The sequence below is a fragment of the Streptomyces argenteolus genome (genome assembly GCF_042902585.1).
Taxonomy (GTDB): Bacteria; Actinomycetota; Actinomycetes; order Streptomycetales; family Streptomycetaceae; genus Streptomyces; species Streptomyces argenteolus.
Window position 1 is genome coordinate 169,756 of record NZ_JBIBEG010000002.1, and the last position, 228,325, is coordinate 398,080.

189 protein-coding genes, 5 tRNA genes and 1 pseudogene (1 of these 195 cut by a window edge) are annotated in these 228,325 nt (G+C 72.6%); 89 read left to right on the forward strand and 106 right to left on the reverse strand.

Going from position 1 to position 228,325, the window contains the following annotated elements:
- Positions 1-79 precede the first annotated feature (79 nt).
- Entirely contained in the window at positions 80-1,759 is a 1,680-nt protein-coding gene (locus ACFY8O_RS07400; RefSeq protein ID WP_449341821.1) for a cellulase family glycosylhydrolase, read from the reverse strand.
- A gap of 305 nt (positions 1,760-2,064) precedes the next feature.
- Here ACFY8O_RS07400 and ACFY8O_RS07405 point away from each other — a divergent pair, with 305 nt between their 5' ends.
- A complete protein-coding gene (locus ACFY8O_RS07405) occupies positions 2,065-2,433 on the forward strand; it encodes a YrdB family protein (protein ID WP_387899829.1) in 369 nt (122 codons plus the stop codon).
- 52 nt (positions 2,434-2,485) lie between these two features.
- Here ACFY8O_RS07405 and ACFY8O_RS07410 read toward each other — a convergent pair whose 3' ends face one another.
- Positions 2,486-3,163 carry a hypothetical protein gene (locus ACFY8O_RS07410; RefSeq protein WP_145801297.1) on the reverse strand — a complete coding sequence of 226 codons (678 nt, stop codon included), beginning with the start codon at positions 3,161-3,163 and terminating at the stop codon, positions 2,486-2,488.
- Positions 3,164-3,373: 210 nt separating this feature from the next.
- Between ACFY8O_RS07410 and aac(3) the strand changes: the two genes are divergently transcribed.
- On the forward strand, positions 3,374-4,240 hold the full coding sequence (gene aac(3) / locus ACFY8O_RS07415; protein WP_145801298.1) for an aminoglycoside 3-N-acetyltransferase: 867 nt from the start codon (positions 3,374-3,376) through the stop codon (positions 4,238-4,240).
- Positions 4,241-4,418: 178 nt separating this feature from the next.
- Here aac(3) and ACFY8O_RS07420 read toward each other — a convergent pair whose 3' ends face one another.
- The gene (locus tag ACFY8O_RS07420) at positions 4,419-5,285 is read right to left on the reverse strand and encodes an AraC family transcriptional regulator (protein ID WP_387899832.1); all 867 of its coding nucleotides are present in this window, start codon (positions 5,283-5,285) and stop codon (positions 4,419-4,421) included.
- A gap of 486 nt (positions 5,286-5,771) precedes the next feature.
- Between ACFY8O_RS07420 and ACFY8O_RS07425 the strand changes: the two genes are divergently transcribed.
- Entirely contained in the window at positions 5,772-6,854 is a 1,083-nt protein-coding gene (locus ACFY8O_RS07425; protein WP_387899834.1) for a tyrosine-protein phosphatase, read from the forward strand.
- Between the two features lie 160 nt (positions 6,855-7,014).
- Here ACFY8O_RS07425 and ACFY8O_RS07430 read toward each other — a convergent pair whose 3' ends face one another.
- Entirely contained in the window at positions 7,015-7,242 is a 228-nt protein-coding gene (locus ACFY8O_RS07430) for a hypothetical protein (protein ID WP_145801301.1), read from the reverse strand.
- Positions 7,243-7,545: 303 nt separating this feature from the next.
- Between ACFY8O_RS07430 and ACFY8O_RS07435 the strand changes: the two genes are divergently transcribed.
- Positions 7,546-8,100 (forward strand): M23 family metallopeptidase, encoded by a 555-nt coding sequence (locus ACFY8O_RS07435; protein WP_387899836.1) that lies wholly within the window; start codon positions 7,546-7,548, stop codon positions 8,098-8,100.
- 50 nt (positions 8,101-8,150) lie between these two features.
- On the opposite strand, the gene ACFY8O_RS07440 is transcribed toward ACFY8O_RS07435, so the two are convergent.
- Positions 8,151-8,492, reverse strand: a complete 342-nt coding sequence (locus tag ACFY8O_RS07440; protein WP_387899838.1) for a hypothetical protein — start codon at positions 8,490-8,492, stop codon at positions 8,151-8,153.
- Positions 8,493-9,802: 1,310 nt separating this feature from the next.
- Here ACFY8O_RS07440 and ACFY8O_RS07445 point away from each other — a divergent pair.
- Positions 9,803-10,267 (forward strand): hypothetical protein, encoded by a 465-nt coding sequence (locus tag ACFY8O_RS07445; RefSeq protein ID WP_145801305.1) that lies wholly within the window; start codon positions 9,803-9,805, stop codon positions 10,265-10,267.
- A 162-nt stretch (positions 10,268-10,429) separates the two neighbouring features.
- Here ACFY8O_RS07445 and ACFY8O_RS07450 read toward each other — a convergent pair whose 3' ends face one another.
- The 4 genes from ACFY8O_RS07450 to ACFY8O_RS07465 all read right to left on the reverse strand — a co-directional run bounded on the left by ACFY8O_RS07450 (position 10,430) and on the right by ACFY8O_RS07465 (position 14,198).
- Positions 10,430-12,640, reverse strand: coding sequence for a HelD family protein (locus ACFY8O_RS07450; protein WP_387901035.1), 2,211 nt, complete (start codon positions 12,638-12,640; stop codon positions 10,430-10,432).
- Positions 12,641-12,831: 191 nt separating this feature from the next.
- A complete protein-coding gene (locus ACFY8O_RS07455) occupies positions 12,832-13,149 on the reverse strand; it encodes a hypothetical protein (RefSeq protein ID WP_145801306.1) in 318 nt (105 codons plus the stop codon).
- 46 nt (positions 13,150-13,195) lie between these two features.
- Positions 13,196-13,636, reverse strand: a complete 441-nt coding sequence (locus ACFY8O_RS07460; RefSeq protein ID WP_387899841.1) for a hypothetical protein — start codon at positions 13,634-13,636, stop codon at positions 13,196-13,198.
- A gap of 64 nt (positions 13,637-13,700) precedes the next feature.
- Positions 13,701-14,198, reverse strand: a complete 498-nt coding sequence (locus ACFY8O_RS07465; protein ID WP_387899843.1) for an ATP-binding protein — start codon at positions 14,196-14,198, stop codon at positions 13,701-13,703.
- 174 nt (positions 14,199-14,372) lie between these two features.
- Between ACFY8O_RS07465 and ACFY8O_RS07470 the strand changes: the two genes are divergently transcribed.
- From ACFY8O_RS07470 to ACFY8O_RS07480, 3 genes are read left to right on the forward strand one after another with little or no spacing between them, the layout of a single operon-like run.
- Positions 14,373-15,230, forward strand: coding sequence for a helix-turn-helix domain-containing protein (locus tag ACFY8O_RS07470; protein ID WP_387899844.1), 858 nt, complete (start codon positions 14,373-14,375; stop codon positions 15,228-15,230).
- Positions 15,227-15,421 carry a DUF397 domain-containing protein gene (locus tag ACFY8O_RS07475; RefSeq protein ID WP_387899846.1) on the forward strand — a complete coding sequence of 65 codons (195 nt, stop codon included), beginning with the start codon at positions 15,227-15,229 and terminating at the stop codon, positions 15,419-15,421. Before ACFY8O_RS07470 ends, ACFY8O_RS07475 begins: the two co-directional genes overlap by 4 nt.
- A 39-nt stretch (positions 15,422-15,460) precedes the next feature.
- A complete protein-coding gene (locus tag ACFY8O_RS07480) occupies positions 15,461-16,126 on the forward strand; it encodes a hypothetical protein (RefSeq protein WP_387899848.1) in 666 nt (221 codons plus the stop codon).
- 169 nt (positions 16,127-16,295) lie between these two features.
- On the opposite strand, the gene ACFY8O_RS07485 is transcribed toward ACFY8O_RS07480, so the two are convergent.
- From ACFY8O_RS07485 to ACFY8O_RS07500, 4 genes are all read right to left on the reverse strand, one after another.
- On the reverse strand, positions 16,296-17,105 hold the full coding sequence (locus ACFY8O_RS07485) for a DUF6551 family protein (RefSeq protein ID WP_145801311.1): 810 nt from the start codon (positions 17,103-17,105) through the stop codon (positions 16,296-16,298).
- A gap of 110 nt (positions 17,106-17,215) precedes the next feature.
- Positions 17,216-17,989: an HNH endonuclease gene (locus ACFY8O_RS07490; protein WP_145801313.1), complete on the reverse strand. Its 774-nt coding sequence runs from the start codon at positions 17,987-17,989 to the stop codon at positions 17,216-17,218.
- Positions 17,990-18,061: 72 nt separating this feature from the next.
- The gene (locus ACFY8O_RS07495) at positions 18,062-18,502 is read right to left on the reverse strand and encodes a very short patch repair endonuclease (RefSeq protein ID WP_387901037.1); all 441 of its coding nucleotides are present in this window, start codon (positions 18,500-18,502) and stop codon (positions 18,062-18,064) included.
- Between the two features lie 157 nt (positions 18,503-18,659).
- Positions 18,660-19,226 carry an SMI1/KNR4 family protein gene (locus tag ACFY8O_RS07500; RefSeq protein ID WP_387899850.1) on the reverse strand — a complete coding sequence of 189 codons (567 nt, stop codon included), beginning with the start codon at positions 19,224-19,226 and terminating at the stop codon, positions 18,660-18,662.
- A 180-nt stretch (positions 19,227-19,406) separates the two neighbouring features.
- On the opposite strand from ACFY8O_RS07500, the gene ACFY8O_RS07505 reads away from it, so the two are divergent.
- On the forward strand, positions 19,407-21,722 hold the full coding sequence (locus ACFY8O_RS07505; RefSeq protein WP_387899852.1) for a SpoIIE family protein phosphatase: 2,316 nt from the start codon (positions 19,407-19,409) through the stop codon (positions 21,720-21,722).
- Positions 21,723-21,728: 6 nt separating this feature from the next.
- Here the strand turns inward: ACFY8O_RS07505 and ACFY8O_RS07510 are convergent, their stop codons facing one another.
- Positions 21,729-21,935, reverse strand: a complete 207-nt coding sequence (locus tag ACFY8O_RS07510) for a DUF4287 domain-containing protein (protein WP_145801317.1) — start codon at positions 21,933-21,935, stop codon at positions 21,729-21,731.
- Positions 21,936-22,163: 228 nt separating this feature from the next.
- Between ACFY8O_RS07510 and ACFY8O_RS07515 the strand changes: the two genes are divergently transcribed.
- From ACFY8O_RS07515 to ACFY8O_RS07525, 3 genes are read left to right on the forward strand one after another with little or no spacing between them, the layout of a single operon-like run.
- The gene (locus tag ACFY8O_RS07515) at positions 22,164-22,688 is read left to right on the forward strand and encodes a hypothetical protein (protein WP_145801318.1); all 525 of its coding nucleotides are present in this window, start codon (positions 22,164-22,166) and stop codon (positions 22,686-22,688) included.
- A gap of 5 nt (positions 22,689-22,693) precedes the next feature.
- Entirely contained in the window at positions 22,694-25,498 is a 2,805-nt protein-coding gene (locus ACFY8O_RS07520; RefSeq protein WP_387899854.1) for a substrate-binding domain-containing protein, read from the forward strand.
- Positions 25,495-26,946 (forward strand): extracellular solute-binding protein, encoded by a 1,452-nt coding sequence (locus ACFY8O_RS07525; protein WP_387899856.1) that lies wholly within the window; start codon positions 25,495-25,497, stop codon positions 26,944-26,946. The genes ACFY8O_RS07520 and ACFY8O_RS07525 overlap by 4 nt, the downstream gene beginning before the upstream one ends.
- A gap of 104 nt (positions 26,947-27,050) precedes the next feature.
- Here ACFY8O_RS07525 and ACFY8O_RS07530 read toward each other — a convergent pair whose 3' ends face one another.
- Both ACFY8O_RS07530 and ACFY8O_RS07535 read right to left on the reverse strand, forming a co-directional pair.
- Positions 27,051-28,058: an SEC-C domain-containing protein gene (locus ACFY8O_RS07530; RefSeq protein WP_387899858.1), complete on the reverse strand. Its 1,008-nt coding sequence runs from the start codon at positions 28,056-28,058 to the stop codon at positions 27,051-27,053.
- Positions 28,059-28,282: 224 nt separating this feature from the next.
- Positions 28,283-29,686 (reverse strand): MFS transporter, encoded by a 1,404-nt coding sequence (locus ACFY8O_RS07535; RefSeq protein ID WP_387899859.1) that lies wholly within the window; start codon positions 29,684-29,686, stop codon positions 28,283-28,285.
- 124 nt (positions 29,687-29,810) lie between these two features.
- On the opposite strand from ACFY8O_RS07535, the gene ACFY8O_RS07540 reads away from it, so the two are divergent.
- The 4 genes from ACFY8O_RS07540 (at position 29,811) to ACFY8O_RS07555 (ending at position 32,565) form a co-directional block, all read left to right on the forward strand.
- Complete coding sequence (locus tag ACFY8O_RS07540) at positions 29,811-30,341, forward strand: winged helix-turn-helix transcriptional regulator (RefSeq protein ID WP_387899861.1); 531 nt, start codon at positions 29,811-29,813, stop codon at positions 30,339-30,341.
- Positions 30,342-30,385: 44 nt separating this feature from the next.
- On the forward strand, positions 30,386-30,718 hold the full coding sequence (locus tag ACFY8O_RS07545; protein ID WP_145801325.1) for a DUF6412 domain-containing protein: 333 nt from the start codon (positions 30,386-30,388) through the stop codon (positions 30,716-30,718).
- An 89-nt stretch (positions 30,719-30,807) separates the two neighbouring features.
- The gene (locus ACFY8O_RS07550; RefSeq protein WP_145801326.1) at positions 30,808-31,578 is read left to right on the forward strand and encodes a YidC/Oxa1 family membrane protein insertase; all 771 of its coding nucleotides are present in this window, start codon (positions 30,808-30,810) and stop codon (positions 31,576-31,578) included.
- A 126-nt stretch (positions 31,579-31,704) separates the two neighbouring features.
- Positions 31,705-32,565, forward strand: a complete 861-nt coding sequence (locus tag ACFY8O_RS07555; protein ID WP_387899864.1) for a fumarylacetoacetate hydrolase family protein — start codon at positions 31,705-31,707, stop codon at positions 32,563-32,565.
- Between the two features lie 72 nt (positions 32,566-32,637).
- Here the strand turns inward: ACFY8O_RS07555 and ACFY8O_RS07560 are convergent, their stop codons facing one another.
- Complete coding sequence (locus ACFY8O_RS07560; protein ID WP_145801328.1) at positions 32,638-33,111, reverse strand: heme-degrading domain-containing protein; 474 nt, start codon at positions 33,109-33,111, stop codon at positions 32,638-32,640.
- Positions 33,108-34,214, reverse strand: coding sequence for a Gfo/Idh/MocA family oxidoreductase (locus tag ACFY8O_RS07565; RefSeq protein ID WP_387899866.1), 1,107 nt, complete (start codon positions 34,212-34,214; stop codon positions 33,108-33,110). The genes ACFY8O_RS07560 and ACFY8O_RS07565 overlap by 4 nt, the downstream gene beginning before the upstream one ends.
- Before the next feature lie 56 nt (positions 34,215-34,270).
- Here ACFY8O_RS07565 and ACFY8O_RS07570 point away from each other — a divergent pair, with 56 nt between their 5' ends.
- The 5 genes from ACFY8O_RS07570 (at position 34,271) to ACFY8O_RS07590 (ending at position 38,675) form a co-directional block, all read left to right on the forward strand.
- The gene (locus ACFY8O_RS07570; protein ID WP_387899868.1) at positions 34,271-35,407 is read left to right on the forward strand and encodes an ROK family transcriptional regulator; all 1,137 of its coding nucleotides are present in this window, start codon (positions 34,271-34,273) and stop codon (positions 35,405-35,407) included.
- Between the two features lie 138 nt (positions 35,408-35,545).
- Positions 35,546-36,433, forward strand: a complete 888-nt coding sequence (locus ACFY8O_RS07575) for a hypothetical protein (RefSeq protein WP_387899869.1) — start codon at positions 35,546-35,548, stop codon at positions 36,431-36,433.
- A gap of 144 nt (positions 36,434-36,577) precedes the next feature.
- Positions 36,578-37,372, forward strand: coding sequence for an HAD-IIA family hydrolase (locus ACFY8O_RS07580; RefSeq protein WP_145801333.1), 795 nt, complete (start codon positions 36,578-36,580; stop codon positions 37,370-37,372).
- A gap of 66 nt (positions 37,373-37,438) precedes the next feature.
- Positions 37,439-37,999, forward strand: coding sequence for a hypothetical protein (locus ACFY8O_RS07585; protein WP_387899871.1), 561 nt, complete (start codon positions 37,439-37,441; stop codon positions 37,997-37,999).
- Between the two features lies 1 nt (position 38,000).
- Entirely contained in the window at positions 38,001-38,675 is a 675-nt protein-coding gene (locus ACFY8O_RS07590) for a class F sortase (protein WP_145801335.1), read from the forward strand.
- Positions 38,676-38,949: 274 nt separating this feature from the next.
- Here the strand turns inward: ACFY8O_RS07590 and ACFY8O_RS07595 are convergent.
- Positions 38,950-39,314 (reverse strand): annotated as a pseudogene (locus tag ACFY8O_RS07595) (hypothetical protein); the annotation flags it as partial.
- Positions 39,315-39,631: 317 nt separating this feature from the next.
- A tRNA-Lys gene (locus ACFY8O_RS07600) sits at positions 39,632-39,705 on the reverse strand.
- A 169-nt stretch (positions 39,706-39,874) separates the two neighbouring features.
- On the opposite strand from ACFY8O_RS07600, the gene ACFY8O_RS07605 reads away from it, so the two are divergent.
- From ACFY8O_RS07605 to ACFY8O_RS07615, 3 genes are all read left to right on the forward strand, one after another.
- Positions 39,875-41,161, forward strand: a complete 1,287-nt coding sequence (locus ACFY8O_RS07605) for a peptidoglycan-binding protein (RefSeq protein ID WP_387899873.1) — start codon at positions 39,875-39,877, stop codon at positions 41,159-41,161.
- 37 nt (positions 41,162-41,198) lie between these two features.
- On the forward strand, positions 41,199-43,334 hold the full coding sequence (locus ACFY8O_RS07610) for an SPFH domain-containing protein (protein ID WP_387899875.1): 2,136 nt from the start codon (positions 41,199-41,201) through the stop codon (positions 43,332-43,334).
- Positions 43,335-43,492: 158 nt separating this feature from the next.
- Positions 43,493-44,083 carry a lytic polysaccharide monooxygenase auxiliary activity family 9 protein gene (locus ACFY8O_RS07615; protein WP_145801337.1) on the forward strand — a complete coding sequence of 197 codons (591 nt, stop codon included), beginning with the start codon at positions 43,493-43,495 and terminating at the stop codon, positions 44,081-44,083.
- 88 nt (positions 44,084-44,171) lie between these two features.
- Here ACFY8O_RS07615 and ACFY8O_RS07620 read toward each other — a convergent pair.
- The 7 genes from ACFY8O_RS07620 to ACFY8O_RS07650 form a co-directional block, all read right to left on the reverse strand.
- Positions 44,172-44,245, reverse strand: a tRNA-Lys gene (locus tag ACFY8O_RS07620).
- A 287-nt stretch (positions 44,246-44,532) separates the two neighbouring features.
- Positions 44,533-45,291: an IclR family transcriptional regulator gene (locus ACFY8O_RS07625; protein ID WP_145801339.1), complete on the reverse strand. Its 759-nt coding sequence runs from the start codon at positions 45,289-45,291 to the stop codon at positions 44,533-44,535.
- Between the two features lie 176 nt (positions 45,292-45,467).
- On the reverse strand, positions 45,468-46,301 hold the full coding sequence (ehuA, locus tag ACFY8O_RS07630) for an ectoine/hydroxyectoine ABC transporter ATP-binding protein EhuA (RefSeq protein ID WP_387899877.1): 834 nt from the start codon (positions 46,299-46,301) through the stop codon (positions 45,468-45,470).
- The gene (ehuD, locus tag ACFY8O_RS07635; protein ID WP_145801341.1) at positions 46,291-46,935 is read right to left on the reverse strand and encodes an ectoine/hydroxyectoine ABC transporter permease subunit EhuD; all 645 of its coding nucleotides are present in this window, start codon (positions 46,933-46,935) and stop codon (positions 46,291-46,293) included. The genes ehuA and ehuD overlap by 11 nt, the downstream gene beginning before the upstream one ends.
- The gene (gene ehuC, locus ACFY8O_RS07640) at positions 46,932-47,666 is read right to left on the reverse strand and encodes an ectoine/hydroxyectoine ABC transporter permease subunit EhuC (protein ID WP_387899879.1); all 735 of its coding nucleotides are present in this window, start codon (positions 47,664-47,666) and stop codon (positions 46,932-46,934) included. Before ehuC ends, ehuD begins: the two co-directional genes overlap by 4 nt.
- A gap of 19 nt (positions 47,667-47,685) precedes the next feature.
- A complete protein-coding gene (gene ehuB, locus ACFY8O_RS07645; RefSeq protein WP_387899881.1) occupies positions 47,686-48,588 on the reverse strand; it encodes an ectoine/hydroxyectoine ABC transporter substrate-binding protein EhuB in 903 nt (300 codons plus the stop codon).
- Between the two features lie 222 nt (positions 48,589-48,810).
- A complete protein-coding gene (locus ACFY8O_RS07650) occupies positions 48,811-49,767 on the reverse strand; it encodes a D-2-hydroxyacid dehydrogenase (RefSeq protein ID WP_387899883.1) in 957 nt (318 codons plus the stop codon).
- Positions 49,768-49,950: 183 nt separating this feature from the next.
- Between ACFY8O_RS07650 and ACFY8O_RS07655 the strand changes: the two genes are divergently transcribed.
- Both ACFY8O_RS07655 and ACFY8O_RS07660 read left to right on the forward strand, forming a co-directional pair.
- Positions 49,951-50,715 carry a maleate cis-trans isomerase family protein gene (locus ACFY8O_RS07655; protein WP_387899885.1) on the forward strand — a complete coding sequence of 255 codons (765 nt, stop codon included), beginning with the start codon at positions 49,951-49,953 and terminating at the stop codon, positions 50,713-50,715.
- 123 nt (positions 50,716-50,838) lie between these two features.
- A complete protein-coding gene (locus ACFY8O_RS07660) occupies positions 50,839-51,939 on the forward strand; it encodes an LLM class flavin-dependent oxidoreductase (protein ID WP_387899887.1) in 1,101 nt (366 codons plus the stop codon).
- A 2-nt stretch (positions 51,940-51,941) separates the two neighbouring features.
- On the opposite strand, the gene ACFY8O_RS07665 is transcribed toward ACFY8O_RS07660, so the two are convergent.
- Positions 51,942-53,795, reverse strand: coding sequence for a putative bifunctional diguanylate cyclase/phosphodiesterase (locus ACFY8O_RS07665; protein WP_387899889.1), 1,854 nt, complete (start codon positions 53,793-53,795; stop codon positions 51,942-51,944).
- A 401-nt stretch (positions 53,796-54,196) separates the two neighbouring features.
- Between ACFY8O_RS07665 and ACFY8O_RS07670 the strand changes: the two genes are divergently transcribed.
- Positions 54,197-55,438: a M6 family metalloprotease domain-containing protein gene (locus tag ACFY8O_RS07670; RefSeq protein ID WP_387899891.1), complete on the forward strand. Its 1,242-nt coding sequence runs from the start codon at positions 54,197-54,199 to the stop codon at positions 55,436-55,438.
- A gap of 61 nt (positions 55,439-55,499) precedes the next feature.
- Here ACFY8O_RS07670 and ACFY8O_RS07675 read toward each other — a convergent pair.
- The 7 genes from ACFY8O_RS07675 to ACFY8O_RS07705 form a co-directional block, all read right to left on the reverse strand.
- Positions 55,500-55,573, reverse strand: a tRNA-Lys gene (locus ACFY8O_RS07675).
- On the reverse strand, positions 55,564-56,265 hold the full coding sequence (locus ACFY8O_RS07680; protein WP_387899893.1) for a bifunctional DNA primase/polymerase: 702 nt from the start codon (positions 56,263-56,265) through the stop codon (positions 55,564-55,566). Before ACFY8O_RS07680 ends, ACFY8O_RS07675 begins: the two co-directional genes overlap by 10 nt.
- A 228-nt stretch (positions 56,266-56,493) precedes the next feature.
- Positions 56,494-56,835 carry a hypothetical protein gene (locus ACFY8O_RS07685; protein ID WP_145801351.1) on the reverse strand — a complete coding sequence of 114 codons (342 nt, stop codon included), beginning with the start codon at positions 56,833-56,835 and terminating at the stop codon, positions 56,494-56,496.
- Between the two features lie 73 nt (positions 56,836-56,908).
- Positions 56,909-58,243 (reverse strand): AAA domain-containing protein, encoded by a 1,335-nt coding sequence (locus ACFY8O_RS07690; protein WP_387899895.1) that lies wholly within the window; start codon positions 58,241-58,243, stop codon positions 56,909-56,911.
- On the reverse strand, positions 58,240-59,862 hold the full coding sequence (locus ACFY8O_RS07695) for a hypothetical protein (protein WP_387899897.1): 1,623 nt from the start codon (positions 59,860-59,862) through the stop codon (positions 58,240-58,242). Before ACFY8O_RS07695 ends, ACFY8O_RS07690 begins: the two co-directional genes overlap by 4 nt.
- Entirely contained in the window at positions 59,853-61,037 is a 1,185-nt protein-coding gene (locus ACFY8O_RS07700) for a hypothetical protein (RefSeq protein WP_387899899.1), read from the reverse strand. Before ACFY8O_RS07700 ends, ACFY8O_RS07695 begins: the two co-directional genes overlap by 10 nt.
- Entirely contained in the window at positions 60,934-61,881 is a 948-nt protein-coding gene (locus ACFY8O_RS07705) for a phosphatase PAP2 family protein (protein WP_387899901.1), read from the reverse strand. Before ACFY8O_RS07705 ends, ACFY8O_RS07700 begins: the two co-directional genes overlap by 104 nt.
- Before the next feature lie 314 nt (positions 61,882-62,195).
- On the opposite strand from ACFY8O_RS07705, the gene ACFY8O_RS07710 reads away from it, so the two are divergent.
- Positions 62,196-62,792, forward strand: a complete 597-nt coding sequence (locus ACFY8O_RS07710) for a histidine phosphatase family protein (RefSeq protein ID WP_145801357.1) — start codon at positions 62,196-62,198, stop codon at positions 62,790-62,792.
- A gap of 300 nt (positions 62,793-63,092) precedes the next feature.
- Here the strand turns inward: ACFY8O_RS07710 and ACFY8O_RS07715 are convergent, their stop codons facing one another.
- Positions 63,093-64,448, reverse strand: a complete 1,356-nt coding sequence (locus ACFY8O_RS07715; protein WP_145801358.1) for a tetratricopeptide repeat protein — start codon at positions 64,446-64,448, stop codon at positions 63,093-63,095.
- 250 nt (positions 64,449-64,698) lie between these two features.
- On the opposite strand from ACFY8O_RS07715, the gene ACFY8O_RS07720 reads away from it, so the two are divergent.
- Together ACFY8O_RS07720 and ACFY8O_RS07725 are read left to right on the forward strand one after the other, a co-directional pair.
- The gene (locus ACFY8O_RS07720) at positions 64,699-65,061 is read left to right on the forward strand and encodes a hypothetical protein (RefSeq protein ID WP_387899904.1); all 363 of its coding nucleotides are present in this window, start codon (positions 64,699-64,701) and stop codon (positions 65,059-65,061) included.
- 87 nt (positions 65,062-65,148) lie between these two features.
- A complete protein-coding gene (locus ACFY8O_RS07725; protein ID WP_387899905.1) occupies positions 65,149-66,036 on the forward strand; it encodes a spermidine synthase in 888 nt (295 codons plus the stop codon).
- Positions 66,037-66,129: 93 nt separating this feature from the next.
- Here the strand turns inward: ACFY8O_RS07725 and ACFY8O_RS07730 are convergent, their stop codons facing one another.
- Positions 66,130-66,687 (reverse strand): hypothetical protein, encoded by a 558-nt coding sequence (locus tag ACFY8O_RS07730; protein WP_387899907.1) that lies wholly within the window; start codon positions 66,685-66,687, stop codon positions 66,130-66,132.
- Between the two features lie 78 nt (positions 66,688-66,765).
- On the opposite strand from ACFY8O_RS07730, the gene ACFY8O_RS07735 reads away from it, so the two are divergent.
- From ACFY8O_RS07735 to ACFY8O_RS07775, 9 genes are all read left to right on the forward strand, one after another.
- Positions 66,766-67,476, forward strand: a complete 711-nt coding sequence (locus ACFY8O_RS07735; protein ID WP_387899909.1) for a response regulator transcription factor — start codon at positions 66,766-66,768, stop codon at positions 67,474-67,476.
- Complete coding sequence (locus tag ACFY8O_RS07740; RefSeq protein ID WP_387899911.1) at positions 67,473-68,933, forward strand: sensor histidine kinase; 1,461 nt, start codon at positions 67,473-67,475, stop codon at positions 68,931-68,933. The genes ACFY8O_RS07735 and ACFY8O_RS07740 overlap by 4 nt, the downstream gene beginning before the upstream one ends.
- Positions 68,934-69,066: 133 nt before the next feature.
- Positions 69,067-70,530 (forward strand): cellulose binding domain-containing protein, encoded by a 1,464-nt coding sequence (locus ACFY8O_RS07745; protein WP_387899913.1) that lies wholly within the window; start codon positions 69,067-69,069, stop codon positions 70,528-70,530.
- 699 nt (positions 70,531-71,229) lie between these two features.
- Positions 71,230-72,552: an ABC transporter substrate-binding protein gene (locus ACFY8O_RS07750; protein WP_387899915.1), complete on the forward strand. Its 1,323-nt coding sequence runs from the start codon at positions 71,230-71,232 to the stop codon at positions 72,550-72,552.
- 170 nt (positions 72,553-72,722) lie between these two features.
- Positions 72,723-73,721, forward strand: coding sequence for a carbohydrate ABC transporter permease (locus ACFY8O_RS07755; protein WP_145801367.1), 999 nt, complete (start codon positions 72,723-72,725; stop codon positions 73,719-73,721).
- A gap of 15 nt (positions 73,722-73,736) precedes the next feature.
- Positions 73,737-74,660, forward strand: a complete 924-nt coding sequence (locus tag ACFY8O_RS07760; protein ID WP_145801368.1) for a carbohydrate ABC transporter permease — start codon at positions 73,737-73,739, stop codon at positions 74,658-74,660.
- Between the two features lie 193 nt (positions 74,661-74,853).
- Positions 74,854-76,311 carry a GH1 family beta-glucosidase gene (locus ACFY8O_RS07765; protein WP_387899918.1) on the forward strand — a complete coding sequence of 486 codons (1,458 nt, stop codon included), beginning with the start codon at positions 74,854-74,856 and terminating at the stop codon, positions 76,309-76,311.
- A 219-nt stretch (positions 76,312-76,530) separates the two neighbouring features.
- Complete coding sequence (locus ACFY8O_RS07770) at positions 76,531-77,577, forward strand: LacI family DNA-binding transcriptional regulator (RefSeq protein WP_145801370.1); 1,047 nt, start codon at positions 76,531-76,533, stop codon at positions 77,575-77,577.
- 343 nt (positions 77,578-77,920) lie between these two features.
- Complete coding sequence (locus tag ACFY8O_RS07775; RefSeq protein WP_387899920.1) at positions 77,921-78,583, forward strand: HAD family hydrolase; 663 nt, start codon at positions 77,921-77,923, stop codon at positions 78,581-78,583.
- Here ACFY8O_RS07775 and ACFY8O_RS07780 read toward each other — a convergent pair.
- Positions 78,564-79,787 (reverse strand): transcriptional regulator, encoded by a 1,224-nt coding sequence (locus ACFY8O_RS07780; RefSeq protein WP_387899922.1) that lies wholly within the window; start codon positions 79,785-79,787, stop codon positions 78,564-78,566. The two genes, ACFY8O_RS07775 and ACFY8O_RS07780, sit on opposite strands and share 20 nt — an antisense overlap.
- Positions 79,788-79,972: 185 nt before the next feature.
- On the opposite strand from ACFY8O_RS07780, the gene ACFY8O_RS07785 reads away from it, so the two are divergent.
- Positions 79,973-80,362, forward strand: coding sequence for a hypothetical protein (locus tag ACFY8O_RS07785; RefSeq protein ID WP_387899924.1), 390 nt, complete (start codon positions 79,973-79,975; stop codon positions 80,360-80,362).
- Positions 80,363-80,891: 529 nt separating this feature from the next.
- On the opposite strand, the gene ACFY8O_RS07790 is transcribed toward ACFY8O_RS07785, so the two are convergent.
- The 3 genes from ACFY8O_RS07790 to ACFY8O_RS07800 all read right to left on the reverse strand — a co-directional run bounded on the left by ACFY8O_RS07790 (position 80,892) and on the right by ACFY8O_RS07800 (position 82,940).
- A tRNA-His gene (locus ACFY8O_RS07790) sits at positions 80,892-80,964 on the reverse strand.
- Positions 80,965-81,091: 127 nt separating this feature from the next.
- Positions 81,092-81,697 (reverse strand): oligoribonuclease, encoded by a 606-nt coding sequence (gene orn, locus ACFY8O_RS07795; protein ID WP_145801373.1) that lies wholly within the window; start codon positions 81,695-81,697, stop codon positions 81,092-81,094.
- A 10-nt stretch (positions 81,698-81,707) separates the two neighbouring features.
- Entirely contained in the window at positions 81,708-82,940 is a 1,233-nt protein-coding gene (locus tag ACFY8O_RS07800) for a helix-turn-helix domain-containing protein (protein WP_145801374.1), read from the reverse strand.
- 836 nt (positions 82,941-83,776) lie between these two features.
- Here ACFY8O_RS07800 and ACFY8O_RS07805 point away from each other — a divergent pair.
- Positions 83,777-84,298: a universal stress protein gene (locus ACFY8O_RS07805; RefSeq protein ID WP_145801375.1), complete on the forward strand. Its 522-nt coding sequence runs from the start codon at positions 83,777-83,779 to the stop codon at positions 84,296-84,298.
- 75 nt (positions 84,299-84,373) lie between these two features.
- On the opposite strand, the gene glmS is transcribed toward ACFY8O_RS07805, so the two are convergent.
- From glmS to ACFY8O_RS07865, 12 genes are all read right to left on the reverse strand, one after another.
- Complete coding sequence (glmS, locus tag ACFY8O_RS07810) at positions 84,374-86,203, reverse strand: glutamine--fructose-6-phosphate transaminase (isomerizing) (protein WP_387899926.1); 1,830 nt, start codon at positions 86,201-86,203, stop codon at positions 84,374-84,376.
- A 61-nt stretch (positions 86,204-86,264) separates the two neighbouring features.
- Positions 86,265-86,540 carry a hypothetical protein gene (locus tag ACFY8O_RS07815; protein WP_145801377.1) on the reverse strand — a complete coding sequence of 92 codons (276 nt, stop codon included), beginning with the start codon at positions 86,538-86,540 and terminating at the stop codon, positions 86,265-86,267.
- Positions 86,541-86,686: 146 nt separating this feature from the next.
- On the reverse strand, positions 86,687-88,468 hold the full coding sequence (locus tag ACFY8O_RS07820) for an IucA/IucC family protein (RefSeq protein ID WP_387899929.1): 1,782 nt from the start codon (positions 88,466-88,468) through the stop codon (positions 86,687-86,689).
- Positions 88,465-89,046 (reverse strand): GNAT family N-acetyltransferase, encoded by a 582-nt coding sequence (locus ACFY8O_RS07825; protein ID WP_387899931.1) that lies wholly within the window; start codon positions 89,044-89,046, stop codon positions 88,465-88,467. The genes ACFY8O_RS07820 and ACFY8O_RS07825 overlap by 4 nt, the downstream gene beginning before the upstream one ends.
- Positions 89,043-90,332, reverse strand: a complete 1,290-nt coding sequence (locus ACFY8O_RS07830) for a lysine N(6)-hydroxylase/L-ornithine N(5)-oxygenase family protein (protein ID WP_387899932.1) — start codon at positions 90,330-90,332, stop codon at positions 89,043-89,045. The genes ACFY8O_RS07825 and ACFY8O_RS07830 overlap by 4 nt, the downstream gene beginning before the upstream one ends.
- Positions 90,316-91,764, reverse strand: coding sequence for a pyridoxal phosphate-dependent decarboxylase family protein (locus ACFY8O_RS07835; RefSeq protein ID WP_387899934.1), 1,449 nt, complete (start codon positions 91,762-91,764; stop codon positions 90,316-90,318). Before ACFY8O_RS07835 ends, ACFY8O_RS07830 begins: the two co-directional genes overlap by 17 nt.
- A 163-nt stretch (positions 91,765-91,927) precedes the next feature.
- Positions 91,928-92,779 carry a siderophore-interacting protein gene (locus ACFY8O_RS07840; protein WP_387899936.1) on the reverse strand — a complete coding sequence of 284 codons (852 nt, stop codon included), beginning with the start codon at positions 92,777-92,779 and terminating at the stop codon, positions 91,928-91,930.
- Between the two features lie 71 nt (positions 92,780-92,850).
- On the reverse strand, positions 92,851-93,879 hold the full coding sequence (locus tag ACFY8O_RS07845; protein ID WP_145801384.1) for an ABC transporter substrate-binding protein: 1,029 nt from the start codon (positions 93,877-93,879) through the stop codon (positions 92,851-92,853).
- Between the two features lie 907 nt (positions 93,880-94,786).
- A complete protein-coding gene (locus ACFY8O_RS07850) occupies positions 94,787-95,953 on the reverse strand; it encodes an acyl-CoA dehydrogenase family protein (protein WP_145801385.1) in 1,167 nt (388 codons plus the stop codon).
- Positions 95,954-95,960: 7 nt separating this feature from the next.
- Positions 95,961-96,911 (reverse strand): hydroxymethylglutaryl-CoA lyase, encoded by a 951-nt coding sequence (locus tag ACFY8O_RS07855; protein WP_387899938.1) that lies wholly within the window; start codon positions 96,909-96,911, stop codon positions 95,961-95,963.
- Positions 96,908-98,959, reverse strand: a complete 2,052-nt coding sequence (locus ACFY8O_RS07860) for an ATP-binding protein (RefSeq protein WP_387899940.1) — start codon at positions 98,957-98,959, stop codon at positions 96,908-96,910. Before ACFY8O_RS07860 ends, ACFY8O_RS07855 begins: the two co-directional genes overlap by 4 nt.
- Before the next feature lie 8 nt (positions 98,960-98,967).
- Positions 98,968-100,584 carry a carboxyl transferase domain-containing protein gene (locus ACFY8O_RS07865; RefSeq protein ID WP_145801389.1) on the reverse strand — a complete coding sequence of 539 codons (1,617 nt, stop codon included), beginning with the start codon at positions 100,582-100,584 and terminating at the stop codon, positions 98,968-98,970.
- A gap of 141 nt (positions 100,585-100,725) precedes the next feature.
- Here ACFY8O_RS07865 and ACFY8O_RS07870 point away from each other — a divergent pair, with 141 nt between their 5' ends.
- Complete coding sequence (locus ACFY8O_RS07870) at positions 100,726-101,340, forward strand: SACE_7040 family transcriptional regulator (RefSeq protein ID WP_145801390.1); 615 nt, start codon at positions 100,726-100,728, stop codon at positions 101,338-101,340.
- A gap of 46 nt (positions 101,341-101,386) precedes the next feature.
- On the opposite strand, the gene ACFY8O_RS07875 is transcribed toward ACFY8O_RS07870, so the two are convergent.
- The gene (locus ACFY8O_RS07875; protein ID WP_208765912.1) at positions 101,387-101,872 is read right to left on the reverse strand and encodes a MarR family winged helix-turn-helix transcriptional regulator; all 486 of its coding nucleotides are present in this window, start codon (positions 101,870-101,872) and stop codon (positions 101,387-101,389) included.
- A gap of 96 nt (positions 101,873-101,968) precedes the next feature.
- On the opposite strand from ACFY8O_RS07875, the gene ACFY8O_RS07880 reads away from it, so the two are divergent.
- The gene (locus ACFY8O_RS07880; protein WP_387899943.1) at positions 101,969-102,355 is read left to right on the forward strand and encodes an HGxxPAAW family protein; all 387 of its coding nucleotides are present in this window, start codon (positions 101,969-101,971) and stop codon (positions 102,353-102,355) included.
- A 61-nt stretch (positions 102,356-102,416) separates the two neighbouring features.
- Positions 102,417-103,214, forward strand: coding sequence for a phosphatase (locus ACFY8O_RS07885; RefSeq protein WP_387899945.1), 798 nt, complete (start codon positions 102,417-102,419; stop codon positions 103,212-103,214).
- On the opposite strand, the gene ACFY8O_RS07890 is transcribed toward ACFY8O_RS07885, so the two are convergent.
- Positions 103,166-104,152: a helix-turn-helix transcriptional regulator gene (locus ACFY8O_RS07890; RefSeq protein ID WP_387899947.1), complete on the reverse strand. Its 987-nt coding sequence runs from the start codon at positions 104,150-104,152 to the stop codon at positions 103,166-103,168. The genes ACFY8O_RS07885 and ACFY8O_RS07890 overlap by 49 nt on opposite strands.
- A gap of 63 nt (positions 104,153-104,215) precedes the next feature.
- Here ACFY8O_RS07890 and ACFY8O_RS07895 point away from each other — a divergent pair, with 63 nt between their 5' ends.
- Positions 104,216-105,373, forward strand: a complete 1,158-nt coding sequence (locus ACFY8O_RS07895; RefSeq protein WP_387899949.1) for an epoxide hydrolase family protein — start codon at positions 104,216-104,218, stop codon at positions 105,371-105,373.
- Here ACFY8O_RS07895 and ACFY8O_RS07900 read toward each other — a convergent pair.
- The 4 genes from ACFY8O_RS07900 to ACFY8O_RS07915 form a co-directional block, all read right to left on the reverse strand.
- A complete protein-coding gene (locus tag ACFY8O_RS07900) occupies positions 105,346-106,626 on the reverse strand; it encodes a cytochrome P450 family protein (RefSeq protein WP_387899951.1) in 1,281 nt (426 codons plus the stop codon). The genes ACFY8O_RS07895 and ACFY8O_RS07900 overlap by 28 nt on opposite strands.
- Positions 106,627-106,768: 142 nt before the next feature.
- The gene (locus ACFY8O_RS07905) at positions 106,769-107,728 is read right to left on the reverse strand and encodes a cation diffusion facilitator family transporter (protein ID WP_387899953.1); all 960 of its coding nucleotides are present in this window, start codon (positions 107,726-107,728) and stop codon (positions 106,769-106,771) included.
- Between the two features lie 28 nt (positions 107,729-107,756).
- Entirely contained in the window at positions 107,757-108,632 is an 876-nt protein-coding gene (gene tesB / locus ACFY8O_RS07910) for an acyl-CoA thioesterase II (protein ID WP_145801398.1), read from the reverse strand.
- Positions 108,633-108,651: 19 nt separating this feature from the next.
- The gene (locus ACFY8O_RS07915) at positions 108,652-109,809 is read right to left on the reverse strand and encodes an acyl-CoA dehydrogenase family protein (protein WP_356708294.1); all 1,158 of its coding nucleotides are present in this window, start codon (positions 109,807-109,809) and stop codon (positions 108,652-108,654) included.
- Positions 109,810-110,085: 276 nt separating this feature from the next.
- On the opposite strand from ACFY8O_RS07915, the gene ACFY8O_RS07920 reads away from it, so the two are divergent.
- From ACFY8O_RS07920 to ACFY8O_RS07930, 3 genes are all read left to right on the forward strand, one after another.
- The gene (locus tag ACFY8O_RS07920; protein WP_145801400.1) at positions 110,086-110,511 is read left to right on the forward strand and encodes an Asp23/Gls24 family envelope stress response protein; all 426 of its coding nucleotides are present in this window, start codon (positions 110,086-110,088) and stop codon (positions 110,509-110,511) included.
- Positions 110,512-110,809: 298 nt separating this feature from the next.
- Positions 110,810-111,151, forward strand: coding sequence for a DUF5713 family protein (locus ACFY8O_RS07925; RefSeq protein ID WP_387899956.1), 342 nt, complete (start codon positions 110,810-110,812; stop codon positions 111,149-111,151).
- Between the two features lie 8 nt (positions 111,152-111,159).
- Positions 111,160-111,714: a hypothetical protein gene (locus tag ACFY8O_RS07930; protein WP_387899958.1), complete on the forward strand. Its 555-nt coding sequence runs from the start codon at positions 111,160-111,162 to the stop codon at positions 111,712-111,714.
- A gap of 345 nt (positions 111,715-112,059) precedes the next feature.
- Here the strand turns inward: ACFY8O_RS07930 and ACFY8O_RS07935 are convergent, their stop codons facing one another.
- Both ACFY8O_RS07935 and ACFY8O_RS07940 read right to left on the reverse strand, forming a co-directional pair.
- The gene (locus ACFY8O_RS07935) at positions 112,060-112,470 is read right to left on the reverse strand and encodes a RidA family protein (RefSeq protein ID WP_145801404.1); all 411 of its coding nucleotides are present in this window, start codon (positions 112,468-112,470) and stop codon (positions 112,060-112,062) included.
- Positions 112,471-112,731: 261 nt separating this feature from the next.
- Positions 112,732-114,267, reverse strand: a complete 1,536-nt coding sequence (locus tag ACFY8O_RS07940) for a PucR family transcriptional regulator ligand-binding domain-containing protein (protein WP_387899960.1) — start codon at positions 114,265-114,267, stop codon at positions 112,732-112,734.
- 121 nt (positions 114,268-114,388) lie between these two features.
- Between ACFY8O_RS07940 and ACFY8O_RS07945 the strand changes: the two genes are divergently transcribed.
- The 3 genes from ACFY8O_RS07945 (at position 114,389) to ACFY8O_RS07955 (ending at position 118,682) form a co-directional block, all read left to right on the forward strand.
- Entirely contained in the window at positions 114,389-115,852 is a 1,464-nt protein-coding gene (locus ACFY8O_RS07945; RefSeq protein ID WP_387899962.1) for a sodium:solute symporter, read from the forward strand.
- Between the two features lie 182 nt (positions 115,853-116,034).
- Positions 116,035-117,003: an agmatinase gene (gene speB / locus ACFY8O_RS07950; RefSeq protein WP_145801407.1), complete on the forward strand. Its 969-nt coding sequence runs from the start codon at positions 116,035-116,037 to the stop codon at positions 117,001-117,003.
- Positions 117,000-118,682: a thiamine pyrophosphate-binding protein gene (locus ACFY8O_RS07955; protein ID WP_145801408.1), complete on the forward strand. Its 1,683-nt coding sequence runs from the start codon at positions 117,000-117,002 to the stop codon at positions 118,680-118,682. Before speB ends, ACFY8O_RS07955 begins: the two co-directional genes overlap by 4 nt.
- A gap of 71 nt (positions 118,683-118,753) precedes the next feature.
- Here ACFY8O_RS07955 and ACFY8O_RS07960 read toward each other — a convergent pair whose 3' ends face one another.
- A complete protein-coding gene (locus ACFY8O_RS07960) occupies positions 118,754-119,116 on the reverse strand; it encodes a hypothetical protein (protein WP_387899964.1) in 363 nt (120 codons plus the stop codon).
- A 318-nt stretch (positions 119,117-119,434) separates the two neighbouring features.
- On the opposite strand from ACFY8O_RS07960, the gene ACFY8O_RS07965 reads away from it, so the two are divergent.
- From ACFY8O_RS07965 to ACFY8O_RS07975, 3 genes are all read left to right on the forward strand, one after another.
- Positions 119,435-123,142 carry an ABC transporter ATP-binding protein gene (locus tag ACFY8O_RS07965; protein WP_387901040.1) on the forward strand — a complete coding sequence of 1,236 codons (3,708 nt, stop codon included), beginning with the start codon at positions 119,435-119,437 and terminating at the stop codon, positions 123,140-123,142.
- A gap of 60 nt (positions 123,143-123,202) precedes the next feature.
- Positions 123,203-123,682, forward strand: coding sequence for a hypothetical protein (locus ACFY8O_RS07970; RefSeq protein WP_387899966.1), 480 nt, complete (start codon positions 123,203-123,205; stop codon positions 123,680-123,682).
- A gap of 77 nt (positions 123,683-123,759) precedes the next feature.
- Entirely contained in the window at positions 123,760-125,244 is a 1,485-nt protein-coding gene (locus ACFY8O_RS07975; protein WP_387899967.1) for a S28 family serine protease, read from the forward strand.
- A 45-nt stretch (positions 125,245-125,289) separates the two neighbouring features.
- Here ACFY8O_RS07975 and ACFY8O_RS07980 read toward each other — a convergent pair whose 3' ends face one another.
- The 3 genes from ACFY8O_RS07980 to ACFY8O_RS07990 form a co-directional block, all read right to left on the reverse strand.
- The gene (locus ACFY8O_RS07980) at positions 125,290-125,880 is read right to left on the reverse strand and encodes a hypothetical protein (RefSeq protein ID WP_387899969.1); all 591 of its coding nucleotides are present in this window, start codon (positions 125,878-125,880) and stop codon (positions 125,290-125,292) included.
- A gap of 117 nt (positions 125,881-125,997) precedes the next feature.
- On the reverse strand, positions 125,998-127,836 hold the full coding sequence (locus ACFY8O_RS07985; protein ID WP_387899971.1) for a glycoside hydrolase family 3 protein: 1,839 nt from the start codon (positions 127,834-127,836) through the stop codon (positions 125,998-126,000).
- Positions 127,837-127,975: 139 nt separating this feature from the next.
- Positions 127,976-128,884 carry a LysR family transcriptional regulator gene (locus ACFY8O_RS07990; RefSeq protein ID WP_145801415.1) on the reverse strand — a complete coding sequence of 303 codons (909 nt, stop codon included), beginning with the start codon at positions 128,882-128,884 and terminating at the stop codon, positions 127,976-127,978.
- A 123-nt stretch (positions 128,885-129,007) separates the two neighbouring features.
- On the opposite strand from ACFY8O_RS07990, the gene ACFY8O_RS07995 reads away from it, so the two are divergent.
- Complete coding sequence (locus ACFY8O_RS07995; RefSeq protein ID WP_387899973.1) at positions 129,008-129,910, forward strand: EamA family transporter; 903 nt, start codon at positions 129,008-129,010, stop codon at positions 129,908-129,910.
- Here ACFY8O_RS07995 and ACFY8O_RS08000 read toward each other — a convergent pair whose 3' ends face one another.
- From ACFY8O_RS08000 to ACFY8O_RS08030, 7 genes are all read right to left on the reverse strand, one after another.
- Positions 129,911-130,699, reverse strand: coding sequence for a sugar phosphate isomerase/epimerase family protein (locus tag ACFY8O_RS08000; RefSeq protein ID WP_387899975.1), 789 nt, complete (start codon positions 130,697-130,699; stop codon positions 129,911-129,913).
- Positions 130,700-130,807: 108 nt separating this feature from the next.
- Entirely contained in the window at positions 130,808-131,383 is a 576-nt protein-coding gene (locus ACFY8O_RS08005; protein ID WP_387901043.1) for a GAF domain-containing protein, read from the reverse strand.
- A 4-nt stretch (positions 131,384-131,387) separates the two neighbouring features.
- Positions 131,388-132,269 carry a S8 family peptidase gene (locus ACFY8O_RS08010; RefSeq protein ID WP_145801419.1) on the reverse strand — a complete coding sequence of 294 codons (882 nt, stop codon included), beginning with the start codon at positions 132,267-132,269 and terminating at the stop codon, positions 131,388-131,390.
- A 3-nt stretch (positions 132,270-132,272) separates the two neighbouring features.
- Positions 132,273-135,398 (reverse strand): adenylate/guanylate cyclase domain-containing protein, encoded by a 3,126-nt coding sequence (locus tag ACFY8O_RS08015; RefSeq protein ID WP_387899977.1) that lies wholly within the window; start codon positions 135,396-135,398, stop codon positions 132,273-132,275.
- A gap of 85 nt (positions 135,399-135,483) precedes the next feature.
- A complete protein-coding gene (locus ACFY8O_RS08020; protein WP_387899979.1) occupies positions 135,484-135,729 on the reverse strand; it encodes an aroma-sacti cluster domain-containing protein in 246 nt (81 codons plus the stop codon).
- On the reverse strand, positions 135,726-136,460 hold the full coding sequence (locus ACFY8O_RS08025) for an iron-containing redox enzyme family protein (RefSeq protein WP_387899981.1): 735 nt from the start codon (positions 136,458-136,460) through the stop codon (positions 135,726-135,728). Before ACFY8O_RS08025 ends, ACFY8O_RS08020 begins: the two co-directional genes overlap by 4 nt.
- Positions 136,457-137,542, reverse strand: coding sequence for a radical SAM protein (locus ACFY8O_RS08030; RefSeq protein ID WP_387899983.1), 1,086 nt, complete (start codon positions 137,540-137,542; stop codon positions 136,457-136,459). The genes ACFY8O_RS08025 and ACFY8O_RS08030 overlap by 4 nt, the downstream gene beginning before the upstream one ends.
- A 359-nt stretch (positions 137,543-137,901) precedes the next feature.
- Here ACFY8O_RS08030 and ACFY8O_RS08035 point away from each other — a divergent pair, with 359 nt between their 5' ends.
- The 3 genes from ACFY8O_RS08035 to lanKC all read left to right on the forward strand — a co-directional run bounded on the left by ACFY8O_RS08035 (position 137,902) and on the right by lanKC (position 142,260).
- Entirely contained in the window at positions 137,902-138,060 is a 159-nt protein-coding gene (locus ACFY8O_RS08035) for a hypothetical protein (protein ID WP_167526112.1), read from the forward strand.
- A gap of 175 nt (positions 138,061-138,235) precedes the next feature.
- Positions 138,236-139,576 carry an MFS transporter gene (locus tag ACFY8O_RS08040; RefSeq protein ID WP_387899985.1) on the forward strand — a complete coding sequence of 447 codons (1,341 nt, stop codon included), beginning with the start codon at positions 138,236-138,238 and terminating at the stop codon, positions 139,574-139,576.
- Between the two features lie 74 nt (positions 139,577-139,650).
- Positions 139,651-142,260 (forward strand): class III lanthionine synthetase LanKC, encoded by a 2,610-nt coding sequence (lanKC, locus tag ACFY8O_RS08045; RefSeq protein WP_387899987.1) that lies wholly within the window; start codon positions 139,651-139,653, stop codon positions 142,258-142,260.
- Here lanKC and ACFY8O_RS08050 read toward each other — a convergent pair.
- From ACFY8O_RS08050 to ACFY8O_RS08070, 5 genes are all read right to left on the reverse strand, one after another.
- Positions 142,247-144,112 (reverse strand): AfsR/SARP family transcriptional regulator, encoded by a 1,866-nt coding sequence (locus ACFY8O_RS08050; protein WP_387899988.1) that lies wholly within the window; start codon positions 144,110-144,112, stop codon positions 142,247-142,249. The two genes, lanKC and ACFY8O_RS08050, sit on opposite strands and share 14 nt — an antisense overlap.
- A gap of 212 nt (positions 144,113-144,324) precedes the next feature.
- Complete coding sequence (locus tag ACFY8O_RS08055; RefSeq protein ID WP_387899990.1) at positions 144,325-147,240, reverse strand: helix-turn-helix transcriptional regulator; 2,916 nt, start codon at positions 147,238-147,240, stop codon at positions 144,325-144,327.
- A gap of 79 nt (positions 147,241-147,319) precedes the next feature.
- Entirely contained in the window at positions 147,320-147,517 is a 198-nt protein-coding gene (locus ACFY8O_RS08060; protein WP_145801427.1) for a hypothetical protein, read from the reverse strand.
- Complete coding sequence (locus ACFY8O_RS08065; RefSeq protein ID WP_387901046.1) at positions 147,514-150,615, reverse strand: type 2 lanthipeptide synthetase LanM family protein; 3,102 nt, start codon at positions 150,613-150,615, stop codon at positions 147,514-147,516. The genes ACFY8O_RS08060 and ACFY8O_RS08065 overlap by 4 nt, the downstream gene beginning before the upstream one ends.
- A 538-nt stretch (positions 150,616-151,153) precedes the next feature.
- Positions 151,154-152,218: a LacI family DNA-binding transcriptional regulator gene (locus tag ACFY8O_RS08070; RefSeq protein ID WP_145801428.1), complete on the reverse strand. Its 1,065-nt coding sequence runs from the start codon at positions 152,216-152,218 to the stop codon at positions 151,154-151,156.
- 110 nt (positions 152,219-152,328) lie between these two features.
- On the opposite strand from ACFY8O_RS08070, the gene ACFY8O_RS08075 reads away from it, so the two are divergent.
- The 4 genes from ACFY8O_RS08075 (at position 152,329) to ACFY8O_RS08090 (ending at position 156,254) form a co-directional block, all read left to right on the forward strand.
- Entirely contained in the window at positions 152,329-153,480 is a 1,152-nt protein-coding gene (locus tag ACFY8O_RS08075; RefSeq protein ID WP_145801429.1) for a Gfo/Idh/MocA family protein, read from the forward strand.
- Positions 153,477-154,619, forward strand: a complete 1,143-nt coding sequence (locus tag ACFY8O_RS08080; protein WP_387899992.1) for a dihydrodipicolinate synthase family protein — start codon at positions 153,477-153,479, stop codon at positions 154,617-154,619. Before ACFY8O_RS08075 ends, ACFY8O_RS08080 begins: the two co-directional genes overlap by 4 nt.
- The gene (locus tag ACFY8O_RS08085) at positions 154,616-155,449 is read left to right on the forward strand and encodes a sugar phosphate isomerase/epimerase family protein (protein WP_387899994.1); all 834 of its coding nucleotides are present in this window, start codon (positions 154,616-154,618) and stop codon (positions 155,447-155,449) included. The genes ACFY8O_RS08080 and ACFY8O_RS08085 overlap by 4 nt, the downstream gene beginning before the upstream one ends.
- A 238-nt stretch (positions 155,450-155,687) precedes the next feature.
- Complete coding sequence (locus tag ACFY8O_RS08090; RefSeq protein WP_387899995.1) at positions 155,688-156,254, forward strand: hypothetical protein; 567 nt, start codon at positions 155,688-155,690, stop codon at positions 156,252-156,254.
- Positions 156,255-156,335: 81 nt separating this feature from the next.
- On the opposite strand, the gene ACFY8O_RS08095 is transcribed toward ACFY8O_RS08090, so the two are convergent.
- Positions 156,336-156,719, reverse strand: a complete 384-nt coding sequence (locus tag ACFY8O_RS08095) for a winged helix-turn-helix transcriptional regulator (protein ID WP_145801434.1) — start codon at positions 156,717-156,719, stop codon at positions 156,336-156,338.
- Positions 156,720-156,847: 128 nt separating this feature from the next.
- On the opposite strand from ACFY8O_RS08095, the gene ACFY8O_RS08100 reads away from it, so the two are divergent.
- The gene (locus tag ACFY8O_RS08100) at positions 156,848-157,255 is read left to right on the forward strand and encodes a RidA family protein (RefSeq protein ID WP_387899996.1); all 408 of its coding nucleotides are present in this window, start codon (positions 156,848-156,850) and stop codon (positions 157,253-157,255) included.
- 51 nt (positions 157,256-157,306) lie between these two features.
- Here ACFY8O_RS08100 and ACFY8O_RS08105 read toward each other — a convergent pair whose 3' ends face one another.
- Together ACFY8O_RS08105 and ACFY8O_RS08110 are read right to left on the reverse strand one after the other, a co-directional pair.
- Complete coding sequence (locus ACFY8O_RS08105) at positions 157,307-157,675, reverse strand: hypothetical protein (RefSeq protein WP_387899998.1); 369 nt, start codon at positions 157,673-157,675, stop codon at positions 157,307-157,309.
- Between the two features lie 160 nt (positions 157,676-157,835).
- Positions 157,836-158,450 carry an ATP-binding protein gene (locus ACFY8O_RS08110; protein ID WP_387899999.1) on the reverse strand — a complete coding sequence of 205 codons (615 nt, stop codon included), beginning with the start codon at positions 158,448-158,450 and terminating at the stop codon, positions 157,836-157,838.
- 559 nt (positions 158,451-159,009) lie between these two features.
- Between ACFY8O_RS08110 and recD2 the strand changes: the two genes are divergently transcribed.
- Together recD2 and ACFY8O_RS08120 are read left to right on the forward strand one after the other, a co-directional pair.
- Complete coding sequence (gene recD2 / locus ACFY8O_RS08115) at positions 159,010-161,271, forward strand: SF1B family DNA helicase RecD2 (RefSeq protein WP_145801438.1); 2,262 nt, start codon at positions 159,010-159,012, stop codon at positions 161,269-161,271.
- Between the two features lie 168 nt (positions 161,272-161,439).
- Positions 161,440-162,738 carry a citrate synthase gene (locus tag ACFY8O_RS08120; RefSeq protein ID WP_145801439.1) on the forward strand — a complete coding sequence of 433 codons (1,299 nt, stop codon included), beginning with the start codon at positions 161,440-161,442 and terminating at the stop codon, positions 162,736-162,738.
- A 667-nt stretch (positions 162,739-163,405) separates the two neighbouring features.
- Here ACFY8O_RS08120 and ACFY8O_RS08125 read toward each other — a convergent pair.
- The 3 genes from ACFY8O_RS08125 to ACFY8O_RS08135 all read right to left on the reverse strand — a co-directional run bounded on the left by ACFY8O_RS08125 (position 163,406) and on the right by ACFY8O_RS08135 (position 167,337).
- Positions 163,406-165,898, reverse strand: coding sequence for a heavy metal translocating P-type ATPase (locus ACFY8O_RS08125; protein WP_387900002.1), 2,493 nt, complete (start codon positions 165,896-165,898; stop codon positions 163,406-163,408).
- Between the two features lie 231 nt (positions 165,899-166,129).
- Positions 166,130-166,435, reverse strand: coding sequence for a heavy-metal-associated domain-containing protein (locus tag ACFY8O_RS08130; protein ID WP_387900004.1), 306 nt, complete (start codon positions 166,433-166,435; stop codon positions 166,130-166,132).
- Positions 166,436-166,536: 101 nt separating this feature from the next.
- On the reverse strand, positions 166,537-167,337 hold the full coding sequence (locus ACFY8O_RS08135) for a TetR/AcrR family transcriptional regulator (RefSeq protein ID WP_387901049.1): 801 nt from the start codon (positions 167,335-167,337) through the stop codon (positions 166,537-166,539).
- A gap of 152 nt (positions 167,338-167,489) precedes the next feature.
- Here ACFY8O_RS08135 and ACFY8O_RS08140 point away from each other — a divergent pair, with 152 nt between their 5' ends.
- Positions 167,490-169,727, forward strand: a complete 2,238-nt coding sequence (locus tag ACFY8O_RS08140) for an MMPL family transporter (protein ID WP_387900005.1) — start codon at positions 167,490-167,492, stop codon at positions 169,725-169,727.
- Positions 169,728-169,782: 55 nt separating this feature from the next.
- Positions 169,783-170,838: a zinc-dependent alcohol dehydrogenase family protein gene (locus ACFY8O_RS08145; RefSeq protein WP_387900007.1), complete on the forward strand. Its 1,056-nt coding sequence runs from the start codon at positions 169,783-169,785 to the stop codon at positions 170,836-170,838.
- A gap of 29 nt (positions 170,839-170,867) precedes the next feature.
- Here ACFY8O_RS08145 and ACFY8O_RS08150 read toward each other — a convergent pair whose 3' ends face one another.
- Positions 170,868-171,059, reverse strand: a complete 192-nt coding sequence (locus ACFY8O_RS08150; RefSeq protein ID WP_145801446.1) for a helix-turn-helix transcriptional regulator — start codon at positions 171,057-171,059, stop codon at positions 170,868-170,870.
- Between the two features lie 160 nt (positions 171,060-171,219).
- The gene (locus ACFY8O_RS08155) at positions 171,220-172,146 is read right to left on the reverse strand and encodes a sugar phosphate isomerase/epimerase family protein (protein ID WP_387900009.1); all 927 of its coding nucleotides are present in this window, start codon (positions 172,144-172,146) and stop codon (positions 171,220-171,222) included.
- A gap of 296 nt (positions 172,147-172,442) precedes the next feature.
- Between ACFY8O_RS08155 and ACFY8O_RS08160 the strand changes: the two genes are divergently transcribed.
- From ACFY8O_RS08160 to ACFY8O_RS08200, 9 genes are all read left to right on the forward strand, one after another.
- Positions 172,443-173,672: a 5-dehydro-2-deoxygluconokinase gene (locus ACFY8O_RS08160; RefSeq protein WP_387900010.1), complete on the forward strand. Its 1,230-nt coding sequence runs from the start codon at positions 172,443-172,445 to the stop codon at positions 173,670-173,672.
- The gene (locus ACFY8O_RS08165; protein ID WP_387900012.1) at positions 173,669-174,559 is read left to right on the forward strand and encodes a Cgl0159 family (beta/alpha)8-fold protein; all 891 of its coding nucleotides are present in this window, start codon (positions 173,669-173,671) and stop codon (positions 174,557-174,559) included. Before ACFY8O_RS08160 ends, ACFY8O_RS08165 begins: the two co-directional genes overlap by 4 nt.
- Before the next feature lie 30 nt (positions 174,560-174,589).
- On the forward strand, positions 174,590-175,474 hold the full coding sequence (gene iolB, locus ACFY8O_RS08170; protein WP_387900014.1) for a 5-deoxy-glucuronate isomerase: 885 nt from the start codon (positions 174,590-174,592) through the stop codon (positions 175,472-175,474).
- The gene (gene iolD / locus ACFY8O_RS08175; protein WP_387900016.1) at positions 175,471-177,366 is read left to right on the forward strand and encodes a 3D-(3,5/4)-trihydroxycyclohexane-1,2-dione acylhydrolase (decyclizing); all 1,896 of its coding nucleotides are present in this window, start codon (positions 175,471-175,473) and stop codon (positions 177,364-177,366) included. The genes iolB and iolD overlap by 4 nt, the downstream gene beginning before the upstream one ends.
- A 14-nt stretch (positions 177,367-177,380) precedes the next feature.
- Positions 177,381-178,880 carry a CoA-acylating methylmalonate-semialdehyde dehydrogenase gene (gene mmsA, locus ACFY8O_RS08180; protein WP_145801452.1) on the forward strand — a complete coding sequence of 500 codons (1,500 nt, stop codon included), beginning with the start codon at positions 177,381-177,383 and terminating at the stop codon, positions 178,878-178,880.
- A 68-nt stretch (positions 178,881-178,948) separates the two neighbouring features.
- On the forward strand, positions 178,949-179,989 hold the full coding sequence (locus ACFY8O_RS08185; protein ID WP_387900018.1) for an aminoglycoside phosphotransferase family protein: 1,041 nt from the start codon (positions 178,949-178,951) through the stop codon (positions 179,987-179,989).
- 283 nt (positions 179,990-180,272) lie between these two features.
- Positions 180,273-181,364 (forward strand): peptidoglycan-binding domain-containing protein, encoded by a 1,092-nt coding sequence (locus ACFY8O_RS08190; protein ID WP_387900020.1) that lies wholly within the window; start codon positions 180,273-180,275, stop codon positions 181,362-181,364.
- Positions 181,365-181,510: 146 nt separating this feature from the next.
- The gene (locus ACFY8O_RS08195) at positions 181,511-182,116 is read left to right on the forward strand and encodes a DUF4291 domain-containing protein (RefSeq protein WP_167526113.1); all 606 of its coding nucleotides are present in this window, start codon (positions 181,511-181,513) and stop codon (positions 182,114-182,116) included.
- Positions 182,116-182,877 carry an SDR family oxidoreductase gene (locus ACFY8O_RS08200; protein ID WP_387900022.1) on the forward strand — a complete coding sequence of 254 codons (762 nt, stop codon included), beginning with the start codon at positions 182,116-182,118 and terminating at the stop codon, positions 182,875-182,877. The genes ACFY8O_RS08195 and ACFY8O_RS08200 overlap by 1 nt, the downstream gene beginning before the upstream one ends.
- A 46-nt stretch (positions 182,878-182,923) precedes the next feature.
- Here ACFY8O_RS08200 and ACFY8O_RS08205 read toward each other — a convergent pair whose 3' ends face one another.
- Entirely contained in the window at positions 182,924-183,343 is a 420-nt protein-coding gene (locus ACFY8O_RS08205; protein ID WP_387901051.1) for a GNAT family N-acetyltransferase, read from the reverse strand.
- A 138-nt stretch (positions 183,344-183,481) separates the two neighbouring features.
- Between ACFY8O_RS08205 and ACFY8O_RS08210 the strand changes: the two genes are divergently transcribed.
- From ACFY8O_RS08210 to ACFY8O_RS08230, 5 genes are all read left to right on the forward strand, one after another.
- Complete coding sequence (locus tag ACFY8O_RS08210) at positions 183,482-186,208, forward strand: alpha/beta fold hydrolase (RefSeq protein WP_387900024.1); 2,727 nt, start codon at positions 183,482-183,484, stop codon at positions 186,206-186,208.
- A complete protein-coding gene (locus tag ACFY8O_RS08215) occupies positions 186,205-187,092 on the forward strand; it encodes an ABC transporter permease (protein WP_387900026.1) in 888 nt (295 codons plus the stop codon). Before ACFY8O_RS08210 ends, ACFY8O_RS08215 begins: the two co-directional genes overlap by 4 nt.
- 126 nt (positions 187,093-187,218) lie before the next feature.
- Complete coding sequence (locus tag ACFY8O_RS08220) at positions 187,219-188,799, forward strand: vWA domain-containing protein (RefSeq protein ID WP_387901054.1); 1,581 nt, start codon at positions 187,219-187,221, stop codon at positions 188,797-188,799.
- Positions 188,800-188,905: 106 nt separating this feature from the next.
- Positions 188,906-189,862, forward strand: coding sequence for an STM4015 family protein (locus tag ACFY8O_RS08225; RefSeq protein ID WP_387900028.1), 957 nt, complete (start codon positions 188,906-188,908; stop codon positions 189,860-189,862).
- 64 nt (positions 189,863-189,926) lie between these two features.
- Positions 189,927-191,120 (forward strand): wHTH domain-containing protein, encoded by a 1,194-nt coding sequence (locus ACFY8O_RS08230; protein ID WP_387900030.1) that lies wholly within the window; start codon positions 189,927-189,929, stop codon positions 191,118-191,120.
- A gap of 53 nt (positions 191,121-191,173) precedes the next feature.
- Here ACFY8O_RS08230 and ACFY8O_RS08235 read toward each other — a convergent pair whose 3' ends face one another.
- The 7 genes from ACFY8O_RS08235 to ACFY8O_RS08265 form a co-directional block, all read right to left on the reverse strand.
- Positions 191,174-191,488, reverse strand: a complete 315-nt coding sequence (locus ACFY8O_RS08235; RefSeq protein WP_145801460.1) for an L-rhamnose mutarotase — start codon at positions 191,486-191,488, stop codon at positions 191,174-191,176.
- Between the two features lie 17 nt (positions 191,489-191,505).
- Positions 191,506-192,591 carry a rhamnose ABC transporter substrate-binding protein gene (gene rhaS / locus ACFY8O_RS08240; protein WP_387900031.1) on the reverse strand — a complete coding sequence of 362 codons (1,086 nt, stop codon included), beginning with the start codon at positions 192,589-192,591 and terminating at the stop codon, positions 191,506-191,508.
- Between the two features lie 35 nt (positions 192,592-192,626).
- Positions 192,627-193,667 (reverse strand): ABC transporter permease, encoded by a 1,041-nt coding sequence (locus tag ACFY8O_RS08245; RefSeq protein ID WP_387900032.1) that lies wholly within the window; start codon positions 193,665-193,667, stop codon positions 192,627-192,629.
- A complete protein-coding gene (locus tag ACFY8O_RS08250) occupies positions 193,651-194,703 on the reverse strand; it encodes an ABC transporter permease (protein WP_387900033.1) in 1,053 nt (350 codons plus the stop codon). Before ACFY8O_RS08250 ends, ACFY8O_RS08245 begins: the two co-directional genes overlap by 17 nt.
- The gene (locus tag ACFY8O_RS08255; protein WP_387900035.1) at positions 194,700-196,223 is read right to left on the reverse strand and encodes a sugar ABC transporter ATP-binding protein; all 1,524 of its coding nucleotides are present in this window, start codon (positions 196,221-196,223) and stop codon (positions 194,700-194,702) included. The genes ACFY8O_RS08250 and ACFY8O_RS08255 overlap by 4 nt, the downstream gene beginning before the upstream one ends.
- Positions 196,224-196,493: 270 nt before the next feature.
- Positions 196,494-197,192 (reverse strand): GNAT family N-acetyltransferase, encoded by a 699-nt coding sequence (locus ACFY8O_RS08260; RefSeq protein ID WP_387900037.1) that lies wholly within the window; start codon positions 197,190-197,192, stop codon positions 196,494-196,496.
- A gap of 234 nt (positions 197,193-197,426) precedes the next feature.
- Entirely contained in the window at positions 197,427-198,761 is a 1,335-nt protein-coding gene (locus ACFY8O_RS08265; RefSeq protein ID WP_387900038.1) for a phosphoribosyltransferase family protein, read from the reverse strand.
- A 101-nt stretch (positions 198,762-198,862) separates the two neighbouring features.
- Between ACFY8O_RS08265 and ACFY8O_RS08270 the strand changes: the two genes are divergently transcribed.
- Positions 198,863-199,663, forward strand: a complete 801-nt coding sequence (locus tag ACFY8O_RS08270) for a TIGR01458 family HAD-type hydrolase (RefSeq protein WP_387900040.1) — start codon at positions 198,863-198,865, stop codon at positions 199,661-199,663.
- Positions 199,664-199,707: 44 nt separating this feature from the next.
- On the opposite strand, the gene ACFY8O_RS08275 is transcribed toward ACFY8O_RS08270, so the two are convergent.
- On the reverse strand, positions 199,708-200,136 hold the full coding sequence (locus ACFY8O_RS08275; RefSeq protein WP_387900042.1) for a nuclear transport factor 2 family protein: 429 nt from the start codon (positions 200,134-200,136) through the stop codon (positions 199,708-199,710).
- A 578-nt stretch (positions 200,137-200,714) separates the two neighbouring features.
- Positions 200,715-200,787: transfer RNA gene (locus tag ACFY8O_RS08280), tRNA-Arg, on the reverse strand.
- Between the two features lie 318 nt (positions 200,788-201,105).
- Here ACFY8O_RS08280 and ACFY8O_RS08285 point away from each other — a divergent pair.
- From ACFY8O_RS08285 to ACFY8O_RS08315, 7 genes are all read left to right on the forward strand, one after another.
- Positions 201,106-202,749, forward strand: a complete 1,644-nt coding sequence (locus ACFY8O_RS08285) for a dynamin family protein (protein ID WP_145801474.1) — start codon at positions 201,106-201,108, stop codon at positions 202,747-202,749.
- Positions 202,746-204,686, forward strand: a complete 1,941-nt coding sequence (locus tag ACFY8O_RS08290) for a YfjP family GTPase (RefSeq protein ID WP_387900044.1) — start codon at positions 202,746-202,748, stop codon at positions 204,684-204,686. The genes ACFY8O_RS08285 and ACFY8O_RS08290 overlap by 4 nt, the downstream gene beginning before the upstream one ends.
- 221 nt (positions 204,687-204,907) lie before the next feature.
- Positions 204,908-205,333, forward strand: a complete 426-nt coding sequence (locus tag ACFY8O_RS08295; protein ID WP_387900046.1) for a single-stranded DNA-binding protein — start codon at positions 204,908-204,910, stop codon at positions 205,331-205,333.
- A gap of 187 nt (positions 205,334-205,520) precedes the next feature.
- Entirely contained in the window at positions 205,521-207,050 is a 1,530-nt protein-coding gene (locus ACFY8O_RS08300) for a Cys-Gln thioester bond-forming surface protein (protein WP_387900048.1), read from the forward strand.
- A 216-nt stretch (positions 207,051-207,266) separates the two neighbouring features.
- Positions 207,267-208,931: an energy-dependent translational throttle protein EttA gene (gene ettA, locus ACFY8O_RS08305; protein WP_145801478.1), complete on the forward strand. Its 1,665-nt coding sequence runs from the start codon at positions 207,267-207,269 to the stop codon at positions 208,929-208,931.
- Positions 208,932-208,936: 5 nt separating this feature from the next.
- Positions 208,937-209,359: an acyl-CoA thioesterase gene (locus ACFY8O_RS08310; RefSeq protein ID WP_145801480.1), complete on the forward strand. Its 423-nt coding sequence runs from the start codon at positions 208,937-208,939 to the stop codon at positions 209,357-209,359.
- Positions 209,356-210,051 (forward strand): hypothetical protein, encoded by a 696-nt coding sequence (locus ACFY8O_RS08315; protein WP_387900051.1) that lies wholly within the window; start codon positions 209,356-209,358, stop codon positions 210,049-210,051. The genes ACFY8O_RS08310 and ACFY8O_RS08315 overlap by 4 nt, the downstream gene beginning before the upstream one ends.
- 219 nt (positions 210,052-210,270) lie before the next feature.
- Here the strand turns inward: ACFY8O_RS08315 and ACFY8O_RS08320 are convergent, their stop codons facing one another.
- The 11 genes from ACFY8O_RS08320 to ACFY8O_RS08370 form a co-directional block, all read right to left on the reverse strand.
- On the reverse strand, positions 210,271-211,227 hold the full coding sequence (locus ACFY8O_RS08320) for an ABC transporter ATP-binding protein (RefSeq protein ID WP_145801482.1): 957 nt from the start codon (positions 211,225-211,227) through the stop codon (positions 210,271-210,273).
- Entirely contained in the window at positions 211,224-213,995 is a 2,772-nt protein-coding gene (locus tag ACFY8O_RS08325; protein ID WP_387900053.1) for an FtsX-like permease family protein, read from the reverse strand. The genes ACFY8O_RS08320 and ACFY8O_RS08325 overlap by 4 nt, the downstream gene beginning before the upstream one ends.
- A 1-nt stretch (position 213,996) precedes the next feature.
- Positions 213,997-217,335 (reverse strand): FtsX-like permease family protein, encoded by a 3,339-nt coding sequence (locus ACFY8O_RS08330; RefSeq protein WP_387900055.1) that lies wholly within the window; start codon positions 217,333-217,335, stop codon positions 213,997-213,999.
- A gap of 165 nt (positions 217,336-217,500) precedes the next feature.
- Positions 217,501-217,905 carry a globin gene (locus tag ACFY8O_RS08335; protein ID WP_145801485.1) on the reverse strand — a complete coding sequence of 135 codons (405 nt, stop codon included), beginning with the start codon at positions 217,903-217,905 and terminating at the stop codon, positions 217,501-217,503.
- 84 nt (positions 217,906-217,989) lie between these two features.
- Positions 217,990-219,396, reverse strand: coding sequence for an FHA domain-containing protein (locus ACFY8O_RS08340; RefSeq protein WP_387900057.1), 1,407 nt, complete (start codon positions 219,394-219,396; stop codon positions 217,990-217,992).
- A gap of 112 nt (positions 219,397-219,508) precedes the next feature.
- Positions 219,509-220,870, reverse strand: a complete 1,362-nt coding sequence (locus tag ACFY8O_RS08345; protein ID WP_387900059.1) for a vWA domain-containing protein — start codon at positions 220,868-220,870, stop codon at positions 219,509-219,511.
- Positions 220,871-220,997: 127 nt separating this feature from the next.
- Positions 220,998-222,359, reverse strand: coding sequence for a PP2C family serine/threonine-protein phosphatase (locus tag ACFY8O_RS08350; protein WP_387900061.1), 1,362 nt, complete (start codon positions 222,357-222,359; stop codon positions 220,998-221,000).
- Positions 222,360-222,361: 2 nt separating this feature from the next.
- Entirely contained in the window at positions 222,362-225,094 is a 2,733-nt protein-coding gene (locus ACFY8O_RS08355) for a serine/threonine-protein kinase (RefSeq protein WP_387900063.1), read from the reverse strand.
- Positions 225,091-226,428 (reverse strand): hypothetical protein, encoded by a 1,338-nt coding sequence (locus tag ACFY8O_RS08360; protein ID WP_145801491.1) that lies wholly within the window; start codon positions 226,426-226,428, stop codon positions 225,091-225,093. Before ACFY8O_RS08360 ends, ACFY8O_RS08355 begins: the two co-directional genes overlap by 4 nt.
- A gap of 47 nt (positions 226,429-226,475) precedes the next feature.
- On the reverse strand, positions 226,476-227,516 hold the full coding sequence (locus ACFY8O_RS08365) for a glutamate ABC transporter substrate-binding protein (protein ID WP_387900066.1): 1,041 nt from the start codon (positions 227,514-227,516) through the stop codon (positions 226,476-226,478).
- A gap of 11 nt (positions 227,517-227,527) precedes the next feature.
- Positions 227,528-228,325 carry the 3' portion of a hypothetical protein gene (locus ACFY8O_RS08370; RefSeq protein ID WP_387900068.1) on the reverse strand. The gene runs 585 nt beyond the window's last position, so the window shows 798 of its 1,383 coding nt (coding positions 586-1,383); the start codon falls outside the window, past its right edge; its stop codon occupies positions 227,528-227,530.

Here is a 228,325-nt window from a genome sequence, read left to right on the forward strand (position 1 = left end):
GGGCCGGGCCCGCGCGGAAGGGCGGGCGGCCCCGGCCGGCGGAGGTGGCGCCCCCGCCGGCCGGAGAGCCGGGCCCGGATCAGGCCGTGGTGCAGGCGTTGCCGCTGAGCGTGAAGGCGGCCGGGACGGTGTTGGTGCTGCCCGTGGTGCCGGTGAAGCCGACCGTGACCGAGCCGTTGGCGGCGATCGTGGCGGTGTATCCGGCCGGGGCGACGCTGACCTTGGCCCCGGTCTGGGTGGGCGTTCCGCCCCACATGTTGGAGATGGTCTGGCCGTCGGCGAAGGAGAAGCCGAGGTTCCAGCCGTTGATGGCCGTGGTGCCGGTGTTGCGGATGGTGATCTCACCCTGGAAGCCGTTGGGCCACTGGCCGATCACCTTGTAGCCGACGGAGCAGCCCACGCCCGGCGTGGGCCCGCTCGCGTCGGTCGTGACGCGCACCGTGGCCGAGCGCGTCGAGCGGTTGCCCGCGGTGTCCCGGGCGTAGACGGCGAAGTCGTAGGCCGTCCGGGCGGTGAGCCCGGTCACCGTGACGGTGTTGCCGGTCGAGGAGGCGACGGCGGTCTCGGTGCCGCCGCTGACGCGGACGACGTCGTAGCCCGCGATGGCAACGTTGTCGGTGGACGCGGGCCAGGTGAGGGTGGCGGAGGTGGCCGTCACCGCCGAGGCGGTCGGGGTGCCGGGAGCGGTCGGTGCCTGGGTGTCGCCGGGCTGGCCGTCGCCGAAGACGGTGGCCTCCTTCGACGTCTGGGCGATTCCGTTGGTCCCGTGGAAGATGCGCTCACCCCAGGAGCTCAGCCGGCTCGGGTCGAAGTCGATCGCCAGGTCGAGGATCGGGTCGGTGTTGCCGCTCCAGGACCACGCCAGGTAGCCGAGGTCCAGCTGCTCGGCCGTGGCCATCATCGTGTCCTCGTCCGGGTCGCCCCACTGGTCGGCGGGGCCGCCGAACTCGCCGATGAGGAGGGGCAGTCCGGCGTCGACGAAGGCGTTCAGATAGTCGGTGACGGCCTGGGCGGTGTTGTAGACGCTGTACATGTGGATCGAGAAGATCAGGTTGCCCGTGGTGTCGGCGTCGTACACGGACTGGGCGTTGGCGCGCATGACGCCCTGCCAGTCCTGGCCCCAGTTGGGTGCGTCCACCATGATCGTGTGGGCGAAGCCGGCGCCGCGCAGCTTCTGCACCGCCGCCTTGGTGGGGGCGGTCCAGCCGGCGGGGTCGGTGTTGCCCCACGGCTCGTTGCCGATGTTGATGATGACGTAGTCCTCTTCGCCCGCGAGGACGTCCTTGAGGCTGATCCAGTAGTCGGCCGCGTGGTCCAGCGTGCCCGCCGCCGCGTCCTCGCCGTAACCGGTGGTGTCGTGCACCTCCAGTACGCAGATCAGCCGGTTGGCCTTGCAGTCGTCGACGATGCCGGCGACCTCGGCCGGGCCGTTCCTCGTCCACCGGTGGCCGTCGGAGAGGACGACGCGGACGGTGTTGGCGCCGAAGGCCTTGATGTCGGCCAGTGACTGCGTCTCGCCCGGGTACCAGGTGTGGGCGTGGTTGACGCCGCGCATGACGAAGTCGTTGCCGTTCGCCTCCAGGAGGCGGCCGTCACTGATGTGCAGACCGGTGGCGGCGGCCCGCGCCTGCTCGGTCTCGGCAGCCTGGGCCGCCGCCGGGCCGAGCGCGCCCAGGAGGGCGACGCCGAGGAGGGCGGCCAGGCTCTTCATCAACACCGTCAAGGGGCTTTTTCGTGCCGTACTCGTTGCTGTTCTCACTGCGACTCCAGAAGAGGTGAGCGCCGGATGAACCAAACATCGAACAGATCGAACACATGGAACACGTCGAACATCGGACGGATCGCACGCCGGGGAGGACGTGGGAGCGCTCCCATAAAGCCAGCTCGACAGGAGCACGTCAAGACATCGGGCCTCTCTCGTTGCACCCGCGCGCGATTCGCGGGGGGTGCGCCCGGAGAGGGCCGGGCCGGAGGGCTCTGTTCAACTGCCGTTGTTCGCAGGTCTGCTGAGGGGGACGTCTGTTTCAATGGCGGTCCGCGCGCGTGAGGAAGGACGGCCGCCCGATGACGCTCCCCGCCCCCTTGCACGTCCTCAACGAGGGCCTTGCCTTCCTCCTGGAGGTCGCGGCTCTCGCCGTCCTGGCCTGGTGGGGCTGGGGGAGCGCGGGCGCCACCGCGTCGCGTCTCCTGCTCGCCGTGGCCGCGCCCGCGGTGGCGGCCGTCCTGTGGGGGCTGTTCGCCGCGCCGAAGGCACGGATACCCCTGCCGACGGCGGGGGTCCTGACGGTGAAGGCACTCGTGTTCGGCGCCGCGGCGGTAGCCCTGCACACGCTCGGCCGGGGCGAGGCGGCCGTGGTCCTCGCCGTGGTGGCCGCGGCCAACACCGTCCTCGCCACCCTGGACCGGAACGCCCTGATGCACCGGCGGGCCTGAGTCCCCACCGCCCGCCGGGCCCCGCGCCGTGGGGGCCCGGCCGTTCGGTCCGTCAGGCCTTGCTGGTGCAGATCGCGTCGTACGGCCGGCCGGGGCTCGGGAAGAGCTCGATCGGGTTGTCCGCCGCCGCCGGGCACTCCTCGACCGTCTTGGTCAGGGCGAGCACCTTGTTCCCGCCGCTCGCGCAGGCCACTTCCTTCGCCTGGTCGTCCACGCAGTCCCCGACCACGAGTTGCCCGCCGCCCGCCCCCGCGTCACCGGGGTGGTCGCCGGAGAGGTTACGGCCGCAGATCGTCTTGCTGGGGATGCCGCTGGTGGCGGCGTTCCCACCGAAGGACACCTTCACCGAGATGATCTCGTCCGTGCCCGCCGGGCACTCCACGGCGCCGGCGAAGATCTCCCCGTCCTTCACCGCCAGAGCCTTGATCGTCGCCTTGGGGTCGTCGCAGTCGAGGCCCTGGAAGCCGTCCTTCGACTGGCTGGTGTCGGGTCCCGCGCAGTCGCCGACCTTCCAGTCCCTCGACTTCTGGCTGCCGTTCCCCGAGGACGAGGTGCCGCCGTCCTCCGACGACAGACAGGCCGTGGTGGTGCCGAGGACGAGCGTGAGCATCAGCGCGGGCTTCACGCAGTCCAGAAGTACCCTGCGGGCGCCCCGCCCCGACGGGGAAGCGGGCGTGACGGCGCTCCCCGGAAGGCTGGTGCGGGTACGCGTGCTGCCGTGGGCGGTCATGCTGCTCCTTGGGTACATGGCGTGTCCCACGCGGCACTCACTGTGACCCGCGCGGCTGTCCGGCCGTGAGGACGGCCGGATCGCGCGCCGCGGTTCCCGGTGCGCGCCGAGCGCCTCCGGTTCGGCACCGAGTTGCAACAAGCGGGCATCCGGAGGCATTTGAGGAAGATCACCGGCCGTGCGCGGAGCGGGAGCGGTACCGTCACCTCCATGGCAGACCCGACCCCGGAAGAGATCCTGCTCGCCCGCGCCGAAGGGCCCGTCACCCCGGCCCGGCTGATCCGTGATCTGACCGCGCTCGGCCTCCGTGAGGGCGACGTCGTCATGTTCCACACGCGGATGTCCGCCATCGGATACGTGGCCGGTGGCGCCCCGGCCCTCATCGGCGCCCTGCGCGAGGTGGTGGGGGAGCGCGGGACCCTCATGGTGACCTGCGGGTGGAACGACGCCCCGCCGTACGACTTCACCAGCTGGCCCCGCCCCTGGCAGGACGCCGTGCGCGCCGGGCATCCCGCGTACGACCCGGTGGTCAGCGAGGCCGACCACGACAACGGCCGCCTCCCGGAGGCGCTGCGCCGGTGGCCGGGCGCCGTCCGCAGCAGGCACCCCGACGTGAGCCTCGCCGCGCTCGGGCCTGCGGCGGCCGAACTGACCGCCGACCATCCGTGGGACGACCCGCACGGCCCGGGCAGCCCGCTGGCCAAACTGGTGGAACTGGGCGGACGGGTCCTGATGCTGGGGGCCCCGCTGGAGACCCTCACCCTCCTGCACCACGCGGAGTCGCTCGCCGAGGCGCCGGACAAGGTGTTCGTGGAGTACGAACAGCCGATCACGGTCGACGGCCGGCGGGTCTGGCGCCGCTTCCGCGACATCGACTCCTCCGGCGGCGCCTTCGACTACTCCGCCGTCACGCCGGAGGGCCAGGACCCGTTCGAGACGATCGCCCGCGACATGCTGGCCGCCGGAATCGGCCGGCGGGGCCGGGTCGGAGCCGCCGACAGCCATCTCTTCGAGGCCGGCGAGGTGCTGGACTTCGGCCTGGCCTGGATCGAGGAGAAGCTGGGCGGCGCCCGCTAGCCGACCCGGGCTCCGCCCCGGCCGCCCGGCCGGGGGGCGGAACGGCGAAGGCAGGGCGCGGGCGGAACCCCGCCGGCCCCTCGGCCGTCCGCCCAAGCGGCAGGAGGTTCGCCGGGCCCGCACCCGGCCGTCCGCCCAAGCGGCAGGGGGTCCGCCGGGGCCCGCACCCGGCCGCCCCTCAGGCGGCGGACCGCTCGACCGGGATCCACAGTTCGGCGTCCGCCTGCTCCCCGTCCGGTGACACCCGTACGCTCAGGATCTCCGGACCCGGCCTGCTTCCGTACGGGTTCGACGGGAACCACTGGGTGAACACGTCCCGCCACAGGTGCTGGAGCGCCAGCGGGAACGGCCCGGAGTTCTCGAAGACGGCCCAGGTGCCCGCCGGTACGGCCAGGGAGTCCAGGTCGTCCGGCACCTCGGCCCCCGTCACCACCCCGTGGTAGTAGTCGAGTTCGGTGCCCTCGGCCCGGCTCGGGTCCAGCTGGTCGCTGACCCCGACGATCCCTGCGGGCTCCTGGTCGGCCAGGGCGCCGACGCGCCGCAGCGTGTCCGGGGCGATGCCCCGGATGAAGTCGGCGATCGCCGGATTGAGCCCTTCGTGGACGAGCGGTACGCGCACTTTCTTGCCGGCCACATGGAAGGCGTCCTTCTCCACGATCCTGTATCGCATGCTGCTGTTCCCTTCGATGATGAGGCGGAAGGACATCCGTGGCTGGGAGTTCAAGGACGCACCGGTCCGCCGGGCTTCTCCCGGCCCCACCCCGTGCATGGCGCGGAACGCCCGGGCGAAGGCCTCGCCCGAGCCGTAGCCGTAGCGGGTGGCGATGTCGAGCAGCGTCCGCTCACCTGCGAGCACCTCAGCGCCCGCCAGGGTCAGCCGCCTGCGCCGGACGTACTCCGACAGCGGGAGGCCCGCCAGCGCGGAGAACATCCGCCGGAAGTGGTACTCCGACGTCACCGCGATGCGCGCGAGAACGGCCACGTCGACCTGCCGGTCGAGGTGGGACTCGATGTGCTCCATGGCCTGGTTCAGCCGGTCCAGCATCCCGGACTCCTTCCCTTTCGCCTCCTCACGCTAGGGAGGTCCGCCCTCGGTGCACCCGACATCCTGTGCCCGCCCCTGTCGGGTGCGGAACGGGCTCGTGCGCAGGTCAGCGCCGCACCCGGTCCTCGCCTGCCGCCGCTCCCCGGCCGGAGCCGCCCGGCCCGTACGCCCATGGAACCACCGGCCCGCCCTCCTCCGAGGGGATGAGGAGGGCCCACGGCCGGTCCGACGCCGACATCGCCGAGCACCTCGTCCAGCGAGGGCGACGAGGCGCTGATCCGCACGGCCCGTACCGACGGCGGACGAGCTGTGCCGCGCCAGGCGCGGCGGTGCGCGGCCGGGAGCGGTTGCCCTGCGCACCGGCGCCCGTCCGCGAGCGGGTCGCCCTGCGCACCGGCGGCGTCCGCGCACGGAGTTCCGCTCGGTTTGGACCGCCGTTCACCATCCGTTACGGCGGCCATCGTCAAGCGCGCTGACGATCCATGCATGACACACATAGCTCGCGCCAAGGCCTCCTCCTGCGTCCTGGCCGCCGCTCTCCTCGTCGGGATCACCGCCCCGGTGGCCTCCGCCCACAGCGCCCCCGCCTCCGCCGCGCGGGAGGCGCACGCACGCATCCCGTTCACCCAGGCGAAGGTCACCGCGCTGGACGACGGCTCCTACACGGTCGAGTGGAAGGCGCCGGGCACGCACCGCGTCGCCGTCAAGGCCGGCGGGCGTACGGTCGCCACCGGAGGTTCGACGGGCAAGGTCACCGTGCGCGGGCTGCCCGCCGCCGACCGGCAGTGGTTCGACCTCGTGCCCGAGCGCGGAGGCTCCCTGCATCTCGCCGACCGGCTGATCGCGCTCGAAGGCACCGTCAACTTCCGCGACGCGGGCGGCTACCGCACCACGGACGGCCACTGGGTGAAGATGGGCGAGATCTACCGCTCCGACGCCCTGGACAAGCTGACCACCGCGGACCTCGCGAAGCTGCGCCGGCTCTCGATCCGCACGGTCTACGACCTGCGCACGGAGTCCGAGCGTGCTGCCGCTCCCGACCGCGTCCCGGCCGGTGGCACGCATGTCGTCGCCGACGTCCTGGCGGGCTCGCCGACCTTCACCGCCATGCCGACGACGCCCGAGGAGGGCGTCGCGATGATGGTCGAGGGCGAGAAGTTCATGGTCAGCGGCGACACCGCCAAGGCCGCCTACCGCACGGTCTTCGGCGGCATCGCGGACGACTCCGCCCACGCCGTCGTCTTCCACTGCACGGCGGGCAAGGACCGCACGGGCTGGGCCAACGCCGCTCTGCTCACCGCGCTCGGCGTACCGCGTTCGACCGTCATGCGGGACTACCTCGCCTCCAACGACTACCGCGCGGAGGCCAACGCGGCGGCGCTCGCCTCCATGCCGGCCGCCCAGGCCGCCGTCTACAAGCCGCTGCTGGACGTGCGCGCCGAGTACCTCAACTCCGGTTTCGCCGAGGTGGGTGAGGAGTTCGGTTCGTTCGGCGCGTACGAGAAGAAGGTGCTCGGCCTGGACGCCAAGGACGTACGCGCACTGAAGCGCGACCTGCTGGTGGGCTGACCCCCGCTGGTGCGCCGGGCTTGTGCCGGTGGGCCGACCTCCGCCGGTGCGCCTGCCTCCGCTGCCGCGCCCGGCGTCCCGCACGCACGGAGCCGGCCGGTGGATCGCCTCGAGTCAGGGGGACTCGGGGGGACACCCGGCCGGCTCCGTCCGTGCGTGCTCAGCCCAGCAGGACGTCGTCGTCACCGAGACGCTTGAGCTCGCGGTAGAGGACCGCGAGACCGGTGACGATCTTGGCGGTGGAGACGAGGGCGTCGATCGCCCGGAGCGTGTCGTTCTCCTCCCGGGCGAGCTTGGCCTCCTTCACCACGGCCAGCGCGCCGAAAGCGGTGGTGCCGAGCGACAGGTACAGCCTGGACCTGGACTTCTTCTTGCTTGTTGCACTCATGGATATGGGCCTCCTCGGACTGCGGGTGCCCCGCTTTCCGGGAAGGTCACCTCCGTTCTGTTCCTCGTGGCCGGAAATCCGTCCCGGGCGGCGGCGTGAAGTCGGCCAGGTCCTGTCAAGGGTCTCGGGGTCCGTAAGGACTGCCGGCCGGGTCCCAGGGGTACGTCCGGCGGGCCGATGGCAGGGACCGGACAAGGGCCCCGAGGGCCCTTGTGGGCCCGGTCGGCGGCGTCTGAAGCTTGCCTTCCTCCGCCCCGTCGGGACGCGGAGTCGGGTCCTCGTGGAAGACGGACGGAGACGCACATGAGCGGAACGAAAAGGGTTCTGCGCCGCATCGCGGTGGGCGCGAGCGCGCTGCTGACTGCGGTGGGCATCACGATGGTGGGGGCGTCACCGGCCGCTGCCGTGGACTACTACTACGAGCTGCCGTACCCGGCGGGCGAGGCGTACACCGTCACCCAGGGGCCGGAGGGGACGTACTCGCACACCGGCCCCTACAACGAGTACGCCTGGGACTTCGGGCTCCCCGCCAACTACGAGGTGTCCGCGGCGCAGGCGGGGACGATCGTCTACTCGAACTGGTCGCCGTACTGGCAGAACGGCATCGAGGTCCTCATCCGGCACTCGAACGGGCTGTGCACCCACTACGCGCACCTCAACCAGTCGTTCTACGAGCCGGGCGACTGGGTCCCGCAGGGCCGGATCGTCGGCTACTCGGGCAGCACGGGTGCCTCCACCGCGCCGCACCTGCACTTCCAGGTGATCAACTGCAACACCCGCGTGGGCGTGCCCGCCACCCTCCAGGGCTGGACGCCGTGGACCGGGACCCGGCCGGTCAGCGTGAACTACTACGCCTGATCGGAGGCGGAGGCTCGGCAGTCCCCGCCCGGTGCGGGGCTGCCGTGCGTTCAGGGCGACTTGAGCAGGCCCCGGAGCCCGGCGGCGAGCGCTCGGACATCCGGCGCCCCCGGCAGGGCCTCGGCTGCCTCCTCGGGTGCGTCACCCTCCGATGAGGTGCGGCAGGGGCGGCACAGCCCGTCGGGGAGCGCCTCCGGACGGCCCGGCGCCCCGCACCGGGTGCACTCCAGCATCACGCGGTGCACGGGCGCTCCCTGCGGGGGCGGCGACGGGACGGCGGGCACGTGGGGCGGGATCTTGTCGGTGAGCCTGCGGCGTACGAACCCGACGGGGGAGTCGACCCGGGACGGGAGACCGGCGGTGAGAGCCCGCGTGAGGTACTCCGCGTCCACGCCGCGCGCGAACCATGCGGCGGCCCGGGACTCCAGGGCCGCGCAGTCGGCGGCGGACAGGGTCAGCCGGGAGTCGACGCGGCCGAGCTGCGCCAGTGCCAGATAGGCGGGCGAGGGCTCGACCGGAACTCGCTGCTGAGGCAGGGCGTGAGGCGCGGGGGGCGCGGCGGCTTCGGGCGACGCGGGGCTCGGGCGTACGGGCGGTGCCCGTGAGCACCGGAGCGGGGGCCTTCAGGGCCTCGGGGGCCTCTGCGGGGGCCTCTTCGGGGGTCTGTGCGGGGATCTGTACGCGGGCCTCTGCTAGGGCCGGAACCGGCTCCGGGGCCTCGACGCGGGCCGCTGCGGGCGCCGTTGCCGGGGCCGTCGAGGTGGGCACGGTGGGTGCCGCCGGGGTGACCTCGATCGCGGCCCACCACTCGTTGTCGCGGGCGGTGCGGGACCAGAACGTCCGTGAGACCCAGCGGACCTGTCCCAGCTCGCCGACGAGGCACCGTACGCGGCGCAGATGTCCCGCCGTGGCCAGGGCCCTGAGTGCGGAGCCGACGGCCTGCTGGCCGTACAGCGGCAGTTGCTTGGCGAGGCTCTTGACGTCCATCGACGCGCCGTCGGGCAGCCGGTCGATGAACCCGGCGATGTACCGCTCGCGGGTCGGCAGCAGAGCGAAGTCGTCGGCGCGGCTCGGGAGTTGGCCGGGCATGGAGCGCTTGCCGTAACCGGGCTTGGCCATCGGGTAGGGGCGCGAGGGTGCGGGTGCGCGCAGGGCGGAGCTAGGGTGCTGGATAGCCACGGATCGCTTCTTCCGATCTTGCGGTCAGACCCCGGCCTGGTGCGTCCAACACCGTGTCGGGGTCGTTCGGTTCTCGCACCGTAGGCAGTCGCCACGCTCCGCCGCAAGTCGGTCACGATTAGTCATACTTCCTGGCCGTGACGGGTCAGGGAGGTCGGGGAGGTATTCCCCAACCCCCTTTCTTTCCCTACCGGTCAAAGGCATCGCTCGAATCCCGGCCCTCGCATCCCGACGCCCGGATCCCGAAGCTCGGGCCTCGGGTGGAGGGGACGATTCCGGTCGTCCGAAGGTGTGAATCCGCCGCACCGGCGCTCGGGTCCCGGAGCTGGGGCTCCGAGCTCCGAGCCCGCCGGTCGAGCCAGGCGGTCGCGCCCGTCAGGTGTGCCTTGTCACGGACGCCACGGCCGACGAGAACCGAAGTCTGACTTTGTCACAGCGAGGCAACCGCCCCGCACGTCCGCTCGGTTGTCGCGCATTCCTGGATACGGTTCCCGGAATCACTGGACCCAACGGGAGGATATTCATGGGGCTCAAGCGTGCAGGCCGATTCGGGACCGTCGGCGCGTTGGTCGCCGGAACGCTCGGCGCGTCGATCGTGCTGACCCCGGCCTCGGCATCCGCGGAGAGCGCGTGGGAGTGCTACGGCACCCAGGTCAAGCGCTGCGCCACCGTCTGGTGGGACAGGACCACCGACACCTACCAGGCGCGGGCGAAGATCACCGACGCCACCGGTGGCAACAACTACTCGGTCAAGGTCACCAACGTGAAGCTTCAGCGCTTCAACGGCAGCGGCTGGGTGACCGTGAAGTCCAAGCAGGACTACGACGGCTGGTTCGCGACCTCGGACTCGGCGGCCACCGCCAGGATCGACCCGTGCACGTGGCCGACGAACAGCTTCGGCGTGGTGGCGACGTTCAGCTGGAAGGGCGCCTCCACCGGCGAGAAGACCTGGCGTCCCAACATGGGCTGGGGCCACGCCTGCAACTGATCCGCGGCCCGCGTCCGCCCCGCACCGAGTCGACCGGTGCGGGGCGGAGTCGTTCGCCGACGTCCTCGCGCACCGCCCGGTGCGCGGCGGACACCTCCCCGCGCGCCCGGTGCGCCTCCCCGCGTGTGAGGCGCCGGGGCACGATGTCGGGCGGCCCGGCGCTCAGCGCAGCGACTCCGGCAGCTCCTCACGGTGGACGATGCCCAGGCGCTGTGTCGCACGGGTCAGCGCCACGTACAGGTCGCTCGTCCCGAACCGGCCGGGCTCCACGACCAGCACGTGGTCGAACTCCAGCCCCTTCGCCTCGCGCGGGCCGAGCAGCACCACGGTGCGGGTGAGATCGGGTTCGGCGCCCACGGTGACCCCGTCGAGCCGGCCCGCGATCTCCTCGTGCAGCTCACGCGGCGCGATCACCGCGAGCCGCCCCTCCTCGGGCGTCAGCTCGGCGACGGCCCGCTCGACCGCGCCCGCCAGATCCGCTCCGGAATCCCTCGTCCACGGCTTCTCACCGGTGGACCGCACCGACCCGGGCGGCTCGAACGACGGGTCCTGCGCCCGCAGGACCCTGGCCGCCAGCTCCATGATCTCGGCGGGCGTGCGGTAGTTGACCCCCAGGCGCACATGCTCGAACCGGTCGCCGACGTACGGCTCCAGGATCCGCTCCCAGGAGCCGACGCCCGCCTCCTCCGAGGTCTGCGCCGGGTCCCCGACCAGGGTCAGCGAGCGGGTCGGTGACCGGCGCATCAGCAGCCGCCACGCCATCGGCGACAGCTCCTGCGCCTCGTCGACGATGATGTGGCCGAACGCCCAGGTCCGGTCGGCGGCGGCCCGCTCGGCCGCGCTGCGGTGGTCGGCCTCCTCCTGCCGCTCGGCCATCCGCTCGGCGTCGATGATGTCGTGCGCCGCCAGGACCTCGGACTCCTCGTCCTCGAACTCGTACGACTCCGAGCCCCGCGACAGCTCCAGGACACCCTGCGCGTAGGCGACGCGCTCCTGACGCTCCGCCTCGGCGGCGGCCCGCGCGGCGCTGTCGTCGGAGCCCAGCAGCTCCGCGGCCTCGTCCAGGAGCGGCACGTCGGCGGGGGTCCACCCGCCCTCGCCAGGGGCGCGCCGGATGGCCTCCGCGTCCTCGTCCTCCAGATACACGGGCTCCGCCAGGTAGTCGGCGACGAACCCCTCCGGGGTGAGCAGCGGCCACAGCTGCCCGACAGCCGCGTGCACCTCCTCGCTTGCGGCGACGCCCTTGCCGAGCTGGGCGATGTCGTCCGGACCCAGGAAGTTCGGGCCGCCGTACGGGTCCGCGCCGATGCGTTCGGTGAGCTGCGCGGTGAGCGCGTCGATCACCTGGAACGTGAAGTACGGCCGGGCGAGGTTGTGCGGCAGCCGGGTCTCGCGCGCCGCCTGCCGGGCCTCGTAGGCGATCTCCCAGTCCAAAACGAGGTCACCGTCGTCGTGCGGGATCACCAGGGGAGCGCCGGGTTCGGGCAGTTCCTGCCGGTCGCGCACGGCGAGGGCGAGCGCCTCGGCCATGCCCGCACCGCCCTTGACGGCCGCCGCGCGGGGGGTGTCGGTGCCCCGGGCGTGCACACCGGGGAACAGCTCGGCCTGCGTCGCCAGCATCACGCCGGTCTCACCGAGCGCGGGCAGCACCTCGCCGATGTAGCGCAGGAAGGCCGGGTTGGGGCCCACGACCAGCACCGCGCGCTTGGCCAGCAGCTCCCGGTGCTCGTACAGCAGGAAGGCCGCCCGGTGCAGCGCGACCGCCGTCTTGCCCGTGCCGGGGCCGCCCTCCACGACGAGGACACCCCGGTGCGGGGCGCGGATGACGCGGTCCTGCTCCGCCTGGATGGTCCGCACGATGTCGCCCATGCGGCCGGTACGGGCGGAACCCAGCGCGGCGAGCAGCACGGCGTCCCCGCTAGGGTCCTCGAAACCGGTGCGCTCGCGGTCCCCCAGATCGAGGATCTCGTCGTGCAGCTCGGTGACCGTACGGCCCTCGGTGGTGAGGTGTCTGCGCCGGCGCAGGCCCATGGGCGTATGCCCGGTGGCGAGATAGAACGGCCGCGCGACCGGGGCACGCCAGTCGATCAGGAGGGGCGTGTGCTCGGTGTCGTCCTCACGAATTCCTATACGGCCGATATGGTGCGCGGCGCCGTCGGAGAGATCGATACGGCCGAAGCACAGGGAACCGTCCACCGCATTCAGGGCAGCCAGCAGCCCCGACCGCTCCGCGACGAGCACATCCCGCTCGTGCCGCGCCTGCAAACCGTTCCCCACCGGCGTCAACGCGTCCTCGACGCCTTCGGCGGCGACCCCGCGCAGGGCGTCGACCCGGTCGTACAGCCGGTCGATGAATTGCTGCTCCTTCTGCAATTCGACGTCTTCGCGAGTTGACAAAATCGCTCCCTGGCGGATATGGTGATTCTTGTTGGCCCCCGGTGAGGGGCCTTTTTCTATGGGCGCACAGAACCATCCAATATACGTGAACAAATCCCTGCCCCGCAATTGCCGGGCAGGGTCCGTACGGAATGTGCACGGCATGCGCCGCCCCACTCGGACGGGCGTTACGAGCCCTCGACGGGCAACCCCGCCACGAACGCCGGAAGACCGGACGCCTCGGGTGGCACCTGCCCGCGCCGGAAGCGCCGGTAGTGGTCGCCGACAAGACGGCGCAGGTCCGCCTCGGCCGGTCCGTCACCCGTCAGTTCGAGCGTGACCCGATGCGGCTCGCCCGTCATGCGCAGCGGCCTGGCCAGGGCGTCGAACCCGCAGGCGTACTCGTCCGGCATCTCCCACCAGGCCTCGGCCCACGCGCGGTCCTTGAGGACGTACATGTACAGGTCGTCGTCGAAGAGGATCACCGGACCGATGGGCGTAGGCATGCGGGGAGTATGGCGCACCCCGCAGGCGCCAAACGGGTGTCCGGGCTCAGCCGCGCTTCTGCATACAGCTGTTGAGGTGCGAGATCAGGTCGTCCACCGGGCCCAGATCCTCGCTCTTGTCGGTGACCAGGGTGTGACCGCCGTACTGCAAGCGGTATTCGAAGCGGTCCATGGAGCTCTCGGAGACGCTGCGCGAGGGAAGATCGTCGAAGTCCACGGCCGCGACAAGGGTGTCCAGCTCTTCGGACTCGGCCGGCGACAACGGGTCGGCCGACTCGCGGGCGCCCCCGCGGCCGGTGACGAAGACCTCCCCGCCGGGACTGACGTCGATGCCGCGCTGGACCCCCGCGATGCCGCCGCTGACCCTGAGGCTCACGGTTTCGGTGGCGCTCCCGGACTCCGTGCCGGACGCGGACGCGCCGCCGCAGCCGGTCAGCAGTGCTGCACCGACGAGCAGGGCGAGCAGCCCTCTCGGTCGCAAGGTCATCTCTGTGTCTCCCCAGATCGGCTGCTCCAGCGTACTGACGGCCGTAGGGCCGGGGAGGAGATCGTCAGATCCCGTGGCGGGATCGTCGGATCCCGTCGCGAGGTCCCCGGTTGCCGGCGCTCGGGCGGAGTTCAGGCCACGGCAGCTCCGCCCAGACCGTCTTGCCCGGCCCCACCCGGTCGCGGACCCCCCAACGGGTGGCGAGAGCCTCGACGAGGACCAGCCCGCGCCCGTGGTCCGCGACGGCAACCGGTGCGAGGAGGGCGGGCCGGGCGGGGTGGGTGTCGGACACCTCGACGCGGATGCTGCCCCGCTCCTCGTCGGGACGGAGGAGGAGCGCGAAGTCCCGGCCGGGGACGCGGCCGTGCAGCACGGCGTTGGCGGCGAACTCCGCGACCACGAGCGTGACCGCGTCATGGTGGTCCGTCCCTCGGGCGCGGCCCCACTCGACGAGCTGGAGCGCGGCGAGCAGCCGCGCGAGACGCGCACCGCGCCGGGTGGCGGAGAAACGCTGGACGAACATCCGCGCGGGGGCGGGGGACTGACTCCGAAGGGCTGGCATGCGACCCACCCTGGCCGGAGCGGGAGAGCGGGCGGCAGGCACGGCGCCCATACAGATCGACTTGTACGGGTGCACGCGCTGGACTGGGAGGGTCACGATGCGTGACCATCGGTGTGGCGCACGGTACGGCATGGGTGGGCCAGGGGGCCCACCACAGGGGAGAGGCGGCCGTGAATGGCCATGGACCACGGCGGCGTCAGGGCGGGCGCGAACTGCGGCGAGCCGGAGCTGTCCGACAGCCTCAAGACGTTCGGTGCGGTGCTGAAGGCGCTGAGGGACGAAGCCCGGCTCACCCAGGAACAGTTCGCGCCCCGGGTGCAGTACTCGGCGGCGTACATCGCCAAGATCGAACAGGGCAAACGCTTCCCGCCGAGAGACCTGCTGGACCGCTCGGAGGAGGTGCTGGGCGCGACGGCCGCCCGGGTACTGGCGGCGGCGGCAGGCAGCCTGACGCGGAAGGTGGGGCTGGCGTCGTGGTTCTTGCAGTGGGCGGCGATCGAGGAGGACGCGATCTCGCTGTACGCGTACGAGTGCCGCGCTATCCCTGGGCTGTTGCAGCCCGAGGCCTACATCCGCGCCATCTTCGAACGACGCCTGCCGCCTCTCTCTGGCGAGCAGATCGAGCACCAGGTGACCGCCCGGCTGGAACGCCAGCAGCTCTTGGCGGAGAGGCCGAACACCGCGTTCAGCTTCGTCATCGAGCAGGCGCTGCTGGAACGCCGCATGGGCGGCCCCGAGGTCACCCGGCAACTACTGGATCATCTGCTGGACCAGGGCGGGCGCCGGAACATCGAGATCCAGGTGATGCCTCTGTGCCAGTACGACCACGCCGGCATCGACGGTCTGATGTACCTCGCAGAGACTCAGCAGCACGAGTGGGTCGGCTACTCGGAGGGCCAGCAGTCGAGCATTCTGATCACGGCACCGAAAGACGTGAGCGCCATGCTCCAGCGCTATGGCAAGCTGCGATCGCAGGCCCTCGGCCGCGAAGCCACAGTAAGCCTGCTGGAGCAGATGCGAGGAGCACTATGAGCACCACAGAGCCGACGTGGTTCAAGAGCAGCTACAGCGGCAGCTCCGGTGACAACTGCGTGGAGATCGCGGTACGGGCCGAGGGCGTGTGGGTGCGGGACTCGAAGGACACGCAGAGGCAGGCGCTGACGGTCTCCCGTGACGCCTGGTCCGCGTTCACGGTGCTGGCTGCTGACGGCCTCTCCCGCTGAGACGGTGGTGTGTCACAGGCGGCTGCCACACTGCGCGCCATGAGCCATGACGCTTTCGAGTGCATACAGGACGACGCAGGCTGGGGTTTCTACCTGGAGATGGTCAAAGGCGTGAGTATCGCCGAGCTGGCGGCGATGGTGGGGGCCGACCCCGCCCTGGGAGTCATGTCGCCCGAGGCGTTCAACGCCGCCTTGCACCGGACCAGCGACGTCCCTGACTACGCAAGGCTGGGCGAGTACGCCGGCTGGGCGTTCGCCTTGCGCGCGGGCGGCGACGGCTTCTACGCGCACCGCCCCGAACCCCTGCGGCATCTGTGGGACGGCCACACGTGGCTGATCGTCCAGGACACCACGATGGACCCGCCGACCGTGGACGTCATCGTGGACGGGAAGCTGGACTGGAGCTACTTCGACGGCGAGGTGCACGAGTCGATCCGCGCGGACCACCCGCTCACTCAGCGGATGATCGCCGAGATCGCCCTCGGCTCCGTCGAGCCGGACCCCGACTTCCCGGACGAGCCGGACGAATGGGGCCTGCACGTCCCGGACATCCGTGACGTCTACCGCCTGATGGGCGAGCACTACGGCCTGCGCCTGCCTGGCGGCACCCTGCGGAACACCGACCTGCCCGGGGTGTTCACCTCCCCACGCGTCTACGCCAGCGGAGAGCCGAACAACCGCTACCAGAACCTCAATCTGTCCTGATCGCCTGGGGCCGGCTTGAGTCGCCATGGTCCGAGGCGGGGCTGGGTAGCAAGTCCGACAAGGCTCATGTTGCAAAGCGCTGAGCGCAGCGCCCGCCAGAAGCGTTCGTGCGCGAGGGGCGTTGACTGGCCCGACGGGGCCTATTCATCGGGCCAGTCACAGGGAGCGTCTATGCGTCGATGCGATTCTCCGTGCGCTTGCCCTTGTTCCACTCAGTCACGATGAGTGTGTAACAAGTGCTCACTCGGGAGCCGGTGCCGCTGTGGCGTGTACCGCCCGCGGAAGCCAGAGCAGTGATGTTGGCGCGCCAGCGGAAGGCAGGATCCTTCTTGCCGATTTTGGCGGCGAGCGGACCGTCCTCGACCTCGTCTCCGTGACGTCCCAGGAACATTCCGATTCCACCAAGGAGCATGCCGTCCCAGGTCTCCTTCGTACGTCCCCAAGCGACTTCCGCTACCTTCAGAGTCCGTTCCAGCACGTGAGGCCCGTAGAGATCGGTGATGCGTAGGACGCCGGCAACCGCTCCCACCGTGTTGGTGCCTGTCGAGCCCATCGACAAGCCACGCGCTTGCAAGGCGGATTCAGTGTCGACGAACAGTGGTAGCCCAGCGGTCAGGCCAATCCTGTACTCGTCGAGCGGAGTGGGCTTGCTCGATTCTCTGTTTTTGATGAGGAAGAGAATCGCTTCTTCCTGTTGATCGAGCCCGTGGTGGACCTCGGCTACCAACTCGGCTATGCCCGTCAGCTTGGAGGCATGCCAACGATGCATGCCGTCCACGATGTAGCGAAGACCGTCCGAGCGTTGAGAGACCACGATCGTACCCAGCGCTTCAGGCACCAGATTGTTGGCCATGCTCCGTGCGCGTGGCTCGTTCAAGGTTCGCTGCGCCTTGTCGTCGATCATGAGTTCATCGACGGGAATGGATACACCATGCTCAACGCGGTGTTGAGGGAGGGTGTAGGCGTACTTCTTGGCCATGGTCGCACCTCTCGACGCCGCGTTCAGGAGGATGGCTTCATGCCGGAGGGGGATGCGACGCCTCCGCGAATACTACACATTCGTCCGAGCTCGATTTATGTGATGCAACGTCAAGAAGTGTCGTCTGTGGCCGTGTTGACTGACGGCGGCGCCGGATGGCGGGGCATCATCGAGCGCAGCGTGCCAGGGGTGCGCCACGTCGAGCCTAGGTAGGTCCTGTGGCACATCCGGTGACAGTTGGCGCATACGAAGGCGAGGTCTTGAAGCTGCGTCTCTCGCGGGCCCGAGATGTGAAGAGGCTGTACGTGGTGTACCTCGATGTAGTCCTGGCCAATGGCGCCGTATCGATCTGCGAAGTGAAAGTGGCAGACCTCGCACTGAATGCGTCTACCAAGGCGACTCGCCTCCGCGATTTTGCGTCTGCGGAGAGCTGGGTTCCGCTCGCGGAAGATCGCCCACCGTGCGAGGAGCCGGCCCTCGCGGGCCGCGTACCCATCGGCGTCGACCTCATCCGGCTGAGGCGGAATCTTGATCAGCTCACCTGAACCGATCCCGCCTTCGATCGCCAGAGCGGCTGCCATCATCTCTTCCCTGCGTGTGATGAAGGCTTCTGCGACCAGTGAGGTGAGGTGGCCACCGCGGGTTGCCTGTCGGGCGTATCCAGGGCGATTCGTGATCAGGTCCGCGCTCTTTCGGCTGACGCTCGCGGCAGAGCGAAATTCTGGTAGAGCTCGCGCTGCCGTGTCGTGAAGGGGGAGAGAGCGGAGCAGGTCCGCCAACTGCTCAGTGGCGGGCTGATAGGTGCGGAGCTGGCGCCAGTCGTTCTCAACGACCCGCGAGCAGATCAGCAGTAGTTCGTCCCAGGTCCAGGAAGGGCTCCGCATGGGCGGCATCGTACCGGTGTTCGTGTTCCACCATGATGTGACTACCGTGCGCGGTTCCCGCCGTCGAGCAGTTCAACTCCGCCTTCGGCGTCGGCCAGCCCTCTCGCGGTCTACTGTCTGCCTGACCTGCTCGGCTACTCTCTCCGCCGATTCGTGTTCCCAGAAGCGTAGAACTGTCCAACCCTCGGCGATGAGATGGGCAGTCGTCTCTGTGTCGCGCGCCATGTTGCGATCGAGCTTCTCGCGCCACCATTCACTGTTGGACTTCGGCTGAGTGGCGTGATCCGGGCAGCCGTGCCAGAAGCAACCGTCCATGAAGACAGCGACTTTGGCTGAGCCGAAGGCGATGTCGATCGTTCGCCTGCGCATGTGCGGCACGCGCTCGTTCAGGCGGTAACGATAGCCAGATGCGTGGAGCAGCTTCCGGACCGCTACCTCCGGGGCCGTGTCGCGGCGGGCCTGACGACGCATGCGAGCGGTGACGCTGTCCGAGGAAGGCTTAGGAGTGCTCATCACTTCTCAAGTCTGCTACGTCATGTTCTGGGTGCGAAGTCATGAACGCTGGCCCCAGCCGCTTCTCGGCGTTCACCTTGAGGGCAGGCCCCGGGGCTCCTCGACAGTGACCAATAGTGCGTTCTCCGGCTCGCCCACCGCCCGCCGCCCCCCCGCATCACCGGCTCAGCGCCCAGATGTCCTCCTCGAACGTGGGGAACTCCGCCCGGGTCTCCAGCACGATCTCCCTCGCCGTCCGGCGCGGTGTCGTCGCGTGGCGTTCTGCGAGGCGGGTCAGGGCTTCGTCGGGGGTGGAGGTGAGTTCCTCGTCCTCCCAGGTGACCTCCAGCGGGCCGAAGCCGTCGGCCAGGACCCACAGGAAGTCGGAGAGGTTGCCCGCCACCACGCCGCATTCGCCCTCCGAGCCGAGGAACACGATCGGCTGGTCGGCGAGGGGCCGGCCCGGGCGGGCGCGCCAGATCATGGCCTGGCCGCCGCTGCCGTCCTGGCCGAAGGGGAGGTAGGTGTCGCCGTCGACGTCCGTGCCCCCCGTCCAGCTGCGGAACGACTCGACGGTCTCCTCGCGGGAGGTGAACTCCGTGTACGGCTCGAAGTCGATGCGGTAGTCCCCTGCGGCGGCGGCCTCGCCCGTGGTGTCGTGCCCGTAGGCGAAGTCCACCCGGGCCACCTCGGCCAGGGCGGCGGGGAAGCGGCGGTCGGTGGCGTGCGCGGTGTCGTCGTTCATGGGGCGCAGGCTATGCCGCCGCACCGACACTCGTCCGGGCCGGTGGCGCCGGGCACGGGGCGGGGGCGGGGCCCGCTCCGGTCGCGGGGGGCGGGCCTGGGGCCGATGCTGGTCCGGTACGTGTCGTCGTGCGCGGAGGCCCGGCCCCGGGTCCCGCGAGGGGGCGAAGGAGCTGGGTTCATGGCTGATGCGCCCCTGATGGTCGTGGACGGTACCGGCGTGGTCACCGGGTGGAGCCGGTCGGCCGAGCAGCGGTTCGGGCCCGCCACCGCCGAGGCGCTGGGCCTGCACGTCATGGACGTCCTGGCGCAGGAGGGCGAGCGGGGCGGCGAGGGCACCTCCGAAGGGTTGCGGCTGGCGCCGCTCGCCGGCGAGGGCTGGGGCGTCTGGACCGCCGGCGAGGGCGAGGACGCCCTCGGGAGGGCGCTGCTCGACGTGATGTTCACGCAGGCGCACATACGCGTCCACGTGCTCGACCCGGATCTCCGCCTCCTGCGGATCAGCGACCCCTCCGCCGACCCCGACACGGACGAGACCGCACGGCTGCGCGGCCGGCCGTTCCGCGAGGTCTGCGCCTTCGAGGAGCCGGAGCGGATGGAGGCCTACGTACGGGAGGTCCTGCGCACCGGGGTTCCCGGCGTCGAGCGCCGGTTCCGGGCGGCTGCCGAGGGCCGGCCCGGTGGACGGCGCACCCTCTCCCTGACGGCGTTCCGCCTCCAGGAGGGGCACGGGACCCGTCAGGACGGTCACAGCACGGTGCTCGGTGTCTCCGTGTCCGTCGTCGACGTCACCGAACGGGTGCAGCGTCAGGTCCGGGACGAGGCCCTCGCCGCCGTACGCGACAGCGTCGGGCGGACGCTGGACGTCGAGGCCACCTGCCGGGACCTCGCCGAGGCGCTGGTCCCCGGTTATGCCGACGTCGGTGCTGTCGAGGTCGTCGACAACGTGCTGCGGGGGGAGAACCCCCAGCCGGGGCCGCTCGACCGCGATGTACCGCTGCGGCGAGCCGCGTACGGCGGCGGCAGCGAGCCCGCGCATCCGCTCGGGGACGTACGGGCCGTGCCGTCCGGCACCCCCTACCAGCGGGCCCTGTCCGATCTGCGGGTCCGCGTCGTCCCTCTCGACGACATCACCTGGGCCGACGCCGACCCCGCGCGGGCCCGCTCCGTCCGGGAGATCGGCGCCCACTCGCTGCTGCTGGCGCCGCTCACGCTGCGCGGAGCGGTCCTCGGGCTGGTGAGCCTCTACCGCTGCGGCGACTCCGAACCCTTCACCGAGGCTGACATCCCCGTGGTGGAGGCGATGGCGTCCAGGACCGCCCTCGGCATCGACAACGCCCGCCGGTACGTCCACGAGTACACCATCGCCAGCGCCCTCCAGCGCCGCCTGCTGCCCCAGAGCCCTGTGGTCCAGCCCGCGGTCGAGACCCACCATCTGCTGATCCCCGGGGGCGGCGCGGGCTGCTGGTTCGACACGGTCGCCCTGTCCGGGGCCCGGACGGCCCTCGTCGTCGGGGAGGTCGCCGAGAGCGGTATCCACGCGGCCACCACCATGGGGCAGCTGCGTACCGTCGTCCAGGCTCTGGCCGCGCTGGACCTGGAGCCCGACGAACTGCTCGCGCGGCTGTACGACACGGCGGGGCGGCTCGCGCAGGAACGCGCCCAGCTGCCCGCGAGCGATCCGCTGCACCGTGAGCCGCTGACCGCGACCTGCGCGTACGCGGTGTACGACCCGTTCACCGAGACCTGCACCGTCGCCTCAGCGGGCCATCCCGCGCCGCTCGTGGTCACCACGGACGGCGCGGCGTCCTTCGTCGAGGTCCCGCAGGGGCCGCCCCTGGGGACACTGGACCGCGAGCCCGTCGCCGCGGTCACCTTCCCGGTCCGGGAGGGCAGCCTGATCGCGCTGCACAGCGCGGCGCTGAGCCGTCATGCCGAGCCGCGGTCGGGTGCGCTGCGCCAGGCGCTGTCCCGGACGGACCGGCCGCTGCGGGACCTGTGCGACACGATCGCCTACGCCCTGCCCGACTCCCCGGACCTGCGGGGAGCGGCGCTCCTGCTGGCCCGGACCCACGCCATGCCCGACGACCGGTACGCGGCCTGGGAGCTCCCCTACGACAAGACGGCCCCGGCGACCGCGCGCCGCCTCACGTCCAAGACGCTGGCCGGCTGGCACGTCAACGGCGACACCGGTGACGCCACCGAGCTGATCGTCAGCGAGCTCGTCACCAACGCCGTCCGCTACGGCAGCCCGCCGGTGGAGCTGCGCCTCATCCTCGACCGGGGACTGACCTGCGAGATCCGGGACGGCAGCACCACCGCCCCGTACATGAAGTACGCCGGAGCGGTCGACGAGGGCGGGCGGGGACTCTTCATCATCTCCCAGCTCGCCTCGCTGTGGGGCACCCGGTACGCCGCCGAGGGCAAGACCGTCTGGTCGGAGCAGGCGATCCCGGAGGAGGCCGAGGACGACGGGGACGCCGACGCAGGGGTCTGATGCGGCTTACGCGCCCTCGGCGAGGGTGTGTGCGACGAGGGCGTTGGCGTGGCCGTGGCCCATGCCGTGCTCGGTCTTGAGCCAGGAGACCAGCTCCATGTGGCGGGTCAGGGGCGAGGTGCGGATGAGTTCCTTCCACTCCGCCACCGGGCGGCCGTACTTCTTCTCGATGGAGGGGAAGTAGCTCGCGGGGCCCTTCACTGCTGCGGTCATGTCCGTGTCCTGTCCGTCGTCGGGATCATCGGGATCGTCGAGGATCGTGGGGGTCGAGGCTTTCGGTGTGTTGACTGCCCGCACACGCACAAGTGATCGGTGCATACGCGACGAGCTTCACCTTGCCTGTGACAAAGGGGTGCCCTGTGTCAACTGCCGTGAAATAATCCTGTGTTCAGCGGAGCGCCTCGAACGGGGCGGCGGCAACGGGGCCGATGGGGGCAGGGCATGGCGGACGCTATGGGGACGGGCGCGCACGAACGGGAGCAGGGGAGCGTCGAGTTACGGATCGTCCTCAGCGGGACGCACACCCGGCGCGACGACATCGAAGCGCTGCGCACGTGGCTGGAGAACGCTCCCGTCCTGGAGGACGCGCTGGAGCGGGGCGAGGTCGGCCTGGAGCGCAAGGACTCGCTCACCCAGAACGACGCCATGGCCGGGGAGCTGATCCAGGACATCATCCTCGTCGTCTCCGTCGAGCTGGCCCGCTCGGTGGCCGAGAACGCCTGGCGGTCGGTGGAGACCTGGATCCGCAACCGGCGCCGGTTCGCCGACCCGGAGGAGACGCCGCGCGTCACCCTCGACGGCCCGCCCGAGGGACCGGGCTCCGGCCTGAGCCGTGACACCGACCGCGACACCGACGGGGAGACCCGCCGCGACACCGACGGGGAGACCCGCCAGGGCCCGGACACGGGACCCGGGCCGGGCGGACGGAACCGGACGCGCGGTGGCGACGAGCCCGGACAGGACTAGCGGCCGTGCCGCCGTACGACGCGCGCGGCCGGGAGAACGCAGCCAAGCGGCACAGGGCCCTGCTCATCGGGGTCGAGCGCTACACGGGGACCCGTAACGACCTTCCGGCCGTCGCGACCAACCTCCGCCTCATGCGGGAGGCCCTGACGGCCGAACGCACCGGCGTGCTCGGCCCGGAGGACCTCGTCGTCATCCCGGACGTGGGCGTGCCGTCAGCCGCCCTGACGGACACCGTCGCCCGGGGGAACGGCGGCGGGGCACGCGTCGGCCCGCTCCAGGTGCGCGCCGCGCTGAGCGCCGCCCGCGACGAGGTGACCGGGCTGCTCGTCGTCTACTTCGCGGGCCACGGCATCGTGCGCCCGGACGGCAGCGACCTCAACCTGATGTTCACCGACTCACGGGTCACGAGGGACCGGCGTCATCCCTTCGTCGACACCCTCTCCTGGCGGGACGACGTCATGCCGGAGCTGCGCAACGCCGGCGCCGACTGGGTCGTCGTCATCCTCGACTGCTGCTTCGCCGGGAACGCCCTGGGGGCCTTCAGCCCCGCCGCCGGGCAGAACTTCGCCCTGCTCACCGCGGCGGAGCCAGGGGTGGAGATCCCGCCCGGCGACCCCCGTACCGGTACGGAGTTCACGGCCGCCCTGCACCGGCTGCTGACCACGAGCGAGGGCGAACCCGTCACCTTCACCCGGCTCGTCGCCGGGATACGCGACGAGATGGCGGCGCTGAAGGCCATCGACGGCCACCCCTGGATCCCGGACGAACTGCGCCACGGCGACGACGTGGTGCTCGCGCTCGCCACGGACGCGGCGCCGCGTCCCCCGGCGCCGCCGGTCACGCCCCAGCCGGTGGCACCCGGACCGCGACTCCCGCAGGGGCACGCGAAGGGCCCCGCGAACCGCGCCCCCGGGCGGCGGTCGAAGGGGTGGACGAGGCCGGTTCTGCCGGCCTTCGCGCGCCGCCTGCTGCCCGTACCCCGCCGCTCCCTGAACCGTGTGACCGCCCTCGTCCTGGCGGGTGTTCTCGTGCTGACGGGGGCGGGGCTGTGGTACGTCCTGCGCTCCTCGGACGACGTGGTCTGCGCCTCGCCCCTGGAACTGCGCGTGCTCACCGACCCCGACCTGCGGCCCACCGTGCAGAAGGCCGCCGATGCCTACCCGAAGCGGGACGGCGACGGGTGCCGGACGGTCGGCATCAACGTGTACGACGCCGAGGCGGCCGACGCCGTCGCGGCCTTCCGGTCCTCCTCGCTCTGGCAGGAGCCCGCCGCCTGCCCCGTCTCCGGCGACTGCCCGCAACCCCAGCGGGACGTCGGCGCACAGCCCGACATCTGGATACCGGCCGCCGGAAGCGCCTGGCAGCGGGCGACGGCCGAGGGTGAGAGCGACGGCGGCACAGGCGCGGCCGGCGCGGGGACGGCGGACACCGTGGCGGACACGGCCCGGAGCGTGGTGGAACTCGACCGGCTGGGCTCCGTCGCGTACACGCCGATGGTCCTCGGCGTGCCCGACACCATGATCCTCGCGCAGTCCCTTCAGACCGACGATCCGCTCGGCGCGATCATCTCCGGGCTGGAGGCCGCCCAGCCGGGCGCGGTCACGATCCTGCGACCCGACCCGGAGGCCACCGAGGGCGCCCTGCTCGCCACCGACGCCCTCTACGCGGCCCCCGGAGCCCAGCCCGCCTCCACGCTCGAACGGAACATGGCAGCGGCGATCCGCCCCATGCCCTCGACCGCGCGGGAACTCATGTGCGCGCTGGCGGACGGCACCCACAACACCCTGGAGGACCGGGCCGCGGTGCTCGTACCGGAGCAGACACTGGCGCAGTTCAATCTGGCGGCGGGCCGGCCCGGGCGGCCCGCCTGCGCGACGGAGGCGCTGGCGCACCGCGTCGCCCACTACCCCTCCGACGTGCCGATGCTCGACCTGCCCTTCGTCCGGGTCACCTGGCAGGGGGCCGACCGGGACGCCGCGGCCAGGCAGGACGCCGTCCAGGACTTCTACGACTGGCTCGCCACGGACCCCGACGCGCAGAAGTGCTTCACCGACGACGGCTTCCGGGGTGTGGACAAGGGCGGTCCCGCCCGGCCCGGTGACGACTCGGTGCTCGGCTCCGAGGACAACACGTCGGCCGTCCGCGAAGCGGTGCCCGCGACCGGCACGGTCACCGACGTGACCGCCTCGCTGGGCGACACCCTGAAGGACTACCGGGAGGCGCTCGGCCCCGGCCGGGTGATGTATCTGCTGGACAACTCCACCTCGGTGGCGGCCGAGCGGCTCTGGGACGGCTCCGGCCGCGCCAAGGACCTGGTGGCGCGCTCGATGAGCTCGCTGGGCGCCGGGGACGCGTACGGCGTGCGGCTGATGGCCGTCGCCGAGGGCAAGGCGGCCACGGACGCCGTGCCCTTCGGGCCGCACACCCGGGCCACGGCGCAGAATGACGTCGCCGGTGCCCGCGCCGTCGCCCACGACGCCCGCGTGGCGGAGAGCCTGAAGGGGGCGCTGGCCACCCTGCGCGCCGGGCGCGACGAGGAGGAACAGCCGCGCCTCCTCGTCCTGGTCACCGACGGCGAGGACTTCGAGGACGTCGGTCAGGCACAGCAGAAGCAGCTGGTCGCGGAGGCCGGCGAGGAGCCGCTCGTGCGGATCGTGACCGTCTCGCTGCAGAACGGCGCCTGCGCCGATGGCCGGTTCGGCGAGCGGCTCGCCACGGCGAGCGGCGGGCGCTGCCTGGACCCGGCCGACGACATCGCGGCCGAGCTGGCGGCCGAGGTCGCCAAGACCGGTACGGGGGACGCGGAATGACCTGGGGAGACCGGCGTGAGCGCCGCCGGACGAGGGCGGCCGTCGCCCTCGGCTGCCTGCTCGCGCTCGCCTGCGCCGCGTGTACGGGACCCGACGGCACGCCGCCGCCGGCCGATCCGGACGGAGCGCCGAAGGGGCCGATCATCGTCGCCAGCGGGCTCGACGTGACCGGTTCGGGCAGCGTGCGGCAGCAGCTCGTCGAGGAGTGGAACCGGCAGCACGCCGGCTCACCGGCCCGGCAGGCCAAGCTCGTCGAACTGCCGGGCGGCGCCGACCAGCAGCGCAGCCAGCTCCTCGGCGCCCTCCAGTCGGGCAGCGCACGCTACGACGTGGTGAACCTCGACATCACCTGGATACCCGAGTTCGCCGAAGCCGGGCTCATCCGCCCGATGCCCGCCACGGGCACGCCCACCGGCGCCGCCGCCGAGGACGAGCTCGACGTCATCCGGGAGGTCCACGCCACCACGGTCTGGAAGGGCCGCTCCTACGCCCGCCCGTTCAACACCGACGTGGGGCTGCTCTACTACCGGCCCGACCTGATGGCGAAGGCCGACATGAAGGCGGACAAGCAGCCCACCGCCAAGTGGACCTGGGACCAGCTCTACTCCTCCGTCAAGACCCTTGGGGTGAACCCCGTCCGCCCCGCCGACCGGGCCGGCTGGACCACCCAGCTGAAGCAGTACGAGGGGCTGACCGTCAACACCATCGAGGCGTTCGCGAGTGTGGGCGTCGAGCTCACCGACGGAGAAGGGCGCTACGTCTCCGACGCCGGCGAGCTGAAGAAGGGGCTCGACGAACTCCTCGACCGCGTGGAGCGGGGGCGGGTGCAGCCCGCCGCGCCCACCTCTGACGAGACGGCGTCCCTGACCGACTTCGCCGAGGGGCGCGCGGCCTTCCTGCGCCACTGGCCCTACGTGTACAAGGCGCTGGGCCACCTCATGCAGCCGCTGGAGTACTCCGTGAACCGGCTGCCGGGCAAGTCGGTCCTCGGCGGGCAGAACCTCGCCGTCACCGCCGACTCCTCCCGCGCCGCGGACGCCCGCGCGCTCATCACCTTCCTGACGTCCCGGAAGAGCGAGAGCTGCCTGCTCGACGCGGGGTTCGCGGCGACCCGCGCCTCCTCGTACACGAGCGCCCGCGCGCCCTGCTGGCCCCGCGTCGCCGCCGCGCTCCGCCCGGCCGGTGACGCGCCGAAGGCGGCGGGCTCGGGGGCTCCGGGGGAGGGCGCACCGAAGGAACAGGGGGCGGCGGCCCGGGCGGCGTACATCCGGACGCTCGGCGCGGTGCTGGACGAGGCGGTGCAGCGACCGCGCACCCCGTACTACGGCGCGTTCACCCAGGTGTTGCAGTCCCGGGTCCACGAGCTGCTGGCCGCCGGGAGGCCCGACACCGCCGAGGCCGCCGCCCGGCTCGACGACGAGCTGCGGGACGTGTTCGCGGGGCGGTGACCAGGGCGGCCGGCCGGGGCACGGGGCCCGGCCGGCCGCAGGCCCGGGCCGTGGGGTGCGTCCCGGAGCCGGGCGCCCGACCCCCGGCGCACCGGTCCCGCCGGTCAGGCGGCGCCGTGGCAGTCCCGGTACGAGCGCTCCGAGCCGCACCAGCAGGCCGCGCTGCGGGCCGGCGGCCAGGGGACGGCGCGACCACGGGCCGCCAGGGTCGTGGCGTACTGGGGGAGGAGGTCGGGGTCGGACGGGGAGGCGGCCTCCGACGCGGCGAACGCCTCGTACGACGGCACCGTGCCCGTCACGATCCCGAGATTCGGCGTGCCCGCCGCGTGCAGGTCCCTCAACGCGGCCTCCAGACGCGCCAGATGGTCCTCGTGCGAGACGTATTCCTGGGCCAGCTCCGGGTAGGCCGCGAGGAGTTCACGCAGCTCGTCCTCGGGCCAGTGCAGCACCGCGACGGGGAACGGCCGGGACAACGCCGTCCGGTAGGTGCCCAGTTCGGCGCGGAGGCGGCTGATCTCGGCCCGGAGCTCGCCCGGGTCGGAGGAGCCGAGCGACCACAGGCGCTTCGGGTCGTGCAGCTCGTCGAGGGGTACGGCGGCGGTGTGCAGGGCGTCGGCCAGCTCGTCCCACGCGTCGTGGGCCACGCCCATCAGCCGGCGCACCCGGTGCCGGCCGATCAGCAACGACTGTGTGGCGTACGGGACTTCCTCGCCGGGGCTGATCAGCAGGGACAGCGCGGTCGAGAAGAAGTCGTGGGCCGACTCCAGCTCGTCGTGCGCTTCGAGGGTCTCCGCGGCGATCTCCCAGGGGGCCGCTTCGAGCGGCGCCGCGACGCGGAGGCCGTCGATGATCGCGCGGGCCTCGGCCTCGTGGCCGTACTCCCAGAGGTTGGCCGCTTTGAGGGCTTTGACCAGATGGGGGTTCTCGACCTCGATGTCGGGCGATCCGAGCAGTTCGTCGTAGAGGGTGGTGGCGCGGGGGCGCTCACCGGCAAGTTCCAGATGGGCCGCGGCCTGGAGGAACAGCGGTTCGTGGTCCTCGGGGTACTGCGCCGCGGTGCGCAGCAGGCGCTCGGCTTCGGTGATGTGGTCGGCAGGCGTGTCGGGGCGCATGGCCACACGGTACTGCGGCACGGGGGCGAGGTGAGAGGGAGCGGGGTCGAGTCCCGGAGGAGCCACCGGGCGGCCGGGTGAGAGGCCTCCGGCCGTGGGAGGCCCCGCCGGGCGGAGGGCGGCGCGGGAGGCCCTCGCCCCGGGTGGCCCCGCACCGAGAGGCGGTGCGGGAGGCCCTCAGGGGGAGGTGCCCCCCGCTGGGCGGGCCCCCCGGTGCCGCGTCCTCAGCGGTCGCGTAGGAAGAGGACGCCCAGCGTCGCCGCCGCGGCCAGGCCCGCGGAGAGCAGGATCGCCCCGTCCGCGCCCGCCGGGGTCGTCGCCACCGCGATCGTCAGGGCGACGCCCGCCGACGAGCCGAGGTAGCGGGCCGTGTTGTTGGCCCCCGATCCCATGGCGGCGCGCTCCGGGGGCACGGACTCCACCGCGAGGCGCGGCAGCGCCGCGTTGAGCAGACCGCTGCCGGCGCCCGCCGCGACGAGGGCGGGGACGAGCCGCGCCCACACCGACGCCCCCGCACCCCCGGTGCCGCTCAGGGTCCCGAGCATCGGGAGCAGCGCGACCGCGTGGAGCGCGAAGCCGGCCGCCAGCTGGTGACGGGCGGCCACCCGGCCGGCCAGCCGCCTGGACTGGAGCGCCACCACGAACGAGGTGCCGGACCAGAGCAGGAACAGCCACGCGGAGTCGAGCGCCGAGAGGGAGAGGGAGTGCTGGAGCAGCGTCGGCAGATAGCTGAACAGGCCGATCACCGAGAGCCCGGTGAACAGGCCGCCCGCCGACGCCGCCAGGAAGGCGCGGCTGCGCAGCAGCGGCAGGGCGATCAGCGGGGCTGCCGCCCGCCGCTCCACCATCGCGAACACGGCGGTCAGGGCGAGCGCCGCGAACAGCAGCAGTCCGACCGGGGCGCGCAGCCAGCCGTCCCGGCCGATCGTCAGGGCCGTCAGCAGTGCGGTCATCGCCAGCCCGAGCACGGCGGCGCCCGCCAGGTCGGGGCGCCCGGGGCGGGGAGCCCGGGACTCCCGCAGCGTGCGCGGGGCGAAGGCGGCCGTGACGAGCGCGCCGAGGCCCAGGGCGAGATAGGTCAGGCGCCAGTCGAGGGCCCCGAGCGAGCTCGACAGCAGCGGGCCGAGCGCGATCCCCGCGCTGACGAAGGCCCCCCACACCCCCATCGCCCTGATCCGTGCGTGGCCCACCGGATAGGCGTCCACCAGCAGGCCGAGGCTGGTGGCCAGGATCGCCGCACTCGCGGCTCCCTGGCCCGCGCGGGCCAGGGTGAATCCGAGGGTGCCCGTGGCGAGGGCGGCGAGCGCGGTGGTGACGCCGAGGCCGAGGGTACCGATGAGGAACAGCCTGCGGCGCCCGAAGTCGTCGGCGAGGCTTCCGGCGACGAGCAGCAGGACCGCGAGGCCGAGCGGCGCCCCGTTGAGCAGCCAGGCCTGGGCGGCGGGCGGAGTCGCGAAGGCGTCGGACAGGGCCGGGAGCGCCGCCATGGGCGCGGTGTAGTTCATCAGCGCGACGGTGGTGGCGGCGCTCGTCACGGCGAGGGTCGCGCCGGGCCGGTGAGGGGCGGGGTGGGGGCGGGCGGGCCGCCGCACGGGGGCCGGGCCGCTCTGTACGGGCTGCTGGGTCATGACGTCCCTCCGGGCAGGGCCCGTTCCGACGCCCGGGCCTTTCAAGGTTCGGTGAATGAACCTGAGGCGTGGCACGCTACCACGAGTAGGTTCGTTCACCGAACCTGGGGAGTAGGGTGGGGTCATGGCTCTCGGCAAGGACTACGCGGCACAGCAGTGCTCCATCGCCCGCGCACTCGAAGTGGTCGGCGAGCGGTGGACCCTCCTCGTCGTGCGGGACGCCTTCTACGGCGTGCGCCGCTACAACGACTTCCTCGCGCACCTCGGCATCCCGCGGGCCGTCCTCGCCTCGCGCCTCCAGGCGCTCACGGAAGCCGGGGTCCTGGCCCGGCGGCGCTACCAGGAGTCGCCCCCGCGCGACGAGTACGTGCTGACCGACAGCGGGAAGGCGCTCTGGCCCACCGTCCGCTCCCTCGGCCTCTGGGGCCGCGAGCACATCGAGGGCACCCTCCCCAAGCGCCTCTTCCTCCACGCCGCGTGCGGCGCGGAGCTCGGGGCCTACGGGCAGTGCCCGGCCTGCGGCATCGGCGTACCTCCCGAGGACGTGGAGATGCGCCCGGGCCCCGGGCTCGACCCCGCTCCCGAGGACCCCGTCAGCCGGGCACTGCTCGCCCCGCGTCGGCTCCTTCAGCCCTTGGACGCCGATCGTGTATAACGGCTGAAGGACACAATCGGGCGAAACGCGAAGGGGGAGGGCCGATGGACGACGCCGTGAACCGCGTACGCCGAGCGGTCGCCCGCCTGTTCCGCCCCGCCGCCTTCCTCGTCCTCTTCCTCACCGAGGTGCTGCTCGCCGAGGGCGGCAGCCTCTCCGCCGCGGTCGCGCTGGCCGCCACCGCTGCCGCCGGCTCGGCGCTCCTCGCCTGCTCCGTCATGAGCGCGCGCTGCGCCTGCCCCGTGCCGCGCACGAAGGTGCGCACCGCCATCCGCGACCGGGAGAAGCGCACCGCGTTCCTCCCGCAACGGGACCCCGACGCCCGTGGCCGCACCAGGCCCCGAGCGCCCGGCTCCGCCCTCCTGACGGCCGCGTAGAGGGCGCCTTTTTCTCCCCGCCCCCTGCGTGGGTCGTCCTGCCGAGTTCACCACTTCCCGGCACGACGAGACCCCCGGAGGGCTCACCCATGTCCGCATTCATGTCCGCTTTCGCGAGCCTGGTCGGCGCGTTCGCCGACCTGCTCCAGCCCTTCTTCCAGAGCGCGTCCACCGCCGCCGCGATCGTCCTGTTCACCGCTCTCGTGCGGCTGGCGGTCCACCCCCTGTCGCGGGCGGCGGCGCGCGGGCAGAAGGCCCGCACCCGGCTCCAGCCGCAGATCGCCGAGCTGCGCAAGAAGCACGCCAAGAACCCCGACCGGATGCAGAAGGCGCTCATGGAGCTCCACGCGAAGGAGAAGGTCTCACCCCTCTCCGGCTGCCTGCCGAGCCTGCTCCAGATGCCCGCGTTCTTCCTGCTCTACCACCTCTTCTCCAGCCAGAAGATCGGAGGCGACCCCAACTCGCTGCTGGGCCACGAGCTCTTCGGGGCCCCCCTCGGCGAGCGGTGGCACGACGCGCTGGCCGACGGGGGGCCGTTCGGTGCGCAGGGGCTCGTCTACCTCGCGCTCTTCGCGATCGTCGCCGCCGTCGCCACCTTCAACTACGGGCGCACCAAGCGGCAGCTGGCGGCGAACCCGGTGACCCCGGCCACCGGCCCGGACGGGCAGCCCGTTCCCGGCATGGGCGCGATGACGAAGGTCATGCCGCTGATGTCCTTCCTCACCCTCTTCTCCGTGGCCTTCGTGCCGCTCGCCGCCGCGCTGTACATCGTCACCAGCACCACCTGGACCGCGGTCGAACGCGCCTTCCTCTACCGGGACACCCCGGCTGCCGAGTCCGCGCTGGCGCCCGCCCTCTAGGGTCTCCCGGGTCCAGTGTGTGAACAGGGTCTTGCGGAGTGATCCGATGTCTTGGAGGATCGGCCAAGCCTTTCGCTGGCCGCAACCCACCGACGGGCTGGATCTCGACCAAGGGGAGATGGACCGTTGAAGCTTCTTCGAGTGGGTACGACGGGCTCGGAACGCCCCGCGCTGCTTGACCGTAACGGGACCTTGCGGGACCTCTCGGGCCTCGTCACCGACATCGACGGCGAGCTCCTGGCCGACGCCTCCGCGCTGGCCCGGGTGCGGGAGGCGGCCCAGACGCCCGACGTTCTGCCCCCGCTCGACGCGGAGGGCCTGCGGATCGGGCCGCCCCTCGGCCGGATCGGCAAGATCGTGTGCATCGGGCTGAACTACCACGACCACGCCGCCGAGACCGGGGCCGCGATCCCGGACGAGCCGATCCTGTTCTTCAAGGCACCCGACACCGTCGTCGGGCCCGAGGACACCGTGCTCGTGCCGCGCGGCAGCCGGAAGACGGACTGGGAAGTCGAGCTCGCCGTGGTGATCGGCCGCACCGCCCGCTACCTGGACTCCGCGGAGGAGGCGCTCGGGCACGTCGCGGGGTACGCGACCGCGCACGACGTCTCCGAGCGCGCGTTCCAGATCGAGCGCGGCGGGACCTGGGACAAGGGCAAGAACTGCGAGACCTTCAACCCGCTCGGGCCCTGGCTCGTCACCGCGGACGAGGTGCCCGACCCGCAGGCGCTCGCGCTGCGGCTGTGGGTCAACGGCGAGCTGAAGCAGGACGGGACGACGGCCCAGCAGATCTTCCCCGTCGGGGAGGTCGTGCGCTACCTCAGCCACTTCATGACGCTCTACCCCGGCGACGTCGTCAACACCGGCACCCCCGCCGGCGTGGCCATGGGCCACCCCGAGCCGAAGCCGTACCTCCGCGCCGGGGACGTCGTGGAGCTGGAGGTCGAAGGACTCGGACGCCAGCGCCAGGAGCTCAAGGACGCCTGACGCCAGGCAGTGACGGAAGCGGGGGCGGCCCGCCGGAACCGGCGGACCGCCCCCGCTTCCGGCGTCCGCCGCTCAGGGCTTGGCGGTGAACTGCTCCAGCGCCTCGACGACCAGGGCGTGGTCCTCCGCCTGGGGCAGCCCCGAGACCGTGACCGAGCCGATCACGCCCGCGCCCTCCACCGCGATGGGGAAGGAGCCCCCGTGCGCGGCATAGGTGTCCAGGTCGAGCCGCGAGGACTCCTCGAAGGTGGTGCCCTTCGCCCGGAACCGCGTGCCGACCAGGTAGGAGCTCTCGCCGTACCGCTCCACCACCCGTCGCTTGCGGTCGATCCAGGCGTCGTTGTCGGCGCTCGACCCGGGCAGCGCGGCGTGGAACAGCTGCTGGCCGCCCCGCCGGATGTCGATCGCCACCGGGGCGTGCCGCTCGCGGGCCAGTGCGACCAGCAGGCCGCCCAGCGCGTAGGCGTCGTCGTAGCCGAAGCGGGGCAGCGTCAGCCGCCGCTCCTGCGCGATCAGCTCGGAGATGGTCGGAGCGCTGGGGCTCATGCGTGCTGCTCCTCGTCGTGGTGGGGGATCAGGGTGACCGACACGCCCTCGCGGGCGGAGCGCCGCGCCGCCTCCAGGACGTCCAGCGCGGCGGCGGCCTGGAGGGCCGTCACCGGGTTCTCGCCCTCGCCGCGCACGGCCGAGGCGACGGCCGCGTAGTACGCCGGGTAGTCGCCCGGCAGCGTGCGGACCGGGTCGCCGCCCCCGGTCAGCGGTGACTCGCCGGAACCGATCCGGCCCCAGAGCTGCTCCGGCTCCTCGCCCCACGGCACCCCGGCCACCGGGCGCGAACCCTCGCGGAGGGCGGCCTCCTGGGGGTCCAGGCCGTACTTCACGTAGCCCGCGTGCGAGCCGAGCACCCGGAAGCGCGGGCCGAGCTGCGCGGTGACGGCCGAGGCGTACAGATGCGAGCGCACCCCGTTGGCGTGGGTGATCGCGATGAAGGTGTCGTCGTCGGCCGCCGCACCCGGGCGGCGTACGTCGGACTCCGCGTACACCTGCACCGCGGGGCCGAACAGGGTGAGCGCCTGGTCCACGACATGGCTGCCCAGGTCGTAGAGCAGGCCGCCGATCTCGTCCGGGTCGCCCGACTCGCGCCAGCCGCCCTTCAGCTGCGGACGCCACCGCTCGAAGCGGGACTCGAAGCGCAGGACCTCGCCGAGCTCGCCCTCCTCGATCAGAGCGGCCAGCGTGAGGAAGTCGTTGTCCCAGCGACGGTTCTGGAAGACCGAGAGCAGCAGCCCGCGCTCCTTCGCCAGGGCCGCCAGCTCGCGGGCCTCCGCCGCGGTGCCGGCGAGCGGCTTGTCCACGACCACCGGCAGACCCGCCTCCAGGGCGGTCCTGGCGAGCCGCACGTGGGTCTTGTTCGGCGAGGCGATCACGATCAGGTCCAGCTCGCCCGCGCGCGGCCACAGCTCGTCGGCCGACGCGACGCACCGGACGCCGGGGAACTCGGCGCGGGCCTGAGCCTGCCGCTCCTCGTTCGACGTGACGACCGTGTCCAGGACGAGGCCCTCGGTCGCGGAGATCAGCGGGGCGTGGAAGACGGAGCCCGCGAGGCCGTAGCCGACGAGCCCGACGCGGAGAGGAGCGGTGGCAGTCATGCGGACCACTTAAGCAACGCTGTTGCCAAAGTGCAAGCGAGGGGGACAATGGTGCCGTGAACAGGAGCACCAGCAGGAGCGGCGGGGCGAACCTCCCTGCCCTGCGCCACCACAACGCCTCGCTCGTCCTCGACCTGCTGCGCGTGGCCGGTGAGCAGGGCATCAGCCGGCTGGAGCTCGCCGAGCGCACCGGCCTCACCCCGCAGGCCGTCAGCAAGATCACCGCCCGGCTCCGCGCGGAGGGTCTGGCCGCCGAAGCCGGCCGCCTCGCCTCCACCGGCGGCAAGCCCCGTACCGTCCTGCGGCTCGTCCCGGACGCCGGATACGCGGTCGGGCTCCACCTGGACCGCGACGAACTCACCGCCGTCCTGGCCGACCTCGCAGGGACCACGGTCGCGACCCGCGCCTTCCCGCTGGACCTCGGAGCCCCGGCCGCCGACGTGCTGGCGACCGCGGCCCACGCGGTGAAGACGGTACGGGCCGCCGCCCCCCGGACCGGGGACCGCCAGGTCTTCGGCGTGGGCGCCGCCCTGCCCGGCCCGCTGGACCACCGCAGCGGGGTCCTGCACCGGGTCACCGGCTTCCCGCAGTGGGACGGCTATCCGCTGCGCGAAGCCCTCGCCGCGCACACCGGGCTGCCCGTCGTCCTCGACAAGGACACCAACGCCGCCGCCCTCGGCCTCGCCCTGCGGGAACGCGCCGACGCCGACTTCGCCTACCTCCACCTGGGCACCGGTCTGGGAGCCGGACTCGTCCTCGGCGGCGCCCTGCACCGAGGAGCCAGGACCGGCGCCGGGGAGTTCGGCCACCAGACCCTCCAGCTGGACGGCCCCCCGTGCGGCTGCGGCGGGCGCGGCTGCATCGAGGCGCTCTGCCTGAGCGCCGTCGCGCGGGGGGACGTGGCGGAGGCGGCCCGGGTCCTCGGGGCGGGAGTCGCCAACCTCGTCGGACTGCTGGACATCGACCGGGTCGTCCTCGGCGGGCGGACCGTGGCCGCGCACGAGCACGCCTATCTGAGCGGGGTCCGCGAGGTCGTGGAGGAGCGCGCCCGGCGGGAGGGGGTCCCCGCGGCCGTACCCGTGACCGTCGCCGGCGGTGGGGACCGGCCCGTCGCCGAAGGGGCGGCGCAGCTCGTGCTGGCACCGCTCTTCGGCCGGGCGGGCGAGGCGGGGGAGTGGGACGGGCAGAGCTGATCGGGCGGATCACCGCGCTCGAACGGGCGGTGTCCGGCGGCCGGAGGTGGCCGCACCCGCGCGCGCGTGACAGCGTCGTCCGCGGCAGCCGGCGGCTCTCCGCGCCGGTCGTTCGCGAGCAGCGAAGGGTGTTCTCCGATGGCCCCCAAACCCCCCGTACGGCCGCGCGACGGCCGCGTCTTCTCCACCCTCGGGACGTTCGGGCTGGCGGCCGGATTCGCCGTACCCGCCGTCCTCCTCGCCGGCGCCCAGGCGGATGCCGCACCGGCGGCCCTCACCGCCGTCGTCGCCGACGACCGGCGGCCCGGATGCGGTGAGCCGGACGCCGAGCGCTTCCCGATCGAGACCCGCATCCACGGCGGCCCGGACACGTACGCCTCCGGCGGCGGGTACGGCGTCTGGTACCTCGACCTCACCAACACCACCTCCGAGCGCTGCCGGGCCATCCATCCCGTGCTGGTGCTCACCGACGAGGACCGCACCCTCACCCCCGCGCGCATCCAGCTGGAGTTCTCCGAGCGGTCCGATCCGGACACCCGGCACCGGGTCAGCTGGGAGACCACGGAGCGGCACGAGCAGATCGGGGTCTTCGACGGCGAGGACGGCGACTTCCCCGGCTTCACGGTGCCCGCGCTCGGCACCGTCACCGTCGAGATCCGCATGGGCTTCACCTCGGACACCGAGCCCAACCGGGTCACGGTCAACGCGGCCGTCGTGCAGCGGCTGCCGGCGGGGGAGAAGCGGGACGGCGACGGCGACTGGGTGGGGGAGTCCGAGGACTACACCTTCGACATCGTCGAGGGGGACCCCGACGGAGGCAGCGACCTGGAGCCCACCGGGCCGGGGAAGAGCACCGGGGAGACCGGGGAGGAGGACGGTACGCGGACCGGAGCGGGGGACCCCGAACTGGCCCGCACCGGCCGGGACGACCAGGCCGCAGCGGCCGGGATCGCCTCCGGTGTCCTGCTCGTCGGCGGTGTGGCGGCACTGGCGGGTGCCCGCAGGATCCGCCGCGTACGGGACTGACACCCCGTCGGCGAGCCGGAGGCCTCCGGCAGGTTCCACCGGCCAGGGCGGGCTGCCTAAGATCAGGGTGTCGGCGCTGCACAACGCGGTGCCGCCGGCGTCCAGCACGCAGAGTGCACAGCGCGTACGGCAGGAGCCCGTCACATGGCAGAGCGCAAGCCGATCGAGTCCTGGCTGACCGACATGGACGGCGTCCTCATCCACGAGGGCACGCCGATCCCCGGGGCCGATGCCTTCATCAAGCGGCTGCGGGACTCCGGTCTGCCCTTCCTGGTCCTCACCAACAACTCCATCTACACCGCCCGCGACCTGCACGCGCGCCTCAAGCGCATGGGTCTGGACGTGCCCGTGGAGAACATCTGGACCTCCGCCCTGGCCACCGCCCAGTTCCTGGACGACCAGCGCCCGCGCGGTACGGCGTATGTCATCGGTGAGGCCGGCCTCACCACCGCGCTGCACGACATCGGATACGTCCTCACCGACCACGAGCCGGACTACGTCGTTCTCGGCGAGACCCGGACCTACAGCTTCGAGGCGCTCACCAAGGCGATCCGGCTGATCAACGGGGGCGCCCGCTTCATCTGCACCAACCCCGACGAGACCGGTCCCTCCGCCGAGGGCCCGCTGCCGGCCACCGGCTCGGTCGCCGCGCTGATCACCAAGGCCACCGGCAAGTCGCCCTACTTCGCGGGCAAGCCCAACCCCCTGATGATGCGCACCGGGCTCAACGCCATCGGCGCCCACTCCGAGACCTCCGCCATGATCGGCGACCGGATGGACACCGACGTGCTGGCGGGGCTGGAGGCGGGGATGCAGACCTTCCTGGTCCTCACCGGCCTCACCACGGTGGACGACATGGACCGCTACCCCTTCCGGCCCTCCACGGTCGTCGACTCGATCGCCGACCTGGTCGAGCTGGTCGACCTGCCCGCCACGTAACCCGACCGGGCTACAGCGGATGCGGGATGCCGCCCGGAGCGTGAACCTTCCCCTAGGAGGTTTACGATGCGTTCACTGCCCATCACATTCTGTGCCGCAGTGGCGGCCGCGACGATAGCCTTTCCCGCGTCCGCCGCCCTGGCCGAATCGAAGAGCGACGACTCCAGGGAAGAGAAGCACTCGGGGACGGTCTCCGTCAGCCCGTCCAGGGTCTCCCCCGGCGGGGAGGTGGAACTCCGGGTCGACATCTGCGGCAAGGGCAGGTCGGCCCGGGGCAACTCCGAGGCGTTCGACTCCGAGGCCCGCTTCGAGCGGGGCGACGGCAAGGACCTCGTCGCCCGTGCCCGGATCCGCTCCGACGCCGCACCCGACGACTACGAGGTCTGGGTGACCTGCAAGGACGGCCACGGCAAGGCCACCGGCACGGTCACCGTCGTCCACCACAGCAGGCCCTCGCCCATCGCCCCGGTACGAGCGGGTGGCGGCGGCACGGCGGTGCTCGCCGAGGAGGCCGCCGACGAGGGCCCCGGCACCCGGCACGCGGTGATCGGGCTCGGCCTGGGCGCCGTCGCGGCCGTGGCCGTGGCGTTCCGCAGCGTGCGGCGCCGCCGCGCGGCGCAGGGCTGACATGTCCGCCCCTGACCGTCCCGCGGGAACAGGACGTCTGCTCACCGGTGTCGCGTGGGCCGTCCTCCTGCTGGGACTGTGGCTGTGGGGCCGCGCGGCCACCGCCGGCAACTCGGCCCCGACGACCGGTGACGTCGCGGCGGTCGGGCGCCCCCTGGGCGCACCACTGCCCCCTCCCCACGACCCGCTCGACGGGGCCGCGCCGCAGCGCGTGGAGATCCCCTCCATCGGGATCGACGCGAAGATCGTGCGGCGCGGACTGGACGACGAGGGGGCCATCGAGCCCCCGCCGTTCTCGGCACCGGGAGCGGTCGGGTGGTACGGCCAGGGCGCCGAGCCCGGGACGGAGGGCGCCGCGCTCTTCGTCGGTCACGTCGACACCGAGACGAAGCCCGCCGTCTTCTACGGACTCAGCGCGGCCCGGCCGGGTGAGAAGGTCCGGGTGAGCAGGTCCGACGGCAAGATCGCCGAATTCACCATCGACGACGTCCAGGTCTTCACCCGGGCACGCTTCGACGCGCAGAAGGCGTACGGACAGCGCGAGGACGGCCGGGCCGAGCTCCGGCTGATCACCTGCGGTGGCACGTACGACCGCGCGTCCCACGCGTACACGGCCAACGTCGTGGTCTCGGCGTACCTCACGGCGGAGAAGGACGGCGCGCGGAGCGGCGCCTGAGTCGCCCCGGCAGCGCCGGCGTCACAGCCCGGCCCGGCCGGCCGCTCCCCTCGGAGCCGCCGGCCGGGCCGGCCCTCGACCGCGGCGGCCCCGGCTGCGGGAGTAGCGGGGGTACGGCGCGGGAGGTCGGATCGTCGTGCCGACTGGCCACTGTAGGGGGACGAGCCGCGCAGGCCGGAGGTTTTCCGGCAGGATGTCCGGATCCGTGCGGGAGCGTCCGGGGCCCCTCCCGCTGTGCCAGGATGGATTTCGACCGTTACGGCGGCACAAGGGGGTTCCAGCGGGCCACGCCCTTGCGGGAGAAGTGGTGCACCCGGAGGCGGGAGCAGACCTCCTTCACGGCGGGGTCGTCGCCCTCGTCCAGCAGAGGCCCAGCGAGACGAGCGGTGCGGCCCCCAGCAGCAGGGCCGCGCGTATCCGGTGCGTCTCCTGCGACAGGGAGCGAGCGGTAGCGCACCGTGTAGGGCCGGCCGGCTTCCGGCTGGGTCGGAGGCCCGGCGAGCCGGCTGTGGTGCTCGTAGTCGCAGCGGGGCGGGGCCTGGGGCCGCCGCCTCGACCGCCCGGCTGCGGAGGTAACCGCAGCCGCACCGTCCGGGCGGGGTCGTCGTGCTGCCGGTCGCCTGACGGCGTCGACGTCATGGTCCCCCACACGCAGCGACGCTGCGTGACTTTCACGTGCGTGTATCCGAGCGGGTTCCCCACCCCCGTGAGGCGGCCGAACCCGCTTCCCCCCGGCCGGGAGTTCCGTCGGTCCCCGGACGACACCTGGTCAGGTTGTCCGATACGCGGCATGAGAGCAAGGGTGAAACCTGGTGGTTACCAGGCATATGTGCGATGTGCGTGCTTTCGATGGAGGCGGCGCACGGAGGCGGCGAAGGGCGCCCGGGGGGGGCCTGTGCGCCGAGCGGACATGGAAGAGGCCCCTTCACACTCGGTGAAGGGGCCTCTCTCATGCGTGCGCCGTCAGGGACTCGAACCCCGGACCCGCTGATTAAGAGTCAGCTGCTCTAACCAACTGAGCTAACGGCGCCTGCTGACCTGGAGAACATTACCCGATGGGCGGGTGTGCTCCTGACCAATTCCTCTCCGGCACGGCCTGTCGGATGGTCGTTTTTTCCCTTTAGTCCGTCACCATGAGATATGTCGGGAACGTTGACGCACGGACGATCTGGACGACCGCCGAGGGGAAGAGGAGCCGCATGACTGTGCCGGTCTTCGAGGAGTACGAGCCCGCTGCCGACTGCGGCTGTCCGGGCTGCGCCCGGCGACGGCGCACGGCCGCGGCGCTGCCCGCGCGCCACGGCGGACATCCGGCCGCGCGCGGCGCGCGGCGCGCGCTGGTGCTGGTCACCGCGGCGGGTGTGGTGCTGTCCTGCGGCGCGGGGCAGGCCGCAGCGACCGCGGCCGGGGCGAAGGGCCGCGCGGACACGGCGGCCGACCCCCAGCCGGTCACGCCGCAGGGGCAGGCCGGGCCCTTGAACAACGGCGGGTCCTCGGGGCCGCCGGCCGACTCCGGCTCGGCGCTGCGCACGACGACGCGGGCCGACATCATCAACCGCGCCAAGACGTGGGTGACGGCGAAGGTCCCGTACGACATGACGGCGTACTGGTCGGACGGATACCGGCAGGACTGCTCCGGCTTCGTGTCCATGGCCTGGAACCTCGCGGCCAACGAATGGACCGGCAGTCTCGCCACCTTCGGCACGAAGATCGCCCGCGCCGATCTGCAGCCCGGCGACATCCTGCTCTTCCACAACCTGGCCGACCCGGCCGTGGGGTCGCACGTCACGATCTTCGGGGGCTGGAGCGACCACACGCACACCCACTACGTCGCGTACGAGCAGACCCGCCCGCACGCGCGCAAGGCGACGACGCCGATGGCGTACTGGAGCAACTCCTCCAAGTACGTGGCCTATCGCTACAAGGGCGTGGTCAGCGGGAGCGACGTGGGCGGCACGGCCACCGCCTTCCCGGGCGCCACGAAGTTCGGGCCCGGCGCGGACAACGCGCATGTGACCCGGCTCGGGCAGATGCTCATCGCCCAGGGCGGCAAGCGCTTCTACAAAGACGGCGCGGGGCCGCGCTGGAGCGACGCGGACAAGCGGGCGACGCAGGCCTTCCAGCTGGCGCAGGGGTGGAAGGGCAAGGAGGCGGACGGCATCCCGGGCCCGGGCACCTGGAGCCTGCTGGTCAAGGGCACCGGCCGCGCGATCCCCGCCGCCGGGACCGGCACCGGCTCGAACGGGGCCGTGCCGTACCCCGGCAGGAGCTACTTCGCCCCGGGGAAGTCCAGCAGCCACGTCCAGAAGCTCGGGACCCAGCTGGTGAAGAAGGGATACGGCAGGCACTACGTGACGGGCCCCGGCCCGCGCTGGACGGAGGCCGACCGCCGCAACGTCGAGGCCTTCCAGAAGGCCCAGGGCTGGAGCGGGAGCGCGGCCGACGGATACCCGGGGCCGGAGACATGGCGACGGCTCTTCGCGTGACGGCTGCAACGACGTAACGGACATGACGGAGGCGGGAATGCGATCCACGGAGAACGTACGGGGCGAGTGGGACGAGCTGGGCGAGCGGGACGCGCGGGTGGTCCTGCCCGGGCCGGGCTCGGGGGGTGTGCCCGGCGAGGTGCCGGGGGTGTTCGTGACGGAGGTGCCCGGGGCGGCGGCGCCGGGACCGGTGGAGACGACCGGGCCGGACGCCGTGCCCGTGCCTGAGTCCGAGAGGCCGCGCCCGGCGGCGGCGCCTTCCGCGGCGCAGCCGGCCGAGGAGCCGTACGCCGGGGAGCCGTACGCCGAGGAGCTGTCCGCCGAGGCGTACCCGCCCCGGGAGCCGTTCCCGGGGGAGGTGCTCGCGGCGGAAGCGCTCACGGGAGAGATGCCGGTGCGGGCTCTCCCGGGGGACCCGCCCCGGGAGGACACGTTTCGGGCGCAGGTGTCCCAGGAGGACGGGCAGTCGGCGGGCGGGCTCCCGACGGACGCGGTCCGGGAGGACGCGGACCCGGCGGAGGAGCTTTCCACGGAGGTGTCTCGCGTGGGTGAGCAGCCGGTGGGCGCGCCCCGGAAGGGGGTGTTCCAGGAGGACGCGTCCCCGGCGTACGCGCTGCGGACGGAGGCAGCCCGGACGGAGGTTCCCCTGCCGGACGTGCCCCCGGCGTACGCGACCCCTGCGGAGGTGCCTCGGGCTGAGGAGCCCGTGCCGGACGGGGATCGGGTGGACGCGGTGGGGACGGGTGCGGTTCGGGTGGAGGTCGCCCGGGAGGAGGCCGAGGACATCCCGCCGGACCTCGGTCCGGCTCTGGACGCGGTGGCCGAGGTGGGCCGGGCCGCCGTGCCCGTGGGCGACTTCCCTCTCGTGTCCCTGGACGAGACCCCCGGCGCGGTGGTCGACGGCCGGAGCGAGGACGACGTCCCGGCGGGCCGGATGAGCGAGCCCGGCGGACCCGGCCTCCGCACGCGGCTCCCGGCCGGGGAGGAGCGTGCCCCGGTGACCATCGGGGTGGGCGCCGCGGACCCCGTGGCCTGGTGGGGTGCCGGTCGCAGGCAGCCCGTCATCACCACCGAGACCACCGCCCCCATCCCCGTGCACCTGCTCTTCCGCGACGAGGACCGTGGCGGCGACGGGACCGGTGGGTCCACCGCCCGGGGAGGCGCCGTCCCCCTGACAGGGACCGCCTTCACCCGGCGGCCCGGTGCCCGGCGCCCGCCCCTGCCGCGCTCCCCCCAGGCGGAGACCTCCACCAGGCCCGCGCCGCTCGCGGACCCCCGGCTCGCCGAACGGCCCGGACCCGTGCTGCCCGGCTGGGTCGCGCTCCTGACCGCGGCGCTGGGGACGGCCGCCGGGCTCGCCGCGCTGGCGTGGCAGGGTGTGCTGCCCGCCGCCGTGACCGCCCGGCTCGGACTCGGGACGCGCCCGTACGAGGGCATCGGCATCGGGACCTGGGCGCTGTTCGCGCTGCTGGTGACCCTGGTGCTGTTCGCGCTCGGCGGTCTCGGGCGGGGCCGGGCCGGGCACGCCTCGGTGCTGACGCTCTTCGGCGAGTACCGGGGCAGCGTCCGGCGCACCGGCCTGCTGTGGATCTCGCCGCTCCTGCTGCGCCGCCGCGTCGACGTGCGGCTGCGGCACTGGCGCAGTGACCCGCTTCCCGCCGTGGACGCGAACGGCACCGCGCTGCGGGCGGTCGTGCTCGTGGTGTGGCGGGTGAAGGACACCGCGCGGGCCACCCTCGGGGTCGCGGACCACGAGTGCTATCTGCGTGACCAGGTCGAGGCGGCGCTGGCCCGGGTGCTCTCCCAGCTCCCCGCCGACGCCTTCCACGAGGACACCCACACCCTGCGCGACGCCGAGGCGGTGGGGAACGCGCTGACCCGGATGCTGAAGGCGGACTGCGTGCCGGTGGGCATCGAGGTGTACTCCGCGCAGCCGACCGCCATCGAGTACGCCCCCGAGGTCGCTGCGGCGATGCAGCGGTGCCGGGTGGCGGCCCTCGACGCCAAGCACCGCGACGGCGTGCTGAGCTCGGTCGTGGACGCGGTGGACGACACCGTGGGCCGGCTGACCGCGCGCGGCATCGTCGAGCTCGACGCCTACGAACACAAGGCCCTGGTCAGAGACTTGACCGTGGCGTTCTACACGGGACGCAGCGGCGGGGAAGGAGCCTGAACGCTCTCCGCGACAGGGAGGCGCGCGCTGAAACAGTACCCACATTGGTCTGGACATGTTCATGGCCCGTCAATAATCTGGACTTGGTCTAGACCGCAAGAAACATGCGCGCAGCAGAGCCCCAGAACCTCCCCCACGTTCTCGAGGAGCGACACAGCATGCGGAAAAGGGCAAGCGCGGCCGTCATCGGCCTGGCGATAGCCGGCGCCTCCATGTTCGCGACCAGCAGCGCGAGCAGCCATGGGTACACGGACTCACCGATCAGCCGGCAGAAGCTCTGCGCCAACGGCACCGTCACCAACTGCGGCAACATCCAGTGGGAGCCGCAGAGCGTCGAGGGGCCCAAGGGCTTCCCGGCGGCAGGACCGGCGGACGGCAAGATCTGTTCCGGCGGGAACAGCCAGTTCGCCCAGCTCGACGACCCGCGCGGCGGCGGCTGGCCCGCCACCAAGGTCACCGCCGGACAGGGCTACAGCTTCCGCTGGCAGTTCACGGCCCGCCACTCCACGAGTGACTTCCGGTACTACATCACCAAGAACGGCTGGGACCCCACCAAGCCGCTGACCAGGGCGGCCCTGGAGTCGCAGCCCTTCATGACGGTGCCGTACGGGAACCAGCAGCCCCCGGCCACGCTCACCCACCAGGGCACCATCCCCACCCAGAAGACCGGGAAGCACATCATCCTGGCCGTGTGGAACGTGGCGGACACCACCAACGCCTTCTACGCCTGCTCCGACGTGCAGTTCTGACGCGTTCGGCGCAGTTCTGACGCGGTTCCGACCGTGCGACGCACAGTGGGCGGTCTCCTCGGAAGGAGACCGCCCACTGTGGTGTCTGTGCGCCGTCAGGGACTCGAACCCCGGACCCGCTGATTAAGAGTCAGCTGCTCTAACCAACTGAGCTAACGGCGCCTGCTGACTCGAAAATAATACCTGGTCCGCGGGGGTGCTGATGACACGTGCCCACCCGCCCCCGGGGTGGCCTTCCCCACACCCGCGCCATGGTCCGTCCGGGCCGCTCCCGGCCCGCGGCCCGTAAGCCTTCGGGCCCGGCGGGTGACCGCGCGGTCACGCGGGGCGGCGGTGGGGGCGGGACGGCGACCCGATGCGCGGGCCCGCCCCTGACCTGCGGGCCCGCAGGTCATGTATACCGAGCGGCGGGTGGCGGTGGCCACCCGCCGAGGGCACGGATGTCCGGCTCAGAGGGCCATCGACAGCAGGACCGGGGCCGCGCGCCGGTTCAGCGTGGCCGCCGCCTCCCGCAGCCGGTGCGCGTGCTCGATCGGCAGGGAGAGCGCCAGGCATCCCGCCGACGAGCCCGCGGTCAGGGGAACCGCCGCGCACACCGTGCCCACGGCGTACTCCTGGAGGTCGAGGACCGGCACCGTCGCCGGCTGGCTGTCCAGCTTCGAGAAGAGCACCTTCTCGTTCGTGATGGTCCGCGACGTCAGCCGTGCGATCCGGTGCCGGGAGAGATGGTCGCGCCGGCCGTTCTGGTCGAGCTGCGTCAGCAGGCACTTGCCGATCGCGCTGGCGTGCGCGGCCGAGCGGAAGTCCACCCACTCGTTGACGGCGGGGGTGCGCGGTCCGTCGGCCACCTGCGTGACCCGGATCTCCCCGTCGACGTACCGGCTGACGTAGACCGCCGCGCCGACCGAGTCACGCAGCTGCACCAGCGTCTGGTGGAGCTTCGCCTCCAGGGCGCGCCTGCGCGCGGCGCCGGAGCCGAGCTCCAGGAGGGAGGCACCGACGACGTACGCGCCGTCGGCGACCTGCTCGACGTAGCCCTCGCGGCGCAGGGTCAGCAGGAGGGGGGTCAGATGCCCGCGGGGCAGCCCCGTCTCGCGGGAGAGCTGGACGTCCGTGACCCCGTCGCCGTGCGTGGACACGGATTCGAGCACACGCAGGGCGTACTGCACCGAATGGAACGGCGCCTTCGGCTCGGGCTTCAACGCCACGGTTACCCCTCCAGGGCCTCTACCAGGTGGTGGGCACAAGCTCCTGGCCCACGATAGTGGCCAAAAGGCCGGATCGGAGGGGGTGTTGACTACTTCATGACACGCCCCGGCCGTGATGGCCGGGGCGTTTTCCTTCGGCATATGCCCATGTCATGGACGCGCCGCCCTGGGTGAGGTCACAGCACCGCGCTCAGGAATTCGCGTGTGCGTTCGTGCTCGGGAGCGGAGAATATTTTCTCGGGCGATCCGGACTCCACGATCCGTCCCGCGTCGAACATCAGCACCTTCTCCGAGACGTCCCGGGCGAAATTCATCTCGTGGGTCACACAGAGCATCGTGATGTCGGTGTTCCGGGCGATCTCGGACAGCAGCTCCAGCACACCCGCCACCAGCTCCGGGTCCAGTGCCGACGTCACCTCGTCGAGCAGCAGGATCTCCGGCCGCATCGCCAGGGCGCGGGCGATGGCGACGCGCTGCTGCTGGCCCCCGGAGAGCTGCGAGGGATGGGCGTCGACCTTGCCGGAGAGCCCGACCATGTCGAGCAGGTCCCGGGCCCGCGCCTCCGCCTCGTCCCGGTCCATGCCGAGCACGTGGACGGGGGCCTCCGTGATGTTCTGGAGCACCTTCATGTTGGGGAAGAGGTTGAACTGCTGGAACACCATCCCGATCTTCTTCCGGGACGCGCGCAGCTCCTTCTCGCCCGCGGCCTTCAGCGCGCCGGACGGCGTCCGCACATGGGTGAGCGGCGAACCGTCCACCCAGATCACGCCGTCGCTGACCTTCTCCAGCGTCATCAGCAGCCGCAGGATGGTGGTCTTCCCCGAGCCGCTGGGGCCGATCAGCGTGACGTGCTCGCCGCGCCGCACGGTGAAGTCCAGTTCGTCCAGGACGACATGGTCCCCGTAGCGCTTGACGACCTTGTCGAAGCGGACCAGCGGCTCGACGCCTGTGGCCAGGGGGTCCGCAGCCGCGTCCGCGGGTTCCTTGAGGGGGGCGGGTTCAGTGGCCAAGACGCTTCTCCAGCTTTCTCATCAGCAGCGAGGTGGGGTAGCTCGCGACCAGGAAGACCAGGCCGGCGAGCGTGAACGCCTCGGTGTACGCGAAGTGGTCGGCCCCGTACTTCCGGGCCTCGAAGACCATTTCCTGGACCATGATCACGGCGAGGAACGGGGTCTCCTTGAACATCGAGATCGCGTAGTTGCCGAGGGCGGGCAGCACATTGCGGATCGCCTGCGGCAGGATCACCGCCTGCCAGGTGCGCCGGGGCGGCAGCGAGAGCGCCCGGCAGGCCTCCCACTGACCCTTGGGCACCCCGTCGATCCCGGCCCGGTACACCTCGGAGGTGTACGTGGCGTAGTGGATCCCCAGGACCACGATTCCGATGGTCAGCGGCTCCACCGAGGTGAAGAGGGCCGCCGCGCCGACCAGCTGGACCAGCAGCGGGGTGGCGCGGACGAACTCCATCACCGCCTTGACGGGCGCGGTCACCCAGCGGGACGGGGCCCGTGCGGCCACCGCGATCGCCAGGCCGAGCACCGCCGCGACGAGCGTGCCGAGCACGGTCGCCAGCAGGGTGACCCGGAATCCTTCGAGCAGCAGGGGGAGGACGTCCCCGGCGGCATCCCAGTCGAATCCCTGGTTCACCGGGCACCTCCGGCCGTCGTCGCGGGTTCGGCGCTGCGGGACCTGAGCAGACTCTTCGCGCCCGTGTGCAGGCCGAGCCGCCGCTTGGCGGCGCGTTCCAGCAGATTCATCAGCAGGGTCAGCGCGTAGGCGAGCACGAAGTAGACCGCCAGCAGGGTCAGATACGCCACGAGCGTCTCACCGGTGCGGTCGCGGATCTGCTGGATCACCGTCATCAGGTCGGCCACCGAGATCAGCCACAGCAGCGGCGTGCACTTCAGCAGCTGGATCAGCAGGTTGGTGAAGGACGGGATCATCTGCACCCAGGCCTGCGGAAGGATCACCTTCCGCATCCGGTGCAGTGGCGACATGTTCAGTGCCACGGCCGCCTCGTACTGCGCGCGGGGAACGGAGTTGATCGCGCCGCGCACGATCTCGGAGCCGTAGGCCCCGTAGTTGAGGCCGAAGGCCACGACGCCGCAGAGCAGCGGCGAGAGTTCGTACCCCGTGAGCTGTGGCATCGCGTAGTAGAGCCAGAACAGCTGGATGTAGAGCGAGGTGCCGCGGAAGAACTCCACGACGGTGCGGGAGACCCCGCGCACCAGCAGCAGCCTGCTCCCCGCCGCCAGGCCGAGGGCGAACGACAGGAGGAGGGCGAACGACGCGCCCAGGACGGTGGCCTCGACGGTCACCCACAGGCCGGCGCCGACCTGGGGGAACTCGTCGAGGAACGTGGAGAAGAAGTCACTCATACGGTGTGCTCAGCCCCCGTCAGCCCTTGCACAGGTCGGCCGTCTTCAGTGTGGCGGGCGGGATCTCCGTGGCGCCGAAGCCGTACTCCTGGAGCAGGCTCACGTAACGCGACGTGTCGGAGACGATCTTCTTGAGCTCGCGGTTGAAGGAGTCCCGCAGGTCCTCGTTGCCCTGGCGGAAGACCGCACCGCCCGGGGAGAACTGCTGTACCCCGTCCAGTTCGGGGACGAAGGCCTCGGTGACCTCGGTCTCCGGGTTGGTCCTGGCGAGCCAGCGCAGCGAGATGCCGGTGAGCAGGAAGGCGTCGATCCGGCCGCCCTTGACCGCGTCCGCACCGTCCTGCGGCTTCTGCAACGTCTTGATCTTCCCCTCGGCGATGCCGGCGCCCTTGGCGTACGAGGCCTCGACCGCACCCGACATCACGCCGACCGTGACGCCGGCGGCCTTGGCGGACGCCAGGTCGGTCAGCTTCTTCGGGTTGCCCTTCTTCACCATGAGGGCGGTCGGGGAGATGAACTCCGGCTCGGAGAAGAGGGCATTGGCGCAGCGCTCGGGCGTGATGGCCATGCCCGCGCTCACCACGTCGTACTTCCCGGCCTGGAGACCGGGGATCAGCCCGTCCCACTCCGACAGGGTGGGCCTCAGCTCGTCCACGCCGAGCGCCTTGAATATCTCCCGGTGCAGGGTGGGCGCCTCGCCCTTGAGCTCCTTGCCCTCCAGGTAGCCGTACGGGGCCTCGTTGGCGTACGCGACCCGCACGAAGCCCTGCTTGCGGAGTTTGTCGAGGGCGCCCTCACCGTCCGCGGCGCCGGCGTCGGTCTTGCTGCACGCGCTGAGCAGTCCGGGGACGACGAGCAGACCTCCCACCGCCGCCGATCGATTGAGGAAGCTCCGACGGGACAGGTGAGGGAAGTCAGCCATGGTTCGCAATCTCCTGGAGAAATCGGGGTGTCGAACAGTCCGGACAGGGTGAGCACCTGCCCGATCCAGGCCTCTTATGCAGGTCGCGCCGCCATGTAACCCAACGGTGGCCGGAGGGAGACCTTTCCGTGTCTCGATGTGGGCGCAGGGCGACGACCGGTGTGCGGGGCGTATTCCCCGTGGAGGGCGGGTTCATGACCGTCCCTCACCACCGGACCGCAGTTACGGGATGTCCGTGGAAGGTACGTAACCCCGCTGAACGTCCACCGTGCCGGGCAAGGGCTCCCCGGCGGCCCAGCGCTCGTACAGCGAGACGAACTGCTCGCCCAGCCGGTCGCGCCAGCCGGCGGTGTCCCCGCTCATGTGCGGGGAGATCAGCAGTCCGGGCACCTCCCACAACGGGTCGGCGGGGCTCAGCGGCTCCTCCTGGAACACGTCGAGAGCGGCACCCGCGATCCAGTGCCTGCGCAGTGCCTCGGCGAGGTCGTCCTCCACGGTCAGCGGGCCCCGGCCCACGTTGATGAAGTGCGCGGAGGGCTGGAGCAGCCCGAAGAAGCGCGCGTCGAACATCCCCCGTGTCTCCTCCGTCAGCGGGGCCGCGCCGATCACCCAGTCCGCGCCCGCCGCCAGCCGGTCCAGATCCCCGGCGCCGTGGATCGTGCGCCGTGCCGTGCGCCCGACGAGCGCCACCCGCACGCCGAGGCCGTGCAGCAGCCGCATGATCTCCCGGCCGATGGGGCCGGCCCCGACGACCACGGCGCGGCTCCCGGCCAGCGCACGGGTCTCGCGGTGCTGCCATCGGTGGTGCCGCTGGTACTCCAGCGTGCGGGGCAGGTCCTTCGCGAAGGCGAGTACCAGCCCGGCGACGTACTCGGCGATCGGGAGCTCGAAGACACCCCGGGCGTTGGTGACGACGGTGGGGGAGGCGGCGAGTTCGGGGCAGAGAAGCCGGTCCACCCCGGCGCTCGCCGTGTGCACCCAGCCCGGCCGTCGCCCGGGGCCCGGCCAGGCCTCGCGGACGGCGTCCGAGGTGACGTCCCAGACGAGCAGGACATCGGCGTCCGGGAGCTGCCCGGCCAGCGTCCGCCCGTCGGCGTACCGGACGCGGGCCCGCCCGGTGAGCCGGCCCAGGCGTGGCGGCGGGTCGGTGCCCAGCACGAGGATCAGGGGAGTGGTCATCAGGAACCACCACGCTGGCACCGGTGCGCAGGCGCGTCAACAGGACGCCGGCGCTGCTGAGAGAACCGCAGGTCAGAGCGGTTGCGGGCGACGACACACGGCCTGAAGGGGAATACTTGTCCCAGGCAGGGGCAGCGGTGACACGAGCGGCAGCAGGACATCCGGACGCACGGAAGGATGGACATGACGACCGTAGGACTTCTCTACCCTGGCCAGGCCGCGGAGGACGACTTCCCGCGGATCGAGGTCATGCTCGACAGCGACATCAGGGTGCCGCTGTTCCACACCGACGCCGACGGGGACTCCCGCACCGTCGAGGCGCTTCGCGCGGCGGGGGCTCCCGAACGGCTCGCCGCCGGGGTCGAGGAACTCCGGCTGGCCGGCGCCGAGTCCGTGGTGTGGGCCTCCACGGGCGGCAGCTTCGTCTATGGCTGGGACGGCGGCCACGAACAGATCGCGGGGCTGGCGAGGGCCGCGGGGCTGCCCGCCTCCAGTGCGTCCTTCGCCTTCGTGCACGCGGCACGCGAGCTGGGCGCCACCCGGGTCGCCGTGGCCGCGAGCTATCCCGAGGACCTCGCCGCGCTGTTCGCCGGCTTCCTGGAGTCCGGCGGCCTCGAGGTGACCGCCGTCCGGGGCAGCGGGCTGATCAGGGCCTCCGAGGCCGCCGCCGCCGACGTGGAGCTGGTGAAGGAGCTTGCCGTCGCGGGCGACCACCCCGACGCGGAGGTGGTGGTGCTCCCCGACAACGCCCTCCACACCGCCGCGCACGTCCCCGAGCTGGAGCAGCTCCTCGGGAAGCCGGTGCTCACCGCGAACCAGGTGACGGTCTGGGAGGGCCTGCGGCTCACCGACCGCCGGATCTGGGCGCCCACCCTCGGCACGCTGTTCGCGACCCGCGAGCCCCCCTTGGGTGCGGCCGAGCCCCGGGGCATCGAGGTGCGCGAGTAGCGGACGCCAGGCGCCTGCGGGTCACCGGACCGGCCGTGCCCGGGTGAGTCCGGGGGAATAAGCGGAGTCATCCTCCTGTTGGCACCTCCGATACGCAGACGCAGCACCGGAGAGGCCGAACACGTGGACGAGAACCGAGGCGACGAGATTCGCGGCACCGCAGGCGGAACGGCCCCCGTGCCTCTCTCCGTCCTCGACCTGGTGACCGTGGGCCAGGGCCGCACCGCGACCCAGGCCATGCGCACCGCCGTGGACATCGCCACGCTCGCCGAGCGGCGCGGCTTCCACCGCTACTGGGTCGCCGAGCACCACTCCATGCCCGGGGTGGCCTCCTCGTCGCCGGCCGTGATCCTGGCGTACCTGGCCGCCCACACCGAGCGGATCCGGCTCGGCTCCGGCGGGGTGATGCTGCCCAACCACGCCCCCCTGGTGATCGCCGAGCAGTTCGGCACGCTGGAGGCGATGGCCCCCGGACGCGTCGACCTCGGCCTCGGCCGCGCCCCCGGCACCGACGGCGCCACCGCGGCGGCCCTGCGCCGCACCGACCGGCTGAACGAAGGCGCGGACGACTTCCCCCAGCAGCTGGCGGAGCTGACCCGCTTCCTGGACGACGACTTCCCCGACGGGCACCCCTATGCCCGTATCCACGCCGTCCCGGGGCCCGTGCAGGCCACCTCGCCCGGGGGCGTCCAGTCGCCCGGCCGCCCGCCGGTCTGGCTGCTGGGATCCTCCGGCTTCAGCGCCCGCCTCGCCGGTGTCCTCGGGCTGCCCTTCGCCTTCGCCCACCACTTCTCGGCCCGCAACACCGTGCCGGCCCTGGACCTGTACCGCGAGTCCTTCAAGCCCTCCGCCGTGCTCGACGCCCCCTACGCCCTCATCGGGGTGGCCGCGCTGGCGGCGGACGACGAGCGCGAGGCCCGGCGCCAGGTGCTGACCGGCGCGCTGTCGATGGTCCGGCTGCGCACCGGACGCCCGGGCCTCGTGCCCAGCCCCGAGGAGGCGGAGGCGTACTCCTTCAGCCCCATGGAGCGGGAGTTCGTCGACGGCTGGCTGAAGGACATCGTCCACGGCACGGCGGACGAGGTCCGCGGAGGACTGGACGATCTGGCCAAGCGCACCGGGGCGGACGAGCTGATGATCACGGCCAACGCCCACGGCGGCGAGGCCCGGCTGCGGTCGTACGAACTCATCGCCGACGCCTACGGACTGCCCACGGCGGGCTGAGGTCAGCTCTCCACGCCTCTGGTGCCGATCAGCTCGGCGATCCGTTCCGGTGCCACCGCACGCGAGTACAGCCATCCCTGCCCGGTGTCGCAGCCGATCCTGCGCAGCCGCTCCGCCTGACCCGAGGTCTCCACGCACTCCGCGGTGACCGTCAGCCCGAGGCGGTGCGCCAGCTGCACCATGGCCTCGACGATCGTCTCGTCGGCCGGGCTGGGGTGCGCGCCGTCCTCGTAACGGAAGCCGCGGACGAAGGAGCCGTCCAGCTTCAGCACCGAGACGGGCAGCCTGCTCAGATAGGCGAGGTTGGAATAGCCGGTGCCGAAGTCGTCGATCGCGATCCGCACCCCCATGTCGCTGAGCGCCTGGAGGACCCGGAGCGGCCGTCCGGACGACCCCATGACCGCGGACTCGGTCAGCTCCAGCTGGAGCAGCCCCGGCTCCAGTCCGGTCTCGGCGAGGATCTCCGCCACGTCGCCGACCAGGTCGGAGTCCCGGACCTGCCGCACGGCGACGTTGACGCTGATGAACAGCGCCGGTTCGTCCGGGTGTTCCAGCTGCCAGCGGCGGGCCTGGCGGCAGGCCGTGCGCAGCACCCACCGGCCGAGCTGGACGATCGTGCCGTCCTCCTCGGCGATCGGGACGAAGCGGCTCGGCGCGAGCAGCCCGAAGCGCGGGTGGTTCCAGCGGACCAAGGCCTCCACGCCCCGTACGACCTCGTCGGCCATGCCCACCAGCGGCTGGTACTCCAGCGTGAACTCGCCGCGCTCGACGGCCGGGCCGAGTGTCGAGGAGAGGGCCTGCCGGGTCATCCGGCTGGCGTTGCGCTCGGGGTCGTAGAGGGTCCAGCGCGCCCGGCCGTCCGCCTTCGCCCAGTACAGGGTGGTGTCGGCGGCCTGCATCAGGGCGGTGGCCGACGTGCCCGTCGACGCCCGCTCCACCACCCCGATCGACGCGGAGACCGACAGCCGGTGACCTCCCACGTCGAAGGGTCGCTGGAGCGCTGCGAGCACGGAGCGGGCGAGGTCGGTGAGCTGGCGCGGGCCCGAGGAGTCCTCGACCAGGATCGCGAACTCGTCGCCCCCGAGGCGGGCCACCAGATGGCCGCCCGAGCCCCGGCCGTCCGTGGGGTGGCCGTCGGCCTCCGCGCAGTCGGTGAGCCGTCCTGCCACGGCGGCGAGCAGCCGGTCGCCGGTGCCGTGCCCCAGGGTGTCGTTGACCGCCTTGAAGCCGTCGATGTCCAGGTAGCAGAGCCCGATCCGGCCGTGCCCGGCCGGTGAGCCGTCCTGGCCGGCCGGGGTCTCCAGCGCGCCCGCCAGTCGCTCGAAGAACAGGGTGCGGTTGGGCAGCCGGGTCACGGGATCGTGTATCCGCAGGTGGCGCAGCCGCTCCCGCAGCTCGCGCCGGTCACTGACGTCGGCGACGGAGAGCAGGACGCGCCCCGCGCCGGTGGCGGAGCCGGTCACCGGCGCGACGGTGACCTCGGCCCACAGGGGGCGGCCGTCGGCGTGCTTGATCCGGCGGGTGCGGCGGAAGCCCTGCCCGGTGCCGTCCAGGACCTCGCTGTAGGCGCGCCAGGTGGTGCGGTCGGAGGTGAGGTCCAGGAGGTCGGCCGCGGACCGCCCCGCCAGGGATGCGGGGTCGGCGCCGAGCAGCCCGCCCAGCGCGTCGTTCGCCCTGACGACCCGGCCACGGTGGTCGACGACGGCCATCGCGAGCCCGGCCGCCATGAACGCGGCCCGGTAGTCGCGCAGCTCGGCGAGGACCGACCGCTGATGATCACGTTCCGTGACCTCCGGCGGTCCCGCCCCGGGGACCGTGCCCGCCGCGTGCGCCGGCCCTTCGAAGGTTCCGCTCACCGCTCGCTCCCGCTGTGCAGATTGTCGTGAACAGATGTGGCCGGGCAGAGGCGTGGAGCGAAACGCCGTGCCAGAGGCGGGAACCACGCAGGAAAGCGAGGTGAAGCATAGAGGGTCGCGTACCGGCCGTTCCAGCGCGGCCGTCGTTTCGTGGCTGCGGCACGCGCATGGCCCACGCCTGTCCAGCGCCTGACATCGTTATGCACTTTGCTCAGACATGATCGCTTATGTGTTGAATTGCTTTCTTCCGATGTTCGGGTGATTGGTTGTGACTGCCTGTGAGGGACACGGGTGGGCGCTGAGTCGCCCTGCTGACCCGTGTGGGGCAGCACAACAGGGCATGCGCCCACGAATCGGCACAGGGTGAACGAGATGTCCCGCGTCGCCACCCGGAGGTAGATGTGCCGCGTCAGCACGGACCCGGGGGAGTGGAGAGGCCGAGTCTGCGCGGGGTGGCGGCTGCCCTCACGTCCCTCCTGGCGCTCGCCGCCACCGGACTCGTCGCCGGGCCCGCGGCGGCGGCGACCCGTGACGCGGGACCGTGCGCCCTGCCGAGGACGGGGGCGCACCACTCGCTCGGCCTCGACAGCTGGAACCACGCCTACCCCCGCCCCGACCGCAGCCTCGACGCGGTCATGGTCTTCCTCTCGTTCCCCGACTCCGACCCCGTCGTGCCGCCCGAGATGCTCGCCGCCGACTACTTCCCCTCGACCTCCCGCTTCTTCCACCGCGCCTCGTACGGCACGTTCACCCTGCGCGCCCACCCGCAGAAGCGGTGGACCCGCATGCCGCGCCCCTCCACCTGGTACGGCATAGAGCGGGACTGGGGATCGAAGCAGCGCAGCGCCTATCTGCGGGACGCGATCGAGGCGGCCGACGAGCAGGTCGACTTCTCGGAGTACGACATCGTCTACCTCGTCGCCGACCCGGACGCACCGGGCGTGGACTCCGACGCCACGAAGGTCGTCAACTTCGACCGTCCGCTGCGCGCCGACGGTACGGACATCAGGCGCGTGGTCACGGTGTTCGAGGACCATCCGCCGGACCGGAACGTCCTCGCGCACGAGACAGGACACGTCTTCGACCTGGCCGACCTGTATCACCGGCCGGCGGACGGCAAGGGCGACTGGGACACCTATGTCGGCGACTGGGACGTGATGGGCAGCCAGTTCGGGCTGTCCCCGGACCTGTTCGGCTGGCACAAGTGGAAGCTCGGCTGGCTGGGCGGCCAGGAGATCGTGTGCGTGCAGGGCGCCGCCGACCTCACCCTGGAGCCCATGGCGGAGGTGCCCGTGCAGGGCGCCTCCCTCGGGACCCGGCTCGCGGTCATCAGGACCGGCATCGACAGCGCCCTGGCCGTCGAGGCCCGCAGCGCGGTCGGCAACGACCGGACGACGTGCACCGAGGGTGTGCTCATCTACCGCATCCGTAACGCGACACCGTCCGGCGGCGGCCCCGTCGAGGTGCTGGACACCCACCCCGACTCCGACGCCTGCTGGGACCGCTCGGTCTACCCGCCCCTCGCGGACGCGCCGCTGAGGGAGGGCGAGCGCTACACGGTCCCGGGGGAGCGGGTCCGTATCGACGTCGCCGACCGGACGCGGTCAGGAGCCTGGACGGTCAGGATCACCACGGGGACCTGAGCGGAACCGGCGTGCGCACGAAGAAGCCCCCTCGCGTGAGCGAGGGGGCTTCTCCCGTCTGTGCGCCGCCAGGGACTCGAACCCCGGACCCGCTGATTAAGAGTCAGCTGCTCTAACCAACTGAGCTAGCGGCGCCTGCTGACGTCGTAGACATTAGCACCCGGATCGGCGGGAGGAAAAATCGAATTCCCCGTGACCGAAGGGGCCGCCGACCTGCCCACCCGGACGCAGGCCCAGAGCAGTACGTCGGGGCCCGGCAGCCAGGGGTCGCGGGTGTCCGGGGCGACCACCCAGCGGGGCCCGCCGGAGCCGGCGCCGCCGGTCAGCGGGGGGACGGTGACCGCGTCCCCGGCGCCGTGGCACAGCACCGGGGGCGGGCAGCCCCGGCCCGTCCGGGGGCGGTCGGCGGGGCCCGCACCCCACTCCTCCCAGGCCAGCAGGGAAGGCAGCCGCTGGGCGGTGCCGGGGGCGGCGAACAGCAGCATCCTGCCCCGGTGCGTGGCGACGGGGCCCGAGCCGGGGCCCTCGGCCCAGAGCCGCTCCAGCATGCGCCTGCCGAAGAGGGCGGGGACGTTCACGACGTCGAAGGAGGAACCGCACGGCAGGACGCCGGGGGAACCCGGACGGGCCTCCCACTGCGAGAGCGTGCTGCGCGGACTGGGCGAGGCACCGGCCAGCCAGGCGGCGCCGGACGCGGTGACGCGGGCCGCCCTGTCCTCGGCCGCGCGGCTGTCGGCGCGGTCCCGCAGCAGGGTGAAGATGTCGACACCGTGGCGCGGGGCGGCACCGGTTCTCAGGGTCGTTTCGTCATTCAGCCATGCGCTCATGTCGTCATGTCTACCGGGCGTGACGCTCCTGTTCCCGAGAGTTGCGAAACGCCTGACAGGAGGAGACGTGAGCGGTATCTTGCCCGCCGGGCATATGCCACGGGTGTACCCGGAGTGACCGGAGCGCCGGGCGCCACCCGGCCGGTCACGGCGCCGGGGGCCGCCCGGACCCGGGGCCGGTCACGGGCGGGCCGGGCCGAGGACGCGGGAGCCGGCGGGCGCGGGGGCTCAGGGGGCGGGATCGCTCAGCAGGGACCGGCCGAACTCGATCATCTTCTTGGCGTAGTCCTCGGTCCACTCCGCGCGCGCGGCTATGTCCGCGGGCGTCAGGCGGTCGAAGCGGCGCGGATCGGCGAGCTGTGCGGCGGCCACGGCCTGGAACTCCACGGCCCGGTCGGTCGCCGCCCTGAAGGCGAGCGTCAGCTCCGTCGCGCGGGCCAGCAGCTCCTTCGGGTCCTCCATCGACTCCAGGTCGAAGAAGTGCTCCGGATCGGCTGCCGCCTCCGACGGCTCGAAGAGCAGAGGCGCGGGACGCAGCCTCTGCCGCTCGTCCCGCTCGGGTTGTGCCATGTGGTGTTCCCTCCTCGTACGGCCGGACGGCCACCTTCCATTGTCCAGCCCGGCGCAAGAGCGCTGCCCAGGATCAGGGCGCCCAATGCACGCGGTGCTCGGCGAGATGCGCCAGGACCGCGTGATTGGCCTCCCAGCCGTCGGGGAACTTCACGGTCACGCCCAGCTGGACCGGTTCCGTCGACGGATGCTCGTCCAGCAGGTCCGCCACCCCCGCACGGCAGACCACGACGCACGCGTGCCGGTGCCGGGAGGCCAGCACGCACAGGCGGCCCGTCTCCAGGTGGAAGGCCGTGGCGTCCGGGCGGCCCGACAGCGGGTGCAGCACCACGGTCACGTCGAACTCACGGCCCTGGAGCCGGTTCGCCGTGTCCACCGCCACGCCGGTCACGCCCAGCTCCGCCAGCGCCGCCCGCACGGCGGCGGCCTGGTCGCGATGGGCCGTGCCGACCGCGACCCGCTCCGCCGTCACCGGGACCGGGCCGGGGGACCGCTCGCTCGTCGCGGCGCCGCCCCGGTCCAGCAGCCTGCGGACGACCAGGGCCACCGCCCGCACCGCCTCGGGGTCCGTACGCGGGGTATGACGCGCGGGGAGCTCCAGCAGTCCCCAGCCGGACTCCGCCGCCTCGTCCAGCACCCGGTCCGGGCCTGAGCCGTCCGACGGCACGCCGAACGACAGCCGCCGGTCGCCGTGGTCCGTACCGCTGCGGAACGGGGTGTACGGGTAGAACGCGTCCGAGACCAGCGGCGCCGCCGAGGCGGGCAGCCGCCACGACACCGGCAGCCGGTGCTGCGGCAGCTCCGGGTTGTGCGCCAGCAGCGTGGAGACCGCACTCGCCGACGGGTCGTACGACAGCCCCGCCCACTGGTCGGCGCCCACGATCGAGAACGGGTCCAGCTGCCCGGGGTCCCCCACGAACAACGCCCGCTCGAACAGCCCGGCCACGGCGAGCAGGGCGTCCGACCGCATCTGGTACGCCTCGTCGACGATCGCGTGCCCCCACGGCTCCACGTTCTTCACGTGCGCCCACTTCGCCGCCGTGGAGATGACGATGTCCAGGCCCGCCAGATCGGCGGCCTTCGCCGACTTCCGTACGTTCTCCAGGTCGTCCAGCGCCTTGTCGTACGGATCGGAGTCGCTGCTGTGCAGCCGCCCCACCGGCAGCCCCGGTTCCTTCTCCGCGAGCCGCACCACCAGGTCGTCCACCTGGGCATTGGTCTGCGCGACCACCATCAGCGGACGGCCCGCCGCGGCCAGCTCCAGCGCGGCCCGCACCACCAGCGTCGACTTGCCCGCGCCCGGCGGGGAGTCCACCACGATGCCGCGCGCGCTGCCGCGCAGGGTGTCGCCGAGGATCGCGTCGGTCGCCCGGGCCGCCGCGGCGCCCGGATCGAGAACGGCTGTCACAGGAGGTCCTCCGCGGTCACTGCGTCCGGCTGCTCGGCGGGTCCGCCACCCGCCCCCGGCGGGCCGCCGTGGGTCCACGGGGTGTTCTCCGGGTCAGGCAGCTTCGGACCGCCCCGCTGATCGTGCTCGAACAGGGTCCAGGCGATACGGTCGCCCCGCTCGGGAACCGAACCGGGCGCGGGCTCCTTGCCCCGCCCCATCCGGTCCGTGACCCGCAGCACCAGGCCGACCGTGCCGTCGTCCGGGTCCTCGGAGGCGTACGCCACGAACTCGGCCGTCTGTGATCTGACTGGGTCACCGTCCAGGGAGCGGTACACCTTGGTCCGCTCACCGAGATGCGGGCGCTCGGAGGTGCGCACCGTGACCAGGGGGCGCGGGGAGGGCCGCTTCGACTCGCTGTACGCCATCTCCACGTCCGTCACCTCCCCGACGAACGCCTCGCCGGCCAGCCGCCTGCCCGCCATCACCAGCGGATCGTCGAGCGCCTCCTGGGCCTCCAGCTGCGCCTGGGCCGTCTCCCGGGAGGCCAGCTTCTGCGCGGCGGTGACCGCGTCGTCCCGGCGCGGCTGCGGCGGCTCCCCCGCCCGCACCCGGTCCCGGTGGCCGGTGAAGGACCAGCGGTCCCTGGTCCACCGGTCCTCTGCCCTGGCCCCCTCCGGCAGTTCCCGCAGGAGGTCCAGCCCTCGCCACACCGCGTCCCAGGTGGGCAGCAGCACCCCCGCGAGGAGCGACCTGATCGCGCGCTCGGCGTCGCTCTGCTCACCGAGCCGGGCGTCGAAGTCGAGGCCGTCCTCCGCGGCGGCCAGCGCCGTGCGCGCGCGGTCGAACCGCTCGATCGCCGGCGCGAGCAGCTTGTTGTCGAAGGCCGGGTCCGTCGCCGGCCCCGCCGGAGGGCAGACCAGCTGACCCGCACGGTCCCGCTCCAGCTCCGCCCGGAGCGCCGCCTCGGCGCCGGACCCGCCGTCCGGCGGGTCCACCCACGCGAGCAGCGCTCCGAGGTGCTGGTCCTCCAGGCTGCTCTGCCCCGTCGCCCAGTGGCGGTTCAGCAGATCCGTCGTGGCGAGCAGCAGCGACGAGCCCGGCACCCGGGCCCGCTCCCCGTAGTGCGTCAGCCACCGTCCCAGCAGCGGCACCCGGGCAGGCGCCGGATACGGAGTGTCCGGATCGTCCTCCACGGTGCGCCGGAACCGCATGGACCGCCCCAGCAGCCGGACGAACTCGACGCCGGCCCGGCTGGGCACGATCAGCTGGGCCGCGTCCGTGCACAGCTCGACCTCGACGTCCACCTTCTTGCCGGTCTCCGGGTCCGTCTCCTTGCGGGCGGCGGGCTCGACCACATCGGCGTACGACTCGATGTGCGGCAGCACCGCCTCCGCCAGCTCGGCCAGGAAGGCGAACCGCAGATCGCGGTCGCGCGGCTGGGAGACCGACAGCAGCCGGGGCGCCTCACGGTCCGTGCCCACCAGCGCGCCGAGCGGGGCGCCCGCCTCACCGGCGGTGGTGAGGGGCACCAGGACGAGCGGCCGGTCCGTCAGATGCCGGTGACGGACGGTCGCCAGCGGCTGGGCCCGCCCGCTGTCCACCGCCTCCAGCCGGGCCAGGGTGCTGATCAGTGACATGGAACCCCGCCGCTCACGCTCTCCAGGGCCTCGGCCCGCAGCGCCGCCGCCCTGCGCAGCGCGGCCACCGTCGGGTCCGCGGGATCGCCCTCCTTGCCCGCCGCGGCGGCCAGCACCCCGGCGACCGTGGTCAGGCCCCCGAGCTCACCCCGCACGCTGCGGCCCAGTGCCTCCACCGCGCCCTCGGCGCGGGCCTTGGCCCGGCAGTGGAAGGCCAGCTCGCAGGCCGCGAGGCACTCCGGGGCGTACGCCGCGGGGACGGCCTCGACGGCGGTGCCGAGGTCCTCGGCCGAGCAGCCCGGATCGAAGGTGGTGCCCTCGGGCAGGGCCGCCGCGATGTCCTCGACGCGGGTCAGCCTCGTCAGCTGCCGCCGGGTGACGGCGCGCTGTTTGCGTACGTCCACGACCGAGGCGGTCGGGAGGTTGGAGAAGTCCTTGGGGCAGACCAGCAGCACCCGGTGTCCCACCTCGGCGCCCTCGGTCATCGCGGCGATCCGCTCCAGCGCCAGGACGTAGACAGCGGACTGCCGGGCCGCGGCACCCACCTTCGCGGCGTCCGCGGAGTTGTCGATCATGGGGAAGGACTTGATCTCGACGACCGTCCAGGTGCCGTCGGGGTGCACCACCACGGCGTCCGGCTCCAGGTAGGCGGGGGAGCCCGCCACCTCCAGGGCCAGCATCGGATGGTCGAGGAGCGCCCAGCCGCCCGCCGCCGTGGCCTCGCGCAGCGCCAGCGCCGTGCGTGCGGCACGGCCCTCGGGGCCCGCCGCCGTCAGATCGGGGACCGTGGCCCCGGCCGGTGGCTCCGCCCCGCCGCCGAGCCGCTCGAACAGCAGGCGCAGCAGCTCCGTACCGCCGTCGGCCTTGACCTTCGCCTCGAAGGCGTTGCCCCGGATGAACGCGAACTGCGACTGGCCGAAAGCGGCGGGTGAACCGAGCGCGGTGGCCAGAACGGCCTTGTCGACGCCCGCGCCGTCGAGCAGGGCCCGGCGCTTGCACCCCGGGTTCGCGGCGAGAGCGGCCAGGGCCCGCGCGTCGAGCGGATGCGGCGCGACGGACGGACCGCGCAGCTCAGCGAGCCGCTGCCGTAGCGTCGTCGCTGGCTTCGGCGGCGGAGCCGGTGCCCGCGTCGCTGGAATCTGCGGAGGGGGTCCGCTGGCCGGGGATTCGCTCACCCGCCGAAGTCTTGCATCCGGCACCGACAATCGTGGACCTCACGGGGGTGACCGTTACCGGAACCGGGACGAACGCCGCCCTCACCCGATCCTTGACGCGGTCCGCGAGACGCATGAACGGCCTGGTCAGGAGCGCGCCCACGGCCATCACCCCGGCGCCGGCCACGGCGTCGAGGAAATAGTGGTTGGCGGTGCCCATGACGACGAGCACGGTGACCAGCGGATAGGCGACCCCCAGCGCCCTGACGAGCGGATGCCGGGCGTGGCGCCACAGCAGGACGCCGCACCACACGGCCCAGCCGACGTGCAGGCTCGGCATCGCCGCGTACTGGTTGGTCATCCCGCTGAGGCCGCGGGGGGCGCTCGCGCCGGCGCCCCACCAGCCGTAGGCGCTGTACTGGGCCATCGTGTCGACGAAACCGTGGTGGGCGTCGAGCAGCCGCGGCGGGCAGGTCGGCATCAGGGTGAAGCCGACGAGCCCGAGGAGTGTGGAGGTCATCAGCCAGGTGCGGGCCGCCCGGTAGGCGGCGGTTCGGCGCCGGAACATCCAGACCAGCACGGCGGGGGTCACCACGTAGTGCAGGGAGGCGTAGGCGAAGTCGGCGGGTATCCCCAGCGAGGGGTGGGCGGTCAGCAGCCGGTTGAGAGGGTGCTCGGCGTTGATGTGCAGTGCCTGTTCCAGGCGGAGTATCGCGAGGCCGTTGTGCACGGCCGCGGGTATGTCCTCCCGGACCAGCAGCCGGCCCATCGAGTAGAGCCCGTACACCACCGCGATCAGCGGGAGCTCCGTCCACCAGCGGGGCCGGTGACCGGAGGACCGGGTCGCGGCGGTGGCGTGCGTCATCCGGTAGCTCTCCCCATGTCATGCGGCCGTCGGCCGGCGTTCAACCGTACGGCGGTCGTATGCCGTGTCTTTTTTTCCCACGTACGCCCCCGCGGACGTCCCTGGTCATGCGCTGAGAGGGACGCCGGTGCCGCCCCGCAGGTTGCCCGTGGAGTGGGTGGTAGATGATGGAGTCGGGGTCTTTGCCCGCACCGGTTCCCAGCCGGCTGCCCGTGCTCACCGCCCCGTCGCCGTCCCGGACACCGCTGTCCCGGACCCACCAGATCCTAGGGTCCCCCGATCACCGGATCTCAGTATTTTCAGGGAGAGCCGTCATGGCACCGCGAATCCTGCTCGCCCGGCACGGCCAGACACAGTGGTCCGTCCAGGGCAATCACACCGGCAGGACCGACATCCCCCTCCTCGACGCCGGACGCGAGGGCGCCAAGCTGCTCGGTGAGCGGCTGCACCGTGAGCCCTGGGGCGGGCTGCCCGGGGTCGAGGTGCGCACCAGCCCGCTCGTCCGGGCTTCCGAGACCTGCGCGATCGCGGGCTTCGGCGACCGGGCCCAGCCCTGGGACGCGCTGATGGAGTTCGACTACGGCGACTACGAGGGGCTGACCCCGGCGCAGATCAAGGCGGACCGGCCGGACTGGCTCATCTGGCGTGACGGGGTGCCGGGCGGCGAGACACTGGCGGAGCTCTCCGCCCGGGCGGACGAGGTCGTCGCGTGGGCGCGCTCGGCCGACCGGGACGTGCTGGTCTTCGCGCACGGGCACATCCTGCGCGCGCTCGCTGCGCGGTGGCTGGGCGAGGACGTGTCCTTCGCCGCGCGGATCCGTCTGGAGCCGACCTCGCTGTCGGTGCTGGGCTGGGCATACGGACTTCCTGCCCTGGAACGCTGGAACGACACGGGCCACCTCGACCGCTGACCCGGCGGCGCCTGTCCGGAGGCCGCTCCCGAGCGGGTGGCCGGACCCTTCGCCCGGAGGACCGTGGCCTCCCGGCCCGCCTTCTCCGACCTGTCCGGGCGGCTCACCGGGTCCGCCCGGCCCGCCTCTCCCGACGCGCCCGGACGGCCGTCCGGCTCAGCGGCCGACCGGTCGGACAGCCCGCCCGCCCGGTCCGTCCCGCCCGTGCTGACGGCCACACCCGGTCCGGATCCTTCGCCCGCCCTGACGGCGAGCGCCCTCCCTCCGCCCGCGTGCAGGGCACGGGCGCGGCCCAGGTCCTCAGGGCAGGGGCGGGAGCTCCTCGTAGCGTGCCAGGAGCGCCGACACCTCGGGCCCGCCTCGCGGCCGGAGCGCCCGCACGGCGCTCGCCAGCATCCCCCTGATCCGGGAGGACTGGACCCGGTCCAGCAGGTCCAGCACCTGCTGGCCCGCCGTCGCCGCCTCGTCGGCCGCCCCCGCCCTGGCCAGGTCACCCGCCAGCTGCGCCCGGTAGAGCGCGAGGTTCCGGGTGAAGTGGGGGTCCTGCAACCGGGTCGCCCGGCGCCCGTGCAGCGCGGCCCGCGGCCAGTCACCCAGCGCCGACCAGCACTGCGCCTCCAGCAGCTCCAGCTCCGCCTCCCGGAAGAAGGACATCCACTCGGGGTCCGCGTCGCTCGCCCCGCGCTCGAACGACGCGCGGGCCCGCCCGATCGCCTGCTCGCAGCCCGAACGGTCCCCGAGCCAGGCCCGGCCGCCCGCCTCCCGCAACGCCAGCAGGGCCAGCAGCCGGGGCGAGCCGAGGGGCCCGGCCACCCGCTGCCCGGCCTCCGCGGCGCGGACGGCCTCGCGGGCCCGGCCGGTGTCACGGGCCAGGAACGACGCGTTGCAGAAGGCGTGCGCCTCCAGTGCGGCGTCCCCGGCCAGCCGCGCCGTCGCCAGGGCCTCCGCGTAATGGGAGCGCGCGTCCTGCGTGCGCCCCGAGTCGTGGGCCAGCCAGCCCACCGAGATCGCCAGCTCCCCGGCGCCCGCGTGCAGCCGGTCGGCCGTGCTGCGACGCGTCGTGGTCCCGCTGTCGAGCAGGGCGTACGCCGCCCGGAGCGGCTGGGACGCCCGCCGGTAGAGCCCGTCCGCACCGTGCCGGTCGTCCAGCAGCCGGATCTGGCGCACGGCCTTCTCGACGGCGCTCACCTCTGCCTCGCCGACGCGGCGCTGGACGGGCACGGCGAGCGGGCCCGCGGCGGCGGGCCTGCTGCCCAGGCCCAGGGACGCGGCTGCCACCGTGGTGGTGCCGCTGGTCATGAACACGCGACGCAGCACGTCGCTCTCCTCGTCGATGTCGCACTCGAGCGTGGGGGGTGTGGTGGGAAGGGACAGGGGTGTCCTGCGGGCCCCCCGTCCGCGCACGCTCTCGCGGGAGGAGAAGCCCAGGTCCTCCAGGCTCGCGCCCGGAAACATGTGCAGGAACACCCGTTCGTACGCGTAGTTGGGGCAGCGGATCTCCCCGGACTCCACGCGCCCGATGTACCGGGCGTCGCACGCGACCTGTTCGCCGATCTCGCGGGCGGCCCTGCGGACCGCCGCCGCGAACTCCCCGGCGGAACGCCGGCCGCGCAGCCGCCGGAAGGCGAGGTTGGGAACTGCCCGTGTCGACACCATGGCGGGGCCCTCTCTGGTGCAGCCGGGCTCCTGCTTCCGGTGTCCCGGCGGAGCAAGAACGTACCGGCTGTGACGGGGCACACAGGCAGCGTTTAGCAATAAAGCGGACATCTCGCCCTTGATCCGCCATGAACTGCCACCCTTTGCGGCGGCGTGCCGCCGTAGCCCTTGACGCCGTCGGCGCGTTGGTCCATGTGGAGACGGGGCGTGGTCCCGTCTCGAGACGAGAGGAGGGGTTCCCTTGCCTCACATGGGTCCGGAAACCACACCGTGCGACCTGGTGACCGTCCCGGCGCGTCAGGGCCTGGAAGCCGTCGACATCCTGCGCAGGGGCGCGGACAACGAGGCCGTCGGGCCGGTCCTGCACGATGGCGCCTGCGCCGTCCTCGGTTTCCTCGTGCCCCCCGGCACGGCCGCGGCCTGGGACGTACCCGGCAGCGCCTGTACGGAGACGGACGGCCGGGGGTTCCGTGTCCCCGCCGAGCCGCCCGTCGTCGGCGGCGGCTGGCTCCTGCCACCCGCCGCGGAGGCCACCGTCACCGACCCGGCCGTCCTGCGGGCCGCCCTCGACCAGGCCGCCCGGCTCATCGAGGCCGCCGACAACTGCCGCTGAGGCCATAATGGCGGGGTGGGCGGATCTCCCGCCCTCGTCGGTTCTTCCAGGCAGCCGGCCCGAACCGGTGAGCGAGGACGAGCACGCGTGGCACGTCGAGGTGCGGCACAGGGAGCGGGCGACCGCAGACGCTCCGAGCGCCGGCAGGAGACCGTCTCCGCGACGGTGGACGGCGGCCTCGCCGAGCTGGTGCCCGACCGCGAACACCCGCGCGGCTGGACCCTCCTCATCGACGGCGCCCCGCAGTCCCATGTGGACCTGGACGATCCCTCGTACCTCTCGTTCGAGTACCAGCGCAGACTGGGTCACGTCATCGATCTCGCCGCGCCCCCCGGCCGGCCCCTCCAGGTGGTCCATCTCGGCGGCGGCGCCTTCACGCTCGCCCGGTACGTGGCGGCGAGCCGGCCCCGCTCCACCCAGCAGGTCGTCGAGATCGACGCGGCCCTCGTGCAGTTCGTGCGCAGGGAGCTCCCGCTGGACCCGCAGGCCCGGATACGGGTCCGCTCGGTGGACGCCCGTGCCGGACTCGCCAAGGTCCCCGACGGCTGGGCGGATCTCGTCGTCGCCGACGTCTTCAGCGGCGCCCGTACCCCCGCGCACCTGACGTCCGCCGAATTCCTCGCCGAGGTACGCAGGGCGCTCAGGCCCGGCGGGCAGTACGCCGCCAACCTCGCGGACGGGCCGCCGCTCGCCCATCTGCGCGGCCAGATCGCCACGGCCGCCTCGCTCTTCCCCGAACTCGCCCTGGCCGCCGACCCGACGGTCTGGCGCGGACGGCGGTTCGGCAACGCCGTCCTGGTCGCCTCGGACCTGCCGCTCGCCGTCGCCGAGCTGACCCGGAGGGTCGCGAGCGACCCGCACCCCGGCCGCGTCGAACACGGCCGCGCGCTGGCCGACTTCACGGGCGGCGCGGCCGTCGTCACCGACGCGGGCGCCAAGGCGTCCCCGGCGCCGCCACCCGGCACGTTTCCCTAGGGAACCCGCGTCACTGATCGACGACGTCGACCAGCGGCGGGTGCCCGTTCCAGGTGGCGCCGCCACCCGGCACGTTCCCCTAGGGAACCCGCGTCACTGATCGACGACGTCGACCAGCGGCGGGTGCCCGTTCCAGGTGCAGAAGACGGAGACCGTCGCACCCGCCCCGTCGCTGAAGTCCACGCGGATCCACTCGGGGTTCGTCCACACCTGCATCGACCAGCCCTGCGCGGGCGTCGCCGAGACGAGCTTCGCCGCGTCGTCCGCCAGCTCCAGGACCACCCGGCCGCCACGCGTCGGATAGCTCTTCACCGCGCCCGAGGCCGAGGAGGGAGGCCTCGGCTCCGCGTCACCGCCGCCCTTCGGAGAGGGGGAGGGCGACCGGGGCGACACCGGCGCGCCGCGCGAGGGGGCGGCGCTGCTCGGCGAGGGGGAGGGGGAAGGCGAGCGCGAGGGCAGCGCGCGGTGCGTGGAGGACGACACCGGCTCGTTCGTGGCCTGCCCGTCCCGCGCCCCCACCGAGATCGGCACGGCGAGCGGAGGGTCGTACGCCGTACCCGACATGACGGTGTGCACGCCCCACCACGACAGCGTGACCGCCGCGCCGGTGGCGAGCGACCACGCGATCACGTGTACGAGTCCTCGTTGCATCGGGCACATCCTGCACCACCCGCCCACGCCCTGTCCTGGAGGGGACCGTGTTCCTCCGGATGGGCTACGGTGCGGCGCATGCCTAGTGTGCTCGTGGTCGAGGACGACCAGTTCGTACGTTCCGCCCTCATCCGGCACCTGACCGAGGCCTCCCACACGGTACGGAGCGTCGGCACCGCGCTGGAAGCGCTGCGCGAGGTCGCGCACTTCCGTTTCGACGTCGTCATCCTCGACCTCGGGCTGCCCGACCTCGACGGCGGCGAGGCCCTGAAGATGCTGCGGTCCATCACCGACGTACCCGTGATCATCGCGACCGCGCGGGACGACGAGGCCGAGGTGGTCAGGCTGCTCAACGACGGGGCCGACGACTACCTGACCAAGCCGTTCTCGGTGGAGCACCTCTCCGCCCGCATGGCAGCCGTCCTGCGCCGCACCCGGGGGCCCGGTGCCCAGGCCCCGCCCCCGCGCGTCCTCCAGGTCGGCGGGCTCTCCATCGACCCGCTGCGCCGGCAGGCCGAACTGGACGGCGCCGCGCTGGACCTGACCCGCCGTGAGTTCGATCTGCTGGCCTTCCTCGCGAGCCGCCCCGGCGTCGTCGTCCCGCGCCGTGAGCTGCTGGCCGAGGTCTGGCAGCAGGCATACGGCGACGACCAGACCATCGACGTCCACCTCTCGTGGCTGCGCCGCAAGCTCGGCGAGACGGCCGCCAGGCCGCGCTACCTGCACACCCTGCGCGGGGTGGGCGTCAAGCTCGAACCCCCGGCTCCGGCGGCCGGCCGGCCCGCATGAGATGGGCCCTGGTCAAGGTCTGCCTGGCCGTCACCGCCATGGTCGTGATCGCGTTCGCCGTACCCCTCGGGCTGGTCATCGAGGAGATGGCCCGCGACCGGGCCTTCTCCGACGCCGAGCGGCAGGCCGCCACCATCGGCCCCACGCTCACCATCACCACCGACCGCGAGGAACTGACCCGCGCCGTCCTGTCCACCGAGCCCGGCGGCCGTGGGCGCCTCGCGGTGCACGTCCCCGCCCCCGGACAGGGCGGCTCCCGGCTGGAGATCGGCACCCGGCGCGCCACCAGGGCGGACCTGGAGACCGTACGGAGGTCGGGGCGCGCCGCCGTCGCGGAGGTCCGGGGCGGCTCCGCGCTGCTCCAGCCCACGGCGCTCGGCTCCGGGGGGATCGCCGTCGTCGAGGTGTTCGTGCCCGAGGACGAGGTGTCCAACGGCGTCGGCACCGCCTGGCTGGTGCTCGCGGGAGTGGGCGTCGCGCTCGTCGTCGGCTCGGTGGCGGTCGCCGACCGGCTGGGGGTACGGATGGTGGAGCCCGCCCAGCGGCTCGCGGGCGCCGCCCTCGACCTCGGCGAGGGCCGGCTGGGGACCAGGGTCCCCGAGGAAGGGCCCACCGAACTGCGTTCCGCGGCGGTCGCCTTCAACTCCATGGCCGACCAGGTGGTCCAGCTCCTCGCCAACGAACGCGAGCTGGCCGCCGACCTGTCGCACCGCCTGCGGACCCCGCTGACCGTGCTCCGCCTCAACGCCGCCTCGCTGGGCGAGGGTCCGGCCGCCGAGCAGACCAGGGCCGCCGTCGAACAGCTGGAGCACGAGGTCGACACGATCATCCGCACGGCACGGGAGCAGCGCCCCCAGACCCAGGGGCCGGCGGGCGCCGGAGCCGGGTGCGACGCGTCCGAGGTCATCCGGGAGCGGATGGGGTTCTGGTCGGCGCTCGCCGAGGACGAGGGCCGCACGGTGCGCCTCGCGGGGGTGGACCGGGCGGTACGCATCCCGGTGGCCCGGCCCGAACTGGCCGCCGCCCTCGACGCGTTGCTCGGCAACGTCTTCCGGCACACCCCGGAGGGCACCGCGTTCGCCGTGGACGTGCACCACAGCGGCGACGCCGTCATCGTGCTGGTGTCGGACGCCGGCCCCGGCATACCCGATCCGGCATCCGCCCTGGCCCGGGGCGCCAGCGGGCGCGCCGGTGTGAAGGGCGGGGTGGGGTCGACCGGCCTCGGCCTCGACATCGTGCGCAGGGTCGCCGAATCCACCGGCGGGGACCTGCGGATCGGGCGTTCGGTGCTCGGCGGCACGGAGGTCCGCATCTGGATAGGGCTCGACGGCGGTGCGGCCGACCGGGCGCGCCGGGGGCACCGCGTGGGGCGCCGCAACGGCAAGCGGGGACCACGGGGAGTGAGGAGCCGGAACGCAGCGTTCCGAGGTGGCCCGGCGGGCGGCCCTCACCTTTAACCGGCGCCGATGCCCTCCTTAAGCCCACCTCAAGAACGCCAACTCCGGTCCCATGAATCCCTTTTGCCTGGTTCGGGGCGGCTAGCGTGCTGACGCGGACCCCACCCCCCAGCAGGACAGAGGCAGGCACGCGATGGTCTCCAGTACGCATCGCCGCACGACGAGCACCCGCACGAAGGCGGTCGGCGCCCTCGTCGCCGCGGCGGTCGTCGGTGGCACGGTCTTCGCCCTCACCGGCACGGCCCAGGCCGCGGCGGTCGGCGCCGCCTACACCAGGACCAGCGGCTGGACCGGCGGTTACACCGGCCAGTACGTCGTCACGAACGACACCGCGAGCGTGCAGTCGGGCTGGACCCTCGAATTCGACCTGCCCGCAGGCACGAGGATCGACTCCCTCTGGAACGGCGAGCACACCGTCAGCGGCGATCACGTCACCGTGAAACCCGCGAGCTGGAACGCGGACATCGCCCCCGGCGCCTCCGTGACCGTCGGCTTCGTCACCGCGTCCACCGGCACGGCCGCCGACCCGGAGAGCTGTCGCATCAACGACGCCGCGTGCTCCGCCGAGGGCGGCACGACGCCGGAGCCCGGCGGACGCCCGACCGAGACGCCCACGCAGGCACCCACCGGCGAGCCCACCGTCACGCCCACGGCCGATCCGGAACCGACCGCCGAACCGTCGCGGACGCCCGGTGGCACGCCCGGCGGGGCCGGATTCTCCCCGTACGTCGACACCTCCCTCCACCCGGCGTACGACCTCCTGGACACCGCGTCCAGGACGGGCGTCAAGGAGTTCACCCTCGCCTTCATCACCTCGGGGGGCGGCTGCGCCCCGCTGTGGGGCGGGGTTACGGGGCTCGGGGACGACCGGGTGGCCTCGCAGATCCCCGCGCTGCGCGCCCGGGGCGGCGACGTCCGGGTCTCCTTCGGCGGCGCGGCGGGCGCGGAACTGGCGCTGCACTGCTCCTCGGCGTCGGAGCTGGCCGCGGCGTACGAGAAGGTCATCGACGCCTACGGACTGACGAAGGTGGACTTCGACGTCGAAGGCGGCGCGCTGCCCGACACCGCCGCCAACTCGCGCCGCTCGCAGGCCATCGCCCAGCTCCAGAGGGCGCACCCCGGTCTGGACGTCTCCTTCACGCTGCCGGTGATGCCCGAGGGCCTGACCCAGCCGGGCGTGGACCTGATCGCGGACGCGAAGAAGAACGGCGTCGCGATCGACGCGGTCAACATCATGGCGATGGACTACGGCGCGGCCTACGGCGGCGACATGGGCGACTACGCCGCCCAGGCGGCCACCGCCACCCAGGCGCAGCTCAAGGGCGTGCTCGGGCTCTCGGACGCGGCGGCATGGAAGACCGTGGCGGTCACCCCGATGATCGGCGTGAACGACGTCGCCACCGAGATCTTCACCGTCGAGGACGCCGCCCAACTGGTCCGCTTCGCCGAGGAGAAGGGCATCGGCCGCCTGGCGATGTGGTCGGGCACGCGGGACGCGCAGTGCGCCGGTGGCGCGAAGCCGGCCGCGGACCCGACGTGCAGCTCGATCCTCCAGGAACCTCTGGCCTTCACCAAGGCGTTCGGCGCCTTCGGGTAGTCACGCCCCCTGACCACACCTCGACCCGCGCGCCCCGGCCGGCCCCACACCCCCCACATCCGGCCGGGGCGCGCGCCCCTTTCGGCCGGCCGCCCCGGCGTGTGCGGCGGGCTCACCCGGGGCCGGCCGGAGCCGGACCCAAGGGCTCGCACCCGGCACAAGCGGAACCGCTCCGTGATGCAACGGAGTTCGGGGAAAGAACACGCGAAGACCTCGTGACCCCCCAGTGCGCCCCCGCACGGCCTCGCCCCGTTCATTTTCCGGCGGGCCTGTCGGCCGGACCGCGGCCGGCGCCACCCTTTCGGAATCGGCGTGGACATACCCGCCGTGACGCGGCCGTTTCGGTGCCCGATCGGGGACATTCGCCGTCCAACACGCCCTGACCTGCGGAGATTCGGGCGGTAGAGCGTGACCCATGCAGGACCCTGGAGTTCACGCAAGCCCTCTGCCGGACACGTTCGCGTGACTTGCAGGACACGCTCGGGCAACGGAAGCGTCTTCAAGTCTTGACACCCACCCCCTTGAGGCAGCAATCTTCCGGCAACAGCGCATGGGAGCGCTCCCATATCGGACGAGGATTTTTCGCTCGTGCGGGGACGGCACGGCCCATGTCTTCTCCGTACGACCGGCACCCGCACCCACCGCGCGTCTGCCGAGCACATCGAACGCCAGTCCCACCCTGGAACAAGGAGTAGTGGAATGCGCATCACCCGCACCGTCGCAGGTCGAAGCCGCAGAACCGCCGTCATAGCCACCACGGGCCTCACGGCCGCCGCCCTGCTGCTGACCGGCTGCAGCGACTCGGGAGACGACTCCGAGGGGGCTGACGCGAACGGGAACATCACCCTGACCGTGGCCGACTTCGGCCAGTTCGGCTACAAGGAGGCGGGGCTCTTCGAGAAGTACCACGAGCTCCACCCGAACATCACGGTCAAGGAAAACGTCACGGCCGACGAGAAGGTCTACTACCCCAAGTTCCTCCAGCAGCTCAACACGGGCAGCGGCCTGGCCGACGTGCAGGGCATCGAGGTCGGCCGTGTGAAGGAGCTCGTCGACACCAAGGCGGACGCCTTCGCCGACCTCTCCAAGGTCATCGACACCGACCAGTGGGTGAACTGGAAGGCGCTTCAGGCGACCACCGACGACGGCAAGGTCATCGGCGCCGGCACCGACATCGGCCCGATGTCGATCTGTTACCGCCGCGACCTCTTCGAGCAGGCCGGGCTGCCGAGCGACCGCACCGAGGTCGCCGCGAAGCTCGCCGGCGGCTGGGAGGACTACCTCGCGCTCGGTGAGGAGTACAAGAAGAAGGCCCCCAAGGGCACCTTCTTCATGGACTCCGCCAGTGCCATGTACAACGGCGTCGTGAGCTCCGACTCGGAGCAGTACTACGCCAAGGACGGCAAGCCGATGTACAAGGAGAGCGCCGGCGTCAAGGCGGGCTGGAAGCTCGCCACCGAGGCGGTCGACAAGAAGCTGACCCAGGGCCTCGCCCAGTTCAGCCCGCCGTGGCAGGCCGCCCTGCGCAAGGGCACCATGGCCACCGTCTCCTGCCCCGCGTGGATGGCCGCGCAGATCGCCACCTACTCCGGTGACGAGTTCAAGGGCAAGTGGGACATCGCCCGCACCCCGGGTGACACCGCGGCCAACTGGGGCGGTTCGTTCCTCTCCGTGCCCGCCAAGGGCAAGCACGTCAAGGAGGCCGGTGAGCTCGTCAAGTGGCTGACCGCCCCCGAGCAGCAGGCCGCCGTCTTCAAGGCCGCCGGTCTCTTCCCGTCGAACAAGGGCGCCTACGAGCTCGCCGACGTGAAGTCCGCGAAGCTCGAGTACTTCAACAACGCCCCGATCGGTGAGATCTACGCCGAAGAGGCCCAGGTCATCCCCGCGGCCGTGCTCGGCCCGAAGGACGGCGTCATCAAGGACACCATCTCCACCCAGATCAACAACATGGAGCAGCGCGGCACCGACCCGGACACCGCCTGGAAGGCGGCCACCGACGCGATCGACAAGGTGATCGGCTGATCCTCGCCGGTGCGGGCGGCCGGGACGTCTTCCACGCGTCCCGGCCGGCCCGCACCGGTGCCGGTTCCCCCATCGGCACCGCGCACCTTCTCCGACACCTCCGCCGGACCTGATCAGAGGTCCGGCCTGCCCCTGCGGTGTCGGCACACCCCAGGGAAGGACTCCCACCTGTGGCAACCACGACCCCCACGAGGGACGCGCAGGGCACCCGGCCCAGCCGCCGCGCCCCGAAGCCCATGTCCCCGAGCCGTCAGGCCTGGCGCAGCCGGCTGTGGCGCTTCGACGACAAGGCATCGCCGTACGCGTACATCGCGCCCTTCTTCCTCGTCTTCGGGGCCTTCGGGCTCTACCCGCTGATCTACACCGGCTGGATAGCGCTCCACCGGGTGGAGATGACCAGCCTCGACCAGATGGAATGGGTCGGCTGGGACAACTTCAGCAACATCCTCCAGGACTCGGAGTTCTGGACCGCGGTCAGCAACACCTTCGTCATCGGTGTCATCTCGACCGTGCCGCAGCTGATGATCGCGCTGGGCCTGGCCCACCTGCTGAACTACAAGCTGCGTGCCAGCACCTTCTGGCGCACCGTGATCCTGACGCCGTACGCCACCTCGGTCGCCTCCGCGGCCCTCGTCTTCGCCCTGGTGTTCCGCGCCGACGGCGGCCTGCTGAACTGGGTCCTCGGCTTCTTCGGCGCCGGTGACACGAACTGGGTCAACGGCCACTGGACCTCCAAGATCGCCATCGCCGTCATCGTGATCTGGCGCTGGACGGGTTACAACACGCTGATCTACCTCGCCGCGATGCAGGCGGTCCCCTCGGACCTCTACGAGGCGGCCTCGCTCGACGGAGCCTCGCGCTGGCAGCAGTTCCGCAACGTCACGATCCCCGCGCTCCGGCCGACGATCCTCTTCACGATCGTCATCTCGACCATCGGCTCCATGCAGCTGTTCGGCGAGCCCCTCCTGCTCGAAGGCGGCGCCAACGGAGCGCAGGGCGGCACCGAGCACCAGTACGAGACGCTCAGCATCTACCTCTACAACTACGGCTGGAATCTCGGGCACCTCGGTCCGGCCGCCGCAGTCGCCTGGGCCATGCTCGTCCTGCTGCTGCTCATTGCCGCGATCAACTGGATCATCGGGCGCTTCGGGCGCAAGACCGCGGCCTGACGGGGAGCGATACACATGACCACCACCAGCACCGTCACCGCGCCGGATCACCGCCGCGTCGCGAAGGCGCCGGTCCGGGGCGAGTCCCCGCGCCGCCGCCGCTTCAAGCCCGGAGCCGGACGGCAGCACCACGCCGGCCCGTTCGCCTACATCGCCCTCGCCGTCGTCGGCCTCGGCTCGCTGTTCCCGCTGTACTGGACGCTCGTCGCCGCGTCCCGCACCCAGGACGAGGTGCTCGACACCTCTCCGCCGCTCATTCCGGGCGGCAACCTGTTCAACAACCTCGAGGCGGCCTGGGAGCAGGCCAACCTCGGCAAGGCCATCGTCAACACGGTGATCGTGTCCGCGAGCATCACCCTGGCGACGCTGTTCTTCTGCACCCTGGCCGGCTACGCCTTCGCCAAGATGCGCTTCAAGGGGCGCGGTGTGCTGATGACCATGGTCATCGCGACACTGACGATCCCCCCGCAGCTCAGCGTCGTACCGCTGTTCATGATGATGTCCGACATCGGATGGGGCGGTCAGCTGGAGTCGGTGATCTTCCCGACCCTCGTGAGCGCGTTCGGTGTGTTCTTCATGCGCCAGTACCTCCTGGAGGCCCTGCCGTACGAGCTCATCGAGGCGGGCAGGATGGACGGGGCGAACAACCTCCGCATCGTCTGGAGCATCGTGCTCCCCGTGGCCCGACCGGCCATGATGGTGCTCGGTATGCTCACCTTCGTCCAGGCATGGAACGACTTCTTCTGGCCGTACCTCGCGTTGAACCAGCAGGACCCCACGCTCCAGGTGGCCCTCGGCCAGCTGAGCGCGTCCTACGTGCCCGACCAGAGCATCGTCATGGCGGGCGCGCTGATCAGCACCCTGCCGCTGCTCGTCGTCTTCGTGATCTTCGGGAAGCAGATCGTCGGGGGCATCATGTCCGGTGCCGTCAAGGGCTGACCCCGCCCTCCTGGCGCACCGCCCGGTCCGACCCCGGGTACGCCGTTCCTCTCCCGGTCCGGCCCCGGGTACGTCGTTCCTCCGGTACGGCCCCCGGCCGTCCCGTACGGCCTGTACCTGACCGCAGGCCGTACGGGGCCGGGGCCCCCGCTCTTCCCGTCCCTGTCCCTCCACCCCATGGGAGCGCTCCCGCATGACTGCCGTACGACCCGACACCACCCCGAAGCAGGCCACCGAGGCACAGTTCCCCACGGGCTTCATCTGGGGAGCGGCGACCGCCTCCTACCAGGTCGAGGGCGCCGCCGCCGAGGACGGCCGCACGCCGTCCATCTGGGACACCTTCAGCCGTACCCCCGGCAAGGTCCGCAACGGTGACACCGGCGACATCGCCGCCGACCACTACCACCGCTACCGCGACGACGTCGCGCTCATGAAGCAGCTCGGGCTGAAGGCCTACCGCTTCTCCGTCTCCTGGTCCCGGGTCCAGCCCACCGGCCGCGGCCCGGCCGTCGAACGCGGCCTGGACTTCTACCGCAAGCTCGTCGACGAGCTGCTCGACGCCGGCATCATGCCCGTCGCCACCCTCTACCACTGGGACCTTCCCCAGGAGCTGGAGGACGCGGGCGGCTGGCCCGAGCGCGTGACCGCCGACCGCTTCGCCGACTACGCCGCGATCGTCTCCGGCGCGCTCGGCGACCGCGTCGGCATGTGGACCACCCTCAACGAGCCGTGGTGCTCGGCCTATCTCGGTTACGGCTCCGGCGTGCACGCGCCCGGCCGCACCGAGCCCGCAGCGGCGCTGCAGGCGGCCCATCACCTCAACCTCGCCCATGGCCGGGCGATCGAGGTTCTGCGCGCCCAACTCCCCGCTGCTGCGCAGACCTCGGTCACCCTCAATCTCCACCAGGTCCGCCCGCTCACCGACAGCGTGGCCGACGCGGACGCCGCGCGGCGCATCGACGCCGTCGGCAACCGCGTCTTCACCGGCCCGATGCTGCGCGGGGAGTACCCCGAGGACCTGATCACCGACACCTCGCACCTGGTGGACTGGTCGAAGCTGGTCAGGGACGGCGACCTCGCCACCATCTCCCGCCCCGTCGACGCGCTCGGCATCAACTACTACACGCCGACGCTGGTCTCCAACCCCGTCGAGGGCGCGACCTACGCGCGCAGCGACGCCCACGGCGCCAGCGCGCACTCCCCGTGGCCCGGCTCCGAGCACGTCGCCTTCCACCTCGCCGAGGGGAAGGAACGCACCGCGATGGACTGGTCGATCGACCCCAACGGGCTCTACAGCCTGCTCATGGACGTCACCCGCGACCACCCCGGTCTGCCCCTCATGGTCACGGAGAACGGCGCGGCCTTCGACGACTACGTCTCGCCCGAGGGCAAGGTCGAGGACCCGGAGCGCATCGCGTACCTGCACGGTCATCTCGACGCCGTACAGCGGGCCGTGGCCGACGGCGCGGACGTCCGGGGCTACTTCCTGTGGTCCCTGATGGACAACTTCGAGTGGGCGTACGGCTATTCGAAGCGTTTCGGCGCGGTCTACGTCGACTACGCCTCCCAGCGGCGCATCCCCAAGGCGAGCGCCCACTGGTACTCCGACGTGATCCGCCGCCACGCACTGCCCCCGGTCGGCACCGTCTGACCTGACCAGCCCCCACAGCGGGACCCGGCATGGAGCCGGGTCCCGCTTTCTGCGTCCTCTTACGTAATCGTCATACTGACCCCGTAGGCTTGGGAGCGCTCCCAAGAGATGTGGCGCTGCGGAGGGACCGCTCGGTCCGAGTAAGTGTCAAGGGATCGGAGAGCGGGACTTGGTTTGCCCAACCCGCTGTGAGAAATTGACCGCGAACGGGAGGCAGCCATGGCGGCAGCGCGAGTACGGAGTGGCGGGCGGCCCACGCTCGAAGAGGTAGCGGCCAGGGCCGGAGTGGGGCGGGGCACGGCCTCCCGCGTCATCAACGGCTCGCCCCGGGTCAGCGCACAGACCCGGGAGGCGGTCGAGGCGGCCGTCGCGGAGCTGGGGTACGTACCCAACCGGGCGGCCCGCGCGCTCGCGGGGAACCGGACGGACGCCATCGCCCTCGTCGTGCCCGAGTCCGAGACCCGGTTCTTCGCCGAACCGTACTTCTCCGACATCGTGCGGGGCGTCGGGGCGGCGCTCGCCGACACGGAGATGCAGCTGCTGCTGACCCTCGCGGGCAACGACCGCGAGCGCCGCCGGCTGGCCCAGTACCTGACCGCCCACCGCGTCGACGGGGTGCTCCTGGTCTCCGTCCACGCCGACGACCCGCTCCCCGATCTCCTCGAACAGCTGGGCATGCCCTCCGTGATCAGCGGTCGCAGGCACGCCGCGGAGACGCTGGCCTCCGTCGACTCCGACAACTTCGAGGGTGCGCGCGCCGCCGTCGACCACTTCATATCGCGAGGGCGCCGCACCATCGCGACGATCACCGGCCGTCTGGACGTGTACGGCGCGCAGCGCCGCCTAGACGGATACCGCAAGGCCGTCGCGGCGGCCGGACTCGACCCCGACGAACGGCTGATCGCCCCGGCCGACTTCAGCGAGGAGGGCGGCGCCCGCGCCATGCGCGAGCTGCTGGAGCGCCGTCCGGACGTGGACGCGGTCTTCGCGGCCTCCGACGTGATGGCCGCCGGTGCCCGCCAGGTGCTGCGCGAGTCGGGCCGGCGCATCCCGGACGACGTCGCCCTGATCGGCTTCGACGACTCGGCCGTGGCCCGTCACATGGACCCGCCCCTGACGAGCGTGCGCCAGCCGATCGAGGAGATGGGCCGCACGATGACGCGCGTGCTGCTCCAGGAGATCGCCAACCACGCCTCGGGCGACGACACCCAGGAGCGCCCGAGGATCGTGCTGCCGACGGAGCTGGTGGTGCGGGAGTCGTCCTGAGGCGGATGTGCGGATGGTTTGCCGCGCCTGCGATCGCCCAGTCGGAGCCCCGGGGAGCCCGCGGGGCCGGGGAGGCGTCGCCGAGGACGCCCGCTGAGGCACGCTCTCCCGCCCTCGGGAAGGGGGTGGGCCCTGCCGCGTCGGGGGATAGCGCGGCAGGACCCGTACGGTCCTCTGCCCGGCGATGCGCGGTCCATGCGGTACGGACCCCGGTGTGACGGCCGCCACGCTCCTTGTGGGCGGGCGTGCGGGGGCGTGAAGAAGGCCCGGTCCGCGTGTCCCGGAGCGGGCCTGGAGCAGAGCGCGCTTTCGTGCGTCCACGACTCACCTCTACGATCGCCGCATGATTCGTGCTGTGGTGTTCGACGTGGGCGAGTGTCTGGTGGACGAGACCCGGGAGTACGGCACCTGGGCCGACTGGCTGCAGGTACCGCGGCACACGTTCGCCGCGATGTTCGGCGCAGTCATCGCCCAGGGACGCGACTACCGGGAGACCTTCCAGGCGTTCCGGCCCGGGTTCGATCTGTATGCCGAGCGCGAGGCGCGTGCCGCAGCCGGGCGGCCGGAGACATTCGGCGAGGAGGACCTCTACCCCGAGGTGCGTGACTCTCTGAAGGCTCTGCGCGCGGACGGGCTCTGGCTCGGCATCGCAGGCAATCAGACCGTGCGCGCGGGCACGATCCTGCGGGAGCTCTTCACGCAGGACGTGGACCTGATCGGCACGTCCGACGACTGGGGCGCGAGCAAGCCCGATCCATCCTTCTTCCACCGGGTCGCCGAGGTCGTCCCCGCCGAGCCTGGGGAGATCCTGTACGTGGGCGACCGCGTCGACAACGACGTCAGGCCGGCCGTCGAGGCAGGGATGCAGACCGCTCTCGTCCACCGCGGCCCGTGGGCCACGATCCAGTGGGACAGCAAGGAGGCGAGGAGGCTTCCGACCTTCCGGATCGAGAGCCTCCTCGAGCTGTCACCGCTGATCGCCCGGTTCAACGGGCCAGCGCACTGACGGTTGTTGACCATCCGTAGAGCCGCTCGTCCAGGGCGCGCACGCACGGCTCGTGCTGGTGTGGAGCGAGTGCCCGGCGAACGTCACGGATCCGGGCCATGCCGGTGGCGTACCAGGTGCGCTCAAGTTGGTCGAGTGCACTGAGTGCGTGCTCGCATGCCGCCTCGGGTGACCCGGCCGCAGCCTCGACTGCGGCCAGGTCGCCGAGGATCACCGAGCGCTGTTTCTCCTCGTCGGCAGGCAGCGCATCGAGGACCGCGGTCAACGTGGCGCGTGCCTGCGGAAGATGGCCGGTACGGAGCTCGGTGTGGCCACGGAACGCGGCCAGGCGTACGTGGCTGAACCAGTCCAGCCACTCCGGCACCTGATCGTCGCCGCCGGCGAGCAGGTCCTCGGCGTGGCCGATGAGGTGGAGCGCTGTCCGGGTGTTGCCGGCGCGCGTCTCGCACTCGGCCTCTACCGCGTCCAGCCATGCCAGCAGCATGGCGGAAGCTGATCCGCGGCGCGCGTATGTACGGGCGGCGACGAGTCGCTGCACGGCGTCGTCCCGGCGGCCGTCCCATGCCGGGATGAACGCGGTGTGCGCGAGGACTGCAGCACCGAGCAGCTGGTCATCCGCCTCACCCGCGGCCTGTAGGGCGCGCAGCAGGGTGGCGGCTGCGCGCTCCGGTTCCTGCAGATCGAAGAACTCGATCCTGCCCGCGAGCAGCCAGCTCTCCGCGAGAGCCGAGGCCACTGATGCGCGGGTCTGCCCGACGGTCTCCGGAAGAAGGGCGCAGCCGAGGGCGGCGTGGGCCAGGACGGCCGGGTGCAGGGTGGCGGGTGCGACGCTCCAGTACAGGCGCCGGTGCGCGCGGGTCACCGACTCGTAGTCCGTGGCGACGGTGGGGGGTTGCATGGTGGCCGTCGCGTGCGCGGGGACGGCCGCGAGGACGCCGGGCGCGGATGCCCTCTGCGGACGCCGTGGCCCCGGAGCGCTGTCTCGGCCGACGGGGGCGCGGAAACCCAGCGCCTCCATGGTCTGACCGAGCGTGCGGGTGAGGCGTTCCTGCAGGTCGGGGTGCGGCCAGGGCGGGGCCTCCGACTCCCAGCGCCGTACCTGCCGGACACCGACGTCCAGCGCGCTGGCCAGAGCCTGCTGAGAGTTGTACCCGGCGGCCAGGCGGGCCGCCCTCAATCGCGTATTGCCGGCCGGTTGCGACACGCCATACCTCCGTGATGGGCAGTCACGCAAGTGTGACAGCGGGCCCTCATTCAGGCCAGCCATCACCTGTTCGGGTGCGTAAAAGTCCGCATCGCCCGCAGCAAAAGTCCTCTGCAAGCCCTCGTTTCCAGCGTCCTGCGGGGCCAGTCTGTACAGACCCGATTCCAGCGGAGTCTGCCGAGGAGATGACGACTGTGCCCCCGACCATTCGTACGATCAAGGCCTGCGGAGTGGAGGCAGCGGGCGACGCATGGGATGCGGTACGCGTTCCTCGCAGCGCCGGCCTCGATGCGCTGGCCATTCTCGGGCACCGGTCCGGAGCCGTTCTCGAGGACCCGGCTGCGCCCGCGCTCTATTTCTTCATTCCTCGCGGGACCGTAGCCGCATGGGACGTGGACGGCACCCGGATCCTGGGCGCGGACGACTACGTGGTGATCCCTCCGGGCCGGCGCACGCAGGGGCCCGGCCCGCACTGGCGCATCTGCCCCGTCCCCGACGCGTGGACGACCGACGCCACAGTGTTGGAGGCTGCGCTCCGGGAGGCCGTGACCGCCCGTGCAGGACGTATTCGATGAGCCCCCGCACGGCGTCCGCCCGGGCCGTGGGCGACCGCGAGTACAGGGCATGGCTCCGTCACACCCAGCAGTGCACGAGATGCCGGGCGGACGGTGCCCCGTGCCAGACCGCCCAGCAGCTCGGCCGCGTGTGGCGGGGGGCCCGGGGATGATGTGCGATCGCTGCGACCGGCCCATCCCGCCAGGGCAGGCGGAGACCATCCCGATCCACGGTGACTCGGGCGGAGGCGCGACAGTCGTCGTGCACCGCGTTCTGTGCCCCGTCACGAAAGCCGGCCGGCCCCTGCGGTACCCGGTCGTTCGCCGCTGAGCTCCCTGCCCGTGCCCCGAGGTCGGTGACGGCCGGACCGGGAGCGGCCGGGGTGCAGCCATCGGCCTGACTCCGGCCGACGTCCACCAGTCGTGCCACCGCCCACCACGAGGTGACGACAGGGGGCGACCCGGTGCCTGGTGCTCCCGCCGTGTTCCCGGAGTTCCGGGTACGACGAAGGCCCGACCTGCTTTCGCAGGTCGGGCCTTGATCATTCAGGGTGAGTAACGGGACTTGAACCCGCGACATCCTGGACCACAACCAGGTGCTCTGCCAGCTGAGCTATACCCACCATGTCGCCCGGTCGTTTCACTGACCGGCCGAGAAAAAGTGTACAGGGTCCGGGAGGGTGCTCGCGCCCCACTTCTCCCGGAGCCGTTCACGGGCCCCGGAGGGCCCGTGACCAGCACGTCTTCCGACTACTGTCCGGCGGCCGGCGTGTGGCGCGCCGCGATCTCCTTGGCGCGGGCCGAGTCCGGGCCGGGCTGGGGCACGAAGACCGCGTCCCGGTAGTAGCGCAGCTCCGTGATGGAGTCGCGGATGTCGGCGAGTGCCCGGTGGTTGCCGTTCTTCTCCGGACTGTTGAAGTACGCCCTCGGGTACCAGCGGCGCGCCAGTTCCTTGACCGAGGACACATCGACGATCCGGTAGTGGAGGTAGCCCTCCAGCGACGGCATGTCCCGCGCCAGGAAGCCGCGGTCGGTACCGACCGAGTTTCCGCACAGCGGGGCCTTGCCCGGCTCCTTCACGTGCTCGCGGATGTAGTCCAGGACACGTTCCTCCGCCTCGGCCAGGGTCGTGCCCCCGGCCAGTTCGTCGAGGAGGCCCGAGGCGGTGTGCATCTGCCGCACCACCTCGGGCATCGTCTCCAGGGCCGCGTCCGGCGGGCGGATCACGATGTCCACCCCTTCGCCGAGCACGTTCAGTTCCGAGTCGGTGACCAGCGCGGCCACCTCGATGAGTGCGTCGTCCGTCAGCGAGAGCCCGGTCATCTCGCAGTCGATCCACACCATGCGGTCGTTCATGGGCCCCACCCTACGGGGCACTCCGCTGTCCCGGCAGGGCCGGGCGCCCCGGGATGTACGCCTCCGGACCCGGCCCGAGGCGCTCCGCGGGGCCTCCGGGAGGGGCCGCCGCGGTGACCGACGACGGGCCGGGTGAGGCCGCGGCTGCGGCCCGCCGGCTCGACGCCGTGCCCTGGACGGGCACGGAGGCCTCCAGCACCACGCCGACGCTCTCCAGCCCTCCGCCCTGCGGACGGCGGGCCCGGTAGGCGGCCCGGTACGCTGCGGGGGAGGACCCCAGCTGGCGGCGGAAGTGCCCGCGCAGCGCGACCGGCGAGCGGAAGCCGCAGCGGCCCGCGACCTCGTCCACGGAGTAGTCGGACGTCTCCAGCAGCCGCTGGGCCTGGAGCACGCGCTGGGTGATGAGCCACTGGAGCGGAGCGCTGCCGGTGAGCGAGCGGAACCTGCGGTCGAAGGTCCGCCTGCTCATGTAGGCGCGCGCGGCCAGCGTCTCCACGTCGAACTGCTCGTGGAGGTGCTCCAGCGCCCAGGCCACGACCTCGGCGAGCGGGTCGGAGCCGATCTCCTCAGGTAAAGACCTGTCGAGGTAGCGCTCCTGACCGCCACTGCGCCGCGGCGGTACGACGAGCCGGCGGGCCAGGGCCCCGGCCGCCTCGGTGCCGTGGTCGGTACGGACTATGTGGAGGCAGAGGTCGATTCCGGCCGCGGTCCCGGCCGAGGTGAGCACGTCGCCGTCGTCGACGAACAGCTCACGCGGATCGACGTGCACCGACGGATAGCGCTTGGCCAGCGTCGGGGCGTACATCCAGTGCGTGGTAGCGGGGCGGCCGTCCAGCAGGCCGGCCGCCGCGAGGACGAAGGCCCCCGTGCACAGTCCGACGATGCGGGCACCCTCCTCGTGGGCGCGGCGCAGCGCGTCCAGCGCCTCCGCGGGCGGCGGGGAGGTGATCGACCGCCAGGCGGGCACCACGACGGTGCCGGCCCTGCTGATCGCCTCCAGGCCGTACGGCGCGCTGAGTTCCAGCCCGCCCGTGGTGCGCAGCGGTCCTTCCTCGCCTCCGCACACCAGCAGGCGGTAACGCGGAACTCCCGCGTCCTGCCGGTCGATTCCGAAAACTGAGAGCGGAATGGAGCTCTCGAAGATAGGGCCGCCACTGAACAGCAGTACGGCTACGACTTCCCGGCGTCGCCGCCCGGTCAGTTTCCGTGCGGCCTCCGTTGCGGTGGCGGAGTCCTGGCTCATGACGCTAAGCCCCCCTCGGTGTTCGCGTCTTCCTGGTCCCTACGGGCCTGTCGCTCCTGCACGTTTCCCCTTGGTGTCGCACACGTCCCCAGTCCTCGACTCAAGATCGAATCTACTGCGTTCCGTGGTGCCGCCGTGACACGTTCCCCCACCGGCGCTATGTCGACAAGGCAACGTGGCGCGAAGCGTTCGATCACGAAGCGTTTCACCCGCGAGCCCCGCAGGGAAGTGCGCCTGGCGATCATGGCCCGTCCCCATAGGGTCAAAGCGTACCGCGCGGTCTATTCCTGCCTGGTGGCACGTGGGTTGGGCTGGTGTTTGGCCAAGACGAGGGGGTGGAGGAGAAGTTGGCCGAAAACCGATGGTCGCGTGCGCGTATTCCAGTCATGCGACCGGCGTACGACCCCTTTTCCCCTGAGCTTCCGTGCGCCCCTGTGGCCTCTGGTGGCCGCTCGGCCTCACGAGATGAACGATGCGCGATCGCGCGATGGCGGGGGGTGACCCCCGCGGCGTGCGGGACGGCCGGCGGGCGGGTGGCGCATTCGGCCGCCTTGCGCGCGTCCCGGGGGGTCACCCGCCGGACGGGCCGACCGGAACCGGCCGGGACGTGGCGCGGAGCTGGATGTAGGACACAACCGGCATTGCCATACGGGGCGGTCTCCGGCATGCTCCCTCCATTGCCGCACGCGCCGTGCGAGGGCTGGGCAGTGAAGGAGTGGCGCCGTACCCTTGGGGGTAAAGGGTTGGGAAGATGTTTCCCGGACACAGCTTCACCGCTCGCAGGCACACCTCCACACCGCTCCCTCCTCACGAGGACTCTCTTCGCCGAGACACCGATGGCCGGTCACGAAATCCCTGAACCCGCAGACCGCAAGCAGGTAGCCGACCCCGGGTCGGTGCCGCAGCCGGTCGGAGAGTCGCGCCCATCCTGCGATCCGGCCTTCCGGCACGGTGTCGTGGTCGGCTTCGACGGCTCCATGTCCAGCGAACGGGCCCTCGCGTACGCCATCGGCATGGCGAACCGGCACGGCTCCGGACTGATCATCGTCCACGTCGCCAACCGCCTGCCGACCACCGTCTGGGCCGGCTGCGAGCCGCCCGTCTTCGTCGACGTCCCCGATCACCGCACCGAGGTCCTCGGCCTGGAGCTCGCCTGCGCGGACTATCTCGCCGAGGTGCCCTGGGTGCTCGTGGAGCGCGGCGGGGACATCTGCCACGAGCTGGAGGAGGTCGGCCGCGAGTACTCGGCCGACGCGATCGTGGTCGGTTCCACGCACGGCATCGTGGGCCGGATCTTCGGGTCCGTGGCCGGGCGTCTGGCGCGCCGGGCCCAGCGGCCGGTCATCGTCATCCCCTGAGACCCCGAAAGGCCCCTGACGAGGCGTCAGGGGCCTATCGTGTGCCCGCTCCGTGCGGAGCGGGCGGGGTGTCCGCTACTCGACGGTGACGGACTTCGCCAGGTTGCGCGGCTTGTCGATGTCACGGCCCATGGCCAGCGCCGTGTGGTAGGCGAGGAGCTGGAGCGGGATGCCCATCAGGATCGGGTCCAGCTCGTTCTCGTTCTTCGGGACGACGATCGTGTGGTCGGCCTTCTCCTGCTCGCGGTGGGCGACGGCCAGGATGCGGCCACTGCGGGCCTTGATCTCCTCCAGCGCCGCGCGGTTCTTCTCCAGCAGGTCGTCGTCGGGGACGATGGCGACCGTGGGGAGCGCCGGCTCGATGAGCGCGAGCGGGCCGTGCTTGAGCTCCGAGGCGGGGTAGGCCTCGGCGTGGATGTAGGAGATCTCCTTGAGCTTGAGGGAGGCCTCCAGCGCGACGGGGTAGCCCCGGACGCGGCCGATGAACATCATCGACTGCGCGCCCGCGTACTCCTCGGCCAGCTTCTTGATCTCCTCCTCCGACTCCAGGATCTGGCCGATCTGCTCCGGCAGCCTGCGCAGGCCCTCGATGATCCGCTTCCCGTCGGCGACCGACAGGTCGCGGATGCGGCCCAGGTGCAGGGCGAGCAGCGCGAAGGCCACGACCGTGTTGGTGAAGCACTTGGTGGAGACCACGCAGACCTCGGGGCCCGCGTGGACGTACATGCCGCCGTCCGCCTCGCGGGCGATCGCCGAGCCCACCACGTTCACGACGCCCAGGACCCGCGCGCCCTTGCGCTTGAGCTCCTGCACGGCGGCGAGCACGTCGTAGGTCTCACCGGACTGCGAGACGGCCACGTAGAGGGTGTCGGGGTCCACGACCGGATTGCGGTAGCGGAACTCGGACGCGGGCTCGGCGTCCGCGGGGATGCGGGCCAGCTCCTCGATGAGGCCGGCGCCGATCAGACCCGCGTGGTACGAGGTGCCGCAGCCCAGGATCTTGATCCGGCGGACCCCGCGGGCCTCGCGGGCGTCCAGGTTGAGGCCGCCCAGGTGCACGGTGGAGAAGCGGTCGTCGATGCGCCCGCGCAGCACGCGGTCCACGGCGTCGGCCTGCTCGGAGATCTCCTTGTGCATGTACGTGTCGTGGCCGCCCATGTCGTACGACTCGGCCTCCCACTCCACGGTGGTCGGCGTGGCCGTCGTGGTCGAGCCCTCCGTGGTGTACGTACGGAAGTCGTCGGCCTTCAGGGTGGCCATCTCGCCGTCGTCCAGGGTGACGATCTGGCGGGTGTGCGCGACCAGGGCGGCCACGTCGGAGGCGACGAACATCTCCTTCTCGCCGATGCCGAGCACGACGGGGGAGCCGTTGCGGGCGACGACGATGCGGTCGTTGAAGTCGGCGTGCAGGACGGCGATGCCGTACGTGCCCTCGACCAGCTTCAGCGCCTCGCGGACCTTCTCCTCCAGCGTGGCGGCCTGCGCGCGGGCGATCAGGTGGACGAGCACCTCGGTGTCGGTCTCCGAGAGGAACTCGATGCCGTCCGCGACCAGCTTCGCGCGGAGCTCGGAGGCGTTGTCGATGATCCCGTTGTGGACCACCGCGACCTTGTTCTCCGCGTCCAGGTGCGGATGGGCGTTCTCGTCGCTCGGGGCGCCGTGGGTGGCCCAGCGGGTGTGGGCGATCCCGGTGGTGCCGGCGAAGCGCTTGGGTACGCGGGCCTCCAGGTCGCGGACCCGCCCCTTGGCCTTGACCGTCCTCAGGGTGCCGGGCTTGCCCGCCGCGGCCTTGCCCGTGATGACGATGCCCGCGGAGTCGTAGCCCCGGTACTCCAGCCGCTGCAGGCCTTCCAGCAGCAGCGGAGCCACGTCACGCTTCCCGATGTATCCGACGATCCCGCACATGGATTTTCTGCCCCTCCATCGACGTACAAAAAAGTTCCGGTGCCCGGCCTGCCCGCGCGGTTCAGCCGTAGACGATGCGGCGCAGCTGGCGGAGCGAGAGCTCCTGCGGCGCCACCGCGCGGTGCGGCAGTTCGGCCGCGATCCGCTCGAAGATCTCCGCGTTCACCAGGCCGCCCGCCTGCAGTTCGCGGTGGCGGCGCCGGACGAAGTCCTCGGTCGTCTCGTCGAAGTACGCCAGCACGTCGAGGATCACCCTGGCGGCCTCACCGCGCTGGAGCGCGGTGGAGCGTACGAGGTGGTCGATGAGGTCGTCATGCGGAGGGCGGCGTTCGAGCACTCGTCGATATTGCGTGGAGCGGGCTCGCTTCGCAAGAAATCTGCCCGAAATCGGGCAGAAATCTCATGCAGTGGAGTGCTTATGTCGGAGTTGCCCCATAGGTTCTCATCCGGCCCCGCCAGGGAGGGCGGGGCCGGACGCCGGAATCAGTAGGCCGCGATCGGGTTCCGCAGCCGCCCGGTCAGCTGGAGGGCGCCCGCCGGGTCGTCCAGGTCGACCATCTGCCGGTTGTCGCGCAGCTGGAGCCGGTTCAGGCAGGACAGGGCGAAGTCCTCCGTGAACATGTCGTACCGCTCGAACTTGTCCGCGAGCTGCGGGACCGCCTCCTGGTACCCCCTGACACACGCGGCGACCGTCCGCCAGAAGGTCTCCTCGTCGAGCACCCCCTCGGTGGCCAGCCCGGCCGCCAGGAAGCGGAAGAAGCAGTCGAAGACGTCGGTGAGCACCGACAGCAGTTTCATGTCCTCGGGCACGTCGGCGCGGATCCGCTCGACCTGGGGCGGGAGCACCGCGTCCGGGTCCATGACCGCGATCTCCTCGGCGATGTCCTTGAAGACCGTGCGCCGCACGACGCCGTCCTCGACCACCAGGATCACGTTCTCGCCGTGCGGCATGAACACCAGGTCGTACGCGTAGAAGCAGTGCAGCACCGGCACGAGATAGGCGTCCAGGTAGCGGCGCAGCCAGTCGGCGGGGTCCAGCCCCGATTCCGCTACCAGGGCTCCCGCCAGGGAACGGCCCTCACCGTCGGTGTGGAGCAGCGAGGCCATCGTGGCGAGCCGCTCGCCCGGGGCCAGGCCCGGGACCGGGCTCTCCCGCCAGAGCGCGGCGAGCATCTTGAGGTACGGGGACCCCTTGGCGGTGGCGGCCTCGTAGGTCCGGTGGCGGTAGCCGACGGCCGCCCGCTCCCGGATGATCGAGAAGCCCGCGCCGCGCAGCAGCTCGTCACGCTCGACGAGGCCGGCCAGCCAGTCGTTGATCGCGGGCGTGGCCTCCATGTACGCGGCCGAGAGCCCGCGCATGAAGCCCATGTTCAGCACGGACAGCGCCGTCTTGACGTAGTGCTTCCCGGGGTGGTCGGCGTTGAAGAAGGTCCGGATCGACTGCTGGGCCAGGTAGGTGTCCTCGCCCTCGCCCAGGCAGACCAGGTGCCGCTGCGCCACCTCGCCGGCGAAGGTGACGGCGAGCTTGTTCCACCACTGCCAGGGGTGGACGGGGATCAGCAGGTAGTCGTCGAGGTCCAGGCCGAGATCCCGCATACGCTCGCCGAACACGGCGAGGGTCCTCTCCCCGAGCTCGCCGGTGATCAGGGAGGTGTAGTCCAGCCCCGCGCCCGCCGTGAAGGTGGCGCGATCACGCCGGGCGGCCAGCCACACCAGCCGGATTCCGGCCGCCGCCTCGGGGGCGTACGCGCGGTATTCGTCCACCCCGAAGCCGAGCCGGCCGTTGTTGGCGACAAAGCAGGGGTGACCCTCGGTCATGCCCGACTCGACGGCCTGGAAACCGGCCACGGCGAGCTGTGCGGCGGTGGTCGGTTCCTTGGTCAGTTTGTACGCGGTTCCGGCCAGGGTGGAGGAGATCTCCTCCAGGTACACCGGGAGGATCTCGGCGGACAGACCCAGGGTGGAGCGCAGCTCGACGAAGAATTCCAGCGCGTCCAGCGGGATGTCCGAGCCGTGCCGGTGCCGGGTGATCGACCCGGCGTCGACCTGCCAGTGGTCCAGCGCGAAGCGGCGGGCGGCGAAGCGGTACTCGACCGACTCGTCGTCCCCGCGCACGCTGTAGCGGCCGTCGCCGAGCGGGGTGGGGGTCAGCAGACGTTCGTGGGAGAACTCGGCCAGCGCCTTGCGGATCAGCAGGCGGCCCGCGACGGCCCACCGCTCCGGGGTGAGGTGGGCGACGCCGGCGGGTGCGGGGTGCGGGGTCATCGGCGGGCTCCCGTGGTCGCGGCCTCGAACTGTGCGCGGGTACAGGTGCTGAGTAGGGCGTTCTTCTCCGGCTTGGCGATCTCGCGGACCACCTCGAAGCCGACGGCCCTGTTCAGCGCGTGCACCGCGGTGTTGCCGGCATCGGGCTCGACGACGACTCTGCGCACCAGGGGATCGGCGAACAGGGACTCCATGACGGCGGTGATCACCGCGAGGGTGAAGCCGTGCACGGGCGTCTCGGGCGGCGCCACCAGGAAGTGCATGCCGATGTCACCGGGCTCCGCCTCGTACAGCCCTTTCAGCTCGACCTCGGTGGGGTCGTAGCGCTCCATCAGGAAGGCGGGCACGCCGTCGTGCAGCCCGATGAAGGCGTCGTGGTGGGGGTGCGCGGCTATCGCCGTGTACTCCCGTTCGACGTCCTCCAGGCGCGCCTCGCCCATCATCCAGAACGCCGAGCGCGGGTGGGTGACCCAGCCGTGCACCAGCTCGGCGTCGGACCGGTGGCCGGGCCGGCCGGGGGAGGGGTCCATGGGGCGGACGGTGAACGTCCCGAGGGCGGTCGTGGTCGTGCGGGTCATACGGCGAACTCCTGGAACGCGACGGACTTCTCGAGCGGGTAGTGCTCCCGGCCGAGCAGTTCGCCGATGATGTACGCGTTGCGGTAGGCACCCATGCCCAGGTCGGGCGAGGTGATCGAGTGGGTGTGCACCCCGGCGTTCTGCAGGAAGATCCCGCGTCCGGTGACGTCGATGCTGTAGTTGCGGGCCACGTCGAAACGGCCGCGGCCGTCGTGCCGGATGCGGTCCCTGACGGGCTCCAGGAAGGCGGGCTCGGCATAGCGGTAGCCGGTGGCGAGGATCAGGCCCTCGGTCTCCAGCTCGTAGTCCCGCCCCTGCTCCTCCTGGCGCAGGCCCAGGGTGTAGGTCCCCGTGGACTCCTCGTGGCGCGCGGTGACCAGCGAGGAGTTGGTGAGCAGCCGGGTGGGGACGGGGCCCGCGAAGTTCTTGCTGTACAGCAGATCGAAGATCGCGTCGATCAGCTCGCCGTCGATGCCCTTGAACAGGCCTTTCTGTTCCGTCTCGAGCCGGTAGCGGGTGTCCTCGGGCAGGGCGTGGAAGTAGTCCACGTACTCCGGCGAGGTCATCTCCAGCGTGAGCTTGGTGTACTCCAGCGGGAAGAAGCGGGGGGAACGCGTCACCCAGTTCAGCCGGTAGCCGTGCACGTCGATCTCGGAGAGCAGGTCGTAGTAGATCTCCGCCGCGCTCTGGCCGCTGCCCACGAGCGTGATCGACTTCTTGGCCTGGAGTGCGGCCCTCTCCCCCCGATAGCGGGAGTTGTGCAGGAAGTCGCCGCCGAGGCCCTCGCAGGCCTCCGGGAGGTGCGGCGGGGTTCCCGTCCCCAGGACGAGGTGGCGGGCCCGGAAGGCGTCGCCCGTGGCGGTGCGGACGGTGTAGAGGCCGTCGCCCTCGTCGTACGTAACCGACTGTGCGGTTTGGTTGAATCGGATACAGCTTAGTCCGGCCGCCGCCCACCGGCAGTAGTCGTCGTACTCGGCGCGCAACGGGTAGAAGTTCTCCCGTATGTAGAACGAGTAGAGCCTGCCCCGCTCCTTCAGGTAGTTGAGGAAGGAGTACGGCGAGGTCGGGTCGGCCATGGTCACCAGATCCGACAGGAACGGCGTCTGGAGGTGGGCTCCTTCGAGGAACATGCCGGAGTGCCACTCGAAGTCCGGCTTGGACTCCAGGAAGACCCCGTCCAGCTCCTCGACGGGCTCGGTCAGGCAGGCCAGCCCGAGGTTGAACGGGCCGAGCCCGATGCCGACGAAGTCGTACGGTGCGGTGCGGGGCTCAGGAAGCGCGGTCAAGGGACTCTCCCAGGTACTGCTCGGCGTGGCCGGCGATCAGATCGAGGACGGCGGTGAGGTCACGGGCGGTCGTCCCGGGGTTGAGCAGGGTGAACTTCAGGTACTGGCGGCTGCCGACCTTCGTGCCCGCGACCACGGCCTCGCCCGAGGAGAAGAGGGCCTTGCGGGCGTGGAGGTTGGCCCCGTCGATCTCCTCCGGGGCCGCCGCTCTCGCCGGGACGTAGCGGAACACCAGGGTGGACAGCTGCGGCTCCACGACGACGTCGTAGCGCGGGTCGGCGGCCAGCAGCCGCCACCCCTCGCCGGCCAGCGCGCAGACCGCGTCGAAGAGCTCGCCGACCCCGTCCGCGCCCATGACGCGCAGGGTCATCCACAGCTTGAGCGCGTCGAACCTGCGGGTGGTCTGGAGGGACTTGTCCACCTGGTTGGGGATGCGTTCCTGGAGCGCACGCCTCGGGTTGAGGTACTCCGCGTGGTACGTCGCATGACGCAGGGTGGCCCGGTCGCGGACCAGCACGGCGGATGAACTCACGGGCTGGAAGAACGACTTGTGGTAGTCCACGGTGACCGAGTCGGCCCGCTCGATGCCGTCGAGGAGCCCGCGCCGGGTGGGGGAGGCGAGCAGTCCGCAGCCGTAGGCGGCGTCCACGTGCATCCAGGTCGCGTACCGCTCGCACAGTGCGGCGATCTCGGGCAGCGGGTCGATGGAGCCGAAGTCCGTGGTGCCCGCGGTGGCGACGACCGCCATCGGCACGGTGCCCTCGGCGGCGCAGCGTTCGAGCGCCGCGGTCAGCGCGACGGTCTGCATGCGCTTCTCGCGGTCCACCGGCACGGACACGACGGAGTCCGGCCCCAGGCCCAGGAGTTTCGCCGACTTCTGGACGCTGAAATGGCTGCACTCGGAGGCGAGGATCCGAAGCCGCGAGAAGTGCTCGGGGCGGACCTTGGCCTCCTCCCGTGCCAGCAGCAGGGCCTGGAGGTTGGACTGTGTGCCACCGCTGGTGAAGACGCCGTCGGCCGCCGGGCCGAGGCCGATGCGGTCGGCCGTCCAGTCGATCAGACGGCGCTCGATGAGCGTGCCGCCCGCGCTCTGGTCCCAGGTGTCCAGGGAGGAGTTGACGGCCGAGAGCACGGCCTCGCCGACGACCGCGGGAATGACCACGGGGCAGTTGAGATGCGCGAGATAGCGGGGATGGTGGAAGTACACGGCGTCGCGGAGGTAGACCTCCGCGAGCTCGTCCAGCGCGGCGGCCGTGTCCCCGAGGGGCCGGTCGAGGTCGACGGCGTCGATCACGGGCGCGAGGCCGTCGACGTCGATGCCGCTGAACGGCTGCTGGGCGGAGGCGAGTTCGGCTGCGACCCGTGCGACTCCCGCGGTGACGGAGCGACGGTAGTCCTCCGCCGTCGTGTGGTTGAGCAGATGGGAACGCATGGTGGGGGCCTCCCGGGTAGGGACGTCGTCGCGGCCCTCCGGGTGGGGGGAAGGGGGGACGAAGGGCGCGACCATTCAGTTAGGTAAGCCTAACCTAACTAAATCGTCACCCCTTGCCCTCCGGAGGGTCCGTCACAGGAACCCCACAAGAAACGCGGACGGGCTACGCGGACGCCGCCGTGGCCTCCTGCCTCAGCTGGTCCTCACTCATCCCCCGCCGCCAGTAGCCGACGAAGGTGACGCGCTTACGGTCGAGCCCCCGCTCCTGGACGAGGTGCCGGCGCAGCGCCCGGACCTGGGAGGACTCCCCGGCGATCCAGGCGTAGGGGATGCCGTCGGGCAGTTCGGCGGCGCGCACGGCGTCCAGGCCCGAGGGGGCGCCCTCCTCCCGCACCAGCCAGGTGACGCGGGCGTCGGCCTCGGTGCGGAGGTCCATGCGGTCGCCCGCGTGCGGGACGTCCAGCCAGACGAGCGCCCTGGTTCCGGCCGGGAGCCACTCCAGTGCGGCGGAGGCGGCGGGCAGGGCGGTGTCGTCGGCCCAGATCAGCACCCACGCGGTGTCCTGCGGAGGCCGGAAACGGACGGACGCGTTGTCCTCGACGCCCGGACCGAGGGCCTTCAGGAGCTGCCCGGGGGCGGCGTCCGCCGCCCAGCGGCACGCGGGCCCGCCGTCGCCGTGCAGGGCGAAGTCGACGTCGATCTCGGTCGTGCCGTCATCGGCGCGGCGCTGGGAGCGCACCGTGTACGCGCGCATGACGGCCCGTACGTCCTCGGGTGTGGCGCGCCAGGCGTCGAACCAGTTGCCGTCCTCGTCCACCGGGACGAAGGGCTCCCGCTCGCCCGGCTGCGGCAGAAACAGGGTGAGGCTCTGGTCCCGGCCCCCCGAGGCGAAGCCGTCGAGTCCGGGGCCCCCGAAGGTGACCCGCTGGATGGAGGGGCCGAGCCGGCGGACCCGCAGGACCGTCAGGCCGAAGAACCGGAAGGGGGTGACGGCGGGTGCGGAAGCGGTCGTCATGCGAGGGCTCCTCCCAGGAACCGTGGAGGGCGCAGGCCCGGCCGGGAGCGACTCCCGGCCGGGCCTCGGGGTCAGCTGACCTTCTTGGCCTTCTCGATGGCCTCGGCGAGGGCGTCGAGGATCGGCGCGCACTTGTCGTAGGAGTAGATGGGCTCCGTCGTGCGCGGGATGACCTGGCCGGCCTTCACGGCGGGCAGCTGGGCCCAGGTCGGCTTGGAGGTCAGGGCGTCCGGCTGAAGGGCCGAGGAGCGGTTGTCCATCATGATGATGTCGGCGTCGTACTTGTCGACGTTCTCCCAGCTCAGCTCCTCGAAGAAGCCGGCCTCGTTGACCTTCGGCTCGACGAACTGCACGCCGAGCTCCTGGAAGTACAGGGTGTCGGCGGACGTCTTGGCGAGCGAGACGTAGAACAGGTCCTGGCTGGCCGAGCCCACGAGCACCTTGATGTTCGGCTGCGACTTGGCGGCGGCGCGCAGCCGGGCCGCGGCCTTCTCGAAGGCTGCCTTGGCGTCGGTGACCTTCTTCGCCTTGACGTCGGCGCCGAGGGAGGCGGCGAGGTCCTCGTGACGCTGGATCGCCTTGGGGACCGTGGTCTGCGCGGCCCACAGGGCGACGCTCGGCGCCAGCTTCAGGATCTTGTCCTTGGACTGGTCCGGCACGTACCAGAGGGCGTCCTTCTCCCACATGGCGGTGACGAGGAGCTCCGGCGCGAGGCCGGTGTACTTCTCCACGTTGAACTCGCCCCAGACGTTGCCGAGTACCTCGACCTTGCTGATGTCCAGGTCACCGGCCTGCACATCGGGCTTGCCGTCGGCGGTCTTCGTCGGGCCGAAGACGCCCTTGACCTCGATGCCGTAGTCGTGGAGCGCGGCGGCGACGCCGATGAACGCGACGATGTTCTTCGGCACGGACCGGGCCTCGGCCGTCTGGCCGCGGTCGTCCTTGAAGGACCAGGGACCGGATTTCTCCGCGGCCTTGCCCGAGTCGGAGGTCTTCTCGTCGCCGTCACCGCAGGCTGCGAGGACGGCGCCGAGGCCTACGGCGCCACCGGCGGCCAGCAGGCCGCGGCGGGAGAGTGGGCTGGTCCGGAGGTTGGCCATGAGTGGATCTGCTTTCGTACGCGCCGCAGGGCGCCCGCTGACGATTCGAGGGAAGGCTAGCCTAACCTCACATACGGCGGGCGAGGGGGGCAAGGGGAAGCGGCTGTTCCGTTACCCCCGCACGGAAGAGCCTCCCCGCCCGGCGGACGAGGACTCGTGAGGTGCCCGCTCGGCCGCGAGCGGCTGACGGCGCGGCATGCTGATACCGGTGGCGCACCGCGGCGATCGCGAGCCGACGCCCTCACCCGCCCGCCTGCCTGCCGCGCAGGGCCCGTTCCGTCGAGCGGGCGGCGCGATGAGGACGCCCAGGGGCGACGGGCCGCGGTGACGGCCGATGCTGACCAACTTGCGGCCCCGCTCCCGATCCCCCTCCCTGCACCTTCGAGGGCGGGGACGCGTCCACAAGTCCGGCCGGGCACGGAGAAGAACGGGTCATGGCCCCGTCCGCCCGCAGGGCCGGCTCGAACCCGGACTTCCCGGGCGGACAGAGCGCCACGAGGCGGCCCCGGGGGACGCCCCGGGGCCAGAGCCCCCCGCCTGCCGCCGGAGAAGGCGCCGGACGGCGGACGTGCCGACGGGGTGTTCACCGACCCAACCGGTCCCGCTCTTCGAGGACGTCGACGTCCGCGAACCGGCCCGCGTCGTCCCGGAGCCACGACAGGGCTCCTGCCCGGTGGTCCGCACCGACCGCGGCAGTGGTCGCCAGGGCGGGGTCGATCGTCTCCGCCGGGTCGAGGCACCGAACCGCTGCGGGGCGAAGGCCGGCATCGGGCCGTCCACATCCACGGGGAGTCCGCTGCGAAATGCCCGTCCGCCCCGCCGCGGTGGCGGCCGGGGCGGCTCGGCGGGCCTCCGGGGCCGGTCGACCTGCGTCCGCGTCGACTGTGCCGGCCGAGCGGCCCCTCCGTCAGGCGTCCATGCCCAGTTCCCTGGCGATCAGCATCCGCTGCACCTCGCTCGTGCCCTCGCCGATCTCCAGGATCTTGGAGTCGCGCCACATCCTGGCCACCGGATACTCGTTCATGAAGCCGTAGCCGCCGTGGATCTGCGTCGCCTCGCGGGCGTTGTCCACCGCCACCGTCGAGGAGTACAGCTTCGCGATGGCCGCCTCCTTCTTGAAGGGCTCGCCCGCCACCAGCCGGGAAGCCGCGTCGCGCCAGCCGATCCGGGCCATGTGCGCCCGCATCTCCATGTCGGCGATCTTGAACTGGATGGCCTGGTTGGCGCCGATCGGCTTCCCGAAGGCGTGCCGCTCCTTCGCGTACTTCAGCGACTCGTCCACACAGCCCTGCGCCAGGCCCGTCGACAGGGCCGAGATCGCGATCCTTCCCTCGTCCAGGATCCGCAGGAACTGCGCGTATCCGCGCCCCTCCTCGCCCAGCAGGTTCGCCGCCGGGACGCGGACGTCGGAGAAGGACAGCTCCCGGGTGTCGGAGGCGTTCCACCCGACCTTGGAGTACGGGGCGGCCACGGTGAAGCCGGGGGTACCGGACGGGACGATGATCGCGGAGATGCGGGGCGCGCCGTTGTCCTTGCGGCCGGTGACGGCCGTGACCGTGACCAGCTCCGTGATGTCCGTACCGGAGTTGGTGATGAAGCACTTGGAACCGTTGATCACCCACTCGTCCGTGGCCTCGTCCAGCACCGCCGTCGTCCGTGTGCCGCCCGCGTCCGAGCCGCCGTCCGGCTCCGTCAGCCCGAACGCGCCGAGCGCCTCGCCCGAGCAGAGGCGGGGCAGCCACCGCCGCTTCTGCTCCTCGGTCCCGAAGCGGAAGACGGGCATGGCACCGAGCGAGACGCCGGCCTCCAGGGTGATGGCCACGGAGGAGTCGACGCGGGCCAGCTCCTCCAGGGCGATCCCGAGGGCGAGGTAGTCGCCGCCCATCCCGCCGTACTCCTCCGGGAAGGGCAGGCCGAACAGGCCCATCCGCCCCATCTCCCGCACGATCTCGTACGGGAACTCATGGCGCTCGTAGAAGTCGCCGATCTTCGGGGCGATCACGTCGTGGGCGAACTCCTCGACGGTACGCCGCAGTTCCTCGTGCTCGGCGGTCAGCCGGTGGTCAAGGGACATGGGTGCTTCACTCCTCGTGGGACAGCGCGCGGACGGTACGGGACGGGCTCGGGCGGCCCAGTTGTTCGGCCATCCACACGCTCGTGGCGGTGAGTGCGCCGAGATCGACCCCGGTGTCGACACCGAGGCCGTCGAGCATCCACACGAGATCCTCGGTGGCGAGATTTCCGGTCGCGCTCTTCGCGTACGGGCAGCCCCCGAGGCCGCCCGCCGAGGCGTCCACCGTCGTCACTCCGTGCTGGAGCGCGGCCAGGGTGTTGGAGAGCGCCTGGCCGTAGGTGTCGTGGAAGTGCACCCCGACGGTGCCGGTGGGCACGCCCGCCTCGTTCAGTCCGGAGAGCAGGGCCCGCACATGGCCGGGGGTGGCCACCCCGATCGTGTCGCCGAGCGAGAGCTCGTCGCAGCCGAGGTCCCTCAGGGCCTTCGCGACCCGGACGACCTGGGCGACGGGCACGGCGCCCTCCCACGGATCGCCGAAGCACATCGACAGATAGCCCCGCACGTGCACCCCGGCCGCCTTGGCCCTGGCCACGACCGGCTCGAACATCGCGAGCGACTCGTCGACCGTGCGGTTGAGGTTGCGGGCGGCGAACGTCTCGGTCGCCGAACCGAACACGGCGATCCGGCGGGCGCCGAGCGCGAGCGCCCGGTCCAGACCGCGCTCGTTCGGCACGAGGACGGGCAGGGCCACGTCCCCCGTCTCCGCGAGGTCGGAGACCATCGGGAACAGCTGCTCCGCGTCGGCCAGTTGGGGCACCCACTTCGGATGCACGAAGCTGGTCGCCTCGATCGTGGAGAGCCCGGCCCCGGCGAGCCGGCGGACGAACTCCGCCTTCACCTCGGTGGGCACGACGGACTTCTCGTTCTGCAGGCCGTCGCGCGCGCCGACCTCGTGGATCCGCACCCGGCCGGGCAGGCCCGGCGCGGGCACCCTCATCGGCAGTCCGGTGCCGCTCATGACTCCTCCTCGGGGGTGACCACGGCCAGGATCTGGTCCATGGCGACCGTGGCGCCGGCGGTGACGTCCAGCCCGGTGACGGTCCCCGCGTGCGGGGCGGAGATGACGTGCTCCATCTTCATCGCCTCGACGACCAGCAGGCTCTGCCCCGCCGCGACCTCGTCCCCGACCGCCACCTTCACCACCGTGACGGTCCCGGGCATGGGCGCGGCGAGCGTGTCCACGCCCGAGCGGGCCGCACCGCTGAGCGAGGCCTCCACCGGGTCGTGGTCCTGGACGTGCCAGCTGTCCCCGTCCCTGCCGAGCCACACCCCCTCCGGGGAGGAGGCGCTGCTGAACGTGTGGGTCAGGCCGTCGAGTTCGACGACGACGCGCTGCCCGGACACCTCGACGAGCCTCGCGCTCTCCGCGCCGGGCGGCGAGGGCAGCGGGCCGCACGCGTCGGCCGGCTCCTCGCGGTCCCCGGCGTGGCCGAAGGTCAGGGCGGCCGTGCCGCCCGCGCCCGTCCGCAGCCCCACGCGCACCGGGTCGTGGCCCGGCACGCGGAAGTGATGGAAGGTTTCGGCAGGCGTTCCGCCCAGCCGCCAGCCGCTCGGTACCGAGAACGGGTCCACCCAGCCGGTGGCGGAAGGCCGCGGGGCCGGCTGCCGCAGCAGCGCCGCGGCGGCGTACACCTCCTGGGGCACCCCGTCCGGGACCAGGCTGTCCGCGTCCCGCTCCACGAGCCCGGTGTCCAGCTCGCCCGCGGCCACCGCGGGGTGGGCCAGCAGCCGCCGGAGGAAGCCCGCGTTCGTCGGGACGCCCAGCACCACCGTGTCCGCGAGCGCCGCCCGCAGCCGGCGCAGTGCCGTGGCCCGGTCGGGGCCGTAGGCGATGACCTTCGAGAGCATCGGGTCGTACGTGCTGCCGACCGGCACGCCCTTGCTCAGGCCCGAGTCCGTCCGCACCCCGCCGCCCTGCGGCTCGTGGAGCGCCAGCACGGTACCGCCGGACGGCAGGAAGCCGCGCGCCGGATCCTCCGCGCAGACCCGCGCCTCGACGGCGTGCCCGGTGAGGGTGATGTCGGCCTGTGCGTACGGCAGTCGGTCGCCGGAGGCCACCCGCAGCTGCCACTCCACCAGGTCGAGCCCGGTGACCAGCTCGGTGACGGGGTGCTCCACCTGGAGCCGGGTGTTCATCTCCATGAAGTAGTACGAGGAGGGGTCGCTGCCCGGGACGATGAACTCGACCGTCCCGGCGCCGACGTACCCGCAGGACCGGGCCGCCTGCACGGCCGCCTCGCCCATCGCGGCCCGGGTCTCCTCGTCGAGCAGGACCGAGGGCGCCTCCTCGATGATCTTCTGGTGGCGGCGCTGGAGCGAGCACTCGCGCTCGCCGAGGTGCACGACCCCGCCGTGCGCGTCGGCCAGCACCTGGATCTCGATGTGACGCGGCCGGTCGATCCACCGCTCGACCAGCAGCGTGTCGTCGCCGAACGAGGCGCGCGCCTCGCGCCGGGCCGCCGCGATCTCGTCGGCCAGCAGCGCCTCCTCGCGCACGAGCCGCATGCCCTTGCCGCCACCGCCAGCCGACGGCTTCAGCAGCACCGGCATGCCGATCTCCCGGGCCGCCGCCTCCAGGAGCGCGTCGGTGAGCCCGCTCCCCGAGGAACCGGGCACGACCGGCACCCCGGCCGCGGCGACGGTCTCCTTCGCGCGGATCTTGTCGCCCATCAGCGAGATCGCCGGGGCCGGGGGGCCGATGAAGACCAGCCCGGCTTCCGCGCACGCCTGGGCGAAGCCCGCGTTCTCGGCCAGGAAGCCGTACCCCGGGTGGACGGCCTCGGCGCCCGTGCGGCGGGCGGCGTCCAGCAGCCGCTCCACCGACAGATAGCTCTCGGCGGCGGGCGCGGGCCCGATCCGCACCGCCGTATCCGCCTCCCGGACGTGCCGGGCGTCCGCGTCGGCGTCGCTGAAGACGGCGACCGACCGCACGCCGAGCTCGCGCAGGGTCCGGATGACCCGGACGGCGATCTCGCCGCGGTTGGCGACCAGAACAGTGCTGAACATGGAGGTCCTCACATCCGGAAGACGCCGAAGCTGGGCTCGCCCAGCGGGGCGTTGGCACACGCGGTCAGGGCGAGCCCCAGCACCTGCCGGGTCTCCAGCGGGTCGATCACGCCGTCGTCCCAGAGCCGCGCGGTGGCGTAGTAGGCGTTGCCCTGCTGCTCGTACTGGGCGCGGACCGGATCCTTGAAGGCCTCCTCCTCCTCGGTGGGCCACTCCTCGCCGCGCCCCTCGATCTGGTCGCGCTTGACGGTGGCCAGCACGGAGGCGGCCTGCTCGCCGCCCATGACCGAGATCTTGGCGTTCGGCCACATCCACAGGAAGCGCGGCGAATAGGCCCGGCCGCACATGGAGTAGTTCCCCGCGCCGTACGACCCGCCGACCACGACCGTCAGCTTCGGGACCCGCGTGCAGGCCACGGCGGTCACCATCTTGGCGCCGTGCTTGGCGATGCCCCCGGCCTCGTAGTCCCGGCCGACCATGAAGCCGGAGATGTTCTGGAGGAACACCAGCGGGATGCCGCGCTGGTCGCACAGCTCGATGAAGTGCGCGCCCTTCTGGGCGGACTCCGAGAACAGGATGCCGTTGTTGGCGACGATGCCCACGGGGTGGCCGTGGATCCGCGCGAAGCCGGTGATCAGCGTCTGGCCGTACTCCGCCTTGAACTCCTGGAAGCGCGAACCGTCGACCACACGGGCGATGACCTCCCGCACGTCGTAGGGCGTACGCGAGTCGACGGGCACCGCGCCGTACAGACCGGCGGGGTCCGCCTTCGGCTCCTCGGCGGGCTCCACGGCCCAGGGGAGCGGGCCGCGCTCCGGGAGCGTGGCGACGATGTTCCGCACGATCCGCAGCGCGTGCGCGTCGTCCTCGGCGAGGTGGTCGGTGACCCCGGACGTGCGGGAGTGGACCTCGCCCCCGCCCAGTTCCTCGGCCGTCACGACCTCACCGGTGGCGGCCTTCACCAGAGGCGGGCCGCCCAGGAAGATCGTGCCCTGGTTCCGGACGATGACGGCCTCGTCGCTCATGGCCGGGACGTACGCGCCGCCCGCCGTGCAGGAGCCGAGGACCGCGGCGATCTGCGGAATGCCCGCGCCGGACATCCGGGCCTGGTTGTAGAAGATCCGCCCGAAGTGCTCCCGGTCGGGGAACACCTCGTCCTGCATCGGGAGGAACGCGCCCCCCGAGTCCACCAGGTACAGGCACGGCAGCCGGTTCTCCAGGGCCACCTCCTGGGCCCGCAGGTGCTTCTTCACCGTCATCGGGTAGTACGTGCCGCCCTTGACGGTGGCGTCGTTGGCGACGATCACGCACTCCCGGCCGCTGACCCGCCCGATTCCGGCGATCACCCCGGCAGCCGGCGCCGCGCCCCCGTACAGCCCCTCGGCCGCGAGCGGTGCGAGCTCCAGGAAGGGCGAGCCCGGATCGAGCAGGGCGTCCACGCGCTCGCGGGGCAGCAGCTTCCCGCGCGCCACATGCCGGGCGCGGGCCTTCTCACCCCCGCCGAGCCGTGCCGTGGCGAGCCGCGTGCGCAGCTCGTCGGCGAGCGCGTGATGCGCCGCCTCGTTGGCCTGCCAGGCCTCCGAGGCGGGATCGGCCGCGCTCACCAGGACCGGTGCCTGCTGCATCCTGTCGAGCCCCCTTGCCCGTACCGCGGTGGTGGGATGAGTGCCGGCCGACCGCTCCGCGTGTGCCGTCGGCCTTAACGAGCGTTAACGTACGGCGCTCAGGTTAACGACCGCTAACCCGCCTGTCTAGAATGAATCCCCATGAGCACCCATGCCGCCGCCCGTGTCGCGGCCCCCACCCGCCGCGAGCAGATCCTGAGAGAGGCTGCCCGCCTCTTCGCCGAGCGCGGCTTCCACGGTGTGGGGGTCGACGAGATAGGGGCGGCGGTCGGCATCAGTGGCCCCGGTCTGTACCGCCACTTCCCCGGCAAGGACGCGATGCTCGCCGAGCTGCTCGTCGGCATCAGCGAGCGGCTGCTCGCCGGCGGCAGGCTGCGCGTCACCGAGGACGACGCCGCCCGCGGCGGCTCCCCCGAAGCGCTGCTCGACGCCCTCATCGAGGGGCACATCGACTTCGCCCTGGACGACCGCCCCCTGATCACCCTCCACGACCGCGAGCTGGACCGGCTGCGTGAGACCGACCGCAAGCGCGTGCGCCAGCTCCAGCGGCAGTACGTCGAGGTCTGGGTCGAGGTCGTCCGCGCCCTCTATCCGTCCCTCGCGGAGAGCGAGGCCCGGGTCACCGTCCACGCGGTGTTCGGCCTGCTGAACTCCACCCCCCACCTGACCCGCCCGGAGGCCCTGCCGGACCGCGCCGCCACGGCCGCGCTGCTCCACCGGCTGGCGCGGGGGGCGTTCGCCGCGGCGGCGTCCTAGCGCCTCGGGCCGGGCGTTCCCCGTCGGCGGGGCCGGCCGGGCCCGCTCAGGCCCCGCCGCTCCTGATCTCTTCGAGCGACTCCTGCATGGCGGCCCGGGCGCGGGTGAACCAGTCCGTCAGGACGGCGATCTCCTCCGGCCCGTAGTCGGCGAAGAGGGTGCCCAGGCGGGCGTAGAACGGGCCGTACACCGCGAGGATGCGGGCCTGCGCCGATTCCTCCATCACCACGTGCACCCGGCGCCTGTCGCCCTCGACGGCCCGGCGCCGGGCGTAGCCGGCCTTCTCCAGCCGGTTGAGCACTCCGGTCACCGCGCCGGTGGTCAGCCGTGCCCGCTCGGCGAGGTCGCCCGCGGTCAGCGCGCCTCCCGCCATGGAGGCCTCCATCACGAAGCCGAGGCAGGTCAGGTCGGTGGTGTTCAGGCCGAGCCGCCCGGCGATGTCGTGCTGCCCGAACTGCGCGAGCGCGATCATCCGGTCCATCGCCTGCAGCGCCTGGTCGGCGGTCGCCTCCGGACGCTTCTTGCCGTCCACGGGAAATCCCCTTAGTCTCTAAGTTACTTAGTTCGTAAGCTATTGGCGGCCGGGTGCGGGCCCGGTCGCTGAACTATCACACCCCGAGGAGCTGACGTGAGCGTGCACGGTGATCACGACCTGGGCCACACCGTGGCCGGATGGACCGGTACGGCCATCGGCACCCTGGGCAGCGCGGTGCTCGGCGCGGCGGTCGTCACCGCCTCCGCCGCCCTCCTGTGGCTCGGCGCGGCGATCGTGGTGCTCGCCGCCCTGACCTGCTGGATCCTGCATCTGGCGGGATGGGGGAAGGCCACCGGACCGCGCCCGGCGGGCCGCCAGGGTCTGCGGACCCGGGACGCCGGTGCCCGCCGGGGTCACCCCGGCTGCCTCGGCTGCCGGCTGGCGGGCCGCAGCGGAGCGCCGGCCGCGGAACCCCGCCCCGGGGCGCGTGCCGCACTCGCGCGGGTGGCCGGGGGAGGGGCGGAGCCGGTGGCGCGGTGACGCGGTGTTCGCCGTACGAGACACCGGGCACACAGTGCGTCCCCGACGGCACAATGGGTGCATGCCGATACCCAGCCGCGCCGCCCTCGTCGAGCACCTCGTCCGCACGCGCATCGCGGGCGATGTCGCCACTCCCCGTGACAACAACCTCTCCCACTACCGCCAGCTCGCGAACGGCAACCGTCATTTCTGGCTCGGCCTGGAGCTCGGTGACCGGTGGAGCGACGAGCAGGACGTGCTGGCCGTGATGGCCGAGCGGTGCGGTGTCAGCGACGACCCGGAACACCGGCAGGGGCAGGACACCATCGACCCGGAGCTGACGGTCGACGCCCTCGACCGCATGGCGGCCCGGCTGCGGAAGGCCGCGGCGGACCGGGAGCGGGTGCTGTTCGCGACCGGGCACCCGGGCGGGCTGCTGGACGTGCACCGGCAGACCGCGGACGCCCTGCGGGCCGCGGGGTGCGAGATCGTACGGATCCCCGGCGGCCTGATGGCGGACGAGGGCATGGTCTTCCAGTTCGCCGGAGTCGCCGTGCTGGAGCGCGGAGCCACCCTGTGGCACACCCACTCCCCGGTGCCGATGGCCGCCGTCCTGGACGGCCTGGAGCGTGAGGGCCGCCCGCGGCCCGACCTGGTCGTCGCCGACCACGGCTGGGCCGGCTGTGCGGGGCAGCGGGGCATCGACTCGATCGGCTACGCGGACTGCAACGACCCGGCGCTGTTCCTGGGCGAGGCCGAGGGCACTCTCCAGGTCACCGTGCCGCTGGACGACCATGTCGCCGACCCCCGGTTCTACGACCCCATGACCGACTACCTGCTGGACGCGGCCGGGCTGCTCCCCTCCGTCGAACGGGCGTAACGCGCGGCGAGCTCCCTCAGGTGGGCCACCAGCTCGGGCGGCTCGGTCACGGTGAAGTCGAGGCCCAGCATGCCCAGGTGGACGGCGAGGGAGTCCAGGGAATCGGCCCCGGTGTGCAGGACGCAGGTCCCCTCGTCGACGGCCTCCACCGACCCGACGGCGGGGTTGATCCGCTCCAGGACCTCCGCCGCGGGGGCATGGACCGTCGCCCGGGCGCGGTGGCGCCAGGCGGCGGCCGACGCCCTTCCTGCGACGTAGGCGGCGGCGTCCCCTCCGGGGTCCTCCCGCGGGGCGAAGCGAGGGCCGGCCGGCAGGCGGGGCGTGAGCCGGTCCACGCGGAAGGTGCGCCAGTCCTCGCGGTCCACGTCCCAGGCCACGAGGTACCAGCGGCGGCCCCAGTTCACGACACGCTGGGGCTCGACCAGGCGGCGTGCCGAGGCCCCGGAGTGGTCGCGGTACTCCATCCGCAGACGCTCGTGATCCCGGCAGGCGGCCGTCAGGGTCATGAGCAGATCGGTGTCGGCGCCGGGCGCGGGCCGGTCGGCGGGCACGGTCACGGCGTACCGCTGGAGGGTCCGCACCCGGCGGCGCAGGCGGGCCGGCAGGACCTGTTCCAGCTTGGCCAGGGCGCTGAGCGAGGTCTCCTCCATCCCGGCCAGCGCGCTCTGCGCGACCCCGCGCAGAGCTACCGTGACCGCGACCGCCTCCTCGTCGTCCAGGAGCAGCGGGGGCATCGCGCTGCCGGCCGCGAGCCGGTAGCCGCCGGTGGACCCCCGGGTGGCGTCCACCGGATACCCGAGGGTGCGGAGCCGCTCGATGTCGTTGCGCACGGTCCTGCCGCTCACACCCAGCCGCTCGGCCAGCTCGGACCCCGGCCATGCGCGGGGTGACTGGAGCAGGGACAGGAGCCGCAGCAGCCGTGCGGACGTTTCCAGCATCGATCGTGACCCGCCGTCGCAATAGGAATGAAGCGTGCCTATACGCGTCCTACGATTTCATCCATGGAGAACAGCAGCAAGACCGCAGCCCCCGCAGACGCCTCCGTCCGTCCCTTCCTGGTCGACATCCCGCAGGCCGATCTCGACGATCTGAGGGACCGTCTCGCCCGGACCCGCTGGAGCACCGGTGTGCAGGGCGTGGAGGACTGGTCGCGCGGAGTTCCCTCCGGCTATCTCCAGGACCTCGCCGCCTACTGGGCGGACGGCTTCGACTGGCGCGGGGCCGAGAAGCGGCTGAACGCGCTGCCGCAGTACCTGACGGTGATCGACGGGCAGGACATCCACTTCGCACACGTCCGCTCGGCCGACCCGGACGCCACGCCCCTGCTGCTGATCCACGACTGGCCCGGCTCGTTCGTCCAGTTCGTCGACGTCGTCACGCCGCTCTCGCGGGACTTCCACGTCGTGGTCACGTCCACGCCGGGCGTCGGATTCTCCGGTCCGCTCACCTCCACGGGCTGGAACACCGGCCGCATCGCCGGCGCCTTCACCGAGCTCATGTCCCGCCTCGGCTACGGCCGTTACGGTGTCCAGGGCAACGGCGGCGGGGCCTGGATCGCGGGCGAGATGGGCCGGATCGCCCCCGATCGGGTCATCGGCGTCCACGTCAACGGCCTGGTCACCTTCCCGTCCGACGACCCCGCGGACTTCGCCGGGCTCACCGGGAGCGAGCAGACCCGCCTGGAGCGGCTCCAGCACTTCCGCGACGACAAGATGGGCTTCAACGCCATCCAGTCGACCCGCCCCGAGACGCTGGCCTACGGGCTGAACGACTCCCCGGTGGGACAACTGGCCTGGATCGTGGAGAAGTTCAAGGAGTGGACCGACCCGGCGAAGGAACTCCCCGAGGACGCGGTGGACCGCGACACCCTGCTCACCAACGTCAGCGTGTACTGGTTCACCGCCACCGCCGGGTCATCCGCCCACCTCTACTACGAGATGGCCCACGACCCGAGCGCCTGGGCACCGAAGGAACGAGGCACCGTGCCCACCGCGGTGGCCGTCGCCCTGCCGTCCGACGTCGCGATCCGCCGCTTCGCCGAGCGTGACCACCACGTGGTGCGCTGGACCGAGTTCGACCGCGGTGGCAACTTCCTCTCCCTGGAGCAGCCCGGCCTGCTCGTCGCGGACGTTCAGGAGTTCTTCGCGGGCCTCGGCTGAGCGGGCTCACCCGCGCCGGTCCGGTCCCGGCGCGGACGCAGCCGGACGGGTAGCGACCGGTGGCCGTTGCTGATCAGTGAGGGCACCGGCCGCATGTCCCCGCCCTCAGGCGCGAGTTCCGCGTCGGGGAAGCGCCCGAAGAACGCGCCCAGCGCGATCTCCGCCTCCATCCGGGCCAGCGCCGCGCCCAGGCAGAAGTGGATGCCGTGCCCGAAGGCGAGGTGTTCCTTGGTGATCCTGGTGACGTCGAAGACGTCCGGATCGTCGTGCCAGCCGGGATGACGGTTGGCCGCCGCGTAGGAGGCGAGGATCGCCTCCCCCTCGGCGATGGTCCGCCCGTCCGGCAACGGGATGTCGGTGACGGCGTACCGCAGGGGCAGGTGCTTGACGGGTGGCGAGTGGCGCAGTGTCTCCTCCACGACGTCCGCCCACGACGCGCGGCCCTCCCGGACATGGGCGAGCTGTCCCGGGCGGGTGAGCAGGGTCGTGACGGCCTGGTCGATGAGGTTGACGGTGGTCTCGTAACCGGCGTTGATCATCAGGAGCAGGGTGTCGCGCAGCTCCTCCTCGGTCAGCGTCCGGCCGTCGGCGCCCTCCTCGCCCAGCGCGATCAGCACGGACGCCATGTCCTCACCCGGATCGGCCCGTTTGGCGGCGACGAGGGCGTCGAGCATCGCGTACAGCTGCTCCGTGTTGGCCGCGGCCTCCTCGGGGGTCAGGGTGGTGGCGAACACGTCGTTGACGAGGCCGCGGAACTCGCCGGCCCGGCCGTCGGGCACACCCAGCAGTGTGCCGATGACCGCGATGGGCAGCGGATAGGCGAACAGCTCCCGTACGTCGGTGACGTCGCCCGGGGCGGCGGCCTCCATCCCGTCGAGGAGCCGCTCCACGATGCCCTCGACCGTCGGTCTCAGCGCGGCGACGCGCCGTGCGCTGAAGGCCGGGGCGACGATGCGGCGCAGACGGCGATGGTCGCCGCCGTACGCGGTGAACATGTTCGTGGCCGCCACCCACAGGGCCAGCGGCCAGGTCCGCACTGCGTCGTCGAAGCCGGGCCAGTGCCGGCGCGCGTCCTTGGACACGTGTGGGCTGGTCAGTAACGCCTTGAGCAGGACCGGGTCGGTCACGGACCAGGCCTCCACCCCGAGGATGTCGATCCGGGTGGCGGACCCCCGGGCGCGCAGGAGTTCGTGTTCGGCGTCCGCGTCGCGGGCGGCGGGGTCCAGGACGTAGGGGGCCGGGCGCTGTGTCATGGCGGGTGCTCCTCGGCGGGCGAAGGCAGGCGTGGCTGACGGCCGGGTCCTACCCCTCGCCCGGACCCCGGACCCCGGCCTCCGGCAGCACTCGGCCGGCTCGGTGCACGACCGGCTCACAGCCGTTCCACCGGCGCCCGTCTCAGCCGTCGGCGCGCGCCTCGCGCCGCTGTGCGCGCCCGGGCGTCGGGTCCAGGTACACCCGACGGATCGACGGGTAGCGCTCCCGCAACTGCTGGTCCGCCTCCTCGCACGCCCACTCGATCTGGGCGGCCGTCGACGCGTCCCGGAAGTCGACCTTGGCCGCCACCAGCAGCTCCGACGGCCCCTGGATCAGCGTGGTCAGCTCCAGCACCTCGACGACGTGCGGCACGGACAGCAGTTCCTCGCGTACCCCGGCACGCATCTCCGGCGGGAGCGGCCGGCCGATCAGCAGCTGGGCGTTGGACCGGCAGAGCACCCACGCCACGTACACCAGCAGGACGCCGATGAGCACCGAGGCGATGCCGTCCCAGACTCCGGACCCGGTCAGCTGCCCGCCGAGCAGGCCGCCGGCCGCCAGCAGCAGTCCCGTGAGAGCCGCCGAGTCCTCCAGCACCACGGCCTTGACCGCCGTGTCGGGCGTCCGGCGCAGATAACGAGGCGCGGGCATCCGGAGCCGTGCGGCCTCGCCGCGCACCTGTCGTACGCCGGTGCGCAGCGAGAAGCCCTCCAGCGCGAACGCGACCGCCAGCACGACGTACGAGACGAGCGGATCACCCAGCTCCTCGCCCCGGAGCAGGGTGTGGATCCCGTCGTACAGGGAGAACACCGCGCCGCCGACGAACGTCGCGACGGCGGCGAGCATCGCCCAGATGTAGCGCTCGGGCCCGTAGCCCAGCGGATGGTCCTCGTCGGCGGGTTTCTCGCTGCGCCGCAGCGCGGTGAGCAGCATGACCTCGGTGACGGTGTCGGCGACCGAGTGCGCGGCCTCCGAGAGCATCGCGCTCGAACCGCTGATCAGTCCCGCCACCAGCTTCGCCACCGCGATACCGAGGTTGGCCGCCGCCGCGACGACGACGGTGGACGTGGACTCGCCGCCCTCGGTCTGCTCGTCACCCATGGTGGGCAGTATGTCCGACTGTGCCGCTTCAGTCCCTCGGGACGCGGACGAGCCCTTCCTGGATGACCGTGATGGCCAGTTTCCCGTCCGCCGTCCAGATCCTGGCCTGCCCGAGACCGCGTCCGCCGGAGGCCGAGGGCGACTCCTGGTCGTAGAGCAGCCACTCGTCGGCGCGGAACGGGCGGTGGAACCACATCGCGTGGTCCAGGCTGGCACCCACCACGTCACCGACCGACCAGCCGCCGCGCCCGTGCGCGAGCAGCACGGAGTCGAGCAGGGTCATGTCGGAGACGTACGTCGCCATGCAGACGTGCAGCAGCGGATCGTCGGCCAGTTTGCCGTGGGTACGGAACCAGACCTGGGAGCGCGGCTCGCGCGGCTCGCCCGCCGTCGCGAACGGCGGCGCGTCGACGTACCGCAGGTCCACGGCGGCGCGGGCCTCCAGCAGCCGGTCCACCATGCGCGGGTCGGTGAAGCGGTCCGCGTAGCGGGGCAGCATCTGGGCCGTCGTCGGCAGGGTCTCCGGGTCCGGCGCCGCGGGCATGACGGCCTGATGGTCCATGCCCTCCTCGTGCACCTGGAACGAGGCCGAGAGGTGGAAGATCGGCTTGCCGTGCTGCACGGCGACGACCCGGCGGGTGGTGAAGGACCGCCCGTCGCGGATCCGGTCGACGCTGTAGACGATGGGTGCCCCGGGGTCACCCGGGCGCAGGAAGTACGCGTGCAGGGAATGCGCACCCCGGTCGTCGGGGGCCGTGCGTCCGGCGGCGACCAGGGCCTGGGCCGCGACCTGGCCGCCGAAGACGCGGGGCACGACGGCCGAACGGCTCGTGCCCCGGAAGATGTCCTGCTCGATCTGCTCGAGGTCGAGCAGATCGAGCAGGGAGTCGAGTGCAGCGCTCATGGATGAGAACGTAGCGCTCTCAGAGGCCCATGGACTTGGCGATGATCGACTTCATGACCTCGCTGGTGCCGCCGTAGATGCGGTTGACCCGGTTGTCCGTGTAGAGGCGGGCGATCGGGTACTCGTTCATGAAGCCGTAGCCGCCGTGCAGCTGGAGGCAGCGGTCGATCACGCGGTGCGCGACCTCGGTGCAGAACAGCTTTGCCGACGCGGCCTCGGCGGGGGTGAGCTCACCCGCGTCCAGGGCCTCGATCGCGCGGTCGCAGACGGCCTCGGCCGCGTCGACCTCGGCCTTGCAGGCGGCCAGCTCGAACTTGGTGTTCTGGAAGGACGCGACGGTCTTGCCGAAGACGGTGCGGTCCTGGGTGTACTGCTGCGCGAACCGCACGGCGGCCTTCGCCTGCGCGTACGCGCCGACGGCGATGCCCAGGCGCTCCTGGGGGAGGTTCTGGCCGAGGTAGGAGAAGCCCTTGTTCTCCTCGCCCAGCAGGTCCTCGACGGGCACCTTGACGTCGACGAACGCCAGCTCGGCGGTGTCGGAGACCTTCAGGCCCAGCTTGTCCAGCTTGCGCCCGACCGAGTAGCCCTCGGACTTGGTGTCGACCACCAGGAGCGAGATGCCGTGGCGGCGGTCGTCGGCCTTGGGGGCGTCCGTGCGGGCACAGACGATGACCTTGTCGGCGTGGACGCCACCGGTGATGAAGGTCTTCGCGCCGTTGAGGACGTAGTGCGTGCCGTCCTCGGAGAGCTTGGCCGTCGTCTTCATGCCCGCCAGGTCCGAACCGGTGCCCGGCTCGGTCATGGCTATCGCGTACATGGACCTGCCGGAGACGAAGTCCGGCAGCCAGCGCTTCTTCTGCTCCTCGGTGGCGTACGCCTTGAGGTACGGCAGGCAGAGCAGGACGTGCACACCGGAACCGCCGAAGGAGATGCCGGCGCGGGCGGTCTCCTCGTACAGGATGGCCTCGAACTTGAAGGACTCCACGCCCGCGCCGCCGTACTCCTCGGGCACCTCGATGCCGAAGATGCCCAGCTCGGCGAGCTTGTAGTAGAAGTCGCGGGGCGCCTGGCCCGCCGCGAACCACTCGTCGTAGACGGGGACGACCTCGGACTCGATGAAGGCGCGGATGGTCTCCCGGAACGCCTCGTGGTCCTCGTTGTAAACCGTACGGCGCACGGGTGCCTCCTGGTGTCAGCTTCAGCGTCGGTCGCGGTGGCTAAGCGCTTGCTCAGTCCTGGTTCAGAAGTTACCCGGCGGTCACGGTGGCTGTCCAGGGTGATGCTGAGCACGCGCGGTCCGAGGGCGGGGAACCGGGCCCGCCGGTGGCGGAGCGTGGCCGGCCGGAGCGCTGTGTGTGCCTCGATGGCGGGGGAGGGCGGGCAGGCGCACAGTGAGATGAGAGCCGGTGAGGACGCGAGCAGCCTCGCCGCACCAACTCTCTGTGAGGCAGTCATGGCTGAATTCGGAACCGCGGGCGAGGGCTCGGGCGAGAAGACGCGTGGCAGGACGACCATCGCCGACGGAGTGGTGGCCACCATCGCCGGGATCGCCATCCGTGAGACCGAGGGCGTGCACTCGGTGGGCCGGGGCGCGTCCAAGGCGATAGGCGCCGTGGCGGGACGCGTGGGCGGGTCCTCCGGCGGCGGGCGGGGCGTGAAGGTGGAGGTGGGGGAGAAGCAGACCGCGGTCGATGTCGACATCGAGGTCGAGTACGGCGTCGCGATCCATGAACTCGCGGACAAGGTCAGGGCCAACGTGACCGACGCGGTGGAGACGATGACGGGCCTGGAGGTCGTCGAGATCAACATCAACGTCTTCGACGTCCATGTCCCGGGCGACGACGAGGACGAGGACGAGAACCCCTCCCGCGTGCGGTGAGGGACCCCTCCCTCGTGCGGTGAGGGCCCTCGCCCGCCGCTTCCGGCGGCCCGCGACCGCCGCACGGGGCGGGCCCGGCCGTCCGTGGCCCGGGGGACCGGCCCGCCGGTGAGTTCCTCGGCGGCCCGCCTGCCTGGGCGGCGAGGCCCGTCCGGTACGGGAAGCGCCGGCGGCGAAGAGGGCGTACGCCCCTCCCGCGCCCGGTGCCGTTCTCCCGGCTCTGTCAGTGCCGTGGTGCACCATCGGATACGCGGTCACCGGGTGGACGGGGCCGCACCGAGGGCGGGGAGGGGCGGGCGTGGCGATCACGAACCGGAGCATGGCGGAGTACGCGTTCCTGAAGGGGATGTACGAGGACGGTTACTACCCCGACCACGTGGTCGACCAGGGGACAGCGGTCCTGGTCGGGCTCTGCGAACGCATCGAGGCCGGCCGGCCGGCCGACCTGACCGCGCTGTACGTGCTCACGCACGCCGCGACCAGGGAGTTCAACGCCCTGGAGGCCGAGTTCGAGGCGGCCGGGAGTGAGATCGAGACGGTGGCCCGGGAGGAGATAGCCGAGAGCTTCTGGGCCGTCGCCACGGCCTACGGCTTCGTGGATGCGGACGTGGATGAACTCATCGCCCCCAGGGAGTGGTGACCGGCCGCATGGACGAGGACGAGAAAGGCGAGACGGCTCTGTGGCGGCGCGCCGCAGATCTGCTGCCGCCCGACGAGGCACACGCGGCCCTGGACTGCAGGGGGATCGGCGAGCAGGAGGGCGCGCTCCAGCTGATCGTCTCCGGTCTGCTCGCCCGGGGTGCGCCCCTCGGCGGGACCGCGCGGGCGGAGATCTCGGTGCTGACCGAGGCCTGGTCCGTACGGGAGGAGCTCGGCCCGGATCTGGCGCGCTGCGCAGGCGGTCCGGAGGACCGGACGCCGCCGCTGGAGCTGATCGGGGCGGCCGACGCGGCCCCGCTGCCGGGCGGGTCCGTCGGAGCCGAGGCACTGGAGGGCCTGCTCGTCGTCCCCTGGATCACCCGCACCGGCTGCCCCGGGACTCTGGCCCGCGCCCACCGGCTCGAACCGTGGGGGGACCTGTCCTTCCTGGCCGAGCACTACGTGCTGCTCCTCCCGGGCGAACCGGGGCGGACCCGGTTGTTCCCGTCCGACGCCGTGTTCGAGGCGCTGGAGGAGCTGCGCGGTCTGCCCGGGCGGGACTGAAGGGGCCTGCGGCGCCTGTGCGTCGGAGGTCCTGAGGGACGGGCAGGCCGGCTCGCCGGCGTCCGGTGTCCCCGTCGAGGAGGACCCGCACACCGGTGAGCCTGCGCGGTGCGCAGATCCGTCTCCCGGATCTGCGCACCGCATCGAGCGCGTGCGGTCGGCAGGGCCCGCGTTCTGCTCGACCGTGCGAGCGACCTGCTCGGCGACCGCGTGGTCACCTCGGTCCGGTGGGCGCCGGGGGATGCCCGCCTGGCGGAGCCGCGCGCGGTGGCGCCGGAGCGTGGAGAGCCACGTCGGGCGTCTCGCCGCCCTCCCCGCACGAGGGCGGGCTGATCCGGCGGGCGGTCAGGCGTCGAGCACCGCCGCCACGGCCTCGATCTCCACCAGCTGGTCGTGGTAGCCGAGGACGGTCACGCCCAGCAGGGTGCTCGGGGCGTCGTGGTCACCGAAACCGGCGCGGACCACGTCCCAAGCGGTCACGAGGTCCTTCTGCTGTGAGGACGCGACGAGCACCCGCGTGCTGATGACGTCCTCCAGAGAGGCGCCCGCGTCGGCGAGGGCGGTGCGCATGTTGTCGAACGCCTTGGCCGCCTGGCCCGCGTAGTCGCCCACCGCCGCCGTCGAACCGTCCTCGTTCAGTGGGCAGGATCCGGCGAGGAAGACCAGCCGCGCGTCCGCGGGTGCCGTGGCGGCGTAGGCGTAATCGGCCACGTCCGAGAGGGAGGCCGACCTGATGAGTGTGACCGCGCGGGCCATGGGTGTCACGTCCTTCGGGCGAGGTGGAGGGGCGCGCCCATCCTGGCAGGGCCCACCGCCCCCGGGCTCGTCGTTTTCGCCCGCCGGGGGAACGGCCGCCACCGGTGATCGCTGCCCCCACGCGGCGCCGCTTCGCCGCCATGCTGGGGATCTCCGTCACCGGACCCGCCGGAACGACTGCCTCGGATCTCCGTCACCGGACCCGTGGGCACGACTGCCTCGGATCTACCGAGCCCGTGGGAACGACTGCCTCCGCCCCGGTCAGCGCTGCCGTAGCGCGAACCACAGCTCCGTCCGTACGTCCATGTCGTCCAGGTCCACGTCCAGCAGCGCCGCGCACCGGGCGATGCGTTGGCGCACGGTGTTGCGGTGGACCTTGAGGGCCACCGCCGTGCGGTCCCAGCTGCCGTGGAGGCTCAGCCAGCAGCGCAGCGTCTCGCCCAGCGGTTCGGTCAGCGGGGCCAGGAGGGCGCGGGCGTGGGCCTCGGCGCGGTCCGGGGGGACGAGGCCCGCCAGGCCTCCGATGCCCGGACGGTGCCTGGTCAGGGCGGCGCGCGTGGCCTCCGCGTGACCCAGGGCGCGGGCCGCCTGGGTGTCGGCCAGGGGCAGGGCCGAGGGCGGGGCGGGCTCGGAGACCCCGAGCGTCCAGCCCGGCTGCGCGACCACCTCGTGGCCGCCCGGCAGCAGGACCCGCACGGTCTCCCGCTCGACGTCGGCCAGGGCGGAGTCCAGCGCGGCGGCGAGCGCGCCGGCGGTCAGGGTGTCGGCCGGGGTGCCGTCGGTGCGCCGGGCGTGCACCACCGTCCAGGAGTCCCCGCCGCCCAGCAGCGGGGCCACCTCGTGCGGGGCGGCCCCCAGCAGCAGCCGTACGAGCGCCGCCGAGCGGCCCGCCGCGTCCGCGCCCTGGTGCGGGGCGGTGAGCAGCGAGAGGAGCACCACGGCGATACCGGCCACCGTGTGGTCGCCGGACTCGCGCCGGGGTGTCGCCAGGACGAGGGCGAGGCCCTGTGCGCCGCCGAGCGCGTACGCGGACAACTGGCTCCCGCCGCGCGCGTCGGTCGCCGATGACGGGCTCTGCTTCCGGGCGGAGGAGGCGGCCGGGGCAGGGGCGGAGGCCGGGACGGCGGGTGAGGCGGACGTGGCGGGCGGGGCAGGGGAGCCGGGGGGCGCGGGCCGCGCCGGCGCCACCACCCGGGCCAGCCGCGCCAGCGCCGCCCGCACGTCGGGCGCCGTACGCCCTCCCGCCGCGTGCAGCACCTCGCCGTCCGCCGTGAGCAGCGCCACCCTGCCCTCCAGCTGGACGGCGAGCTGGCGCAGGACCGCGGGCACGGGGTCGGGCCGGGCCGCCGCCGTCGCCAGGGCCTGCTGCGCCCGCGTCACCCGGCGCAGCTCGCGGTGCCGGGCCTCCGCCATGAGCCGCCACACCGCCCGCGCGACCGCGGCGAAGCGCGTCTCCGGCGGGACCTCCAGCAGCGGCAGCCCGTGCCGCTCGCATGCCTCCACCAGGGTTTCCGGCACCGTGTCGTGCACCGGCGCCACCCCGAAGCCGAGCGCCGCCGCCCCCGCCTGGACCAGCCGGGCCACATAGGTGTCGGCCTCCGCGAGCTGGACACCGGCGGTCAGCACCAGTTCGCCGCCGAGCAGGTACGGATACGGGTCGGCCATCTCCGTGGTGTGCACCCACAGCAGTTCCGCGTGGTCCGGACCGGCGATCCGCCGGAGCCCCAGCTCCTCCCGGCCGAGGAGTTCGGCCAGGGCGATGGGCGGGGACGGGGGCCCTGCGGGGGAGTCCGGCATGGACGATTCATCCATTCATCGTGGTGAGGATGGAGGAAACGTACACTTCAGCGTCGGCTTCCGGCCACCTACCGTCGTGTCCACACGCGCCCTCGAACGGAAACGAGACGGAGGAAAGCCCATGGCTGTCGACTACGCGGTGATCGTCGTCTATCTGGCCGGCATGCTCGCCATGGGCTGGTGGGGCATGCGCCGTGCCAAGTCCAAGAGCGAGTTCCTGGTCGCCGGGCGGCGGCTCGGCCCCTGGATGTACTCCGGCACGATGGCCGCGATCGTCCTCGGCGGTGCCTCGACCATCGGTGGCGTCGGCCTCGGCTACCAGTACGGCCTCTCCGGTGCGTGGATGGTCTTCACGATCGGCCTCGGGCTGCTCGCCCTGTCCGTGTTCTTCTCGGCCCGCATCGCCCGGCTGAAGGTCTACACCGTCTCCGAGATGCTCGACCTGCGCTACGGCGGCAGGGCCGGAATCATCTCCGGCGTCGTCATGTGGGCGTACACCCTGATGCTCGCGGTGACGTCGACCATCGCGTACGCCACCATCTTCGACGTCCTCTTCGACGTGAACCGGACCGTCGCGATCATCCTCGGCGGCACCATCGTCGTCGCCTACTCGACCCTCGGCGGCATGTGGTCGATCACGATCACCGACATGGTGCAGTTCGTCGTCAAGACGATCGGTGTGCTGCTCCTCCTCCTGCCGATCGCGGTGATCAAGGCGGGCGGCTTCGGCGAGATGAAGGCGCAGCTGCCCACCGAGTACTTCGACCCGCTGGGCATCGGGGGCGAGACGATCTTCACGTACGTCCTGATCTACACCTTCGGCATGCTGATCGGCCAGGACATCTGGCAGCGCGTGTTCACCGCGCGCAGCGACAGCACGGCCCGCTGGGGCGGCACCGTCGCCGGTACCTACTGCCTGGTGTACGCGGTCGCCGGAGCCGTCATCGGGACGGCCGCGAAGGTGATGTACCCGAAGCTGCCCAGCGCGGACGCGGCGTTCGCGACGATCGTGAAGGACGAGCTGCCGGTCGGTGTGCGCGGGCTCGTGCTGGCCGCCGCGCTCGCCGCGGTGATGTCCACCTCCTCCGGGGCGCTGATCGCCTGCGCCACCGTGGCCAACAACGACATCTGGTCGCGGCTGCGGGGCGCGGTCGCCGGGGGCGGCGGCGAGGAGCGGGACGAGGTGAAGGGGAACCGGGCGTTCATCCTCCTCATGGGTGTGGCCGTGATCGTGATCGCCATCGCGCTCAACGACGTCGTCGAGGCGCTGACCGTCGCCTACAACCTGCTGGTCGGCGGGCTGCTCGTACCGATCCTCGGCGGCCTGCTGTGGCGCCGGGGCACGGCGGCGGGCGCGCTGGCCGCCGTCGTCGTCGGCGGCGTCGCGGTCATCGGGCTGATGGCCGGCTACGGCATCCTCGCGAACGAGCCGGTCTACTACGGGCTGCTCGCCTCGCTCGCCGTGTACGTCGCCGTATCGCTGGCGACCAGGCCGACCGACGCCGCCGTGCTGGCCGCCTGGCGCGAACGGCTGGCCGGCCGGGGGACCGAGGACCCGGCCACCCCGGACCCGGTCACCGTCTGACCACTGCGTGCCGGAGAGGGCCCCCGCACCGCGGGGCTCTCCTCGTCGCAGGGGCGGACCGGCCCCCTGCCGCAGGGTCCGTCCCCACCTCGAAGGGCGGACCCGCGTCCGCCCCCTGAAAGACTGAATACCGTATCAACGCCCACAAGGCGTGCATCGTTGAACGAAAGGCACCCGGACCCATGAGCAGCAACGAAACGCCGCGCGGACCCGTCGACTCCTCCCGCGTCCCGCGGTACGCCGGACCCGCGACGTTCGCCCGGCTGCCGCGGCTCGACGAGGTCGGCTCCGCCGACGTCGCCGTCGTCGGCGTGCCCTTCGACGCCGGTGTCTCCTACCGCCCCGGTGCCCGCTTCGGCGGCAACGCCATCCGCGAGGCCTCCCGCCTCCTGCGCCCGTACAACCCCGCGCAGGACGCCTCCCCGTTCGCGCTCGCGCAGGTCGCCGACGCCGGTGACATCGCCGCGAACCCCTTCGACATCAACCAGGCCGTCGAGACGATCGAGGCCGCGGCCGACGAGCTCCTCGGCACCGGCGCCCGGCTGATGACGCTCGGCGGCGACCACACCATCGCGCTGCCGCTGCTGCGGTCCGTCGCCAAGAAGCACGGCCCGGTCGCCCTGCTCCACTTCGACGCCCACCTGGACACCTGGGACACCTACTTCGGAGCCGAGTACACCCACGGAACCCCGTTCCGCCGCGCCGTCGAGGAGGGCATCCTCGACACGGAGGCGCTCTCCCACGTCGGCACCCGCGGCCCGCTGTACGGCAAGCAGGACCTCACCGACGACGCCAAGATGGGCTTCGGCATCGTCACCTCGGCCGACGTCATGCGCCGCGGCGTGGACGAGATCGCCGACCAGCTGCGCCGGCGCATCGGCGACCGTCCGCTCTACATCTCCATCGACATCGACGTGCTCGACCCGGCGCACGCGCCCGGCACCGGCACCCCCGAGGCCGGTGGCCTCACCTCGCGCGAGCTCCTGGAGATCCTGCGCGGGCTCTCCTCCTGCCACCTCGTCTCGGCCGACCTGGTCGAGGTCGCCCCGGCGTACGATCACGCGGAGATCACCTCCGTCGCCGCCTCGCACACGGCGTACGAGCTGACGACGATCATGTCCCGCCAGATCGCGGAGGGCCGCACCCAGTGAGTCACGACCACGACGACCGCCCGCAGCTCACCGCCGCGCAGGCCGAGGCGGCCCTGAACCCGCCGGCCGGCCGCAACGGCGGAGACCTCGTGGTCGAGACCCTCCAGGGACTCGGCGCCACCACCGTCTTCGGGCTGCCGGGGCAGCACGCGCTCGGCATGTTCGACGCGCTGCGCCGCTCCTCGCTCTCGTACGTCGGACTGCGCGTCGAGAACAACGCGGGCTTCGCCGCCGACGCCTACGGGCGTATCACCGGAGAGGTGGCACCCCTGCTGCTCTCCACCGGTCCGGGCGCGCTCACCTCCCTGGCCGCGCTCCAGGAGGCGGCAGCCGCGTCCGCGCCCGTGCTGGCGATCTCCAGCCAGATCCCCACCGCCGGACTCGGCGGCGGGCGCCACGGCTATCTGCACGAGCTCCGCGACCAGAAGGCGTCCTTCCGGGACGTCGTGAAGTCCGTGCACACCGTGCGCACCGCCTCGCAGATCCCCTCCGCGATCGCCGCCGCCTGGGAGTCCGCCCTCACCGCCCCGCACGGGCCGGTCTGGGTGGAGGTCCCGCAGGACGTGCTCCTCGCGGAGACCGTCCTGCCCGTGGTGAGCGCGCTCGACGCCACCCCGCGCGAGCTCTACCCGCGCCCGGAGCTGACCCTCGCGGCGGCCCACCTGCTGTCCCACGCCGAGCGCCCGGTGATCATCGCGGGCGGCGGGGTCGTACGCTCCGACGCGGCCGGGAAACTGCGCGCGCTCGCGGAGAAGATCGACGCCCCCGTCGTCACCACCTTCGGCGGCAAGGGCGCCTTCCCGTGGGAGCACCCGCTCTCGCTCAGGTCCTGGCTGGAGGACCGGTACACCACGGACTTCCTGGAATCCGCGGACGTGCTGCTGGTCGTCGGGTCGGGGCTCGGGGAGCTCTCCTCGAACTACCACACGTTCGCCCCGCGCGGCCGGGTGATCCAGATCGAGGCCGACGCCGGGAAGCTGGAGTCCAACCACCCCGCCCTCGGCATCCACTCCGACGCCCGCGAGGCCCTGGCCGACCTCCTGGAGGCGGTGGAGCCCCGCCGGGACGACACCGCGGCCGAGCGGGTCCGGGCGCTGCTGGAGCGGGTCCACGAGCGGATCTCGTCCCAGGACCTCGCGCTGGAGCAGCAGGTGCTCGCCTCCGTGCGTGAGGCGCTGCCCGACACTTCGCCCAGCTTCTGGGACATGACGATCCTCGCCTACTGGGCCTGGTCCGCCTTCGACGCCCGCCACCCGAACACGATGCACTCGGCGCAGGGTGCGGGCGGTCTGGGCTACGGCTTCCCGGCGGCGATCGGCGCCGCCGCCGCCGATCCGACGCGGCCGGTGCTCGCGGTCTCCGGTGACGGCGGCGCGATGTACTCGATCGCCGAACTGGCGACCGTGCGCCAGTACGACCTGCCCGTCACCTGGCTGATCGTCGACGACGGGGGCTACGGCATCCTGCGGGAGTACATGACGGGCGCCTTCGGCGAGGCCACGGCGACCGAGCTGTCCCGCCCGGACTTCGTCGCCCTGGCCGAGTCCTTCGGCGTGCCCGCCGTCCTCACCAGCCCGCAGAGCCTGGCCGCCGACCTCGGCAAGGCCCTCGCCGCCCCGGGCCCGTCGGTGGTGGTGCTCCCCGCGCTGCTGAAGATGTTCGAGCCGACGCACCTGTAGCGGACCCCGTGCGGCAGGGCCTGGAGGCGCGACGCCCCGGGCCCTGCCGCACTCCGTTCACCGGGCCCCGTTCACCGGGCTCCGGCCTTGCCGAGCGCCGCCTCCTGCGCCGCGCGGCCCTCGTGGAAGCGCTCCTGGAGCGCGGTGTCGCGCAGGGAGCCCGGCAGGTTCCTCCCGGCGGGCAGCAGATCCGGCAGAGACCTGAACACCGCTGCCGCCGCCGCGCCCTGTCCCCTGTTCCTGGCGGCCAGCAGATACTTCCCGGCCAGGTGGAGGTGCTTGGTCAGGTGCTTCGACGGCTCCAGGGCCAGCTTCCGCAGGACGTCCGGCCTGCCGAGCGAGTGGTTCCCGCCTTCGCCGAGCCTCTCCAGTTCCGCCAGGGCCGCGTAGAGCCGGCCGCAGAGGTGGGCCTCCGCGTCGAGGTCGTTCGCCATCGGCTTCCCCATTCCCGTGATCCCGGTACGAGCGGCCATCCTCACCCCGGCGGTCCTAGGACCACCCGGGGGCACGCCTGGGACCATCGGCCGAGAATTGTTGCGGAAGGATGAAATCCGCTGCTGACCGCGTTGGGGACATGCGGTAGGTCAGGCGGGGCGACGGGGCGAGTACAGGAGGCACGGGTGGCGGGCGCGGAGAAACAGGGCGTGGCGGAACAGGGCCCCGCCCGGCGGGGCCCTGCCGAGCAGGGCGCCACCGGTGGGAACGGAGGCACCGGGCAGCAGGGCGTCCAGGCGCAGGGCTGGGGCCGGAGGCTGACCGGGTACGCCTGGCGCTACCGGCGCAATGTCGTGCTGGCCCTCGGCTCCTCGCTCGCCGGCATGGGCGTGATGGCCCTCGTCCCGCTCATCACCAAGGTGATCATCGACGACGTCGTCGGAAGCCACACCCGCTCCCTCGGCGTCTGGACCGGCCTGCTCATCGCGGCGGCCGTCGTCGTCTACGCCGCCACGTTCGTCCGCCGCTACTACGGCGGCCGGCTCGCTCTCGACGTACAGCACGATCTTCGGACCGAGATGTACACCACCCTCACCCGGCTCGACGGCAAGCGGCAGGACGAGCTCTCCACCGGGCAGGTCGTCGGGAGGGCCACCAGCGACCTCCAACTGATCCAGGGGCTCCTCTTCATGCTCCCGATGACCATCGGGAACATCCTGCTCTTCCTCATCTCCCTGGTGATCATGGCGTGGCTCTCGCTGCCCCTGACCCTCGTCGCCCTCGCCGTGGCCCCCGCGCTCTGGTTCATCGCCCGCCGCTCCAAGGCCCGCCTCTTCCCCGCCACCTGGTACGCCCAGAGCCAGGCCGCCGCCGTCGCCGGTGTCGTCGACGGGGCCGTCTCCGGCGTCCGGGTCGTCAAGGGATTCGGACAGGAGGAGCAGGAGGCGGGCAAGCTCCGCGAGGTCAGCCGCAAGCTCTTCGCGGGCCGGCTGCGTACGATCCGGCTGAACTCGCGCTACACCCCGGCGCTCCAGGCCGTTCCCGCCCTCGGCCAGGTCGCGATGCTGGCCCTGGGCGGCTGGCTCGCCACCCGGGGCGAGATCACCCTCGGCACGTTCGTCGCCTTCTCCACCTATCTCGCCCAGCTCGTCGGCCCGGTCCGGATGCTCGCCATGGTCCTCACCGTCGGCCAGCAGGCCCGGGCCGGGGTGGAGCGCGTCCTGGAGCTCATCGACACCGAGCCGTCCATGAAGGACGGCACCAAGGAGCTCCCCGCCGACGCCCCGGCGCGCGTCGAGTTCGACGACGTGCGCTTCGGTTACGACGACGAGCGGCCGGTACTCGACGGCTTCTCCCTCACCATCGAACCCGGTGAGACCGTCGCCGTGGTCGGCGCCTCGGGCAGCGGCAAGTCCACGGTCTCGCTCCTGCTGCCCCGCTTCTACGACGTCTCGCACGGCGCCGTCCTGGTCGGCGGCCACGACGTGCGTGAGCTGACCCAGGAGTCGCTGCGGGCCGCCATCGGACTCGTCCCCGAGGACAGCTTCCTCTTCTCCGAGTCCGTCGGCGCCAACATCGCCTACGGGCACCCCGGCGCCACCCAGGAGCAGATCGAGCGCGCCGCGCGGGCCGCCCAGGCCCACGGCTTCATCTCCGAGCTGCCCGACGGCTACGACACCAAGGTCGGCGAGCACGGCCTCACCCTCTCCGGAGGCCAGCGCCAGCGCGTCGCGCTCGCCCGCGCCATCCTCACCGACCCGCGTCTGCTGCTCCTCGACGACGCGACCTCCGCCGTCGACGCCCGGGTCGAGCACGAGATCCACGAGGTGCTGGCGCAGGTCATGGAGGGCCGCACCACCCTGCTGATAGCCCACCGCCGCTCCACCCTCGGCCTCGCGGACCGCATCGCGGTCCTCGACCAGGGGCGGCTCGCCGACATCGGCACCCACGCCGAGCTGGAGCGCCGCTCGGCGCTCTACCGCAGGCTGCTCACCGACCCGGACGAGATGCGGGGCACCTCTCCCGGCCACCGGCCGAAGCCGGTCGCCGCGGAGCCCGAGGACGACCGCGCGCTCCTGGAGGAGCTCGACGCGGAGTTCGACGCCGAGCGCGGCGTCACCCCCGCGCTGTGGATCCGCAAGGAGGAGCAGCGCGACACGGCGGCGGCGGGAATGCCCGCCACCCCCGAGCTCCTGGCCCAGGTGGACGCGCTGCCGCCCGCCACCGACACCCCAGGGATCGACGAGGCGAGTGCGGCACGCCCGGAGGAGTCGTACGGCCTGCGCAGGCTGCTGCGCGGTTTCGGCGCGGCGCTGCTGGTGAGCCTCGGGCTGGTCGCCGTCGACGCGGGCATGGGCCTGCTGCTGCCCGTGCTGATCCGGCACGGCATCGACGACGGTGTCACGCAGATGGCGCTCGGCGCGGTCTGGGCCGCGGCGGGACTCGGCCTGCTCGCCGTCCTGGTGCAGTGGGCCGCCCAGATCGGCGAGACCCGGATGACGGGCCGCACCGGTGAACGCGTGCTGTACTCCCTGCGCCTCAAGATCTTCGCGCAGCTCCAGCGGCTCGGGCTCGACTACTACGAGCGCGAGCTGACCGGCCGGATCATGACCAGGATGACGACCGACGTCGACGCCCTCTCGACCTTCCTCCAGACGGGCCTGGTCACCGCCTTCGTCTCCCTGGTCACCTTCTTCGGCATCACGGTCGTGCTGCTCGTCCTCGACGTCCAGCTGGCCCTGGTCGTCTTCGCGACGCTGCCGGTGCTGATCGTCGGCACCTTCTTCTTCCGCCGCAAGAGCGTCAAGGCGTACGAACTCGCCCGTGAGCGCATCAGCGTCGTCAACGCCGACCTCCAGGAGTCCGTCGCGGGGCTGCGGATCGTGCAGGCCTTCCGCCGGGAGCACGACGGTGCCGAGCGCTTCGCGGAGCGCAGCGACCACTACCGACAGGCCAGGGTCCGGGGGCAGTGGCTGATCTCGGTCTACTTCCCCTTCGTGCAGCTGCTCGCCTCCGTCGCCGCGGCTGCGGTACTGATCGTCGGCGCGGGCCGCGTGGACGACGGCACGCTGACCACGGGGGCGCTGGTCGCCTACCTCCTCTACATCGACCTGTTCTTCGCTCCCGTCCAGCAGCTGTCCCAGGTCTTCGACGGCTACCAGCAGGCCAGCGTCTCGCTCGGCCGTATCCAGGAACTGCTGCGGGAGCCGACCTCCACGGCCGATCACGAGGAGCCGCTGGCGGTGACCTCGCTGCGCGGCGAGATCGCCTTCGAGGACGTGTCCTTCGCCTACACCGGCGAGGAGGAGGCCCTGACCGGCATCGACCTGCGGATTCCGGCCGGCCAGACGGTGGCGTTCGTCGGCGAGACCGGCGCCGGCAAGTCGACGCTCGTCAAGCTCGTCGCCCGCTTCTACGACCCGACGAGCGGCCGGGTCACGGCGGACGGCACGGATCTGCGCCGCCTCGACAGGACGGCGTACCGGCACCGGCTCGGTGTCGTGCCCCAGGAGGCCTACCTCTTCGAGGGCACGGTCCGTGACGCCATCGCCTACGGGCTCCCGGAGGCCACGGACGCCCAGGTGGAGGCGGCGGCGAGGGCGGTCGGGGCGCACGACATGATCGCCACCCTGGAGGACGGCTATCTGCACGAGGTCGCCGAGCGGGGCCGCAACCTCTCGGCCGGACAGCGCCAGCTGATCGCGCTCGCCCGGGCCGAGCTGGTCGACCCGGACATCCTGCTGCTCGACGAGGCGACCGCCTCCCTCGACCTCGCCAGCGAGGCCCAGGTCAACCAGGCCACCGACCGGCTCGCGGGCCGGCGCACCACGCTGGTGGTCGCCCACCGGCTGACGACGGCCGCCCGCGCGGACCGGGTCGTGGTCATGGACCGGGGCAGGGTGGCCGAGGACGGCACCCACGACGAGCTGCTGGCCAGGGGAGGCGCGTACGCGCGGCTGTGGCGCACCTTCATAGGGGAGGACCTGGAGAAGGGCATAGGGGAGGACGCTCCGGCAGGAGTGTGAGCCCGGTCCGCAACCTGACGGCCCCTTCTCGCGTCGTACACCCATGCGTACATGGGTCGGATGGGCGTCGGAGTGTTCGATGGAACGGGTGGGGTGGACGGTGTGGCGAGACCGCTGAGGTCATCGGGAGGGCCGGAGCGGCCGAGGGCCCGGGCGGCCGGCCTGCGGGCGGGAGTGACTCTGTTCGTCCTGCCGCTGCTGGCTTCCCTGGGCCTCGTACTCGGGCCCAGCGGAGCGGCACCCGCCCAGGCCGCGTCCGGCTGCTCGGGGAGGCTCGCCACGACGGTGAAGTTCTCCACCGGCACGCTGCGCGTCTACCGGACCCGCTCCTACGCGTGCGCCGTGGCGGTCGCCAAGAAGCCGGGCGCGCGCCGGACGATGAAGGTGTCCCTTCAGCCGCGCGGCGGCCGGGCGGTCGTCGACAGCGGCAAATTCACCCAGCTGGCGGGTCCCGTGAAGGTGCACGCGCTCAACCGCTGTGTCCGCGCCTCCGGTGCGGTGGGCGGCTCCTCCGCGTCCACGGGATGGATCCTGTGCTGAGGTGCAACTGGGTCTGGCGTGGCGGGTGTTACCCCCGCTAGGTTCACGGCGTCTGTCGTGAATCAAGGGGAGGGTGCATGCGCAAGGCGCTCAGAGGCATTCTGTCGCTCGCGGTGCTCATCGGCACAGTGAGTGCGACCGGGGCCTCGGCCGGTGCGGCCACCGCCGCGGAACCGGCCGCCAAGCAGAACAGCGGCTCGACCAGCAGCAACGAGAGCAGCAGCGAGGACATCAAGGACCGCATCCTGGCCATCCCGGGAATGAGTCTGATCCAGGAGAAGCCGTACCCCGGCTACCGCTACTTCGTCCTCAACTACACCCAGCCGGTGGATCACAGGCACCCGTCCAAGGGCACCTTCCAGCAGCGCGTCACCCTGCTGCACAAGGACACGACCCGGCCGACGGTCTTCTTCACCAGCGGCTACAACGTCTCCACCAACCCCAGCCGCAGCGAGCCGACCCAGATCGTGGACGGCAACCAGGTCTCCCTGGAGTACCGTTTCTTCACCCCGTCCCGCCCGGCGCCCGCCGACTGGTCGAAGCTCGACATCTGGCAGGCCGCCAGCGACCAGCACCGCGTCTTCACCGCGCTGAAGAAGATCTACTCCGAGAACTGGCTCAGCACCGGCGGCTCCAAGGGCGGCATGACCGCCACCTACTTCGAGCGCTTCTACCCGAAGGACATGGACGGCGTCGTCGCCTACGTCGCCCCCAACGACGTCAACAACAAGGAGGACTCGGCGTACGACCGGTTCTTCGAGAACGTCGGGACCCAGGAGTGCCGCGACCGGCTGAACGGCGTCCAGCGCGAGGCCCTCGTCCGCCGGGAGCCGCTGGAGAAGAAGTACGAGGCGTACGCCGCGGAGAACGGCCTCACGTTCGACACCGTCGGCACGCTCGACAAGGCCTACGAGGCCGTCGTCATGGACTACGTCTGGGCGTACTGGCAGTACAGCCTCCTCGCCGACTGCGACTCCGTCCCGGCCGACGCCCCGAACGCCACCGACCAGGAGATCTGGGACTCCGTCGACGGCATCTCGGGCTTCTCCGCCTACGCCGACCAGGGCCTGAACACCTACACGCCGTACTACTACCAGGCCGGTACCCAGCTCGGATCGCCCGACATCGAGCAGCCCTGGCTCGGTGACCTGAGCCGCTACGGCTACCAGCCGCCGCGCAACTTCGTGCCGCGCTCCATCCCGATGAAGTTCCAGCCCTCGGCGATGCGCGACGTGGACAGCTGGGTCAGGCACAACGCCACGCGCATGCTGTACGTCTACGGCGAGAACGACCCGTGGGGCGCCGAGCCCTTCCGCCTCGGCCGGGGCGCGCACGACAGCTACGTCTACACCGTGCCGGGCGGCAACCACGGCTCCAAGGTGGCCGGCCTCGTCGCCGACGAGAAGGCCGCGGCCACCGCGGCCATCCTGCGCTGGGCCGGGGTCGCGCCCGCGGCCGTGGAGGCCGATCCCTCGAAGGCGAAGCCGCTCGCCAAGTTCGACGCGCGGCTGGACGAGCGGGACGCCGAACTGCGGCGGGACCAGGGCACGCTGCGGCCGTAGTCCGGGCCGCCCGTACCGACGTGGGCCGGGCCCGCCGGGTGTCGTTCACACCCGGCGGGCACAGCCCACCGGGCTGTCCCCTCCCAGATGCACGTAGAGGTCCGTCGCGCCGGGGCAGAGCGTGCGCCGGGCCACCGCCGACCCGATCCTGAACTCCGGCGGCAGCTCTCCCGATCCGTCGCAGGCGGTCTCCCTGACCTCGCCCTCGCGGACGCTGTGGACGCAGTCCCCGACGACCGTCAGCGGACCGCCGCCCTGCCCCGGATCGCCCGGGTGCGGGGACTCCAGGTTGCGCATGCACGCGTACCCCCGGGGAGCGGAGGGGCCGCCCGCGGAGATGTGCAGCACGAAGTCGGTCGGGGGCGGGCACGCCGGCCCGTCCCTGGGAACGCCCGTGTGACGGGCGAGCACCCGCGCCACGGCCTTCTCGCTGCCGCACGCGACCTCGCGGAAGGCCTCGCCGCGTGAGCTGCAGTCGGAGGGCCCCAGGAACTCCGCCCCGTGTCCCGAGGACGCGGGGCCGCCGCCGGGCGGGCCCGACGGGGTGTCCACCGAAGGCCGGCAGGCGGCCACCGCGAGCACCGCCACCACGGGCAGCAGGGCGCGCGACACCCTCACGACTCGGCGCTTCTCCATGGCTGACCCCCCGGTGCGTCCCCGAGGACGTGCGCCCAGCGTGGCCCGCCGGAGCGGGCACACGCCAGGCGCACGGGGTGTTTTCAGCTCATCGGGTGATCATGACGCGGATCAGGCCTACTTTCGGTAGGACAGCCCGTAGCCCACCGGGAACAGCGCCTGCGTGGGAGCGTCCGCGCGCTGGACCGGCACCGGCAGCCTGCCCTCCGGCTCGGCCCGCCCCGCGATCACCCGGGCAGCCGCCCGGAGTTCGACGTCCGTCCAGGAGTACGCGGCGAGACTGGCCGCGTAGCCCGTTCCGGCCAGCTGGGCGATGTCGTACGGGTTGCGGATCGCGAGCGTGATCACCGGGACGCCGGTCGCCACGAGCGCGCTGACCAGGGTGCGCTGGGAGCTGGTCGCCGAGACGTTGTACGTGCCCACGACGACCGCGTCCTTGCCCTGTGCCGCGGCCACCGCCTCGGCGATCTTCGCCGGGGAGGGGGCCGTCCCGGTGGAGAGGGCGGTCGCCGTGTACCCCATCTCCCCGAACGCCCCGGCGAGCGTGCTCGTCGGGGGCCCGGTCGTGCCGGAGGGCGAGGCCGGATCCGCACCGACCACCAGGAGGTCGCGGTGGGAACGGCGGGACAGGGGCAGCAGGGAACCGGTGTTGGCGAGCAGGGTGGTCGTCCGCTCGGCGATCCGGTCGGCGGCGGCGAGGTGCGCCGCGATGCCGACGGTGCGGTCGACGCCCCGGTGGGTGACGTACGGGTCGCGGAACAGCCCCAGCTTCGCCTTCAGCCGCAGGATGCGCAGGATCGATTCCTCGATCCGGGCCTCGCTGATCTCGCCGCTCTTCACGGCGTTCAGCACGGCGGTCCAGGCGACCTTCAGGTCCGGCGGGTTCAGCAGCTGGTCGACCCCGGCGAGCAGCGCCAGGACGGGGACGCGGGCGTCGCCGTACTTGGTGCGCACGCCCTCCATCCCGAGGGCGTCGGTGACCACCACGCCGTCGTAACCGAGCTCCTCGCGCAGGATGCCGGTGAGGATCGGGCGGGACAGGGTGGCCGGGTCCTCGGACGGGTCCAGGGCGGGTACCACGATGTGCGCCGTCATGATCGAGTCGATGCCGGCGGCCACCGCCGCCCGGAACGGCGGGGCGTCCAGCTCGGCCCACTGCTCCCGGGTGTGGTGGATGTAGGGCAGGCCCGTGTGGCTGTCGGTGCTGGTGTCGCCGTGGCCGGGGAAGTGCTTGGCCGTGGCGGCGACCGCGGCGCTCTGATAGCCCTTCACCTGCGCGGCGACCAGACCGGCCACGGACTCCGGGTCGGATCCGAAGGAGCGTACGCCGATGACGGGGTTGGCCGGATTGACGTTGACGTCCGCGTCCGGGGCGTAGTTCTGCCTGATCCCGAGCGCCGCCAGCTCCGTCCCGGCGATACGGCCCGCCGTACGCGCGTCGGAGCGGGAGCCGCCCGCGCCCAGCGCCATCGCGCCCGGCAGCAGGGTCGCCGGCTCCCCGACCCGGCACACGATGCCGTGCTCCTGGTCCGTGGAGATGATGAGCGGCAACGGGGTGGGCCCGGCGAGCCCGGCCCGCTGGATGCCGTTGGAGAGATCGGCGATCTGGTGCGGGTCACGGGTGTTGTGCGCCCAGGCGAAGTAGATGATGCCGCCCACGTGGTACGTGGAGATCAGCTCGGCGGCGTCCCGGACCCCGATCTCGGCGAGGTTGGCATCGACGTCCGCCTGGTCGGGTGCGGTGGCGGAATGGCCGTACACCCGCATCACGAAGAGCTGGCCGACCTTCTCCTCCAGGCTCATCCGGGCGATGAGCCGTTTGAGGGTGCTGTCCGAGGAGGTGCCGGACTCCGTTGCCCGCGCGGCCCCGGGAAGGGCGACGGCGCCGGTCGCCGCGGCTGCGGCGGTCGCTGCGGTGGCGGTGAGGAGGGTGCGTCTGGAGGTGCGGTGGTGCACGTGAGCCCCTTCCGGTGCTGAAAGAAACTTCCAAGAAGGTACGGATATATGGAAAGTAACTACCAGTCAAGAGGATGGTACGAGAAACGCGTGACACGCGCGGCCCGCGCGTGGCGTCCCGCGCAGACGAGCGCCGGCGTCAGGAGAGTCCGGCCCCCGCGCCCCGCGCGCGCAGCACGGACACCGCCGCGATGATCGCGGGCCGCCGCGCCGCCTCCTCGCGCCACAGGGCGTACAGCCGCCGCACCGGTACGGGATCCAGGCGCACCGCGACCACCCCGGGCGGCAGCGGCCCTCGGCCCAGCCGGGGGATCATCGCCACGCCGAGCCCGGCGGCGACCAGGGCCAGCTGGGTGTGGTTCTCCTCCGCCCGGTGCCGGATGTCCGGTTCGTAGCCCGCGGCCCGCAGCGTCCGTACGAGCCAGTCGTGGCACACCGTGCCGGGCGGCTGGCACACCCACCGCTCCCTGGCCAGCTCCTCCCGCCGCACCGCGTCCCGGCCGGCGAGCGGATGTCCCTCGGCCACCAGCAGGTCGCAGTGGTCGTCACCGAGCACCGCCTGGGCCACGCCCTCCGGCGCGGGCAGCGGGGAGATATCCCAGTCGTGGGCGACCGCGAGATCGACCACGCCCTTCGCCACCAGGTCGACCGAGAGGTGCGGATCGACCTCGGTCAGCCGTGCGTCCAGCGTCGGGTGCTCCCGCTCCAGCTCCGCCAGCACCCCCGGCAGCAGCCCGCGCGCCGCCGAGGCGAAGGCGGCGATCGACAGCCGGCCCGTCGGCAGACCCCGGCGCTGTTCGAGCGTCGTCTCCGCCTGCTCCATGATCGCCAGAAGCTGCTGTGCGGTCGCCGCGAGGTGCAGGGCGTCCTCGGTCAGGGCCACCCCGCGCCCGCGCCGTTCGAGCAGCGTCGTACGGGTCTCGCGCTCCAGCTTGGTGATCTGCTGCGAGACGGCCGAGGCCGTGTAGCCGAGGGCGGAGGCGGCGCCCGCGACGGAGCCGTGGACGGAGACGGCGTGCAGGGCGCGCAGCCGGGACAGGTCGAGCACCGGGGGGCCTCCGGGCGGGCGGTGGCACCGGTGGGAGCCGGTGCGAAGCGTTAGCGGTACTCAATCCAACCATGAAGAAATCCGCGCTGGTGCTACATGGTCACGGCGGCGGATGCTCGGGGCATGCGTCCCCTCCACATCGCCCTGGCCGCGCTGGTCGCCGCCGTCTGGGGTGTGAACTTCGTCGTCATCGAGCTCGGCCTCGCCCACTTCCCGCCGCTCCTCTTCTCCGCCCTGCGCTTCCTCGTCGCCGCGCTCCCCGCCGTGTTCCTCGTGGGGCGGCCCACCGTCGCGTGGAAGTGGATCATCGCGGTGGGGCTGGTCCTCGGGGTCGCCAAGTTCGGGCTGCTCTTCATCGGCATGGACCGCGGGATGCCGGCCGGGCTCTCCTCGCTGGTCCTCCAGGTCCAGGCCGTCTTCACGGCCCTCTTCGCCGCGGCGGCACTCGGCGAACGGCCGGGCCGGACCCGGGTGCTGGGGATGGGCGTGGCCCTCGCGGGCATCGGGGTGGCCGCCGTCGACGAGGGGGCGGGCGGGCCCGTGCTCGCCTTCGTCCTGGTCGTCGCGGCGGCGGCCTGCTGGGGGGTGTCGAACGTGCTGACCCGCAAGGCCGCACCCCGCGACTCGCTGAACTTCATGGTCTGGGTGTCGACGGTGCCCGTACTCCCGCTCCTCGGCCTGTCCCTGCTCCTCGAAGGCTGGGACCGCGACGCAGAGGCCCTGGCGGCGCTCGACTGGAGCGGAGTGGGCATCATCGTCTACGTCGCGTGGATCACCACGGTCTTCGGCTTCGGGGCCTGGGGCTTCCTCCTGCGCAACCACCCCGCCTCGTCCGTCGCCCCGTTCACCCTGCTCGTGCCCGTCTTCGGGATGTCCTCGGCGGCGCTCTTCCTCGGCGAGTCGATCAGCCCCCTGCGCTGGTGCGCGGCGGCGCTGCTGGTCGGCGGGGTGGCCCTGACCTCACTGGCCCGGCCCCGCCCCGCCGCCGCGCCACCGCTGCCGGAGGTCCGGGAGGCGGCCGTCTGACTACTGCTTGGGCGCGCCGAGCCGCAGGAGGTGCTCCCGCCCCGCCGCCAGCATCTCCGGCAGCGCGGTGGCCTCGGGGTACCACCGCTTCTCGTACTCCCAGCAGACCCAGGCGTCCTGGTCCAGGGTGTCCAGGCACTCCCGCAGCGGCAGCACTCCGGCCCCGAGGGCCAGCGGTGCGGTGTCCTTCGCGGAGGCGATGTCCTTCACCTGTACGTATCCCAGGTGCGGGGCCAGCACCGCGTGGCTGGCCACGGGCTCCTCACCCGCCAGCCAGGTGTGCATGACGTCCCAGAGCGCGCCGATCTGCGCGTGCCCGACGGTGCCCACCACCCGCGCGACGTCGGCCCCGGCGCGGTGCGAGTCATGGGTCTCCAGGAGGATCCGCACACCCAGGTCGGCGGCGTGCGGAGCGGCGGCGCCCAGGCGGCGGGCGGCGATCGCGTCGGACTCGGCGGGGTCCTGGTCCCCGCCCCCGGGGAACACCCGGACGTACCGGGCGCCCAGGTCGCGGGCCAGCTCCACCAGTCCGGCGAGCTCCGCGAGCACCGGCTCGTCCGCGCCCGCCGCGGCGACCCTCACGTAGCCGGCGACGGTCAGGATCTCCACCCCGCCCCGCTTGAACTCCTCCACCACGGCGGCCCGCTCGAAGGAGCCGAGACCCGGGTGCACCGGCTCCTCCGGATGGGCGCGCAGTTCGACCCCCTGGTAGCCCTGCCCTGCGGCGAGCCGTACCACGTCGGCGACGGGCAGGCCGGGTACTCCGAGGGTCGAGAAAGCGAGCTTCACGATCTGTGTCCTTCCGCTGGGGCCGGCGCGGGAACGGCCCGGCACTCACCCGGCTCCTGCCCTCCGGGACCGGCCGTCACTCCCGCGCGTCGCCCAGCGTACGGTCTCTCAGCCCGTCCCCCGCAGCAGTCGTTCCAGGCTGCCGAGCAACTGGAGCGCGTCCTCGCGCCGTTCGCCCTCCAGCCCCCGTCCGCCCGTGGCCGCCGCGTGCGGAGCGAGCACCCGCAGCGCCGCCGCCGCCTGCCGGGCGAACATCGCCAGCAGGTCCAGTTCGCGTACGCCCGAGCGGGCCTGGGGGGACGGGTCCAGCACCTCCAGCACCCCGAGGACGCGTGACTCGCTGATCAGCGGGGCGGCCATCAGCGCGTCCGGGACGTACTCGGTGGACTCCGCGAGCGAGCGGTCGAACGACGTGTTCCGGCTCAGGTCGTCCACCACCATCGGCTCACCCGAGGTGGCCACCCAGCCGGCGATGCCCCGGCCCGCGGGGAACCTCCGCCCCACCAGGAACGCCTCGCCCTCGCCGGAGACCGCCTGGAAGACCAGCTCGTCGGCCTCCTCGTCCAGCAGGCAGACGGAGCTGGCCGCCGCCCCGAAGATCGCGCGCGCCACGTCGACGACCGACTGGAGCAGCTCGTGCCGGGCGGCGTCACCCGGGGTGTGGAAAGACGGAGAGGTGAGCATGGCGTCAGTTCTCGGAGTCGTCACGGGTGTCTCCTGCCGCTGTGGAAGGACGCGGGTCCGCGTGCACGTTGGCCGCGGAGAGGTAGAGGGCGTTCTTGAGCTGGAAGGCCGTCATCCGGGGGTGCCCGGACAGGACGCGGGCGCACAGCCCCGCGACGTACGGGGTGGCGAAGCTGTTGCCGGTCGTGCGGATCGTCTTTCCGCCCAGCCACGGCACGGAGACGTTCTGCCCCGGGCCGAAGAACTCGACCGGGGGAGCCGGGTTGTAGAGGTGGAGCTCGTCGTCCTCCTGGTGGCTGCCCACGGAGATGACCGAGGCGAACCGCCAGGGGAAGCTCTCCACGGGGGTGTTGTGCGCCGAGGCGACGATCACCGTACGGTCGAAGTAGGCCTGGTCGGCCAGTCCGTGCAGCTCGGAGGCGAAGCGGGTGCGGGTGGTGGACAGGCTCAGGTTCACCACGTCGAAGCGCTGCTCGACCGCCCACCGGAGCCCGGCCATCAGGACGTCACCGGTGCCGGAGAACTGCTCTCCCAGGACCCGCACGCTGTGGATCTCGCAGTCGGGCGCGGTCCGCCGGATGATCCCCGCGCATGCCGTGCCGTGCCCGCAGGTGTCGCCGGTGGTGGTCGGCTCGACCGTGACCGCCCCGCTCTCCGGGTCCTTGACGGCCACCCAGGAGCTCTGCACGGGGCCGACCAGCGGATGGTCGCGCTCCACCCCGGAATCCACCACGCACACCCGCACCCCGCGCCCGGTCGCCTGCCGCGCGGGCAGACCGCCCGGCGGCCCCTCGTCCGCGGGGACCGGCAGATCGCGCGGGCCGCGCCCGCGCAGGCTCCAGGTGAGCCCTTGCCCCGGCACCGTGCCTGTTCCGACGGTTCCCATCGGTCAGCTCCTCTCCGTCGTGGTGACCATGGCCTCGGCCGGCACGCAGCCCGCGGCCCTGCGGGCCCCCGGCAGATGCCCCTTGCTCATGAAGTGCTCCCGTGCGGCACGCGCCGACGCCAGCGCGGCGCTTCGCCGACCGACCGCGAACAGCGTGTGGGCACGGTCCAGTTCGGCCGTCGCCCGCACCAGCGGGGAGTCCGTGAGCAGCGACGCCCGCACGGCCCGGTCCGCGAGACCGGCCGCCTCCGCCGGACGCCCGGCCGCGGCGGCGAGCCGGCCCCGCAGCCCGTTCAGGTCGACGGCGTCCGCGGGGCTCAGCTCCGAGGTCTCCCCGACGCCCGTGAGCCAGGCCGCCGCCTTGCCGGTGCGGCCCTCGTCGAGCTCGATCCGGGCGGCGTCCAGTGCCACGGCGATCCGCAGCCCGGCCGCGTCGGCGCGCCGGGCCGCAGCGTCGGCGCCGGCGAGCAGGTCCAGCGCCGCGCCGCTGTGTCCTAGCAGTGCCTCGACGGCGGCCCGGAAGACGGGCAGGAACACCTCGGCCTCGGCGAACCGCAGCTTCCCGGCCAGCTCCTGGGCCTCGGAGAGGCAGGCATGCGCGTCGAGGGGACGGTCCTGGAGCGCGTACAGCACCGCCAGGGGGCAGTTCAGGGTCAGCCTGACCGTCGGGCGGCCCTCCCCGTGCGCGGCCAGCAGGTTCCGGCAGCGGGCCACCGCCTCGGCGGCGGGGACCGGACCGCGCCACAGGGAGATGCCGATGGCCCCGAGCGCGCCGGCCCGTTCCGGCTCGGCTCCGGCCAGGACCGCCTGCTCCAGGGCCCGCGCCTGATCGCGTTCCGCCTCCTCGTGCCGGCCGGCCCGCTGGAGGTGCTGGGCGAGCCGGAGGTGGGACCTGGCCCGGCCCAGCGCGTCGCCCGCCGCCTCGAAGACCGGCAGCACCGCCCGTGCCGTCGCCGTGAGCCCGGGGCCGGGACCCGAGGGGTCCAGCACCGCGAGCGCGAGCCTGGCGTGCGCGGACTCCACGGACGAGGATTCCTGTTCGGCCACGCGGCGCAGCAGCCGTGCCCCGCTCGCGGTCCGCCCCAGTGCCACCCGGACCTCACCGAGCCTGCGGACCGAACCCACGTCGTCCGGATCCAGCTCGACCGCCCGCTCCAGCAGGTCGTCGGCCCAGGCGAGGTCGGACCGGGACGCGGCCTGCGCCCCGGCGCGGCCCAGCGCGGCGGCGGCGCGGGCGCGCAGCAGTCCCGTCCGGTCGTCGAGCAGACCGAGCTCCGTCCGGTAGCGGCAGGCGCGTTCGAGATGGCCGCCGACGGCGCCGTCCCCGGCCCGCAGCACGCCGGGCAGCTCGGCGGCCCAGGCGTGGCGGTCCGCCTTGGCACGCTTGGACAGGGAGGCGTACGTCACCTCGTGCACCAGTCCGCTGCTGAACCGGTAGGCGGCCGGCTCCGGACCCGTCCCCGGCTCCACCAGCCGCCGTCCGGCCAGCGCCACCAGCACCTCCTCGATGCGTCCCAGCCGGTGCGCCCGGTCGGCGGAGGAGACCTCCACCGCCGTCGGCCCCCGCAGCTCCGCCAGCCGCGCGGACGCCTCCAGCAGCATGAGTTCGGCCGAGGTGAACTCGCGGCCGATCACGGCGGCGAGTCCGACCATGGTCCGCTCGGTCCGGGCGAGCTCCCCGATCCGGGCGCCCAGCAGGGCCTGGAGCGTGGGCGGCAGCCCGGAGCCCTGTCCGTCCACCCCGCCGCCGACCAGCAGCTGTTCCAGGTAGAGCGGGTTGCCCTCGGCGCGGGACAGGAGCCGTTCGTCCACCGGCCCGGCACCCCCGTCGAGCCGGGCCAGCAGGCCGGCGAGCCGCACGCTCTCCTCGCGGGGCAGCCCGGCGAGCTGGAGGCAGTCCGCGGAGTCGGCCGTCCCGTCCGGGCGGCCCACCCGGACGATCAGCACTCCGGCGGGCCCCGAACCGTCCGCCAGCCGGTCCAGGGTGCGGGTGAGCAGGGGAGCGGCCTCGTGGGCGTCGTCGAGCACCAGCACGAAGGGGCGTTCCCGGGCCGCCCGTCCCAGCACCGTCGCCAGGGCGGCGCACATGTCCTCGAACGGGGCGTTGGGTGTGCCGTCGCGCAGCAGTCCCGCCGTCAGCAGGGCCGTCGCGTCGTCCTGGACCGGGGCCTCCTGGGGGGCGGCGAGGGCCGGCAGGGCGCGCAGCGCGTCGGCGAGAGGCGTCAGGGTGCCCTGGTCCCCGTGCCCGCGGCACCGGCCCGCGCCGTAGGAGAGGGACCCCGAGGCGGACCCGCGGGCCAGCCACTCCCGTACGAGCCGCGTCTTGCCGATGCCGGGCTCGCCGACCACGCGCAGCAGCGCGGCCCGCCCCGTGCGCACGGTGTCCGACAGGGCCGCGTCCAGGGCCTCCCGTTCGGCCCGGCGTCCCACGAAGGGAACGTCGAAGCGGCGCAGCAGTTCCGGGTCGTCCGCGCCGAGGGCCAGCAGCCGGTAGGCCTCCACGCTGTCCTGCTTGCCCTTGAGCCGCAGGGGCCCGGTGGGCTCGGCGGAGACCGTGGCACCGGCGGCGAGGAGGGTGTCCGGGCCGAGGAGGATCTCCCCGGCCCCGGCGTGCTGCTCCAGGCGCGCGGCGATGTTCACCGTCTCCCCCGAGACGAGCGCCTGACGGGCCGACGCGTCGCCTCCGGCCACCACCTGACCGGTGTTGACACCGATCCGGGCGGCGAGCGTGATGCCGAGCGTGGCGTTCAGCTCCTCGTTGAGCGCGGCCAGCGCGTTCCGCATGCCGAGCGCGGCGGCCAGCGCCCGCCGGGCGTCGTCCTCCCGCACCACCGGTACGCCGAACACCGCCATCACGGCGTCGCCGATGAACTTCTCCGGAGTGCCGCCCCGGGCCACGATCTGCGCGCTCATCGCCTCGAAGTACCGCAGGGTCACCGTACGCAGGGTCTCCGGGTCCAGTACGCCCGAGAGCGCGGTGGAGCCGACGAGATCGCAGAACAGCACCGTCACCGGCTTGCGTTCGTCCTCCCCGGGCGCGGGCACGGGCGCGACGGCGCACGGCGTCCCGCAGGACGAGCAGAACCTGGCGTCCTCCGGCAGGTCCTGGCGGCACGTGGGGCAGTTCATGACGTTCCCTTCTCTCCGGGGGTGGGGCCGTGCTGCCGGGCGGGCCGGGGCCGGCAGCACCGGCCCCGCCCCGCCCGGGAACCGCTCAGAACAGGGCGCCGCCGGCGATCTCGCCATGTGCCTGTACCTCGGGTTCCACCGCGTCCAGCCGGCTCTTGATGTCGAGCAGCACGGCGAGCTCCTCCTCCGTGAGCTCGCTGAGCACGAGGCGCTGTTCGTCGGTGAGCAGGTCCACCGGCAGTCCGGCCTCGTACAACGCGGCGGGCAGCGGGGGATGTCCACCGTCTCCGGGTGCCCGGGGTGTGCCGTTGCCTTCGGATGGTCGGGTCATCGGGTGACTCCCGTCGGTGAGGAAGGTCCGGCCCCCCGCGGCAGCGGCGCCGCCGCGGAGCGCCCGAGCCGGACGAACAGCCGGGTGAGCGCGTCGAGGGAGTGCAGGGCGCTGACCGTCACGTCGGACTCCTGGCCCCGGGTCAGCGGCAGCCGGTCCAGCAGCGCGTACAGCTCGTCCAGGTGGCCCGTGTCCAGCGCCGCGTGCTCCCGCACCGTGCGCAGGGCGGTGTCCGGCAGCCCGGTCGTGGCCGCGATGCGCGGGGTCAGGTCCGGGGCGGGGGCGTACCCCTCCAGCACCGCGATGTAGCCGAGCAGGGCCACCGGGTGGTGGTGCTCGACCCAGTAGTACTGGGAGCCCGCGAGCGCGGCGACGACCGGGGAGGGCATCGGGCCGAGCGCCTCCCCCGGCGGCGAGCCCGCCGCCCGGATGTCCTCCAGCAGCCAGGCGTCGTGGCCCTCCTCCTCCCGGATGTGCTCGCGCAGATACGCCGCCAGCGGGCCGGCCAGCGGGTCGCCGTGGGCCTCCAGCAGCGTGGCGCGTTCCAGGGCGCGTTCCATCAGCGGGACGGAGGCGCGCACCACGGTGTGCATGGCGCACAGATAACGCCGGTAGCGGGGCAGCAGCTCCTCGGCGCGCCACATGTGCTCCATCGCGCCCAGCAGTTCCGTGTCCGTCAGCCGCAGGGTGACCCGCAACCGCGTCGAGGAACTCGGCCCGGAGGCGCTCACCGGGGACCGCCCCCGGCGGGAACGCGTGCCAGGACCAGGGGCGCGTACGCGGCGCAGCCGTGGTGCCGCACGACGCCCACCGGCCCGTCCGCCGCCCCGCGCCGTGCCGCTGCCAGGTCCAGCAGAGCGCCGACGGCCCCGGCGGCGAGGGAGCGGGCCTCGTCGGCGGCCCGGTCGTCGGAGCTCAGGGCCCGGCAGCCGTGGCAGTACGAGGCGCCGCCGGGGGAGGCCCCCGCGCGCGCCGCCAGATGGGCGGGGCCGACCGTACGGATCATCCGCAGCACCGGTGACTCCAGGGCCCGGTCACGTACGGTCGCCCAGTCGTCGGTGGCGATGTGCCCGAGGTACAGATGGGCGGGGGCCGGCCGCAGATCCACCGTGTCCTGGTTGCAGCAGGCGAGCACCGCCCCGTCGAAGGCGACCACCGGCCAGGCGGCCATGGCGCACGGCGACACCGCGCCGGCCTCCGGGCCGGTGCGGGCGGGGGAGGCCCAGGAGGCGGCCCTGCCGAACGCCCGCACCTCGTTGACCAGTGAAGGGACCTGGCCACCGAACTCGGCGTCGACGGCCCGGGTGATGTCCGCGAGGTAGGGGTCGTCCGCCCCCGTGCCCGTGAGGTGGAAGCTCACCGCCACACCCGTCGCCCGGATCCGGTGCACCGCCCGGAACACGTCGGCCCGGGGGATCTCCCGCTCGTGGTGGGCGTCGAGGCTGGCGGAGAAGTGGTCCACGCTCCTGATCGCCCGAAGGACCGGCGGCGGGATCTCCCGGGAGCGGGCGAAGAACATGCCGCTGAGCAGCGCCGTACGCGATCCGGCGGCGCGGGCCCGGGCGCTCAGCTCCTCGACGAGCGCGGGCAGCAGCAGCGGCTCGCCGCCGGTCAGCATCACCACGTCGGGGCGGTTCTCCGGGACGAAGGAGCCGACGAAGCGCACCAGGGCGTCCGCGTCGGGCTCCTCCCGTGTGGTCAAGGACGAGCCTGTCGAGCAATGGGCGCAGCTCAGCGGGCAGCGCCGGGTGAGGCCGAGCAGCAGGCCGGCGGCGGGGAAGGGCCGCCGTCCGACGAGTTCGCCGAGTTCCATGCGGGGCCGCCTCCTTCTCGGGGCCGGAGCGTGCGGCGCCGGGGACCGTTTCCCGTGGACCCACCGGCGTGCGCGGACGTGCCCCCAGGGTGCGAGCCGGCGGTTCGGCGACGGTCCACAGATGCTTCAGGAGCGGTATGGGCGCAGCTCAGAAGGGTGCTCGCGGGCGCCCCGGAGCCCGTGGACGGTGGGGGAAGCCGTCCTGAACTGGACCGATACCGGAGCCATACCGCCGCCGAAGCGTTCGCCAGGCGGCCCCTCCTAACTTTCTCGGCAACGGCAGGCAACAGCCCGCCGCACCGGAACCCGGCACCTCAGGGCCCCGGAACCAGCGCAGTCACGAGTGGACGGAGACCACCATGGCCGAGAACACCAAGCCCGCCGCCGACGACACCAACGACGAGACCCCCGAGGTCGAGGCGCACTCCGTGCTGGACCTCCAGGAGACGGCCAACAAGGAGATCGAGGCCCCGGGCGGCAGCTGCGTCAGCGTGATCAGCGTCGTCCTGGCGGACTAGCCGGGCGCACCGGGCGGCGCCGCGGAGGGCAGGTGCAGGAGCTCCCGCCGTGGCGCCCGGCCGGCTGGTGACGTGGGGCGGTTCCGTCGTGACGGAACCGCCCCGCCGTCGATTCCGCGGCCCGGCCGGGCCCGTACCCCTCGTCACGACCCAGACCGTCCCCCGGGAGTTCACGATGACCACGCCGCTGCGCGGCAACAGGGATTTCCGGCTGCTCTGGCTGAGCGGCCTCTTCGCGGTCCTGGGCGGGCAGATGAGTGCCCTCGCCCTTCCGCTGCTGGTGCTCAAGGAGACCGGATCGGCGGTGCAGGCCGGAGCCATCGGGACGGTGTCCGTGGGAGCCGTGCTGATCACGATGCTGCCCGGCGGGGTGATGGCCGACCGGGTGGAACGCCGCAGGCTGATGCGGATCTGCGACGTCGGCAGCCTGATCGTCGTCACCGCCCTCGCCGCGGCCGTATGGTCCGGCCACGTCCCCATGACCCTCGTCCTGCTCTGCGCCGCGGCAGGCGCGGTGATCGGCAGCGTCTACGGTCCGGCCGTCTTCGGCCTCATGCGCGCGGTGGTCCCGGCCGACCAGATGGGCACCGCCACCGCGCGGCTCCAGGCACGCACCCAGACCGCCCGGCTCGTCGGCCCGCTCGTCGGGGGAGCGCTGTTCGGCATCCATCCGGCCCTGCCGTTCGCGGCCGAGGCGCTGGGCCTGTTCCTGTCGACGGTCTGCGTGGCCCTCGTACGCACCCGCTCCCGGGCCAGGGCGAAGGCGGGCGCCGTGTTCAGCCGGCGCGAGCTCACGGCGGGCCTGACCTTCCTGTGGGGCCTGCCCTACCTCCGTACGGTCCTCCTCGTGTTCGGCCTGGGCATGAACTTCGCGTTCGGGGCGCTCACCTTCACCGCCCTGACCGCGTTCTCCGACGGGGGCAGGTCGGGCGTCGGCGGCGGCTTCGTCCTCACCTGCGTATCCGCCGGGGCACTGTCCGGAGCACTGCTCGCACCCCGGATCAGGCCCGCCCGGCACTCCCGGATCCTGATCGTCGCCACCTGCTGGACCTGTGTGGCGGCTGCCGGGGTGATGGCCTGGGTCAGCCGGCCGGTGGTGGCCGGGCTCATGTGCGCGCTCACCATGTGCCTGTCGACGATCGCCAGCATCGGATTCCTCTCCAAGCTCCTGGTCGTGACCCCCGAGGAGAAGGTGGGCCGGGTCCAGAGCGCGGCCGGATTCCTGTCCTCCATGGTCCAGCCGTTCGGGCCGCTGGCCGGGGGAGCGCTGCTGACCGCCTTCGGCGCCCGTTGGGCGTTCGCGCTGACCGGCTGCGTGCTCGCCCTGTCCGCCCTCGTGGTCACCTTCGCCCCCTCGGCACGGACGGAGCCCGCCCCGCCCGACGAGGCCTCACCCGCCGGCACACCGGAGCCGGCCGCCGGGCCCGCACCGGCGGACGACGGCCCCGGACCCGTGCCCACGACGGGGCCCGAGCACACACCGGCCGCCGCGAGACGCGCCGTCCCCGGGGACTGATCCGCGGGTGAGGCCCCGGCCACCCACCGTCACCGTCCGTGCGTCCCACGGGCGTCGAGAAGAGAGAGCCGAGCGTGCCAGGCACCCAGGAAACCCAGCTGTACTGCCTCGCCGACCGTACCTACTACGACACCCCGGCCCGGCTGCCCGACGAGGAGTCCCGGTACCGGCTCGACACCGATCCGCCCCCGGACGGCTGGCGCCGCGAGGCCGTGGGCCTGTGGACCTCGCTGGTCCCCGAGGGCGCCGAACCCGCCGAGCAGGGCTGGAAGATCCACGTGTCCACCATTCCCGGTGAGGCCGAGGCCACCCTGCGCGACACCGCCCGGATCTGCCTCCGCCACGGGGTGCCCTTCAAATTCCTGCGCAGCGAGAAGGCGTTGCTGCTGATGGCGGACAAGCACATGAACCGCAGCGGCGCGGGCAAGTTCGTCGCGGCCTACCCGCCCGACGAGAGCGCGTTCCTCGCACTGGCCGACGAGCTGTCCCAGGCCCTCGCGGGACGCAGCGGACCCTACGTCCTCAGCGATCTGCGGATCGGGGACGCGCCGGTCTACACGCGCTACGGGGCCTTCGTCCCCCGCTGGTGCGCCGACGCGGACGGCCGGCAGGTCCTCGCCCTGCGCGACCCCGCGGGGGAACTGGTCCCGGACGAACGCGGAGTGGTCTTCAAGATGCCCGCGTGGGTCGAGGTCCCCGCCGCCCTCCGACCGCACCTCGCGGCCCGCGCCGCCGCCCGCGACGACACCTTCCCGTACACCGTCACCGAGGCACTCCAGTTCTCCAACGCGGGCGGGATCTACCTCGCCGAGCACCGGGGGACGGGACGGCGCGTGGTGCTGCGCGAGGCACGCCCGCACTGCGGGATCGACGGCGCGGGCGACGACGCCGTCACCCGCCTGCACCGGGAGCACCGGGCGCTGACGGCGCTGGCCGGACTCGACTGCGTACCCCGGGTGTACGGGGTGCGGACCGTGTGGGAGCACCACTTCCTGATCGAGGAGCACATCGAGGGGAACACGCTGCTGGAGGAGGTCGTCGCCCGCTTCGCCCTCGTACGCGGGGCGGACACGGCGGACGAACTCGCCCCCTACGTCGCGTGGACCGAGTCGGTGACCGCTGAACTCTCCCAGGCCCTGGAGGCGATCCACGCGCGCGGTCTGCGCTTCGGCGACCTGCATCCCTCCAACATCATCGTCCGGCCCGACGGCCGGATCGCCCTGGTCGACTTCGAGTACGCCACCGCCCTCGACGACCAGGACATCCCGCTGGCCGGTGCCCAGGGCCTCCAGGCACCCCAGGGCACCCCCGGGGCCGAGGCCGACGCCTACGCGCTCTGGGCGACCTGGCTCAGCATGCTGATGCCGGTCATGGAGATGGCCGGACTCGAGCGGGCGAAGGCCCTCACCCTGGAGCGGTGGGCCCGGCGGCGGTACGCCCTGCCGGCCGCAGCGGGACCCCGCCGGCCCGCACTGCTCCAGGGCCTGGACGCCTCGCGGCGGCGCGAAGCCGAGGTGGCCGCCCTGTTCGAGGGGCCCGAGGTGGACTGGGCCGGGATCCGCACCCGCCTCCTGGCCGGGATCCACGCGGGAGCCACCCCCGGCCGCGCGGACCGCCTCTTCCCCGGAGGCCCGGACCTCTTCGCCACCGGCGGGACCGACCTCGCGAACGGTGCGGCGGGTGTCCTGTACGCCCTGCACCGGGCGGCTGCCCCGGTCCCCGCGGAGTGGGCCGACTGGCTCGCGGACGCCGCACTGCGCAGGAACCCCGCCGGCGCCGGCGGCCTCTACGACGGCCTGCCGGGTGCGGCGTTGGTGCTCCGTCTCCTGGGCCGCGCCGAGCAGGGACGGGAGGTGTGGGAACGTGCGACGTCCGTCGCGCCGACGACGGCATCGGTGGATCTGTTCACCGGACGCGCGGGCACCGCGCTCGCGGCCCTGCGCATGGCACAGGTGGACGGGGCGGCCCCCGACACCGCACTGGTCGACAGCGCGCTGGGCACCGCGCGGGACCTGGACCGGCTGCTGCGCGGCGAACACGTCGACGGCATCCGCCTGCCGGAGTCGGCCGGGCTGCTGCGCGGGCTGAGCGGCGCCGCCCTGCTCCTCCTCGAACTGCACACCCTGACCGGCGAGGACTGGCTGCGCCGTGCCGCCCGCACCGCCCTGGAACGCGAGGCCGGACACCTCGTCACCATGGAGGACGGCTCGCTCCAGGTGAAGGACGGCCGGCGCCATCTGCTCTATCTCGGCCAGGGGAGTTCAGGGGTCGCGCTGGTCGCCCAGGCGTACAACGCCCTCCACCGGGACGAGGCGCTGAGCGCGCTCGTCCCGGGCGTGGCCCAGGGCTGCGCCATGGAATTCGTCCGCGAGCCGGGGCTGTTCACCGGGCGCGCGGGTCTCGCCGCCGCCGCCGGGCAGCTCGACCCCGTGACCCGGACCGGGCCGGGCGTGCTGGCCTCCGTACGCAACCTCACCTGGCACCTCGTCGCCGACGAGGACCGGCTGCTCGTCCCGGGTGCCACGCTGCGGCGCTTCTCCGCCGACCTCGGGACGGGGGCTGCGGGGCTGCTGCTCGCCCTGCACTTCCTCTCCGCGGGCCGTGACAGCGCCGACGGGGACTCCGGCGCCCGGCGGGCCGGGGGCGCCGCCCCCGGCCTGCTGGACCTGCTCACCCTCGGCTGACGAGGCGCGAGACACCGTCCCCGGGCGGGAGGGCCGGCTCCAGGGCCCCGCCCTCCCCGGGGCCGGCGTTCTCGCGGGCGTACAGACAGAGCAGCGGGGGCACCTCGTACAGCGCCGCGTGTGCCGTGACCTCGCCCGAGGGGGAGGTCACCGCACCGCTGTCGATCAATGACTCGACCGCGCGTATGGTCTCCCGCTCGTCGCGGCCCAGTGCCTCCATCGCCCGCTCCAGCGTGAAGCGGCCGTCCCCCGCGAGGGCCGCGATACGGGCCAGCGCCGTCCGGTCACGGACACCCAGGTCCCGCCAGCCCGCCGCGAGCCGGGCGCGTACGGACACGTCCCCGGCCACCAGCTCGTCGAGGGCCCCCGCCGGGGCGCCGAGCCGGTCCGCGTACTCCGCCAGCGGAAGGTGCCTCAGCACCCCCAGCCGCATCCCGCTCACCGCCACCGCGAGCGGCAGGCCGCCGCAGGCCCGCACGATGCGCAGCGCCGCGTCCGGGTCCGTCCGCAGCCGGTCCCCGCCGATCAGCGTGGCCAGCAGCTCCAGAGCCTCGTCCTCCCCGGGGGCGGCCAGCGCCGTCCGGTGCACCGCCTCCAGACCGGCGAGCTGGCCCCGGGCGGTGAGCAGCACCGCACACCGCCCTGACCGGGGCAGCAGCCCCCGCACCGACGCCTCGTCCGCCACGTCGTCCAGCACGATCAGCGCCCGGTGCCGGGACAGCCAGTCCTGCCAGGAGTCCTCCGCCCGGGCGGGGTCCGGACGGGCCGGTCCGGCCACCCCGCACAGCCGCCCCAGCTCGTCCAGCATGTCGTTCCGGGTGCGTGCGGCGCCGTCCTCGCGGCGGGCCCGTACGTGGACGCGGCCGTCGGGGAACCGGTCCGCGAGGAGGTGGGCCGCCCGCACGGCCAGGGCCGACTTGCCCACCCCGGCCGGACCGGAGACGACCACCACCGCACCGTCCGGGCCGCCCGACACCTCGACCAGCCGGGCCAGTTCGTCCACACGGCCCGTGAAGTGCCGGGCGTCCGCGGGGAGCGAGGTGGCGCCCGTGGCCTTCCGGGGAACGGACGCCCGGCCCTCGCCGAGCATGGCCCGGTAGAGACCCGCCATCGCAGGGCTGGGTTCAAGGCCCAGCTCCCGGGCGAGCAGCTGCCGGTAGTCGTCGTACACCGCCAGCGCCTCCGCCTGACACCCCGTCTGGTGCAGGGAGTTCATCCACGCGGCCCGCAGCCGCTCCCGGAAGGGGTGGCGCTCCACCAGGTCCCGCAGGCCGTCCACCGCGACGCTCGCCCGCCCCGTCTCTATCTCGGCCTCGGCCCAGTCCTCGTAGACCGTGAGGCAGCGGGCCTCCAGCCGCTCGGCCTCCTCCGCCACCCCGGCGGAGTCCCGGAGGTCGTGCAGCGGAGGACGCTCCCCCCACAGGTCCAGCGCCTCCCGCAGCAGCCGGGCGGCCGTGCGCAGGTCGCCCCGCTCGCCCGCCGCCCGGCCCGCCCGCGCCAGCGTCCGGAAGCGCAGCGTGTCCAGCTCGCCCTCCTCCACCCGCAGCCGGTAACCGCCGCAGTCGTGCACCACACGCCCCCGGTCGTCCCCGTCCACGGCCCCGAACAAGGCACGGGCGGCGCTGACGTAGACCTGGAGGTTCTTGCGCGCGGTCCTCGGCGGGCCCTCCGGCCACACCACGTCGGTCAGCACGTCGACGGGCACCGGGGCGTTGGGCCGGGACAGCAGCGTGGCCAGGACCAGCCTCTGTTTGCGTGGCCCGAGCGGCAGCGGCCTGCCGTCGATCACCGCCGAGAGCGGCCCGAGCAACGAGAAGTACACCGCACCGGGGCGGACGGGGGAAAGGGGCATCAGCGGGCCTCCTGGCCGGGGGAGGGGCGACGATCTGCCGTACGGTGCCGATGCTGCCGCGCCGCGGAACGGGGCACATCGGTAGGCGCCCCGCATCTTCCGGCTGACGCCCCCGACCCCCACCGCCCTACGCCCCCATGCCGAGCGCCGTTTCCCCCATCAGGAGGCCGGGCCAGGAGCGAGCCGGCCGTCCGCATGGGGGAACGCCCCGCTCAGGGGGTGTCGGTCACCCACTCCGCGGCGAACTCGCACAGGGCCGAACGGTTCGCCCGGCCCGTCTTGCTGAGCAGACTGGCCAGGTGCTTCTCCACCGTGCGAGGGGAGATGGACAGCCGCCGGGCGATCTGCTGGTTGCCCGGCCGCTCCGCCAGCAGCACGAACACCTCGTACTCGCGCGGAGTCACCCCGTTGGTCCGCAGCGGCGGGGGGATCCGGTCCCGCCCGCCGCGGTGCTGGGTCACACTCACCCCGGCCTGCCGCAGGGCCGCCCGGCACGCGGCGGCGGCCGGCTGCACCCCGGCCGCGTGGAAGAACTCCTCGGCGGTACGCAGCCACACGACCGGCTCGCCCCATCCGTCGGCGAAGGCCGCGTCTGCGACCAGACGGAGACCGAGGTGGCGCGCCACCGGGAAGGCGGCGGACCGGGTGTGGAAGGACGCCACCCGCCGGGCGGCCCCCGCGGGATCGCCCTCCCTGCCGAGCAGCACCGCCTCCGCCAGTTCGAGGAACTGCCGGTTCCAGGCCAGGTCGGCCCCGGACGCCCCGGCCACGGCCTCGTACTCGCCGCGCCCCGCCTCACCCGCCAGCACCCGCAGCAGCGGGCGCAGCCCGTAGCGACCGCTCAGGTAGTAGTAACTGGGGTGGTCCTGTTCCCAGTCCAGGGCGGCCTCCAGGGCCTCCACGGCACGGGGACGGTCCTCCTCCAGCAGCGCCCCGATCGCCCCGCAGAAGCCCAGCCGAAGGGGCATCAGGGCGGACTGTTCCCCGCCCGCCCTGCGGAACGCGGCCAGGGCGCGGTCCGTCTCCCTGCGGCGGCCCCGGTGCGCCGCCGCCGCGGCGGCGGCCAGCAGCAGGTAGCGGTGGGCGCCGTGGTTGCCGATCCTCGCGCTCGCCTCCGCCGACCGGGCGGTGATCTCCTCCGCCTCCTCCCACCGGGCGCACATCACCGCGTTCATCGCGAGCAGGCCGTCGACCGTCTGGGCCAGCAGCAGGGACCCCAGCTCCGCCGCGGCGGAGCGGGCCGCGTGCAGACGGGCCGCGTCACCTGTCCGCATGAAGCCGTTCACCCCCAGCCGCACGAGCGCCTCCACGCGCCAGAGCGGCAGCGCGTGCGCGGTCGACAGGGTGAGCATCCGCTCCAGGCACGCGTCGGCGGCGTCGAAACCCCGCTCCCTGCGCAGGAGGGCGAGCAGTTGCCAGGCCTGGCAGGCCACGACCGGAAGACCTTCCGCCTCGGCGGTCTCCGCGGCCTGGAGAGCGGCCTGCTCGGCGGCCTCCGGCTCCCGCCGGTCCTCGCCGGGGAGCAGCGAGAGATGGCCGTCGACCACGGCGAGCGAGGCGCGGCGCGCGGGGGACGGGGAGGGGCCGAACAGGGCCCGTGCCGCAGCGATCTGACGTGACGTGTCCTCGGCGCGCTCCGCCATGACGGCCACCCAGGCGATCTTGATGTGGGCGTCCCCGCGCCGGGCGGCCTCCTCCGAACGCGCGGGGAGGGGCGGCAGGGTGCCGGCCAGCGTCAGGGCCCCGTCCAGGTCTCCGCCCTCGGCCCGGGCCACCGCCAGGGACTCGGTGACGGCCGCGAGGTCCGCGTCCCCGGCCAGCGAGAGGGAACGTTCCAGCAGGACCACGGCCGACCCGTGCGAACCCGAGGCGAGCATCCGCCGTCCCGCCTCGGCGAACTGGAGCGCGGCCCGGGCGCGGTTGCCCGCCGCGAGCTCCAGCGAGGCAACCAGCTGGCGCCGGTCCTCGTCGAGCGGCTCGCCCGACCGCTCGACGGCCGCCGCGGCGCGCCGGGCGAGCGCGGCCCGCTCGGCCGGGGCGAGGGAGGAGACCAGCGCCTCGGCGGTCAGGGTGTGGCGGAAGGTGTAGCGGTCGGGGGCGGCCCCGTCGGGGGCGATCACACCCGTCTCGACCGCCGACCGCAGATGCGTGAACAGGGCCCGGTCCTCCAGCCCGGTGACGGTCTGGAGGACCGGCACGGAGAACTGGCTGCCCAGGGTGGCCGCCGTCAGCAGCAGGTCCCGCACGGGCTCGTCCATCCGGTCCAGCCGGTGGGCCCAGCTCCGGAGGATGCGCGACGGGAGGGTTCCGTCCGGCTGGTCCGCCGCCTCCCAGCCGCCCTCCGTGCGCCGCAGCCTGCCGGTGTCGAGCAGGTCGTCGAGCAGCACCTCGACCAGGTAGGGGTTGCCCGCAGCGCGGGCCACCAGACGCTGCTGGACCGCTTCCGGTATCAGCTCCGGCGGTGTCTCCAGACAGGCCCCGGTCAGGGTCCGTACGTGCGCGTCGTCGAGGCCCCGTAACTCCACCACCGCCGCGGTGTGCCGCTGCTCGGCGGAGCGCACGAGGTCCAGCGCGGTCGCCGGCTCCGGACGCAGGGTGCCCAGCAGCAGCAACGGGAGGTCCGCCAGATTGTCGATGACGTACTCGACGACCGCGACGGTCTCCGTGTCGCAGTCGTGCAGGTCCTCCAGCAGCATCACGCAACCGGTGTCCCGGCCGAGGACCGACAGCAGCCGCAGCAGCGCCTCCGCCAGCTCGACCACGGTCTCCGTGTAACCGGCCGCCGCCCCGTTCCGCCATTCCGGGACCAGCCTCGCCAACGCCGGGTGGTACGGCGCCAGTTCCGGATCCGTCGGCGTGCCCGCGGCGCGGAAGTGGGACGACAGGGCCTCCACCAGTGGGCGGAACGGCACGACGAGCCCGGTGGAGCCCGCCCGGCCGCGCAGCACCGGCATCCCCAGTCCGTAGGCGCGGTAGGCGCACTCACCCACCAGCCGGGACTTGCCGATCCCCGCATCACCGACGAGGAACAGCGCGCGCCCCGAACGCCGTCGTGCGGCGTCCAGGGCGCTGCTCAGCAGGCCGATCTCCTCGTCCCGTCCGACGACGACCGGCGAATTCGCACGCATGGCCGCAGGCTACTGGAGCCGTACAGAGTGCGGCAGTAGGCACATTCCCGTCATGACGTGCCCAGGTGGCGGGAACGGGTCACATCGGGACCGTGAACGTCGTCCAGGGAAGGTCGGGGCCGTTGACGACATCCCCGTCCGAGGCGCTGAGGAGTCTGCTCCGCAGCCCCAGTCCGCCGTTGTTCCCGAGCGATATCCGGCCTGCGGGGTGCTCGAAGGCACCCTCGTGCGCCGCGGTGACGTCCACGTATCCGGCCGACTCGCTGATCTGCGTCATCTCTGCCTCTTCTTCTGGTCGTTGGTCGAGAACGTCATGGGCACGTGGGTCCGGTCGGCCCCCGTGGAGTGGCGCATGAGCAGTGCCGGCCCGATGCGGTCGGGGAACCCCGCCCGCAGCAGACCGTGTCCGATGCCCGACAGGCCGGTGAGCAGCCCCGGGTGAGGTACGTGTCCGGGCGTCCCGCAGTGCGGCTGCGCCCGGTCGGCGGCGGCCAGCAGGGTGCCGGTCCGGCGCAGCCAGTGGGGACGCAAGCGGGGCAGGGCGGCGTGGCCGAGCAGTTCCAGCACGCCCAGTTCGCCGTGGCACAGGCTGTCGTCCCCCTGCGGCTCGGCCCGGGCCACCTCACCGGCCCGCTCCGCCAGCCAGTCGCCGAGCTCCGCGTCGGCCAGGGCCTCGGGGCTGTCGGCGACCGCGAGGGCGACCCCCGACAGCCCCTCGCACCAGGCCCGGCCGGCGCCCGCGCCGCGTACGGCGCCACGCAGGACGTCCAGCCCGCTGTCCCTGTGGCGCGGGCCGCCCCCCGCCCCGGCGAAGCGCAGCAGGGCCCAGCCGACGCCCGCCGCCCCGTCCGCGAAGCCACCGGACGCGGGAGGCGGGGACGCCACGAGCCGTTCGGCGCACCGCTCCGCGCCCCGCCATGCCTCGGTCCTGCCGGTGGTCCGGTGCACGGCGAGCAGCGAGACCAGCCCGCCCGCCGCGCCGGCGCGCACCCCGAGCCCCTCCTCGGCCGAACTCGCCGCACAGGCGAGCCGCGTGGCGGGCCCCGCCCAGTCCAGTACCCGGGTGTCGTCCAGCAGCGTGCCGACCTCGGCCAGGGCGTAGGCGATGCCGCCCAGGCCGGAGAAGGCGCCTGAGCCCAGCACTCCGAGGTCGTCCCCGCGCAGGTGCAGGGCGTCCAGCAGACCCGGCAGCGGTGCCAGTGCGGCCCGGGCCGCGTCGGCGTAGCGGGCTGCCCCGGTCAGGGACGCCAGCTGCGCGAGGAACAGCGCGGGCCCGGTGTAGCCGCCCGCGAGATCTGCGGCCAGCGGCGTGAGACGCCAGTAGCGCTCGCCGAGCAGCTCCAGGCCGAGCCAGTTGGTCCGGCTGCCGCTGTGGTAGGCGAGCGAGACGAGCTGGTCACCCACCGAACGCGCGGCGGACAGCAGCCGCTCCGGTTCCGGCGCGGTGGCCTCGGCCCGGGGCCTCGCGGATCCCGTGGGGCCGTGCGGGGGCGCGGTGGACGTGCTCACCATCGCGGTGCGGATGATCCGTTCCTGGTCCAGGCGGTCCACGGTGTCCAGGGCGCGGATCTTCGCCTCCACCCGCGCCAGTCCGGTGGGCCCGGCGGGCCCACGCATCCTGCGACCGCCGCCGCTCCACACGTCGGTGAGGTCCGGACGCGTGGTGAACACCGGAACGTCGCCCTGCCACAGCTCCGCGATCTCCTCGTCCTCCAGTCCGGCCAGCGCGGGGGCACCCAGGGCGCCCGTGCGCAGGAGCGCGAACACCTGCTGGCGCTCGGCGGCGTCCCGCATCAGATCGGGGTGGGTCGACTCGTGCAGCAGAGTCGCGTACGTCCAGGTCGGCCTGGACACGAAGCGTGTCTCGTCCTCCGCGAACATCCGCAACAGCCCTTTGGCGCCCAGGAGTTCACCCCGGGCGTCGCTGACGGCGGTGTAGGCGGCCCGGAATCCCTCGCACAGGGCGTCGGTGAACCGGAACGGATCGGCCGGGGCCCCGTCCAGGGTGGGGCGGTTCGCCGATTCGGTGAACCGTCCCGTGGTGCGCACCAGGTGCATGGTGTCGGTGCCCGCCGCCGCCCAGGAGGCGGTCTCCAGCGGGGAGGAGGCAGCACGGCCGCCGCCGACGGCGGACATGTCGAGTGCGGCGGTGTCCCCGACGAGCAGCTGCGGAAGCAGCCCGACGCGGTGCACCGAGCCGTGCAGGGCGCGGGCGGCCGGATCGGCCGGCGGCACCTGGGTCAGCGGCGGATGGAACAGCGTCTCCACGTCGACCAGGACGGGATGAGGCCCGCACGCGATGAGGTTCTCGTGGTGCAGGTCGGTGCCGTCCAGGACGTGCAGCAGGGCCAGCAGGGCGCCCAGGCGCCGGTAGAAGAGCGAGGTCTCGGACGCCGAGCGGCACGGGGCGTCCTCGACGAACTCGGCCCAGCCGTACGCTCCCCGGTCCAGGACCCGGGGAGCCCGCAGACCGGGCGTCCCCGCGAGGGAGTTGAACCACTGCACCAGGGTGTCGAAGTGCCGGTGCGCGGCGAGCGGGCGCGGCTTGTAGACCAGCCGGGCACCGTCGGCGAACCGCAGCAGCATCACCGACCTGCCCCCGCGGTGACTGTCGCCCGTACCCGCCTCCACCTCGGTCAGCGTGTGCGGCCCGTAGCCGGTGACCCTCGCGCCCCGGTCCCCGAGCACCGACGGGGAGCCGAGCGTCTGCCCGTCCCCGAGCACGGAGGAGGACGCGAGGAGCTCCCCGTCCACGGCGAGTCTGCCGAGCATCTCGGCGAACGCGTCGGCCGCGTTCATGGCCGCCTGGGCGAGGACCCTGGCGAGCACCGGATACGTGGTGACCAGCGAGGCGAGCCCCGCCCGGCTCGCGGTCAGCCGCAGGAAGTCGCGGAAGCGCTCACGCGGTCCGAGGCCGGTCAGCCTGCCGCCGATCCGCGCGTCGTGCAGCTCCGACACGAGGGTCCGGGCCGCCAGCAGGGCGAGGCGCCGCTCCACGTCACGCCGGAAGCCGTCCAGCACGCCCGTCGGGCAGGAGGCCGGCCCCGACGGTGCGCCCCCGTCCTCGGGCACCGCGCCCGCCATCCGCTCGGCGGCCAGGACCGCGAACGGGGCGACGACCGGGAAGAAGCCGGTCAGGCCCGGATGTTCCCTGTCCTCGATCCGCGCCGAGCGCGGCGCCCGGACGACGGCCTCCCGGACGAACCGGGCCCAGTCGGGCTCGTTCGCCGGGCGCGGGCCGACGGTGCCGGGGACCCACCACGGATCACCGTGCTCGCGGAAGCCCAGGAGACCGGTGGCGTCCGGCACCGGGGCGTGGACCTCGCCGCGCGCACCGCCCGACGACGCCGTACCGCCGATCGCTTCCTTCTCCACCACCGCGTTCACCTCCCCGGCCGCGGGAGCCCGAGCGGTGCTCCCGTGCTCATCCTGGAGGGTTCCGGGGGCGGGCACATGGGGGAGTCGCCCCCATCTTTCGGGGTGCGGAGTCCCGGCCGTACGGGCGCGCCCCGTCCGACGGGATGCCTCGGTGCGGGAGCGCGCCTGCGCTGTGGGTGCGGGAGCCGGCCTGTCCCGTCGGTGCGGCGCCGGCCTGTCCCGTCGGTACGGGAGCGCGGGTCGGTCCTGTCGGTCCTGTCGGTCCTGTCGGTGCGGGAGCGCCGGGTGCCGTTGGAGCCGGCGGTACGGGTCTACCGGGCACGGCCTGCCGAGCCCCGGCGCGCCGGGACGGCGGGCTCAGTGGGACGGCGTACAAAGCCGAGGCGGGGCAGGGGAGCCGGGGCTCAGCGGAAGGCGTACCGATCCCCGGCGTGCGGCGACAGCGGCTCAGTGGAACGCCGCACAGGGCCGAGCGCGCATGGGCGGCTGACTCGACGGGCGGCCTGCCGAGCCCCGGCGGGCAGGGCCGGCGGGCTCAGTGGGACGGTGGGGCCGTCGATCCCCGCTCCATGAGTTCGGCGTCGATGGTCGCGATGCCCCCGGGCGGCGGTGTCTCCTTGCCCATCGCCAGCCGCCCCGCCCGTGCCCCCGCCTCGAACAGCGGCAGCCGTACGGTCGTCAGGGCGGGCACGGCGTCGACCGAGAACGGCAGGTCGTCGAATCCGGCCACCGAGACGTCCTCGGGGATGCGGAGCCCTCGGTCCCGTACCGCCGCGCAGGCACCCAGTGCCACGGTGTCGTTGGCGGCGACGACGGCCGTCACATCGGGTGCGCGGCGCAGGAGTTCGCGGGTGGCGTCGTATCCGGAGCCCCGGTCGTAGGGGCCGTGTTCGGTGAGGTTCTCCTCGTCGCCCTGCAGCCCCGCCGCCGCCATGGCCTCGCGGTGGCCCTCCAGCCGGTGCCGGGTCGTGGTGCGTTCCAGGGGGCCGGCGACGTAACCGATCCGCCGGTGTCCCAGGGCGATCAGGTGCTCGGTGAGGCGCCTGGCGCCGCCCCGGTTGTCGAAGGTGAGAGCGGCGGCGACCGCGTCGGTGTCCGGGAGCGGCGGGCGTCCGCAGAAGACGATCCGGGTGCCGGCGTCCGCGAGCTTCGCCAGCTTCGCGGCCATCGCGGCCTGGTGGGCCGGGTCCTCCAGCGCGCCACCGGTGAGGACGACGGCCGCGGCGCGCTGGCGCTGGAGCAGGGTGAGATAGGTGAGTTCGCGCTCGGGGGAGCCCCCGGTGTTGCAGACGACGGCGAGTTTCTCGCCCCCCGCACGGCCGGAGCCGTCGCCCGGGCCGCCGATCTCGCTCTGCGCGGCACCCGCCATGATCCCGAAGAACGGGTCGGCGATGTCGTTGACCAGGATCCCCACCAGGTCGGACGTGGCGGCGGCGAGTGAGCTGGCCGGGCCGTTGAGCACGTAGTCCAGCTCGTCCACCGCGCGCAGGACCCGCTCCCGGGTGGACGAGGCCACCGGGTAGTTGCCGTTCAGCACACGGGACACGGTGGCCGGGGACACCCGGGCGCGGGCCGCGACGTCCGCCAGGGTGACGGTCATTGCTCTCCTCCGAGGAGTTGTGGAGCGGCCCCTCTTGTCCGGGTCGCTGTCGGCAGGCTAGCGTCATACCGCATAGAAAGCGCTTGCTACGGCTGTATGGAGGAACTTTCGTGACACGCAGGACAGTGCGCATCGCCATGAACGGCGTCACGGGACGCATGGGATACCGGCAGCACCTGGTGCGCTCGATCCTCGCGATCCGCGAGCAGGGCGGCCTCGACCTCGGTGACGGTGAGGTGCTGTGGCCGGAACCCGTGCTCGTCGGCCGTCGCGCCCACGCGCTGGAGGAACTCGCCGCGCGGCACGGCCTGACCGAGTGGTCCACCGACCTGGACGCGGTGCTCGCGGACGAGTCGATCGACATCTACTTCGACGCGCAGGTCACCTCGGCCCGCGTCGAGGCGATCAAGAAGGCGATCGCGGCGGGCAAGCACATCTACACCGAGAAGCCCACCGCCACCGACGTCGAGGGCGCGCTCGACCTCGCCCGGCTCGCCCGGGACGCCGGAATCAAGCACGGCGTCGTCCAGGACAAGATCTTCCTGCCGGGTCTGCTCAAGCTGAAGCGTCTCATCGACGGCGGCTTCTTCGGCGAGATCCTCTCCGTGCGCGGCGAGTTCGGCTACTGGGTCTTCGAAGGCGACTGGCAGGAGGCCCAGCGCCCCTCCTGGAACTACCGCGCGGAGGACGGCGGTGGCATCGTCGTCGACATGTTCCCGCACTGGGAGTACGTCCTGCACGAGCTGTTCGGCCAGGTCACCAGCGTCTCCGCGCACGTCCAGACGCACATCCCGCAGCGCTGGGACGAGCACGGCAAGCCCTACGCGGCCACCGCCGACGACGCGGCGTACGGCATCTTCCAGCTGGCGGGCGGCGCCGTCGCCCAGATCAACTCCTCCTGGGCCGTCCGCGTCAACCGCGACGAGCTCGTCGAGTTCCAGGTGGACGGCACCCACGGCTCCGCCGTCGCCGGGCTCCGCAACTGCCGCGTCCAGCACCGCTCGGCCACTCCCAAGCCGGTCTGGAACCCCGACCTCCCGGTCACCGAGTCCTTCCGCGACCAGTGGCAGGAAGTCCCCGACAACGCCGAGTTCGACAACGGCTTCAAGGCGCAGTGGGAGCTCTTCCTGCGCCACATCGTCCTCGACGAGCCCTACACCTGGGACCTGATGGCCGGTGCCCGGGGCGTGCAGCTCGCCGAGCTGGGCCTCAGGTCCTCGGCCGAGGGCCGCCGCTTCGACGTACCGGAGCTGACCCTGTGACCATCCAGCTCCCGCAGGGCGCGTACGAACCCCGCACCACCCCGCTCGACCTGGCGCCGAACGGGGCCCCGCTCGCCTCCCGTACGGTCTTCTCCGCCGCCCACGTCGTCGCCGATCCCTACGCCGACATCAGCCCCGACGACCCCGTCGCCGTCGACTGGGACGCCACCCTCGCCTTCCGCCGCCACCTCTGGTCGCACGGCCTGGGCGTCGCCGAGGCCATGGACACCGCGCAGCGCGGCATGGGGCTGGACTGGGCCGGCGCGGCGGAACTGATCCGCCGCTCCGCCGCCGAGGCGAAGTCGGTGGGCGGCCGAATCGCCTGCGGCGTCGGCACCGACCAGCTCACCGGCCCCGCCACCCTGCCCGAGGTGCGCGCCGCCTACGAGGAGCAGCTCGCCCTCGTCGAGGAGAGCGGCGCGCAGGCCATCCTCATGGCCTCCCGCGCGCTGGCCGCCGCGGCGAAAGGCCCCGAGGACTACCTGGAGACGTACGCCCATCTCCTGCGCCAGGCCACCGAACCCGTCGTCCTGCACTGGCTCGGCCCCATGTTCGACCCGGCGCTGGAGGGTTACTGGGGCAGCGCGGACCTCGACGCCGCCACGGACACCTTCCTCAAGGTCATCGCGGAACACCCGGACAAGGTCGACGGCATCAAGATCTCGCTCCTGGACGCCGAGCGCGAGATCGACGTACGGCGCCGGCTCCCCGGCGGGGTGCGCTGCTACACCGGCGACGACTTCAACTACCCCGAACTGATCGCGGGGGACGACCGTGGCTTCAGCCACGCCCTGCTCGGCATCTTCGACCCGCTGGGACCGCTCGCCGCCCACGCCGTGCGGGTCCTGGACACCGGAGACGTCCAGGGCTTCCGTGACCTGCTCGACCCCACGGTCGAGCTGTCGCGGCACCTGTTCCAGGCCCCCACCCGCTTCTACAAGACGGGCGTGGTGTTCCTCGCCTGGCTGGCGGGTCACCAGGACCACTTCACGATGGTGGGCGGGCTCCAGTCCGCGCGCTCGCTGCCGCACCTGGCGAAGGCGTACGAACTGGCCGACCGGCTCGGTCTGTTCCCCGACCCCGAGCTGGCCGAGTCCCGTATGCGCGCGCTGCTGGCCGTCCACGGAGGAAGCCGATGAGCACCGAACTCTCCCGTCTGTCCCTCAACCAGGAGACGGTCCGGCAGCTGTCCCTCCCGGAGCTCGTCGAGGGCTGCGCCAAGGCCGGCATCGGCAGCGTCGGGCTGTGGCGCGCTCCGGTGCAGGAGTACGGCGTCGAGCGCGCCGGGCAGCTGATGCGGGACGCGGGCCTCACCGTCACCAGCCTCTGCCGCGGCGGTTTCCTCACCGCGGCGGACCCGGCCGGACGCGCCCGCGCCCTGGACGACAACCGGGCCGCGGTCGACGAGGCGGCCGGCGTGAACACCGACACCCTGGTCCTCGTCTCCGGCGGCCTCCCCGAGGGCGACAAGGACCTGTACGGCGCGCGCGAGCGCATCGCGGACGCGCTGGCCGAACTGGCCCCGTACGCCGCCGAGCGCGGCATCCGCCTGGCGATCGAGCCGCTGCACCCGATGTTCGCCTCGGACCGCTGCGTGGTCTCCACCCTGTCCCAGGCCCTGGACCTGGCGGAGCGCTTCCCCGCCGAGCAGGTCGGAGTGGTCGTCGACGCGTATCACATCTGGTGGGACGACCAGGCACCCGCGCAGATCGCCCGGGCGGGTGCCGGCGGGCGCATCCACTCCTTCCAGCTGGCCGACTGGATCACCCCGCTCCCGGCCGGAGTTCTGGTGGGCCGGGGCCAACTGGGCGACGGCTGCGTGGACTTCCGCGCGATGCGTGCCCAGGTCGAGGCGACGGGCTTCGACGGGCCGATCGAGGTCGAGATCTTCAACGAGGAACTCTGGGCCCGTGACGGGGCCGAGGTGATCGGTGAAGTCGCCGCCCGCTACCTGGAACACGCCTGCTGAGAGCCGGTCGACGGCGCAAAGGTAAAGAGATCGCCAAGGCGTGCAACCTTTACGCACCATGCCCGGTCGTACTCTGCGTCGGGACTTCCGGGGAGGGGTCCGGGGGGACGGGAAGCCCGACGGAGGGGGAAAGCGAGGGGGGTCCGGCCTGCGGGCCGGGCCCCATTCCGCTTTCCGGGGCCGTTCCGGGGCCGCGTCCGCTTGGAACGCCGGCCCGCCGTCCGGCAGGATCTCCGGGATGCGGACCGAACCCCCGACGACCTACAGGCGCATCGGTGCGCTCCTCCGGGACACCGGCATGGTGTCCGACGAGACGGTGCGCAGCACCCTCGAAGCCGCTGCCGCCTACGCGGACGACGAACTGGGCGCGTACGCGGCTGCCCAGGCCCTGGAGAGCTTCGGCGTGGCGGTCTCGGTCCACGCCGACGACATCGACTCCGTCCACGACGGCTACGCGGGCCTGCTGGCGGACGCGGCCGAGACCGCCGGAGGCCGAGTCACCATCAGCGACGTCCGGGTGGTCGCGGGCGAGGGCGGCTTCGAGGGCGGTCGCCTCGACGTCATCGAGTTCCTGAGGGACGGCAGGCCGGTGTCCGTTCCTGCCGAGCACTTCGCCGAGGACTACTACGACCACGCGGCGGCCTGCCGGGCGATCGCCGAGACCGCCCACCGCGACGACCCGCGCGTGTGGCGCAACGCCGGCTTCGCGCGGGAACGGGGCGTCGGCTACGACAGCATCATGGTTCTCGCCACCCCCGAGCAGAGAGAAGCGCTCCACAGGCACCTGGGCCTGACCTTCTCCTGAGCGACGCGTGACGAGGCGCCGTGGCGGGCAGCGTCCCCAGGGCCGTCGGCGCCTGCCCGCCAACGGGGTCGTCTGCCGTCGTCAGCCGGCGTCGAAACCGCTTCGGGCCGCCTCGATGTGGCCGAGGTTCCGGTGGGTCCACTCGCACATCACGTCCACGGTCTTCCGCAGCCCCTGGCCCGGCTCCGTGAGGGTGTACTCGACCTTCGGCGGGACCGTCGGATACACGGTCCGCTCGACGAGGCCGTTGCGCTCCAGCATGCGGAGGTTCTGCGTGAGCATCTTGTGGCTGATCCCCTCGACCGCGCTCCGCACCTCGCTGAAGCGAAGGGTGCGGTCACCCAGCGCCTCGATGATCAGGAGCGCCCATTTGTTCGCCACGTCCGAGAAGATCTCGCGCGCGAGAGAATCCGCGCGGCGCAGGTCCGCCTGCTCCGCCTGCGTGCCGCTGAACTGCTTGGTCACCTTCAGGTTCCCCCGTCACCGAAAAGTGCGTTCTTCCATGTCAGCGCACACTCTCCTACGGTTTCCCAGTAACCACAAGAGAGCACGTAGCGGCCACTTCGGGGCCGCGCGGCAAGGAGGCGGACAGCATGACCATCACCCTGACGAATCCCGCGGGACTGCCGGAGACCGACATCTACCACCAGGTGTCGGTGGCGACCGGATCGAAGCTGGTCCACATCGCCGGACAGGTCGCCTGGGACGCCGACGGCAGCACGGTCGGCGAAGGCGACCTGGCCGCCCAGACCGAGCGGTGCTACCTGAACATCGGCACCGCCCTGGCGGGGGTCGGCGCCTCCTTCGACGACGTCGTGAAGCTGACCGTGTACGTCGTCGACTGGACGCCGGACCAGATGCCCTCCCTCCTCGCGGGCATCTCCGGCGCGAAGGCGAAACTGGGCACCGCCGCCGCTCCGCCGGCCAGCCTGCTGGGCGTCGCCGCGCTGGACGTGCCCGAGCACCTCATCGAGATCGAGGCCACGGCCGTGCTCGTGTAGGCGTCGCCCGCTCCTACGGCAGGCGGGGCGGGGTCCGGCGCGCCGGAGGCCTCAACCCGCCGGTTCCGCCGACGGCCACGGGGTCCAGGTGAGCGCGTCCCGCCAGCCCGGACGTCCGAAGGCCCAGTCGTTGACCACGGCCGCGACGGGCTCCACACAGAACGGACCGCGATCGGACGGCACATGGGCCTGGAAGTGCCGGTCCGGGCCGCCTTCGCGGTGTTCGACCTGGTAGCTCAGGTCGTCGTTGAGATGGACCTGCATGTAGTGCTGACCGGCGGGTTCGGCGTCCAGTCGTTCGACGATGACGAATCGCCAGGTCAGACTCATGTCGGCCAGCAGATCGTGCAGCTTTTCCTCGGACGGGTCGTCCCACCGCGTTCCGTCCCATTCGATCGCCCGCAGTCTCGGTGTGCCCATGGACGGGACTGTACCGGCCGCTCCCGCGGCGGCTTCTGTCCCGTACGACGGGCGCCGCGCCGGGAGGAGTCCCGTGTGCCCCGGCGCTCACCTGCCGCGGACGGACCGCCCGGCGGACGGTCACGCGCGGGGGACCTCGACGCTCAGATGCGGCGGACGGTCACGCGCGGGTCACCTCGACGCTCAGGTGCGGCCATGCCGTGGCCAGGAGGGCGATCTCACCCGGCAGCGGGTCGGCCGGCCGCAGGTGCGCGGAGGGGCGGAATCGGACGGCCGTCCCCGTCGTGCCGTCGTCCGCGAGGCGCTCCAGGTCCGAGACGGGCACGCCGTGTTCGTATCGCTGGGTCCAGGACCCGTTGCCGCGGCGGTTGGTGTGGGAGAGCCGCTCACTCAGGGCGGCTACGACCGACATCCCCCGGCGCGGGTGGCCGTCGGGCAGCGTCACGGCCTCGGGGAGGTCGAAGAACCGCAGGTCCTTCGTCGCCATCACCGGCTTCCTGACGACCTGCCCGTGCTCGTCGAAGCGGGTGTCGGTGCCCCGCCCGTCATCCGTCACGGACACGGAACCGTCAGGACGGAGCACGACATCGCACCGTCCTCCACCGCCGCACTCCGCCTCGTCGGCCGCGTAGGCGGCCACCTCCAGGACGAGGTGCCACACACCACCGGGGGCGAACGTCTCCGGATCCCGGCGGATGCCCGCCAGGTGCCCGAGGTCCACGGAACCGGCCCAGTCGTGTGTCGTGTTGCGCCAGGAGGCCCTTGACGTCTCCACCGGAGAATCTCCACCCAGTCGGGGTGATCACCTTCCCGGCGACCACATCGGGACCACGGAACGCGTCTCCGGCACCTGGTCACCGAGGAGGTCCCCGGGCGCCCCGAGGCGGGTTCCGCGTGCCCGAATGTAGTCCTCCACCCGTCGTACGGCCAGGTCGGAGCCGGTGGGCGCCGGGCGTGGGCGGGCAGGCACCGGCCTCGGCGGGCGTCGGCCTTCCCGGCCCCTGCGCGAAGGCCCGCCCGGCGCTCCACACGGCCCCGGAAGACCGGCACGGGCGCGTCGGCGACTCCCCCGAGGGCCCGTTTTCCGCGGATCCTCGCCCGGGACCGGCAGGCCCCCTCGCGGGGCCGGGCTCCGTGCACCCGCCCGGAGAACCCGAGTCGCCGTCCCGCGGGCGCGTAGGCAGCCCCCATGTGCCGCCCGGGGGACAGCACATGGGCGTGCGGAGGGTCCGCCGGGTGGGCCTGGCCCCTCAGCGCCGGTGTCGTCCCGGTCCGGCACCGGAGATCCCAGGTGCGCGGGACGCGCTGTCAGACTCTCCCGATACCGTCGGTCCATGTCCAACACGGCCGTGCTCGAAGGCGTCCTGGAGCGCATCACCTACGCCAACGAGGAGAACGGGTACACCGTCGCCCGCGTCGACACCGGGAGAGGGGCGGGGGACCTGCTCACCGTCGTCGGCTCGCTCCTCGGTGCCCAGCCGGGTGAGTCCCTGCGGATGGAGGGGCGTTGGGCCTCGCACCCGCAGTTCGGCAAGCAGTTCCAGGTGGACAACTACACGACGGTCCTCCCCGCCACCATCCAGGGCATCCGCAGGTACCTCGGCTCCGGCCTGATCAAGGGCATCGGCCCCGTCATGGCCGACCGGATCACCACCCACTTCGGCGTCGACACCCTGGACATCATCGAGCAGCAGCCGAAGCGGCTGGTCGAGGTCCCGGGGCTCGGCCCGAAGCGGACGAAGATGATCGCGGCGGCCTGGGAGGAGCAGAAGGCGATCAAGGAGGTCATGGTCTTCCTCCAGACCGTGGGCGTCTCCACCTCCATCGCGGTCCGCATCTACAAGAAGTACGGGGACGCGTCGATCTCTGTCGTGAAGAACCAGCCCTACCGGCTGGCCGCCGACGTCTGGGGCATCGGCTTCCTGACCGCCGACCGCATCGCCCAGGCCGTCGGCATCCCGCACGACAGCCCGGAGCGGGTCAAGGCGGGGCTCCAGTACGCGCTGTCGCAGTCCACCGACCAGGGGCACTGCTTCCTCCCCGAGGAGCGGCTGATCGCCGACGGGGTCAAGCTGCTCCAGGTCGACACCGGGCTGGTCATCGACTGCCTCGCCGAGCTCGCGGAGGACCCTGAGGGCGTCGTACGGGAGAAGGTGCCGGGTCCGGAGGACGGCCAGCCGGTCACCGCCGTGTATCTGGTCCCCTTCCACCGCGCCGAGATCTCCCTGGCGGCCCAGGTGCAGCGTCTGCTGCGCACCCCGGAGGACCGGATGCCGGCCTTCCAGGACGTCGACTGGGACAAGGCGCTGGCCTGGCTCGCCCGGCGTACGGGCGCCACGCTCGCCCCCGAGCAGGAGGCGGCCGTCCGGCTCGCGCTCACCCGGAAGGTGGCCGTGCTGACGGGCGGGCCGGGCTGTGGGAAGTCGTTCACCGTCCGGTCCGTGGTCGAGCTGGCCCGGGCCCGCAACGCCAAGGTGGTGCTCGCCGCGCCCACCGGGCGGGCCGCCAAGCGGCTCTCGGAGCTGACGGGAGCCGAGGCGTCCACCGTGCACCGGCTCCTGGAGCTGAAACCGGGCGGAGACGCGGCGTACGACCGTGACCGCCCGCTGGACGCCGATCTGGTCGTGGTCGACGAGGCGTCGATGCTCGATCTGCTGCTCGCCAACAAGCTCGTCAAGGCGGTGGCACCCGGTGCCCATCTCCTGCTCGTCGGCGATGTGGACCAGCTGCCCTCGGTCGGCGCGGGGGAGGTGCTGAGGGATCTGCTCGCCGAGGGCGGCCCCGTTCCCGCGGTCCGGCTGACCACGATCTTCCGTCAGGCCCAGAAGTCCGGCGTCGTCACCAACGCCCACCGGATCAACTCCGGGGTGCCCCCGCTGACCCAGGGGCTGGACGACTTCTTCCTGTTCGTCGAGGACGAGACCGAGGACGCCGGGGTGCTCGCCGTGGACGTCGCGGCCCGCCGCATCCCCGCCAAGTTCGGCCTGAACCCCCGCCGTGACGTGCAGGTCCTCGCCCCGATGCACCGGGGCCCGGCAGGCGCGGGTCATCTCAACGGCCTGCTCCAGCAGGCCATCACCCCGGGCCGCCCCGGCCTGCCCGAGAAGCGCTTCGGCGGGCGGGTCTTCCGGGTCGGCGACAAGGTCACCCAGATCCGCAACAACTACGAGAAGGGGGAGAACGGCGTCTTCAACGGCACGGTCGGCGTCGTCACGGCCCTCGACGCGGACGAGCAGAAGCTGACGGTCCTCACGGACGAGGACGAGGAGATCGTCTACGACTTCGACGAGCTGGACGAGCTGGCCCACGCCTACGCCATGACCATCCACCGCTCCCAGGGCAGCGAGTATCCGGCGGTGGTCGTCCCCGTCACGACCAGCGCCTGGATGATGCTGCAACGCAACCTTCTCTACACCGCGGTGACCCGGGCCAAGAAGCTCGTCGTACTGGTCGGTTCACGCAAGGCCATCGGCCAGGCAGTCCGCACCGTTTCCGCAGGCAGACGCTGTACGGCGCTGGATTTCCGGTTGCGGGGCGGGACGGGCGGAGACTCCTCCGAAAAAATGATCGATCAAAACGGTGGGAAACATCACTGAGCCCTTCCGGAACCGGATCTCAGGGGGCAGGATGAGAAAGTTGACGGCACTCAGTGCCGCCAGTAGGTCCAATGGACGACCCCGAGTGCACTCTCCTGAGCCAAATGGGGGAGGGTGGAGACAGTCAGGGCACCTCGAAGAAGAGGCACTACGTCGGTGAGGGATGACGTGAGCGAGCACACCAACAACGCTGTAGTACTGCGGTACGGCGATGACGAGTACACCTACCCGGTGATCGACAGCACCGTCGGCGACAAGGGCTTCGACATCGGGAAGCTCCGGGCCAATACGGGCCTGGTCACGCTGGACAGCGGATACGGCAACACGGCCGCGTACAAATCCGCCATCACCTACCTCGACGGCGAGCAGGGCATCCTGCGCTACCGCGGATACCCGATCGAGCAGCTCGCCGAGAGCTCGACGTTCCTCGAGGTCGCCTACACGCTGATCAACGGTGACCTTCCCAAGGTCGACGAGCTGTCGGCCTTCAAGAACGAGATCACCCAGCACACGCTGCTGCACGAGGACGTCAAGCGCTTCTTCGACGGCTTCCCGCGTGACGCCCACCCGATGGCCATGCTCTCCTCGGTCGTCAGCGCGCTGTCCACCTTCTACCAGGACAGCCACAACCCGTTCGACGAGGAGCAGCGTCACCTCTCGACGATCCGGTTGCTGGCCAAGCTCCCGACGATCGCGGCGTACGCGTACAAGAAGTCGATCGGTCACCCGTTCGTCTACCCGCGCAACGACCTCGGCTACGTCGAGAACTTCCTGCGCATGACCTTCTCCGTCCCGGCCCAGGAGTACGTGCCGGACCCGGTCGTCGTCTCGGCGCTGGAGAAGTTGCTCATCCTGCACGCGGACCACGAGCAGAACTGTTCCACCTCGACCGTGCGTCTGGTCGGCTCCTCGCAGGCCAACATGTTCGCCTCGATCTCCGCCGGCATCTCGGCCCTGTGGGGCCCGCTGCACGGTGGCGCCAACCAGTCGGTGCTGGAGATGCTCGAGGGCATCCAGGCCAACGGTGGCGATGTCGACTCCTTCATCCAGAAGGTGAAGAACAAGGAGGACGGCGTCCGCCTGATGGGCTTCGGCCACCGGGTGTACAAGTCCTTCGACCCGCGCGCCAAGATCATCAAGGCCGCCGCCCACGACGTCCTGTCCTCGCTCGGCAAGTCCGACGAGCTGCTCGACATCGCGCTCAAGCTGGAGGAGCACGCGCTCTCCGACGAGTACTTCGTCTCGCGCAACCTCTACCCCAACGTGGACTTCTACACGGGCCTGATCTACCGCGCCATGGGCTTCCCGACCGAGATGTTCACCGTGCTGTTCGCGCTCGGCCGCCTCCCTGGCTGGATCGCCCAGTGGCACGAGATGATCAAGGAGCCGGGATCGCGCATCGGCCGCCCGCGCCAGATCTACACCGGCGAGGTCCTGCGCGACTTCGTCCCGGCCGAAGGCCGCTGAGCCTTTCGGACGCTGCTCCACCCCGGCGGCTCGCTGCCGGCATCCTTCGCCCCGCGTACCGCGCTCGCACACTCCAGAGCGCGGTGTCCGGGGCGATTCGGCGTTCGGGGGTGCTGTGTCCAGCGGCGGCGCTCTGCCGACAGGCTGTTCGGCGTGCGGGTGCGGTGCGTCTCCTGCGGGGCGCTCCGGCGTGCGCGGAACCGTACGCGGGCGGGGTGCTTCGAGCGCGCAGGCGCTCCACGCGGGCGAGGTGTGCTCCAGGGCCCGAGTCGCGGTGCGCCGACGGGGCGCTTCGGGGCCCAGGCGGGGCGTGAGCGAGAAGCGCCCCGCCGTCGATCCCCCCACGGGTCGACGGTCGGGGCGCTTCCCATATCCCGGAGCGGATTCCCCCCACGGGATCCGGCCGGGCGTCTGAAGGGAGCCTGAACTCCCGTTGTTTTTCGGTCGTGCCTATTCAGTTCGGTCCTGCTGTGCGACTGCCGGGGTACGTACGGGAGGGCCGCTCAAAGCTCCCCGGTGCACGTGCCCCGGCCACGCTTGCCCGGAGCGTCCCCCAAGACACTCCGTCGGACGTCCCCCAAGACATCCTTGGCATCGCACTCTTAGACTCACCAACCCATCAGATGGTTACCCTCAAATCGGTGTGATCTAAGTCTCTTTGTAGAAATTATGTGAAGGAGCGCAACCTCAGGCTGTTGCTCACCACGAAGACCGACGAAAACGCCATCGCCGCACCTGCGATCATGGGGCTGAGCAGCCCGAACGCAGCCAAAGGCAGTGCGGCCACGTTGTAGCCGAAGGCCCAGAAGAGGTTGCTTCTGATGGTCGACAGCGTACGCCTAGACAGGCGGATGGCGTCAGCGGCCACCTTGAGATCTCCACGAACAAGCGTGAGATCGCCCGCCTCGATCGCCGCGTCCGCCCCGGTGCCCATCGACAGGCCCAGATCGGCCACCGCGAGAGCAGCCGCGTCGTTGACCCCGTCACCGGCCATGGCGACGGATCTGCCCTCGGCCTGGAGGCGCCGGATGACCTCCACCTTCTCCTGCGGCAGGACCTCCGCGTGGACCTCCTCGATCCCGACCGCACGGGCCACGGCCTCCGCCACGGCCCGGTTGTCGCCGGTCAGCAGAATCGGCCTGAGGCCGAGCGCGCGCAGCTCCGCCACGGCCTCCGCGCTGCTCTCCTTCACCGTGTCGCTCACTTCGAGGACACCCCGGGCGGCGCCGTCCCAGGCGACGGCGACCGCCGTACGGCCCTGAGCCGCGGCCTCCGCCAGTGCGGCGGCCAGGGGTTCAGGAAGGGAGATCCCGGCATCGGCGAGGAGCCGCGCCCTGCCCGCCAGCACGCGATGCCCTTCGACCGTGCCGCGCACGCCCAGGCCGGGAACGTCCGCGAAGTCCACCGGGTCGGGCAGCGTGCCACCGGTGCGGTGCGCCGCTCCGGTGGCGACCGCCCGCGCCACGGGGTGGTCCGAGGCGTCCTCCAGTGCTCCGGCGAGCCGGAGCACGTCGGCCTCGGCCGTTCCGGGCGCGGTGTGGACCCGGCCGAGACTCATCCGGCCCGTGGTGACCGTGCCCGTCTTGTCGAGGACGATCGTGTCGATCCTGCGCGCGGTCTCCAGAACCTCGGGGCCTCTGATGAGGATGCCCAGCTGGGCTCCCCTGCCGGTGCCCGCCATGAGGGCTGTGGGCGTCGCGAGGCCCAGGGCGCACGGGCAGGCGATGATCAGGACGGCCACGGCTGCGGTGAACGAGCCCGTGACGTCGTCGGTGGCCAGCAGCTGGGCGACGAGCGTCCCCAGAGCGATCAGCAGGACCACGGGAACGAAGACCGCGGAGATCCGGTCCGCGAGGCGTTGCGCGGCTGCCTTGCCGTTCTGGGCGTCCTCGACGAGCCGGGACATCCGGGCGAGCTGGGTGTCGGAGCCGACGCGGGTCGCCTCGACGACCAGACGGCCGGAGACGTTGAGGGTGGCGCCGGTGACCGCGTCCCCCGGCGCCGCGTCCACCGGGAGGGACTCGCCGGTGAGCATCGAGGTGTCGACGGCCGATGAGCCCTCGACGACGGTGCCGTCGGTGGCGATCTTCTCGCCGGGCCGGACGACGAAGCGGTCACCGACGAGGAGACGGCCGACGGGGACGCGTACCTCGGTGGTTCCCTGTCCGGTCCCGCCCCCGGCCACCGCGGCCGGGCGGAGGACGGCGACGTCCTTCGCGCCCAGACGCAGCAGCGCGCGCAGGGCGGCTCCGGCCTTCCGCTTGGACCGCGCCTCCAGGTAGCGGCCCAGCAGGATGAAGCCGACGACCCCCGCCGCGACCTCCAGGTAGATGGTGGAGGCGGGGTCGGACCGGGAGGCGGAGAGGTCGAAGCCGTGCCGCATCCCCGGCATGCCCGCGTCCCCCAGGAACAGGGCCCACAGCGACCAGCAGAAGGCCGCCAGCGTGCCGATGGACACCAGGGTGTCCATCGTCGCCGCGCCGTGCCGCAGGTTCGTCCAGGCGGCACGGTGGAAGGGCAGGCCGCCCCACACGACGACGGGGGCCGCGAGGGTGAGGGAGAGCCACTGCCAGTTGTCGAACTGGAGGGCGGGGACCATGGCCATCAGGACGACGGGCACGGCGAGGGCCGCCGACACCAGGAGGCGCCGGCGGAGGGCGGCGACACCCGCCTCCGCGTCGACGTCGCGGTCCGCATCCAGGTCCACGTCGGTGGTCGTACCTGTGGGGGCGCCCGCGCCGTCGTGGGCGGGGGGCTCGGTGCGGCGATCCGCGTCTGCGCCGATGCCGGTGTCCGCGGGGGTGCCGCGCCCGGTGTCCGCGTGCGGGCCCGCTCCGTCGGGCCGGCCTGCCGTGGCCGGTCGCGATCCAGCGGTTCCCGGAAGGGCCGTGGGTTTCGGCGCGGCGGTGGCGCGTACGACCGGCCGTGCCGTGTAGCCGGTCTTCTCGACCGTGGCGACGAGGTCGTCCAGCTCGGTCCCGGGCCCGAAGAGGACGCGGGCCTTCTCCGTCGCGTAATTGACGGTCGCGACGACTCCGTCCATGCGGTTGAGCTTCTTCTCGACGCGGGCCGCGCACGAGGCGCAGGTCATCCCGCCGATCGAGAGTTCGGCCTCGGACGTCTCAGCGGCCGGGGCCTCGGCTGCCGTGGTGCTGGCCATGTGTGCGGGCTCCTGGGTCGAGCAGTCGGGCCGTTTCCCCACCAGTATCTGCTCCTCCGGTGACGGAACGGCCCGATGGAGGTGCGGGGCGGCGCCGACGGTGGCACGCGTGGCCCGCCCGGACGCGCCGGGCGGGCCGCGCCGCCCGGGGACGCCGGGTGGCGCGGCCTTCGGCGGTCCGGTGACGCGGGCCGGGCGCGCAGGTGGCCGGAGCGCGCGGGTGGGGCGGATTCAGGCGCGGCCCACGAGCTCGTAGCCCGCCTCGTCGACGGCGTCGCGCACGGCGTCCTCGGCCAGCGGGGCGGAGGAGACGACCGTCACCCGGCCGGTGGCCGCCTCCGCCTTCACGGAGGTGACGCCCGCGAGGCCGGAGATCTCCTCGGAGACGGCGCCCTCGCAGTGGCCGCAGGTCATGCCCTTCACCTCGTACACCTCGGTGACGGTGCCCACCTGTACGCCGGCCGGACCCTCGTCGTGGGCGCCGCCGGACGAGCAGCAGGATCCAGCGGTACGGGGAGTGTCGGTTTCTGCCGTCATGTCGTTCTCCTCTACGCAGGCACACAGGAGTGTGGGCGGATGTGGCACGGGAAGGGCGCCGGGAAGCCCGGTGCTCCCGCCCCGTACCGTCCACTATACCCCTAGGGGGTATCTTTGGCGGCCTGTGCTCCCGTGTCGGGCCTGTCACAGGCCAGAGGTTCGAGGTAGCGGTACATCACGGCCTTCAGCTCGGTGACGTACGCGTCCCGCTCCGCCCCCTCGTGGGACATCACCAGGTCGAGTCCGGCCTGGAAGAGGACGAAGGACATCGCGGCGATGCGCGCGATCCGGTCCGCCGGGACCTCCGGCAGGTAGGCGGCCAGGAGCTGTTCGGTCCGGCTGAGCATCGTGGCGTGCAGGGCGTCGTGCTCCCGGCTGATCACGCCGGGGATCCCGGAGCCGTGGGTGAGGACGGCGAAAGCCGGGTTCTCGCAGTTGAAGGCGATCAGCGGGTCGAGGACGGCGTCCAGCAGCCGGTCGAGCGGCAGTTCCAGGTGGCTGACGACGAACGCGGCGCCGTAGGTCTCCCGCCAGCGGTGCATGAGCTGGTCGCCCAGCTCGACGGCGATCGCCTCCTTGTTGGGGAAGAACTGGTAGAGCGTGCCCGGCGAGACGCCCGCCTCGCGGGCGATGGCGTTGGTGCTGGCGCCGTTGTAGCCGCTCGCGCTGAAGACGTCCGCGGCGGCGTCGAGCAGCTGGGCGATACGGGCTTCGCCCCGCGCCTGACGGCGGCGCGGTCGGCCGGCTCCGGCGCCCGGGTCCCCGCCGGCGCCCTGGCCCGCCGTGGCGGCGGGGCTGGGTCCCTCGGGCGCGCCCGCCCCATCCGTCCGCTCGCCCGGGCTCTTCCGCTCCCCGCGGGCGGGCTCGGCGGCTTCTCCGGCTCTGGCCTCCGGCACGGTTATCCCCAGCTCTCACAGACGCGGTTGACATATACGAGCGGCTGCTCGCATTCTTGCAAAACACGAGCGAGGACTCGTGTTTGCCAGTGTACGTGGCAACGACCGACCCATGCTGCCTTGCGCTGCCCGGGTCCCGGTGAAGGGGACACCGCACCATGCCCGAAGCCAACAGCCCGGAGCGCCTCGGGAGCTGGACCCGTCTCGTCACCGCCCGGCCACGGCTCGCACTGCTGACAGCTCTGGTGATCACGGCATTCGCCGTGTTCGCGGGCAGCGGGGTGGCCGACCGGATGAGCAGCGGCGGCTGGGAGGCCCCCCACGCCGAGTCGACCTACACGACGCAGGTCCTGGAGAAGGAGTTCCCCGCCTCCCAGCCCAACCTGCTCCTGCTGATCGGCAGCCGCACCGCCTCCGTGGACGATCCGGCGGTGGCCGCCGAAGCCGCCCGGATCACCGAGCGGCTGTCGGCCGAGCCGGGAGTCGGGGGCGTCGGTTCGTACTGGCAGACGAAGTCCCCCGCCCTGCGCTCCGAGGACGGGGGCGAGGCGATAGTGGCCGCCCGGATAGCGGGAGACGAGAAGGCCGCAGGAGAGGTCCTCGACCGGATCGCTCCGGCCTACAGGGGCACACGCGGCCCGGTGGAGGTCTCCGTGGGCGGCCCCCTCGCCGTGCGGCACGAGATGCAGACCACCATCCAGGACGACCTCCTGCGCGCCGAGCTCATCGCGCTGCCGGTGACACTGGTGCTGCTGGTCGTGGTCTTCGGCAGCGCTGTGGCCGCCCTGTTGCCCCTCGGTGTCGGCATCGTCGCGATCCTCGGTACCAACGCGGTGCTGCGCGGCATCACGGAGTTCACCGACGTCTCGGTCTTCGCCCAGAACCTCACCACGGCCCTGGGGCTCGGACTCGCCATCGACTACGCCCTGTTCATCGTGCGCCGCTTCCGCGAAGAGCTGGCCGCCGGGGCGGACCCCCGGGCGGCGATCGGCATCACCCTGCGCACGGCGGGGCGCACCGTGCTCTTCTCCGCCCTGACGGTGGCGGTCTCGCTGGCCGCGATGATGGTCTTCCCGCAGTACTTCCTGCGCTCCTTCGCCTACGCAGGCATCGCCGTGGTGCTCCTGGCCGCCGCCGCTGCCCTGATCCTGCTGCCGGCCGCGCTGATGCTGCTCGGGCCACGCGTCAACTCCCTGGACCTGCGCCGGCTGCTGCACCGCCGTGGAAGGCTGCCGGGCGCCGCCGGGGACCCGGGCAGGCGGTGGGCCCGGTTCTCGGTGCTCGTGATGCGCCGGGCGCCGGTCTTCGCCCTCCTGACCACCGTCGCGCTGGTGCTGCTGGGGCTCCCCTTCCTGGGGGTGAAGTTCGGCACGGCGGACGACCGCCAGCTGCCTGCCACGGCCGAGTCCCGCATCGTTCAGGACCACATACGGGACGGTTTCCCCGGGAGCCCGGGCGGCGGACTCGAAGTGCTCGCCGAAGGAAAGGCGAGCCCCGCCCAGTACGCCGACTTCCGCGACAGGATCGCGGGGCTGCCCGGAGTGGAGCGGGTCGAGGGGCCCGTCCCGGGTGACGGGTTCGCGTACTACGACGTGCTGCCCGAGGGGGAGTCCGTCGGCCAGGGCGCGCAGGACCTGGTCCGCGATCTCCGGGCGGAGAGCGCCCCCTTCGACACCTCGGTGACCGGCGCGGCAGCCGTCCTGGTCGACTCCAAGGACGCCATAGCCGACCGGTTGCCCTGGGCGGTGGGGATCATCGTCGTCGTGACCCTGCTGCTGGTCTTCCTGCTGACCGGCAGCGTCCTGATACCGCTCCAGGCGGTCGTGCTCAACGCCCTCAGCCTGACCGCGATGTTCGGGGCGGTGGTGTGGGTCTTCCAGGACGGGAATCTGTCCGGGCTCCTCTCCTTCACCAGCACAGGTGACATAGAGACGACCCTGCCCGTGCTGATGTTCTGCGTCGCCTTCGGCCTCTCCATGGACTACGGCGTGTTCCTGATCTCCAGGATCAAGGAGGAGTACGACCGCACGGGCGACCACGAGCACTCCGTGACGTACGGGCTGCGCCGTACCGGTGGGCTGATCACCGCCGCCGCCGTCATCCTCGCCGTGGTGATGGTCGCCATCGGGACCTCCCGCGTGACCAACACCAAGATGCTCGGGCTCGGGATCGCGCTGGCCGTGCTGATGGACGCGATGGTGGTGCGCAGTCTGCTCGTGCCGGCCGTGATGAAGCTGATGGGCCGCGTCACCTGGTGGGCGCCCGCGCCCGTGCGCGCCTTCCACCGGCGGTTCGGCCTGAGCGAGGGGGAGCCCGCCCGGGCCGCTGACCGGATCGCCGATGAGGCGGACGGAGCGGGTGGCCGGGAGCGGGACAAGATCACGGCGGGAGCGTAGATTCGCCGCATCCAGGAGCTGGACGGCGTGAGCCGGGACACGGGAGGCGGGGCCCATGCGGGCAGTGGTGTTCGAGGAGTTCGGGCAGGAGGCACGCGTCCGGGAGCTTCCGGACCCGGAGCCCCCGGCCGGGGGAGTGGTGGTGCGGGTCGCGGCCACGGGGCTGTGCCGCAGCGACTGGCACGGCTGGGCGGGCCACGACCCGGACATCGTCCTGCCGCACGTGCCCGGGCACGAACTCGCCGGTGTGGTCCAGGAGGTGGGTGCCGGGGTGCGGAACTGGCGTCCGGGCGACCGCGTCACCGTGCCCTTCGTCTGTGCCTGCGGCCGGTGTGCCGCCTGCGCGGCCGGGGCCCAGCAGGTCTGTGAGCGGCAGACCCAGCCGGGGTTCACGCACTGGGGGTCCTTCGCCGAGTACGTCGCGCTGGAACAGGCCGACGTCAATCTCGTCGCAGTGCCCGAAGGGCTGTCGTTCGCCACCGCCGCGGGACTCGGGTGCCGGTTCGCCACCGCGTTCCGGGCCGTGGTCGGCCAGGGCAGGGTGGCGCCCGGGGAATGGGTCGCCGTGCACGGCTGCGGCGGGGTCGGTCTGTCGGCCGTGATGATCGCGGTGGCGTGCGGGGCCCGGGTCGTCGCGGTCGACGTCTCGCCGCACGCCCTGGAGCTGGCGCGGGCGTTCGGAGCCGCGGAGTGCGTGGACGCCTCCGCGCATCCGGCCGGCGCGGACGAGGCCGTGCGCGAACTGACCGGCGGCGGTGCCCATCTGTCCCTCGACGCCCTGGGCTCCCCGCTCACCTGCGCCGCGTCGGTGCGGAGCCTGCGCAGGCAGGGCCGCCATGTCCAGGTCGGCCTGCTCCCCTCGGCGGCCGGGGACCCGGTCGTGCCCATGTCCCGGGTGATCGGGCTGGAGCTGCGGATCCTGGGCAGTCACGGCATGGCCGCCCACGACTACCCGCCCATGATGGACATGGTCCTGGCCGGCACCCTGCGCCCCGATCTGCTGGTGACGTCCACCATCACCCTGGACGCCGCTCCGGCGGCGCTGGCCGCGATGGGTACGGCCCTCGGAGCCGGTGTGACCATCATCGACCCCACGGAGGAGGCCGGCTGAGCAGGGGCGGGCCGGGGCGCCGCCCTCTCTCACCGCTTCCGGTTGCTGGGCCGCGCCGCGATCCACGCCAGCACGGTGTCCACGTACCAGTAGGGCTTGCCGTGCCGGACCTCGTCAGGCGGTGGCAGCAGCCCGTGCTTGCGGTAGGACCGGACGGTGTCCGGCTGGACCTGGATGTGCGCGGCGATGTCCTTGTACGACCAGAGCGTTCCGTCCGCCATGACTGCCACCTTTCTCCCTGCGTGCACCCTCTGGGTGAACGAGCCGTTCCGCTACCTGGGCAGGGGGTGTCGCGAGCTCGTGACACAAGACCTGCTGAACGCGGACATACGGGAGACAGAAGGAAGGGGGACGGCGGGGGCAGGGGCGGCGGCGGGGCGATCAGGACGACGGGCGTGCGGGCCCGCAGATCCGGAGGAACTCGCGGGTGCGCCTGGCGATCGGAAACGGCTTGTCCGGTGGGCAGGGGTACATGTCCTGCTCGACGATGGCGAAGAGATCGGTGCCCAGGGCACGCGCCGCGTCCAGCACGGGCTCCAGCGCGGGCACGCCGCCCGGCGGTTCGCACATCACCCCACGCGCGACGGCCGGGCCGAACGGCACCTCGTTCTTCACCACATCGGCGAGGATCACCGGGTCGACCTGCTTGAGGTGGAGATAGCCGATCCGCCCCCCGTAGGTCCGGATGAGCTTCACGCTGTCCCCGCCGCAGTAGGCGTAGTGACCGGTGTCGAGACAGAGCGAGACCAGATCGGGGTCCGTGGCGTCGAGGAAGCGGTTGACGTTCTCCTCGCTGTCGATGTGGGTGTCGGCGTGCGGGTGCACCACGATCCGCAGCCCGTACCGTTCCCCCACCTCACGGGCCAGCCGTTCCGTCTGGGTGGTGAGGTCACGCCACTGGGCGGCGGTGAGGGTGCGGTCCTCCAGCACCTCACCCGTCTTGTCGTCCCGCCAGAACGACGGGATGACCACCAGGTGTCCGGCGCCCATCGCCCGGGTGAGTGCCGCGATGCCCGCGACATGCTCCCAGGTCCGGTCCCAGACCTGCGGACCGTGGTGCAATCCGGTGAAGACGGTGCCCGCGGACACCCCGAGGCCGCGGCGGGCCGTCTCGTCCGCGAGCCGGGCGGGATCTGTGGGCAGATAGCCGTACGGCCCGAGCTCGATCCATTCGTAGCCCGCCTCGGAGACCTCGTCGAGGAATCGCTCCCACGGCACCTGCCGCGGATCCTCGGGGAACCACACTCCCCACGAATCGGGTGCCGAGCCGATGCGGATACGGGCCGGAGAAGGTACGGAGGAGGTCATATCGCCCACCCTCCAAGCCTCGGAAGGGAGTGTCAAGGGTTCGTCCGAATGTCCGGACAAAGTGTTGACACGCTTGTTGGTGAGGGCTAGACCTGGGAGCGACCGCCCCGGCCCCGGCCGCCTCCCGGGACCGGCCCGCACGGCGTGCCGCCTTCCCGACCGCCGGCCCGGGAGAGCCGGCACCGGCCTCCGGGCCGAAGGGCAGCAGCCGGACGGGGACGGTGCGCGGGGACGAGACGCAGGACGAACTGCCGGGCCGGACCGCCGGTTCGGGTCACCGGGTCGAAGGGATGCGTATGCCCGAGCCGTACGACGTGATCACCATGGGGCGGATCGGTGTGGACCTCTACCCGCTGCAGACCGGTGTACCGCTGGCCCGGGTCGAGGCCTTCGGGAAGTTCCTCGGCGGCTCACCCTCCAACGTCGCGGTGGCCGCGGCCCGACTCGGCCGGCGTACCGCTGTGATCACCCGGACGGGCCAGGACCCCTTCGGCGACTACCTCCACCAGGCGCTCGGGGAGTTCGGGGTGGACGACCGCTGGGTGAGCGCCGTGGCGGGCCTCCCCACCCCCGTCACCTTCTGCGAGATCTTCCCGCCGGACGACTTCCCCCTCTACTTCTACCGCCTGCCCAAGGCGCCCGATCTGGAGATCCACGGTGAGGACGTGGACCTGGACGCCGTACGGGACGCCCGGGTCTTCTGGATGACCGGCACGGGCCTGTGCGCCGAGCCCAGCTTCTCCGCGACCCTCACAGCGCTCCGGGCCCGTACCTCCATGGCGGACGCGCGGGGCACCGGGGACGCACCGGGAGAACGGCACGTGCCCGGAGGGCGCGGGGGCATCACCGTCTTCGACCTCGACTGGCGCCCCATGTTCTGGGACGGCGGGGACCACAGCCCGGTCGCCCCCGCCCGCTACCGCGAGGCACTCGCCCATGCCACGGTCGCCGTCGGCAATCTCGACGAGTGCGCGATCGCCACCGGGGAACGCGAACCGCACAGGGCCGCCCACGCCCTGCTCGCCGCCGGGGTCGAACTCGCCGTCGTCAAACAGGGACCGGCCGGTGTCCTGGCGGCCCACCGCGACGGCACCACCGTCGAGATCCCGCCGCTGCCCGTCGACGTCGTCAACGGCCTGGGCGCGGGGGACGCGTTCGGCGGAGCCCTGTGCCACGGTCTCCTCGCCGGCTGGGACACCGAACGCGTCATGCGCTACGCCAACGCGGCCGGAGCCATCGTCGCCTCCCGCCTCGCCTGTTCGTCCGCGATGCCGTTCCCGCACGAGGTCGAGCACGCCCTGGCCGAGGGCAAGGTCGCCCCCGGCCCTGCGGACCCCACGAGCAGCCCACGACCGGCCGGCACGGCCGGACGCGCGAGCGCCGAGGAACCCACGCGCACCGGCGGGCACACCAGCGCCGCCGGACCCGCACATCCCGTAGCCCCCACACACCCCGTAGACCCCTCACACCGCAACGGGCCCTCACACCGCAACGGACCCACGAGTGCCACGGGAGCCGCCCCGTGACCCCGCCTGCCGCCGCCGGACTCGCCGATCTGGTCCGGATCCGTGCCCGGCACCCCGAAGCCGTGGCCGAGGCAGCCGCCGTCCGTGGCAGACGCCCCCTCATCGGCCCCACCGGACGCCTGATGATCATCGCGGCGGACCACCCCGCCCGCGGAGCCCTCGCCGTCGGCGACGACGAGCTCGCCATGGCCGACCGCTTCGACCTGCTGGAGCGCCTCTGCCTCGCCCTGTCCCGGCCCGGCGTCGACGGGGTGCTGGCCGGGGCCGACGTCCTGGAGGACCTGCTCCTCCTCGGTGCGCTCGACGGCAAGGTCGTCCTCGGTTCCATGAACCGCGGCGGGCTCGCCGGCGCCGCGTTCGAGCTCGACGACCGCTTCACCGGCCACCGCCCCGCCGACCTGGCCCGCCACGGCTTCGACGCCGGGAAGCTCCTGCTGAGGATCGACCACGACGACCCCGGCTCCCTGGACACCCTGCACACCGCCGCCCGCGCGGTGGACGAGATGGCCGCCCGTCGACTGCCCGTCTTCATCGAGCCGTTCCTCTGCCACCGCACCCGCGACGGACTCCGCACCGATCTGAGCGCCGCCGCCGTCACCACCTCCATCGCCATCGCCTCGGGGCTGGGCGGCACGTCCGCGTACACCTGGCTCAAGGTCCCCGTCACCGACGACCCCGACGCCATGGACCGGGTGATGCGCACCTCCACGCTCCCCGCCGTCCTGCTCGGCGGCGAGGTCACGGGCAATCCGGACGAGGCGTACGAGAGATGGCGTGGCGCGCTGCGGCTGCCGACCGTGCAAGGACTGGTCGTCGGGCGGTCGCTGCTGTACCCCGCCGACGGGAACGTGGCGGGCGCGGTCGACACGGCCGTAGGACTTCTGTGAACGGCCGGGACGACGGGTAGGGATGGAGTCATGACGATCCCCGACGCGCAGCAGCGCCACCATCTGCGGGCGGGCCACGCGGCGCGTGAGCCGTACGCCCTCGACATCGACCCGGAGCGGGCCGGCTGGGAGCGGTCGAGCCTGCGTGTGCTGGAGCTCGAGCCAGGTGGTGTTCACACGCTCGTCACCGGGGAGAGCGAATGGATCGTTCTGCCGTTGTCCGGCGGCTGTACGGTGCGGGCAGCAGGTGAGATCTTTGAACTGCTGGGCAGGAAGAACGTGTTCAGCGCGGTGACCGACTTCGCCTACGTCCCACGTGACGCCCGCGTCCAGATCGCCTCCGGCGCAGGAGGCCGCTTCGCCCTGGCAGGAGCGAAGTGCGAGCGACGACTCCCCGCTCGCTACGGCCCCGCGCCGGAGGTACCGGTCGAACTCCGCGGCGCGGGCGGCTGCTCGCGGCAGGTCAACAACTTCGCCGCGGCCGGCACCTTCGACTGCGACCGCCTGATCGCCGTGGAGGTCCTCACCCCCGGGGGCAACTGGTCCTCCTACCCGCCGCACAAGCACGACGAGCACCACCCCGGCACCGAGTCCGTGCTCGAGGAGATCTACTACTTCGAGGTCGAGGGCGACGGTCTCGGCTACCACCGGGTGTCGCCCTCCCGCCCCGGTGGCACGGACGTCCTCGCCGAGGTCGCCTCCGGCGACGCCGTCCTCGTCCCGGACGGCTGGCACGGCCCGTCCATCGCCCCGCCCGGCCGCACCCTGTACTACCTCAACGTCATGGCGGGCCCGGGGGAGCAGCGCGAGTGGCTGATCCGCGACCACCCCGGCCACCGCTGGATCCGCGACACCTGGCCCACCCAGCCCGTCGATCCACGGCTCCCGCTGTACGACCCGGAGACCTCCCGATGACCGCGCCCCGCTCCAGCACCCGCAGGCTCACCACCGCCCAGGCGCTGATCGCCTTCCTCGCCCGTCAGTACACCGAGCGCGACGGCAGGCGGCACCGCCTGATCGACGCCACCTGGGGCATCTTCGGCCACGGCAACGTCGCGGGCATCGGCCAGGCGCTCGTCGAGTCCGGCCCCGCGATGCCCTACCTCCAGGGCCGCAGCGAGCAGGCCATGGTGCACGCCGCCGTCGGATACGCACGCCAGTCCGGGCGGCTCTCCGCACACGCCGTCACCACGTCGATCGGACCCGGGGCCACCAACCTCGTCACCGGGGCCGCCCTCGCCACCGTCAACCACCTCCCGGTGCTGCTCCTGCCCGGCGACACCTTCGCGACCCGCCCCGCCGACCCCGTGCTCCAGCAGCTCGAAGTGCCGCACACGGGCGACGTGTCGGTCAACGACTGTCTGCGCCCCGTCTCCCGGTACTTCGACCGGATCACCCGGCCCGAGGCCCTGATCCCGGCCGCCCTCCAGGCCATGCGCACACTCGCCGACCCGGCCGCCACCGGGGCCGTCACGCTCGCCCTGCCGCAGGACGTGCAGGCCGAGGCGTACGACTGGCCGGCGGAGTTCTTCGCGACGCGCGTCTGGCACGTACGCAGGCAGGCGCCCGACGCGTACGAGCTCGAACAGGCCGTCCGCGCCGTGCGCACCGCCCGCCGGCCGCTGATCGTCGCGGGCGGCGGGGTCCACCACAGCGCCGCCGAGGAGGCCCTCGCCGCGTTCGCGGCCTCCACCCGTATCCCCGTCGCCTCCACCCAGGCCGGCAAGGGCTCCCTGCGGCACGACCATCCCGCGGACGTCGGAGGCATCGGCCACACCGGCACCGCCACCGCCGACGCGCTGGCCCGTGAGGCCGACCTGGTCATCGGGATCGGCACCCGCTACACCGACTTCACGACCGCCTCCGGCACCCTCTTCGCCGACCCGGCCGTCCGCTTCCTCAACCTCAACATCACCGGCTTCGACGCCCACAAGCTCGCCGCGCTGCCCCTCGTCGCGGACGCCCGCACCGCCCTCGAAGCGCTCGGTGAGGCTCTCGCCGCCCGAGGACACCGCGTCGACGCCGCGTACGAGAGCGAGTACACCGAGGCCAAGGGCCGCTGGGAGCAGCGCGTCGACGCGGCCTTCGCGACCACGGACCCCGACGCCCGCCCCACCCAGGCCCAGGTGCTCGGACTGCTCGACGAGCTCGTCACCGAGGACGACATCCTGATCAACGCGGCGGGCTCCCTCCCCGGTGACCTCCACAAGCTGTGGCGGGCCCGCTCCCCGCGTCAGTACCACGTCGAATACGGGTACTCCTGCATGGGTTACGAGATCCCCGCCGCCCTCGGAGTCCAGCTCGCGGCACCGGACCGGCCGGTCTGGGCGCTGGTCGGGGACGGCACGTACCTGATGAACCCCACCGAGATCGTCACCGCCGTGCAGGAAGGGCTCCCCGTGAAGCTCGTCATCCTGCAGAACCACGGGTACGCGTCGATCGGCGGGCTCTCCGAGTCGGTCGGTGCCGAGCGGTTCGGCACCGCCTACCGGCACCGCGGCGCGGACGGGGCGTTCACCGGTGAGCCCCTTCCCGTCGACCTCGCCGCCAACGCGGCCTCGCTCGGCATGCGGGTGCTGCGCGCCGGGTCGGTGGCGGAGCTGCGCGGGGCCCTCGCCGAGGCGCGCGCCGCCGACCGTCCCACTTGTGTCTACGTCGAGACCGAAACGGCAGACACAGTGTCGGGGCCTCCCCCGGCGCAGGCGTGGTGGGATGTTCCCGTAGCCGAAACCGCGACCCGCCCTTCGGCGGTCGAGGCCAGGAAAGAGTACGACCGGCAGATCGCAGCCCGACGCCGCCACCTGTGAAGGAGACCCCGTTCATGAAGACCGTCAACCACTGGATCGGTGGCAAGACCGTCGAGGGCACGTCGGGCAACTACGGTCCGGTCACCGACCCCGCGACCGGCGCCGTCACGACCCAGGTCGCCCTCGCCTCCACCGAGGAGGTCGACGCCGCGGTCGCCGCCGCCAAGGCCGCCTACGAGACCTGGGGCACCTCCTCCCTCTCCGCCCGTACCGCCGTCCTCTTCCGCTACCGGGCGCTGCTCGACGCCCACCGCGACGAGATCGCCGCGCTCATCACCGCCGAGCACGGCAAGGTGCACTCCGACGCGCTGGGCGAGGTGGCCCGCGGCCTGGAGATCGTCGAGCTGGCCTGCGGCATCACCACGCAGCTCAAGGGCGAGCTGTCCACCGAGGTCTCCAGCCGGGTCGACGTCTCCTCGATCCGTCAGCCGCTCGGCGTCGTCGCGGGCATCACGCCGTTCAACTTCCCGGCCATGGTGCCGATGTGGATGTTCCCGCTGGCCGTCGCCTGCGGGAACACCTTCGTCCTGAAGCCGAGCGAGAAGGACCCGTCGGCCGCGAACCTGCTGGCCGAGCTCGCCGCCGAGGCGGGCCTGCCCGACGGTGTGCTGAACGTCCTGCACGGTGACAAGGTCGCCGTGGACGGGCTCCTCGCCCACCCCGACGTGGCGGCGGTCTCCTTCGTCGGCTCGACCCCGATCGCCCGGTACATCCACGCCACCGCCTCCGCGAACGGCAAGCGCGTCCAGGCGCTCGGCGGCGCGAAGAACCACATGCTGGTCCTCCCGGACGCGGACCTGGACGCGGCGGCCGACGCCGCGGTCTCCGCCGCGTACGGCTCCGCCGGTGAGCGCTGCATGGCCATCTCGGCGGTCGTCGCGGTGAGTTCCGTCGCGGACGAGCTGGTGGCCAAGATCCGCGAGCGCGCCGAGAAGATCAAGATCGGCCCCGGCACGGACCCCACCTCCGAGATGGGCCCGCTGATCACCGCCGCCCACCGCGACAAGGTCGCCTCCTACGTCACCGGGGCGGCGGCGCAGGGTGCCGACGTCGTCCTCGACGGCACCGGTCACACGGTCGAGGGCTTCGAGGACGGCCACTGGATCGGCCTGTCCCTCCTCGACAACGTCTCGACCGACTCCGACGCCTACCGCGACGAGATCTTCGGGCCGGTCCTCTGCGTCCTGCGCGTCGCCACCTACGAGGACGGCGTCGCCCTCATGAACGCGTCGCCCTTCGGCAACGGCACCGCGATCTTCACGCGTGACGGCGGCGCCGCCCGGCGCTTCCAGCTGGAGATCGAGGCCGGCATGGTGGGCGTCAACGTCCCGATCCCGGTCCCGGTGGGCTACCACTCCTTCGGTGGCTGGAAGGACTCCCTCTTCGGCGACCACCACATCTACGGCAACGACGGCGTGCACTTCTACACCCGGGGCAAGGTCGTCACCACCCGCTGGCCCGACCCGGCCGACGCCCCCGCGGGCGTGGACCTCGGCTTCCCCCGCAACCACTGACCCGCCTCCGGCGCCCCGTCCTCCCGAAAGAGGCGGGGCGCCGGGGCCCGGAGTGGAACACTGGCCGCATGGAGACGGCCTCGCACCTTCCGTTCGGCGCGGCGCTCACGGCCCGGCTGGGCCCGCCCTCACGCCCGTCCCTCCTGGAGAGCAGCCCCCGCTCACGGGTCTGGCGCGTCGAACTGGCCGGGCGCCCGGCGGTGCTGAAACAACTGGTGGAAGCCCCCGAGGCCGACGAACGGTACGCACGGGAGGTGGCCGCCCTGCGCATCGCCGGCCGGGCACCCGGCTCGCCGGTCGTGCCCGCCCTCCTCGGGACCGACCCCGCCGAGCGGGTCCTCGTCCTCGAACACCTCGACCACCGGCGCCCGGCCGGCGACTGGATCGTCGGCTGGGCGACCGCCCTCGCCGGACTGCACAGCACCGCCGGCCCGCAGGACGCCGGGGCCCTGCCCCGGTGGCAGGGCCCGACCGCCGCCGACGTGAGTTCGTTCCTCGCCCTGGCGGGGGCCCTGGGAGTGGACGGGGGTCCCGGAGTGCGCGGCGAGCTCCACGCCCTCGTGGAACGCCTCGGCCGGGCGGAAGGGACCGCGCTGCTCCACGGCGACCCGTGCCCCGGCAACGACCTGCACACCCCGGACGGCGTGAGGTTCATCGACTTCGAGCAGGCGTCCCTCGGCAGCGGCCTGACGGAACTCGCCTACCTCCGCATCGGATTCCCGACCTGCTGGTGCGTCACGAGGGCATCCGGCCCCCTCCTGGAGCGGGCGGAGGCCGCCTACCGCGCCGCCTGGCACGAGAGGACCGGCACCGTGCTCGCCGAGGGCGGTCTCGCCGACGCGTGCGCGGGCTGGCTGATCCGGGGCGACGCCCTGGTCCAGCGCGCCCATCGCGACGGCACCGACCATCTCGCCCGCATCCCGGACGAGGACTGGGCCTGGGGTACGGCGACCGCCCGCCAACGCCTCCTCCACCGGCTGGGGGTGGTGGCAGGGACGACCTCCGGCGACGGGGACCTGCGGCACCTCCGCACCTTCGCGGGGGACCTGCGCCGCGCCGTCCTCGCCCGCTGGTCGACGCTGCGCCCCGTACCGCGGCGGCGCCCCTAGCCCCCTCTTCTCCCCGGACTCCATGGCAGACGGCCGCAGGACATGCGAGCCGTCTGCAGCTTGTTGCGGCTGTGACGAGATCGACGGCGGCCCCCAGATATTGTCAAGGTCACGTCACTGCCTGATGCGATGTCGGTACGTCGCCGGGCAGCGGCGGCAGAGTTCGCCATCGTCATGTCCCGTCCGGGGCGAAGTCGGCCCCCGATGGACGGCACACCTTTCGTGCACGGCGGTCCGCTCGGACCGATCTGTAACGGCAAAGGAATACGGGGGAAGGGGAATCATGTCACCTCGCAGCCGGCTCACCCGCCGCACTCAGGCCGGACTCTTGGGAATCACCGCAGCCGGAGTCGCGGTAGCAATCGCCGTCGGGTCCTCGTTCGCCGGGGGCGGCTCCTCGGAGCCGGTGGCGGTCGCGGCCCGGCAGGCCGCCGGCCAGAAACCCGGGCCGGCGGCCGGCGGCACACACGTCACCCAGGTCAGCGCGCTGTCGGCCCTGTCCACGGCCACGCTCTCACCCGACACGATGATCAACCGGGCCCGTACCTGGCTCACGGCGAACAACGGCGGCCCGGTCCCGTACAGCATGGAGCGCTACTGGAAGGACGGCTATCGCCAGGACTGCTCCGGCTACGTCTCCATGACGCTCGGCCTGGGCAAGCCCGGCCTGAACACCGTCGGGCTGGCCGACGCGCGAAACGGCGTCACCAAGCGGCTCAGCAGCGTGAGTCAGCTGCGCAAGGGCGACCTGCTGATCGACCACAGCACCACCGACGGGGACTTCCGCCACGTGGTGATCTTCGAGAAGTGGGCCAACGCCTCGCACAGTGCCTACTGGGCGTACGAACAGCGCGGTACGTACGGCACGACCCACCGTCAGCTCAGGTACGGGATCGGCAGCGACAACTACGACCCCTTCCGGCCGGTCAAACTGGGCGGTGGCGGCGGCGGGCAGCTTCCCTCCCCGAGCGTCTCGTGGCCCGTGCTCACGAGCGGTTCCCGGGGTGCGGACGTACGGTCCGCCCAGCGGCTGCTGACCGCGGGGGGCCACGCGCTGGAGGCCGACGGGGTCTTCGGCCCGAAGACCCGCTCCGCCGTGATCGCCTTCCAGAGGTCCCGGTCCCTCGTCGCCGACGGCGTCGTCGGCCCGAAGACGTGGTCCAAGCTGATCAGGACGGTGCGGTCCGGCTCGTCCGGCCAGGCGGTGAAGGCGGCGCAGACACAGCTCAACGTCTACGGCCACGGCCTCGTGGTCGACGGGGCGTTCGGCGCGAGGACGAAGGCGGCGACCGTCGCCTTCCAGAGGAACCACAGCCTCCAGGTCGACGGTGTCATCGGCCCCGAGACCTGGCGCGCCCTGCTCGGCACCCGCTGACGGGGCGGTTCCGGCAGCCGGTCCACGGCTCCTTCCCGGCGCGAGGAGCGCGAGGGAGGAGCCGTCGCCGCACCCGGACCGCCGAGGTGGTGCCGCGCGGCGAAAACCAGGTGCCGCGACGGGCGGGGCCCCGCATCCTGGAGCGCATGAACGACCCGACGAGCCCGCCCCGTTACGAGATCCGTGCCCGGCACACCCGATCCACCGTCACCGTCTACCAGGCCTACCGGCCCTCGATCGGGCTGCCCGCCGCCCGGGACGGGCGCTTCCCACCCGCCTGGAAGCGCGACCGCATGACCTGGATCAAGCCGAGCTTCCTGTGGATGATGTACCGCTGCGGCTGGGGCACGAAGGAGGGGCAGGAGACCGTGCTCGCCGTCGAGATCACCCGCGAGGGCTTCGGCTGGGCCCTGGAGAACGCCGCACTCTCGCACTACGTGCGGGGAGTGCACCCCGACCGGGCCACCTGGCAGCGCAGTCTGCGCCACAGCCCCGCCCGGGTGCAGTGGGACCCCGAACGCGATCTCCACCTCGCTCCACTCCCGCACCGGTCGCTCCAGCTCGGGTTGAGCGGCGAGGCCGCGCGGCGCTACGCGGACGAGTGGCTGGTCTCCGTCACCGACGTCACACCGCTCGCCCACGAGATCCACGGTCTCCTGCGGGCGGGCGAGTCCGGACGGGCGGCGGCCCTGCTCCCCGAGGAGCAGCCGCTCCCGGGCCTCCGGGCGCCCTTGCCGGTGAAGGCATCCTGATGAGCGAAGGGAGCCGGCCGCTGGCGCTCGTCACGGGCGCGGGGCGCTCGGCGGGGATCGCCGCCTCCGTGGTGCTGGACCTGGCCCGGTCCGGATGGGACGTGGCCTTCACCTACTGGACGCCGTACGACGCGCGGATGGTGTGGGGCGCGGAGCCCGGCGCGCCGGCGGAGCTGGAGAGGGCGGCGGGCTCCCTCGGCGCGAGGACGTTCGCCGTCGAGGCGGACCTGAGCGACCCGGACGTGCCCGCGCAGCTCTTCGAGAAGGTGGAGCGCGCCCTGGGCGACGTCACCGCGCTGGTGCTCTGCCACTGCGAGTCGGTCGACTCCGGCCTCCTGGACACCACCGTGGAGAGCTTCGACCGGCACTTCGCGGTCAACGCCCGGGCGACCTGGCTCCTGATCCGCGCCTACGGCCTGCGGTTCCGTGGGCCGCACGGGAGCGGCCGGATCGTGAGCCTGACCAGCGACCACACCGCCGGCAACCTGCCCTACGGGGCGAGCAAGGGGGCGATGGACCGGATCACGCTGGCCGCCGCCCGTGAGCTGGCCCAGCTCGGCGTCACCTGCAACGCCGTCAACCCCGGTCCGACCGACACCGGGTGGATGACCGCCGAGCAGAAGACGGACATGGCCGGCTGGACGCCCCTGGGGCGGCTCGGCACGCCGCAGGACTGCGCGAACCTGGTCACGTTCCTCTGCTCGGCGGAGGGCGGATGGATCAACGGCCAGCTGCTCCACAGCAACGGCGGCCTCGGCTGACCCCGGGCGCCGGGGGATGCCGGGCGGCCCCGCCCCTCCCCAGGATTCAGGAGCCGGAACCGAGGTCCCAGGCCAGCATGGCGAACACCCCGTCGTCCGCCGCGCCCGCCGAGCGGTAGGTGGCGAGCGCTGCCTCGTTGTCACGCTCCGTGCCCACCCACAGGCCGTAACAGCCGCGTTCCCGGGCCTCGGCGGCCAGGGCCTCGGTGAGCGCACGACCGACGCCCCGGCGGCGGTACCGCTCGTCGACGGAGAGCTCGTACAGGCACATCTCCGTGCCCTTGTCCGGGTGCAGCATCTCGATGCCCGAGACGAAGCCCACCGGGGTGTCCCCGCTGTGCGCGATCAGCATCAGATGCCCGTCCGCCGCCAGGAAGCGGGCGGCCCACTCGGGGCGGGGCGAGGTGTCGTAGAGGTGTGCGGCGGCGAGCAGCTCCGCCGTGCTGGTGGCCGGGCGGATCCGGATGTCCATGCATGAGGCCTTTCGTGCCGGAGGCATACCGCATACGGAGTACGGCGGGTGGCCGCCGTACCTCCCAGGGATACCGCGCACCTCCCCCCGGGGGCACCCAGGTCCGCCGACCGCTCCGTCTAGGGTCGAGTCATGGAGAAACCGACTTCCCGGTGGCGGCACCGGCCGCCCCGTACCCCAGGCCGGTGGGCCGCGGTCGTCGCCGCCCTCGCCGTGCTCGTGGGCGCGGGGACCTGGACCGCCGTCGCCGACGACAGCGCGCCGACCGTCGAACGGCACGACCGGATGATGAAGATGAACGGGGTGTCGGTCGACACCTCGTACTTCACGTCCGGGGGCGCGCAGCGCCGGCCCGCCGTGCTCATCGGCCACGGCTTCGGCGGCAGCAAGGATGACGTACGCGCCCAGGCCGAGAAGCTCGCCGCCGACGGTTACGCCGTCCTGACCTGGTCCGCCCGCGGATTCGGGAGGACGACCGGGGAGATCACGCTCAACGCCCCCGACGGCGAGGTCAAGGACGTGTCCGGGCTCATCGACTGGCTGGCGGACCGCCCGGAGGTCGAGCTCGACGCGAAGGGTGACCCGCGGGTCGGGGTCACCGGTGCCTCGTACGGCGGCGCCGTGTCGCTGCTGGCCGCCGGCCACGACGACCGGGTGGACGCCGTCGCCCCGGTCATCAGCTACTGGAACCTCGCCGACGCGCTCTTCCCCGACGGGGTGTTCAAGAAGCTCTGGGCCGGGATCTTCGTCACCTCCGGTGGCGGCTGCGAGAGGTTCCAGAAGCAGCTCTGCGAGATGTACGAGAGGGTCGCCGTCAGCGGCAAGCCGGACGCCGCAGCGCGTGCGCTCCTGGAGGAACGTTCCCCCGCCGCGGTGGCCGACGCGATCGACGTGCCCGCGCTCATCCTCCAGGGCCAGAGCGACTCGCTCTTCCCGCTCGGCCAGGCCGACGCCATGGCCAAGGCCGTCAAGGCCAACGGCGCGCCCGTCTCCGTCGACTGGATCGCCGGCGGGCACGACGGAGGGGACGACGAGGGCGACCGCGTCCAGGCCCGGATCGGCGACTGGTTCGACAGGTACCTGAAGAAGGACGAGGGCGTCGACACCGGGCCCGGATTCCGTGTCACCCGGACCGGCGGCGTCGACTCCACCGACGGCCAGGCCCTGAAACGCGGTGCCGCCAGCGCCACCTACCCCGGCCTCGGCAGCGGTGGCCGGAAGATCACCCTGACCGGTGGCGGGCAGCCGCCCGCCACGGCCGGGGGACAGGGCGCGGCCCCGCAGGGCGGGCAGGACACCCCCGCGGGCGGTGACACCCAGACCTTCCACAACCCCGCCGGGGCCAACCCGCCGTCCATCTCCGCCGTCCCCGGCGTCGGCGGCGGTCTCTCCCAGCTGTCCTCGCTCGGTGTCGGGCTCTCGGTCGACTTCCCCGGGCAGTACGCACGCTTCCAGTCCGCCCCGCTGGACAGCCCGGTCCACGTCACCGGGTCGCCCACGGTCCGGGTGAACGTGAAGGCGGACCAGGGCGACGCGGTGCTGTTCGGCAAGGTCTACGACGTCTCGCCGGACGGGGCGCAGCAGGTGCTGCCCTCCCAGCTCGTCGCCCCGTACCGCATCACCCCCGCGCAGCAGGGCAAGCCGGTGAAGCTGACCCTGCCCGCCGTCGACCACGAGGTCGAGGCCGGGCACCGGCTCCGCCTCGTCCTGTCCGCGACCGACCTCGGCTACGCCTCGCCCGCCGAGCCCGCCACCTACACCGTGTCCCTCGACGGGCCGCTCACCGTGCCCACCGCACCCGCGGTGAGGACCGCGGCGGCGGCCCTGCCCTGGTGGACCTGGGGTCTCCCGGCAGCGGCCGTCGTCGTCGCGGCAGCCGTCCTGCTCACCGCACGGCGGCGCACGGCGACCCCCGTGCCGGACCCGGCGCTGGCCGGCGTGCCCTTGCAGATCACCGGCCTGTCCAAGAAGTACGCCAGGTCCGCGGACCGGTACGCGGTGCGCGACCTCGGCTTCCGTGTCGAGAAGGGACAGGTGCTCGGCCTCCTGGGGCCCAACGGGGCGGGCAAGACCACCACCCTGCGCATGCTGATGGGTCTGATCACGCCCGACGCCGGGGAGATCCGCGTCTTCGGGCACGCGATCCGGCCCGGGGCGCCCGTCCTGTCGCGGGTCGGTTCCTTCGTCGAGGGCGCGGGCTTCCTGCCGCACCTCTCCGGCCGCTCCAACCTGGAGCTCTACTGGCAGGCCACCGGGCGGCCCGCCGAGGACGCCCACATCGACGAGGCCCTGGAGATCGCCGGACTCGGCGACGCCCTGGCCCGCGCCGTGCGCACCTACTCGCAGGGCATGCGCCAGCGCCTCGCCATTGCCCAGGCCATGCTCGGCATGCCGGACCTGCTCATCCTCGACGAACCGACCAACGGCCTGGACCCGCCCCAGATCCGCGAGATGCGGGACGTGATGATCCGGTACGCCGCCGGGGGCCGGACCGTGATCGTCTCCAGTCACCTCCTGTCGGAGGTCGAGCAGTCCTGCACCCACCTCGTGGTCATGGACCGGGGCCGTCTCGTCCAGGCCGGTCCGGTCGCCGAGATCACCGGCTCCGGCGACATGCTGCTCGTCACCACCGCGGCCGAGGTCGCCGAACCGCTCGTGGACAAGGTGGCCGCCCTCCCGGGCATCGGCTCCGCCGTCCGCGTGGACGACGGCCACGGGCTGCTGGTCCGGCTCGACGGTACCGACGCGGCGCATCTCGTGGCCGAACTGGTGCGTCTGGACGTCCCGGTGACCGGCGTCGGCCCGCACCGCCGCCTGGAGGACGCCTTCCTCACCCTCATCTCCCAAGGATCCGCATGAGCTCCGCACCAGAGATCCAGGCCCCGGCCGAGGCCCCCGGCTACCACGCCCGCCGCACCCTCCCGCTGCGCGTGGAGGCGATGAGGCAGCTGCGCAGGCGCCGCACCCTGCTCATGGGCGGGGTGCTGGCCGCCCTGCCGTTCATCCTGATCATCGCCTTCGCGATCGGCGGTACCCCGGGCGGAGGCGACGGGGGCGGCGGAGGCGGCTCGCGGATCAACCTCATGGACGTCGCGACGGAGTCCGCGGCGAACTTCGCCGCCACCTGCCTGTTCGTCTCCGCGGGCTTCCTGCTCGTGGTGCCGGTGGCCCTCTTCTGCGGCGACACCGTCGCCTCCGAGGCGAGCTGGTCCTCGCTGCGCTATCTGCTGGCGGCGCCCGTCCCGCGAGCGAGGCTGCTGTGGAGCAAGCTCGTCGTGGCCCTCGGCTTCAGCCTGGCCGCGATGGTGCTGCTGCCGGTCGTCGCGCTGGCGGCGGGAGCCGCCGCGTACGGCTGGGGGCCGCTGAAGCTGCCCACGGGGGGCGCGCTCACCACCTCGGACACCGTGCCGCGCCTCGCGCTCGTCGTCGCCTTCGTCTTCCTGTCCCAGCTCGTCACCGCGGGCCTGGCGTTCTGGCTGTCGACGAAGACGGACGCGCCGCTGGGCGCGGTGGGCGGCGCGGTCGGGCTGACCATCGTGGGCAACGTCCTGGACGCCGTGACCGCGCTCGGGACCTGGCGCGAGTTCCTGCCGGCGCACTGGCAGTTCGCCTGGGCCGACGCCCTCCAGCCGGATCTCGAATGGGGCGGGATGCTCAAGGGCTCGGCCGTGTCGGTGACCTATGCCCTGATTCTGTTCGCCCTCGCCTTCCGGGGGTTCAGCCGTAAGGACATCGTGTCCTGAAGCTGATGTTCCGCCGTACCCCCTGCCGCTGTTGCCGCATCGAGACGGTTCCGCAACGCTTCCGACGACTCCGCCCGGCCGCCCCGTACGTCACATTCACAGATGTCCACGACGTGGGGGGTACTGATGGAACGCAGGGCGAGGACGTACCGAGGGGCACTGGCGCTGCTCCTGGCGGGCGGAATCCTGATCACCGGCTGCGGTGCGCCGGACTCGGGTGAGAGGTCCACCGCCGACCACGCCACGGGCAACGGTGGCCCCGCCGGGGGCAGGCAGCCCGCACCCGCGCAGCAGGAGGACGGGGCGAGCGCCGTGGAGGAGGGCGACGCCCGGGAGAGCGCGGCGCCCGACTACCTCTCGACCTTCGCGCTCGACGTCGACACCGCGAGCTACGGATACGCGCGCCGCACCCTCGGAGACGGTCAGCTGCCGGCGCCGGACACCGTGCGCCCGGAGGAGTTCGTCAACAGCTTCCGCCAGGGCTACAAGGCTCCGGAGGGCAACGGCTTCTCGGTCTCCGTCGACGGCGCGAAGCCCGGAGCAGGGGCCGCGGACTGGTCGCTCGTACGCGTCGGACTGGCCACCAGGCCCGCATCCGACGCCGGCGAACGCCCGCCCGCCGCCCTCACCTTCGTCGTCGACATCTCCGGCTCGATGGCCGAGCCCGGCCGTCTCGACCTGGCGAAGACGTCCCTGGGCATCCTCGCCGACGAACTGCGCGACGACGACTCCGTCTCCCTGGTCACCTTCAGCGGCGAGGCCGAGACCCGGCTGCCGATGACCCGCCTGCGGGGCAACCGCACCAAGGTCCGGGACGCCATCGAGGAACTGGAGCCGGCCGACTCGACGAACGTGGCGGCGGGCGTCCAGCAGGGGTACGACGAGGCCGTCGAAGGCCACCGCAAGGGCGCGACCAACCGGGTCGTGCTGCTCTCCGACGCCCTCGCCAACACCGGCGAGACCGAGGCCGACGCGATCCTGGAACGGATCGCCGACGCCCGTGAGGAGTACGGCATCACCCTCTTCGGCGTCGGCGTCGGCAGCGACTACGGCGACGCGCTGATGGAACAGCTCACCAACAAGGGCGACGGCAACACGACCTACATCGCCGACGAGACCCAGGCCAGGAAGGTCTTCGTCGACCAGCTGCCCGCCCACGTCGAGCTGCGTGCCCGTGACGCGAAGGCACAGGTGGCCTTCGACCGCGAGACCGTGGCGCAGTTCGAGCTCATCGGCTACGAGAACCGCAAGGTCGCCGACGAGGACTTCCGGGACGACAGCGTCGACGGCGGCGAGGTCGGCCCCGGCCACACGGTGACCGCGCTCTACGCCGTGAAGCTCCGCGAGGGCGCGTCCGGTCACGTGGCGACCGCCACCGTGCGCTGGCTGGACCCGAAGACGCGCAAGGCGCACGAGGAGACCGGGTCGGTGAGGACCGGCGCGATCGACGGCAAGCTCTGGGGCGGCGACAGCGCACGGCTCCAGGTGACCGCGGTGGCCGCGTACTTCGCGGACACGCTGCGCGGCGGAGATCTGGCCGGCACCCCTTCGCTCGGCGAACTCGCGGACCGGGCGAAGGCGTTGGCCTCGTCCACCGAGGACAGTTCGGTGGCCAAGCTGGCCACGGCCATCGAGCAGGCGGACCGCATCAGCGACGGCGGCGGTGACGAACCGCCGGGCGGCGGAGCCGAGGGCGAGGTCGGCTGACGCGTCCGGGGCCCGGCGGGAAGCACCTCCGCCGGGCCCCGCGCTGTCGGTGGCGGCTGATAGAACACACCGCACAGTGATCGAACGGACCGTCAGGAGCGCCCCGTTGCCGCACGTCCATCATGTCGAGCAGTTCCACGGACTGCCGGTCTTCACCTTCCCGCCGTACGCGGACCCCACGGACCTGCCCGACGCCGGGGCCGTCGCCTGGCGGCTCCACTGCGGGCCGTACCCGACCGACGAGCCCTCCGGGTCGTACTGGAAGAGGTTCACCGAATCCGTCGGCCTGGAAAGGGTGCGGGCCCTGATCCTCGGCAGTCCCTGGTACGACGACCAGGGCGGAGACTCCCTGGACGAACTGATCGGCCTGCGCGCCCGGTTCACCGGACTCCGAGCGGTCTTCCTCGGTGACCTGGAGTACGAGGAGGCGATGATCTCCACGATCGAACTGGAGGACCTCGGCGCACTCCTCGACGCGTACCCCGGGCTGCGGGAGCTGGCCGTGAGGGGCGGGGACGGCCTGGCCTTCCCCGTCACGGGACACGCGAACCTGCGGGTGCTGCGCGTCGAGTCCGGCGGGCTGCCCCCCGGGGCGGCTGCCCAGATCGCCGCCGCACACCTGCCGTCCCTGGAGCGGCTGGAACTGTGGCTGGGCGACGAGGACTACGGCGGCGGCACCACGGTCGAGGACCTCGCCCCGCTGCTCGCCGGTGAGGGCAAGCCCGCGCTGCGCCACCTGGGGCTCCAGAACAGCCTGGTCCAGGACGAGCTGGCGGCGGCGCTGGCCACGGCACCGGTCGTGCGCCGGCTGACCTCGCTGAGTCTGTCGATGGGCACCCTGGGCGACCAGGGTGCGCGGGCGCTGCTGGAAGGGCAGTCGCTGGCCCACCTGCGGGAGCTGGACCTCTCGCACCACTACCTCGGCGAGGACATGATGCTGCGGATCTGGACCGAGCTGGAACCCCAGGGGGTGCGCGTGAACCTCACCGCCAGGCAGCAGGAGGAGGACGACGCGTACGTCGAGGAGGGCGAGCCCCGGCGGTACATCGCGGTCTCCGAATGACCGGGCCCGTCACCCCCTCGACCACCCGTTCCGCCACCCACGCAGCAGACGAAAGGCCCGCACCGTGTCCCACGCCCCCGTCGAGCCGCAGGACCCTGCCGACCTCCTGATCACCAGCCGCACGCTGGACGGCAAGCACCCTCTGGACCCCGGTGTCCGGGTCCCGTACGGCCACGTGCTGTACGCCGCCGCGCTGACGGGGCGGAGTCCCGCGGCGGTCGTCGCGAGACTGACCGCCCTCGGACACACCGACGTACAGGTGCCCGGATCCCCGCTGCCGGACAGGGTGTCCCTCGACGACGCCGCGCTGACCAGGACGGAAGGGCACCACTGGTACCGCGAGCCCTGGGTGGACGTGGCCGAGCCCGTCTCCCTGCGCCGGATCGTCGAGACGGCCGGGTACACCCGGCGCTCTCCCGCCGACGTCGCTCGCCGGCTGACCGCCCTCGGCTACCGGATCGGCGGCCACGGCCCACTGCCCGAATCCCCCGACCCCCGGGACGTCATGCTGATCCGCACCGACGCGAGGGGGGACGGCACCTGGCTCGACCATGGGGACGAAGTGCCGGCCGCACACGTGCTGGAGATCGCCACCTCCCTGGCGTGCAGCCCGCACACCGCCGCGACACGCATGGCCGCCCTCGGTCTCCGGCTGCCGTACACCCCTGAAGCCGCGGACGAGGTGCTGCTCAGGATCAGCGAGGTCCGCGGCCCGCGCTGGCTCGGGCGCTACACGCCGCCGCCCCTGGGGCACGTGCTCGCCGTCGCACGCGAGACGGGACGGAGCCCCGCGGACGTCGTCGCCCGGCTGGAGGAGCTGGGGATCGGCGGGCCGGGCGGGCAGGTGCCCGAGACCCCCGAACAGGACGACCTGGTCATCCTCAGCGAGGCACTCGACGGCGCCGCTCCCTGGCTGACGAGGAACACCGTCGTCGGCCTCCGGCTGCTGCACGTCCTGCGCGCGTCCCTCGTGACGGGACGGAGCCCCGAGGAGATCACCCGGAGACTCACCGAGCTGGGGCACCGGCTGCACGAGAACGCCCTGCTGCCGGAGACGGCCGACGAGGCGGACGTCCGGCTGCTGGAGACCGTCGACCGGTCGTACCTGGACGGCGTCCACCTGGAACACGTCCTGCGCAGCGCGAGCCTGACCGGCCGGAGCCCCGCCGACGTCGCCGCGAGGCTGGCCGGCTTGGGCTACAGGCTCGCCGACGAGGTGGAGTACCCGGACGTACGGGGCGCTCTCGCCGCGCCCTGACGCAGGTCCGCCCCGGCTGCCGGTGGCGGCCGGGGCAGGTCAGGGCCGGCGGCTCAGGCCAGGTGGAACACCTCGGTCAGCGGGACCATGGCCTCGTCGGCGGCCTCCTCCTGCTCGAAGAACCCGGCCATCTCGCTCTGCCAGCGGGCGTTGACCTCCGTCCGCGCCATCGCCTCCCGGGCGGCGTCGAAGTCCTCCGTCTCCAGGTAGCCGACCAGCAGGCCGTCCTCGCGCAGGAAGAGCGAGTAGTTGTGCCAGCCCGCCTCCGACAGCGCGGCGAGCATCTCCGGCCACACCGCGGCGTGGCGCTCACGGTATTCGTCCTTGCGGTCCTCGCGGACCTTCAGCAGGAAGCAGACGCGCTGCATGAAAACGGTTCCCCCGCTCAGAAGTTGAAGGTGTCGATGTTCTCGGCGTCGAACACCGTCGGCTCGCCGAGGATGACCTCGCCGTCCTTGCCGACGGTGTACTCCCCGAGCTTGCCCGCCTTGAACGTCTCCCCCTCCGCGCCGGTGATCTGCCCCGAGGCCAGCGCGGCGGCGGCGTACGAACCGAGGTAGCCGAGCTCCTCCGGGTTCCAGAGCGAGAACTGCTCGACGGTGCCGTCCTTGACGTACTTACGCATCTGGTTCGGCGTGCCGAGCCCGTTGAGCACGACCTTGCCCTTGTACGTGGAGTCGCTCAGGTAGCGGGCCGCGGCGGCGATGCCCACCGTGGTGGGGGAGATGATGCCCTTGAGGTCCGGGTAGGCCTGCAGGAGACCCTGGGTCTGCTGGAAGGACTTCTGGTCCGCGTCGTCGCCGTACGCGACCTTGACCAGCTCCATGTCCTTGTACGCGGGGAGCTTCAGCTCCTCCTTCATGTACTCGATCCAGGTGTTCTGGTTGGTCGCGTTCTGGGTGGCCGACAGGATCGCGATCTTGCCCTTGTGGCCGATCTGCTCCCCGAGGTGCTGGACCAGGCTGCGGCCGATCTCCTCGGAGCTGGCCTGGTTGATGAAGAGCTGGCGGCAGTCCTTCGCCGTGTCGGAGTCGTAGGCGACGACCTTGATGTCCTTCTTCATGGCCTGCTTGAGAGGGCCGCAGACCGCGTTCGGGTCGTTGGCCGCGATGAGGATCGCGTCCTGGCGCTGCTGGATCAGGGTGTTGATGTAGGAGACCTGCGAGGAGGCGTTCGCGTCGGAGGGCCCCACCTCCTTGCCGGTGCCGCCGTACTCCTTCGCCGCCGCGATGCCCGCCTCGTCGACGATCTTCTCGTACGGGTTGTTGATCTGCTTGGGCAGGAACCCGAGCTTCAGCCCCTTCTTCAGCGGGGCGTCCGGGTCGGCTTTCGCGTTGCTCGCCGCCTCGGCACCGCCGCCGTCCTCGCTGTCCTTGGTGGTGCCGGAACAGGCGGTCAGGGCGAGGGCGAGGGAGACGGCGGTGGCCGCGGTCGCGACGGCGCGGCGCCCGGCGGCATTGCGGAGCATCATGGCGGCGTGTGCCTTTCGGGGAGGGAGGAGGGGAGTCACTGCTGGGTCACGGGGGTGTTCGCGGCCCGCCGGTGCCGCCGTTCGACGACGGCGGCGACGATCCGTGGAGTCAGGACGGACGCCACGAGCAGCAGCCCGGTGACGATGACCTGCACCTCGTTGGCGACGTCGTTGAGGGTGAGCAGGTTCTTCAGGACGCCGATCAGCAGCACACCGGCCACCGCCCCGAAGAGCGTGCCCTTGCCGCCGTCGAAGTCGATGCCGCCCAGCAGGACGGAGGCGATGACGAGCATCTCGAAGCCGAGTCCGTTGTCCGCGCGGGCACTTCCGTAGCGCAGGGTGAAGACGACACCGGCGAAGGCCGAGAAGAGCCCGGTCACGACGAAGAGCAGCAGCTTGATCCGCCTGACCCGGACCCCGGCGAAGAACGCGGCCTCCTCCTGGGCGCCGATCGCGAAGAGCGAGCGGCCCAGGCCGGTGGCGTGCAGCACCACGGCGGTCACGACGGCCAGGACGAGGAAGAGCAGCACGGGATAGGTGAGGAAGGTGCCGGGGACGGTGGTGGTGTCGACGGCCCAGTCCGCGTACACCTGCGGGAAGTCCGTCACCGCGTCGCTGCCGAGCACCACGGAGGCCAGACCCCGGTAGAGCGCGAGGGTGCCGATGGTGACGGCGAGGGAGGGCAGCCCCACCCGGGTGACCAGCCAGCCGTTGAGGAGGCCGCCGGCCACGCCCACCAGGAGCACCACCGGCACGATCGTCTCGAAGGCCCAGCCCGCCTCCCACAGCGCACCGGTCAGCGCGCTGCCCAGGCCCAGCATGGAGGCCACCGAGAGGTCCACCTGACCGGCGACGACCAGCAGGGTCATCGGCAGGGCGATCAGGGCGACCTCGGCGATGTCGTTGAAGGCGAACGCGAGGTTCTCGCGCGACCCGAAACCCTCCGTGCTCCCCAGGCCGACGGCCAGCACCGCCACCAGGAGCACGCCGACCGCGGTGTCCCAGCGCAGCGCCAGGCCCTGTACGAGGGAGCTCCGCGACGGCGGAGCCGTGTGTGTGTCAGGCGCCGTGGTCATGACGGGCGCTCCTCTTCCTCAGTGCGGCGGTCATCCGCAGGTTCACGATCCGGTCGACGCTGATGGCCAGCAGCAGGAGCGCCCCGGTGATGGCGCCCTGCCAGAAGGAGTTCACCTTCAGCACGACCAGGACGCTGCCGATGGTGGTGAGCAGCAGGGCGCCGAGCGCGGCGCCCCAGACCGTGCCGGTGCCGCCGGTGATGGTGACACCGCCGACGACGACGGCGCTGACCACGGTCAGCTCCCAGCCGTGCGCGTTGTCCGCGACGACGGTGCCGAAACGGGCCAGCCACAGGGCCCCGGCGAAGCCGGCGACGGCCCCGGAGAAGGCGTACGCGGCGAGGACCCGGCGTCGGATCGGGATGCCCGCGAGGCGCGCGGCCTCGGGGCTCGACCCGATGGCGTACAGCTCACGGCCCGAGCGGTAGGCGCGCAGGAAGTACGCCGTCGCGGCGAGCAGGGCGAGGGCGATCAGCGGCAGGTAGGGGATGCCCAGCACGCCGCCGCTGCCCAGGCCGAGGACCGCCTCCGGCACGTCGGAGGCGCTGATCTGCTCGCCCTGCGCCCACCAGTAGTCGATGCCCTGGATGATGTAGAGCATCCCCAGGGTCACGACCAGCGCCGGGACCTTGCCGAAGCTGACGAGGGCGCCGGAGACGAGGCCGCAGACCACGCCGATGGCGGTGCCGAGCAGCATCACGGTCAGCACCCCGTGGTCGCTCCCGGCGACGAACGTGCCGCAGGCGAAGGCGGACAGGCCGACGACCGAGCCGACGGACAGGTCGATGTTCCGTGTGATCACGACGGCGGACTGCCCCACGGCGAGCAGTACCAGGATCGACGCGTTGAGCAGCAGGTCCTTGACGCCCTGGTCGGACAGGAAGCGCGGGTTGGCCAGATACGTCCCCAGGACCAGCAGGACCAGCGCCCCGGCGATGGAGATCTCACGCGCCCGGAAGACCGCGTCCACGAGGGAGAAGGCACTGCGCTCCGGGGTCTTCGCGGTGTCCGGTGGGCTCTCGACGGTGGTGGTCATGCCGCTGCCCTCTCGTCACGTCCGGTGGCCGCCGCCATGACCGACTCCTCGGTGGCGCTCTCGCGCGGGATCTCCGCGACGAGCCGTCCCTCGTGCATCACGAGCACCCGGTCGGCCATGCCGATGACCTCCGGCAGGTCGGAGGAGATCATCAGTACGGCGAGGCCGTCCGCGGCCAGCGAGGAGAGCAGCCGGTGGACCTCCGCCTTGGTGCCGACGTCGATCCCCCGGGTGGGCTCGTCGACGATCAGGACGGAGGGGCCGGTCGCCAGCCATTTGGCCAGCACGACCTTCTGCTGGTTGCCGCCCGACAGCACGCCCACGGTGTCGGCCAGCCGGTTGTACTTGAGCTGGAGCCGCACCGCCCAGTCGGCGGCCCGGTCGTGCTCCAGGGCCCGGCTGACGAGCCCGCGCCTGCGGACCTCGCCCAGGCCGGTCAGCCCGATGTTGCGCTCGATCGACATATCCATGACCAGACCGCGCTGGCGCCGGTCCTCGGGCACGAGCGCGAGCCCGGCGTCCATCGCGGCGGTCGGCGAACCGGGACGCAGCACCGTCCCCGCCACCTTCACCTCGCCCGCGTCGGCGCGGTCGACACCGAACACCGCCTGCGCGACCTCCGTGCGGCCGGCGCCGACGAGTCCGGCGAGCGCGACGATCTCACCGCGCCGGACGTCGAAGGACACGTCGCGGAAGACGCCCTCGCGGGTCAGCCGGTGCACCGACAGGGCGACCTCGCCGACCTCGGCGGCCTGCTTGGGATAGAGGTCGTCGAGGTCACGGCCGACCATCCTGCGCACCAGATCGTCCTCGGTGAGCCCTTCCAGCGGCTCGGACGAGATCCACCGGCCGTCGCGCAGGGTCGTGACGCGCTGGCACAGCTCGAAGATCTCGTCGAGCCGGTGCGAGATGAACAGGACGGCGGCACCCTCGGAGCGCAGCGCCCGGACGACGGAGAACAGCCGGGCGGTCTCACTGCCCGTCAGGGCGGCCGTCGGCTCGTCCATGATCAGGACGCGGGCGTCGAAGGAGAGGGCCTTGGCGATCTCGACGATCTGCTGGTCGGCGATCGACAGCCCACGGGCCGGCCGGTCCGGCGCCAGATCGACCCCGAGCCTGCGCATCAGTGCGGCGGTGGTCCCGTGCACGGCCTTGCGGTCGATCCGGCCCAGGGACCGCCGGGGCTGGCGGCCCATGAAGATGTTCTCGGCGACGGACAGGTCGGGGAAGAGCGTCGGTTCCTGGTAGATGACCGCGATGCCCGCGTCGCGTGCGTCCGCCGGGCCGTGGAAGACGACGGGCGCGCCGTCGAGGAGCACCTCGCCGCTGTCCGGGCGGTGCACTCCGGCAAGGGCCTTGATCAGCGTCGACTTCCCGGCGCCGTTCTCCCCGGCGAGCGCGTGGGCCTCGCCGGGGAACAACCGCAAGGACACGTCCTGAAGGGCCCGTACGGCACCGAAGGACTTGCTCACGCCCTTGAGGGCCAGGACCGGGTCAGGGCCCGGGGCGGACTCGTTCATGGGAGCTCCTCAGCAGCGGGGCTGAGTCGCTCCGCCCACCGTGAAAGGTTTCAATGAGGTTGCTCGGAAGCTAAACGGGGATTGCGGGCACAGTCAATGGGTTGATAGCGGGAAGTTCCGCGAAGGGCAGTGATCTGCTTGCTGAACGGGGCGATGGGGGCAGGCGCCCTTGACAGCTCATCGGGAGCCCACTATCTTCCGCGTATTTGAATCGATTCATATAACGGTCGTGCATCGCTCAACTCACAAGTCCGCAGCGGGTGTTCGCGCTCAGGTACGGCGGGGGAGGGTGTCCACCGCCGGATGGCCGGGACCGAGGAGGACGACGAGTCCGGCCCTGCCGGGTACCTCCACGGGCACCCGGCGCCATCCCTCGCGCCGGTAGAAACGCAGGGCCGCCTCCGCGCGCACGGAGGTCAGCAGCCAGCAACGGCCGCCGGGCACCCCCTCGGTGACCGCCGTCAGCAGGGCCGCCGCCGCGCCGGTTCCGCGTGCGGCGGGGACGACGGCGAGCTCGTCGACCTCCCGGGCGCCGCACAGCCACGCGGTGACCCGCTCGGGGCCGAGCGCCTTCGCCACATGACCGTAACTACGGTCGGCGGGAAAGGCGTCGGGGGTGGTCCATGCGGTGGCGAATCCGCACACGGCGCCCGCGCGGTCACCCCTCCGTGCCCTCGGACCGCCCCCCGCGCCGCCCTCCGTGCCGAAGCCGTGGCTCGCCCCGGCCGGGCCGCTCTCCGCGTCGCCCACGGGGCCGAGGCCGTCGTCCGCCCCGGCCGGGTCGCACGCCAACGCGGTCGTGAAGCCGGGCCGTTGGGCGTCCGCGAGGAGTCGTTCGACGTACGCCGAAGCCGCTGCGGGGGCCTCGTTCCACGGCGGGGCCGAGAACACGTCGGCGTACACCCGCCGGATACCCTCGGTGTACGCCGCAAGGCCCGCGCCTTCCACCAGCCGCACCCGCACGACCACTCACCCCCGTCACCGGACCGCTGCGGAGAGCGTAGGCCGCACCCGTGGACGGGGAACACCTCGCCGGGCGCGGGTTCCCGCCGGGACGCCGGGGCGTGGGCCGGTACGGGGGATCAGAGCATCCTGGTCGCGCCTGCCGCACCTGCCGCGCTCCCGCTGCCGGCCGGTACCACCCCTTCCCCCAGCGGGACTTCGTCTCCGCCGACGCGCCCTCCGCGTCGTGACCCACGCCGCTCACGGCAGAAGATGTGCCGTGAACCAGTCCCGTGCCAGCTCCGCCACGCGGTCGAGCGCGCCCGCTTCCTCGAACAGGTGGGTGGCGCCCGGGACGATCTCCAGCCGGTGCTCGCACCGCAGGGCTGCCTGCGCCTGCCGGTTGAGATCGATCACCGTGGTGTCGTCGCCGCCCACGATCAGCAGCGTGGGCGCCCGCACCCCGGACAGGTCCGCCCCGGCCAGATCGGGGCGCCCGCCCCGGGAGACCACGGCGCCGACCCCTGGGTCCGGAGCGGCAGCGGCACGCAGCGCCGCCGCGGCCCCCGTACTCGCCCCGAAGGTGCCGACCGGGACGGACACGCGGTCACGGACCCAGCGGGTGGTGTCCGCGAGCCGTCCGGCCAGCAGGTCGATGTCGAAGACGTTGGCGCGGTAGACCTCCTCCCCGGGGGTGAGCAGGTCGAAGAGGAGGGTTCCCAGGCCGGCCCGGTTCAGGGCCGTGGCCACGGAGCGGTTGCGCGGACTGTGCCGGCTGCTGCCCGAGCCGTGGGCGAACACCACCACCGCCCCGGCCCCCGCGGGGAGGGCGAGGTCCCCGGCGAGCGGGACCCCGCCCGCGTCCACCTCGACCTGCTCGTCCGTGCCGCCCGCGTCCGTCCCGACGCGCGTGGCGTTCGGCGCGCCCGTGTCCATCCCGGCCTGCGGGGCGTCGTCGCGGCGCCTGGGGGCGCGGGCGAGCAGGGCCACGACTTCCTCGTCGGAGGTCTGGGAGAAGTCCCGGTACCACTCACCCACGGCGGAGAAGAGGCTCGGCGTGGAGAGGCACACCACCTCGTCCACGTCCTCGCGGAGCCGGGCGACCGCGTCCGGCGAGGCGACGGGGACGGCCAGGACGACGTGGGCGGCGCCCTGCGCCCGTACCACCTGGCAGGCCGCCCTGGCGGTCGCGCCGGTGGCGACCCCGTCGTCCACCACGACCACCGCGCGGCCCTTCAGGGGCAGGCGTGGCCGGCCCTCCCGGTAGGCCGCCGCCCTGCGGACGAGTTCCCTCTCCTCGGCGCGCTCGACGGAGACGAGGTCCTTCTCCCGCACCCCGGCATGGCGCATGATCTCGTCGCTGATGACCCGCACCCCGCCCTCGCCTATGGCGCCGAAACCCAGCTCCGGGTGGTGAGGTACGCCGAGTTTGCGGACCACGATCACGTCGAGCGGTGCACCGAGGGTCTCCGCCACCTCGTACGCCACCGGAACCCCGCCCCGGGGGAGTCCGAGGACGAGCGGATCGCGCCCCCCGAGATGCAGCAGCGCCGCGGCCAGCCGCCGCCCGGCGTCCGTGCGGTCGGTGAACAGCACGGTGGTTCACCTCCAACGGGGGAGCGGACGCACACACGCGCACCCCACCTTCGAAACAACCCCATTTGCGCTGATCGGGCAACTCGGGGACGGTCGATGACATGGACGGAATCGGCGCGGTCCTGATCGACATCGACGGTGTGCTCACCGTGTCCTGGGAGCCGCTGCCCGGCGCCGTACGGGCCATGGAGCGGCTGCGGGCCGTCGGCGTTCCCCTGGCGCTGGTCACCAACACCACCTCGCGCACGCGCGAACGGATCGCGGACCTGCTGGCCGGGGCCGGCTTCCCCGTGGGTGCCGAGGACATCCTCACCGCGCCCACCGTCACGGCGGCGCATCTGCGCGAGCGCCACCCCGGCGCCCGCTGCCTGCTGATCAGCTCCGGTGACGTACGGGGAGACCTGTCCGGGGTGACCCTCGTCGATCAGGAGGACGCGGACGCCGCGGTGCCCGACGTCGTCGTGCTCGGCGGCGCCGGTGACGCCTTCACCTACGCGGCACTCGACCGTGCCTTCCGTTTCGTCCAGCAGGGCGCCGCTCTCGTGGCCATGCACCGCAACCTGTACTGGCGCACCGCCGACGGGCTCGCCCTCGACACGGGGGCGTTCCTCCTCGGTCTGGAACGGGCGGCCGGCACCGAGGCCGCCGTCACCGGCAAACCCTCCGGGACGTTCTTCGCTGCCGCGCTGACCCACCTCGGCGCCCGCCCGGAGCAGGCGCTGATGGTGGGTGACGACATCGAGTCGGACGTGCTCGGCGCCCAGCACCACGGCCTCACCGGGGCCCTGGTGAAGACGGGCAAGTACCGCGCCGGGACCCTGGAGGCGGCCGAGGGGTCCCCGGACCACGTGCTGGACTCGTTCGCGGACCTGCCCGCACTGCTGGAACGGCTCGGACGCTGACGGGAGGCGCGCCGAGGCCGTGCGGGGACCGGGCCCGCGGGCGGCTACGACGGGGTGGGCGCGGGGGCCAGCCCGTCGGCGACCAGCCCGGCGAGGACGGCCTCGCCGAGGGCGTGCACGGCCGACTGCGGACGGACCATGACGGTGATCTCCTTGATCAGCCCGTCGTCGCCGACGTGCAGCAGGTCGATGCCGTGGATCTCCTTGCCGCCGGCCTCGGCGCGGAAGACCAGCACCGTGGACGGCGTCTCGGCCCCGTCGCCGGCCTGTGCGGAACCGGTGCACCGGCCGATGTAGCGGAAGTCCTCGAAGGTGCGCAGCAGGACCCCCAGAAGCCCCATCACCATCGGCTTGCCCTCGAACGGCGTGAACTTGACGGGGCTGTTGAGGCGGATGTCGTCGGTGAGCAGGCTGTCCAGGGCGTCGAGGTCCCGCCGGTCGACGGCTGCGCGAAAGAGGTCTGCGGCGTCCACGTGTCATCTCCGTACTCAAGAATCTGACTAATCACTTTCATGAGTACCATGGAGGGCCGCTGCGGCGACAGAGGTGCGCGAGGAGCGGTTCGACCGGCCGGGCGGCACCCCGGGGCAGCCCGACCCGGTGACCGGCGCCCGGGAGCCGGTGACGGCCGGCGGACGATGCCCGCCGACTGAAGCTGCGCCCCCGGGGTACCCGGCGGGGCATGCTCGCCCTGACCGCATATCGCTCGTACCACGGCGCAACGACCGTGTGGGCCTTCGTGGTTGCCGTACTCGTCGTGCTGGTGGCCGCCTGGTACCTGCGGCGCCGGAGGTAGGCGCACCAAACGAGGCCGGGCTCTCCTCGCCGCGACCTGGGCGCTCCCGCGTTTACGCCTTCGTTACGCCGCCCTCGCTACCGTGCGGTGACCTGCGAAGGCCCTCCGGGCGAGGGCTGACGAAGTGCGAGCTGAGCGCCCCCGGCAGGACCGGATCCTGCGGTCGAGCGCGGTGCAGGCGCTTGGCGTGATTGCGCCGGGCTGGGTGGGCAATAGAAAGCCTCCCACCTGTTGTTGCTGGTGAGAGGCTGTTTGCGCCCCCGGCAGGACTCGAACCTGCGGCCAAGCGCTTAGAAGGCGCCTGCTCTATCCACTGAGCTACGGGGGCCGGGTGTCGGCCTGGTGCCCCGGAAGGCGCTCGTTCAAGCCATCCGCGACCGTGCCGGGACAAGGATAGGGCTCAGATCGCCTCGTCCCGGTTGCTTCACCTGCGTGGCACGATGTGGAGGTTCGGTGAAGCGAACCGATAATCGCAGGTAGGTGCGATTCATGCACCGCTTTTCGCGCCTCGCGGCCCGGGTGTTGTGCACTCGTTATGCCTGCGCCCCACTCGTCCCCTCTGTCCCCCGGGGGAGATTCGCCGCGCAGGGGGGCCTATACGCTTCAAAAAGGCGTCAAAATTGGGCATTCTTCACATGTGGTAACCATGGATGTACGGCCCCAGCTCATCGACGCACTTTCCGCCCTGCGCGACCGTGTCGCTGCCGTGCGTCTTCCACTCCCGCTGCCGGGGGCCCCGCGCGCCCGGCAGACGCGGACCGAACTGCTCGCCCAGCTCGACGACTACCTCGTGCCCCGGCTCAAGGATCCCGAGGCCCCGCTGCTCGCGGTGATCGGCGGATCCACCGGCGCCGGGAAGTCGACGCTGGTCAACTCGCTGGTGGGGTGCCGGGTCAGTGAGGCCGGGGTGCTGCGCCCGACGACGAGAACACCGGTGCTCGTCTGCCACCCGGACGACCACCACTGGTTCGCGGGCGTGCGGGTGCTGCCCCAGCTGACCCGGGTGTGGCTGCCTCCGGGACAGGCCGCCGACCCCGACGGACTCGATCACCTCGGGGCCGAAGGGGACCGCGACGAGACCGTGCTGCGGGTGGAGACCGCGGCCACGCTGCCCCGGGGGCTCGCACTCCTGGACGCTCCCGACATCGACTCGCTCGTCGTGGGGAACCGGGTCCTCGCCGCCGAGCTCATCTGCGCCGCCGACGTGTGGATCATGGTGACCACGGCCTCCCGGTACGCCGACGCCGTGCCGTGGCACCTCCTGCGTACCGCCAAGGAGTACGACGCCTCCCTGGTCACCGTCCTGGACCGGGTGCCGCACCAGGTCATCGCCGAGGTCTCCCGGCAGTACGCGGCCCTGCTGACCCGGGCCGGCCTGGGGGACGTGCCCCGCTTCACGATCCCCGAACTGCCCGAGTCCGCGGGCGGGGGCAGCGGACTGCTGCCCACCACCGCGGTCGCCCCCCTCCGCGCCTGGCTCACCCACCGCGTGCAGGACCCGGCGGCCCGTCAGCAGGCCGTGGGGCGCACGGCGTCGGGGGTCATCGACTCGCTGAACGTACGCATGCCCGAGCTGGCCGCCGCCGTGGCCGCCCAGTACGCGGCGGCCGTGAGGCTGACCGGTGTGGTCGAGGAGTCGTACGGCAAGGAGCTGGCACGCGTGCGCAAGCGGCTCGGGAACGGTGCGGTGCTCGCCGGCGGCGCCCGCACCCGGTGGCGCGGCTACCCGCTCTACAGTACGGCGGGGGAGCTGCTGGAGTCGCTCGTCGAGAGCCTGGCGGCCCTGCTGCAGTGTGCCGTCGCAGCCGCCGACGAGCAGATCCGCTCCACCTGGCAGCGCGAGCCCGCCGCCGGGATCTTCCGCTTCGAGGACGCCGGGCGGGAGGCGGGCGGGTGGGGACCGGCCGAGGACATTCAGGGCCGCATCGGGATGGCCGTACGGCGCTGGCGGCGGGTCCTCGAGGAACTGGCCGAGGAAGAGGCACGGCTCCTCGAACGCAATGCCGCGCCGGACGCGGAGACGGTGGCCGCGCTGCTGGCGGCGGCCCTGCTCGGCGGGCGCCGCGCGCGCGGCGCCGGGGAGCAGCTGGCCGAACGCATCGGGGCCCAGGGGGCGCTGAGGCTCCGCGACAAGGGCGGAGCGCTGCTCACCACCTGCCTGGACCAGGTCCTGAACGGCGAGCGTGACCGGCGGCTCGCGCCCCTGGACGCGCTGGAGGTCGCCCCGGAACCACAGGCCGAACTCATCGCCGCGCTGTCCGTACTGCAGAAGGAGAGGTGGCAGCGATGACTGCCGTCACTGACGAGGGCCGGGACCACGGGCAGGGGCCGGAGGACGGGAGGGCCGTGGAGGCGAGCGACGGCCGGCGCTGGGACGACGGGCTCATCGCGCGTCGCGCGGCGGAGGCCGCCCAGGAGAAGGCGGAGGGGCCCAAGCCGCCCGAGGAGGACGCCGGCCCGGAGGTCGAGGCGTACGGGCTGCCCGGCAGCCCGCTGCGGCCGAGGCTCGACGCCCTGCGCGAACTGGTCGGGCTCTCCCGCGCGAGGCTCGACGGGGACACCCTCGCCGAGGCGGGGCGCGTGCTCGACGAGGCGTCGGCCCGTCAGAGGCTGTCCTCGCGGCACACGGTCGTCGCGATCGCGGGGGCCACGGGCAGCGGCAAGTCCACCCTCTTCAACGCGCTGGCGGGCGTCCAGATCTCCGACACCGGGCTGCGCAGGCCGACCACCTCCGCGCCGATCGCCTGCAGCTGGACCGACGGTGCCGCCGGGCTGCTCGACCGGCTCGCCATCCCCGGGCGGCTGCGGCGCAGGCCCGTCCAGGGAGGCACGGCCACCGACGAGGCCCTGCAAGGGCTCGTCCTGGTCGACCTGCCCGACCACGACTCGGCCGCGACGGGCCACCGGGACCAGGTCGACCGGGTGCTCGCCCTGGTCGACGCGGTGATCTGGGTCGTCGATCCGGAGAAGTACGCGGACGCCGCCCTGCACGAGCGCTATCTGCGACCGCTCGCCGGACACGCCGAGATCTCCTTCGTCGTCCTCAACCAGATCGACCGGCTTCCGGGCGAGGCCGCGGACCTGGTGCTGGACGATCTGCGCCGACTGCTCGACGAGGACGGCATGGCGGTGGGGGAGCACGGCGAGCCGGGCGCCACCGTCCTGCCGCTGTCCGCGCTCACCGGTGAAGGAGTCGGTGAGCTGCGCGAACTGCTCGGCAGATTCGTCCAGGACCGGACGGCCGCGGCACGCAGGCTCTCCGCCGACGTGGACGCCGCGGCGGCCCGGCTGCGGCCGGTGTACGTCGCCGAGGGACGGCCGGGTCTGGGGGAGCGCGCCCGTGAGGAGTTCACGGACCGGCTCGCGGAGGCCGTCGGTGCGGCGGCGGCCGGGCAGGCGGCGGAACGTGAGTGGCGCAGGAACGCCGGACGGGCCTGCGGGACGCCGTGGCTGCGGCTGTGGCGCTGGTACGAGTCCACCCGGCAGCTCGGCGGGCTGGACCTGATGGCGCAGGCTCTCGCTCCCCCGGAGGAGGAGCTCACCGCCCGGCAGCGGGTGGAGCAGGCCGTACGGAAGCTGGCCGACGACGCGGTCGACGGGCTGCCGGCGCCCTGGGCGCAGGCCGTGCGCGAGGCGGCGGTGGGCGGGGCGAAAGGGCTGCCGGAGGCGCTGGACGAGCTGTCCCGGGCCGCGCAGTCGGGAGCGGGCGGCCGGGGCGGCCGATCGGGCGGTGAGACCGCCTCCACGGGCGCGCGGAAGGGAACACCGGGCACGGCCACGGGCTCGGCGGGGCGCGGGGCGGTTTTGGCGGGCAGGGCGGGCGCTCCCCTCGCGGGGGCACCGGGCGGCCGTGCCGCAAGGCCGCCGCGCCCCGCGTGGTGGCCCGCGGCGGTACTGGCCCAGGCGTCGATGACGCTGCTTCAGCTCTTCGGCGGGCTGTGGCTGCTCGGCCAGATCGTCGGGGTGCTGGAGCCCGGCCTCATCGTCCCCGCCCTGCTCATGCTGGCCGGCGTGATCGGCGGGCCGCTCGTCGAGTGGTCGTGCGCCGCCGCTGCCCGAGGGCCCGCGCGCAGATACGGGCAGGAGGCGGAGCGGCGGCTCCGCGAGGCGGCGGCGGGCTGCGGCAGGGCCCGGGTCCTCGACCCGGTGGCGGCGGAACTGGCGCGCTACCGGGAGGTGCGCGAGAGGTACGTGGCGGTGACGGAGTTTTCCACAACCGGCCGGTAATCCACAGGCTTCCGCAGGATTTCCGCTTTCCGTCCAGCATGGTGACAACGCATCGGACGGACACACCGGCCCGCATACCGGCGGACCGTTCCGGACCGTGCGGGACCGCGTGCGGCCGAAGTGCCTCGCATGACGTCGCGACGCATCGGTGCGGTGCGGGGCGGCGGGCCGGAAAGCGGACGGAAAGCAACAGGGAAGCAGTGGGAAACGGGGGACGGGAAATGAACGAGACCTTGGTGACACTCGTGGGGAACGCCGCCACACCGGTGGACTTCCGGGAGACGGCGGCGGGATCGACTGCCCGGTTCCGGATGGCGGTGACGCCCAGGAGATGGGATCGGGAGCAGCAGGTCTGGGCGGACGGCCGGACCAGTTTCTACACGGTGTGGGCCCGGAGGACGCTCGCGGCGAACCTCTCCGGTTCGGTCTCGGTGGGGGAGCCGCTCGTCGTGCACGGCCGTCTGAAGGTGCGCGAGGAGGAGCGGGAGGGCGTCTGGAAGACCTCCGTGGACGTCGAGGCCGTGGCGGTGGGACACGACCTGACGAAAGGGACGGCGGCGTTCCGGAGGGTGCTCAGAGGCGATCCGGCCCTGGTGGCGCCTACGCATCGTCAGAAACCGGCCACGGAAATGGTATCGGTGTCCTGAACAAGGGGGGCGCGCCGAAGAGAGCTGTAACGATTGCGATTCGGAATGGTTATCTGACGCTATGACGGGGGACTGTCCTCCGCTCGCTCCATACGATTCCCCCGTACTCATGCGGCACTTGAGTTTGCTGGCGAGACACCTCCCACACGCGCATCAACCGTGAAGGTCTCGCCCGGAGGGGAATTCTGTGTTTTCTGTGTCTTCAGCATCCACTTCGTCGCCGACGGCGGCGACGGAGGGCTCCATAGGGAGCCGGAGCGGGAGCAGGCGAAACGGCCAGGTGCGGACCGAGACCGGGCGGGGCCTCGGCCTCGTCAAGGCCGCGGCGGCAGTCCTGACCGCCGGACTGGTCGCCGCGGGCACCCTCGTGGGTGCGAGCGCGGCCACGGCGGCTCCGGCCGACGAGACGGGTCAGCACCAGGGCGGCGCGACCGCCGTGCTGGACGGGCTGAAGACCTACGACAGCGCGCTGCTGCGTACGAAGGGTGAGAACGGCGAGCCCGCCACGCAGGAGCTCCCCGCCGGCCTCTTCGAGCTGGACGTCGACGGGGGCGGCCAGCTGAAGACGTACTGCATCGACATCCACAACCCCACGCAGGACCGGGCGAAGTACCTGGAGACCCCCTGGGCCCAGACCTCGCTGGGCGCCAACGAGAACGCGGGCAAGATCCGCTGGATCCTCCAGCACTCCTACCCGCAGGTCGACGACCTCTCGGCGCTCGCCGGAGAGGCGGGCACCGGGCCGCTCACCGCGAAGACCGCCGCCGCCGGCACCCAGGTCGCCATCTGGCGCTTCTCCGACAAGGCCGACGTCGAGGCCAAGGACGCGCACGCGGAGAAGCTCGCGGACTGGCTGGAGAAGAACGCCGAGAGCCTCTCCGAGCCCAAGGCCTCCGTGGCGCTGGAGCCCGCAGCCGTCTCCGGCAAGGCCGGTGAGCGGGTCGGCCCCGTCACCGTCCGTACCGACGCCGGCCAGGTCTCCGTGACCCCGCCCGCCGACGCCGCCGCGGGTGGCGTCACGGTCACCGACAAGGACGGCAAGCCGGTCACGCAGGCGGCCGACGGAGCCGGGCTGTACTTCGACATCCCCGAGGGCGCGGCCGACGGTTCCGCCGCGCTGACGGTCCAGGCCACCACCTCCGTGCCGGTCGGCCGGGTCTTCGCCGGGCTGACCAAGAGCCAGACCATGATCCTCGCGGGCTCCAGCCAGTCCACGGTCACGGCCACCGCGACCGCCACCTGGGCCGAGGAGGGTGCGGTCCCCGCGCTCACCGCGCAGAAGAACTGCGCCAAGGGCGGCGTGGACATCACCGCGAGCAACAAGGGCGACGAGCCGTTCACCTTCGAGCTGGCCGGTGCCGAGCACACCATCGCCGCGGGCGAGACCCGCACAGTGACCATCCCGGTCGCCGAGGACCAGGCGTACGACTTCACGATCACCGGTCCCGGCGGGTTCAGCAAGAACTTCAAGGGCGTCCTGGACTGCGAGACCGCCGGTACCCCCACCCCGGGTGACGGCGTCGGCACCCAGAGCGGCTCCGAGCCGGTCCCCGCCCAGACCGGCACCAGCTCCACCGGTGCCGAGGGTGACCTCGCCGCGACCGGCGGTTCGAGTGCCACCCCCGTGATCGCGGGTGTCGCCATCGCCCTGGTCGTCCTCGGCGGCGGCGCGGTCTTCTTCCTCCGCCGGAAGAAGCCGCAGAGCAACGGTGAGTGACTGAGCGCTGAGCACGGGCGCAGCACGGGAAGGCGCCGGTGAGGGCCCGGTACGGACATCCGTACCGGGCCCTCGCATGCCCCGGTACGCCCTCACGGGTGCCCCCGGTACGCCCCTGCGGGTGTACCGGGGACCGGACGGGTTTCCGTCCGGGCGCGGACGTCAGGCAAGATGGGTGTATCTGCCCACCCCTCTATTGCTGCCGGACGGTTTCTCTTGGCTGAGTACATCTACACCATGCGCAAGACGCGCAAAGCGCACGGCGACAAGGTGATTCTCGATGACGTCAATCTGAACTTCCTGCCCGGCGCGAAGATCGGTGTCGTGGGACCCAACGGTGCCGGTAAGTCCACGGTGCTGAAGATCATGGCGGGCCTGGAGCAGCCGTCCAACGGTGACGCCTTCATCTCGCCCGGCTTCAGCGTCGGCATCCTCATGCAGGAGCCCGAGCTCGACGAGAGCAAGACGGTCCTGGAGAACGTCCAGGACGGCGCCGCCGAGACCATGGGCAAGCTCAAGCGCTTCAACGAGGTCGCCGAGCTCATGGCGACGGACTACTCCGACGCGCTGATGGACGAGATGGGCAAGCTCCAGGAGGACCTGGACCACGCCAACGCGTGGGACCTCGACGCCCAGCTGGAGCAGGCCATGGACGCCCTGGGCTGCCCGCCCGGCGACTGGCCCGTCGTGAACCTCTCCGGTGGCGAGAAGCGCCGTGTGGCGCTCTGCAAGCTCCTCATCGAGGCCCCGGACCTGCTCCTCCTCGACGAGCCCACCAACCACCTCGACGCCGAGTCGGTGAACTGGCTGGAGCAGCACCTCTCGAAGTACGCGGGCGCCGTCGTCGCCGTGACGCACGACCGGTACTTCCTGAACAACGTCGCCGAGTGGATCCTCGAGCTCGACCGGGGCCGCGCCCTGCCCTACGAGGGCAACTACTCCACGTACCTCGACAAGAAGGCCGCCCGCCTCAAGGTCGAGGGCCGCAAGGACGAGAAGCGCGCCAAGCGGCTCAAGGAAGAGCTGGAGTGGGTCCGGTCCAACGCCAAGGGCCGCCAGACCAAGTCCAAGGCCCGTCTCGCCCGTTACGAGGAGATGGCGGCCGAGGCGGACAAGATGCGGAAGCTGGACTTCGAGGAGATCCAGATCCCGCCGGGCCCGCGTCTCGGGTCCATCGTCGTCGAGGTCGAGAACCTCTCCAAGGCCTTCGGCGACAAGGTCCTCATCGACGACCTGTCGTTCACGCTGCCGCGCAACGGCATCGTCGGCGTCATCGGTCCGAACGGCGCGGGCAAGACCACGCTGTTCAAGATGATCCAGGGCCTGGAGACCCCCGACTCCGGCGCCATCAAGGTCGGCGACACGGTCAAGATCTCCTACGTCGACCAGTCCCGCGCCAACATCGACCCGAAGAAGACCCTCTGGGCCGTCGTCTCGGACGAGCTGGACTACATCAACGTCGGCCAGGTCGAGATGCCGTCGCGGGCCTACGTCTCGGCGTTCGGCTTCAAGGGCCCGGACCAGCAGAAGCCGGCCGGTGTGCTCTCCGGTGGTGAGCGCAACCGCCTGAACCTGGCGCTGACGCTCAAGGAGGGCGGCAACCTGCTGCTCCTCGACGAGCCGACCAACGACCTCGACGTCGAGACCCTCTCCTCGCTCGAGAACGCGCTGCTGGAGTTCCCCGGTGCGGCTGTGGTCATCTCCCACGACCGCTGGTTCCTGGACCGCGTCGCCACGCACATCCTGGCGTACGAGGGCGACTCCAAGTGGTACTGGTTCGAGGGCAACTTCGAGTCCTACGAGAAGAACAAGATCGATCGTCTCGGAGCGGACGCGGCCCGCCCGCACCGTGCCACGTACAAGAAGCTCACGCGAGGCTGATCGACTTGGCCCGTCACATCTACGACTGCCCGCTGCGCTGGTCGGACATGGATGCCTTCGGCCACGTGAACAACGTGGTCTTCCTCCGCTACCTGGAGGAGGCGCGCATCGACTTCATGTTCCGGCTGGCGCCCGGGGACGGTTCGCCGTCCTTCTCAGGCGGCTCCGTCGTGGCCCGGCACGAGATCGACTACGTGCGCCCGCTGGTCCACCGGCACGCCCCGGTGACCGTCGAGTCCTGGGTCACGAAGATAACCGCCGCGTCGCTGACGATCGCGTACGAGATCAAGGACCCCGAGCAGGTCTACGTGCGGGCTTCGACGATCGTCGTGCCGTACGACCTGGCGGCGGGGCGGCCCCGGCGGATCACCGCCGAGGAGAAGCTCTTCCTCCAGGAGTACCTCGACCAGGAGCCCGCCGTCGCATGACTGTGCCTGTACGGTCGCTGCGGTTCGCCGACGCGAGGGAGGCGGCGGATCTCGCCGCCTTCCTCGGGAGGCTGCTGCACTACGACCGGGCCGCCGCCGTCCGTCTCCAGGCGGGCGGCGGCGCGCTGGCGGTGTTCGGCCGCCCGCCGTCGTTCGAGGTGCTCGCGATCCGCACCGTCCGGCTGCCGGAGGTCCACGACATCGACGTGACCGTCTCGGCCGGTGAACTCCTCGAAGCGCTGAACACCGACGGGACCACCGAACCCGCGGGCGTGGCCCATCTGCCACAGCCCGTCACCGGTCCTCCCTGGGCGGGCCTGCTGCCGCCGCGCGGCGGCTGGCAGGAGCGCCCCGGGCTGCCGGGCCCCGCCGACCTGCGTACCTCGCTGGCCGACGCCGTCGCCGAGTTCCGGGCGCGCGACGCGGCCCTGCCGGAGGAGCGGCGTAACCGGGCGGAACGCGATCTGATCGGCCGCGACATCTGGTCCCGGAGGGTCGGGGACACGGAGCTTCCGCTGCGTGCCGTGCACGCGGCCCAGTCGCTCGGCTTCCTGCGCGCCTCGCCCGGCTTCCCCGTCGCCCTGCTGGCCTCCGGTTCCTGGCTGCGGCTGCGCACCCCCTTCGGCTCGATCGCCCTGCGCGGCGCGGGCGGAGGCCTCGGCACTCTCGCCGTGACGGTCGGGACGGCCTGAGCCCTCGGGCCCGGCGCCCACCCGGGCGCCGCATGCCGCGCCACCGGGTGCCCCGGGCCGCCCAGCCGAGCGCTCCGGGAGCCGAGCGTTCCGCGTGCCCTCACCCCCGGGTGTTCCGAGCGCCACGGTCAGGGCCCGGCGCGCCAGCCGGGTGTTCCGAGGGCCACGGTCAGGTACCGGTGCGCCACCCCGGCGCCGCAGGACTCACAGGCCCGGGGTTCACTTCCCGGAGGCGTCCGGCCACACGCCTATGTGGTCCTGCTCCAGCTCCAGCATCACCCGGTGTTCCATCCCCAGTGCCTCGGTGTAGTCCGCCGGCAGTTGCAGCCGGCCGGCCCGGTCGAGCATCGCGTACTCCCGCGCCACCTGCGACTCCTGGCCCGTCGCCGCGTCCACCTCGGTCCGCCGCAGCACCTCGGACGACGTACGCCCGTCGCGGATGGCGACCGTGCGGCGCACCTCGTCGGCCACCGCCTGGTCGTGCGTGACGATCACGATCGTCGTGCCGAGCTCCTCGTTGGCCCGGCGGAACGCGGCGAACACCTGCTCGCCCGTGGCGGAGTCCAGCTCACCCGTCGGCTCGTCGGCGAGCAGCACCGAGGGGTTGTTGGCCAGCGCCACCGCGATCGCCACCCGCTGCTGCTGTCCGCCGGACATCTGGGCGGGGCGGCGGTCGCGGCAGTCCGCGACCTCCAGCATCTCCAGCAACGACTCGGCGCGCGCCGCCCGTTCGCGGTTCCGGCCGCCGCCCCGCAGCTGCATCGGCAGCGTGACGTTCTGGACGGCTGTCAGATACGAGAGCAGATTGCGTGAGGTCTGCTGCCAGACGAAGCCGACCACATCGCGGCGGTAGCGCAGCCGCTCCTTCTGCCCCATGGCCAGGAGGTCGCAGCCCGCCACCTTCGCCGAGCCCGCCGTGGGCACGTCCAGGCCGGCCAGGATGTTCATCAGGGTGGACTTCCCGCTGCCCGAAGCGCCGACGAGGGCCATCAACTCGCCCTCGGTGACCAGCAGATCGAGGCCCTGGAGGGCCTGCACCTCCACCCCGTCCGCGGAGAAGATGCGCACCAGCCGGTCGCACGCGATCAGGGCGTCGTGCCCGTACGACGGCCGGTCCCGACGGGCGGCGGCCCGCTGTTCGAGCTCCGCCAGGGTGGTCTCTGTCGATGACGTCACCGGGTGTCTCCTGCCCTGAGTTCCTTGATCGATCCGCGGCGGCCCGACCACCACGCCTGGACGCCGGCCACGGCGGCGGTGAGGACGACCACACCGAGTGCCGGAAGGCCCAGCGACCACGCGTCGGTCCGCAGCGTGGCGGTGTGCGGGGCCGACGGCGCGCCGCCCGCCAGGGCCAGCGCGTCCAGGTCGATTCCCGGCGCCAGCAGGGCGATGGTCGCCCAGCCGACGAGGAGCCCGCCGAACGCGGCCAGCAGTGCCTGGGGCATCGCCTCGAACGCGAGCAGCCGCCTGCCCTGCCGGGTGGTGAGCCCCATGGTCCGCAGCCGGGCCAGGAGCGTGGTGCGCTCCGGGGCCGTCTGCAGCAGCGACAGGCCGACGGCGAGCAGCGCGTATCCGGCGCCCGCCGCGACGGCCGCCGCGTAGATCCGTTCCGCGCCCGACTGCATCGGTGTGTCGGTGAACGCCCCGCGCGCCGCCGACCGCAGCCGTACCTGGAAGTCCGGCCCCGCCTCCCGGGCGGTGGCCCGCAGCCGCTCGCCGTCGAGTGAGGCGCCGGTGACCAGCAGCGTCGTGGGAGCGCCCAGGGTGAGGTCCCGGGCGTCGACGATCAGGAAGTCGGAGTCGTCCACCGCCGAGGTGCGCGTCAGGGCGGCGGCGACCCGCACCTCGATGTCCCCGGCCTGCGACCGGACGGTGAACGGCCGGTCGCCGAGACGTTCGGCGAGCGCCGGTGAGGCGACGGCCAAAAGCACCCCGCCCCGCTCTCCGGCGCCCTTCAGCGCCGCCGCAGGGAAGGCGGGCAGCCCGGTCCCGCGCGCCAGGCGGGCGTACGAGCCGGGATCGACGCCCAGCAGGGTCGCGCGCTCCGTGTCCGACCTGACGTCCCGCGAAGCCGCCAGCGGTGTGCCGTACTCGATGCGGACGGCGGCGACGTCCTCGACGCCGTCCACCGCGCGGACCTGCCGGACGACGCCGTCGGAGAGCGGGGCGAGCCCGCCTTCCCCGCTGATCCGGGCGTCCGCACCGACGGCCCGCAGCGCCGCGTCGTCCCGCGCGTCCGCGATCCCCGCGATCACCGACCCCCCGAACGCCGCCGTGGTCAGCGCGATCAGCAGCGCCAGCAGCGGCAGCGTGCCGCTGGACGGGGCCCGGCCGGCTCGGGCCAGCGCCAGGAAGCCGACCGCGCCGCGCAGCCTCGCCACCGGCCGGGCGGCGAGCCGCAGCGGCAGCGGGTAGAGCCGCACGAGGACGAGCGCGGCGATCAGCCCCACCAGCACGGGAGCCGCGCTGACCAGCAGATCGGCGCCCGAACCCGTCGACGTACCGCGACGGCGCAGCGCGGCGACCGCGCCCACCGCCAGGACGAGCACGGTGAGTTCGGCGACCGTACGCCGGCGGCTCGGCCGAGCGGCCGTCATGTCCTCGCGCGCCCCGTGCAGCAGCGGCCTGCGGTGGAGCAGCGCCGTACGAACGGGCAGCGCGGCGCAGACCAGCACGGCGACCGCCGCGGCGGCCGTGGCGGCGGGCAGGAACCGCGCCTCGCGGACGAGCAGGACCGCCGCCAGCAGCCCGAGCGCCGCCGCGGGCAGCACGGCCACGGCCGTCTCGGCCAGCAGCCGTCCGCCGATGCCCCGCAGCGAGCCGCCGCGCGAGCGCAGCAGCGCCAGTTCGTGGTGGCGGCGCGCGCCGATCAGTCCGCCGGTCATCAGCAGGACGACCGCGCCCACCACCCCGATGCCCACGGCCGCGACCGTGACGACGGGGCCGATCGCGGTACGCGTCGAGGCGTACGCGCCGAGGATCGCGTCCAGGTCGGTGGTGAGCGTGGTGTTCGGCCCGGTGATGTCGCGCAGGGTCAGGAGCTCGGGGCCGCTCTCCATCGCGGCGACGGCCCTGCTGATCCTGGGTGCGTCGGAGGAGGTGAGGCCGGTGGCGTCCGGCGCGAGACGCCAGTACAGCTCCGGGTCGCCGCTGGTGGCCAGCAGCGCAGGGGCCGCGTCCGTGGGCAGCAGCAGCGCCGCCGCCCAGTAGAAGGTGGGGACGGGGGACTGCGGGTCCCTCACGAGGGAGGGGGCGCGGTACAGCGGATCGACCGCCCAGTAGCCGCTCTCCGGGCGAAGCGGCGTGACGACGCCGGTGATCCGTACGGTCAGCGTCTGCCCGTTCTGGGTGGGCACCGCGATCGTCGAGCCCGGCTTCATCCCCAGCTCCGCCGCGGTCTCCCGGGTGACTGCTGCCTCCACCTCACGGGTGGCGAGGGTCACCTGGCCCCGCACCACCGGCCAGCGGCCCGCCCGCAGCGTGCTGTGCTCGGAGAGGGCGGCCGGGGCGGCGTAGGTGAGCTGCGGCGGGAGCGCGTTCGGCCGGGGCAGCCAGGGCTCGGTCGCGACGAGGGGCGTCGTCGTGTGCACCCCGTACGAGGAGTTCGCCGTGTCGGCCCGCAGAGGATCGGCGAGCGCCGCCGTCAGTGCCTCGTCGGCCTCGGACAGGGCCTCCTCCCGCATCGCGGCCTCCCGGACCGAGGGTGCCTGCCCGAGAGCGGGCGGCGGCGTCGTCACCTCCAGCACGCTCTGTCCGGGCGCCGCGGTCGTGAGGTCGTGGCGCAGCGCCTGCGACTCGTACGCGTCCACCGCCCGGGGGAAGACGGCGGCGAGGAAGGCGGTCAGGAACACCAGGGCCGCCAGGGCGGCCGAGACGCCGGGGGCGGTACGCAGCCTCGTCCGCACCCAGGGGGCACAGGCGGCCGGGATCTTGGCGGCGTTCATGTCAGTTGTCCCCCTGGTGGCGCAGCGATACCGCGGGATCGGCACGGCGCAGCGTGATCGCGGCGACGATCAGCAACGGCAGCGCGGCGACCGAGCCCAGCAGCACCGCGACCTGCCCGGCCGGCAGGAGCACCAGGACGTCCGGCACGGGCCGGGAGGCCTGCCCGGTCAGCACGACGAGCGGGACCACAGCCCTGGTGAGCACCGCGCCGAGGGCGAGGCCGATCAGCAGGGCGAGAGCGATCAGTACGCCCTGCTCGGCGGCCAGCATCCGGGCCAGCCGCCTGCGGGACGCCCCCAGTGCCCGCAACACGGCGAACTCCGCGGCCCGTTCGCGCTGCGACCCCACGAGGCCGACACCGAAGCCGACCGCGGCCAGCGCCGCGGCCACCACCGCGACCGCCGGCAGCGCGGACCGCGGGCCCGCTCCGAGCGGGTCGTCCGCCAGCTCCCGCGCCACCTCGTCGCGCACCCGCACCTGCGCGGGATCGGTGCCCGGCAGCGCACGCAGGTGCGCCGCCACCTCCGGACCCTGCCCGGGCGCGGTGCTCAGCCACCACTCGCTGGGCGCCAGGGTGGCCCCCGACCGGTGCGCCAGCACCTCGGAGACGGCCCGCAGGTCCAGCAGCAGGCTGCCCCCGGGCTTCGTGGACGCGTCGGCGCCAGGACCGGCGGCCTCCGCGGAGCCCGTTCCGGCCGCACCGGTGCCGGTGGTCGGCACCTGCCGCACCGACGTCACCAGCTTCACCCGGACGGTGTTGCCCGCCAGCGTGAGATCGATCTCCTGGCCGGGCTTCGCCCCCGCGTACGCCAGGTACGCGTCGGTGGCCACGGCCTTCAGCGCCGGGGCCGCCGGGCGGGCCGCGGTGATCCGGAGCGTGCTGACGGGTTCGCTGCCGAAGAAGGAGTCGTCCGGCAGGGCCGCCCCCGTGCCGTAGCGGAAGGAGGGCGCGGCGCCCGAGCCGGTCACCGCCCGCACCTGCTCGCCCGAGCGTGTCTCGCCCGCCTCGGTCATGGTCGCCCCCGCCTGCCAGCGCACCCCCTCCGACGCCGGCACCGGCCGCTCGGCCCCGCCGGCGGTGAGCGCCCGGAGGCCCGTCACCGACACCTGCCGCTTCTCGGAGCGTCCCTCGGGGACCTCGCCGTCCACCTCGAAGCCGGTCACGGCCAGACCGCCGGAGGCGGAGACGGGGAAGGACAGGGTGTGCGCGCCGCCGTCGACGGGCACGGTCCCGGCTCCGACCCGGTAACCGAGGCCGTAACGGTCCTCCAGCAACACGCTGACCAGCGGCGCAGCGCCCGATGGGGACCTCCCGCCGGGCGCCGAGACGTCGCGGATCCGCAGCTCGAACAGCACCCGGGTGCTGTTCGGGGGCAGCACCACCCCCGTCCGTCCGGTCGCCGGCGGGGCGATCGCGGCGAACAGCCGCTCCGGGGACGTTCCCGCCAGGTCCTCCCGCATCAGCATCCCCTCGTCGGCGTGCGCGGTGTCCAGGGCGAGCACCTCGGCCGTCCGCCCTCCGGAGAGGTCCACCGTCGTACGGAACGCCGGAGCCGCCTCCCGTACGCCCGGGAGGTCCGTGTACGCCGCAGCCTTCGCCGGGTCGCCGGCCGGAGCGCCCACCACGCGCACCGAGGCACCTGACCTGAAGTCCGCCTGGTCGCCCTGCGAACGGTCCCAGGACGCGCTCTGACCGACCGCCAGCATGCCCATCGCGACCGAGAGGACCAGCAGCAGCACCGGGCCCGCGCCCCGCAGCGGCCGTCGGCTGAACTGCCAGCCCGCCAGCGCCGTGAACAGCCCTCGCCCGCCTGCCGCGCGCCGCTCCGCAAGCCGCGCCGCGGGAGGCAGGAGCCGCAGGGTCAGTACGGTGCCCGCCAGCAGGGCGAGCGCGGGGGCGGCCACCAGCAGCGGGTCGATGCCCAGTTCGCCCTTCCGGTCGCCGCTGAGGGCGCCGCCGCCCGCCGTGCCGGTCTGCCGGTCCAGCTGCCAGTACGCCACCCCGGCCACCAGCAGCAGCGCGAGGTCGGCGCCGGCCCGCACCGGCGTCGGCAGCGCGGCGGCCCGGGAGTCCCTGCGCCCGCCCGCACCCGCCGTCAGCGCGGGGGCGACCACCGCGAGCGCGCAGGCCAGGGCGACGGCCGCGGCGACCAGCCAGACCGTGCCGGTGGCGCCGCCGTCGAGCCGCAGCCCGATCCGCCCCAGCTCGCTCCGGTCCGCGAGCAGCCCGGTCAGCGGACCTGCCAGCAGCGGGGCGGCCACGGCCGCGGGCACGGCGAGCAGCAGCGCCTCGATCGCGGCGAGCGAGGTGATCCGGCCCCGCGAACCGCCCCGGGCACGCAGCAGTTCGGTCTCCCCGGCGCGCTCGCCGCTCAGCAGCCGGGCCACGAGCAGCAGGGCGTAGCCGGCGAGCAGGACCAGCTGGACGGCGACGATCATGATCGTGGAGCGGGAGACCAGCAGCGCCCGTTCGACCTGGTCGACGACCGTCGGCAGCGATGTCCGCACCGTGGCCCCGTCACCGAACACCGGAGCCGCCGACAGCGCCTTCGGCCCCTGCGTCGCGGCCCGGCGCAGCGCCTCGGTCCGGCCGGTCGTGACCGTACGGAAGTCGGCGGCGGCCAGCCAGGAGACCGGCCCCGCGGTGAGCCGTCCCGAACCCAGCACGGCCGGATCGGCGAGCAGCGGGCCGTAGGTGGTGAAGACGACCTCGCGTATCCCGCGCCCGCGCAGCGGGTCCAACTGCCAGTACGGATCGGCCTGGTCGGACGCTTCGTACAGGCCCGTGACCTCGATCCGCAGCGGGGTCTCCTTCAGCCGGTCGGTGAGCGTCAGCCGGGCGCCCGGCGCCAGCTTCAGGGCCTCGGCGGAGGCGCGCGGCAGGGCCACCTGCACGGGGTCCCCGGCGGCCCCGGCTCCGGCGTCCGGCATACGGCCCTCGGTGAGGCGGACCCGGCTGCGGTCGAGGGAGGCGAGATGCGTCAGATCGGGTTCGCCACGCCGCTCGGCGGGCGTCTGCAAGCTGCGGGGGAGGGCGTAGGGCCCGGAACTCTCCAGCTTCCGCACGGTCACCGGCAGCCCGCCGAAGGTGTCGCGGGCCGCCCGGCGCACCGTGGCGTCGGCCTCCTCGCGCCGCTCGCGGTCCACATCGGCGGAGACCAGGAGTGACGCCTGCGTGGCGGAGCGGTGGGTGAGCGTGTGCCGCAGGGCGGCGTCCCCCATGGACCCCGAGAACGCGGTGAGAGCCGCCAGCACACAGGTGGTGAGCAGGACGGCCAGCACGGCCGCCGTGAGCAGGAGCCGGTGCGCGCGAACCCGCAGAAGGACGAACCCCGTCACCTGATCCCCCGAAACTCAGCAGCGCCACGCCCCGTACACCCTGTACGCCCCCGACGTCCCCCGGATGCTTTCAGAGCACAGGGCAGCTGGAAACCGCTTGTGGGCGGACCTTGATGGGATCGTGACCGTTATGCGGCGGCGGAGTACCGGAATCCGCACATGGCGTCAGTCCGCGGTGTTGATCATCGAGGCCGCGGCGTAGGTGAGGTAGTCCCACAACTGCCGCTCCTGCTCCGGAGGGAGCCCGAGCTCGTCGAGCGCGACCCGCATGTGGCCGAGCCAGGCGTCGTGCGCCGCCCTGTCCACCCTGAAGGGGACGTGACGCATCCGCAGCCGGGGATGGCCCCGCTGGTCGCTGTAGGTGCGCGGCCCGCCCCAGTACTGCATCAGGAACAGGGTGAATCGCTCCTCGGCCGGGCCGAGATCCGCCTCCGGGTACATCGGGCGCAGCAGCGGGTCGTCCGCGACGCCCTGGTAGAAGCGGTGCACCAGGCGCCGGAACGTCTCCTCGCCGCCGACCTGCTCGTAGAAGGTCTGCTCCTGAAGCGTGTCGCGCGGAATCTCTGTCACCCGTCCATCGTCGCAGACGCACCGGCGGAGGACCGGGGTCCTAGGACCCCGGTCCGGATCCGGTCGCCTTCCGGACCCGCCGGATCAGTCGCGCCGGACCGTGATGGTCGTCCAGGCACCGACGTGCACCTGGTCGCCGTCCTGGAGCGGGACGGGGACGTACGGCTGGATCGGGTCCTCGGCGCCGTTGAGCGTCGTGCCGTTCGTCGAGTTCTGGTCGACGACGGCCCAGCTTCCGTCCGGCTGCTGCACCAGCACGGCGTGCTGGTGCGAGACGCCCGGGTCCTCCGGAGGCCTGGCCAGGTCGATGTCGGGGGACTCGCCGGTGCTGTGCCGGCGGCGCCCGATGGTGATCTGGTTGCCGGTGAGCGCGAGGCGCTGCTCCGGGGAGTACGCGGGCAGGTTGAGCCCCGTCGCCTCCGGGCCGCTGCGCTGCATCATCGCGAGGAAGTAGTCACGGTCCGGGGCGATGACGGCCGTCCAGCTGCCCGGCCCCTGGTCCCTGCCGCCCGGGGCGTGCCCCTGTCCGGGGAACTGCTGCTGGGGCGCCTGGGGCTGCGGTGCCTGCGGGCCCTGCTGGAAGCCCTGCGGAGGCTGCTGGCGCGAGGGCGGCGGCAGCATCCAGTCGTCGTCCCCGCCGGGCTGCGGAGCCTGTGGCTGGGCGGGGGCGGGCGGCGCGGACTGCTGCTGGAAGGCGGGAGGGGCCGGCGGCCCCTGCCGCTGCGGGTCGAACGGCGAGGGCGGAGCCTGGGTCCCGCCCTGCGGCCCCTGCGGACCCGGACCGCCCTGCGGTCCCTGCGGACCCTGCGGACCCGGACCGCCCTGCGGACCCTGCGGGGCGAACGGGGAGGGCGGACCGGGCGGGTTCTGCTGCCCCTGCCGGCCCTGCTCCTGCTGCTCGAACGGCGACGGCGACTGCTGCTGGAACGCCGGCGGAGGCGGCGGCCCCTGCTGGAAGGCCGGCGGAGGCCCCTGCTGGAACGCGGGCGGCGGAGGCGGCCCCGGCCGCTCTCCCTGTTCCGGCAGACCGGGCCGGGAGCCCTGCTCGGGCGAGAGCGGCTCGGCCGGCCGGTTCACCTGCGAAGGGCGGGAGCCCTGGTACTCGAACGGGTCCCGCTGCTGCTGCGGCGGCGGCCCCTGCTGGGCCTGGAAGCCCGGCGGAAGGTTCAGGCCCGGCACCCCCGAGCTCACGCCGCCCTGCGGGGCGAGCGGGGTGTACGACGTCGCCGTGTTCGTGAGGAAGTTCCAGCGGCACTCCTCGCAGTACGGAGCCATCGCCTCACGCGGGGTGCGGCACTGCGGGCAGAGTTCGGCCTGGGCGGTCGGCTCCCCGGAGCCGGTCCCCTGCGGGTAGCCGTAACCGGGCGCGGGCGGCGGGGGAGGCGGCGGCGGGACCGCGCCCGCGGGCGCGCCCGCTCCGGCCATGCGGTGTCCGCAGACCTCGCACCAGTCCTCGGAACCCGACTGGTGTCCGTTCGGGCAGGTCGGCATGTCGGCGCTTCCCCCTCTCCTCGTCCGGCCCGGAGGCCGCCATGCTGGTCGGTGCACCGTCCGGTCGGCCGGGTCGGCTCTCCGCACGGTCGTGTCGTTGTCTTTTGTCCGGCTACTTCTTTACGCGAACGGTCTTGGTCGAGCGCGTTTCGAGTGTCATCTCGTCCGCTTCGGCCACCCTCGCTTTCAGTCGCACAGTACCGGTCGCCGCGTCGACGACGTCGACCACCTTCGAAAGCAGTTTCGCAGTATCCGCGTTTCCGGAAGCCGACGCGAGCTGCACCGCCCGGCCCAGTTTCGCCGTCGCCCCGTCGAAGTCTCCCGATTTACGCGCTTCGAGCCCCTGCTGGATGACTTGTGCCAGTTCGGCCTGTCCCGTGTAGTGGGCGACCTGGGGATTGATCGAGGTGGACGCCACCATGTCGTCCGTCCAGACCGCCCGTACGAGACCCTGCGAAAGAGTCTGCGCGGGGGTCCCGTCGGAGGCGGGCGGAAGGATCAGGGACACCCGGGCCGCCAGCATCTCCTGGCCGATCCCGGCCTGCGGAACCCTGACGCACACGTGGTAGTCCCGGGACTCGTCGCCCCACGAACCCGTCGGGTAGTCCCCGGCGCGGGGCCCGGCCTCCGTGCGGCGGCCGGTGAGGTCGGCGACCGTGGGCGCCACCTGCTTGACGAACAAGATCTCGACGCCGACCGGGGTCCAGAGCCGCAGGGCCACGTCCGCGACCTCCTTGCCCATGGCGTTCTCCATCATCCGCGTGAAGTCCGCGGCGAGACCGGCGGGATCGGCGACGATGTCCGCCGTCCCGAGCAGGGCGGAGGCGATACCCGTGACCTCTTTCACCTCCCAGTCCGTGCCCACCCCTCGTGCGTCACAGGTGAACCGGCCCGCGCAGGACTCCAGGGCGGTGCGCAGGTCCTCGGGGGCCTCGTGCTCGTTGCGCCCGTCCGTGAGGACGATGCCGTGCCGGATGTCCACCTCGGCGGCCCCCAGCAGCCGGTCCGCCAGCCGCAGCCAGGTCCCGATCGCCGTGCCGCCCCCCGCGCTCAGCCGGCGCAGGGCTTCCTTCGCCTGTGCCTTGGTCTGCGCGTCGGCGGTCGCCAGCCGCCCGTTGCCCGGGTAGACGTCCTTGGCCACGTGCGTCCCCGCGACGACGGCGAACTGCGTGCCGTCGCGCAGCGTCTCGATGGCCGCCGCCGTCGCGTCGCGGGCGTTGCGCATCTTCGTCGGCGGGTAGTCCATCGAGCCCGAACAGTCGACCATGAGCACCACGGCGGCGCCCGCGGACCGCCCCGGCGCGTCCGCGACGCCGGGTGCCGTGCCGGGCAGCGGCACGCCTCCGGTCGTACCGCCGCCGGTCGAGGTGACGGTGACGATGGCGTTTACCTCGCGCCCGCCTTCGGGCAGATACGCGTTCTGATACACCTCGACGGAGAACTGCGGCACGTTGGACTTCGAGAAGTTGGCCATCTCATCGGCTCCTTGAGGCTCCACATAGGTCAGACGAAAGACAGAGGCACGTTCCGGAAGAGGAACGGGCGGGCGGACGGGGGCGCGAGGAGACGGTACGGGCAGGACGAGGGGGCCCGGGCCCGGCTCAGGCCGATCCTGCCCCTCGGGCCGCCACGGCGAACGGCAGCAGCGCCACTGTTACGTTGTCGTGGCCCCCGCCGTCGAGCGCGTGCCCGACCAGCACCCGGGCTCCGTGCAACGGCCGTTCGTACGCGTCCGCGGGGACGGCCGCGGCCATGTCGGCCGCCGCCTCGGCGTAGTTCCACAGGCCGTCGGTGCACACCACGACGAGGCCGGGCCGGTCCGGTTTGAACGACGCGGTGTGCGGCTCCAGTTCGTACGCGTCGGCGCCCAGCCAGCCGGTGATGGCGTGGGCGCGCTCGTCGGCGTAGGCCTCCGCCTCGCTCATCAGACCCGTCGCCACCATCTGCGCGGCCCAGGAGTCGTCCTCCGTGAGCCGCGCCGGCGGGCTGGAGCGGTCCTCCGGCACCCAGTAGACACGGCTGTCGCCCACCCAGCCGACGATGAGCAGGTCACTCGCCGTGATCGCGCCGACCAGGGTGCAGGCCGGGGCGTTCTGGTGGCGGTGCTGATCGTGCTCCATGGCCCGGCCCGGCTCCTGGGCCAGGGAGTTGACGGCCTCGGACGCGGCCAGGATGGCCTGGTGCATCGCCTGCTGCGGATGCGTCCCCTGCGGCAGTGACTCCAGCAGCGACTCGTTGGCGGCGCTCGCCGCCGCGGCCGACGCCTCGTCCGGGCGGCTCGCGGAGGAGACGCCGTCGCACACGATCGCGACGACGGCGGGCGACCCGTCGGGCAGAGCGGTCGAGGACACCGCGAAGGCGTCCTCGTTGCGGTGGTGGCGCAGACCCCGGTCGCTGACCGCGGCCACCGCACCGAGCTCCTGCTCCATGTGGTCGCGCTCGCGCGGCTGGGCGTGGCCGCAGTTCTCGCAGTAGCCGTCCGGGTCCACCTGGCCCGATCGGCACGCCACGCACACCTGGGCACCGGCCGCCGGGGCGGCGGCGGAGTGCTCCGCCGTACGGGGATCGGGCGCCGCGAGCTCGAAGTCGCCCGCGGTGTCGTCCGAAGCGTCCTCGGTGGAGGCCGGGCCGTCCGGCTGGTCGAAGCGGACCGCCGCCGGGGCGGCGGTGGGCAGGGGCCTGCCACCCGAGTCGACGCCCGGCAGGTCGGCGGGGCGGTGCGTGGGGGCCGGCAGATCGGAGCTGTCGGTCTCCGCGGCACGCGGCCAGTCGACCTGACCGGCGGCGGGGGCGCCGGCGCTCCGCGCGGGCACGGTGATGGCGACCGTCGGGCGGTCGCCCGGCGGCGCGGGCACGGCCGACAGGTCGTAGCCGCACGCCCCGCAGAACAGGTCGCCCGGCTCCAGCGGTTCCTCGCAGCTGGGGCATCCCGGCAAGGAGGCCTGCTGGTGGCTCTGTGACATCTTCACACCCAGGTCCGGGGGCGGAAACGGTTGGCCCGCTCCACCAGTTCGATCCTCTCGTCGCCCCGCTGCGCGAGCCGGGCGAGCATCCGGTACGAGCGTTCGAGACCGAACCTGAGGCCCCGCTCGTCCAGCTCACTGCCCAGCACGGCCCTCGGGCCCACGACCGCGGGGGAGGCCGGTCCGGACGGCTGAGCTGTGGGACTACCGGAGAGTACCCAGTCGAGCGCCGTCCCCAGTACCTCGGTGGACAACTGCTCACGCCGCACCGCGTCCAGGCCGAAGCCCTTCAGCGCCGTCACCTGGTCGGCGGCGGCCGAGAGGTCCTCGATCAGCGGCTCGTGCGGCGCCCGTCCGCGCAGCCGGGCCCGCACCGCCGCCACCCGGGCCGCGGTGTAGTGGATCGAGGACTCCGGTACGGATTCCAGCGTGCGCACCGACGCGGCCCGGTCGCCCGCGGCGATCTGCACCCGGGCCAGGCCGAACGCGGCACTGACGAAGCTCGGGTCGGTCGCCCACACCAGCCCGTAGTACTCCGCCGCGTTGTCCAGCTGGCCCAGCATCTCGGCGCAGACGCCCAGCGCCAGCTTGGGTGCGGGCTCACCGGGGAAGGCATCGTAGACCGCGTCGAACGAGAGGGCGGCGTTCTCCTTGTCGCCGGTCACCAGGGAGGTGAGCCCGCGGTACCAGACGACCCGCCAGTCGTCCGGGTGCTGCGCCTCGACCGCCGTCAGCGCCCGTACGGCGGAGTCGAGTTCACCCATCTCCAGGCGGGCCCGCAGCTCCCGCAGCCTCGTCTCGGGCGAGGGGGACGGGACCGCGTGCAGCGCCGAGATCAGCTCCGTCGGCGCCGAGGTCATCACCCCGGCGAGGAAACCGGCGTTGGGGTCGTTCGGGTCGACCCGGGGGACCGGCAGGGCCAGCGCGGTCGCCCGCGCGTCGAACACGGCGAGCCTGGGCCCGGCCGCGGGCGGGAGTACCGGCTCGGGGAGCGCCGCGCGCGGGGCCGGGACGGCCGCCCGGGGCCGCGCGTACACGGCCCCGCCGCCTCCGGTGCCGCCCCGCACATGGGTGTCGGGTGCGTACACCGGGGCCGCGCCGGCCGGTACGGGCTGCGGGGCCGCGAAGGAGGGGGCCACCACCGCCGAGGCCGCCGGAGCGGGGGAGGGGAGGGCGGCGGCGGGCGCGGCACCGCGGCGGCGGCCGAAGCCTCCCCGGCCGCCGGCCGGGGCCGTGCGCACGCCGAGCCGGGACACCTCGTCCGTCAGCTCCGCGAACAACTCCGTGTCGGTCACGCGCAGTTCCGTGCCGAACAGCGTCGAGAGCGCCGGGCGCGGGCGCCCGGTCTGAAGGGCCACCACCTCCCGCAGCACCCCGGTCAGCTGCTCCGCCATCTCCGCGGCCGACGCGAAGCGACGGGCGGGGTCGGGGTCCGTGGCCCGCACGAGCAGCCGGTAGAAGGACTCGTACCTCCGGAACACCTCGATGTTGTCCGGGTCGGGCAGCGAGTCCACGAAGACGTTCGTGTACCCCTGGAAGTCGAAGGTGAGGACCGCGAGGGTCCGCGCCACGGTGTAGAGGTCGGAGGCGACGGACGGACCGGTCTCGGCCACCTCGGGCGCCTGGTAGCCGACGGTGCCGTAGATGGCCGACTCCTGGTCGTCCATCCTGCGCACCGCGCCCATGTCGATGAGCTTGAGCTGGTCCTCGGTCTGGATCGCGTTGTCGACCTTGAAGTCGCAGTACAGCAGATTGCGGCTGTGCAGATGGCCGAGCGCCTCCAGCGCCTCGATCCCGTACGCGCACGCCTGCTCGACCGGCAGCGGATCACGCCTCCCGGCCGGGGTGCGGCGCTCGTTGGCGATCTCCTTGAGCGCCTTCCCCCCGACGTACTCCATGACGATGTAACCGTCGAGCGACCCGGTCCGCTGGTCCAGGTGCTCCACGAAGTTGTAGATGCGGACGATGTTGGAGTGCTCGATCTCCGCGAGGAAGCGCCGCTCCGAGATGGCCGCGGCCATGGCGTCCTGGTCCCCGGTGTCCAGCAGGCCCTTGAGGACCACCCACCGGTCGGAGACCGCGCGGTCCACCGCGAGATAGACCCAGCCGAGGCCGCCGTGCGCCAGGCACCCCGCCACCTCGTACTGCCCGTGCACGACGTCGCCGCCGCGCAGCTTGGGCACGAAGGAGTAGGGATGGCCGCACTTGGTGCAGAACCCCTCGGTGCGGCCGGGCCGCTCGCCGCGCGCCCGGCCCACCGGAGCACCGCAGTCGGAGCGCGAGCAGAATCGCTTCCGCTCGGGAACCTCGGGATTCTCCATCACCGCGGTGTGCGGGTCGGGCCGCGGCACGTCGGGCACGAGCACCAGGCCCGCGCCCAGCCTGCCGCGCCCCGAGGTGGTGCCGGTGGACGATCCCGAGGAACGCACCGAGACCGAACGGGAGGTGGAACCGCCCGACAGGGAACGGGAGAGCCGCCCCGAGACCGAGCGCCGGGACGGTGAGGAACGGGAGGAGGAGCGCGAGGACGCCTGCGAACCGGTGCGCCGGGAGGTGCTGCCGCTGTCCGGTCCGCCGGGCGCCCTGCCGCCGCCCGCGATGCCCGTGGGCGGCGAACTCACCATGCCGGTGGGCGACACGACCGGCGCGAGGCCGCAGGTGTCGCAGTACAGCTCACCGCCGCCCATGTCCTCGTAGGAACCCTCGCACGAGGGGCGCTGGCACCGCGTACTCATGATCTCTCCCCCTGTCCGTCGTGCTCGTCCCCGCGACGCGGTGTCAGCAGGTCGGCCGCGGCCTGCTGGTAGCGCAGCACCGCCTGCCCGGCGACCCGCAGATCGCACGGCGCGCTCCACAGCATCCGGCGGGCTGCGTCGTACCGCTCGATCAGGAGCGGGTCCTCCGCCATGCCGTGCCGGGCGACCTTCGCCTTGTACGCGTCCAGCCTGCCGCGCAGCTCCGCACGGACCGCCAGCGGCGCGGTCACGGACGTCAGCGAGTCACGGGCACGCAGCAGTTCGTCCTCGGCCTCCCGCTCCAGCGCGTCCAGCAGGGGCGAGAGCCGGTTCCACTGGGCGTGCCGCCGGTACTCCGACGCGGCGGCCAGCCGCTCCTGGAGCGCGGTCGGCGGCCCGCTGACGGCGGGCACCTCGGAGGCCGCGATCTTCGCCAGCACCTCGCCGCGGGCGGAGCGTGCCTCGGCGAGGGTGCGGTCGGCCCGGGAGAGCACGTCCCGCAGGCGCACCAGGCGCTGTTCGGCGTCCTGGCGGACCGCGAGCACCGCCTCGATCTCCCGGCGCACGTCCTCCAGCGCACGGGCCGCCCGGTCGTAGCGCGACGTGTCGGGACGCCCGCCCCCGGGGGCCGCGCTCCCGGGGCCGGGCAGCCAGAACGCCAGCGGGTCGGAGATCACCTGCGCGCGCAACGTGGTCAGCTCCTGGGTGATCGCCTCCAGGTCGTCCCCGGCCGGGTGCTCCCCGGGGCGCACCCCCACGGAGTGCGCCAGCGAGCGGGTGCGGCGCAGCTCCGCCGCGAGCAGGTCTATCCGGGCGGGCAGGGCCGACCACACGGAGTCGGCGGCGACGACCATGTCCAGCGACCGGGCGTACAGCTCGTTCATCCGGGTGACGAGCTCCTCCAGCGTGAACCGCTCGGCGAGCTTGGCCGGTCCGCCGGCCGAGGGCCCCGGGTGCACCGCTCCCGGGTTCGCGACCGTCACGCTGTCGCCGCGCAGCAGCTCGGTCAGGGCCGCCAGATCGTCCTTGCCGGGGTGACGGCGCCCGGCCCGGAGCTCACGCGCCCTGGCGAGCGTGCCGGCGTAGGCGTCGAAGTACCCCCACAGCAGCGTGATCGACTGCTCGGTCGCGGCCCAGCGCTCCTTGGTGAGGCCGGTCAGGTCGGCACCCTCCAGGAGCCGGCGGCCGGCGTGGTCCTGGAGCGCGAGCAGCGAGGTCTCGATGGCCTCGTGCTCCGCCCCGAGCCGGGCCAGCGCACGGTCCGCCTCGTCCCGGTCCATGACCGGGCCGGGGGGCCTCCCCGCGAAGCCGGGGAAGGATCCCGCCACGCCCATCGATCACCTCTCCGCTCGTGCCGCCGGACCCGTGGGCCCGGACTGGTTCAGTTGCTCCGGTACTTCGGCGCCGGGGGGCCCTTGATGCCGGGCAGCCCCTCGGCCAGCCACTGGCGGTACGACTTCATCCACGGGCTGTCCGCACCGCCCGCGCGGTACTGGACCAGCACGTGGTTGACCCGGGCCACCAGGTCGTCGGCACCGAGCTTCGCCGCGACGCCGTAGTACTCGGTGGTGAACGGCTTGTCGCCCTTCAGCTCCACCGACGGGTCCTGCGCCGCCTGGCCGGCCGCCAGCGCGTTGTCCGTGACCACGGCGTCGACCTCGCCGAGCTGCAGGCGCACCAGGCAGTCCAGCTGGTTGGGGACGGTCAGCTGGTCCTTGTCGAGCGCGGTCCCGTCGTGCTCGTCCTCGAAGACCGCGCCGAAGGATTTCTCGTTCAGCGCGTCGTACGCCGTCGAGCCCTCCGCCGTGCAGACGCGCTTGCCCTTCAGCGACGCGTCGTAGCCGTCGATGCCGGACTCCTTGGGGGCCAGCACCTGCTGGCCCGCCTGGAAGTAGGCCGTGGAGAAGGAGACCTGTTCGAGACGCTTGCAGTTGATCGTCATCGTGCGCACCACGACGTCGACCCTGTCGTTCGCCAGCGCGGCGATGCGCTGGTTGGTGGGGATGGCACGGAAGATCACCGCGTCGGGGTCTCCGAGGATGTCCTTCGCTATGGCCCGCACGAGATCGATGTCGAAGCCTTCGAGGGTGCCGGTCCCAGGATCGCGGTAGCCCCACCGGAAGCTGTTCTGGTCGACGCCCGCGATCAGCTTCCCGCGGTCCCGGATCTTCGCGATGCTCGGGCCGTCGGCGTCCGACGGCGGAAGGCTCGCCTCCGGGTCCGTGCACTCCTCGGCCAGGGCCGGCACCGCGGAGGCGGCGCCCTGGCCCGCGCCCGGACCGCCGAAGGTCCCGTCGCCGTGCGCCAGCGGCAGCAGGGTGAGCGAGGCGGTGACGGCACAGGCCACCGCCATGCCCGTCACCCCGCCCCAGCCGCGCAGCCTTCCCCCCGCGGCCCAGCCCTTCACCCTCTCCCTGGTCATCCCTCGTCCCCTCACCGGTACTCCGAGAGCCTGCGGTTGACCCCGACGATCGCGGCGACCGCACCCAGGACGGCGAGGACGGCGGCCCCGGCCGGCAACCCGCCCAGCGCCCCGCGACCGTCCTCGGCCGCCGTGTCGAACTCGTCCTGTTCATGGGCGAGTGCCTGCTGCAACGCGGCGTCGACCTGTTCGAAGCACTCGCCCGTGGAGTCCTTCGGTCCGATGATCTGCTCCAGCGCGCTCTCGTACTCGCCCCGGTCGTCCGTCGTCCGGGCCTTGCCGTGGCGGTCCTGCCACTCCGACACACCGCGGACAGCCGTCGCCACCGGATCGCTCCCCCGGGAGTCGTCGGCCAGTCCCTGCGCGCTCTTCAGCTGTGCGCCGAGGGCCTTCATGCCCGTGCTGTAGTCGGTCTCGTACTGGTCCTGCGTGCCGTCCGGGGTGAGTACGGCACCACGGGCGACCAGCGTGAGGTTCTCATTCGCGCGCGCTTTCAGCGAGTTGATCCGTGCCTTGTTCAGGACATCGAGTGACTCCTGCCCGTGCACCATCGCACCATGCAGTTCGGCCCTCGCCACTGTGTGTCCCACCGCCAGCCAGAGCAGGACCACCGTGGCCGCGGCCGTCGCCGCGAGGAGTCCGTGGTTGAAGACGCGGTTCGTCCTGCGGTAGTTGCGCCGCTGCATCCACACCAGCGCCGCCAGCGCCAGGACCCCGGCGCCCAGCGAGAGGAAGGGCCACCGGCGCGCTTCCGCCGAGTCCGTGCCGAGCCGGCCGGTCTCCACCGCGTACAGCCGCTCGGCGGCCGG

What these genes read in the sequence shown, in the direction of transcription:
- ACFY8O_RS07405 (WP_387899829.1), top strand. Translation starts at nt 2,065, where the DNA reads ATGACGCTCCCCGCCCCCTTGCACGTCCTCAACGAGGGCCTTGCCTTC.
- ACFY8O_RS07410 (WP_145801297.1), bottom strand. Translation starts at nt 3,163, where the DNA reads ATGACCGCCCACGGCAGCACGCGTACCCGCACCAGCCTTCCGGGGAGC.
- ACFY8O_RS07420 (WP_387899832.1), bottom strand. Translation starts at nt 5,285, where the DNA reads ATGCTGGACCGGCTGAACCAGGCCATGGAGCACATCGAGTCCCACCTC.
- ACFY8O_RS07425 (WP_387899834.1), top strand. Translation starts at nt 5,772, where the DNA reads ATGACACACATAGCTCGCGCCAAGGCCTCCTCCTGCGTCCTGGCCGCC.
- ACFY8O_RS07430 (WP_145801301.1), bottom strand. Translation starts at nt 7,242, where the DNA reads ATGAGTGCAACAAGCAAGAAGAAGTCCAGGTCCAGGCTGTACCTGTCG.
- ACFY8O_RS07435 (WP_387899836.1), top strand. Translation starts at nt 7,546, where the DNA reads ATGAGCGGAACGAAAAGGGTTCTGCGCCGCATCGCGGTGGGCGCGAGC.
- ACFY8O_RS07445 (WP_145801305.1), top strand. Translation starts at nt 9,803, where the DNA reads ATGGGGCTCAAGCGTGCAGGCCGATTCGGGACCGTCGGCGCGTTGGTC.
- ACFY8O_RS07455 (WP_145801306.1), bottom strand. Translation starts at nt 13,149, where the DNA reads ATGCCTACGCCCATCGGTCCGGTGATCCTCTTCGACGACGACCTGTAC.
- ACFY8O_RS07460 (WP_387899841.1), bottom strand. Translation starts at nt 13,636, where the DNA reads ATGACCTTGCGACCGAGAGGGCTGCTCGCCCTGCTCGTCGGTGCAGCA.
- ACFY8O_RS07465 (WP_387899843.1), bottom strand. Translation starts at nt 14,198, where the DNA reads ATGCCAGCCCTTCGGAGTCAGTCCCCCGCCCCCGCGCGGATGTTCGTC.
- ACFY8O_RS07470 (WP_387899844.1), top strand. Translation starts at nt 14,373, where the DNA reads ATGGCCATGGACCACGGCGGCGTCAGGGCGGGCGCGAACTGCGGCGAG.
- ACFY8O_RS07475 (WP_387899846.1), top strand. Translation starts at nt 15,227, where the DNA reads ATGAGCACCACAGAGCCGACGTGGTTCAAGAGCAGCTACAGCGGCAGC.
- ACFY8O_RS07480 (WP_387899848.1), top strand. Translation starts at nt 15,461, where the DNA reads ATGAGCCATGACGCTTTCGAGTGCATACAGGACGACGCAGGCTGGGGT.
- ACFY8O_RS07485 (WP_145801311.1), bottom strand. Translation starts at nt 17,105, where the DNA reads ATGGCCAAGAAGTACGCCTACACCCTCCCTCAACACCGCGTTGAGCAT.
- ACFY8O_RS07490 (WP_145801313.1), bottom strand. Translation starts at nt 17,989, where the DNA reads ATGCGGAGCCCTTCCTGGACCTGGGACGAACTACTGCTGATCTGCTCG.
- ACFY8O_RS07495 (WP_387901037.1), bottom strand. Translation starts at nt 18,502, where the DNA reads ATGAGCACTCCTAAGCCTTCCTCGGACAGCGTCACCGCTCGCATGCGT.
- ACFY8O_RS07500 (WP_387899850.1), bottom strand. Translation starts at nt 19,226, where the DNA reads ATGAACGACGACACCGCGCACGCCACCGACCGCCGCTTCCCCGCCGCC.
- ACFY8O_RS07505 (WP_387899852.1), top strand. Translation starts at nt 19,407, where the DNA reads ATGGCTGATGCGCCCCTGATGGTCGTGGACGGTACCGGCGTGGTCACC.
- ACFY8O_RS07510 (WP_145801317.1), bottom strand. Translation starts at nt 21,935, where the DNA reads ATGACCGCAGCAGTGAAGGGCCCCGCGAGCTACTTCCCCTCCATCGAG.
- ACFY8O_RS07515 (WP_145801318.1), top strand. Translation starts at nt 22,164, where the DNA reads ATGGCGGACGCTATGGGGACGGGCGCGCACGAACGGGAGCAGGGGAGC.
- ACFY8O_RS07525 (WP_387899856.1), top strand. Translation starts at nt 25,495, where the DNA reads ATGACCTGGGGAGACCGGCGTGAGCGCCGCCGGACGAGGGCGGCCGTC.
- ACFY8O_RS07530 (WP_387899858.1), bottom strand. Translation starts at nt 28,058, where the DNA reads ATGCGCCCCGACACGCCTGCCGACCACATCACCGAAGCCGAGCGCCTG.
- ACFY8O_RS07535 (WP_387899859.1), bottom strand. Translation starts at nt 29,686, where the DNA reads ATGACCCAGCAGCCCGTACAGAGCGGCCCGGCCCCCGTGCGGCGGCCC.
- ACFY8O_RS07540 (WP_387899861.1), top strand. Translation starts at nt 29,811, where the DNA reads ATGGCTCTCGGCAAGGACTACGCGGCACAGCAGTGCTCCATCGCCCGC.
- ACFY8O_RS07545 (WP_145801325.1), top strand. Translation starts at nt 30,386, where the DNA reads ATGGACGACGCCGTGAACCGCGTACGCCGAGCGGTCGCCCGCCTGTTC.
- ACFY8O_RS07550 (WP_145801326.1), top strand. Translation starts at nt 30,808, where the DNA reads ATGTCCGCATTCATGTCCGCTTTCGCGAGCCTGGTCGGCGCGTTCGCC.
- ACFY8O_RS07560 (WP_145801328.1), bottom strand. Translation starts at nt 33,111, where the DNA reads ATGAGCCCCAGCGCTCCGACCATCTCCGAGCTGATCGCGCAGGAGCGG.
- ACFY8O_RS07565 (WP_387899866.1), bottom strand. Translation starts at nt 34,214, where the DNA reads ATGACTGCCACCGCTCCTCTCCGCGTCGGGCTCGTCGGCTACGGCCTC.
- ACFY8O_RS07575 (WP_387899869.1), top strand. Translation starts at nt 35,546, where the DNA reads ATGGCCCCCAAACCCCCCGTACGGCCGCGCGACGGCCGCGTCTTCTCC.
- ACFY8O_RS07580 (WP_145801333.1), top strand. Translation starts at nt 36,578, where the DNA reads ATGGCAGAGCGCAAGCCGATCGAGTCCTGGCTGACCGACATGGACGGC.
- ACFY8O_RS07585 (WP_387899871.1), top strand. Translation starts at nt 37,439, where the DNA reads ATGCGTTCACTGCCCATCACATTCTGTGCCGCAGTGGCGGCCGCGACG.
- ACFY8O_RS07590 (WP_145801335.1), top strand. Translation starts at nt 38,001, where the DNA reads ATGTCCGCCCCTGACCGTCCCGCGGGAACAGGACGTCTGCTCACCGGT.
- ACFY8O_RS07605 (WP_387899873.1), top strand. Translation starts at nt 39,875, where the DNA reads ATGACTGTGCCGGTCTTCGAGGAGTACGAGCCCGCTGCCGACTGCGGC.
- ACFY8O_RS07610 (WP_387899875.1), top strand. Translation starts at nt 41,199, where the DNA reads ATGCGATCCACGGAGAACGTACGGGGCGAGTGGGACGAGCTGGGCGAG.
- ACFY8O_RS07615 (WP_145801337.1), top strand. Translation starts at nt 43,493, where the DNA reads ATGCGGAAAAGGGCAAGCGCGGCCGTCATCGGCCTGGCGATAGCCGGC.
- ehuC (WP_387899879.1), bottom strand. Translation starts at nt 47,666, where the DNA reads ATGAGTGACTTCTTCTCCACGTTCCTCGACGAGTTCCCCCAGGTCGGC.
- ehuB (WP_387899881.1), bottom strand. Translation starts at nt 48,588, where the DNA reads ATGGCTGACTTCCCTCACCTGTCCCGTCGGAGCTTCCTCAATCGATCG.
- ACFY8O_RS07650 (WP_387899883.1), bottom strand. Translation starts at nt 49,767, where the DNA reads ATGACCACTCCCCTGATCCTCGTGCTGGGCACCGACCCGCCGCCACGC.
- ACFY8O_RS07655 (WP_387899885.1), top strand. Translation starts at nt 49,951, where the DNA reads ATGACGACCGTAGGACTTCTCTACCCTGGCCAGGCCGCGGAGGACGAC.
- ACFY8O_RS07680 (WP_387899893.1), bottom strand. Translation starts at nt 56,265, where the DNA reads ATGAGCGCATGGCTGAATGACGAAACGACCCTGAGAACCGGTGCCGCC.
- ACFY8O_RS07685 (WP_145801351.1), bottom strand. Translation starts at nt 56,835, where the DNA reads ATGGCACAACCCGAGCGGGACGAGCGGCAGAGGCTGCGTCCCGCGCCT.
- ACFY8O_RS07695 (WP_387899897.1), bottom strand. Translation starts at nt 59,862, where the DNA reads ATGTCACTGATCAGCACCCTGGCCCGGCTGGAGGCGGTGGACAGCGGG.
- ACFY8O_RS07705 (WP_387899901.1), bottom strand. Translation starts at nt 61,881, where the DNA reads ATGACGCACGCCACCGCCGCGACCCGGTCCTCCGGTCACCGGCCCCGC.
- ACFY8O_RS07710 (WP_145801357.1), top strand. Translation starts at nt 62,196, where the DNA reads ATGGCACCGCGAATCCTGCTCGCCCGGCACGGCCAGACACAGTGGTCC.
- ACFY8O_RS07715 (WP_145801358.1), bottom strand. Translation starts at nt 64,448, where the DNA reads ATGGTGTCGACACGGGCAGTTCCCAACCTCGCCTTCCGGCGGCTGCGC.
- ACFY8O_RS07720 (WP_387899904.1), top strand. Translation starts at nt 64,699, where the DNA reads ATGGGTCCGGAAACCACACCGTGCGACCTGGTGACCGTCCCGGCGCGT.
- ACFY8O_RS07730 (WP_387899907.1), bottom strand. Translation starts at nt 66,687, where the DNA reads ATGCAACGAGGACTCGTACACGTGATCGCGTGGTCGCTCGCCACCGGC.
- ACFY8O_RS07735 (WP_387899909.1), top strand. Translation starts at nt 66,766, where the DNA reads ATGCCTAGTGTGCTCGTGGTCGAGGACGACCAGTTCGTACGTTCCGCC.
- ACFY8O_RS07740 (WP_387899911.1), top strand. Translation starts at nt 67,473, where the DNA reads ATGAGATGGGCCCTGGTCAAGGTCTGCCTGGCCGTCACCGCCATGGTC.
- ACFY8O_RS07745 (WP_387899913.1), top strand. Translation starts at nt 69,067, where the DNA reads ATGGTCTCCAGTACGCATCGCCGCACGACGAGCACCCGCACGAAGGCG.
- ACFY8O_RS07750 (WP_387899915.1), top strand. Translation starts at nt 71,230, where the DNA reads ATGCGCATCACCCGCACCGTCGCAGGTCGAAGCCGCAGAACCGCCGTC.
- ACFY8O_RS07760 (WP_145801368.1), top strand. Translation starts at nt 73,737, where the DNA reads ATGACCACCACCAGCACCGTCACCGCGCCGGATCACCGCCGCGTCGCG.
- ACFY8O_RS07765 (WP_387899918.1), top strand. Translation starts at nt 74,854, where the DNA reads ATGACTGCCGTACGACCCGACACCACCCCGAAGCAGGCCACCGAGGCA.
- ACFY8O_RS07770 (WP_145801370.1), top strand. Translation starts at nt 76,531, where the DNA reads ATGGCGGCAGCGCGAGTACGGAGTGGCGGGCGGCCCACGCTCGAAGAG.
- ACFY8O_RS07775 (WP_387899920.1), top strand. Translation starts at nt 77,921, where the DNA reads ATGATTCGTGCTGTGGTGTTCGACGTGGGCGAGTGTCTGGTGGACGAG.
- ACFY8O_RS07785 (WP_387899924.1), top strand. Translation starts at nt 79,973, where the DNA reads ATGACGACTGTGCCCCCGACCATTCGTACGATCAAGGCCTGCGGAGTG.
- orn (WP_145801373.1), bottom strand. Translation starts at nt 81,697, where the DNA reads ATGAACGACCGCATGGTGTGGATCGACTGCGAGATGACCGGGCTCTCG.
- ACFY8O_RS07800 (WP_145801374.1), bottom strand. Translation starts at nt 82,940, where the DNA reads ATGAGCCAGGACTCCGCCACCGCAACGGAGGCCGCACGGAAACTGACC.
- ACFY8O_RS07805 (WP_145801375.1), top strand. Translation starts at nt 83,777, where the DNA reads ATGGCCGGTCACGAAATCCCTGAACCCGCAGACCGCAAGCAGGTAGCC.
- glmS (WP_387899926.1), bottom strand. Translation starts at nt 86,203, where the DNA reads ATGTGCGGGATCGTCGGATACATCGGGAAGCGTGACGTGGCTCCGCTG.
- ACFY8O_RS07820 (WP_387899929.1), bottom strand. Translation starts at nt 88,468, where the DNA reads ATGACCCCGCACCCCGCACCCGCCGGCGTCGCCCACCTCACCCCGGAG.
- ACFY8O_RS07825 (WP_387899931.1), bottom strand. Translation starts at nt 89,046, where the DNA reads ATGACCCGCACGACCACGACCGCCCTCGGGACGTTCACCGTCCGCCCC.
- ACFY8O_RS07835 (WP_387899934.1), bottom strand. Translation starts at nt 91,764, where the DNA reads ATGCGTTCCCATCTGCTCAACCACACGACGGCGGAGGACTACCGTCGC.
- ACFY8O_RS07840 (WP_387899936.1), bottom strand. Translation starts at nt 92,779, where the DNA reads ATGACGACCGCTTCCGCACCCGCCGTCACCCCCTTCCGGTTCTTCGGC.
- ACFY8O_RS07845 (WP_145801384.1), bottom strand. Translation starts at nt 93,879, where the DNA reads ATGGCCAACCTCCGGACCAGCCCACTCTCCCGCCGCGGCCTGCTGGCC.
- ACFY8O_RS07850 (WP_145801385.1), bottom strand. Translation starts at nt 95,953, where the DNA reads ATGTCCCTTGACCACCGGCTGACCGCCGAGCACGAGGAACTGCGGCGT.
- ACFY8O_RS07855 (WP_387899938.1), bottom strand. Translation starts at nt 96,911, where the DNA reads ATGAGCGGCACCGGACTGCCGATGAGGGTGCCCGCGCCGGGCCTGCCC.
- ACFY8O_RS07860 (WP_387899940.1), bottom strand. Translation starts at nt 98,959, where the DNA reads ATGTTCAGCACTGTTCTGGTCGCCAACCGCGGCGAGATCGCCGTCCGG.
- ACFY8O_RS07865 (WP_145801389.1), bottom strand. Translation starts at nt 100,584, where the DNA reads ATGCAGCAGGCACCGGTCCTGGTGAGCGCGGCCGATCCCGCCTCGGAG.
- ACFY8O_RS07870 (WP_145801390.1), top strand. Translation starts at nt 100,726, where the DNA reads ATGAGCACCCATGCCGCCGCCCGTGTCGCGGCCCCCACCCGCCGCGAG.
- ACFY8O_RS07885 (WP_387899945.1), top strand. Translation starts at nt 102,417, where the DNA reads ATGCCGATACCCAGCCGCGCCGCCCTCGTCGAGCACCTCGTCCGCACG.
- ACFY8O_RS07890 (WP_387899947.1), bottom strand. Translation starts at nt 104,152, where the DNA reads ATGCTGGAAACGTCCGCACGGCTGCTGCGGCTCCTGTCCCTGCTCCAG.
- ACFY8O_RS07895 (WP_387899949.1), top strand. Translation starts at nt 104,216, where the DNA reads ATGGAGAACAGCAGCAAGACCGCAGCCCCCGCAGACGCCTCCGTCCGT.
- ACFY8O_RS07900 (WP_387899951.1), bottom strand. Translation starts at nt 106,626, where the DNA reads ATGACACAGCGCCCGGCCCCCTACGTCCTGGACCCCGCCGCCCGCGAC.
- ACFY8O_RS07905 (WP_387899953.1), bottom strand. Translation starts at nt 107,728, where the DNA reads ATGGGTGACGAGCAGACCGAGGGCGGCGAGTCCACGTCCACCGTCGTC.
- tesB (WP_145801398.1), bottom strand. Translation starts at nt 108,632, where the DNA reads ATGAGCGCTGCACTCGACTCCCTGCTCGATCTGCTCGACCTCGAGCAG.
- ACFY8O_RS07920 (WP_145801400.1), top strand. Translation starts at nt 110,086, where the DNA reads ATGGCTGAATTCGGAACCGCGGGCGAGGGCTCGGGCGAGAAGACGCGT.
- ACFY8O_RS07930 (WP_387899958.1), top strand. Translation starts at nt 111,160, where the DNA reads ATGGACGAGGACGAGAAAGGCGAGACGGCTCTGTGGCGGCGCGCCGCA.
- ACFY8O_RS07935 (WP_145801404.1), bottom strand. Translation starts at nt 112,470, where the DNA reads ATGGCCCGCGCGGTCACACTCATCAGGTCGGCCTCCCTCTCGGACGTG.
- ACFY8O_RS07940 (WP_387899960.1), bottom strand. Translation starts at nt 114,267, where the DNA reads ATGCCGGACTCCCCCGCAGGGCCCCCGTCCCCGCCCATCGCCCTGGCC.
- ACFY8O_RS07945 (WP_387899962.1), top strand. Translation starts at nt 114,389, where the DNA reads ATGGCTGTCGACTACGCGGTGATCGTCGTCTATCTGGCCGGCATGCTC.
- speB (WP_145801407.1), top strand. Translation starts at nt 116,035, where the DNA reads ATGAGCAGCAACGAAACGCCGCGCGGACCCGTCGACTCCTCCCGCGTC.
- ACFY8O_RS07960 (WP_387899964.1), bottom strand. Translation starts at nt 119,116, where the DNA reads ATGGCGAACGACCTCGACGCGGAGGCCCACCTCTGCGGCCGGCTCTAC.
- ACFY8O_RS07970 (WP_387899966.1), top strand. Translation starts at nt 123,203, where the DNA reads ATGGGCGTCGGAGTGTTCGATGGAACGGGTGGGGTGGACGGTGTGGCG.
- ACFY8O_RS07975 (WP_387899967.1), top strand. Translation starts at nt 123,760, where the DNA reads ATGCGCAAGGCGCTCAGAGGCATTCTGTCGCTCGCGGTGCTCATCGGC.
- ACFY8O_RS07980 (WP_387899969.1), bottom strand. Translation starts at nt 125,880, where the DNA reads ATGGAGAAGCGCCGAGTCGTGAGGGTGTCGCGCGCCCTGCTGCCCGTG.
- ACFY8O_RS07995 (WP_387899973.1), top strand. Translation starts at nt 129,008, where the DNA reads ATGCGTCCCCTCCACATCGCCCTGGCCGCGCTGGTCGCCGCCGTCTGG.
- ACFY8O_RS08005 (WP_387901043.1), bottom strand. Translation starts at nt 131,383, where the DNA reads ATGCTCACCTCTCCGTCTTTCCACACCCCGGGTGACGCCGCCCGGCAC.
- ACFY8O_RS08010 (WP_145801419.1), bottom strand. Translation starts at nt 132,269, where the DNA reads ATGGGAACCGTCGGAACAGGCACGGTGCCGGGGCAAGGGCTCACCTGG.
- ACFY8O_RS08015 (WP_387899977.1), bottom strand. Translation starts at nt 135,398, where the DNA reads ATGAACTGCCCCACGTGCCGCCAGGACCTGCCGGAGGACGCCAGGTTC.
- ACFY8O_RS08020 (WP_387899979.1), bottom strand. Translation starts at nt 135,729, where the DNA reads ATGACCCGACCATCCGAAGGCAACGGCACACCCCGGGCACCCGGAGAC.
- ACFY8O_RS08030 (WP_387899983.1), bottom strand. Translation starts at nt 137,542, where the DNA reads ATGGAACTCGGCGAACTCGTCGGACGGCGGCCCTTCCCCGCCGCCGGC.
- ACFY8O_RS08035 (WP_167526112.1), top strand. Translation starts at nt 137,902, where the DNA reads ATGGCCGAGAACACCAAGCCCGCCGCCGACGACACCAACGACGAGACC.
- ACFY8O_RS08040 (WP_387899985.1), top strand. Translation starts at nt 138,236, where the DNA reads ATGACCACGCCGCTGCGCGGCAACAGGGATTTCCGGCTGCTCTGGCTG.
- ACFY8O_RS08050 (WP_387899988.1), bottom strand. Translation starts at nt 144,112, where the DNA reads ATGCCCCTTTCCCCCGTCCGCCCCGGTGCGGTGTACTTCTCGTTGCTC.
- ACFY8O_RS08055 (WP_387899990.1), bottom strand. Translation starts at nt 147,240, where the DNA reads ATGCGTGCGAATTCGCCGGTCGTCGTCGGACGGGACGAGGAGATCGGC.
- ACFY8O_RS08060 (WP_145801427.1), bottom strand. Translation starts at nt 147,517, where the DNA reads ATGACGCAGATCAGCGAGTCGGCCGGATACGTGGACGTCACCGCGGCG.
- ACFY8O_RS08070 (WP_145801428.1), bottom strand. Translation starts at nt 152,218, where the DNA reads ATGACCGTCACCCTGGCGGACGTCGCGGCCCGCGCCCGGGTGTCCCCG.
- ACFY8O_RS08085 (WP_387899994.1), top strand. Translation starts at nt 154,616, where the DNA reads ATGAGCACCGAACTCTCCCGTCTGTCCCTCAACCAGGAGACGGTCCGG.
- ACFY8O_RS08090 (WP_387899995.1), top strand. Translation starts at nt 155,688, where the DNA reads ATGCGGACCGAACCCCCGACGACCTACAGGCGCATCGGTGCGCTCCTC.
- ACFY8O_RS08100 (WP_387899996.1), top strand. Translation starts at nt 156,848, where the DNA reads ATGACCATCACCCTGACGAATCCCGCGGGACTGCCGGAGACCGACATC.
- ACFY8O_RS08105 (WP_387899998.1), bottom strand. Translation starts at nt 157,675, where the DNA reads ATGGGCACACCGAGACTGCGGGCGATCGAATGGGACGGAACGCGGTGG.
- recD2 (WP_145801438.1), top strand. Translation starts at nt 159,010, where the DNA reads ATGTCCAACACGGCCGTGCTCGAAGGCGTCCTGGAGCGCATCACCTAC.
- ACFY8O_RS08125 (WP_387900002.1), bottom strand. Translation starts at nt 165,898, where the DNA reads ATGGCCAGCACCACGGCAGCCGAGGCCCCGGCCGCTGAGACGTCCGAG.
- ACFY8O_RS08130 (WP_387900004.1), bottom strand. Translation starts at nt 166,435, where the DNA reads ATGACGGCAGAAACCGACACTCCCCGTACCGCTGGATCCTGCTGCTCG.
- ACFY8O_RS08140 (WP_387900005.1), top strand. Translation starts at nt 167,490, where the DNA reads ATGCCCGAAGCCAACAGCCCGGAGCGCCTCGGGAGCTGGACCCGTCTC.
- ACFY8O_RS08145 (WP_387900007.1), top strand. Translation starts at nt 169,783, where the DNA reads ATGCGGGCAGTGGTGTTCGAGGAGTTCGGGCAGGAGGCACGCGTCCGG.
- ACFY8O_RS08150 (WP_145801446.1), bottom strand. Translation starts at nt 171,059, where the DNA reads ATGGCGGACGGAACGCTCTGGTCGTACAAGGACATCGCCGCGCACATC.
- ACFY8O_RS08155 (WP_387900009.1), bottom strand. Translation starts at nt 172,146, where the DNA reads ATGACCTCCTCCGTACCTTCTCCGGCCCGTATCCGCATCGGCTCGGCA.
- ACFY8O_RS08160 (WP_387900010.1), top strand. Translation starts at nt 172,443, where the DNA reads ATGCCCGAGCCGTACGACGTGATCACCATGGGGCGGATCGGTGTGGAC.
- iolB (WP_387900014.1), top strand. Translation starts at nt 174,590, where the DNA reads ATGACGATCCCCGACGCGCAGCAGCGCCACCATCTGCGGGCGGGCCAC.
- iolD (WP_387900016.1), top strand. Translation starts at nt 175,471, where the DNA reads ATGACCGCGCCCCGCTCCAGCACCCGCAGGCTCACCACCGCCCAGGCG.
- mmsA (WP_145801452.1), top strand. Translation starts at nt 177,381, where the DNA reads ATGAAGACCGTCAACCACTGGATCGGTGGCAAGACCGTCGAGGGCACG.
- ACFY8O_RS08185 (WP_387900018.1), top strand. Translation starts at nt 178,949, where the DNA reads ATGGAGACGGCCTCGCACCTTCCGTTCGGCGCGGCGCTCACGGCCCGG.
- ACFY8O_RS08190 (WP_387900020.1), top strand. Translation starts at nt 180,273, where the DNA reads ATGTCACCTCGCAGCCGGCTCACCCGCCGCACTCAGGCCGGACTCTTG.
- ACFY8O_RS08195 (WP_167526113.1), top strand. Translation starts at nt 181,511, where the DNA reads ATGAACGACCCGACGAGCCCGCCCCGTTACGAGATCCGTGCCCGGCAC.
- ACFY8O_RS08200 (WP_387900022.1), top strand. Translation starts at nt 182,116, where the DNA reads ATGAGCGAAGGGAGCCGGCCGCTGGCGCTCGTCACGGGCGCGGGGCGC.
- ACFY8O_RS08210 (WP_387900024.1), top strand. Translation starts at nt 183,482, where the DNA reads ATGGAGAAACCGACTTCCCGGTGGCGGCACCGGCCGCCCCGTACCCCA.
- ACFY8O_RS08215 (WP_387900026.1), top strand. Translation starts at nt 186,205, where the DNA reads ATGAGCTCCGCACCAGAGATCCAGGCCCCGGCCGAGGCCCCCGGCTAC.
- ACFY8O_RS08220 (WP_387901054.1), top strand. Translation starts at nt 187,219, where the DNA reads ATGGAACGCAGGGCGAGGACGTACCGAGGGGCACTGGCGCTGCTCCTG.
- ACFY8O_RS08235 (WP_145801460.1), bottom strand. Translation starts at nt 191,488, where the DNA reads ATGCAGCGCGTCTGCTTCCTGCTGAAGGTCCGCGAGGACCGCAAGGAC.
- rhaS (WP_387900031.1), bottom strand. Translation starts at nt 192,591, where the DNA reads ATGATGCTCCGCAATGCCGCCGGGCGCCGCGCCGTCGCGACCGCGGCC.
- ACFY8O_RS08245 (WP_387900032.1), bottom strand. Translation starts at nt 193,667, where the DNA reads ATGACCACGGCGCCTGACACACACACGGCTCCGCCGTCGCGGAGCTCC.
- ACFY8O_RS08250 (WP_387900033.1), bottom strand. Translation starts at nt 194,703, where the DNA reads ATGACCACCACCGTCGAGAGCCCACCGGACACCGCGAAGACCCCGGAG.
- ACFY8O_RS08255 (WP_387900035.1), bottom strand. Translation starts at nt 196,223, where the DNA reads ATGAACGAGTCCGCCCCGGGCCCTGACCCGGTCCTGGCCCTCAAGGGC.
- ACFY8O_RS08270 (WP_387900040.1), top strand. Translation starts at nt 198,863, where the DNA reads ATGGACGGAATCGGCGCGGTCCTGATCGACATCGACGGTGTGCTCACC.
- ACFY8O_RS08285 (WP_145801474.1), top strand. Translation starts at nt 201,106, where the DNA reads ATGGATGTACGGCCCCAGCTCATCGACGCACTTTCCGCCCTGCGCGAC.
- ACFY8O_RS08290 (WP_387900044.1), top strand. Translation starts at nt 202,746, where the DNA reads ATGACTGCCGTCACTGACGAGGGCCGGGACCACGGGCAGGGGCCGGAG.
- ACFY8O_RS08295 (WP_387900046.1), top strand. Translation starts at nt 204,908, where the DNA reads ATGAACGAGACCTTGGTGACACTCGTGGGGAACGCCGCCACACCGGTG.
- ACFY8O_RS08315 (WP_387900051.1), top strand. Translation starts at nt 209,356, where the DNA reads ATGACTGTGCCTGTACGGTCGCTGCGGTTCGCCGACGCGAGGGAGGCG.
- ACFY8O_RS08325 (WP_387900053.1), bottom strand. Translation starts at nt 213,995, where the DNA reads ATGAACGCCGCCAAGATCCCGGCCGCCTGTGCCCCCTGGGTGCGGACG.
- ACFY8O_RS08340 (WP_387900057.1), bottom strand. Translation starts at nt 219,396, where the DNA reads ATGCCGACCTGCCCGAACGGACACCAGTCGGGTTCCGAGGACTGGTGC.
- ACFY8O_RS08345 (WP_387900059.1), bottom strand. Translation starts at nt 220,870, where the DNA reads ATGGCCAACTTCTCGAAGTCCAACGTGCCGCAGTTCTCCGTCGAGGTG.
- ACFY8O_RS08350 (WP_387900061.1), bottom strand. Translation starts at nt 222,359, where the DNA reads ATGTCACAGAGCCACCAGCAGGCCTCCTTGCCGGGATGCCCCAGCTGC.
- ACFY8O_RS08355 (WP_387900063.1), bottom strand. Translation starts at nt 225,094, where the DNA reads ATGAGTACGCGGTGCCAGCGCCCCTCGTGCGAGGGTTCCTACGAGGAC.
- ACFY8O_RS08360 (WP_145801491.1), bottom strand. Translation starts at nt 226,428, where the DNA reads ATGGGCGTGGCGGGATCCTTCCCCGGCTTCGCGGGGAGGCCCCCCGGC.
- ACFY8O_RS08365 (WP_387900066.1), bottom strand. Translation starts at nt 227,516, where the DNA reads ATGACCAGGGAGAGGGTGAAGGGCTGGGCCGCGGGGGGAAGGCTGCGC.